Source organism: Pantoea sp. Ae19-2, assembly GCF_059801205.1.
Genome location: NZ_JBCHWE010000001.1, coordinates 2012898 through 2241242 on the forward strand (window position 1 = coordinate 2012898; position 228345 = coordinate 2241242).

Annotated in this window: 213 protein-coding genes, 5 pseudogenes and 1 riboswitch (2 of these 219 running past the window's edge); of the genes and pseudogenes, 98 read left to right on the forward strand and 120 right to left on the reverse strand. The window is 53.3% G+C overall.

Annotation, left to right across the window (positions count from 1 at the left end):
- The 6 genes in view from AAIE03_RS09270 to AAIE03_RS09295 are tightly spaced (at most 54 nt apart) and all read right to left on the reverse strand, a layout consistent with a single transcriptional unit that may run on beyond the window.
- Positions 1-406, reverse strand: the 5' portion of a protein-coding gene (locus tag AAIE03_RS09270) for a glucose 1-dehydrogenase (protein ID WP_013025553.1). 389 nt of this gene lie to the left of the window's left edge; 406 of the gene's 795 nt are visible here — the first part of the coding sequence; it begins with the start codon at positions 404-406; the stop codon falls past the left edge of the window.
- A gap of 12 nt (positions 407-418) precedes the next feature.
- Positions 419-1486, reverse strand: coding sequence for an ABC transporter permease (locus AAIE03_RS09275; protein ID WP_029569929.1), 1068 nt, complete (start codon positions 1484-1486; stop codon positions 419-421).
- Between the two features lie 17 nt (positions 1487-1503).
- Positions 1504-3030, reverse strand: a complete 1527-nt coding sequence (locus AAIE03_RS09280) for a sugar ABC transporter ATP-binding protein (RefSeq protein ID WP_014593576.1) — start codon at positions 3028-3030, stop codon at positions 1504-1506.
- A 10-nt stretch (positions 3031-3040) separates the two neighbouring features.
- Positions 3041-3652: a DUF2291 family protein gene (locus AAIE03_RS09285; RefSeq protein WP_207806300.1), complete on the reverse strand. Its 612-nt coding sequence runs from the start codon at positions 3650-3652 to the stop codon at positions 3041-3043.
- Between the two features lie 45 nt (positions 3653-3697).
- Positions 3698-4633 carry a D-ribose ABC transporter substrate-binding protein gene (locus AAIE03_RS09290; protein ID WP_014593574.1) on the reverse strand — a complete coding sequence of 312 codons (936 nt, stop codon included), beginning with the start codon at positions 4631-4633 and terminating at the stop codon, positions 3698-3700.
- 54 nt (positions 4634-4687) lie between these two features.
- On the reverse strand, positions 4688-5482 hold the full coding sequence (locus AAIE03_RS09295; protein WP_014593573.1) for a GolD/DthD family dehydrogenase: 795 nt from the start codon (positions 5480-5482) through the stop codon (positions 4688-4690).
- 342 nt (positions 5483-5824) lie between these two features.
- Between AAIE03_RS09295 and AAIE03_RS09300 the strand changes: the two genes are divergently transcribed.
- Complete coding sequence (locus tag AAIE03_RS09300; protein ID WP_013025547.1) at positions 5825-6637, forward strand: DeoR/GlpR family DNA-binding transcription regulator; 813 nt, start codon at positions 5825-5827, stop codon at positions 6635-6637.
- 30 nt (positions 6638-6667) lie between these two features.
- Here the strand turns inward: AAIE03_RS09300 and cobA are convergent, their stop codons facing one another.
- The 7 genes from cobA to AAIE03_RS09335 form a co-directional block, all read right to left on the reverse strand.
- A complete protein-coding gene (gene cobA, locus AAIE03_RS09305) occupies positions 6668-7489 on the reverse strand; it encodes a uroporphyrinogen-III C-methyltransferase (RefSeq protein WP_228225238.1) in 822 nt (273 codons plus the stop codon).
- The gene (locus tag AAIE03_RS09310) at positions 7486-10107 is read right to left on the reverse strand and encodes a nitrate reductase (protein WP_105082507.1); all 2622 of its coding nucleotides are present in this window, start codon (positions 10105-10107) and stop codon (positions 7486-7488) included. Before AAIE03_RS09310 ends, cobA begins: the two co-directional genes overlap by 4 nt.
- On the reverse strand, positions 10104-14177 hold the full coding sequence (gene nirB / locus AAIE03_RS09315; RefSeq protein ID WP_498562960.1) for a nitrite reductase large subunit NirB: 4074 nt from the start codon (positions 14175-14177) through the stop codon (positions 10104-10106). The genes AAIE03_RS09310 and nirB overlap by 4 nt, the downstream gene beginning before the upstream one ends.
- Before the next feature lie 10 nt (positions 14178-14187).
- The gene (locus tag AAIE03_RS09320; RefSeq protein ID WP_498562961.1) at positions 14188-14976 is read right to left on the reverse strand and encodes an ABC transporter ATP-binding protein; all 789 of its coding nucleotides are present in this window, start codon (positions 14974-14976) and stop codon (positions 14188-14190) included.
- A gap of 10 nt (positions 14977-14986) precedes the next feature.
- Positions 14987-15859, reverse strand: coding sequence for a nitrate ABC transporter permease (gene ntrB / locus AAIE03_RS09325; protein WP_014605988.1), 873 nt, complete (start codon positions 15857-15859; stop codon positions 14987-14989).
- A gap of 11 nt (positions 15860-15870) precedes the next feature.
- Positions 15871-17121, reverse strand: a complete 1251-nt coding sequence (locus AAIE03_RS09330; protein ID WP_019105336.1) for a CmpA/NrtA family ABC transporter substrate-binding protein — start codon at positions 17119-17121, stop codon at positions 15871-15873.
- 257 nt (positions 17122-17378) lie between these two features.
- Positions 17379-18602 carry a nitrate regulatory protein gene (locus AAIE03_RS09335; protein ID WP_210456244.1) on the reverse strand — a complete coding sequence of 408 codons (1224 nt, stop codon included), beginning with the start codon at positions 18600-18602 and terminating at the stop codon, positions 17379-17381.
- 487 nt (positions 18603-19089) lie between these two features.
- Between AAIE03_RS09335 and AAIE03_RS09340 the strand changes: the two genes are divergently transcribed.
- The 8 genes from AAIE03_RS09340 (at position 19090) to AAIE03_RS09375 (ending at position 28039) form a co-directional block, all read left to right on the forward strand.
- The gene (locus AAIE03_RS09340) at positions 19090-19578 is read left to right on the forward strand and encodes an SH3 domain-containing protein (protein ID WP_015700446.1); all 489 of its coding nucleotides are present in this window, start codon (positions 19090-19092) and stop codon (positions 19576-19578) included.
- A gap of 70 nt (positions 19579-19648) precedes the next feature.
- Positions 19649-20866 (forward strand): type IVB secretion system protein IcmH/DotU, encoded by a 1218-nt coding sequence (icmH, locus tag AAIE03_RS09345; RefSeq protein ID WP_014593565.1) that lies wholly within the window; start codon positions 19649-19651, stop codon positions 20864-20866.
- Positions 20866-22974 (forward strand): type VI secretion system membrane subunit TssM, encoded by a 2109-nt coding sequence (gene tssM, locus AAIE03_RS09350; protein ID WP_110015067.1) that lies wholly within the window; start codon positions 20866-20868, stop codon positions 22972-22974. The genes icmH and tssM overlap by 1 nt, the downstream gene beginning before the upstream one ends.
- Before the next feature lie 13 nt (positions 22975-22987).
- Positions 22988-23686, forward strand: a complete 699-nt coding sequence (gene tagF / locus AAIE03_RS09355) for a type VI secretion system-associated protein TagF (protein ID WP_014593563.1) — start codon at positions 22988-22990, stop codon at positions 23684-23686.
- A 34-nt stretch (positions 23687-23720) separates the two neighbouring features.
- Complete coding sequence (gene tagH, locus AAIE03_RS09360) at positions 23721-24848, forward strand: type VI secretion system-associated FHA domain protein TagH (protein WP_210449387.1); 1128 nt, start codon at positions 23721-23723, stop codon at positions 24846-24848.
- The gene (locus tag AAIE03_RS09365) at positions 24845-25621 is read left to right on the forward strand and encodes a PP2C family protein-serine/threonine phosphatase (protein WP_498562962.1); all 777 of its coding nucleotides are present in this window, start codon (positions 24845-24847) and stop codon (positions 25619-25621) included. The genes tagH and AAIE03_RS09365 overlap by 4 nt, the downstream gene beginning before the upstream one ends.
- 13 nt (positions 25622-25634) lie before the next feature.
- Entirely contained in the window at positions 25635-26582 is a 948-nt protein-coding gene (locus AAIE03_RS09370; protein WP_498562963.1) for a hypothetical protein, read from the forward strand.
- A gap of 44 nt (positions 26583-26626) precedes the next feature.
- Positions 26627-28039, forward strand: a complete 1413-nt coding sequence (locus AAIE03_RS09375; RefSeq protein ID WP_013025532.1) for a serine/threonine protein kinase — start codon at positions 26627-26629, stop codon at positions 28037-28039.
- 60 nt (positions 28040-28099) lie between these two features.
- Here the strand turns inward: AAIE03_RS09375 and AAIE03_RS09380 are convergent, their stop codons facing one another.
- Together AAIE03_RS09380 and chaB are read right to left on the reverse strand one after the other, a co-directional pair.
- Positions 28100-28774, reverse strand: coding sequence for a gamma-glutamylcyclotransferase (locus AAIE03_RS09380; protein WP_024472169.1), 675 nt, complete (start codon positions 28772-28774; stop codon positions 28100-28102).
- 452 nt (positions 28775-29226) lie between these two features.
- On the reverse strand, positions 29227-29457 hold the full coding sequence (gene chaB, locus AAIE03_RS09385) for a putative cation transport regulator ChaB (protein ID WP_014605995.1): 231 nt from the start codon (positions 29455-29457) through the stop codon (positions 29227-29229).
- A gap of 365 nt (positions 29458-29822) precedes the next feature.
- Between chaB and chaA the strand changes: the two genes are divergently transcribed.
- Entirely contained in the window at positions 29823-30914 is a 1092-nt protein-coding gene (gene chaA, locus AAIE03_RS09390; RefSeq protein WP_013025529.1) for a sodium-potassium/proton antiporter ChaA, read from the forward strand.
- A 66-nt stretch (positions 30915-30980) separates the two neighbouring features.
- Here the strand turns inward: chaA and kdsA are convergent, their stop codons facing one another.
- The 6 genes from kdsA to hemA are packed head-to-tail and all read right to left on the reverse strand — an operon-like array spanning position 30981 to position 36330.
- Positions 30981-31835: a 3-deoxy-8-phosphooctulonate synthase gene (kdsA, locus tag AAIE03_RS09395; protein ID WP_013025528.1), complete on the reverse strand. Its 855-nt coding sequence runs from the start codon at positions 31833-31835 to the stop codon at positions 30981-30983.
- A gap of 25 nt (positions 31836-31860) precedes the next feature.
- Positions 31861-32670, reverse strand: coding sequence for an invasion regulator SirB1 (sirB1, locus tag AAIE03_RS09400; RefSeq protein WP_014593560.1), 810 nt, complete (start codon positions 32668-32670; stop codon positions 31861-31863).
- Positions 32667-33065: a SirB2 family protein gene (locus AAIE03_RS09405; RefSeq protein WP_013025526.1), complete on the reverse strand. Its 399-nt coding sequence runs from the start codon at positions 33063-33065 to the stop codon at positions 32667-32669. The genes sirB1 and AAIE03_RS09405 overlap by 4 nt, the downstream gene beginning before the upstream one ends.
- Positions 33066-33106: 41 nt before the next feature.
- Complete coding sequence (gene prmC, locus AAIE03_RS09410) at positions 33107-33949, reverse strand: peptide chain release factor N(5)-glutamine methyltransferase (protein WP_072136669.1); 843 nt, start codon at positions 33947-33949, stop codon at positions 33107-33109.
- Positions 33949-35031, reverse strand: coding sequence for a peptide chain release factor 1 (prfA, locus tag AAIE03_RS09415; RefSeq protein ID WP_013025524.1), 1083 nt, complete (start codon positions 35029-35031; stop codon positions 33949-33951). The genes prmC and prfA overlap by 1 nt, the downstream gene beginning before the upstream one ends.
- A 42-nt stretch (positions 35032-35073) precedes the next feature.
- Positions 35074-36330, reverse strand: a complete 1257-nt coding sequence (gene hemA / locus AAIE03_RS09420; RefSeq protein ID WP_014605998.1) for a glutamyl-tRNA reductase — start codon at positions 36328-36330, stop codon at positions 35074-35076.
- A gap of 217 nt (positions 36331-36547) precedes the next feature.
- Between hemA and lolB the strand changes: the two genes are divergently transcribed.
- The 4 genes from lolB (at position 36548) to AAIE03_RS09440 (ending at position 40484) form a co-directional block, all read left to right on the forward strand.
- On the forward strand, positions 36548-37171 hold the full coding sequence (lolB, locus tag AAIE03_RS09425; protein ID WP_014605999.1) for a lipoprotein insertase outer membrane protein LolB: 624 nt from the start codon (positions 36548-36550) through the stop codon (positions 37169-37171).
- Positions 37168-38025 carry a 4-(cytidine 5'-diphospho)-2-C-methyl-D-erythritol kinase gene (gene ispE, locus AAIE03_RS09430; RefSeq protein ID WP_210456248.1) on the forward strand — a complete coding sequence of 286 codons (858 nt, stop codon included), beginning with the start codon at positions 37168-37170 and terminating at the stop codon, positions 38023-38025. The genes lolB and ispE overlap by 4 nt, the downstream gene beginning before the upstream one ends.
- A 136-nt stretch (positions 38026-38161) precedes the next feature.
- Positions 38162-39109, forward strand: coding sequence for a ribose-phosphate diphosphokinase (prs, locus tag AAIE03_RS09435; protein WP_006118899.1), 948 nt, complete (start codon positions 38162-38164; stop codon positions 39107-39109).
- Between the two features lie 220 nt (positions 39110-39329).
- On the forward strand, positions 39330-40484 hold the full coding sequence (locus tag AAIE03_RS09440) for a GGDEF domain-containing protein (RefSeq protein ID WP_498562964.1): 1155 nt from the start codon (positions 39330-39332) through the stop codon (positions 40482-40484).
- Here the strand turns inward: AAIE03_RS09440 and ychH are convergent.
- Positions 40476-40754, reverse strand: coding sequence for a stress-induced protein YchH (gene ychH / locus AAIE03_RS09445; protein ID WP_013025519.1), 279 nt, complete (start codon positions 40752-40754; stop codon positions 40476-40478). The genes AAIE03_RS09440 and ychH overlap by 9 nt on opposite strands.
- Before the next feature lie 260 nt (positions 40755-41014).
- Between ychH and pth the strand changes: the two genes are divergently transcribed.
- Both pth and ychF read left to right on the forward strand, forming a co-directional pair.
- A complete protein-coding gene (gene pth / locus AAIE03_RS09450) occupies positions 41015-41602 on the forward strand; it encodes an aminoacyl-tRNA hydrolase (RefSeq protein ID WP_014606001.1) in 588 nt (195 codons plus the stop codon).
- Positions 41603-41708: 106 nt separating this feature from the next.
- On the forward strand, positions 41709-42800 hold the full coding sequence (ychF, locus tag AAIE03_RS09455; protein WP_498562965.1) for a redox-regulated ATPase YchF: 1092 nt from the start codon (positions 41709-41711) through the stop codon (positions 42798-42800).
- Positions 42801-43164: 364 nt separating this feature from the next.
- On the opposite strand, the gene AAIE03_RS09460 is transcribed toward ychF, so the two are convergent.
- On the reverse strand, positions 43165-43554 hold the full coding sequence (locus AAIE03_RS09460; RefSeq protein ID WP_250331007.1) for a VOC family protein: 390 nt from the start codon (positions 43552-43554) through the stop codon (positions 43165-43167).
- Positions 43555-43683: 129 nt separating this feature from the next.
- Entirely contained in the window at positions 43684-44703 is a 1020-nt protein-coding gene (locus AAIE03_RS09465) for a magnesium transporter (protein ID WP_029568699.1), read from the reverse strand.
- 73 nt (positions 44704-44776) lie between these two features.
- A riboswitch (M-box (ykoK) riboswitch) is annotated at positions 44777-44950 on the reverse strand.
- 569 nt (positions 44951-45519) lie between these two features.
- Between AAIE03_RS09465 and AAIE03_RS09470 the strand changes: the two genes are divergently transcribed.
- Entirely contained in the window at positions 45520-46071 is a 552-nt protein-coding gene (locus tag AAIE03_RS09470) for a GNAT family N-acetyltransferase (protein ID WP_250331006.1), read from the forward strand.
- 111 nt (positions 46072-46182) lie between these two features.
- A complete protein-coding gene (locus tag AAIE03_RS09475) occupies positions 46183-47607 on the forward strand; it encodes an alpha,alpha-trehalose-phosphate synthase (UDP-forming) (RefSeq protein WP_029569911.1) in 1425 nt (474 codons plus the stop codon).
- A 173-nt stretch (positions 47608-47780) separates the two neighbouring features.
- Here the strand turns inward: AAIE03_RS09475 and AAIE03_RS09480 are convergent, their stop codons facing one another.
- The 3 genes from AAIE03_RS09480 to AAIE03_RS09490 form a co-directional block, all read right to left on the reverse strand.
- A complete protein-coding gene (locus AAIE03_RS09480; protein WP_498562966.1) occupies positions 47781-49745 on the reverse strand; it encodes a methyl-accepting chemotaxis protein in 1965 nt (654 codons plus the stop codon).
- Between the two features lie 379 nt (positions 49746-50124).
- The gene (locus AAIE03_RS09485; protein WP_498562967.1) at positions 50125-50544 is read right to left on the reverse strand and encodes an EamA family transporter; all 420 of its coding nucleotides are present in this window, start codon (positions 50542-50544) and stop codon (positions 50125-50127) included.
- Positions 50545-50568: 24 nt separating this feature from the next.
- The gene (locus AAIE03_RS09490; protein ID WP_498562968.1) at positions 50569-50778 is read right to left on the reverse strand and encodes a hypothetical protein; all 210 of its coding nucleotides are present in this window, start codon (positions 50776-50778) and stop codon (positions 50569-50571) included.
- 205 nt (positions 50779-50983) lie between these two features.
- Between AAIE03_RS09490 and AAIE03_RS09495 the strand changes: the two genes are divergently transcribed.
- The 4 genes from AAIE03_RS09495 (at position 50984) to AAIE03_RS09510 (ending at position 54840) form a co-directional block, all read left to right on the forward strand.
- Positions 50984-51166: a hypothetical protein gene (locus AAIE03_RS09495; RefSeq protein ID WP_498562969.1), complete on the forward strand. Its 183-nt coding sequence runs from the start codon at positions 50984-50986 to the stop codon at positions 51164-51166.
- Between the two features lie 1134 nt (positions 51167-52300).
- Positions 52301-53047: a YoaK family protein gene (locus tag AAIE03_RS09500; RefSeq protein ID WP_105077407.1), complete on the forward strand. Its 747-nt coding sequence runs from the start codon at positions 52301-52303 to the stop codon at positions 53045-53047.
- Positions 53048-53645: 598 nt separating this feature from the next.
- Positions 53646-54068, forward strand: a complete 423-nt coding sequence (locus AAIE03_RS09505; RefSeq protein WP_105077406.1) for a DoxX family protein — start codon at positions 53646-53648, stop codon at positions 54066-54068.
- 496 nt (positions 54069-54564) lie between these two features.
- Positions 54565-54840 (forward strand): transposase, encoded by a 276-nt coding sequence (locus AAIE03_RS09510; protein ID WP_105077405.1) that lies wholly within the window; start codon positions 54565-54567, stop codon positions 54838-54840.
- A gap of 1006 nt (positions 54841-55846) precedes the next feature.
- Here AAIE03_RS09510 and AAIE03_RS09515 read toward each other — a convergent pair.
- Positions 55847-56068: a KTSC domain-containing protein gene (locus tag AAIE03_RS09515; protein WP_105077404.1), complete on the reverse strand. Its 222-nt coding sequence runs from the start codon at positions 56066-56068 to the stop codon at positions 55847-55849.
- Positions 56069-56502: 434 nt separating this feature from the next.
- Positions 56503-58161 (reverse strand): methyl-accepting chemotaxis protein, encoded by a 1659-nt coding sequence (locus AAIE03_RS09520; RefSeq protein WP_042677353.1) that lies wholly within the window; start codon positions 58159-58161, stop codon positions 56503-56505.
- A gap of 821 nt (positions 58162-58982) precedes the next feature.
- On the opposite strand from AAIE03_RS09520, the gene AAIE03_RS09525 reads away from it, so the two are divergent.
- Positions 58983-59279, forward strand: a complete 297-nt coding sequence (locus AAIE03_RS09525; protein ID WP_194761838.1) for a hypothetical protein — start codon at positions 58983-58985, stop codon at positions 59277-59279.
- A 129-nt stretch (positions 59280-59408) separates the two neighbouring features.
- On the opposite strand, the pseudogene AAIE03_RS09530 reads toward AAIE03_RS09525, so the two are convergent.
- The 5 genes and pseudogenes from AAIE03_RS09530 to AAIE03_RS09550 form a co-directional block, all read right to left on the reverse strand.
- Positions 59409-59804, reverse strand: a pseudogene (locus tag AAIE03_RS09530) (transposase); the annotation flags it as partial.
- 83 nt (positions 59805-59887) lie between these two features.
- Positions 59888-61066, reverse strand: coding sequence for a Gfo/Idh/MocA family protein (locus AAIE03_RS09535; protein ID WP_498562970.1), 1179 nt, complete (start codon positions 61064-61066; stop codon positions 59888-59890).
- 14 nt (positions 61067-61080) lie between these two features.
- Positions 61081-62004 (reverse strand): sugar phosphate isomerase/epimerase family protein, encoded by a 924-nt coding sequence (locus AAIE03_RS09540; RefSeq protein WP_015700472.1) that lies wholly within the window; start codon positions 62002-62004, stop codon positions 61081-61083.
- Positions 62005-62022: 18 nt separating this feature from the next.
- A complete protein-coding gene (locus AAIE03_RS09545; RefSeq protein ID WP_498562971.1) occupies positions 62023-63468 on the reverse strand; it encodes a sugar porter family MFS transporter in 1446 nt (481 codons plus the stop codon).
- Between the two features lie 421 nt (positions 63469-63889).
- A pseudogene (locus tag AAIE03_RS09550) lies at positions 63890-64099 on the reverse strand (hypothetical protein); the annotation flags it as partial.
- 728 nt (positions 64100-64827) lie between these two features.
- On the opposite strand from AAIE03_RS09550, the pseudogene AAIE03_RS09555 reads away from it, so the two are divergent.
- Together AAIE03_RS09555 and AAIE03_RS09560 are read left to right on the forward strand one after the other, a co-directional pair.
- Positions 64828-65010: pseudogene (locus tag AAIE03_RS09555) on the forward strand (hypothetical protein); the annotation flags it as partial.
- Positions 65011-65100: 90 nt separating this feature from the next.
- On the forward strand, positions 65101-66279 hold the full coding sequence (locus tag AAIE03_RS09560; protein ID WP_041457594.1) for an MFS transporter: 1179 nt from the start codon (positions 65101-65103) through the stop codon (positions 66277-66279).
- A 200-nt stretch (positions 66280-66479) separates the two neighbouring features.
- Here the strand turns inward: AAIE03_RS09560 and AAIE03_RS09565 are convergent, their stop codons facing one another.
- The 3 genes from AAIE03_RS09565 to AAIE03_RS09575 are packed head-to-tail and all read right to left on the reverse strand — an operon-like array spanning position 66480 to position 68740.
- Positions 66480-66707 (reverse strand): non-oxidative hydroxyarylic acid decarboxylases subunit D, encoded by a 228-nt coding sequence (locus AAIE03_RS09565; RefSeq protein ID WP_013025504.1) that lies wholly within the window; start codon positions 66705-66707, stop codon positions 66480-66482.
- Between the two features lie 9 nt (positions 66708-66716).
- A complete protein-coding gene (locus AAIE03_RS09570; RefSeq protein ID WP_015700477.1) occupies positions 66717-68144 on the reverse strand; it encodes a non-oxidative hydroxyarylic acid decarboxylases subunit C in 1428 nt (475 codons plus the stop codon).
- On the reverse strand, positions 68144-68740 hold the full coding sequence (locus AAIE03_RS09575; protein ID WP_014606031.1) for a non-oxidative hydroxyarylic acid decarboxylases subunit B: 597 nt from the start codon (positions 68738-68740) through the stop codon (positions 68144-68146). The genes AAIE03_RS09570 and AAIE03_RS09575 overlap by 1 nt, the downstream gene beginning before the upstream one ends.
- A gap of 195 nt (positions 68741-68935) precedes the next feature.
- Here AAIE03_RS09575 and AAIE03_RS09580 point away from each other — a divergent pair, with 195 nt between their 5' ends.
- From AAIE03_RS09580 to AAIE03_RS09590, 3 genes are all read left to right on the forward strand, one after another.
- Entirely contained in the window at positions 68936-69358 is a 423-nt protein-coding gene (locus AAIE03_RS09580; RefSeq protein WP_498562972.1) for a MarR family winged helix-turn-helix transcriptional regulator, read from the forward strand.
- A 201-nt stretch (positions 69359-69559) separates the two neighbouring features.
- Positions 69560-70042, forward strand: a complete 483-nt coding sequence (locus tag AAIE03_RS09585; protein WP_026021004.1) for a glutathione peroxidase — start codon at positions 69560-69562, stop codon at positions 70040-70042.
- A 340-nt stretch (positions 70043-70382) separates the two neighbouring features.
- The gene (locus AAIE03_RS09590) at positions 70383-70592 is read left to right on the forward strand and encodes a DUF6434 domain-containing protein (protein WP_019105799.1); all 210 of its coding nucleotides are present in this window, start codon (positions 70383-70385) and stop codon (positions 70590-70592) included.
- 227 nt (positions 70593-70819) lie between these two features.
- On the opposite strand, the gene AAIE03_RS09595 is transcribed toward AAIE03_RS09590, so the two are convergent.
- The 3 genes from AAIE03_RS09595 to yajD form a co-directional block, all read right to left on the reverse strand.
- A complete protein-coding gene (locus AAIE03_RS09595) occupies positions 70820-71851 on the reverse strand; it encodes a methionine synthase (protein ID WP_013025498.1) in 1032 nt (343 codons plus the stop codon).
- A gap of 25 nt (positions 71852-71876) precedes the next feature.
- Complete coding sequence (locus AAIE03_RS09600; protein ID WP_013025497.1) at positions 71877-72860, reverse strand: DUF1852 domain-containing protein; 984 nt, start codon at positions 72858-72860, stop codon at positions 71877-71879.
- A gap of 388 nt (positions 72861-73248) precedes the next feature.
- Positions 73249-73596, reverse strand: a complete 348-nt coding sequence (gene yajD / locus AAIE03_RS09605) for an HNH nuclease YajD (protein WP_013025496.1) — start codon at positions 73594-73596, stop codon at positions 73249-73251.
- A 97-nt stretch (positions 73597-73693) separates the two neighbouring features.
- Between yajD and AAIE03_RS09610 the strand changes: the two genes are divergently transcribed.
- The 3 genes from AAIE03_RS09610 to AAIE03_RS09620 all read left to right on the forward strand — a co-directional run bounded on the left by AAIE03_RS09610 (position 73694) and on the right by AAIE03_RS09620 (position 75185).
- The gene (locus AAIE03_RS09610; protein WP_246874033.1) at positions 73694-74005 is read left to right on the forward strand and encodes a VOC family protein; all 312 of its coding nucleotides are present in this window, start codon (positions 73694-73696) and stop codon (positions 74003-74005) included.
- 145 nt (positions 74006-74150) lie between these two features.
- Positions 74151-74627 (forward strand): bifunctional diaminohydroxyphosphoribosylaminopyrimidine deaminase/5-amino-6-(5-phosphoribosylamino)uracil reductase RibD, encoded by a 477-nt coding sequence (locus tag AAIE03_RS09615; protein ID WP_498562973.1) that lies wholly within the window; start codon positions 74151-74153, stop codon positions 74625-74627.
- Positions 74628-74936: 309 nt separating this feature from the next.
- Positions 74937-75185, forward strand: coding sequence for a DUF2543 family protein (locus tag AAIE03_RS09620; protein ID WP_013025493.1), 249 nt, complete (start codon positions 74937-74939; stop codon positions 75183-75185).
- 60 nt (positions 75186-75245) lie between these two features.
- On the opposite strand, the gene AAIE03_RS09625 is transcribed toward AAIE03_RS09620, so the two are convergent.
- The 3 genes from AAIE03_RS09625 to AAIE03_RS09635 all read right to left on the reverse strand — a co-directional run bounded on the left by AAIE03_RS09625 (position 75246) and on the right by AAIE03_RS09635 (position 78854).
- Positions 75246-76829 carry an APC family permease gene (locus tag AAIE03_RS09625; protein ID WP_042677362.1) on the reverse strand — a complete coding sequence of 528 codons (1584 nt, stop codon included), beginning with the start codon at positions 76827-76829 and terminating at the stop codon, positions 75246-75248.
- A 718-nt stretch (positions 76830-77547) separates the two neighbouring features.
- Complete coding sequence (locus tag AAIE03_RS09630) at positions 77548-77877, reverse strand: DHCW motif cupin fold protein (RefSeq protein WP_013025491.1); 330 nt, start codon at positions 77875-77877, stop codon at positions 77548-77550.
- Positions 77874-78854, reverse strand: coding sequence for a D-2-hydroxyacid dehydrogenase family protein (locus tag AAIE03_RS09635; protein WP_498562974.1), 981 nt, complete (start codon positions 78852-78854; stop codon positions 77874-77876). Before AAIE03_RS09635 ends, AAIE03_RS09630 begins: the two co-directional genes overlap by 4 nt.
- Before the next feature lie 284 nt (positions 78855-79138).
- On the opposite strand from AAIE03_RS09635, the gene AAIE03_RS09640 reads away from it, so the two are divergent.
- From AAIE03_RS09640 to AAIE03_RS09655, 4 genes are read left to right on the forward strand one after another with little or no spacing between them, the layout of a single operon-like run.
- Positions 79139-79717 (forward strand): cytochrome b, encoded by a 579-nt coding sequence (locus AAIE03_RS09640; RefSeq protein WP_498562975.1) that lies wholly within the window; start codon positions 79139-79141, stop codon positions 79715-79717.
- A 13-nt stretch (positions 79718-79730) separates the two neighbouring features.
- On the forward strand, positions 79731-80282 hold the full coding sequence (locus AAIE03_RS09645; protein WP_015700486.1) for a tetratricopeptide repeat protein: 552 nt from the start codon (positions 79731-79733) through the stop codon (positions 80280-80282).
- Positions 80263-80820: a sigma-70 family RNA polymerase sigma factor gene (locus AAIE03_RS09650; RefSeq protein ID WP_014606046.1), complete on the forward strand. Its 558-nt coding sequence runs from the start codon at positions 80263-80265 to the stop codon at positions 80818-80820. Before AAIE03_RS09645 ends, AAIE03_RS09650 begins: the two co-directional genes overlap by 20 nt.
- A complete protein-coding gene (locus AAIE03_RS09655) occupies positions 80817-81635 on the forward strand; it encodes an anti-sigma factor family protein (RefSeq protein WP_015700487.1) in 819 nt (272 codons plus the stop codon). The genes AAIE03_RS09650 and AAIE03_RS09655 overlap by 4 nt, the downstream gene beginning before the upstream one ends.
- 15 nt (positions 81636-81650) lie before the next feature.
- On the opposite strand, the gene AAIE03_RS09660 is transcribed toward AAIE03_RS09655, so the two are convergent.
- Positions 81651-82226, reverse strand: coding sequence for a YceI family protein (locus AAIE03_RS09660; protein ID WP_014606048.1), 576 nt, complete (start codon positions 82224-82226; stop codon positions 81651-81653).
- Positions 82227-82775: 549 nt separating this feature from the next.
- Here AAIE03_RS09660 and AAIE03_RS09665 point away from each other — a divergent pair.
- Positions 82776-83213, forward strand: coding sequence for a VOC family protein (locus AAIE03_RS09665; protein ID WP_064352626.1), 438 nt, complete (start codon positions 82776-82778; stop codon positions 83211-83213).
- 189 nt (positions 83214-83402) lie between these two features.
- Here the strand turns inward: AAIE03_RS09665 and AAIE03_RS09670 are convergent, their stop codons facing one another.
- The 7 genes from AAIE03_RS09670 to AAIE03_RS09700 form a co-directional block, all read right to left on the reverse strand.
- The gene (locus AAIE03_RS09670; protein ID WP_014606774.1) at positions 83403-83921 is read right to left on the reverse strand and encodes a GNAT family N-acetyltransferase; all 519 of its coding nucleotides are present in this window, start codon (positions 83919-83921) and stop codon (positions 83403-83405) included.
- 150 nt (positions 83922-84071) lie between these two features.
- The gene (locus AAIE03_RS09675) at positions 84072-84365 is read right to left on the reverse strand and encodes a YciI family protein (RefSeq protein WP_014606775.1); all 294 of its coding nucleotides are present in this window, start codon (positions 84363-84365) and stop codon (positions 84072-84074) included.
- Between the two features lie 219 nt (positions 84366-84584).
- A complete protein-coding gene (locus tag AAIE03_RS09680) occupies positions 84585-85268 on the reverse strand; it encodes an O-methyltransferase (RefSeq protein ID WP_019105809.1) in 684 nt (227 codons plus the stop codon).
- 25 nt (positions 85269-85293) lie between these two features.
- Positions 85294-86034 carry an SDR family oxidoreductase gene (locus AAIE03_RS09685; RefSeq protein WP_026021006.1) on the reverse strand — a complete coding sequence of 247 codons (741 nt, stop codon included), beginning with the start codon at positions 86032-86034 and terminating at the stop codon, positions 85294-85296.
- Between the two features lie 577 nt (positions 86035-86611).
- Positions 86612-87280 (reverse strand): haloacid dehalogenase type II, encoded by a 669-nt coding sequence (locus AAIE03_RS09690; RefSeq protein WP_058702432.1) that lies wholly within the window; start codon positions 87278-87280, stop codon positions 86612-86614.
- Between the two features lie 52 nt (positions 87281-87332).
- A complete protein-coding gene (locus AAIE03_RS09695; RefSeq protein WP_019105027.1) occupies positions 87333-88664 on the reverse strand; it encodes an aspartate aminotransferase family protein in 1332 nt (443 codons plus the stop codon).
- A 9-nt stretch (positions 88665-88673) separates the two neighbouring features.
- Positions 88674-89735 carry a phosphotransferase gene (locus AAIE03_RS09700; protein WP_058706896.1) on the reverse strand — a complete coding sequence of 354 codons (1062 nt, stop codon included), beginning with the start codon at positions 89733-89735 and terminating at the stop codon, positions 88674-88676.
- A 158-nt stretch (positions 89736-89893) separates the two neighbouring features.
- Here AAIE03_RS09700 and pdxR point away from each other — a divergent pair, with 158 nt between their 5' ends.
- On the forward strand, positions 89894-91354 hold the full coding sequence (pdxR, locus tag AAIE03_RS09705; protein WP_019105025.1) for a MocR-like pyridoxine biosynthesis transcription factor PdxR: 1461 nt from the start codon (positions 89894-89896) through the stop codon (positions 91352-91354).
- Positions 91355-91728: 374 nt separating this feature from the next.
- Here the strand turns inward: pdxR and AAIE03_RS09710 are convergent, their stop codons facing one another.
- Entirely contained in the window at positions 91729-92619 is an 891-nt protein-coding gene (locus AAIE03_RS09710) for a DMT family transporter (protein ID WP_498562976.1), read from the reverse strand.
- A gap of 93 nt (positions 92620-92712) precedes the next feature.
- On the opposite strand from AAIE03_RS09710, the gene AAIE03_RS09715 reads away from it, so the two are divergent.
- Positions 92713-93612, forward strand: coding sequence for a LysR family transcriptional regulator (locus AAIE03_RS09715; protein ID WP_019105023.1), 900 nt, complete (start codon positions 92713-92715; stop codon positions 93610-93612).
- A gap of 175 nt (positions 93613-93787) precedes the next feature.
- On the opposite strand, the gene AAIE03_RS09720 is transcribed toward AAIE03_RS09715, so the two are convergent.
- Positions 93788-94963 (reverse strand): alginate lyase family protein, encoded by a 1176-nt coding sequence (locus AAIE03_RS09720; RefSeq protein ID WP_014606069.1) that lies wholly within the window; start codon positions 94961-94963, stop codon positions 93788-93790.
- 904 nt (positions 94964-95867) lie between these two features.
- On the opposite strand from AAIE03_RS09720, the gene AAIE03_RS09725 reads away from it, so the two are divergent.
- From AAIE03_RS09725 to AAIE03_RS09735, 3 genes are all read left to right on the forward strand, one after another.
- A complete protein-coding gene (locus AAIE03_RS09725) occupies positions 95868-96326 on the forward strand; it encodes a hypothetical protein (RefSeq protein WP_231858595.1) in 459 nt (152 codons plus the stop codon).
- A gap of 513 nt (positions 96327-96839) precedes the next feature.
- On the forward strand, positions 96840-97250 hold the full coding sequence (locus AAIE03_RS09730) for an ASCH domain-containing protein (protein WP_015701119.1): 411 nt from the start codon (positions 96840-96842) through the stop codon (positions 97248-97250).
- Positions 97251-97450: 200 nt separating this feature from the next.
- Positions 97451-97732 (forward strand): hypothetical protein, encoded by a 282-nt coding sequence (locus tag AAIE03_RS09735; RefSeq protein ID WP_227022864.1) that lies wholly within the window; start codon positions 97451-97453, stop codon positions 97730-97732.
- Between the two features lie 192 nt (positions 97733-97924).
- Here the strand turns inward: AAIE03_RS09735 and AAIE03_RS09740 are convergent, their stop codons facing one another.
- Both AAIE03_RS09740 and AAIE03_RS09745 read right to left on the reverse strand, forming a co-directional pair.
- The gene (locus AAIE03_RS09740) at positions 97925-98368 is read right to left on the reverse strand and encodes a hypothetical protein (protein WP_015701120.1); all 444 of its coding nucleotides are present in this window, start codon (positions 98366-98368) and stop codon (positions 97925-97927) included.
- 281 nt (positions 98369-98649) lie between these two features.
- Positions 98650-99285 carry a DUF2268 domain-containing putative Zn-dependent protease gene (locus tag AAIE03_RS09745; RefSeq protein WP_015701121.1) on the reverse strand — a complete coding sequence of 212 codons (636 nt, stop codon included), beginning with the start codon at positions 99283-99285 and terminating at the stop codon, positions 98650-98652.
- Between the two features lie 496 nt (positions 99286-99781).
- Between AAIE03_RS09745 and AAIE03_RS09750 the strand changes: the two genes are divergently transcribed.
- From AAIE03_RS09750 to AAIE03_RS09760, 3 genes are all read left to right on the forward strand, one after another.
- Positions 99782-100249, forward strand: a complete 468-nt coding sequence (locus tag AAIE03_RS09750) for a GNAT family N-acetyltransferase (protein ID WP_015701122.1) — start codon at positions 99782-99784, stop codon at positions 100247-100249.
- A 522-nt stretch (positions 100250-100771) separates the two neighbouring features.
- On the forward strand, positions 100772-102709 hold the full coding sequence (locus tag AAIE03_RS09755) for a methyl-accepting chemotaxis protein (RefSeq protein ID WP_015700497.1): 1938 nt from the start codon (positions 100772-100774) through the stop codon (positions 102707-102709).
- A 976-nt stretch (positions 102710-103685) separates the two neighbouring features.
- Complete coding sequence (locus tag AAIE03_RS09760; RefSeq protein WP_019106857.1) at positions 103686-103958, forward strand: hypothetical protein; 273 nt, start codon at positions 103686-103688, stop codon at positions 103956-103958.
- A gap of 390 nt (positions 103959-104348) precedes the next feature.
- Here the strand turns inward: AAIE03_RS09760 and AAIE03_RS09765 are convergent, their stop codons facing one another.
- On the reverse strand, positions 104349-104921 hold the full coding sequence (locus AAIE03_RS09765) for a TetR/AcrR family transcriptional regulator (RefSeq protein WP_019105365.1): 573 nt from the start codon (positions 104919-104921) through the stop codon (positions 104349-104351).
- Between the two features lie 128 nt (positions 104922-105049).
- Between AAIE03_RS09765 and AAIE03_RS09770 the strand changes: the two genes are divergently transcribed.
- Positions 105050-106459, forward strand: a complete 1410-nt coding sequence (locus AAIE03_RS09770; RefSeq protein WP_019105366.1) for an amidase — start codon at positions 105050-105052, stop codon at positions 106457-106459.
- Positions 106460-106569: 110 nt separating this feature from the next.
- Here the strand turns inward: AAIE03_RS09770 and AAIE03_RS09775 are convergent, their stop codons facing one another.
- Positions 106570-106752 carry a type 2 periplasmic-binding domain-containing protein gene (locus AAIE03_RS09775; RefSeq protein WP_033770651.1) on the reverse strand — a complete coding sequence of 61 codons (183 nt, stop codon included), beginning with the start codon at positions 106750-106752 and terminating at the stop codon, positions 106570-106572.
- Here AAIE03_RS09775 and AAIE03_RS09780 point away from each other — a divergent pair.
- Together AAIE03_RS09780 and AAIE03_RS09785 are read left to right on the forward strand one after the other, a co-directional pair.
- The gene (locus AAIE03_RS09780; protein ID WP_019105368.1) at positions 106728-106886 is read left to right on the forward strand and encodes a hypothetical protein; all 159 of its coding nucleotides are present in this window, start codon (positions 106728-106730) and stop codon (positions 106884-106886) included. The two genes, AAIE03_RS09775 and AAIE03_RS09780, sit on opposite strands and share 25 nt — an antisense overlap.
- Before the next feature lie 12 nt (positions 106887-106898).
- On the forward strand, positions 106899-107435 hold the full coding sequence (locus AAIE03_RS09785; protein WP_202631277.1) for an IlvD/Edd family dehydratase: 537 nt from the start codon (positions 106899-106901) through the stop codon (positions 107433-107435).
- Positions 107436-107573: 138 nt separating this feature from the next.
- On the opposite strand, the gene AAIE03_RS09790 is transcribed toward AAIE03_RS09785, so the two are convergent.
- Positions 107574-107954: a hypothetical protein gene (locus tag AAIE03_RS09790; protein ID WP_019105370.1), complete on the reverse strand. Its 381-nt coding sequence runs from the start codon at positions 107952-107954 to the stop codon at positions 107574-107576.
- A 215-nt stretch (positions 107955-108169) separates the two neighbouring features.
- On the opposite strand from AAIE03_RS09790, the gene AAIE03_RS09795 reads away from it, so the two are divergent.
- Both AAIE03_RS09795 and fhuA read left to right on the forward strand, forming a co-directional pair.
- A complete protein-coding gene (locus tag AAIE03_RS09795) occupies positions 108170-109018 on the forward strand; it encodes an AraC family transcriptional regulator (RefSeq protein WP_014593501.1) in 849 nt (282 codons plus the stop codon).
- Between the two features lie 850 nt (positions 109019-109868).
- Positions 109869-112043, forward strand: coding sequence for a ferrichrome porin FhuA (gene fhuA / locus AAIE03_RS09800; protein ID WP_014606064.1), 2175 nt, complete (start codon positions 109869-109871; stop codon positions 112041-112043).
- Positions 112044-112122: 79 nt separating this feature from the next.
- Here fhuA and AAIE03_RS09805 read toward each other — a convergent pair.
- A pseudogene (locus AAIE03_RS09805) lies at positions 112123-112404 on the reverse strand (IS30 family transposase); the annotation flags it as partial.
- Positions 112405-112516: 112 nt separating this feature from the next.
- On the opposite strand from AAIE03_RS09805, the pseudogene AAIE03_RS09810 reads away from it, so the two are divergent.
- Positions 112517-112748: pseudogene (locus AAIE03_RS09810) on the forward strand (hypothetical protein); the annotation flags it as partial.
- Positions 112749-112809: 61 nt separating this feature from the next.
- Positions 112810-113703 (forward strand): dihydrodipicolinate synthase family protein, encoded by an 894-nt coding sequence (locus tag AAIE03_RS09815; protein ID WP_488136548.1) that lies wholly within the window; start codon positions 112810-112812, stop codon positions 113701-113703.
- A gap of 238 nt (positions 113704-113941) precedes the next feature.
- Here the strand turns inward: AAIE03_RS09815 and AAIE03_RS09820 are convergent, their stop codons facing one another.
- Positions 113942-114637, reverse strand: coding sequence for a DJ-1/PfpI family protein (locus tag AAIE03_RS09820; RefSeq protein ID WP_498562977.1), 696 nt, complete (start codon positions 114635-114637; stop codon positions 113942-113944).
- Positions 114638-115368: 731 nt separating this feature from the next.
- Here AAIE03_RS09820 and AAIE03_RS09825 point away from each other — a divergent pair.
- On the forward strand, positions 115369-116439 hold the full coding sequence (locus AAIE03_RS09825) for an amidohydrolase family protein (protein ID WP_013025464.1): 1071 nt from the start codon (positions 115369-115371) through the stop codon (positions 116437-116439).
- Entirely contained in the window at positions 116414-117688 is a 1275-nt protein-coding gene (locus AAIE03_RS09830) for an MFS transporter (RefSeq protein WP_064373604.1), read from the forward strand. Before AAIE03_RS09825 ends, AAIE03_RS09830 begins: the two co-directional genes overlap by 26 nt.
- Before the next feature lie 398 nt (positions 117689-118086).
- Here the strand turns inward: AAIE03_RS09830 and AAIE03_RS09835 are convergent, their stop codons facing one another.
- A complete protein-coding gene (locus tag AAIE03_RS09835; RefSeq protein WP_031283916.1) occupies positions 118087-118665 on the reverse strand; it encodes an XRE family transcriptional regulator in 579 nt (192 codons plus the stop codon).
- Positions 118666-118728: 63 nt separating this feature from the next.
- Between AAIE03_RS09835 and AAIE03_RS09840 the strand changes: the two genes are divergently transcribed.
- Positions 118729-119241 carry a GNAT family N-acetyltransferase gene (locus AAIE03_RS09840; RefSeq protein ID WP_116219671.1) on the forward strand — a complete coding sequence of 171 codons (513 nt, stop codon included), beginning with the start codon at positions 118729-118731 and terminating at the stop codon, positions 119239-119241.
- Between the two features lie 73 nt (positions 119242-119314).
- On the opposite strand, the gene AAIE03_RS09845 is transcribed toward AAIE03_RS09840, so the two are convergent.
- A protein-coding gene (locus tag AAIE03_RS09845) for an IS3 family transposase (RefSeq protein WP_152552422.1) occupies positions 119315-120435 on the reverse strand; the annotation gives its coding sequence in 2 pieces (ribosomal slippage) (positions 119315-120177 and positions 120177-120435; 1122 coding nt in all).
- 56 nt (positions 120436-120491) lie between these two features.
- Here AAIE03_RS09845 and AAIE03_RS09850 point away from each other — a divergent pair.
- Positions 120492-120821, forward strand: a complete 330-nt coding sequence (locus tag AAIE03_RS09850) for a GNAT family N-acetyltransferase (protein ID WP_498562978.1) — start codon at positions 120492-120494, stop codon at positions 120819-120821.
- A 200-nt stretch (positions 120822-121021) separates the two neighbouring features.
- Here the strand turns inward: AAIE03_RS09850 and AAIE03_RS09855 are convergent, their stop codons facing one another.
- The 4 genes from AAIE03_RS09855 to AAIE03_RS09870 all read right to left on the reverse strand — a co-directional run bounded on the left by AAIE03_RS09855 (position 121022) and on the right by AAIE03_RS09870 (position 127213).
- Complete coding sequence (locus AAIE03_RS09855) at positions 121022-121336, reverse strand: ArsR/SmtB family transcription factor (protein ID WP_014606072.1); 315 nt, start codon at positions 121334-121336, stop codon at positions 121022-121024.
- Positions 121337-121350: 14 nt separating this feature from the next.
- Positions 121351-122469, reverse strand: coding sequence for an alkene reductase (locus AAIE03_RS09860; protein WP_014606073.1), 1119 nt, complete (start codon positions 122467-122469; stop codon positions 121351-121353).
- Positions 122470-123080: 611 nt separating this feature from the next.
- Entirely contained in the window at positions 123081-125618 is a 2538-nt protein-coding gene (locus tag AAIE03_RS09865; RefSeq protein WP_498562979.1) for a YbcC family protein, read from the reverse strand.
- Between the two features lie 29 nt (positions 125619-125647).
- Entirely contained in the window at positions 125648-127213 is a 1566-nt protein-coding gene (locus tag AAIE03_RS09870) for an NADH-quinone oxidoreductase subunit L (protein ID WP_041930760.1), read from the reverse strand.
- 99 nt (positions 127214-127312) lie between these two features.
- On the opposite strand from AAIE03_RS09870, the gene AAIE03_RS09875 reads away from it, so the two are divergent.
- The 6 genes from AAIE03_RS09875 to AAIE03_RS09900 all read left to right on the forward strand — a co-directional run bounded on the left by AAIE03_RS09875 (position 127313) and on the right by AAIE03_RS09900 (position 134708).
- Positions 127313-128212, forward strand: a complete 900-nt coding sequence (locus AAIE03_RS09875) for a LysR substrate-binding domain-containing protein (protein WP_026020934.1) — start codon at positions 127313-127315, stop codon at positions 128210-128212.
- A 354-nt stretch (positions 128213-128566) separates the two neighbouring features.
- A complete protein-coding gene (gene licT / locus AAIE03_RS09880; RefSeq protein WP_105087503.1) occupies positions 128567-129421 on the forward strand; it encodes a BglG family transcription antiterminator LicT in 855 nt (284 codons plus the stop codon).
- A 122-nt stretch (positions 129422-129543) separates the two neighbouring features.
- Entirely contained in the window at positions 129544-131391 is a 1848-nt protein-coding gene (locus AAIE03_RS09885) for a beta-glucoside-specific PTS transporter subunit IIABC (RefSeq protein WP_498562980.1), read from the forward strand.
- Between the two features lie 10 nt (positions 131392-131401).
- Positions 131402-132874, forward strand: a complete 1473-nt coding sequence (locus AAIE03_RS09890) for a glycoside hydrolase family 1 protein (RefSeq protein ID WP_014593488.1) — start codon at positions 131402-131404, stop codon at positions 132872-132874.
- A gap of 124 nt (positions 132875-132998) precedes the next feature.
- Positions 132999-133961, forward strand: coding sequence for an alpha/beta hydrolase (locus AAIE03_RS09895; RefSeq protein ID WP_022622905.1), 963 nt, complete (start codon positions 132999-133001; stop codon positions 133959-133961).
- Between the two features lie 57 nt (positions 133962-134018).
- On the forward strand, positions 134019-134708 hold the full coding sequence (locus AAIE03_RS09900; protein ID WP_014593486.1) for a DUF4440 domain-containing protein: 690 nt from the start codon (positions 134019-134021) through the stop codon (positions 134706-134708).
- Between the two features lie 114 nt (positions 134709-134822).
- On the opposite strand, the gene AAIE03_RS09905 is transcribed toward AAIE03_RS09900, so the two are convergent.
- From AAIE03_RS09905 to exaC, 3 genes are all read right to left on the reverse strand, one after another.
- Positions 134823-136031, reverse strand: a complete 1209-nt coding sequence (locus AAIE03_RS09905; RefSeq protein ID WP_022623574.1) for a cupin domain-containing protein — start codon at positions 136029-136031, stop codon at positions 134823-134825.
- A 467-nt stretch (positions 136032-136498) separates the two neighbouring features.
- Positions 136499-136690, reverse strand: a complete 192-nt coding sequence (locus tag AAIE03_RS09910) for a hypothetical protein (RefSeq protein WP_013025446.1) — start codon at positions 136688-136690, stop codon at positions 136499-136501.
- 176 nt (positions 136691-136866) lie between these two features.
- Positions 136867-138387, reverse strand: coding sequence for an acetaldehyde dehydrogenase ExaC (exaC, locus tag AAIE03_RS09915; RefSeq protein ID WP_014606082.1), 1521 nt, complete (start codon positions 138385-138387; stop codon positions 136867-136869).
- A 235-nt stretch (positions 138388-138622) separates the two neighbouring features.
- On the opposite strand from exaC, the gene AAIE03_RS09920 reads away from it, so the two are divergent.
- Positions 138623-139186, forward strand: coding sequence for a class I SAM-dependent methyltransferase (locus AAIE03_RS09920; protein ID WP_019105667.1), 564 nt, complete (start codon positions 138623-138625; stop codon positions 139184-139186).
- On the opposite strand, the gene AAIE03_RS09925 is transcribed toward AAIE03_RS09920, so the two are convergent.
- Positions 139174-139896 carry a glutamine amidotransferase gene (locus tag AAIE03_RS09925; RefSeq protein ID WP_014593482.1) on the reverse strand — a complete coding sequence of 241 codons (723 nt, stop codon included), beginning with the start codon at positions 139894-139896 and terminating at the stop codon, positions 139174-139176. The two genes, AAIE03_RS09920 and AAIE03_RS09925, sit on opposite strands and share 13 nt — an antisense overlap.
- Positions 139897-140085: 189 nt before the next feature.
- Between AAIE03_RS09925 and AAIE03_RS09930 the strand changes: the two genes are divergently transcribed.
- On the forward strand, positions 140086-140970 hold the full coding sequence (locus tag AAIE03_RS09930) for a DMT family transporter (RefSeq protein ID WP_022623576.1): 885 nt from the start codon (positions 140086-140088) through the stop codon (positions 140968-140970).
- Positions 140971-141017: 47 nt separating this feature from the next.
- A complete protein-coding gene (locus tag AAIE03_RS09935; RefSeq protein ID WP_041455933.1) occupies positions 141018-142379 on the forward strand; it encodes a CoA transferase in 1362 nt (453 codons plus the stop codon).
- A gap of 1 nt (position 142380) precedes the next feature.
- Here the strand turns inward: AAIE03_RS09935 and AAIE03_RS09940 are convergent, their stop codons facing one another.
- The 3 genes from AAIE03_RS09940 to ghrA are packed head-to-tail and all read right to left on the reverse strand — an operon-like array spanning position 142381 to position 144694.
- The gene (locus tag AAIE03_RS09940) at positions 142381-142950 is read right to left on the reverse strand and encodes a TorD/DmsD family molecular chaperone (RefSeq protein WP_013025440.1); all 570 of its coding nucleotides are present in this window, start codon (positions 142948-142950) and stop codon (positions 142381-142383) included.
- 27 nt (positions 142951-142977) lie between these two features.
- Complete coding sequence (locus AAIE03_RS09945; protein ID WP_064352640.1) at positions 142978-143715, reverse strand: phosphatase; 738 nt, start codon at positions 143713-143715, stop codon at positions 142978-142980.
- A 37-nt stretch (positions 143716-143752) separates the two neighbouring features.
- Positions 143753-144694 carry a glyoxylate/hydroxypyruvate reductase GhrA gene (ghrA, locus tag AAIE03_RS09950; RefSeq protein WP_064352641.1) on the reverse strand — a complete coding sequence of 314 codons (942 nt, stop codon included), beginning with the start codon at positions 144692-144694 and terminating at the stop codon, positions 143753-143755.
- A 211-nt stretch (positions 144695-144905) separates the two neighbouring features.
- Between ghrA and treA the strand changes: the two genes are divergently transcribed.
- Entirely contained in the window at positions 144906-146591 is a 1686-nt protein-coding gene (gene treA / locus AAIE03_RS09955) for an alpha,alpha-trehalase TreA (protein ID WP_498562981.1), read from the forward strand.
- Positions 146592-146663: 72 nt separating this feature from the next.
- On the opposite strand, the gene AAIE03_RS09960 is transcribed toward treA, so the two are convergent.
- Positions 146664-146912, reverse strand: a complete 249-nt coding sequence (locus AAIE03_RS09960) for a GlsB/YeaQ/YmgE family stress response membrane protein (protein WP_013025436.1) — start codon at positions 146910-146912, stop codon at positions 146664-146666.
- Between the two features lie 211 nt (positions 146913-147123).
- Between AAIE03_RS09960 and AAIE03_RS09965 the strand changes: the two genes are divergently transcribed.
- Positions 147124-147858, forward strand: coding sequence for a flagellar brake protein (locus AAIE03_RS09965; protein ID WP_014606088.1), 735 nt, complete (start codon positions 147124-147126; stop codon positions 147856-147858).
- A gap of 97 nt (positions 147859-147955) precedes the next feature.
- Complete coding sequence (locus AAIE03_RS09970) at positions 147956-149089, forward strand: mechanosensitive ion channel family protein (protein ID WP_022623580.1); 1134 nt, start codon at positions 147956-147958, stop codon at positions 149087-149089.
- Between the two features lie 52 nt (positions 149090-149141).
- Here the strand turns inward: AAIE03_RS09970 and AAIE03_RS09975 are convergent, their stop codons facing one another.
- Genes AAIE03_RS09975 through AAIE03_RS09985 form a run of 3 tightly spaced genes read right to left on the reverse strand, consistent with a single transcriptional unit; the run spans position 149142 to position 152399 of the window.
- Positions 149142-150629 (reverse strand): FGGY family carbohydrate kinase, encoded by a 1488-nt coding sequence (locus AAIE03_RS09975; RefSeq protein ID WP_498562982.1) that lies wholly within the window; start codon positions 150627-150629, stop codon positions 149142-149144.
- Positions 150630-150631: 2 nt separating this feature from the next.
- Positions 150632-151576 (reverse strand): transketolase family protein, encoded by a 945-nt coding sequence (locus tag AAIE03_RS09980; protein ID WP_498562983.1) that lies wholly within the window; start codon positions 151574-151576, stop codon positions 150632-150634.
- On the reverse strand, positions 151569-152399 hold the full coding sequence (locus AAIE03_RS09985; protein WP_013025431.1) for a transketolase: 831 nt from the start codon (positions 152397-152399) through the stop codon (positions 151569-151571). The genes AAIE03_RS09980 and AAIE03_RS09985 overlap by 8 nt, the downstream gene beginning before the upstream one ends.
- Before the next feature lie 300 nt (positions 152400-152699).
- Between AAIE03_RS09985 and AAIE03_RS09990 the strand changes: the two genes are divergently transcribed.
- Positions 152700-153647, forward strand: coding sequence for a sugar-binding transcriptional regulator (locus AAIE03_RS09990; RefSeq protein ID WP_014606091.1), 948 nt, complete (start codon positions 152700-152702; stop codon positions 153645-153647).
- Between the two features lie 50 nt (positions 153648-153697).
- Here AAIE03_RS09990 and emtA read toward each other — a convergent pair whose 3' ends face one another.
- On the reverse strand, positions 153698-154330 hold the full coding sequence (emtA, locus tag AAIE03_RS09995; protein ID WP_014606092.1) for a membrane-bound lytic murein transglycosylase EmtA: 633 nt from the start codon (positions 154328-154330) through the stop codon (positions 153698-153700).
- A gap of 155 nt (positions 154331-154485) precedes the next feature.
- On the opposite strand from emtA, the gene ldcA reads away from it, so the two are divergent.
- Positions 154486-155409 (forward strand): muramoyltetrapeptide carboxypeptidase, encoded by a 924-nt coding sequence (gene ldcA / locus AAIE03_RS10000; RefSeq protein WP_498562984.1) that lies wholly within the window; start codon positions 154486-154488, stop codon positions 155407-155409.
- Positions 155410-155431: 22 nt separating this feature from the next.
- Complete coding sequence (locus tag AAIE03_RS10005) at positions 155432-156091, forward strand: MBL fold metallo-hydrolase (protein ID WP_013025427.1); 660 nt, start codon at positions 155432-155434, stop codon at positions 156089-156091.
- On the opposite strand, the gene AAIE03_RS10010 is transcribed toward AAIE03_RS10005, so the two are convergent.
- From AAIE03_RS10010 to AAIE03_RS10020, 3 genes are all read right to left on the reverse strand, one after another.
- Positions 156092-156505: a GNAT family N-acetyltransferase gene (locus tag AAIE03_RS10010; RefSeq protein ID WP_022623584.1), complete on the reverse strand. Its 414-nt coding sequence runs from the start codon at positions 156503-156505 to the stop codon at positions 156092-156094. It abuts the gene before it with no gap.
- 22 nt (positions 156506-156527) lie between these two features.
- On the reverse strand, positions 156528-156911 hold the full coding sequence (locus AAIE03_RS10015; protein ID WP_014606096.1) for a hypothetical protein: 384 nt from the start codon (positions 156909-156911) through the stop codon (positions 156528-156530).
- 188 nt (positions 156912-157099) lie between these two features.
- Entirely contained in the window at positions 157100-157279 is a 180-nt protein-coding gene (locus tag AAIE03_RS10020) for a hypothetical protein (protein ID WP_033776303.1), read from the reverse strand.
- 208 nt (positions 157280-157487) lie between these two features.
- Between AAIE03_RS10020 and AAIE03_RS10025 the strand changes: the two genes are divergently transcribed.
- From AAIE03_RS10025 to AAIE03_RS10035, 3 genes are all read left to right on the forward strand, one after another.
- Entirely contained in the window at positions 157488-157817 is a 330-nt protein-coding gene (locus AAIE03_RS10025; protein ID WP_015700529.1) for a hypothetical protein, read from the forward strand.
- A gap of 65 nt (positions 157818-157882) precedes the next feature.
- Positions 157883-158449, forward strand: coding sequence for a hypothetical protein (locus AAIE03_RS10030; RefSeq protein WP_041457573.1), 567 nt, complete (start codon positions 157883-157885; stop codon positions 158447-158449).
- 227 nt (positions 158450-158676) lie between these two features.
- Entirely contained in the window at positions 158677-158925 is a 249-nt protein-coding gene (locus tag AAIE03_RS10035) for an ElaB/YgaM/YqjD family protein (protein WP_013025421.1), read from the forward strand.
- Positions 158926-158960: 35 nt separating this feature from the next.
- On the opposite strand, the gene AAIE03_RS10040 is transcribed toward AAIE03_RS10035, so the two are convergent.
- Entirely contained in the window at positions 158961-160247 is a 1287-nt protein-coding gene (locus tag AAIE03_RS10040) for an MFS transporter (RefSeq protein ID WP_288494754.1), read from the reverse strand.
- 98 nt (positions 160248-160345) lie between these two features.
- Here AAIE03_RS10040 and AAIE03_RS10045 point away from each other — a divergent pair, with 98 nt between their 5' ends.
- Positions 160346-161089 (forward strand): GntR family transcriptional regulator, encoded by a 744-nt coding sequence (locus AAIE03_RS10045; RefSeq protein ID WP_014593467.1) that lies wholly within the window; start codon positions 160346-160348, stop codon positions 161087-161089.
- On the opposite strand, the gene AAIE03_RS10050 is transcribed toward AAIE03_RS10045, so the two are convergent.
- From AAIE03_RS10050 to AAIE03_RS10065, 4 genes are all read right to left on the reverse strand, one after another.
- Positions 161076-162056 (reverse strand): PfkB family carbohydrate kinase, encoded by a 981-nt coding sequence (locus AAIE03_RS10050; RefSeq protein ID WP_174261001.1) that lies wholly within the window; start codon positions 162054-162056, stop codon positions 161076-161078. The two genes, AAIE03_RS10045 and AAIE03_RS10050, sit on opposite strands and share 14 nt — an antisense overlap.
- A complete protein-coding gene (locus tag AAIE03_RS10055) occupies positions 162049-163065 on the reverse strand; it encodes an ADP-ribosylglycohydrolase family protein (RefSeq protein ID WP_174261002.1) in 1017 nt (338 codons plus the stop codon). Before AAIE03_RS10055 ends, AAIE03_RS10050 begins: the two co-directional genes overlap by 8 nt.
- Before the next feature lie 10 nt (positions 163066-163075).
- Positions 163076-164350, reverse strand: a complete 1275-nt coding sequence (locus AAIE03_RS10060) for a nucleoside permease (RefSeq protein ID WP_014593464.1) — start codon at positions 164348-164350, stop codon at positions 163076-163078.
- 184 nt (positions 164351-164534) lie between these two features.
- Complete coding sequence (locus tag AAIE03_RS10065) at positions 164535-164834, reverse strand: hypothetical protein (protein ID WP_498562985.1); 300 nt, start codon at positions 164832-164834, stop codon at positions 164535-164537.
- Positions 164835-165096: 262 nt separating this feature from the next.
- Between AAIE03_RS10065 and AAIE03_RS10070 the strand changes: the two genes are divergently transcribed.
- The 4 genes from AAIE03_RS10070 to AAIE03_RS10085 all read left to right on the forward strand — a co-directional run bounded on the left by AAIE03_RS10070 (position 165097) and on the right by AAIE03_RS10085 (position 171643).
- Positions 165097-166245, forward strand: coding sequence for an efflux RND transporter periplasmic adaptor subunit (locus AAIE03_RS10070; protein WP_014606102.1), 1149 nt, complete (start codon positions 165097-165099; stop codon positions 166243-166245).
- Between the two features lies 1 nt (position 166246).
- A complete protein-coding gene (locus AAIE03_RS10075) occupies positions 166247-169408 on the forward strand; it encodes an efflux RND transporter permease subunit (protein WP_194762157.1) in 3162 nt (1053 codons plus the stop codon).
- Positions 169408-170847 carry an efflux transporter outer membrane subunit gene (locus AAIE03_RS10080; protein WP_498562986.1) on the forward strand — a complete coding sequence of 480 codons (1440 nt, stop codon included), beginning with the start codon at positions 169408-169410 and terminating at the stop codon, positions 170845-170847. The genes AAIE03_RS10075 and AAIE03_RS10080 overlap by 1 nt, the downstream gene beginning before the upstream one ends.
- 217 nt (positions 170848-171064) lie before the next feature.
- Complete coding sequence (locus AAIE03_RS10085) at positions 171065-171643, forward strand: TetR/AcrR family transcriptional regulator (RefSeq protein WP_064352647.1); 579 nt, start codon at positions 171065-171067, stop codon at positions 171641-171643.
- A gap of 4 nt (positions 171644-171647) precedes the next feature.
- Here the strand turns inward: AAIE03_RS10085 and AAIE03_RS10090 are convergent, their stop codons facing one another.
- From AAIE03_RS10090 to AAIE03_RS10100, 3 genes are all read right to left on the reverse strand, one after another.
- Positions 171648-172211: a TetR/AcrR family transcriptional regulator gene (locus AAIE03_RS10090; RefSeq protein WP_064352648.1), complete on the reverse strand. Its 564-nt coding sequence runs from the start codon at positions 172209-172211 to the stop codon at positions 171648-171650.
- Positions 172212-172379: 168 nt separating this feature from the next.
- Positions 172380-173582: an FAD-dependent oxidoreductase gene (locus tag AAIE03_RS10095; RefSeq protein WP_116197378.1), complete on the reverse strand. Its 1203-nt coding sequence runs from the start codon at positions 173580-173582 to the stop codon at positions 172380-172382.
- A gap of 122 nt (positions 173583-173704) precedes the next feature.
- Positions 173705-173968 (reverse strand): hypothetical protein, encoded by a 264-nt coding sequence (locus tag AAIE03_RS10100; RefSeq protein WP_019105685.1) that lies wholly within the window; start codon positions 173966-173968, stop codon positions 173705-173707.
- A gap of 679 nt (positions 173969-174647) precedes the next feature.
- Between AAIE03_RS10100 and AAIE03_RS10105 the strand changes: the two genes are divergently transcribed.
- Genes AAIE03_RS10105 through AAIE03_RS10130 form a run of 6 tightly spaced genes read left to right on the forward strand, consistent with a single transcriptional unit; the run spans position 174648 to position 181412 of the window.
- Entirely contained in the window at positions 174648-175469 is an 822-nt protein-coding gene (locus tag AAIE03_RS10105; protein ID WP_498562987.1) for a hypothetical protein, read from the forward strand.
- Positions 175470-175490: 21 nt separating this feature from the next.
- Entirely contained in the window at positions 175491-176033 is a 543-nt protein-coding gene (locus tag AAIE03_RS10110; RefSeq protein WP_014593456.1) for a fimbrial protein, read from the forward strand.
- A 57-nt stretch (positions 176034-176090) separates the two neighbouring features.
- Positions 176091-176852, forward strand: a complete 762-nt coding sequence (locus AAIE03_RS10115; RefSeq protein ID WP_013025406.1) for a fimbria/pilus periplasmic chaperone — start codon at positions 176091-176093, stop codon at positions 176850-176852.
- Positions 176824-179385 carry a fimbrial outer membrane usher protein gene (locus tag AAIE03_RS10120; protein WP_498562988.1) on the forward strand — a complete coding sequence of 854 codons (2562 nt, stop codon included), beginning with the start codon at positions 176824-176826 and terminating at the stop codon, positions 179383-179385. The genes AAIE03_RS10115 and AAIE03_RS10120 overlap by 29 nt, the downstream gene beginning before the upstream one ends.
- A gap of 37 nt (positions 179386-179422) precedes the next feature.
- Entirely contained in the window at positions 179423-180718 is a 1296-nt protein-coding gene (gene stbD / locus AAIE03_RS10125) for a fimbrial usher protein StbD (protein ID WP_267239312.1), read from the forward strand.
- A gap of 22 nt (positions 180719-180740) precedes the next feature.
- Positions 180741-181412 carry a fimbrial assembly chaperone gene (locus AAIE03_RS10130; protein ID WP_232285094.1) on the forward strand — a complete coding sequence of 224 codons (672 nt, stop codon included), beginning with the start codon at positions 180741-180743 and terminating at the stop codon, positions 181410-181412.
- A 496-nt stretch (positions 181413-181908) separates the two neighbouring features.
- Here the strand turns inward: AAIE03_RS10130 and AAIE03_RS10135 are convergent, their stop codons facing one another.
- Both AAIE03_RS10135 and icd read right to left on the reverse strand, forming a co-directional pair.
- Positions 181909-182988, reverse strand: a complete 1080-nt coding sequence (locus AAIE03_RS10135; protein ID WP_019105691.1) for a glycosyltransferase family 9 protein — start codon at positions 182986-182988, stop codon at positions 181909-181911.
- A gap of 698 nt (positions 182989-183686) precedes the next feature.
- Positions 183687-184937 carry an NADP-dependent isocitrate dehydrogenase gene (icd, locus tag AAIE03_RS10140; protein ID WP_013025401.1) on the reverse strand — a complete coding sequence of 417 codons (1251 nt, stop codon included), beginning with the start codon at positions 184935-184937 and terminating at the stop codon, positions 183687-183689.
- Between the two features lie 110 nt (positions 184938-185047).
- Here icd and rluE point away from each other — a divergent pair, with 110 nt between their 5' ends.
- The 8 genes from rluE to AAIE03_RS10180 all read left to right on the forward strand — a co-directional run bounded on the left by rluE (position 185048) and on the right by AAIE03_RS10180 (position 192897).
- Positions 185048-185707, forward strand: a complete 660-nt coding sequence (gene rluE, locus AAIE03_RS10145) for a 23S rRNA pseudouridine(2457) synthase RluE (RefSeq protein WP_498562989.1) — start codon at positions 185048-185050, stop codon at positions 185705-185707.
- 48 nt (positions 185708-185755) lie between these two features.
- Positions 185756-186229, forward strand: coding sequence for an NUDIX domain-containing protein (locus AAIE03_RS10150; RefSeq protein WP_013025399.1), 474 nt, complete (start codon positions 185756-185758; stop codon positions 186227-186229).
- Positions 186230-186268: 39 nt separating this feature from the next.
- Entirely contained in the window at positions 186269-187381 is a 1113-nt protein-coding gene (mnmA, locus tag AAIE03_RS10155; protein WP_014606115.1) for a tRNA 2-thiouridine(34) synthase MnmA, read from the forward strand.
- A gap of 34 nt (positions 187382-187415) precedes the next feature.
- Positions 187416-188057, forward strand: a complete 642-nt coding sequence (gene hflD, locus AAIE03_RS10160) for a high frequency lysogenization protein HflD (protein ID WP_015700544.1) — start codon at positions 187416-187418, stop codon at positions 188055-188057.
- 42 nt (positions 188058-188099) lie between these two features.
- Positions 188100-189470 carry an adenylosuccinate lyase gene (gene purB / locus AAIE03_RS10165; protein WP_013025396.1) on the forward strand — a complete coding sequence of 457 codons (1371 nt, stop codon included), beginning with the start codon at positions 188100-188102 and terminating at the stop codon, positions 189468-189470.
- A gap of 107 nt (positions 189471-189577) precedes the next feature.
- Positions 189578-190246, forward strand: a complete 669-nt coding sequence (gene phoP / locus AAIE03_RS10170; RefSeq protein ID WP_013025395.1) for a two-component system response regulator PhoP — start codon at positions 189578-189580, stop codon at positions 190244-190246.
- A 2-nt stretch (positions 190247-190248) separates the two neighbouring features.
- Positions 190249-191715, forward strand: a complete 1467-nt coding sequence (gene phoQ, locus AAIE03_RS10175) for a two-component system sensor histidine kinase PhoQ (RefSeq protein WP_033765901.1) — start codon at positions 190249-190251, stop codon at positions 191713-191715.
- A gap of 57 nt (positions 191716-191772) precedes the next feature.
- The gene (locus AAIE03_RS10180) at positions 191773-192897 is read left to right on the forward strand and encodes a ribosomal protein uL16 3-hydroxylase (RefSeq protein ID WP_013025393.1); all 1125 of its coding nucleotides are present in this window, start codon (positions 191773-191775) and stop codon (positions 192895-192897) included.
- A 64-nt stretch (positions 192898-192961) separates the two neighbouring features.
- Here AAIE03_RS10180 and pepT read toward each other — a convergent pair whose 3' ends face one another.
- The 5 genes from pepT to lolC form a co-directional block, all read right to left on the reverse strand.
- A complete protein-coding gene (gene pepT, locus AAIE03_RS10185) occupies positions 192962-194191 on the reverse strand; it encodes a peptidase T (protein WP_029568643.1) in 1230 nt (409 codons plus the stop codon).
- 391 nt (positions 194192-194582) lie between these two features.
- Positions 194583-195416 carry a Sir2 family NAD+-dependent deacetylase gene (gene cobB / locus AAIE03_RS10190; RefSeq protein WP_014593445.1) on the reverse strand — a complete coding sequence of 278 codons (834 nt, stop codon included), beginning with the start codon at positions 195414-195416 and terminating at the stop codon, positions 194583-194585.
- 122 nt (positions 195417-195538) lie between these two features.
- A complete protein-coding gene (lolE, locus tag AAIE03_RS10195) occupies positions 195539-196783 on the reverse strand; it encodes a lipoprotein-releasing ABC transporter permease subunit LolE (RefSeq protein ID WP_014606119.1) in 1245 nt (414 codons plus the stop codon).
- Positions 196783-197487, reverse strand: coding sequence for a lipoprotein-releasing ABC transporter ATP-binding protein LolD (gene lolD / locus AAIE03_RS10200; protein WP_014606120.1), 705 nt, complete (start codon positions 197485-197487; stop codon positions 196783-196785). Before lolD ends, lolE begins: the two co-directional genes overlap by 1 nt.
- Positions 197480-198679: a lipoprotein-releasing ABC transporter permease subunit LolC gene (gene lolC, locus AAIE03_RS10205; protein ID WP_072136636.1), complete on the reverse strand. Its 1200-nt coding sequence runs from the start codon at positions 198677-198679 to the stop codon at positions 197480-197482. The genes lolD and lolC overlap by 8 nt, the downstream gene beginning before the upstream one ends.
- 217 nt (positions 198680-198896) lie before the next feature.
- Between lolC and AAIE03_RS10210 the strand changes: the two genes are divergently transcribed.
- Positions 198897-199064 carry a hypothetical protein gene (locus tag AAIE03_RS10210; protein ID WP_162302054.1) on the forward strand — a complete coding sequence of 56 codons (168 nt, stop codon included), beginning with the start codon at positions 198897-198899 and terminating at the stop codon, positions 199062-199064.
- A 23-nt stretch (positions 199065-199087) separates the two neighbouring features.
- Positions 199088-202537 carry a transcription-repair coupling factor gene (gene mfd, locus AAIE03_RS10215; protein ID WP_019105701.1) on the forward strand — a complete coding sequence of 1150 codons (3450 nt, stop codon included), beginning with the start codon at positions 199088-199090 and terminating at the stop codon, positions 202535-202537.
- A gap of 114 nt (positions 202538-202651) precedes the next feature.
- Here the strand turns inward: mfd and AAIE03_RS10220 are convergent, their stop codons facing one another.
- Positions 202652-203119: a carboxymuconolactone decarboxylase family protein gene (locus AAIE03_RS10220; RefSeq protein ID WP_029568640.1), complete on the reverse strand. Its 468-nt coding sequence runs from the start codon at positions 203117-203119 to the stop codon at positions 202652-202654.
- A 108-nt stretch (positions 203120-203227) separates the two neighbouring features.
- On the opposite strand from AAIE03_RS10220, the gene AAIE03_RS10225 reads away from it, so the two are divergent.
- A complete protein-coding gene (locus AAIE03_RS10225; RefSeq protein WP_227008725.1) occupies positions 203228-203659 on the forward strand; it encodes a MarR family winged helix-turn-helix transcriptional regulator in 432 nt (143 codons plus the stop codon).
- A gap of 203 nt (positions 203660-203862) precedes the next feature.
- Here the strand turns inward: AAIE03_RS10225 and AAIE03_RS10230 are convergent, their stop codons facing one another.
- The 8 genes from AAIE03_RS10230 to hinT all read right to left on the reverse strand — a co-directional run bounded on the left by AAIE03_RS10230 (position 203863) and on the right by hinT (position 210009).
- Positions 203863-204405 (reverse strand): glycine zipper 2TM domain-containing protein, encoded by a 543-nt coding sequence (locus tag AAIE03_RS10230; protein ID WP_013025383.1) that lies wholly within the window; start codon positions 204403-204405, stop codon positions 203863-203865.
- A gap of 288 nt (positions 204406-204693) precedes the next feature.
- Positions 204694-205998, reverse strand: a complete 1305-nt coding sequence (locus tag AAIE03_RS10235; protein ID WP_498562990.1) for an NAD(P)/FAD-dependent oxidoreductase — start codon at positions 205996-205998, stop codon at positions 204694-204696.
- A gap of 212 nt (positions 205999-206210) precedes the next feature.
- Positions 206211-206753 carry an alpha/beta hydrolase YcfP gene (gene ycfP, locus AAIE03_RS10240; protein ID WP_019105703.1) on the reverse strand — a complete coding sequence of 181 codons (543 nt, stop codon included), beginning with the start codon at positions 206751-206753 and terminating at the stop codon, positions 206211-206213.
- A gap of 38 nt (positions 206754-206791) precedes the next feature.
- Entirely contained in the window at positions 206792-207832 is a 1041-nt protein-coding gene (nagZ, locus tag AAIE03_RS10245; protein WP_014593437.1) for a beta-N-acetylhexosaminidase, read from the reverse strand.
- A 31-nt stretch (positions 207833-207863) separates the two neighbouring features.
- Entirely contained in the window at positions 207864-208700 is an 837-nt protein-coding gene (thiK, locus tag AAIE03_RS10250; protein ID WP_498562991.1) for a thiamine kinase, read from the reverse strand.
- On the reverse strand, positions 208660-209256 hold the full coding sequence (gene lpoB / locus AAIE03_RS10255) for a penicillin-binding protein activator LpoB (RefSeq protein ID WP_013025378.1): 597 nt from the start codon (positions 209254-209256) through the stop codon (positions 208660-208662). Before lpoB ends, thiK begins: the two co-directional genes overlap by 41 nt.
- Positions 209257-209266: 10 nt before the next feature.
- Positions 209267-209638, reverse strand: a complete 372-nt coding sequence (locus AAIE03_RS10260; RefSeq protein ID WP_013025377.1) for a YcfL family putative periplasmic lipoprotein — start codon at positions 209636-209638, stop codon at positions 209267-209269.
- Positions 209639-209658: 20 nt separating this feature from the next.
- On the reverse strand, positions 209659-210009 hold the full coding sequence (hinT, locus tag AAIE03_RS10265) for a purine nucleoside phosphoramidase (protein WP_013025376.1): 351 nt from the start codon (positions 210007-210009) through the stop codon (positions 209659-209661).
- A 410-nt stretch (positions 210010-210419) separates the two neighbouring features.
- Here hinT and AAIE03_RS10270 point away from each other — a divergent pair, with 410 nt between their 5' ends.
- Positions 210420-211994 carry a methyl-accepting chemotaxis protein gene (locus AAIE03_RS10270; RefSeq protein ID WP_029569865.1) on the forward strand — a complete coding sequence of 525 codons (1575 nt, stop codon included), beginning with the start codon at positions 210420-210422 and terminating at the stop codon, positions 211992-211994.
- Between the two features lie 102 nt (positions 211995-212096).
- On the opposite strand, the gene ptsG is transcribed toward AAIE03_RS10270, so the two are convergent.
- The 14 genes from ptsG to yceD form a co-directional block, all read right to left on the reverse strand.
- Positions 212097-213536 carry a PTS glucose transporter subunit IIBC gene (ptsG, locus tag AAIE03_RS10275; RefSeq protein ID WP_013025374.1) on the reverse strand — a complete coding sequence of 480 codons (1440 nt, stop codon included), beginning with the start codon at positions 213534-213536 and terminating at the stop codon, positions 212097-212099.
- Between the two features lie 289 nt (positions 213537-213825).
- Positions 213826-214617 carry a metal-dependent hydrolase gene (locus AAIE03_RS10280; RefSeq protein WP_026020996.1) on the reverse strand — a complete coding sequence of 264 codons (792 nt, stop codon included), beginning with the start codon at positions 214615-214617 and terminating at the stop codon, positions 213826-213828.
- 15 nt (positions 214618-214632) lie between these two features.
- A complete protein-coding gene (gene holB, locus AAIE03_RS10285) occupies positions 214633-215622 on the reverse strand; it encodes a DNA polymerase III subunit delta' (protein WP_498562992.1) in 990 nt (329 codons plus the stop codon).
- The gene (tmk, locus tag AAIE03_RS10290; protein WP_014593431.1) at positions 215619-216254 is read right to left on the reverse strand and encodes a dTMP kinase; all 636 of its coding nucleotides are present in this window, start codon (positions 216252-216254) and stop codon (positions 215619-215621) included. The genes holB and tmk overlap by 4 nt, the downstream gene beginning before the upstream one ends.
- Positions 216244-217263 carry a cell division protein YceG gene (gene yceG, locus AAIE03_RS10295; RefSeq protein ID WP_013025370.1) on the reverse strand — a complete coding sequence of 340 codons (1020 nt, stop codon included), beginning with the start codon at positions 217261-217263 and terminating at the stop codon, positions 216244-216246. The genes tmk and yceG overlap by 11 nt, the downstream gene beginning before the upstream one ends.
- Positions 217260-218075: an aminodeoxychorismate lyase gene (gene pabC / locus AAIE03_RS10300; RefSeq protein WP_181134526.1), complete on the reverse strand. Its 816-nt coding sequence runs from the start codon at positions 218073-218075 to the stop codon at positions 217260-217262. The genes yceG and pabC overlap by 4 nt, the downstream gene beginning before the upstream one ends.
- A 122-nt stretch (positions 218076-218197) precedes the next feature.
- Positions 218198-219439: a beta-ketoacyl-ACP synthase II gene (gene fabF / locus AAIE03_RS10305; RefSeq protein WP_013025368.1), complete on the reverse strand. Its 1242-nt coding sequence runs from the start codon at positions 219437-219439 to the stop codon at positions 218198-218200.
- 85 nt (positions 219440-219524) lie between these two features.
- Complete coding sequence (gene acpP, locus AAIE03_RS10310; RefSeq protein ID WP_003849865.1) at positions 219525-219761, reverse strand: acyl carrier protein; 237 nt, start codon at positions 219759-219761, stop codon at positions 219525-219527.
- Positions 219762-219914: 153 nt separating this feature from the next.
- A complete protein-coding gene (gene fabG, locus AAIE03_RS10315) occupies positions 219915-220649 on the reverse strand; it encodes a 3-oxoacyl-ACP reductase FabG (RefSeq protein ID WP_014593428.1) in 735 nt (244 codons plus the stop codon).
- A gap of 10 nt (positions 220650-220659) precedes the next feature.
- On the reverse strand, positions 220660-221592 hold the full coding sequence (fabD, locus tag AAIE03_RS10320) for an ACP S-malonyltransferase (protein ID WP_498562993.1): 933 nt from the start codon (positions 221590-221592) through the stop codon (positions 220660-220662).
- 16 nt (positions 221593-221608) lie between these two features.
- The gene (locus AAIE03_RS10325) at positions 221609-222562 is read right to left on the reverse strand and encodes a beta-ketoacyl-ACP synthase III (RefSeq protein WP_013025364.1); all 954 of its coding nucleotides are present in this window, start codon (positions 222560-222562) and stop codon (positions 221609-221611) included.
- Positions 222563-223603, reverse strand: coding sequence for a phosphate acyltransferase PlsX (gene plsX / locus AAIE03_RS10330; protein WP_013025363.1), 1041 nt, complete (start codon positions 223601-223603; stop codon positions 222563-222565).
- Between the two features lie 25 nt (positions 223604-223628).
- On the reverse strand, positions 223629-223799 hold the full coding sequence (rpmF, locus tag AAIE03_RS10335) for a 50S ribosomal protein L32 (protein WP_013025362.1): 171 nt from the start codon (positions 223797-223799) through the stop codon (positions 223629-223631).
- 14 nt (positions 223800-223813) lie between these two features.
- Positions 223814-224335 carry a 23S rRNA accumulation protein YceD gene (gene yceD, locus AAIE03_RS10340; RefSeq protein ID WP_014593425.1) on the reverse strand — a complete coding sequence of 174 codons (522 nt, stop codon included), beginning with the start codon at positions 224333-224335 and terminating at the stop codon, positions 223814-223816.
- A gap of 140 nt (positions 224336-224475) precedes the next feature.
- Between yceD and AAIE03_RS10345 the strand changes: the two genes are divergently transcribed.
- On the forward strand, positions 224476-225063 hold the full coding sequence (locus AAIE03_RS10345) for a Maf family protein (protein ID WP_013025360.1): 588 nt from the start codon (positions 224476-224478) through the stop codon (positions 225061-225063).
- An 11-nt stretch (positions 225064-225074) separates the two neighbouring features.
- Here the strand turns inward: AAIE03_RS10345 and rluC are convergent, their stop codons facing one another.
- Complete coding sequence (gene rluC, locus AAIE03_RS10350; RefSeq protein ID WP_013025359.1) at positions 225075-226031, reverse strand: 23S rRNA pseudouridine(955/2504/2580) synthase RluC; 957 nt, start codon at positions 226029-226031, stop codon at positions 225075-225077.
- A gap of 571 nt (positions 226032-226602) precedes the next feature.
- On the opposite strand from rluC, the gene rne reads away from it, so the two are divergent.
- Positions 226603-228345, forward strand: partial view of a ribonuclease E gene (rne, locus tag AAIE03_RS10355; RefSeq protein WP_498562994.1) — the 5' portion only. 1551 nt of this gene lie beyond the right edge of the window; 1743 of the gene's 3294 nt are visible here — the first part of the coding sequence; it begins with the start codon at positions 226603-226605; its stop codon lies off the right edge, out of view.

Below are 228345 nucleotides of genomic sequence, written 5' to 3' on the forward strand. Positions count from 1 at the left end.
TGCCGCCGTTTTGCTGCACCATGTATTTAGCGGCTTCACGACAGCACAGCCAGACGCCCGTGGTGTTCACCGCCAGCACGCGTTCGAAATCGCTTTTGGGCATATTCCCGAAGGTATCAATCGTGATAATGCCCGCGTTCTGAACCGAAACGTCAATGCGGCCAAAGCGCTCAAATGCCTGCTGATACACCTGCTGCACGTCGTTCTCATCGGTTACATCCGCCTGCAGGGCCAGAATCGCGTTGGCGATGGGCCGCAGGCTGTCCGCCGTAGCAAAAACACGTTCAGAATTGGATACCATCACCAGGTTTGCGCCGTCCTGGGCAAACCTGGCGGCAATGCCTGCGCCAATACCGCGACAGGCGCCGGTGATGACGACCGTTTTCCCACTAAAATCCCGGTTCATTGTGTTCTCCTGTTATCCATGACGAATGTCAGCATGGGGCACCGCCGGCGGCTGCTTATCATGGCGGCGCAGTAGTATCACTTTGCTTTGTAAACGCTGCTGGAACTGGTCAATCACCACGGCGGTGACAATCACCACGCCCTTGATCACCATCTGCCAGAAATCACTGACGCCCATCATCACCATGCCATCGGCCAGAAAAACAATCACGAAGGCACCGATAATGGAACCGGACACGCGGCCACGGCCGCCTGCCAACGCCGTGCCACCCAGCACCGTGGCACCGATGGCATCCATCTCAAACATGTTGCCTGTCATGGGGTGCGCGGTCTGCAGCTGAGAAGCCACCACCAGCCCAACTAATCCGGCACACAGCCCGGAAAAAGCGTAAACAAACACTTTGACTTTGATGATGGGCACCCCCGCCAGCCGCGCGGCCGACTCATTGCCGCCGGTGGCATAGATATAGCGCCCAAGCGGCGTTTTCCGTGTCAGGTACAGGCCAAGGAGTAAAAAGCCGATCATCAGCCAGATGGGAATAAAAACCCCCAGTACGGTGCCGGAACCCAGCAGTGCGAAACCGGTATTGCCCAGCGCGGGCATGCCAACCAGATTGGCGTAGGTGGCGCCATCGTTAAACAGCAGCGCTGCGCCACGGGCCACATACATCATGCCCAGCGTACAGATAAAAGGGGCAACGCCGAGGCGAGTAATTATCGTGCCGTTGACGATGCCCACCAGCGTGCCAAACAGCGCGACCGTGAGGATCACCTCCGGCACATTAAGAAACAGTCGCGCGCCATTCCACAGCGGCACGCCCGACGTCAGTAACGCGCCCGCCACCATGCCGCAGATCCCGGCGACGGCACCGACAGACAGATCGATACCTCCGGTCAGGATCACCAGGGTCATGCCGATGGCCAGCAGCCCGGTAATCGCCACGTGCTGGGTCATAATCAGCAGGTTCGACGGCGTCAGGAAATTAGGCACCATCACGCTAAAAAAGCCGACCACAATCAGCAGCGCAATAAAGGTACGCGCCTTGAGTAAGTACATGTACAGCAGATATTTTTGATTCATCTTATTCTCCGGCAACCTCAGGCTTGCGGGGTGGATGCACTAATCAGTTTTTCGCGCGTGGCAGCGGCACGGGGCAAATCGGCAGTAATACGGCCATCGGCCATGACCAGAATCCGATCGGCGAGCGCCATGACCTCATCCAGTTCGGACGACGAAAACATCACCGCCAGCCCCTGCTGCGCCAGTTTGCCAATCAGGTGATACACATCGGTTTTGGCCCCGACATCAATGCCGCGGGTGGGCTCATCCAGCAACACCACCGCAGGTCCGGTCATCAGCGCTTTTCCCAGCACCACCTTCTGCTGATTTCCGCCGCTTAATGCGCTGATAGGCAACTCGCTGTCGCTGACTTTAATCGCCAGGTGCTGAATCATTTCATTGACACGCTGCCGTTCTTTGTCAGGGTGCACGATGCCCAGCGCCCGGCGAAAGCCGCGCAGGCTGAGATTCGACAAGGTCATATTGGCGCTAATCGACATCAGCTCGATCACGCCTTCACCTTTACGATCCTCCGGCACCAGCGTGATGCCGCGCTTCAGTCGCTGCTGGAAACTGCAGTTGTCCAGCCGCTGTCCACCTAACTGAATCTCCCCACGCTGACAAGGCAGTAACCCGGTTAATCCCTTAAACAGCTCTGTTCGCCCGGCGCCCAGCAGGCCATAAATACCAATCACTTCGCCTTTGCGCAGGCTGAAACTCACCGCATTGAGCCGGTAGCCACCGTTCTGATGCAGTGCGGTGAGCCCCGCCACCTGCAGCACCGTCTCGCCCTGCGGCGCGGGTTGATAGTCGAAGTGCTTTTTCTTGTCGCCAACCATTTGTTCAATGATCCAGGGCACGCTGACGTCGCGCACCTCACGCGCGGCGATGAAACGCCCGTCCCGGAAAACCGTAATGTGGTCGCCAATCTCCATTAGCTCTTCCAGCCGATGGGAGATATAGATAATGGTGACGCCGCGTCGCTTGAGCTGTTCAATGACGTTGAACAGCACTTTAACTTCCGACTGACTCAGGGCGCTGGTCGGTTCATCCATAATCAGCACGCGCGTATCCTTCGACAGCGCGCGGGCGATCTCGACCAGCTGTTGATGACCAATGCCCAGCGCATCCAGCGCAGCATAGGGATCGACGTCCAGCTCCAGCCGTTCCAGCAGTGCTTTGGCCAGCTGATACTGATACTTTTCGTTGATGACGCCGCGCTGGAAGAACTCATTGGCGATAAAGATGTTGTCCATCACGTTCATATTCGGGAACAGGTTCAGCTCCTGAAAGATAATGCTTATGCCCAATTTTTCGGCCTGTTGGGTGGAGTGAAGCATCACAGGTTTGCCATCCAGCAGAATCTCGCCTGACGATGGGGATTCCACCCCGGCCAGCATCTTCATCATGGTGGATTTGCCGGCACCGTTTTCCCCGATGAGCACATTGACCTTGTTGCGATAAACCCGGTAGTTAACCTGATCCAGGGCGGTCACGCCGGGATAAACCCGCGACAGGCCGCGCGTCTCAATAATGACGTCGTCTTGCTGTTCAGTAACATGCATGATCACCTCCTCACTGACGCGTGATCTGGGCGGGCGTAATATCGGGTAGCGCGTGGGGAATGTCCCAGCTGCTAAAAACGCCGACCACGTCAACCCGGTCGCCCGGTTTTACGGCGGCGTTATGTATCATGGTGACCGCCTGCTGATTGATGGCTTTACCAAAGTCGCTAAACATCACCTGATCGTTAAAATCCTGATAGCTGGCCCCTTTGTAAGCATCCCGCAGCGCCGTCCCACGAATGATGGGCCCGATCTGAATAGTGACAGTGTCACCTGATGCCACTTTAACTTTCATTTTGCCGTTGCGTGAGGTGGTATCCAGCGCCGTGACTTCCCCACTCACGCTGACGCTGAATATGCAGGGATTCTCACTCTGCGCCCGGTAGCCCAGGGCGCGACAGGCGCTGTCCAGATCCTTCTCTGACTGCAGGCGCTGAGTGAGCTCGCCCAACGGCTTTGCCTGCGCCACGATCTGTGGCACCAGCTTCTGCTGCCAGAGTTGCCCGATATTGGCCATGTGAGGATTCGGGGGATTCTTGAGGTCGGCCAGTTCCTGCTGCGACACAATACGACAGCTACCCAGTGCTATCACGATCGGTATCAGCCAGAGTCGGTTGTACATGACATTCTCCCTGGCGCCCGTCAGTACGGGCGCGACAACAATGGATTACGACTTGTAGTTAAAGTCCTGTACGTTTTTTGCATTGTCCGGTGTGATCAAAATGCCGCGAAACATCACGCGCTGCTTCTCAGGCTTCACGCCTTTCTGAATGTAATTATCAAGATCGGTTACGCCCTGAGCGGCAATGGCCTGCGCCTGGAGCATCACGGTGGCTTTTAACGTTCCGGCCTGCACCGCATCGCGTTCATCGTTACTGCCATCAATGCCGACGACCACGACATCATTGCGTCCGGCTGCTTTCAGGGCGGCAATGGCGCCTAACGCCACCGGGCCGTTACCACAGATAACGCCTTTTACATCCGGGTGAGCCTGCAGAATACTGTCCATGATGCGCTTGCCGTCGATCAACGTGCCTTTGGCATCCTGACGCGCGACGCTTTGCATATCCGGATACTGTTCCAGCACCTGATGGAAGGATTTCGAACGGGTGACGCAGTTATTGTCGGCGAGGTTGCAGGTCAGCTCGGCGTATTTCCCTTTCTCTCCCATTTTCTCAACAAACACGTTGGCCACATCAGAGCCCGCCTGGAAGTTATTGTGGGTAATCTGTTCCAGCGCCACGTCATCTACCGGAATTTCACGGTTGATCAGCACCACCGGAATACCGGCCTGTTTGGCTTTTTGGATGGCCGCCACGCTGGCCGTGGAATCCGCGTTGTCCAGGATAATGCCCTGCACTTTTTTGCCGATAGCCGCATCAATCAGCTCGTTCTGCTTCTTAACGTCTTCACCGTGAGAGAGCACCGAGGTTTTGTAGCCCAGCGCCTGAGCTTTCACGTTGGCGCCCTTGGCCTCCGAGGCGTAATAAGGGTTATCCAGTGAGTTAACCAAAATCATAATGGTGCCTTTCTCAACCGCCAGCGCGGTGTGAGAAAACAAACAGGCCGCAAGCGTGGTGCAGAGCAACGTCGTTTTTTTCATGGTGTGTCTCGCTATTAGGGTGTTGGCAGAGGAAAACGAAGCCTGGCGGTGGCCTTACCAGATGGTAAAGCCACCGTCGATCATCAGGTCGGCCCCGGTAATCATGTCGCTGCCGTTGCTGGCAAAAAACAGCACGGCGGCGGCGATCTCGTCGGTGTAGGCAAAGCGGCCTAACGGGATCAGTTTTTTCATTTCGGTGCCCTTCTCACCGCGCCAGGCTTTTTCCCCCATCGGGGTCAGCACCACAGTGGGCGACAGGGTATTCACGTTAATGCGGTGCGGAGCAAACTCTTTCGCCATCACTTTGGTCATGCCCAGTAACCCGGCTTTGGCGGAGGTATAAGCAACGTGGTTGTCGATGGCGATGGACGCCGCCTGAGAGGCGATATTGATGATCTTGCCGCCGTTGCCCGCCTTGACCATCTGCTTGCCCGCAGCCTGTGAGCACAGAAAAGGCCCGGTCAGGTTCACGGCGATCTGCTTTTGCCACTCGGCAAAATCGGTTTCCAGAACGGGCTGAAGCATCACGTAGCCGGCACAGTTCACCAGAATGTCGATATGACCGTAGTGATCAACAATGGCGTCGAACGCCTGCTCAACGTCGGCAGGATCGGTCACGTCGCAGCAAATAAACTGCACCTGTCCGGCCAGGGCTGCGCGCGCACTGTCGACCTTATCCGCTTCAAAGGGCGGATAAAGCAGCGCCAGGCTCGCCCCTTTCTCCAGCAGCATCTGATTACTGGCCATGGCAATACCGCCCAGCCCGCCCGTCACCACGGCCACTTTGCCGCTCAGATTCGTTGTGGTGTCTACGCCATAGCGCAGGTTAACGTCATATTCACCGCTCATCCGACTGTCCTCTCTGGTATTTTATTTGCCGCATTCATTTTCGAACAAAAATATAAGCTATCGAATTGATAGTTAATGTGGCTAAGATCAAATTTCACAACACTGCGTGCCTGGCGGCGTGATTCGCTTCAAAGCGCGTGATCCCGGTTGCAAACTGCCTGAGTAATATGGATTGTGCTGCTGTCGCGAAGGCGAAAGGAATAAAGCATGGCGCATTTTGACTTTCGAACGAAAATAAACATCTTTTCATGTTGACTCGCAAAGGCGAAATCTGCGGGTTAAACTCTGCGACAACGCGTTATCGCTATAAGCCCGATGCGATTAAAAGAGGGAGCGTTTCGATTGAAAAGCAAGACTGAGCAGCTAGCTGAAATGCAGCAGCGTCGTGACAAGATCCTGGAGATGATTCGGGAGGACGGGACGGTGACGGTGAAAGCGCTGACGAAAACGTTCGGGCTGACCGAGGCCACGCTGCGAACCGACCTGCGGATGTTGCAAAAACAGGGTTTCGTGCAGCGCTACCACGGCGGCGCGACCCTGATGACCGGCAAACAGAATACCGGCCTGCTGCAGCTGGAACGTCAGACCCACATGGAAGAAAAAGACGCGATTGGGCGCCTGGCTGCCCAGCATATCGAAAACGGTGATACGGTGATTTTCGATTCTGGCACCACCACCACGGCTATCGCGGATGCCATCAGCCACATCCGGCGTTTATCGGTAGTGACCACCGCCGTGAATATCGCCCTGAAGTTGGGCGGCGAGCCCGGGATCAATGTGCTGCTGACGGGCGGGACCTTTAAATTTCCGACGCTTTCAACGTCCGGAGACAAGGCCGCCAGCTTCTTTGAAAACGTGCTGTCAGAAAAACTGTTTCTCGCCACCGCCTGTATCTCGCCACGGCTCGGCCTGAGCTTTCCCAGCGAAACCGACATCAAAGTAAAAATGGCGATGATCAAATCCGCCAGCACCGTCTACGTCGTGGCCGACTCCAGCAAGATTGATAAGGTCTCGATGTTTGCGCTGCCCTGCGACTGGAGCCACATCCACTACCTGATTACCGACAGCGGGATCAGCCAGGCGCATATCTCCGCGTTTGAGGCATTGGGCGTTAAGGTGCTGGTTGCGCCCTTACCCGCTCGCCGCGCCCCCTGATGTTAACGCGTGGCCTTGGCAACCTGATTATCACGCCTGGCAAATGGCCGCCTCTGCGCCCAGCCTGACAAGCAGGTCGGCTCGATAGTAGCGAACCACGTCTCCGACGATCAACAACGACGGCGACACCGGTTTATGCTGCGCGATCGTCTCTGGCAGCCCTGCCAGCGTGGTCACTAACACCCGCTGATCCTGGCGCGTGCCGTTTTCGATAATGGCGACCGGCGTATCCTCCCTGCGGCCATACTCACGCAGACGGCTGCTAATGACGCTGCTCCAGCTCAGCCCCATGTAAAACACCAGCGTCTGATTACTGGCTGCCAGCGCGGCGGCATCCAACTGAGGCTCACCGCTGCGCCCGTGTCCGGTAATAAAGCGCAGGGACTGGGCGCAATCCCGGTGCGTCAGCGGAATCCCGCTTGCGGCGGCACAGCCGACGGCAGCCGTAATGCCGGGCACGACCTCACAGACAATGTCAGCCTGCTGCAGGCTCACCATCTCTTCGCCACCGCGACCAAAGATAAAGGGATCGCCGCCTTTCAGGCGCACGACGTTGCGCCCGCTGAGCGCCAGATCCACCAGCAGTTGATTGATCTGCGCCTGTTTCAGGCCGTGGTGACCGGGCCGTTTACCCACGTCGATGCAGAGCGCGCTGTCCGGCACTTCCGCCATGACCGCCTCACTCACCAGGCGATCGTAAACCACCACTTCAGCGCCGTGCAGTAAACGCAGCGCTTTTACCGTCAGCAGGTCGACATCGCCCGGCCCGGCGCCCACTAACCAGACGCGGCCGGGGAGGGACGCGTTTTCGGGCGCCAGCAGTTTATCTAAGGTGTGAATAGCCAGCGTCATAATTCCTCCGGGACAGAGACGGAAAGCAGAAGGTGTTTTAGCTCCGGCAGGCAGGAGCCACAGTTGGTGCCACATTTGAGCGCTTTGCCCAGTGCCTGGGTGCTGTGGCAGCCCTGACGAATAGCATCAAGAATCGTTTGTTCGCCCACGCCATAGCAGCTACAGATAATGCGTCCGGTCGCAGGGGCCTGCGCCGCCTGGCCTGCCAGCAGCGCGTGGCGTTCAGCGGCGTCCGCCGGTGCCTGACGAAAGGCCTGAGCGACCCTGTCGTGCTGGATTTCAGGTAAGCGCTGGTCAGCATAAAAGGCCAGCTGCAGTTCACCGTCGCGCCATGCCAGGAGTCGATAGCTGTGGCCGCCATCGCTGGCGGTTTGCAGTTGCAACCCTTCAACGCTGAACTGAGACGCCAGCCAGCGCTGCGGCTGGTCCTCTCCGGCCAGCGCAAAGCGATGCGCGCCTTCATGCGGGGTGCGCGCCCAGTAACGCAGCCCGGCCGGTGGCGCACTGTTTCTCTGCCAGAGCCAGCCCTGCCAGCGGGGTTGTAATAACTGAATTCGCACCGCTGTCTGTTTAAAGGCGGGCTGAGCCGAAACCGGGCAGCGGGTCGCGGCCACTAAACCCCCGACGTTACCCTGCAGGCTGAACTGGCGGTTCCAGTGCATCGGCACAAACAGCTCCCCGCGCCGCAGACCGCTGTCCAGCGTCACGCGCACCACCATCCATCCCCATTCAGACTGCACGCGCGCCAGCGCGCCGGCAAACAGGCCATAACGGCGCGCCTCTTCCGGATGCAAGGCGGCAAAAGGTTCGTCACAGTGCTGCATCAGGCGAGGCACCAGGCCGGTGCGCGTCATGGTGTGCCACTGATCGCGTACGCGCCCGCTGTTCATCAATAAGGGATAACGAGCACTGCGCTCTAAAGGCGGCGGCGTGGCCGGTGGCAGCAGCCGTGCCTTGCCATCGGGATGATAAAAACGCCGGTCGCTGAACAGCCGGGCACAGCCTTGTGGGTGACGGGCATTGACGGGCCACTGAACAGGCGTCAGCGCATCCCACTCGGCATCGCTGAGCTGTGCCAGGCCGCTGATATCAAAAGCGCGTTCGCCCGCGTTCTCAAAGCCGGACAGCGCCGCATGCTCGCGGAAGATCGCCGCCGGATGGGTCCAGTTAAATGCCTGACCGAACCCCAGCCGCTGCGCCACCTGCGCCAGCAGCCACCAGTCGGGTTTGGCTTCCCCGGCGGGCGCAACAAACGCACGCTGACGGGAAATACGGCGTTCAGAATTGGTCACGGTGCCGTTTTTTTCGCCCCAGCCCTGGGCGGGGAGCAGAATATGGGCAAAGGCTGTGGTATCCGTGTGCGCCAGCACGTCGGAGACGATCACCAGCGGACAGTTGGCCAGCGCCCGGGCCACGCGATTGCCTTCCGGCATTGACACAGCCGGATTGGTGCCCATGATCCAGACGGCTTTAACCTCTCCCCGATCGATGGCGTCAAACAGCGCCACGGCGGTCAGTCCGGGCTGGCGGGCAATGGTCGGGCTGTGCCAGAAACGCTGTAAACGATCGCAGTCCGCTTCGTTAAAACTCATGTGTGCCGCCAGCTGGTTGGCTAAGCCGCCCACTTCACGTCCGCCCATGGCATTGGGCTGGCCGGTGAGTGAAAACGGCCCACAGCCGGGACGGCCTATTTTTCCGCTGAGAAGATGCGCATTAATTATCGCATTGTTATTGTCACTGCCGCTTTGTGACTGGTTGATGCCCATGCACCACAAGGTCAGGACCCGATCACGCTGGGCAAACAGCTGATAAAAGGCCACCACCTGCGCATCGCTGAGATCGCAGTGTTCCGCAACTTCAGCTATGCCCCACTGGCTGGCTGCCTGCAGGGTGGCTTCAACGCCGTCCAGGTGCGGCAGCATTGTCGCCTCAATGCCCTGATTCTGGGCCAGCCAGTGCAGCAGGCCTGAAAACAGAGCCGGATCGCTGCCCGGCCGCACCGCCAGGTGGAGATCGGCGATATCACAGCTGGCGGTGCGGCGCGGATCGATCACCACCACCTGCATCTCCGGCCGCTGCTGTTTCGCCTGTCTGAGTCGCTGAAAGATGACCGGATGGGCCCAGGCCGCGTTGGAGCCGACCATCACAATCAGATCCGCCTGCTCCAGATCCTCATAACAGCAGGGTACCGCATCCGCCCCGAGCGCCCGCTTATAGCCCACCACCGCTGAAGCCATGCAGAGGCGCGAGTTGGTATCGATATTGGCGACGCCAAGAAAGCCTTTCATCAGCTTGTTGGCCACGTAGTAATCTTCCGTGAGCAACTGGCCTGAGCCATAAAAGGCCACGGCCTCAGGGCCGTGCTCTGCGATAATCTTCCGGAGCCCGTCAGCGGCGGCATCCAGCGCCGCCGCCATGCTGACCTGCTGTTGATGAATACAGGGATGCAGCAGGCGTCCCGTCCGGGTCAGTGTTTCCCCCAGCGCGGCCCCTTTAACGCACAGTCGCCCGCCGTTGGCCGGATGCAGCGGATCGCCACTCACCTGTGCAGATTCGCTGTGTTGCAGGGTCACCTCGACGCCACAGCCCACGCCGCAATAGGCACAGGTCGTTTTCATGATGCCTGCGCCATCAGGTTAAGCGGACGGTTAGCGACCCAGACCTGGCCATCCTCCAGCTTCACCGGCCAGCAGCGCAGCTGATACTGCGGATCATCCAGACTTTGGCCATCGCGCAGGCGCACGCGCTGTTTGTAGAGCGGTGAAATAACGACGGGTTCACCGGCCACATCGCCGAGAATGCCCCGCGACAGCACGCTGGCGTCGCTGCCCGGCTCGCGATCTTCCAGTGCATAACAGTCGTCGCCGAAACGGAACAGCGCAATGCGCACGCTGCCGAGGCGCGCACCGATCCCCGCTTCGGCCGGAATGGCATCCAGCGAACAGACTTCGCTCCAGGTTTCGGCGGGCAGGTGCATCAGCGGAATACTGCTGGCGGCGTGCGGCTGACGCTGACCGCGTACGCGCGCATAGTGCAGCGTTTCATCCGGCTGATCGCTGTTCACGGTGGCGGTAAACAGCGCCCGGCGCGATGGCTCTGCCAGCGTGGTCTGCCATTCACACTGATACGTTTCCACAACCTGCTGCATTTCCTGCTCCAGCACTGCGGCAATACCGAGGCTGTCATTGATCACGACGTCGCGCAGGTAATCCAGGCCGCCTTCCATGTTATCCATCCAGACGCTGGTGCGCTGTAAGCGCTCCGCCGTGCGCACGTAGAACATCAGAATGCGATCGACATAGCGGATCAGGGTTTCATCATCCAGATCGCTGGCAAACAGCTCGGCATGGCGCGGTTTCATGCCGCCATTGCCGCACACGTACAGGTTCCAGCCCTTTTCTGTGGCGATCACCCCAATATCTTTGCTCTGCGCTTCCGCACATTCGCGGGTACAACCCGAGACGGCCATTTTGATTTTGTGCGGCGCGCGCAGGCCTTTGTAGCGATTCTCCAGATCGATGGCGAAGGCGGTGGAATCCTGTACGCCGTAGCGACACCAGGTCGAGCCCACACAGGATTTCACCGTACGCAGCGACTTCCCGTAGGCATGGCCGGTTTCAAAGCCTGCTGCCAGCAGGGTTTCCCAGATCTCAGGCAGTTGATCCAGCCGTGCGCCAAACAGGTCGATGCGCTGACCGCCGGTAATCTTGGTGTAGAGATCGTAACGTGCTGCCACTTCGCCAATGGCGATCAGCCCCTGCGGCGTGATCTCCCCGCCCGGCACGCGCGGCACGACGGAATAGGTGCCGTCTTTCTGGATATTGGCAAAGTAGCGATCGTTGGTATCCTGAAGCGGCAGATGGGCCGGTTTCAGCAAATAGTCATTCCAGCACGAGGCCAGCAGAGAACCGACCAGCGGTTTACAAATCTCGCAGCCGCAGCCACGCCCGTGGCGCGCCAGCAGGTCATCGAAGGTTTTGATTTCATGGATGCGGATCAGGTGATAAAGCGCCTGGCGTGAATAGGCAAAATGTTCGCAGATATCTTTTTTTACCTCAACGCCAAGGTTTTCCAGCTGGAACTCCATCACCTGTTTTACCAGTGCCGAGCAGCCGCCACAGCCCGTCGCGGCTTTGGTGCAGCTTTTAATGCTGGCCATATCGCCACAGCCACTCTGCACCGCCTGGCAGATATCGCCTTTGCTGACGTTGTGGCAGGAGCAGATCTGAGCGCTGTCGGGCAGCATGGCAACGCCCAGACCTTTGGCTGGCGCACCCTGCAGCGCAGGCAGAATCAGCCCTTCCGGCGCCTCGGGCAGCGGCGTCGCGTTTAACATCATCTGCAGCAGCGTGGCATAGTCGCTGCTGTCACCGACCAGCACGCCGCCCAGCAACCGCTTACCGTCAGCGCTGACCACAATTTTCTTATAAATGCCTTTCGGACCATCGGCCCAGTAGTAGCTCAGGCTGCCTGCCGTTTTCGCGTGCGCATCACCAAAAGAGGCCACTTCCACGCCCAGCAGCTTCAGTTTGGTGCTCATATCGGCCCCACTGAACCGGGCTGGCTCGGCGGCCAGATGCCCGGCCAGCACGCGCGCCATCTGATAGCCCGGCGCCACCAGGCCAAAAATTTGTCCGTTCCACAGGGCACATTCGCCGATAGCGTAGATATCGTCATCGCTGGTCTGGCAGACGTCATTGATCGTAATGCCGCCGCGTGGGCCAACGCTGATATCGGCGGTGCGGGCCAGCTCGTCACGCGGCCGGATGCCCGCAGAGAACAGCACCAGATCGGTGGCCAGTTCGCCACCATCGGCAAAGTGCAGCACCAGGCTTCCGTCTGGCTGGGTCGCAATCTGTTCAGTCTGCCTGGAGGTGTGAACCGTCACGCCCAGTGAATCAATTTTCTGCCGCAGCATCAGCGCGCCGCCTTCGTCCAGTTGCACGGCCATCAGGCGCGGCGCAAACTCAACGACGTGGGTTTCCAACCCCAACTGCTTCAGCGCATTGGCGGCTTCCAGCCCCAACAGGCCACCGCCGATGACCACACCGCGCTGGCTTTTACCGGCACAGGCGGCGATCGCATCCAGATCGTCCAGCGTGCGGTACACAAAGCAGCGTTCGCCCTCATGTCCCGGCACCGGTGGCACAAACGCGCGCGAACCGGTCGCCAGCACCAGTTTATCCCAGCACAGTGCTTTGCCGTCGCTGTCGTGCAGGCTACGCTGCTGACGATCGATCGCCTCCACCCGACAGCCGCTGCGCAGTTCAATGCCGTGTTGGGCAAAAAAGTCCTCGCCAACCAGCGAGAGCTGCGCGGCCTCTTTGCCGGTGAAGTACTCAGACAGGTGCACGCGATCGTAGGCCGGATGGCGCTCTTCGCCGTACACCACGACGTGATACTGCTGATGCAGATCACGCGCTACCAGCTGTTCCAGAAAATGGTGGCTGACCATGCCGTGACCCACGACGGCTAATACAGGTTTAGAGTGATTCATCACGGGGTTTCCTGCAGCCTGCGGCTGCGTTTCAGGTTCATCAAGGCCAAACAGCGTATTGACAGAAACCTGCCTGGCGTTATGCAGTTGGTTCAGCAACTCGGCACCCTGCTGGCAGTCGCCATACAGCAGCACACCGTTGAGCCGTCCTTGTTTGAGAAAAAGACGTCGATAGTGACCGGAAAGCGGATCGAAACTGGTGACGGAAGGGGCTTCACGGATATCACCCGCGCTGAACAGCGCGATCCCGCTCACCTTAAGACGCGTGCCGGTGGCTTCACTGTAGAAATCAGCCTGAGAACATCCCGCCAGCTGGGCGGCCAGCACCGCCGCCTGCGCCAGGCAAGGCGCAACCAGGCCAAAGGTTTCTCCGCTGATAGCACAGCATTCGCCGACCGCATAAATCCCGGCATGGGCGGTGCGTAACTGCCGATCCACCAGAACGCCGCGCTGACAGGGAATGCCTGAGGCCTGGGCCAGGGCGATGTCTGGCTGCACGCCCGTTGCGATAACGACCTGCGCCGCCGCCAGCTGTCGGCCATCGTTGAGAGTCAGTGACTGCGGGCCGATTTCTGCGACGCTGCAATTCAGTTCACAGCGGATACCGCGTGCGCTGAGCTGGGCAAGCAGTAATTCCCCTGCCATGGCGTCCAGTTGCCGGTCCAGTAAGCGCGACTGACGATGTACCAGCGTGACATCGCGCCCTTGCGCCTGAAGGGCTGCCGCGGCCTCAATGCCCAGAAAACCGCCGCCGGCGACCACGACCGGCCCGCTACCGGCCAGCAGTAAATCCACATCCTCCAGCGTGCGGAAAGCCGTTACGTGCGGCAGATCGATGCCTGCCACCTGCGGCATGCGCGGTTGCGATCCGGTCGCCAGAATCAGACGATCCCAGCGCAGCAGGCGCTGGCAGGTGCGCAACGTGCGCGCCGCCACATCGATCTGCTCAGCCGTTTCCCCGGCCAGCAAGGTGATGCCCTGGCGCGCGTACCAGTCACGATCGTGAATCTGGATTTGCTCCACGGTTTTTTCGCCAGCCAGCAGCGGCGACAACAGCACGCGGTTGTAGTTACCGTGTGGTTCACGACCAATGACCGTAATGTCGTAACGCTCCGGCGCCAGCTGCAACAGCGTTTCCACGGTGTGCATGCCCGCCATCCCGTTACCGACCACCAGCAGCCGTTGTCTCATGGTGTTTTCCTTACGCCGCCGAGGTCTGTTTTTCGTAGAGAAAATGCAGCACTTTTTGGCGCAGCTGGTGATAGCGCGCATCCTCAGCCAGCGCCACGCGCGAACGCGGTCGGGGTAAATCGACGGTAAGTATGTCCCCCACCTGGGCGGCCGGACCATTGGTAATCATCAGGACCCGATCAGAGAGCAGCACGGCCTCATCCACGTCGTGGGTGATCAGCACAATGGTGGTATTTAACTCCTGCTGAATACGCATCACGCTGTCCTGCAGGTGCGCGCGGGTTAACGCATCCAGCGCGCCGAACGGCTCGTCGAGCAGTAAAACGCGCGGCTTCATTGCAAGGGCGCGGGCGATGCCGACGCGCTGCTTCATCCCACCAGAGATCTCGCCGGGACGCTTGTGCAGGGCATGACTCATTTGCACCCGGTTGAGGTTGTGCTCGATCCAGTCGTGCATCTCCGCCTTGTTCATCTTGCCTTTAAAAACCTGCTGCACCGCCAGTTCGACATTCTGAAACGCCGTCAGCCACGGCAGCAGAGAGTGGTTTTGAAACACCACCGCCCGCTCAGGGCCGGGACCGGTGACCTCGCGGTTATCGCACAGCAGCACGCCGCTGGTGGGTCGGGTCAGGCCGGCAATCAGGTTAAGCAGCGTGGATTTACCGCAGCCGGAGTGACCGATCAGACTCAGGGTTTCGCCCTGATGAATATCGAAACTGACGTTGTCCAGCGCCAGAAAGTCTCCGCCCGAGGTGGTAAAGCGCTGGCTGACCTGTTGTACGCGAATGATAGGTTGCATGATGTTCCCCTTATTTATCCCAGCTAAAACGACGCGCCAGCAGCATCAGTCCCTGCTCAAGCAGCAGGCCGACTACACCAATCAGCAGAATGGCAATCAGGATGTTTTCAACGTTCAGGTTGTTCCATTCGTTCCAGATCCAGAAGCCAATGCCCAGACCGCCCGTCAGCATCTCCGCCGCGACAATCACCAGCCAGGCGATGCCAATCGAGAGGCGCACCCCGGTGAGGACGGCAGGCAGCACGGCGGGAAACAGGATGCGGCGCATAATGGTCCATTCAGAGAGCTGCAGCACGCGCGCCACGTTGAGGTAATCCTGCGGGATGCGCTGTACGCCTTCTGCGGTGTTGATGATCATCGGCCAGATCGAACAGATAAAAATGGTCCAGCTAGAGGCCGGTTCCGCCCGCTGGAACAGCAGCAGACCGATAGGTAACCAGGCCAGCGGACTGACCGGACGCAGCAAGGCGATAATGGGATTGAACATGCGCGCCACAAAGGTGAAACGCCCCAACAGAAAACCGGCGGGAATGCCCACCAGCGCCGCCAGACCGAACCCGATGGCCACGCGCTGCAGCGAGGCCAGGACGTTCCAGCCAATGCCCTGATCGTTAGGGCCGTTGTTATAAAACGGATCGGCAAACAGGACTTTCGCCGCCGCCCAGGTCGCGTAAGGCCCCGGAAAGCCCTGGCTGTACAGCGCCGCGATCTGCCATACCAGAAGCAGGAGCAGGACACCGCACAGCGCCGGAATACAGCGCTGTAGCAGCGGACGCAGGCGCGCAGGCGGGCGCACTTTTTTAGGCGTAACCTGGAGGGAAACCACCGTTGCCTGAGTGGGCGTATTGACCGGCTGCGCCAGTGGACGAGTCTGGGTTTTCATCAGGGCCTCTCTTAACGTTTGATCGCGAAGCTGGCGGCATAGGCGGCGGGATCGGTGCCATCCCATACTTTGCCGTCCAGTAAAGTGCTGCTGCGCATGTCGCTGCCGGGCAGCGTGACGTTGCCGACCGCGCTGGCAGCCTGTTTGTAGATATCAATACGGTTAATCTGCCTGGCGACTGCCAGATAATCGGGATCGCTGGTGAGCATGCCCCAACGCTTAAGCTGGGTCAGGAACCACATGCCATCGGAGAGATAAGGGAAGCTGACGCTGCCGTCGTGAAAGAAACGCATCGCATGGGGATCCTGCCATTTTTGACCCAGTCCGTTTTCGTACTGGCCCAGCATGCGCCCTTCCAGCGTCTCGGGTTTGGTGTTGATCCAGGCGCGTCCGGACAGTACCTGCGCCGTTTCACGTCGGTTATCGTCTGACGCATCGATCCAGCGCGCGGCTTCCAGCACCGCAGACGTGAGCGCGCGGGCCGTATTCGGGTTGTCTTTGACCCACTCTGCGCGGGTGCCCAGAATTTTTTCCGGATGATCCGGCCAAATCTGCTGGCTGGTGGCGGCGGTGAAACCAATATTGTCGCTGATCGCCCGCTGGTTCCACGGCTCTCCCACGCAGAAGCCGCTCATGTTACCAATCTTCATATTCATCACCATTTGCGGTGGCGGAACCACGACGGTGCGCACGTCCTCAAACGGGTTGATACCGGCGTTAGCCAGCCAGTAATAGAGCCACATGGCATGGGTGCTGGTAGGAAAGGTATGCGCGAAGGTCATGCTGCCCTTCGCCTGGCTGTCGATAGCCTTTTTCAGGCTGGCGCCATCGGTCACCTTCTGCGCCTTGAGCTGGTTTGACAGTGAGATGGCCTGACCGTTGTTGTTTAACGTCATCAGGTTCGCCATATCGTGCTGAGGACCGGCGACGCCCAGTTGAAGGCCATAGATCAGGCTGTAAAGTACGTGTGCTGCATCCAGTTCACCCGAGGTGAGTTTATCGCGTACCGCCGCCCAACTCGCTTCTTTGCTGGCCTGCAGCGTCAGGCCGTATTTCTTGTCAAACCCCTTTACCGAGGCCATAACCACCGGCGCGCAGTCGGTCAGTGGAATAAAGCCGACGCGCACGGTCGGTTTTTCTGGCGCGTCGGAACCTGCCGCCCATACCGCGTTGCGCAATCCCGGCAGCAGCCAGAGTCCACCGACGGCGGCGCCGGATAACAGCAGTTGACGACGAGAGAGTGAAACTGGCGATTTGCTCATCTTTACCACCCTGAAGAAATAAAAAAAGGCGTCCTCCCCACTGCTCTCGCAAGGGGACGGACGCCTTTATCCAAAGCACTCGCTCTACCGCCGTTGGCAAAGCAAATACGTACACTCTTTAAGGTAAAGCAAACCGCGTGCCAGAATTATTTGCCGTCACGTCTGCCCTGCGCGGCGAGAGGTGGCGGATTTTTAATCGTTTTTGCACGTTGGTGACGCAGGTCACGCACAAGCGTTGTGCAGCTAACCCTTTCGGGTTAGCGCTTCACTGTGGCCGCGACCGTCACGATCGCCTGGGCGATTTCCGGCAGCCGTTTGTTTTGATCCATCGCGCTTTTGCGCAGCGTCTGCCAGGCCTTTTCTTCGCTCAGGCCATGCTGCTGCATCAGCCAGTTTTTAGCCTGATCGAGCAGCTTGCGCTCTTCGAGCGTGGCGCGCATGGCGGCCAGCTCATTGGCCTGGCGCTGCAGATGCTGAGACTGCTCACCAATCAACGACAGTAACGATCGCCCCAGCTGTGGGGCGAGGCCTTCGCTGTTAAGCGCGGTGGGCCGGGTAGCCAGCCAGTCTGCGCCAGACACATAGAGCGTGAAGTCACAGCCTGACGGCGCCACGCTCAGGGGCGCGCCAGCCTGATGCTGCGCCAGGGCGATAGCGTCCCGGCAGTGCGCCATCAGCACAGCAGACAGTTGGTCCTCCAGCGACTTCATTTGATCGATGCGCTCAGATAGCAGCGAGAACCAGTGCAGCGCCCCGCTGTCGTCGCGCCTGCCGTCGGTACAGGCGATGCGCCTCAGCCGCTCAATTTCCCGGCTGGGCTGCGCCAGCGGCTGCCAGTTGAGCAGCACGGCCTCATCGGCAAACTGCTGAAAAGTATTAAAGCTCTGTTCCTGCGCCTCAATAAGCGCCACCATCGTGCTGCGCTGTTCGGCCGTAAACTCCCCGGCCGCAAATCCGGCCGCGCCCTGGGCACGCTCCTGTCCCGTCAGCTCTTTGCCCTGCATAAAGCTGAACAGGGCGATAAGTGCCCGGGTAATTTCCGGATGGCTGGCGGTGTCGGCCGCTTCAAACACCAGATTAAGCAGGCTACGAATAATCGCATTGAACGCCGCCATCGCCTGCGCATGTGTGACGTCCTGACGGGCGATCTTCTGGCGCAGAACCGGCAAGTCTGCCAGTGCCTGTAACGCTGTCGCGATCAGGTTGCAAAAGCGGCTGTATCCGGGTTGAGCCTCCGCTCTGGGTAATGCCCGGCTGAACGCAAGCTGGCTCCGGCTGACATCCTGCTCACTTGCACTGCGCTCCTCGCCATACAGCCGCCCTTGCGAACAGATCCACAGGTTGCTGGCCCCCCGTTCGCGCTGCAGCTGATGAACCAGCTCGCAGACCGTAGTAATTAATTTACCGGTCTGCCGAAGTCGCTCCAGACTGGCAATATCGCTTTGCCGTGAGGCCTGCAACCAGCTCAGTGCGTCATCCATTGCTCAACCCTCTGAATGCAAAAAAAGAGTCAAGCAAAAGCCGTGCCGCTTCCGATCGCAGGGCCATAAGGATGAGGGTGCCTGAACAATGACCGCCAGGATCGCAGTCCAGGCAATGCGTGCTGTTAAATTGTTATTGGCGCTTAGGCTTTTTTTTGCCTGTCATCTGACTGTGCCACTATCCAGCCCGACGTGTCTGGCTGGCCTCGGCATGTCTGCTTTGCCCTGTGCGCGACAAGGTGAAACCGACACGACAACGCGGTGTGATAAGAAGGTGATGAACGCGCTTTACCATGCTATATCATTGGGTGCAATGGTTTGAATTCTCAAAAGTCTTAGGTAGACTGAGCGCTGTACAGGATAAATGTCATTTACCGCATTATCTTAACGGCTTACCTACCCGACTGCGCTTCCTCCCCAGTGAAGGTGAACAGCCGTGTTCTGATAAACAACATGCAGGTATATTGATAATATCGTGAGGAAAAAGGTGAAAAAAAATTTAGCGTTTATCCTGTTAGCGGGACTTTTATTGTCCGGCTGTAAAACGCCACCGCCTGCGGTGAATGATGACACCCTGGTCACCAGTGATGTGAACGGTGTGAAACTGGTACACCGTCATGCCGTGGCGGCACCAACAACCTTTACGCCCATAAATCAAACCTGGCGCGCCCTGTACAAGGCGTCGGTGATGACCCAACCCGATTACGGCGGCAAGGTTGTTCGTTACCTGGAGGCGGGCAAGTCTTTTGAGGTTCTTGGCAGCGTTGAGAACCACTGGCTGGCCATTGCTGATAAGCCGGATGGCATGTTAACCGGTTACGTGCCGCTGAAGGCGGGCGTAGAAAGTCATCGTTATGATGACACGTTACGCAATGACCGTCCGCGTCCGCGAAAAACTAAACAAGTGTGCGTTGACGTCGGAGGCGACAGCAAAGCCTGTCGTAATACCGCGACGGCGACCTGGATTCTGAACTAATGAAATTAACTACCTGCCGTGCTGGTCACGTTGCCAGAAACGCTATCTGTCGCGGGAAGAACACACAGTAATGAGCGTGGAATCCTCACCGCGAGAGGTCACGACCTCGGGTACCGAAAATCTTTTGCTTAAAGCGGCCGCGCCACTGCTGAATGCGGTGGTGCAGATTCGTCAGGCCGCCACGCACGACGATCCTGCGGGTTTACGTCAGTCACTGATTGATGAAGTGCGCGTCTTTGAACAGCGCTGCAAGCAGGCGGGTTTGCCGTTTGAAATGATCATTGGCGCACGTTACTGCGTCTGCAGCGCGCTGGATGAGGCGGCCGCGCAAACGCCCTGGGGCACGCGCGGCGTCTGGTCCGGTAACGGCATGCTGGTCACCTTTCACAATGAAAGCTGGGGCGGTGAAAAATTCTTTCAGCTGCTGTCTCGCATCTCGCAAAGCCCTCAGCAACATCTCTGGCTGCTGGAAATCATCCATTACTGTCTGTTACTGGGTTATGAAGGTCGTTATCGGGGCAGTGAAAAAGGCCGGGCGCAGTGCGACAGCCTGCGGGCACGACTCAAGGCCCTGATTGATGAAACGCGCGCTCAGCAAAGTACCGATTCCGCCCCGCTGGTGCAGGTGCATCCGCTGGTCAGCACGCTCGCGCGGCCGATGGTGCCGCTCTGGGCCTGTGCGATGCTCGTCGCCCTTATCGGCTGTCTGATTTACAGCGGGCTGAACTGGCGACTGGGCAATGCTGCCGAACCGCTGCTGCGCAGCCTCTACAACATGCCGCTGCCGCAAATCACGGTAAATCGCCGCCCTTCCTCGCCGCAGGCCCTGCTGGATTTACGCCAGCGGCTCAATGACGTGATCGCCGCCGGTCAGCTGGAGGTCAGTGATGGCGCGTTTGGCAGCAAGGTGATTATTCCTGCTGACAAGCTGTTTGCCGAGCAGGGAACGGTCATCAACCCGGTTGGACGGGCCATCCTGGCGCGGGTTTCCAGCGCGATGAAAGATGTGAAGGGCACGATTCTGGTGTCGGTGTTTACCGACGACAAGCCCGTGGACGGCAGCCGCTTTGCCTCCAGCTACGAATTTTCTTTTGCCCGGGCGCGTTCCGTCAGCCAACTGCTGCAGGTGCAGCTCGCTGACACCCACGTTATCCGCTCTGAAGGACGCGGTGACAGCGATCCCCTGCTGCCGAACGACAGCAGCGAGAACCGAACCCGCAACCGCCGTGTTGAAATTACGCTGTTCGCTGCACCTGAAACACTGAGCACTCACCAAGGAACACACTGATGCGCGCTTCTTTTCGCTTATTTTTAACGCATCGACTGCTGTGGAGCTTTATCGGTGTAACGGCACTGAGTTGCCTGTTGTGGATGCTGGGGCCGCTTATCACCTGGAATGAAACCCGTCCGCTTGAACCCGCCCTGCACCGCGAAATCGCCGTGAGCACGCTTTATCTGCTTTGGATTGTGCTTCAGTTAATCCCTGCGGTTTACCGTGCCTGGTATAACAGTCGTCTGCTGGATCGGCTGCAGGTGGTTGAAAGCGACGATCCCGCCGAGCGTCAGGCGACGGAAGCCCTGCTGAGTCAGCGTTTTAGCGAAGCGGCCATGCGCCTGAAACGCACCCATTTTGGCCGGCGTCAGGGCAGCCTGTGGGCACGCATCAACGCGAATTATCTTTACCAGCTTCCCTGGTACCTGATGATTGGCGCGCCGGGTGCCGGTAAAACCACCGCGTTGCTGAACGCCGGACTGAAGTTTCCCCTTACCGATACTTTTGGTAACGAGGCCGTGCGCGGCGTCGGCGGAACACGCAACTGCGACTGGTGGTTCACCGACAGTGCGGTATTGATCGACACAGCCGGACGTTATGCGTTACAGGAGAGTCAACGCGCCCGTGATGCCAGCGAGTGGCAGAGCTTTATTAATCTGCTGAAGCGCTATCGTGCCCGACAGCCGATCAATGGCGTTATCATGAGCATCAGCGTCGCAGATTTGCTGAGCGACTCGGCCGAGGCGCGTTTTGAGCAGGCTAACGCCCTGCGCGACCGCCTGAACGAACTGCATCAGCACACCGGTATTCACTTTCCCGTGTATATCATGGTGACCAAGACCGACCTGCTGAAAGGCTTTATGAGCTATCACGGCTCGCTGGATAAAGCCCGACGCGATGCCATCTGGGGATTCACCTTTCCCTGGGATGCCGGTAAGCCCAATAAGCAGGACTGGCATCCGCACTTTGACCTGCAGTTTACCCAGTTAGAGCAGAAGCTGCAGCTACAGCTGGCCGATCAGATGACCCACGAGCGCGATCTCAATGAGCGGGCAGAGTGTTTCCTGTTTCCTCAGGAGTTCTCGTCTCTGCGCCCGCTGCTCAGCGAATACCTGGACATTGTGTTTTCACCCCGCGCTGAAACCGTCGCCTGGAATCCGCGCGGGCTGTTCTTTACCAGCGGCACCCAGGAGGGCTTACCTTTCGACAGAGTAATGGGTGAGCTCAGCCGCAAACTGCAACTGCGCCAGGCCGGTTCCCATTCGATTGCAGCCTGGGACCGCGTGAACCGCAGCAGCCCGATTCCCGGAAATAAAGGCCAGAGCTTTTTTATTCGCGATCTGCTGAGCAATCTGGTGTTCAGGGAGAGTGGTCTGGCGGGCAGCAACCGTCGCTGGGAGTACCGCAATCAGCTGCTGCACTGGATTGGCTACGGCATGCTGGCCGGCGCGCTGGTGATCATGAGCGGCTTATGGCTGACGAGTTACTATCAGAACCAACACTATCTGCAGCAGGTTACGGCGCGATTGCCGGTTATCTCACAACAAAGTCAGCAGGTGATACATCAGCCCGCTGATAATATTTTTGATCTGCTACCCTTTCTGAATAACCTGGTGAAGTTACCCGTGTCCGACCAGTTTTCTCTCGATAATCCGCCGCTTACTATGCGAGCCGGTTTATATCGTGGAAACCAGGTCAGCGATGCAGCCTGGGCGCTTTATCAAAATGCGCTTAAGTCTTTATTGCTGCCCCGCGTGGCGCAACAGATCACCAACCTGCTGCGTAATGACCCGGGGGATGATAACGAGTACAGCCGAAATGCGCTGCGTGCTTATCAGATGCTGTATCAGCCGAGAAATTATGATGGGGAATTCCTCCGCGCCTGGCTGCTGCAGAATCTGCAGCATTCGTTACCGGAGAAGGTCAGCGCCCGGGATTTGCAGCAGCTGGACTGGCACCTGAGTCAGTTGCTCGATCAGCAAATTCAGTCGTCACCCTATGCTCGCGACAATGCGCTGATGATGCGCAAGCTGGCTGATAACTTAAATAATGCGGGTCGCGACAGTACCCTGCTGGCCACTGCGCCGCGCAAAGCTCAGCGCCTGACGACGCATAACCCATAATAGCGAGGTGAACATGCCTGTCTCTCTGGCCCCTGGCTGGTACGGTAAATTACCCTCCACGGGGGACTTTTTGCATCATCGGTTAACCGAGCAGCTGATTGCGCCCTGGAACCACTGGTTTCAGCAAGGTCTGGTGCACTGGCATCATCAGGATGATGCGGTGAGCGCCGACTTCCTGCGCGCCCCGGTCTGGAATTTTGTGTTACCGATCACCCCAATACGCAATCAGGTGCAAATGGGTTGCCTGCTGCCCTCCTGCGATCGTGTAGGCCGTGCCTGGCCACTGCTGGCGCTGCTGAGTTTCCCCCTGGCCCAGTGGCATCCGGCACAGTTAACGATTTCGGGCGACTGGTATCGGGATCTGGGCGCGACACTGTTGAACGCCGTGACGCAGCAGCAGAGTCCGGCACAGCTGGAACAGGCGATCCAGACCATGACGCCGCTGATGATCCCGGTACAGCAGCACTCCGATATCATGGATGTAATCGGTTTCCAGGATTTACCTTGCACCCTGAGCTGGCAGGATGTTGCTGAACGTTTCGACCCTCAGCAACATATTAGTTACTGGTGGAGCAATCGCAGTGACGGTTTCGTTCATGCCACGCACAAGCATAGCGGCAACCTCACCCCCGAACTGTTCTCATTACTGTTTAATCCGGCGGCAGGTGCACAGCCGGGTCGCAATGGCCTCTATCCACCGATGTTTGAGTGAGGCGTTGCTACTGTCCTCACTGACGGGATAACTCATGCAATTTACCATCGTTCAATGCACGTCTGATGTTCCGGTGAAAACCGTCACCTTTCATCCCCCGGGCGGCACTATTGGCCGCAGCCAGGATAACGACCTGGTGCTACCGGATGAAGCCCGTTCTATTTCCCGCCTGCAGGCGCTGGTGCACCTGTCAGGCGAAGGCGAATGCCGTCTGACCAATCAGGGCAGCGTCACGCCTGTTGAACATAACGGTGTGGCGCTGAAGCGCGGCGTGCAGGTGCGCCTGAAGCACGGCGACGCCCTGCGCATTGGTGACTACGCCATCGACGTGCGCGATCCGGCAGTTCACGGCGTAAACAGCGATCCCCTGGCGTTTTTTACCGACGCCGCGACGCGAACGAATCCGCTGGATATTCCCGACCATGCCGACGTAGAGGAAGTGGTGGAAGAGGCTGTCGTGAAGCGGCCTGAACGGCGCGGCGACGCGAGGCTGGCCATTGATCCCCAGACCAGCGAAACTTTTCACGTACCCTTCGCCGCTGGAGTGGAGCAGGACAAACTGGTGGCGGCCCTGCTCGACGGCATGGGCCTTAATAACGGCCATAATACGGCTATCAGCGAAGAGCAAATGCGCACAACGGGCAGAATGTTGAGCCTGTTCTCGCAGGGGACGGTTGCCCTGCTGTCATCACGTTCCATTCTGAAACGTGGCGTGAAAGCCGAAATGACGATGATCCTGAACGAGGCAAATAATCCGTTCAAAATCCTGCCTTCAGGCAAAACGGTTCTGATGCAGATGTACCAGAGCCAGATGCCGGGTTTTATGCAGCCCGAGCAGGCCGTGCGCGATGCGCTGGTCGATCTGCAGGCGCACCAGCTGGGCATGATTGCCGGGATCCGCGCGATTATCGCCGCGATGCTGCAGTCGTTTAATCCTCAGGGACTGGAGGAGCAGGCGCGCGCTGACGGTGCCGTATCCAAAACCCCGTTCTCGTCCTTTAAGAAAGCCGCCCTGTGGGACTATTTTACTCGTCGCTACCAGCGCACCGCCGGCGAGATCGAAGACGATTTTCATACGCTATTTGGGGAAGCCTTCCTGCATGCCTACGACATGGAGGTCAATCAGTATAAAGACTCCCAGACGCGCACGGACGACGCATGAATATTGCCTTTGCCAGTCATTGTCAGCAGGGGCTGCGCGATGAGAATCAGGATCGAACCGGTGTGATACTGGATGCGCGCAAAGCCTGCTTTGTCGTGTGTGATGGCGTGGCTGGCCTGCCCGGCGGCGATCAGGCCGCACAGCTGGTATGCGATGTGCTGATTGAACAATTGCAGGATTGCGAGCAGGTTACCCCCGTCGTGACGCATCAGGCGGTGGAAAAGTGCCGTTCAATACTTGAAATGGCCCAGGGTAATAATCCGAATTTTTCCACCATGTGCACCACGCTTGCGGGCCTGTTTATCGACCGCACCCGACAGCGCGCATGGTGGGCGCACGCAGGTGACAGCAGGGTTTATCACTTTCGTCACGGGGTGCTGAATGAGGTGACCCGCGACCACAGCCTGGCGCAAAAGTTGAGCGATGCGGGCTATGAAAATACCGGAATTAACAGTAATTTACTCTATAATGCGCTCGGCATAGAACCCGCTCATCCCGTGACCTTCGCTGACGAAATTTTGCTGGAAGATGGGGATGCGTTTTTAGTCTGTAGCGACAATTTCTGGCTGAATCTGACCACCACGGAAATGGAACAGGCTCTGCGCATGGTCAATGACTGTGATGAGTGGCTGACGTTAATGGCGCAGGCGGTGAGCCGCGACGTAAAGAAAGACAACCTCAGCGCCCTGGCGGTGTGGATCGGTGAGCCGCAGGATGCCACCCTGCTCTACACGCTGGCTGACTCAGCACGTTTTCTGCCCTCAGGCTATTGATTAAAGGAACTCTATGAAATTGTGGTTGCCCGCTATAGCCACGTTGTTTATGGCCTTTGCTGCGCAGGCGGAAAATTATCGTGTGGTGTATTCACCCAGTCTTGAACTGGAAGTGTACATTGACAATGTTGCGGGCAAAACGCCTGATGACTGGTGCCAGGAAACGCTACCGATCCGTATCGTATCGGGCAAAGACCAGGATTCAGCGATTTTAAAATCCTTTCTGCCGCGCGTGGGTACGCTATTAGCCAACCAGTGTAACGAACTGGACGTCTTGCCCTGGCAGATGATGAACGGCGAGGGCAAGGTGCTGGCGACAGGCAGCGCCAGCAAGCTGCAGAACTGGCGAATGATCGTGAATACCGATGCAGCCGCCCCGGCACCACGGGCCAGCGCAGCCAGTCCGTCGCGTCCGGCAGACAACACGCCGCTGCAGCATTTCGCTTTACCGAACGGCTGCCGTTTCCGCACCGCGTGGGACGAGCGTGGACTGTCGATATTTGTGCCCGACAAAGGTAAGCAGCAGTGCTCATCTGAGGGCTGGCTGGAAGGCAAAAGTGAAATAACCCTGAGCGGTGGCGCGCAGCCACAGACGTTTGCGGTCAGTTTTTACCAGGGTTATCCCCTTGCCAACCTGACGCTCACCGACCAACGCCTGCAAATTGTGGATGTGAATAAACAGCGTATGATTCTGGCCCGATCCGATGCGCCAGACAGCTGGATTGTATTGCCCTTTGATGAACAGCAGCATCTGTGGCGCTTTGACGGAACCTTATTGATCAAAGCCGATCAGGCGACGACACAGCAGGATACCACCGCGCTGGCCTCGCGCATCAGCACCTTGCGCAGCCGCTGGGCAACCGGTTTTACGTCGTTCCAAAAAGTGAATGTGTTACTTGTCGATGCCTTGCGCGCAGATCGGGTCGATCCTGGCGCAGGTGCATGGCGTAACATCAATTAATTACCGCGTAGCCTGACAAGCAGGCCCCGTTCAGAGAGTCTATTATGTCGGCTAATGACAGTCAGAAAACAATACCGAATGCCTTACCTGACGGATATCGTTTTAACGAGTTCGAAATTAAAGAGGTGATTGGCGGCGGCGGTTTCGGCATTGTCTATCGCGCATGGGATCATCAACTTGAACGCACCATTGCGATCAAAGAGTACATGCCTGTGTCGCTGGCGGTCAGAACACAAGACTTATCGCTGGAGCTGCGCGGTGAACGCTTTCAAAAGCTGTTTAACGCCGGTCTGAACAGTTTTATTCAGGAAGCCCGACTGCTGGCGCGCTTTAACCATCCCGGCCTGCTGCACGTTCTGCGTTTCTGGGAACAGAACGGCACCGCCTATATGGGAACGCTCTACTACAACGGCATGACGTTGAAAGAGTGGCAGATCACCAGCCATGAGGCGATTTCAGAAGCCTGGATTCGCCGCCTGCTGCCGCCGCTGTTAGGGGCGATTAACACCATTCATCAGGCTGGCTATCTGCATCGCGATATCTCGCTGGACAACATCCAGATTCAGGAAAATCAGCTGCCGGTCCTGCTCGACTTTGGCTCCGCCCGTAAAGAAATTGGCAACCTGTCCGACGAAACCGAAATCATGCTCAAGCCGGGGTTTGCACCGATTGAGCAGTACAGCGAAGAAGGTGAAAGCGAACAAGGGCCGTGGACGGATATTTATGCCCTGGGCGCCGTATTACATACACTGATTACAGGTGCCCCGCCGCCGGTCAGCGTGGTGCGCTGCATTGAAGATAACTACCTGCCGCTGGTCACGCGCAAACCGGCAGGTTACTCGCTGCCGCTGCTGCACGCGATTGACTGCGCGCTGATGATGAAGCCCCACGATCGCCCGCAGAATATCGATGAGTTTGCCGCGTTAATTGATTTGCCGGTTAGCGACGTTGAGGCGGTGGTGAACAGCCTGCAACAGCGTAACGACGAGCAGAATAACAGCGAGGCCGCCTCAGCCGATACCGCGCCACCGGTCGTGTTAGCAATGAATCATGGTGCCACGGCGGCAGAACCCGTGACCGGACGTAACGTCCGTCGTCTGTCGCCAGGATTAGTGGCACTGGCCGCTGTGGCGCTGATTGCGGTTGCGGTGGTGGTCTGGATTGAGAATTCGCGCGCGCCAGCGGCGTCCCTCGTCAATAAGGGCCCGTCATCATCGGGCGCCGTAACGGGCACGGTGCCTGCCGGGCTGGCGATGGTTTACCTTAAGCTCACCAACGACGAGCAGGTGGTACTGAACGGCCAGCCCGTTGCAGTACGTGCCAGCAGCAACGGTTTTGCGGTGCTAAACCTGGCCGCCGGGCAGTACCGCATTGACGTACGCGCCGGTAACAGGCTGCGCAGTCAGTCATTGGTGATCGATAAACCCGGCACCTGGCTGATTAATCCCACCAATTAGTGCGCGGCAATACAGGATAAGGGCAGCCTGGCTGCCCGTTTTGCTCAAGGATTTGCTGGCTCAGGCCTGTTTCAGCCAGTCTTGTTGCAACGCACGTACCTGGTGCGCCAGACGGATCAGGTCTTCCTCCTCCATGCCGCGCCGGGTCAGCTCGGCTTCCAGCGAGAACAAATACTGGGCATTCGACCCCAACGGCCCGGTAGCCGCGGCAATCAATGGCGCAACGGCCTGCGGACAGGTGTCATCCTCATACAGCGGGTGACGCGGATCCATAATAAACACCAGCGCGGTCACGCGGCGGCCGTCTTCCAGTGAAAGTTCACACCAGGTCGGCAGGTAGCAGCCGGTAATCATTTCTCGCTTCCACAGCAGCGCCAGCTCGTCGTGCAGGCGCGCTTCCGGCAGACGAAAGGCCAGCCCTTGGGTCATTCCGCCCTCTTTCAGCGCCAGCATGCGGCCCGGATGTGCAGCCGTGCCGCGTCCTGCGGTGAGGCGTAAACAGAATGCCCGATGCCAGCCGTCCAGTGACGCCGATGCCACCTCGTCTGCCTCAAATACCGGGTTCCACATCAGCGAACCGTAGCCGAAGATCCATACCGGGCTGTGATCGGGCCGACACGCCAGGGTTGCTGCCAGCGATGCTGCACGCTGTTCACAACTCCACAGGAGTGTTTCCTCGATATCACCAAATGACGTTTTACAATCTGCTTTTAATAAGAATTCCCGGGTTAGCAATGCGACCTCCTCAACGTTCACCACATCCTGTGCAAGTGGCTCCTCTGCTCTGTGACGTTCAACATTCACTGATTCACGCTCTGTTCATTTAACTGACATTAATTATTAACACAATGAGTTGCAAGCAAGAGTCGGAGTAGAAAGTAAAAATCTACTTATATTGCGGTATTAAAAGAAAAGTTAATTAAATACCAAAATCTTATTTTAAAAAAATGCTGAGATGTAACAGCTCGTTATCGCGGATTATGTACACGATAATAACGGCTTTTTATTAATAACAAATACGAAACAAATGCGACAGGTCGTTAATATCGGATTGGGCTCATGAGGGACAACGGCGGAGGCTGCCGCGCCCGCGTTGGCAGGCGACATCATTATTGGGGCAGGCGTTGAAGCAGAAACACAGCATCCCGTTCGGGGCGGGATGGGTGAGCGCGTCGGCTGAGCGGATGTTATTTTTTAGGATGCCATTTATCATCATCCCCTTTTTGATATTCATGCTTTACCGCTGCCCAGGCCACCTTATGTGCAACCTCTTCACGGGATTCATCCCCACGGCGATCGTCAGGGTCTTTGTACTCTGTCCATGCGTGGTTAAAAGCCTGCTGGTAGATGTCCTGCGCGTGGGCAGGCAGAACACGTTTAACAGGCTCCGGAAGATCGCTTCGCTTATCGTAGGGCATAGCCACTCCTCAGTTAACAGGGGAATGAATAAGCCTGGCGCAGATGGCCATAAATGCAAACCGGGTTTTATTGTGCCTTCCGCGATTTTTCTCTTCAATGGCAGGTTAATGCCCCCCTTTCACTACCTTTTATGGGGCTAAATGCCAGGATAACCCTGGTAATTGCATCTTCTTCCGCCTGATTTCACAGAGGAAACGTGCGATAAGCGAAAGTTATTCGCCCTTCAAACAAAAAAAGCCTGAAAGTAAAAAGCGGTAAATTTTCACATTCATTGTGATTGAAAAGTTAAACTGCGTAACCTATAAGTTTCAATGTAATGATGGGTAAATGAATTACCCCTTTTATTCAGCAGAGAGGATGGTGAATGCCTTCACATGAAAAAACACGTCACAAAGAGTTTTCACTAATACTTCCCCTTATTGCCCTGGGCATACTCTATTTTTTTAGCGCACAAACCTCACTGCCTGTTGTGGTCGGTATTAACTTACTGGCGCTGTTGGCGATCCTCAGCAGCGCCTTCAGCGTCGTGCGCCATGCGGACGTTCTGGCTCACCGTCTGGGTGAACCCTATGGCTCGCTGATTCTCAGTCTTTCTGTGGTGATCCTCGAGGTCAGCCTGATTTCGGCGCTGATGGCCACCGGCGATGCGGCACCGGCGCTGATGCGCGATACGCTTTATTCCATCATCATGATTGTGACCGGCGGTCTGGTGGGCTTCGCGCTGTTGCTGGGTGGAAATAAATTTGCCACTCAGTATGTGAATCTGGCTGGGGTAAAACAGTATCTGATTGCCATTTTCCCGTTGGCGATTCTGGTTCTGGTGTTTCCGAATGCTCTGCCGGGTGGAAACTTCACTACGGCGCAGGCGCTGCTGATCGCTGCGATTTCTGCCGCAATGTATGGCGTTTTCTTGTTGATTCAGACTAAAACGCACCAGAGCCTGTTTATCTACGAGCACGAAGATGAAAGCGATGATGGCGATCCCCATCACGGTAAGCCTTCTGCCCACAGCAGCGTCTGGCACGCTATCTGGCTGATTATCCATCTGATTGCGGTCATTGCCGTAACCAAGATGAATGCCAACCCGCTGGAGCATTTGCTGAGCGAGATGAACGCACCTAAGCAGTTCACCGGTTTCCTGGTAGCCTTATTGATTCTTTCGCCGGAAGGGCTGGGCGCGATAAGGGCTGTATTGATGAATCAGGTTCAGCGCGCCATGAACCTGTTCTTTGGCTCGGTGCTGGCGACCATTTCACTGACGGTGCCCGCCGTCTCCATCATCGCCACCCTGACCGGACAGGAACTGATCTTTGGCCTGGAGCCGCCGCAGATGGTGATTATGATTGCGTCACTGATTCTGTGCCAGATCAGCTTCTCAACCGGCAGGACCAACGTACTGAATGGCGCGGCCCATCTGGCACTGTTTATTGGTTACCTGATGACGATAATGCTGTAATCCGCTGATCCAAGACAAAAAAAAAGAGCGACTATTCGCTCTTTTTTCTTATCGGCAGCCGCTGGCTTAGTTGCTGGTATCCAGCGCCGGGAAGCTTTTGACCAAATCATCAATCGCTTTCATCTGCACCAGGAAAGGCTCCAGCTTGTCCAGTGGCAACGCCGACGGGCCATCGCACTTAGCACTGTTGGGTTCCGGATGCGCTTCGATAAACAGACCCGCAATGCCCACGGCCATACCGGCACGGGCCAGCTCTGCCACCTGAGCACGGCGCCCGCCCGAGGCGGCACCAAAAGGATCGCGGGTTTGCAGCGCGTGCGTCACGTCGAAAATGACCGGAGAATTATTGGTCACCTTCTTCATCACGTTGAAACCCAGCATATCCACAACCAGGTTGTCATAGCCGAAGTTACTGCCGCGATCGCAGAGAATGACTTTGTCATTTCCGCCTTCGGCAAACTTATCCACGATATTGCCCATCTGGCCGGGGCTGACAAACTGCGGCTTCTTGACGTTAATCACCGCGCCGGTTTTTGCCATCGCTTCGACCAGATCGGTCTGACGCGCCAGGAAAGCCGGCAGCTGAATCACATCCACGACGTCGGCAACCGGCTGGGCCTGGGATGCTTCGTGAACGTCGGTAATGATTTTCACGCCAAACGCCTGCTTCAGCGCCTGAAAAATCTTCATGCCCTCTTCCAGGCCGGGACCACGGTAAGAGTGAATTGAGGAACGGTTGGCTTTGTCAAAAGACGCTTTGAACACGTAAGGAATGCCGAGTTTGTCGGTCACTTTTACATAGTGCTCGCAGATGCGCATGGCGAGATCGTAAGATTCCAGCACGTTCATGCCGCCGAAGAGAACAAATGGCAGATCGTTTGCGACCTTGATATCACCGATACTGACGACTTTCTGTGTCATGCCCTTTCCTTATCTGGGGTGACGCTTAATGCAGCGTCACGCGTTTTTGTTCGATTGCGTGAATCTGAACTTTGATCATCTCGCTGACCGGGTCTTCAGGACACTGTTCAACGAAGTAGGTTAAGTCATTTAACGCGATATGTTCGCACTCAAGCTGAGCATAAATTAAACCACGATCGCGAATTTCATAGGGATCGTCCGGATCAATTCGCAGAAGTACCTGACTGACGTTCAGGGCCAGCTCCATCTGCTTCTCTTCCATCAGGGCCGCTTTCAGCGTATCCAGCATCTTGCGCATGACGCTCTCGGTTTTGGCTTCGTCCAGATCGTCATCATACAGACGCGCCAGCGGACTGATATTGCCCTTCAGCCACACTTCCAGCGTGTGCGTGTCCAGGGTTTCCCCGTTAAAGGGATTAATCAGCCACTTGTCGCCGTCGAGCCAGTCGGCGCGCAGAATCAGCTGCGTCGGGAAAATCACCGGCATCAGGGGTAATTCCAGTTCAGCCGCGATATGCAGCAGGATCACGCCCAGCGATACCGCCGTGCCCTGACGGGTTTTCAACACTTTATCCAGCCAGAGCGCATCTGACAGGTTATAGACGCCGCTGGCACCGCCAAATTTCCACTGCTTGTAAAACAGCTCCAGCAGCTTTTCGAGCTTTAAATCGGCATCCTGTTCATGACTGACGTAGTCACGGGCTTCAGCCACTAACGCAGCTAACTGTTCTTCAACCGACAACGCCGGGAAATCAGTGCGGATGGCCATCGTGGCACCAATCACTGCCTCACACAGCGGTGTCTCACTGTAATCGAGTTGTTCGGTGGAGCTCATACTATCCCCAGTAACGGCATTTTACTCAGTGCCAGCTTAATGATCGTCACCAGCGCAATCAATGCCACGATAAAGGCGATCCAGCGGGTGCGGTCAGAACGTGGGCGGCGGCTTAACGCAACCGACCCAAGGGCAATATAGATAATAACGCCTAACAGCTTCTCAGTCAGCCAGCTTCCCTGAGGCGAAAACGGATAGAAATGGGTGATCATCACCAGCGATGCACCGCTCAGCAGCAACAGCGTGTCATTGACATGAGGCAGGATGCGTACCCAGCGGCGTTGCAGCATCGCAGAGCCTGTGCGCTGCCAGTAAAATCGCAGCAAAAACAGCAAAATAGTTACTGCCACGGTCAGCAGGTGCAGATTCTTGATTAGCGGATAGTAAGCAAACATCGTTCATCCATGTTGTTCTTGAGTATTCTTCAATAGCGCGCTCAGGCCGGGTGCGGGGCTGCCTGCCCAAACGTGACCCGGGGGTTACCGCCATAATCATTCGCCGTCGCCACCGACAGGTAATGATGCTGCTGCATCAAGTGGCGCACGGCTTCGTCCTGCTGCCAGCCATGCTCCAGCAGCAGCCAGCCGCCTGGCTGTAACCAGTTTATCGCCTGCTCGATCAGCAGCCGTAAATCCGCCAGGCCCGCCTCTTCCGCCACCAGCGCACTGCGTGGCTCAAAACGCACATCGCCCTCGTTAAGGTGGCGATCGTTCGCGTCGATATAGGGCGGATTACTGACAATCAGGTCGAATCTGGCTGGCGTAATCTGCGCAAACCAGTGGCTTTGTATGAAGGTGGCGTTAGGTATGGCCAGATGCGCGGCGTTGCGCTGAGCTAGCGCGACCGCGGCAGGAATGCGATCGACACCGATGACGTCGCAATCCGGACGTTCGCTGGCAATCGCCAGGGCTATCGCCCCGCTTCCGGTGCCCATATCCAGGACGCGTGCGGGTGACTCAGGCAGATGCGCCAGCGCCTGCTCCACCAGTATTTCGGTGTCAGGACGGGGGATCAGCGTCGCGTCGTTCACCTGCAGCGGCAGCGACCAGAACTCCCGCTCGCCGATCAGATGCGCAACAGGTTCGCCCCGGGCGCGACGCGCCAGCAGCACGTCTAACTCTTGCAGCTGCGCTTCCGTCAGGAGAGTTTCATCAAACGCCACCAGCCAGCTGCGGGATTTGCCGGTCACAAACCCCAGCAAAATCTCTGCGTCTCGTTTCGGACTGTCGCCCCCACACAAGGTGGCGACCGCATGTTTCAGCCAGTGACGGATATCCATCAATCCTGACCGGCCAGCGCGGCCAGTTGGTCAGCCTGATATTCCTGCACAATAGGTTCAATCAGACTGTCCAGCTTGCCTTCCATGGTTTCATCCAGACGGTAGATCGTCAGGTTGATACGATGGTCAGTGACGCGGCCCTGCGGGAAGTTATAGGTCCGAATACGGTCAGAACGGTCGCCGCTGCCCAGCAGGTTGCGGCGCGTACTGGCCTCAGCTTCGTGGCGTTTTGCCATTTCGGCCGCATGGATACGCGCGCCCAGTACGGACAGGGCTTTGGCTTTGTTTTTGTGCTGAGAACGTTCGTCCTGGCACTCCACCACAATACCGGTTGGCAGGTGGGTAATACGAATCGCAGAGTCGGTGGTGTTGACGTGCTGGCCACCGGCCCCTGAGGAGCGGAACGTATCAATTTTCAAATCAGACGGGTTGATCTCCGGCAGCTCGGCCTCCGGCAGTTCCGGCATCACCGCCACCGTACAGGCGGAAGTGTGGATGCGTCCCTGGGATTCGGTTTCTGGCACACGCTGAACGCGATGGCCGCCTGATTCGAATTTAAAGCGGCCGTAGGCGCCTTCACCCATCACGCGGGCGATCACTTCTTTGTAGCCGCCATGTTCGCCCTCGTTGGCGCTGACGATTTCAACGCGCCAGCGACGTGACTCGGCGTAACGGCTGTACATCCGGAACAGATCGCCGGCAAAAATTGCCGCTTCGTCGCCGCCGGTGCCGGCCCGCACTTCCACAAAGCAGTCGCGCTCATCGTCTGGATCTTTCGGCAGCAGTAACAGCTGCAGCTGTTGCTCCAGGGACTCACTTTTTTCCCGTGCTTCCAGAAGCTCTTCCTGCGCCATATCGCGCATCTCAGGATCGTCGAGCAACATTTTGGCGGTTTCGATATCGTCCTGGTTCTGCTGCCAGTCGCGGAAGCAGCGCGTGACATCGGTCAACTGAGCATATTCACGCGACAAAGCACGAAAGCGGTCCTGATCGGCAATCACGCCGGCATCGCCCAGCATCGCTTCCACTTCTTCGTGGCGCTCCTGCAGCGCTTCCAGTTTAGCAACAATAGAGGTTTTCATTTAACTGTGGGATTCCCGTAACAGATGACGACAGCAGTGTGCCTAATCGAGACCCAGGCTGTCGCGTAAAATCTGCAGGCGTTCGCTATCGCCGTCGCGGGCGGCCTGCTGAAGAGATTTGGTTGGAGCATGAATCAAACGGTTGGTCAGCTTATGGGCCAGTTCCTGCATGACTTTCTGCGGATCTGCCCCCTGCTGCAGCGCCTGGAGCGCACGGCCTTCCAGCTCAGCGCGAATATCGTCTGCCTGCGAGCGGTACTCACGAATGGAGTTAACCGCGCCTTGCGAACGCAGCCAGGCCATAAAATCACTGCATTCCTGCACCACAATGCTTTCGGCCTGCACCGCAGCGGCTTTACGCTGGGCAAGGTTTTGCTCAATGATGGCCTGCAGATCGTCAACGCTGTAAAGATAGGCGTTGGCTAATTTGCCCACTTCCGGCTCCACATCGCGGGGAACCGCAATATCCACCAGCAGCATCGGCTGATTACGACGCGCTTTTAACGCGCGCTCCATCATGCCTTTACCGATGATCGGCAGCGGGCTGGAGGTGGAGGTAATCACGATGTCGGCATCGGCCAGGCGGGAATCAATATCGGCCAGGCTAATCACTTCCGCACCGACTTCGTTAGCCAGCAGTTCCGCACGTTCACGGGTACGGTTCGCAATGATCAGCTTTTTCACCTGATGTTCGCTGAGATGACGGGCCACCAGTTCGATGGTTTCTCCCGCGCCCACCAGCAGCACGTTCACCGTGGACAGCGACTCAAAGATTTGACGAGCCAGCGTACAGGCGGCAAAGGCCACGGAAACAGCATTGGCGCCAATATCGGTTTCGGTACGAACGCGTTTGGCCACCGAGAAGGTTTTCTGGAACATGCGTTCCAGCTCGCTGCTCAGCGCATGACCACGCTGAGAGTCGGCAAAGGCTTTTTTGACCTGCCCCAGAATCTGGGGTTCACCCAACACCAACGAGTCCAGCCCGCTGGCCACGCGCATCAGGTGGCTAACCGCCTCGTTATCCTGATGCCAGTAGAGGCTGTTGCGCACGTCCGCTTCATCAAGCTGATGGTATTCACACAGCCAGCGCACCAGACGTTCCTGAAGATCGACCTGTTGCTCTACACTGAGGTACAGCTCGGTTCGGTTACAGGTAGAGAGCACGACGCCGCTCTGCACCATAGGCTGGGATAACAGGCTGTTTAAGGCCTGCTCCAGCGACTCCGGCCCGAACGCAACGCGTTCGCGCAGAGCAATGGGTGCAGTTTTGTGATTGATTCCGAGTGCGAGCAGCGTCATAGCGTTTTAGGTTGGGTTATCCCAATAAATGTCAGGGTTTTGTGAAGCGCATTCTACAAGATGCAGCAGATCAAGAAAAGCCATACAAAGGCTATGACTGTAATAAGATTAAGCCGATCATAGCGTTTTTGCCGTATAAGAGCATTGACGGTTAAAACGCGGATGGTTAGCGTTACCTGTTATCAATTAAAAATGTGTCCGAGGAGATGACCACTTGATGCTGACTTCTACACGCAACCTGTTGCGCCTTTTACCCCTTGCCAGTGTTCTGCTGGCTGCCTGTAGCATCAATAAACCACAAGGTCCTGGCCCGAGCGTCACCGCGCCACAGTGGCAACAGCATCAGCAAGCCGTCAGCCACGTGACCCAGTATCAGACGCGCGGCGCGTTCGCCTATCTGTCGGATAAACAAAAAGTCTATGCCCGCTTTAACTGGCAGCAGACCGCGGCCGACCGCTATCGCCTGCTGTTAACCAACCCGTTAGGCAGCACCGAGCTTCAGCTGGATGCTCAGGGTTCAGTGGTGCAGATTGTGGACAACAAAGGCAAACGTTATGTCAGCAACGATGCGCAGAAGATGATTTCGCAGCTGACCGGCATGGATATCCCGCTGACCAACCTGCGCCAGTGGATGATGGGCCTGCCGGGCGATGCGACCGATTACCAGCTCAACGATCAGTACCAGCTAAGCAGCCTGACCTACAAGCATGACGGCCAGACCTGGCAGGTGACCATTGCTGACTATGACAACAAGGTCAATCCACCACTTCCGGCCAGCCTGGAGTTAAAAGAAGGCGATCAGCGTATTAAATTACGTATGGATAACTGGACGCTGAAATGATGACCACCTGGCCTGCTCCGGCAAAACTGAATCTGTTTTTGTACATCACCGGTCGTCGGCCTGATGGTTACCATAATCTGCAAACCCTGTTTCAGTTTCTTGATTATGGCGACAGCCTGACAATCACGCCCGACACGAGCGATGAGATCAGGCTGTTAACGCCGGTGCCTGGCGTGCCGGATGCGCAAAACCTGATTGCCCGGGCGGCAGAGAGCCTCAAGGCGGCGGCGCGTGAAAACGGCAGCCTGCCTGCCAGGGCCGGTGCGCGCATTGCCATTGAAAAGCGTTTGCCCATGGGCGGCGGGCTGGGCGGCGGCTCGTCGAATGCCGCAACCGTGCTGGTTGCGCTAAACCACCTGTGGCAGACCGGCTTTTCCCCTGAGGCGCTGGCGGAGCTGGGCGTGAAGCTGGGCGCCGACGTCCCGGTTTTTGTTAAAGGCTATGCCGCCTTTGCCGAAGGCGTCGGTGAGGTGCTTTCTCCAGCATCGCCTGCAGAAAAATGGTATCTTGTTGCCCATCCAGGCGTCAGCGTGGCCACGCCGGTGGTCTTCAACGATCCGGCGCTTACCCGTGACACGCCCGTGCGCAGTTTATCAGCACTTTTACAGGCTCCGTTCGTCAACGATTGCGAATCAGTAGTAAGAAAACGTTTTCGTGAGGTTGATGAGCTTGTTTCATGGCTGCTAGAATACGCGCCGTCGCGCCTGACGGGGACAGGTGCTTGTGTGTTTGCTGAATTTGACACCGAGCATGCTGCTCGCCAGGTGCTGGAACTTGCCCCACCATGGGTGCGCGGTTTTGTAGCTCGAGGCCTTAACGTCTCGCCGTTACAGCGTACTCTGCAAGGCGATTAGCGATAGCGTGACTGTGTCACCCTGTTCCAGACACAGCACGTTTCGCACTCACATACCCGTGTGAACGTTCACGACAGTATTCGCCGGTTACTGTCATGACGTTCATTCTCTGGACGCAAAGCCTGAGGTTCTTCTCGTGCCTGATATGAAGCTTTTTGCTGGTAACGCCACCCCGGAACTAGCACAACGTATTGCCAACCGCCTTTACACCAGCCTGGGAGACGCCGCCGTTGGCCGTTTCAGTGATGGCGAAGTAAGCGTACAGATTAATGAAAATGTACGCGGTGGTGATATTTTCATCATCCAGTCCACCTGTGCTCCCACCAATGATAATTTGATGGAACTGGTCGTGATGGTCGACGCGCTGCGTCGTGCTTCAGCTGGTCGTATTACCGCTGTTATCCCCTACTTTGGTTATGCCCGCCAGGACCGCCGCGTGCGCTCCGCCCGCGTGCCTATTACGGCTAAAGTTGTGGCTGACTTCCTTTCCAGCGTCGGTGTTGACCGTGTTCTGACGGTTGACCTGCACGCCGAGCAGATCCAGGGCTTCTTTGACGTCCCGGTTGATAACGTATTCGGCAGCCCGATTCTGCTGGAGGATATGTTACAAATCGGTCTGGAAAACCCGATTGTTGTGTCTCCGGACATTGGCGGCGTAGTGCGCGCTCGTGCCATTGCCAAACTGCTGAACGACACCGATATGGCAATCATCGATAAACGTCGCCCGCGTGCGAACGTTTCTCAGGTCATGCATATCATTGGTGACGTTGCGGGCCGTGACTGTGTGCTGGTCGACGACATGATCGACACCGGCGGCACACTGTGCAAAGCCGCAGAAGCGTTAAAAGAGCGCGGTGCCAAGCGCGTGTTCGCTTACGCTACGCACCCTATCTTCTCTGGCAATGCGGTGGAAAACCTGCGTAAATCTGTTATCGATCAGGTTATCGTCTGTGACACCATCCCGTTATCAGAAGAGATGAAGTCGCTGCCAAACGTCCGTACCCTGACGCTGTCAGGTATGCTGGCCGAAGCGATTCGCCGCATCAGTAACGAAGAGTCCATTTCGGCAATGTTCGAACATTAATCTTCGCAGGCCGGGCATTATGCCCGGCCTTTTCTTTTGTCTCCTGTTTATTCCCTCCGACAAAGCTGCTTGGTTTTCAGAAATTTTCATTATGAGTGACCTCAGTTATTGTCACGATCACTACGAAAAACTCTTTCGCTGAAATTATGTTATCTGGCCTTTTGCCTTTTTGAGTTGAGTGGTAATTTGCCCGCACTTTTTATTGCGATCGCCGCCCACTATGAACCTCGACGTCTTTACGTTATTTATTTGCGAACTCTACGTACTGGGGTTTATGAGCCTGATTATGATCTTTGCCTGGGTCGGATCTCACTATGACCGCATTCTGGGCTATGTCTGTGTCGCCATCGTGCTCACGCTTGTTGCCTTTTTTCTCAGCAGCTTGCGCAGCAAGGGCGATCAATTCTTACCGGTAGCCGTAAGCAACGTATTAGTGATGCTGGCCTACGGGGGGTTATTTAGCGCTTTTCGCACATTCTGTGGTAAATCCCCGGGCATGACCGGCTTAGCAGGGGCGGCACTATGGTCTCTGCTCTGCCTGTTTCCGACCTTTTATTACAGCTTATCACTGCGTGTTTTGGTGCTCTGCCTGCTTTGCATCGCCTATACCGCCGCACTCATTTATCTGCTCTGGCTGGCACGCCGTGATATGAATACCACCTTTTGGCCCGCACAATTATTGCTCTGGACTCACCTGCTTTTTCACGTCGCCCGGTTATTTCTGGATAACACCCGTCCTGTTGGCATGCAGGGGGCGATCAGCGGTTCTGACTTTTCGATCTACGTGATTCTGGAATCCATGCTTTTCGTGATTGGCTTCACCGTCACCATATTAGCTATGGTGAATGAACGCACCCGTAATGCACTTAAGGACGCCTCGCTTCATGACCCGCTAACCAATATCTGGAATCGTCGTGCACTGTTTTCCGGCGCGGACGCTATGATCCGGTTTTGCCTGAAGCAAAACAAAGCGCTGACGGTCGTGTTATTCGACCTTGATCATTTTAAAGGGATCAATGACCGCTACGGGCACCAGCAAGGGGATCGGGTGTTAATTGATTTTTGTAACAGGGTCTCGGGAACGCTGCCACAGGATGGCCGCTTTGCAAGACTGGGCGGTGAGGAGTTTGCAGCGCTGCTGCCGCTCAGCTTTGAGCAAGCCCGAGTGTGGTGCGAACAGGTACGCCAGACCGTTCAGCATTCGCGTCCCGGCCAGATCGCCTATTCAGTGAGTATCGGTTTTGCGACTGCAGATAACGGCGAAATAGATTTTGGTCAACTAATGGCTCTGGCGGATAAAGCACTCTATCGCGCCAAAGCCAAGGGCAGAAATCGGACAGAACCTTACCTGGTTATGTCAGAAAATCTAATGTGACGAATGATGGGTGCGGCGACAGCGTTTATCGCCATAATGGCGCACCCAGTAATAGCGATCTTCTACTTTTTCACGACCGCTAATACAGGCGCCTACCAGCCATAACAGTGCGCCAAAGAAAATGCCGAACATCGCGCCCTGAGCCAGCATCTGTGGTAAATCAAGCGAAGGCAGCTGGTTAATAATCGAAAAACCGATGCCGAGAAGCATGGTCACGAGTCCAATTCCCATCAAGGCATTACCTGCCATGCGTGAGTGATGACGTTTCATCTTTCACCTCCTTTATGCGCGGTCGGATGAGCGCACACAATGTTAAACTGATAGTAGTGTAGGCAATGCCCTCAGGCTAATTTGTGCACTAACTCACATAAAGGCCAGATGATTTGTGACCAATACGTTATTCCAGTTTATTGATTTAGATGAAAAATAATTAATCACTGACACTAATAATTTCCCCTGCGCGGTCTTTGTGATCCGCGTCGCGGCACAGTAAACTATCGCCCTTGAGTTATTACAGCAGGATATTCCTTGTGAGCAGCATAAAACTGATTGTGGGCCTGGCGAATCCCGGCGCGGAATATGCCGCCACGCGCCACAATGCGGGTGCCTGGTATCTGGACTTGCTGGCTGAGCGTCACAATCAGTCGTTGAAAGAAGAAGCCAAATTTTATGGCTATACGGCACGACTGGCTTTAGCCGGTGAAGACGTGCGCTTGCTGGTGCCGACCACGTTTATGAACCTCAGCGGCAAAGCCGTGGCAGCCATGGCGACCTTCTATCGCATCGCGCCGGAAGAGATCCTGGTGGCCCATGATGAACTGGACCTTCCCCCTGGCATCGCCAAATTTAAACAAGGCGGCGGACATGGCGGGCATAACGGCCTGAAAGACATTATCAGCAAGCTCGGCAACAACAATAACTTTCACCGCCTGCGGATTGGCATCGGCCATCCCGGCGATCGCAATAAGGTCACCGGCTTTGTTTTGGGCAAGCCCCCAGCCAGCGAGCAAAAACTGATTGATGATGCCATTGATGAGGCGGCGCGCTGCACCGAACTGTGGCTAAAGGAAGACCGCATCAAGGCGATGAACCGCCTGCATGCCTTTAAGCCTGTCTAATCGCCCAGATTGTCGCGAATCTGTGTATAATGCGCGAAAATTATCTTACGTTTCCGGCGGAGCCTGCTAATGGCTCTGCCCATACAGCTATAAAGGGTACTAAACCATGGGATTCAAATGCGGTATCGTGGGCCTGCCAAATGTCGGTAAATCCACTCTTTTTAACGCGCTGACTAAAGCGGGTATTGAAGCGGCTAACTTCCCCTTCTGCACGATTGAACCCAACACTGGCGTCGTCCCTATGCCAGACCTGCGTCTGGATCAGCTGTCTGAGATCGTTAAGCCGCAGCGCGTAGTGCCCACCACCATGGAATTCGTTGATATCGCCGGCCTGGTGAAAGGCGCCTCCAAAGGTGAAGGCCTGGGCAACCAGTTCCTGACCAACATCCGTGAGACCGAATCGATTGGTCACGTGGTGCGCTGCTTCGAGAACGACAATATCATTCACGTGAATAACAAAGTCGATCCGGCTGATGATATTGAAACCATCAACACCGAGCTGGCGCTGGCGGATCTGGACACCTGTGAACGTGCTCTGCAGCGCGTACAGAAGAAAGCCAAAGGCGGCGATAAAGACGCTAAAGCAGAACAGGCCGCACTGGAAAAATGCCTGCCGCATTTAGAAAATGCGGGCATGCTGCGCGCGCTGGATCTGACGGAAGAAGACAAGGCCGCCCTGCGCTACCTGAGTTTCCTGACGCTGAAGCCCACCATGTACATCGCCAACGTCAACGAAGACGGTTTTGAGAACAACCCCTATCTGGATAAAGTGCGCGAAATTGCGGCTAAAGAAGGTTCTGTTGTGGTGCCCGTCTGCGCCGCCGTTGAGTCCGACATCGCCGAGCTGGAAGATGAAGATCGTGATGAGTTTATGGCCGAGTTGGGCATTGAAGAGCCAGGCCTGAACCGCGTGATCCGCGCCGGTTACTCCCTGCTGAACCTGCAAACCTATTTCACCGCTGGCGTGAAAGAAGTTCGCGCATGGACTATCCCTGTCGGTGCCACCGCGCCACAGGCAGCCGGTAAAATCCATACCGACTTCGAGAAAGGCTTTATCCGCGCGCAAACTATCGCGTTTGAAGACTTTATTGCCTATAAGGGCGAGCAAGGCGCGAAAGAAGCCGGAAAAATGCGTTCAGAAGGCAAAGAGTACATTGTTAAAGATGGCGATGTGATGAACTTCTTGTTTAACGTCTAAATAAAATTGGTTGTCTCATGAGATGTCAGAAAATCTCATGAAACTCTCAAAACCCTCTAAAATCCACGCAACTGCGTGGATTTTTCATAGTATCTTAAATTGATTTTACAAACGCATGATAAAGAAAAAGCGTAAGTAACTTCCTCCACACGATCTACATCCTCACAAAAGAAACACCGAAATGATAGCGACCGTAGCAAGTTATAAGTAAGCATTCATAGAAATCCTGAAAGGATTCTTTGAGGTGTAAAGTTCAATACGGTTGCTCCAATAAGTAAGGGTAGAAGTAGTATTCGCCATGCTGCTATCTTACTACTCTTGACGAATACGACTGTTTCTTCGCATTCGCAACAACCATCTGGCATTACTCAGCCTGGTAAAGACGTCCCTCGCCCGACCTCGCCTTCCGCCACACTTCATCATCCGTCAGTTCAGTCTGGATGAGTTCAATCGGCACGCCAGCATCGTTAATCATCGCAACAAAAAAGCCGTCGATCGGCTCATATGGCCCAAGTATAACCTCCTCATCGCGAATGGCCTCCAGAAGATCGGCCACCTTAAATGCCACATGTGGCACAGTACGGATCAGATGATGCAAAGGTGAATCGGCTTCAAACCGGTGCCACTGCACCAGGAACTGGCCTGGGTTGTCGGCGGTGTACATGCCGGCACGTTGACTGTAACTGCCGTCTTGCAGGCCATCACTGACTGGAATCCCTAAGTGGTGAAAATCATACTGCAGGTGTTTTTTCAACGTTGTACTCCTGAGGGTTAATGTCTGTCAGACAGATAGGGTAACAAGCCAGTAATGATTACCTGCATTTTCGCGCCATCAGACTCACCCGATGGCGCGTCAGCCCCGTTTGATGAGGCAGAAGCCGAATCAAATCCCCATCACATACTGCGCGATTTTGAAATAAATGATGAGCCCTGTACCGTCGATGAAGGTGGCGATAAAGGGCGCTGAAACCACCGCCGGATCTACCCCCGCCTTTTTCAGTAACATCGGTATGATGGATGAAACAATCGCGCTCCACACAGTAATGGCCACCAGCGAAAGACTGACAACCAGCGTGACCTCTGCGCCAACGCCCATCATCCATGCCCGTATCCATGCCGCAAGGCCGATAGTGGCCGCGATCAGCAGGGACGTGGTGATTTCTTTGCGCAGCACTGCACCAAGCCTTGCCAGACTAACCTCCCCTAACGCCATGGCCCGCACCAGGGTGGAGGTGATCTGTGTGCCGCTATTGCCGCCGGTGCCAATCAACAGAGGAATAAAAAAGGCGAGCGCAATTGCCGCCTCCAGCTGATCTTCAAAGGCTTTCAGGACATTGCCTGTATAGGCCTCAGCCACAAAGAGCATCAGCAACCAGACGGCTCTTTTTCGCCAGAGCGCCCAAGGACTGGTTTCAAGATAAGGTTTGTCCAGCGGCAGACTGGCACCCTGACGCTGTGCATCTGCGGTGTTCTCATCCGCAATCAGGCGTGCAATCTCCCGTTCACCCAGCACACCAACCAGCGTATGGTTGGCAACGACGGGAAGGATATCGATATTCTCCTCCATCAGAATATGGGCAATATCACCGCGACTGTCATCCGGCGTCACTTTCGTGAAAGCATGACGCATCATCACACCAACCTGTTTATCTTCATCATGACATTGCAATAATGTTTTAACCGCAAGCGTGCCGCGTAAATGGTAATCACGCGCGGTAATAAAGACTAACGAGGGGATCTCATTTGTTTTTAACTGCGACAGAAAATAAAGCTTCGCTTCTTTTACCGTCAGTGTGTAGGGGAGCGTAATAAAATTCGGGTTCATATACTGCGCAACGGAGGCGTCATTTACGCCGTCAGCATTGAGGCGCGAACCGGTAGAAAGATGCTGTATTTTTTGCATTGAAGTGTCCCTATATCGGCTAAAACGTCATCAGCTAATCGTACAGGGGCGTAACCAAAGAGGGAGTGAACGTAGGCTATCTCCGCGTCCAGGTTTTAGCACTATACAACGTATCTGATTCATTAATCAGAAGTTACCTTGGGCTGAACCTTAATCCGATAAAGCCTGTCTTAACCTTGGGCATCTCTCGATGTCGTCAGATCAGTAACCTGTGTTTGTATAGGAGCCTCGCCAAACGAGATACTGTGTACTTAAAACGCGGCTAATATAGAGGGAGAATGCTGATATAAAAAGAAACAATCCATTCTTATTGAGAATACGTTTAAGGAATTACAAAAATATAAATAAAATTACTTTTCATTAATGTTCTTTGTGGGCAACCATAGAAATCACCCCTTTCTAAATAGTTCAGCGTAATCAGTGACGCTTCCTGTGCCATTTCATTTCCCATCCCAATGAACATTCTTCAATAATCGTTGCTAAAACGTGGGAGCCTGTACCTGTGTTTACCCAGATACTGTCTTAGCCGTTTATCAGTAACGTCATTTAACGCATGCACGTCTCCATTCTGCAGGGATGAATCTTTGCTAAGAAGGCTCACGAGACATTTCAGGCACACAGTCAGCTTTCAGACATAGTCGCTATCTTTAAGACCGATCCCTTAACACCTGATAATGGGTACAGCCAGCCCATATCACCGCTTTTCCTTTGCATCCTTTTTACACCTCGCCATTTCTTTTTTACGCCACTTTTACACGCCGGGCGTTTTAATCAACGGCACCGGGTACTCATGGCCCATGCATAAGGAAGTCGTTGATGAAATGCGTTAATGCGCCCTTTTCTCTGCCTGTCAGTGGCGATGCCGCTTTAATCGAGCTGGCTGAGCAGCAACGTCTTCGGCTGATGTCACCCCGTAAATGGTTCAGAGACGCGATTGAGGTCAACACCGATCCGAACAGGCTTAACCCCCGGCTGATTGCTCAATGGCTGGGGGCGACGATCCCCGATGCGCGCCTTCTGACGCTGGCGTTAAACAGCAGTCTCTGTTTTGGCGTCTACCGCAATGCACGACAAATCGGCTTTGCACGCGTCGTAACCGATATGGCCGAAACCTGGGTAATCCAGGATCTGTTTATTTCGCCAGAATATCGCTTTATCGGTCTGGGATCCTGGCTATTGCGCTGCTGTCTGTCGCATCCAGGTGCCTGCGGCTGCCATCGTGTTATCGCCCTGAGTGAATCCGCACCGGAGTTTCTTCAACACAACGGCTTCATCTGTCATCCCTCACTGCCGGGTATTTACGTGGCGCCGCCTCTGTATCACGGCGTTGACTACCCAGCAGGCTCCGATATCACACGTAGACATTAAGCGACTATAACGATGAGCAGCCTGCTTCAGTTTCTCATTCGGCCTCAATTATCCAGCTGTTGGTCGTTAAGCAATGCGACTGACGAACCCCTGTCTCACAAGGAAAACACCATGTCAGGTCTTATCCTGGTATCACATAATCATTCTCAACGTTCCACGCTTACTGCGATTTATGAAGGCATTCTCGCCCATCAAGGTGGGCTCTGGGTGAGCTGGGATGGCCAGACCGCAGTTCTGCCATCGGATACGGCAAGACCTCTGTCATCTCAGCAGAAAGATCACTATGAAACCCTGACCTTTCCCCTGACACCCGGCGAGGCGAATGAGGGTTATCACAATTACGTACATAAAGGACTCTGGCCTGTTTTCCACCAGCGCCCGGATCTGGCCCGTTTTTCCGCTGATGGCTATCGGGAATATAAAAATATTAATGAGGCTTATGCGCGTGCCATTTGTGAGCACGCCCTGCCCGAGGACAGAATCTGGATACAGGATTATCATCTGCTGGGTTGCGCCCGCTATCTTCGCGAAGCTGGTTTGACCAATCCAGTGGGCTTTTTTCTGCATCAGCCTTTCCCATCGGGCAAGATGTTTGAGGCCATTCCCGACTGGCGCTGGCTCACCGAATCCCTGCTGTGCTGTGACGTGATCGGTTTTCAGACGGTACAGGACATGAACAACTTTATTGTCTGGCTGGAAAGTGAATTCCGTACAGAGCGTTTGGCTGGCGACAGCTTTCGGGTACAAGGCCGTATTGTCCGGCTCGGCGTCTTTCCTGTGGGGATTGACCTTGACGATGCCCGCTGTCTGCGCGACAGCAATAGCTGTGCCTTCATGGAAATGCAGTGCCGCGAAAACTTGCCAGAAAATACCGTACTGAGTGGCGGCCATCTTGATGACAGTGCCGGGCTGCCTTACCGAATCAGCGCCGTGGAAGTGCTGCTGCGCAAACATGCTGTTTACCAAAAAAATATCACCCTGTTGCAGTTGGCTCCGCCCTCTGCCGGGTATGCGCATCGCGCGCCGGAAATCAGTCAAACCTTAGAAACCCTGTGCGGCGAGTTTAACGGCGTGCACGGCATGATGAACTGGTACCCGGTGAACTGTCTGACGCATGCTTACAGTCGGGAAGAGCAGGCGGGAATCTATCGCGCTTCCCGTGTTGCGCTGGTGACCCCACTGATGGCGGGCATGAGCCTGATGGCGAAGATGTATGTTGCACTTCAGGATCCCGATAACCCTGGCGTGCTGATCCTGTCGCAGTTTGCAGGCGCAGCAGAGCAGATGGACGGCGCGATAATCGTCAATCCTTACGATCCCGATGCGATGGCCGATGCCATTCATAGCGCACTGCTGATGCCGGTCAGGGAACGGCGTCATCTTCACGCGCGTCTGATGAAGGGATTGCATTTGCACAGCAGTCATCGCTGGTCTCAGGCATTTTTGTCCATGCTGAGCGATCAGCCCGTGATGCCCGGGCCGGTCGTCGCAACCGCCCCCTCTTTGCGTCTGAACAGTAGTCGGGCCCGATACTGACGTTACCGTCCTCAGTAAGCGGCAGGTCTGCATCGCCTCTGCTTTGCGGACCGGGCTTTTAGCTGCAACACAACGATGAAATAGCCTGAAAACGGCTCAGCCCTGAGCCATTTTCATCAAGCTATTGAATCGCAGCCGCTGGTGCAGCGTGGTGATAACGGCTGAGGCGTGCGTTAACGAGAAGCCGAAAGGGTTTGCAGCACTTTCAGCTCGGCCACCGCTTCCTGCATGGCATCCATTCCCGCCGTTAAGGTGCGCAGGCTATCCAGCTGTTTCGCCATACCTGCCCGCTCATGGCGGGTGCGGTCGCTCATCGCCGCTATGGCATCGGCTGCGTGGATACTGCGCTCTGCCATGTCCGTGGCAGTTTGCACGGTGTTTGTCGCCACATTGCGAATGCGGGAAATCGTGCTGACCGCATCGTTGATATTGCTTGCCGTGGCTTCCGCCTGCTCTTTGGAGGATTGCGCCAGACGACGCACTTCTCCGGCGACAACCGCAAACCCCCTGCCCGCCTCACCCGCACGGGCGGCTTCAACAGCCGCATTAAGCGCCAGAATATTGGTCTGGAACGCGATATTGCTGATGCCATGCGTAATGACGTTGATGCCATTGGAGATCGCCTCCAGATCGTCCAACCCGTCGCCTAAGCGGCCCTGTGCCTGCTGGCTCTCTTTGGCGATATCGCTGATAGCGCGGATGCTGCTCTCGGCCATCGTCAACGCCTCACTCTGGCTCTGGGTTGCCGCCTCAAGCACCGGCAGTGCCTGGACGATAGGCGCTAACTCCTGCTGATAATTCACCACGCGCGCCAGCACGCCGGACTGCACCCTGTTCAGCGCCTCCCAGCGACGCAGGGCGCGCTGAGCGTAGTGAGCCGCATAGCTGGCATATTCCACCGGGAATTGCGCCATCGCATTGACGCTGTGATTAAAGAACACCAGCGCAGAGAGCGTCTGGTTGATCGGCACGCCGAGAATCTCACCAAAACTGGAGAAGCCGGCGGCCGGGATCCCTTTAAAGAAATGCGCATCGTGCAGCTTATCGGCATTCCCTACGCGACGCAGTATGCAATCGTTCATCAGAATCGCTGCCGGTTTGCCGTGGCGTTGGGTAAAGGCCTGCCAGTCACGCTGCGTGGCCTGTTTAAAATCGGTTTCACGCATTAAGTAAAGCCGATCGCCAAATTCCAGGTCGCAGAAAAACTGCACGCTCTGGCTGTCCATTTTCGCCACGGAACGAATAAAGAAGGCTTCGCCTACCTTGACGGCAAATGTCAGACCTTTAAGCCGCTCGCTGAGCTGCTGTTCGTTGCAGCCAAGATGTTCGGCCAGCGCCTGGGTGAATGGCTGCTGCTGTCCCTGCGCGTTGAACACCGACGTCAACGTACGCTTTACCGGAGCGGCCTCTGCAATCAGCCAGCTTTTATTCAGCGGTTCGAAATTCTGGCTTTTGAAGGGTGCGAAGGATTTACCCGCTGCCATTTTGCAGAACACGATAACGGCCTTGCCCTGCAGCACACGACCGCCGACACCCATCCATGTGCCGTCAAAGGTTGCACGTCCTCCTGCGGAGCCACCAATCGCCAGGCACGGAAAGCGCCCGGTGTTATACCAGGCCTGCATCAGAAAGCCTTCTGATGCGGACAGTCCGTCGCAGTAAATCATAGCGAAGGTGCGATCGGCAGAAAGCGGCATGCGCAGCTTCAGTGCGGCCAATTCATGCTGAATGGCGCTGATGCGATCGGTCGCCGTGTGCGTGTCGTGAAGATGCAGATCGACAATGTGCGTTTCATGCTCCGCTATCAGGTTGCGAGGCAGCCAGAGCCAGCTGCCCTCTTGTCCGTCTCCCTTGCAGTAAGTTGTCTGCTTGCCGCTGGCGCTGAGCGCCCCGTTCGAGGAGAGCGTAATGACGGTCAGATCCGCCGATGTTAAACGTTGCCATGCCTGACTGACCTTCTGAAAATCTGCCTCTGGCGGTACAAACGTCAGCAAAATACCCGCAGCACGTTTGCTAAGGCCTGCAGCAGAGAGCGATGCAGGTAAGCTTTCACAGTGAAAGATCCCGTCCGCGGGCCGAGCGGCCCCTGCAAAACGGGAACCGGTTAAGCTTCTGGTCATTGTCTTAATGACAGACATATTGTTATTTCCATTGTAATTAAAAGGAATGCACGTACTGGTGTTGTAAAAAAGAGGGCCAAATGCTGCGCCGGTATGACCAGAACGCATGAGCCCTCTTCAGCCCCAAAAATGAGCTGAGCATGCGTTATCGACTCACGCGGCCATAGCTTCAGCGATTACCGGGATTATTATTAGCGATGCGTGCGGGTAAGCGTTTGCGTTTGATGTCCGTCAGGTACAGAGAAAGTTTGCGCCAGTTTAAAAGAATGAACGTCGGCTCAGAGCGATCTGCGGACATTGCAGATATCGCTACGCATTACCCCCTGTAGATCAGGTCACAGACTTATATTCTAAGAGTCATGGCCGGGTATTTAGCGAATTAGACTAATAAGGTGGCTCATGAGAGAGAGGCATTATCTGACGTCTCGCCATGTATGACCATCCAGATTCCGGCAGATGAAATTGCCATCCCGATAGCTATCAGCCAGGAGAGGGGCTCATTGAACATAGCCCATGCCCAAATCATGATGACAGGTGGACTGAGATACAGAACAGTGGTAATGCGGGTTGCTGAGCTCCGGCGCAGACAAATCCAGTAGAGACCGTAGCCACCAAAAGTTGGCACAGTCGCCGTCCATAACACGCTAATCCTGAGACCTAATGTGGGAATCGGAGGCAGGCCAGCCTGGGTGCCTACAATAACCGAGAAGACAATCGCCGCGACGAAACACTGCAGCCAGAGATTGGATAACAGATTCGTTGACTCTGAGTCATTACTGCGTTTCTGCCAAAGCGTTGCCACTGCAAGCGACAGCATCCCCGCCACGGGCAAACCTTAAGCTCAGATCGGAGCGTTGCCAAACGTGAGCACATTGTGGGTCACCCACACCACGCCGAGCAGCCCCGTGAGTAGACCAAGCCAGACCTTAAAGCTAACCGTTCCCCAAAATGCTGCCACCAGCAGCGCCATTCCTAGCGTAAGCAGTTCAGCGCACAGGAAAACGAGTCCGGCCAGGACACCCAATGCGATCCCCTTTTTCACACCGATCATGTATCTGACCATGGCCAGCAGGCCGATCCCCGGCATTTATCATTAGCATCCGAAGAGGTGATTTCAGCAAGGACTTGTACACAAAGGCTTAGAGGAGCAGGGTTAACAACACATATCGCCAGAACACGACCAGTAATGCCGGAGCGTAATTAATGCAAAAGCGAGCCAAACCGCGGCGTGGCAGAACGTTGTAATAGCGTTAAAAATGGAGTCCAGTAACGAGCTTAAAGAGTGGATGAAGCGAGGAAAACTGGATGTGGCAGTAGTCGTCCAGCCTAAAGAACATACCCGCCCCGATGCCCAGTTTCCAATGTCAATCACACCCGTCAGGGTGGAACCTCTGAACACTGACGTGGCGCTTGAAAACCCCTTGCCTCTGGCTGTCTAAACCGCGTCATGTATTTATCGCAAGGCTATAACAGCCTCCCTAAAAGCTTCGGGTCGGCGTTTGCGTATTGTACTCGAGAGCCATTCAAGTCAGGCGGTCCAGAGGTGTGTCAAAGCAGGATTGGCGGTAAGTTTGATCGATCGGGGTAAGGTATCTGGCAGCATGCTTACTCTTGAATAATATGCCTACTATTCCTGACCATAACATCGTGTTCATACTAAGTGCCGCATCGTGTGGGGATGAAGCTGTCGATCTGCTTTCAAAGGCTTTTCATCAATCATTTCGTCTTTAGGTGGCTGATGAAATGTCTGCAATCAGATGTTCTTATCTCATCATGACTATAAGAAAATTTTCTACTAAAATATTCTTCATTGATGCACATAAACTGTTATTAGCAACGTTCGCTTCTGGCACAAAGCGTGTGTTTAGTCTGTATTATCATCAGAATTAAAGTCTGACTTTAAGTAATGTAGATCGATAAAAGAAGGATATAAGTAAAAATTAATAAATGCATTCATTAACAACACAAACCAAATACAAAGATTATTAAAAATGGCTGAAAAATCACTAAGTATGATGATGAGATTGTGAGCTTCAGAAAAAACCCGATATAAATATTAGCCTAAAATTAACTTTAGGAATTATAACTATAATGACTTTTAAAAATGCATTTAAGAACAATGTAGCTAAGCCGCCTAAAAATACGAAATGAAGATTAAAATTACAGGAAAAACAACCCCAACAACCAATAGAAATAAATTAAAAATAAAGAAAAAACACATTGACGGATTCACTAAACTGGTAAAAGTTACATCCACACTCATGTATGACTCCGGCCTCGTAAAATATAAATCCAGTTAAAAAATAACATCCAATTATAAGATTCCATTTTAAAATACGGTATTTTTTTATGAAATTCTTATTTCATGCATAACTATATTGAGACATTATATTAATCCACCCTCAAAAAAGATCACTACAGAAAATTAACCATCAAGAATTTATCAAGGCTTTATTTTCACTTTGGCCAAAAGCCCTTCAAAGCACTACGCAAACTCCATATAAAAATAAATTGGAACCTTTGTAATAAAAAACCCACATAGAATTATAGTAATAAGATTACAGGAAGACAATATGCTGGTAAGAAAGAAAAGAATGAGGTCACACTCAGAAGACCGACATCTTGCATTGACAATGGCAACAACAGCCGGAATGCTGAACACGATGGCGCTTTGTGCATTTGGTATTTTTCCATCACACATGAGTGGGAATACATCCCAGATATCTGCAGAAGTATTTTCCTCAAATTTTAGCAAGTTGACCCTCCTTATTGGATTAATTGCTGCATTTTTAGCTGGATGCACAATGGCGAGACTAATAACTCTTTTGGGCGAGATGCTTAAAATAAGAACAATATTCTGCATTATTTTAATTTTAGAGGGCGTAATACTTGCTACAGCATCACTATTTGAAAGCTTATTTTATTCTCCACTTCATAATAGTGGATTACTGGCTACTATGGCTTTTATGATGGGGCTACATAATACGACCTCGACACAACTTTCAAATGGGCGTGTTAGGTCTACTCACATTACAGGCACTATTACTGATGTAGGCATTGCTTTAGGTACCTATATATGGTCGTTTATCATACCAAAAACACTCTGCAATCGATATTTCGCTTATAAGCAACTATGCACTCACTTGATAACAATAGTATGCTTTTTAAGCGGTTGTATCACTGGAATGCTTTTGTTCAAGGGTTATGCATTTAGGGCAATGCTAGCAATAGCAATTATCCTTATTATTTATGCTACAACTGCCATCGTAATGACATTACACAATGTTAGAAACTTTAAAAAACGAAGCACCATAACCTGAAAATATCGGCTACAATCAGACATCTTTTAACTAACATTGATTCACCAATCATATTTTGAGGACCCTAACTTATCAAAAGATAAAATAGTTGCAAGATATATCCGGTTTAAATACACTCACTCTGGAAGAAGTAATATACATGCTTGAAAACAAAAAAATTTAGCAATCATCAGGCCTTCTTTAATCATGCGCGCTTGATTAAATAATTATTTTTAAAAGCACTACCGCCCTACAACACCATCGCGCTGATAGCCATACTTTTGAGACAGACTTTTCCAAAAACAAAAATGAAAATATTAAATAACGCCACCTCTCGATTATCACTGAACATTAAAAAAAAGCACTTTGTTACCTTTCTAATTATCCCAAACTTACCACTCTTACACTTTTCTAAGGAGTGTGGCATTTTCACTCATAGCATGTTTTGAATACTTCAGTCATGATCAAATTATTGGCTTGATACTTCCCTATAAAAACCATTAAGTTATTGAAAATAAATTATTTCTATAAAAAGATAATTAAAAAACCTCATAAGGTTAAGTTTTTTTTCAGAAAGTTGTTTATAAATAGTTTCAAACTAATTAATGGAGAAGAAAAGATGATAAAAGGTATTACCGTTTTTAACAAGTTAACTAACCACCCTGATGCTGGCAAGCTCCTTCTTAGATTGACATTTGGTATTCTTGTTATGTTTCATGGAATAGCTAAGATTCTTCACGGTACTCAATGGATTTCAGCTATACTTGAAACGAAAGGAATCCCCGGATTTATTGCTTATGGCGTTTTTGCAGGCGAAATAATAGCTCCGATTTTCATTATACTGGGATTGATGACACGACCTGCAGCACTTATTTATGCATTTAACATTCTCATTGCAACACTCTTGGTAGGAATAGATAGGGTTTTTACGGTTACAAAAGTAGGTGCATGGGGTCTTGAAACCGAGGCGCTATTCTTTTTTGGAGCGATCAGTATTATGCTTATAGGTTCAGGAAAGTATAGCATGACTACCGATAGCTGAAAGCAGGAAAATTCAAGCCGCATCCGGTTATTTTTTCCGTTTATATAACTTGCGTGCACAACATCGCAATAGATAATGCCCCTGCGCCCGGAGGGATCTTCATTGAGCAGCTATAAGTTAGATTTCGAAAAGAGTTGCAAATCAAGATAACCGGGCATATTCGCATAAAAATTCATTCAAAATCAAGGAGATTTTAACGACTTACATACAGATAAATACATTCAAATTCTGCATCCTAAGGAGATAACAGATACTTTTACCTATTTTTAATTATTATAGCAACAATATCTATTTCACTTTACCATGCGAAATCCGAGACAAACCTGAAACTTAAAACACCAGTTAAAAAATGGATACTAAAAGTTTCATAGATTATTACCTTAGCTTGTTAGCACCATAACATATGGTGAATAAGTAGAAATTATCGAGAAACTATACCCACTTATTTTCTCTTTATGCGTTTACCCTGTTCAAGGGACACCGTTATGCCACTATCGTGGCTAATGCGGATATACAACAGGTACTGTGGGGAGCGGAGGAATGCGGCGCTATCGAGTCCGCTGCGATGGACATGAATACCGCCTTCGGTCTGGGGGTGATAGTACCCTACTTTCAGGCGAATGTGGTCTGTGACCTGTTTGACGTGGTCGCAAAGTTCGGTCGTGAAGTCATTAGCCGGGTAAGTGTAGACAATGCAATTGCATTGCGTGATAACCCGAAGTCACGACAGATTATAAAACGCAGTTGCTGGCTGTTGCTGCCTAACCCGTGAAACCTGTCTGAAGGGCATAAGGTCAGACTTACAGAGTTACTGGAAGTCAATCATCACCTAAATCTCGTCTGTATGGTGAAAGCTGCACTGAAGAAACCGTGGTGTGGCCCAAATGAAAAGGAAGCGGGCTAGAAATGGGTGGTATGGTTCAGACAGGCAAAGGAAAGCGGAATAAAGGCGCTGAAGCAGTTCAGCCGATAAACTTAGTCGATATCTGGGTATTATTCAGTGTGACGCACGAACTTAACACGAGCGTACCGGAAGAAATAAACAACAGGATCAAGGTGATAAAGCGGATGGCCTAGGGGTGACAGGATAACGCCTGCTTAGTCCTGAAAATCAAAGCAGCATAGCTCGGTAAAGCGCGATGAACTAAAAAAAGCCCCACTCACTGGGGCTGAGCAATTTAAGCGCTCTCTCAACTCTCGCTTTGGGTAGACGAGATTGAGTGAATTTAAAGACCTGCAATTTTTTGTGTCCCTGATTACCATTTGGTTCCATGCATACAGAGTTTTACATTAAAAGAAACTGATGCAATTGTTTTAGGTAAGTTTGAAAATTGGTAGCACGGCATTACTTTTTCAACTCTAAAGCTATTAACTCATAATGCATTTGATGCATTTGATGCATTTGATGCATTTGATGCATTTGATGCATTTGATGCATTTGATGCATTTGATGCATTTGATGCATTTGATGCATTTGATGCATTTGATGCATTTGATGCATTTTCTCAATTCAAAAAATGTAAACGCATAGATATTATTTTTTTATTGGAACAAATGCCGTTCAGGCTCCACTAAGAATCTCGATGTATGATGCAGTTTAAAACTCCGATTCCCTTTCAAAAGGGAAACTGATAGAGCGTTTTTTTGCTCAGCCCCACTAGCGGGGCTTTTTTTTTATATCAATTTAGAATTATTACTGTTGTTTCTGGCTTATGAACTCGCCCACGAAGTATGAAGGTAAACTGTTGCAAAAAATGTAACATTACAACAACTTTGTATTAGAAGCTGATTTTGCCACGCAATGAAGTATAATACTGATTGATAAATGTACGAAAAAATGCATCAGGATCTTTTGCACTGCAGAGAGTATGATAAACCCTGACTGGAACACCAAACCAGCGGCGACTGGTTCCATTATGGTATTCTAGTTCAAGGAGACCGTTTGTAGGGTCATAATGCACAAGCCTGACCACTGAAGAATTAATGGTATGTGGTTTCATATCCTTACTTGTTGTCTCCTGAAATATGACTGACTATCCCCGCCTTAGATCTTTCACTTTAAACATATTTGCTATTTTCAACCGCTTTTAGAAATTCCACGCCCTGACATATGATTAATGCAGTCTAAAAATTCAGTTTTACTGGCCCCGTTATCAGTCATCATTAGATGATGTATTTCTTCTGAGTTAGTATTCTGTCTCTGTCATAAAGGACATAATGTTCATTCGTTCAGCACGCTATTGTTAATTTACTGAATGCATGAGGGAAAAAATCTCCCCAGGGTTGGGGAGTCGCAAAAAACAGATGGAATACATGTTGTGTTTATTCTGCCTGCTCTGGTGGCAGATAAAATAACTATCGGCAGACGGCCGGAACACGTGAGTGCGTACCGAATATTTTTTCGCCGCAATCACAGTCCTGACAGGTATCATCCTCAGAATCGCTGCCAGTTGTCGTTTCCGGCAGCTGCCACGACGGGACCGCTTCCTAAAGAAAGGGACTGAACCGATACAAGAGCCGGGTTGCACGAAGCCCTTCCGCTCTCTGACGCGGACGCAAGGATAAAGGTATTCACCAGCTGATTCAGTGATGCAGCCTGCTCCATCAGCGAGCGAGATGCGGCAGAAGCCTGTTCGACCAGCGCGGCGTTCTGCTGCGTTACATCGTCCATCTGATTGACAGCCTGGTGCACCTGACTAATACCCTGAGACTGTTCGCCCGCGGCAACAGATATTTCATCCACCAGATCAGTGACCTGACGCACGGCATCATTCATGCGGGACATATTGTCTCCCACACCTTCGGCCTGCGCTGAACCGGCCTCTACAAAGCTCATTGATGACTCAATGAGCGCCCTGATTTCGCGAGCGGAGGAGGATGAGCGCTGCGCCAGATTACGGACCTCACCGGCAACAACAGCAAAGCCCCGACCCTGCTCGCCCGCACGCGCCGCTTCGACCGCGGCGTTCAGCGCCAGAATGTTAGTCTGGAAAGCAATCCCCTCAATCAGCGCAATAATATCTGTGATTTTTGCAGAGCTTCCTCTGATATCGCCCATCGTACTCAGCAACGTGCGCACCCGGCCGGCGCTGTCTTCTGATATTTCCTGTGCATTTCTGGCCAACTGGCTTGCCAGCCGCGTGTTTTCTGCGGTCTGACGAACGGTTTCACTGAGTTCGGACATGCTGGCCGCGGTCTGTTCCAACGAAGCTGCCTGCTCCTCAGTTCTGGAAGACAGATCCTCATTGCCTGCCGAAATCTGTGCCGACGCGGAACTGACCGACTGCGCTGAGGTTTCCACCTTTAACAGCGATGCCGACATGCTATCCGCCAGAAGGTTGAACGCTCTGGCCGTCAGGCCAATCTCGTCCTGGCGTGCTTCGTCCGCCCTCAGGCTCAGGTCAAGATGCTCGCTCGCGGTTTCCATGACCTGACGCATGCTGTTCAGCTGCCGGCGGATGGCGAAGATGGTTCTGAGCGCGAAAAAGGCGAGAATAAGGATGACCGTCACGGAACCGCCCACCATGCCCCAGACGGTTGACTGATAGGTCCGGTCATTTTGTTTACGCAGTTCATCCGCAAGGCCCACGTTTAGCCTGAGCTGCTTCTGATAGCCGGCGATGAGCTGACGGGCGGCAGCACCCACGCCGTCACTGCCCTGAAGCGCGCCAAGCGCCACCGCATCGTCCTGCGCGCGGGAGCCCGCCAGAAATGCCGGAAGTGTGGATTCAATGCGTTTCAGGGTGCGGAAAGACGCCTCGGTCATCTGGCGGTCTTTTTCATTCGATATCTCGTTTTTAAGGTAATACTGATTCACTGACCTGATACTGCTGATGGTAGCTTCAATCTCCTTTTCAACCCCGGCCTGCCGCTGCGGGTCCGTGGCGCTCTGATGACGGTAGAGCCAGAGAATGAGGGAATTACTGCCGTCAACCATTTTGCCGATATCCAGCAGTGAAGGAATGGTATTTTCCTGCACGTACTGAAAACGGGACTGAAAGCCGCCGACCACCGTGACGGCCACAATGACCATCGCAACCAGTGCAGCACAAAGAAGTGAGAAGCTAAGAAGCAAACGCTGTGTAATAGTCATCGGAATACCCTGCTGTGATAAGTGACTGATCGTTAACAACGGATGTTATTAAGTTAAACTTGCAGAATATTTATCGGCAGAAAAACACTCAGTATTAATCAAAATAACATGAAAGCGTCACGTTTCTGACACAAAGACCGGTCTGCTTTGCTGTTTGACCGGGGGCATTTATTACATAAGATAAGTAGTCCGGAATGCATCTGCGACATTCAAAAGACGCGGTATTACAGGTAAAAAAAACCCCGCACACCGGGGCTAAGCAATTTATCGCTCATGCAGTGTCCGCTCTGGGAGGAGGGCGGAAATTGTTTGACCGTGATTCCTGCGGTATTTGGGTGGTCCGCAGCGGTCATTTTGTTCCGAAAAAAGTGTTCTGAGCAGAAAAAACTCCCCAGGGCGGGGAGCTGCAGAAGAAAGAAGCAGTAAGTAAGGGCTTATCTGCTCTGGCGGCAGATATGATGAATATCGGCATCAGGTCGAAACACATGAGTGCATACCGAATATTTTTGCCTTCGCCTTCCCACCGATGGTTTTAAAATAAAATTTCATAGTTGAAACAGGATTTAGCTCCAGTATTGCCCTTAAAAATTCGGCCCAATTACTAAAATAGTTCAACAAACACATCACAAGCGTCGTTTCGATCATGTCTGATAACGAACGATTAGGTTAATCCTGCGTTTATCAGATGTTAGTGCGTTTATTAAGCAATTTAGATATGTCCGCCATGAGTGAAAAGTGGTCTTTTGTTAATTTCCCAGAAATGAAGTGGGTATGCTTTGACTTTCCGCCTTGATGAACACCTTCACAACAGGATGGACAAGATGAAACAGGTCAGGATTTATACACTCAAAGACAGCCAGTCAGCAGAAATTTATTTTCACAAACACTGGCCCCGACACAGGGTTTCTCTTTATGCTGTTGACATTTATGTCAATGATGTCTATCTGGGAGAAAACTGTCAGGTCATTGCAACAGTGACCTATCAGGAGGGAGCCGATATACAGGCTATCAATCAGAAATACATGAGCAGCGAGGCGTTCATATCAGATATGAAAGGTTTCGACATGTCTTCAATCCTCCGGGTGGACGAAATCACCATTAAAGAAACACTTTTCTGACCACGCGACGTTCTCAGTCAGCTGAGGCGTTCCCTTTTTAGCCTCTGAAATTTGTACACCGCAACTCAGTCGCCCTTATCGCGGTGTTCAGGCAGAAAGCAATTGATCGGTTCACTTCTGGCTGTGAGTTCAATCAACGGATGAAACACATTGGTCAAAACGCTCTCCGGGGAATTCAGAGCCTGGCGCATTTCCCGGCCTTTCGCTGAGCTGCCTGACAACAGGGTTTAATCTTTGCCAGGGGGGAACAGATGCGTCGCTTCCTTTTGGAAAGTGTTGTCTGGGGGATCTGTTCGTCATTTCATTTGAGCCACATCGCGCGGGAGCTTAGGGATCACAGACCTAAATCTGGATGTCTGTTTCTACAGTAAATCGGGTGCGGCGGGTTAGTTCGGCGCTCCGATCCCGTGTTTATGTTTTATAACGCTCGAAAGCTCATTTCCGGGCTTGTTTGATGAGGGCAGATATCACCGTTAAGGCCTTGTTGTCTCTGATACAGGTGGGGATTACTAAGCGGGAGTGGCGTTATGAGAGGGTAAGGATACTGGTGGTTTTAAGCCCTCACCCATTACCTGGCCACTTGCCACAGTGGCCAGGTACGTTAATGATTACTTAATATTGAAATCAATCCATTCACCGCCCGCATCAGCAGATTTGACGCAGTGCTCTACCCAGTTCACACCGATCTGACCGGCGTGCACATCGGGATACCAGAATGATTGCAGGAATTTCGCGTCGCCACGATCGGTTGCATCCATTGCAATCGCAAAGCGGCGATAAAGATTAGACCATGCTTCAAACAATCCTTCCGGGTGTCCACCCCCGATGCGATCGTCAGCCAGAGCCTGCGAACTGAGATAAGGCATTCCGCGTTCAAGGATCCTAACTGGCTCCCCCTGGATTTCATAGCGAAGCTGGTTAGGTTGCTCATCCCACCACTCCAGGCTTGCCTTCGAACCCACAACACGAATTTTCTGACCATGCATAGAACCGCAGTTCACCGCTGAGCACCACATAGAACCCACCGCACCGTTGTCATATTCCATCAGCACATAGGCGTTATCTTCCAGCGGTGCGCGGGATTTGACAAAGCTCTGCCGCGAGCACAGCAACCGTGTGATGCTCAATTGAGGCAGCATCGTTTCAGCCAGAAACAGCGGATGGGTAGCCAGATCGCCCAGAACATAACCTGGCCCGACATATTTAGGGTCCACGCGCCAGCGGGTGGAAGGATTGTCCAGTTCTACTGCTTCTGCATGAAAACCGTGCGCGAAGGACATGTTAATGATACGGATATCACCGAGCAGCCCTTCCTCAATCATCTGCCGCGCCTGCAAAATTAATTGATGCCCTGCATATCCATATGTGACACCGATGATTTTTTTATGGGTTCTGCATAACGCCGCAAGAATGCTTGCTTCCTCGCCGGTAAAACAGAGCGGCTTTTCGCAAATCACATGCAAACCGGCTTCCAGTGCAGCTTTGCATATAGCAAAGTGTGTATTGTTTGGGGTGGCAATTGAGACAGCTTCAATGCCATCTTCACGACTCGCCTCTTCCCGGAACAGGGTTGCATAATCGGGATAGCATCGATCTTCTGCAATACCGAGTTGAACACCAAAGGCTTTACCTCGTTCAGCATCAATATCTAATACGCCTGCCAGTAATGTGAATGCGTTGTCTCTTAAGGCTGCTGAACGATGAATATAACCAATCTGGCTTGTGCCACCTCCCCCAACCATTCCCCAACGAACAGATCTGTTAAGCGGTTTTAGTCCGTTAATCATAATGTTATCTCCGGTTAGAAGCCGACTGATTTTAGCCACTTAAGACTTTCGGTCACATCGTGTAGACTGCCATCAGCCTGGCGTGGATCGCGTTCCTGCTCAATCGTAATCCAGCCTTGATAATTCAGGTCGTTAAGGAGTTTCTTAATTGCGGGATAATCAATTGCCCCTTTGCCAATGGGGCACATTACGCCTTCTGCACATGCGGCAAAGAAATCCAGTCCACGCTTGAGTACATCTTTATGGACACTTTCGTTCACATCTTTGAAATGAATATAATCAAGGCGATCGAAATAACTCTCAAGCCAGCTTACAGGGTCCATGCCAGAATAATAAAGGTGCCCTGTATCCAGACATAACCCAGCAACTGAATGCGGTATATCCTCAGCAATTTTGATAATTTCATCTGAGAACTCAATACATCCCCCCGCATGCGGATGAATTACCGGGCGAACACCGTATTCATTCCAGGCCAGAGAACTTATTTCTTTAATATGGGAGACCATGCGCTGCCAGTCATCAGCACTCAGGCGAGGTGCTTTATCTGAATGTCCGGCATAACGAGCGCGTTCTGCATTACCAAAATCAATAATCACCAGATATGGCGCGGGATAATTAGAGCTGTGATCTTTCACCGCAGTGGGTATTTTAGAAAGATTTCGACACAGATTATGCGTCAACTCAATCATGTTATCAAAATTACTGTCACTGACTAAATCATCAAAAATTGTACCCGCCACGATTGAAAGCGAGGCCTTATTTAAGGCTTCCGTCAGTTTGACCGGATCCGTTGGTAAATATGTCCACGGTCCGAGTTCAATACTTTTATAACCCGCCTGATTTGCCTCACTGAGAACTTTTTGCCAGGGCGGCAGAAACGGATTTTTAGGATCATCAACCCCCCAACTGCAAGGTGCATTAGCAATATGAATAGTCATAATTACGTCCTTACTATATTAATGTTTTATATCACTGGTCGTGACGGATACAGAATTTTTATTGATACGGGCATTCATGAGTTCTTCGACTTTCTCGAGTGCCACACCTTTTGTTTCCGGAATGTAGCGTTTTACGAACCACCAGGATATCAGGCAGGATACTGAGAACAGCAGCAGCGGGAATCCACCGTGGAATTTTTCACGCAGCCATGGATTATCATTGATAATCGGGAAAACCTGGCTAATGATAAAGTTGGATACCCACATCGAGGCATAAGCGATCCCCATGCCCATTGCGCGAAGGCGGTTAGGCAGAATTTCGCCCACCACGGTCCAGGCGATTTGCGACCATGTTAAGCCAAAGATGAACATGAAGCCTAACAGGCCGATGATTGAGGCATAGCCTTTAATACCAAAATAGAAAGTCAGGAAGGTAAGCGCGAGACAGATGAAGGTGCCGAAAGAGCCAATCAGCAGCAAAATACGGCGCCCGACACGATCAACAAAGACAATACCGACAAGCACGCCCAGGAACTGCAACGCCGCTAGCCAGGTGACCATAAACATGGCTTCTTCCATGCTGCTTGTGACATTCATCAACAAGGTTGGCCCAAAGTACTGAATAACGTTGATGCCGGTGAACTGGTTGAATACGGCAATCATTGACGCAATGATGATGAACATCTTCGCGTTGCGTGTTAACCCCTTAATCGAAGGTACATTTTTTACAGATGTCGTTACTGAATCAGTATTAAAAGATGCTTTAATTTCATTAAATAAATTCGAGGCATGCGTAGGATTGGAGATGCGAGTCAAGGTTTTCATCGCTTCGGCATCACGATTTTTCATTATATTCCAGCGAGGAGACTCCGGAATAAAAGCCATAAACATTAAATACAGGAAGCAAGGAATAACACCAAATCCAAGCATATAACGCCAGCCAACCGTCACCAGCCAGGTTTCATCTGCTCCTTTGGCGATCAAATAATTGACGATCAGCACCAAAACCTGTCCACCAACGAAAAAGACCATATTCATTGCGACAACGCGGCCGCGATAATCCCTTGGTGCAACTTCCGTCATATAAATAGGTGACACAACCGATGCCAGTCCGATGCCGAATCCGCCCAGAATACGGAAGATAATAAACATCGTGAAGTCGGTGGCTAATGCCATGCCCGCTACAGAAACCAGCATAAAGAATACTGTGATAGTCAGGGCTTTTTTTCTGCCATAATTATCGGCAAGTTTACCGGCGAGCCATGCGCCTAATACGCAGCCGATAACGATACTTGATACCGCCCAACCGGTCTGCGATGGCGTTAAATTAAAATGTCTGTTGAGAGGCTCAATAACACCTGAAATAACGGAAGTATCATACCCTTGTAACAGGCCACCCAATGCTGCCACGGTGCAGATCGCCATAACATAGGCGAGATTATATTTCTTCTCTTTCGTACTCATACGGTTACCTTTGCGTTTAATTCACACAGTTTGACTGAGTGAAGTCATATAATGACTGTTTTGAATTTGCGTAGATAATGAAATAGAAACGTAAAAGACAAACAATGTTAAACTGTCATTCTTAATATGTAGCCTCCAGAAAATCAGGCATGGATACGCCGCACACAAAAAATCCCTACGGCGCTGATGTCATCTTTATGATTGACCTAAAAGTTCTCTTTCGATAATCCTGCGCGTGTCGACGGCCTGTGAGTTCATTTTTTCCGGATATCATAATAGTGATGCGGTAATAATGGATTCACCGCCGACTTCGAATTTTCGATTTGCAAAATTCATTTCACGTAATACGCGAAAAATCCACTTTACCTTCGCCAATGCCCCTATGCTGGTGAATTATGGCATTAACATCCGGTGGATTAGCGATGAAGGAAGGGAGTTCCACCCCGTACTGATTCAGTGCACGTTTATACTCGCTCATCAACGCTCTGGAAGCTCGGGGATGTTTACAGAACGGGTTGATACGCGGATGCGGGGATTGTTCAATATATTTATAACCCCACTCAGAAACCTGACGAATCATGCCGGTTATTGATAAATGCGTAATGACGTCAACATCAAAAGCGACTTTCATTATCCCTTTCTCCTTCTGAATAAATCAGTAGTGACAGGCCTGGCCATTTCTTTTCGCCAGCGTATCGGCAATAGCGCGAATGCTCTCTTTTGCGATACCCGGCTTGGGCACCAGCGACATGCCATCTCCTCTCTTTTCGTGACTGACAGACAGCGATGCCCCCTCGCTCTCCTCCAGGCGCCCGACCTGAACCCAACACATATCCCTGCCCAAAAATAGCGAAAATGCCTTTAACGAATGTCTTCGCGTTGCCATCTACTTCAATGTATTGATTATCAATGAGCTGAACGCATGCCTGGGCCATAGTCAATCTGATGGTTTCCATTCGATCCGCCTGCCAGTTTCAAGGTTGTTCACCAGCGAACGCAGGTAAGGAATGGCATGCAGGTAATGGATTAATAGGATTATGAAACAAACAATCGAAACATCAACACATTTAAAATTCATCTTTCATTTTTGGGAAGACGATCTCAAAAAGGAACATTTAAGCCGTAAATGCTCTTTACATGAAATATTTATTTTTCAATCAAAAAAATTACATACGCATGATTTATAATGAATATAAACCAACAAAAAGGCAATCGCAGACGGGTAATGAGTGATTTCAATTACATGCAGCAGTAAAATTTTAAATCCATTTAAGTTGAAAATGGAATTTTAAATCTCTAACATTCATGTTGAACATCGTGGTTTATCCCTCTTTTATACACAGTCGAAGGTATCCCGTTATGGTCAGGAGACCAAAAAAATCAGATGTCATTTACCCTGGCCGTATCGCTGTAGATCCCGACGGACAGCTAACTGGCGCTTGTCTGGAAGACATAAGTACATTCTCTAACGCTTCAGGTGGCTCTTCAGGCAACGCCGCTTATGGCACAGCGATTCAAGGGCTGCGCTCAGGCATGCTGGCGATCGCCCTGCGACTCACGCGTAAGCCTGTATTTGACCCTGATCTACATTCAGGGCCATTCAGTAAAAAATCATTTTTCTGGTGAATGCCAATGCGTTTATCTACGGCTGTATTCAACGATCGCCAGTCAACCTTGCACGTGTTACGTATCAGTTTCGCCATGTTTTTTGCCTACATGACCATTGGGCTCTCCCTGACGGTCGTTCCTCTCTATGTCCATAATATTCTTGGTTACAGCGACACCCTGGTTGGATTAGTCATGGGATGCCAGTTTGTCGCAACGCTGCTGACGCGCGGGATCGCGGGACGTAATGCAGATGAACGTGGCGCAAAGCAAGTGATGCATATGGGGTTGGCGGTTAGCACACTTTCCGGCCTTATGCTGCTTGTGGCGGACAGGGTCGCTCACTTTCCTTTCCTGACGTTATTCTTCCTTTTTGCCGCCCGGATACTGTTGGGCATCAGTGAAAGCCAGATCCTGACAGGGAACCTGGCATGGGGGCTGGGTTTGAGTGGCGACAAAAAAGGGGGGCGAGTCATGTCATGGAACGGGATAGCCACATATGGTGCTCTGGCAGCAGGCGCGCCTTTTGGCCTTTATCTCTTTCACTATTATGGATTTTGGGCAATTGGCCTTTGTACCGTCATGCTGCCTGTTATTGCCTTTACGCTGAATGCTGCCGTTCCCGCTGTCATCCCCTCACATGGCGTTCGCCTGCCTCTGTGGTCCGTTGTCGGCAAAATCTGGCGTCCAGGGCTGGCTCTTGCACTTCAGGGCATTGGTTTTGCTGTTCTCGGTACGTTTGTCTCCCTTCATTTTAACCAGCAGCACTGGGCGAACGCGGGACTGGCATTAACAGCGTTTGGCGCGATGTTTATCGCTGTACGCCTCATTTTTAGTCATTTCCCGGACCGGTTTGGCGGCAAAACTGTCGCAATTTTTTCGCTTTTAACTGAAAGCCTGGGGTTGCTGACATTGGGTACAGCATCCACACAAATGCTCGCTTTGATTGGAGCAGGCATGACCGGTGCCGGATGCTCTTTAATCTTTCCCTCGCTGGGTGTTATCGCCTTGCGTCATTCTCCTCCGCAAACAAGAGGAACGGCATTAGGTGGCTATGCCGCTTTTCAGGACATCGCCTATGGGCTTAGTGGCCCCCTTGCAGGTTTGATCGCGGTTGCAGCCGGTTATCCGATGGTCTTCCTGTTGGCGGGTGGATGTAGCATTGCGGGCGTCATTTTTGTAGCCCTTTTCATCAAGAATGAATGAGAAGCATGAAAATTTTTCTCATGACAGACCTGCTGTTCAGTAAGCAAAATCCAGGAGAACGGGGCATGTTTAACCTGTAACGCCAGAAAAGGCAGATTAGGTTTGATATTTGGCATCTCAAGGCAGGACGTTAACAATGTGATTTTTTAACGTGGCAAATCATGCATAGCGGGCCTGGCCTGGACCCGCCAGAAAGTAAGTTACTTAGCTAACAGAGGAGGGACAGACGGGACTTCCGGCGCATTATCAATATCACGTTGAGTCATCCGGAAGGCTTCAGGATAATGTTCCCGCTCCGTTCTTCGGGCTGGCTCTGTATTGCGCCATGTGTACAGGCAATGCTGACACTGATGCACCGTCCATATCCCCTCAACTGGGGATGTTGCCATGATTTCAATGTGTTCATCAGCACAACGTGGACAAATCATACTTTCTCCTTAACCGCGATTTGATAACAGGGACGTTAACTTCTCAACCCAGATTGAAGTTTCTGGCAGGTCTTTTACCGGCTGACTGTAGTGGCCGCGGGTATCCGGTGCCACGGGAGTCGTCGCATCGATCACAAGTTTATCCGTGATTCCCGCAGGGCTGGAACCCGGGTCCAGTTCCAGTACGGACATGTTTGGCAGTTGAACGAGATCGCCTTGCGGATTGACCTTTGAAGACAGCGCCCACATCACCTGAGGCAGGTTAAAGGGATCGACATCCTCATCGACCATGATCACCATCTTGACGTAGCCCAGACCATGCGGGGTTGTCATCGCCCGTACGCCTACAGCACGGGCAAATCCACCATAACGTTTCTTTGTAGAAATAATGGCCAGTAATCCGTGTGTATACATTGCATTTACAGCCTGCACCTCAGGGAAATCCGCTTTCAGCTGTTGATACAAAGGGACACAGGTTGCCGGGCCCATCAGATAATCAATTTCGGTCCAGGGCATTCCCAGATACAATGACTCGAATATTGGCTTAGTGCGGTAGGAGACCTTATCAATCCGTACAACGGTCATATTGCGACCGCCGGAATAATGGCCGGTGAATTCGCCAAACGGTCCTTCAATCTCACGTTTGCGCCCTTCTATCACGCCTTCAAGAATGACTTCCGATCCCCACGGCACATCAAAGCCGGTCAGAGGCGCGGAGGCGATGGGGTACGGGCTTTCACGCAGCGCACCTGCCATCTCATATTCTGACTGGTCGTATTTCAGCGGCGTGGCGCCCATCAATGTAATAATGGGGTCATTGCCCAGCGTAATAGCCACTGGCAGATCGTCGCCACGTTCTTCGGCCTTATGGAGATGAAGTGCAATGTCATGCATCGGCACGGGCTGTAGCCCGAGTTTACGTTTACCTTTCACCTCCATCCGGTAAATGCCGACGTTTTGCTTACCGAAATGTTCTGGATCAAGCGGGTCACGTGATACTACGCAGGCCTTATCAAGATAGAAACCGCCGTCGCCGTCGTTCAGGCGGAACAGGGGAAGGATGTCGAAGAGATTGATCTCTTCACCATCAACGGTATTTTCTGACCAGGGCGCATTGTCGCGCCGCTCTGGTGCCACAGGAAAAGTGTCCCAGCGACGAATGAATTCATCTATCTGCTGTTTCACTGGGGTATTCATTGGGAGGCCCAGTGAAATTGCATGGTTTTGCCAGGAACCAATAGTGTTCATCACAACATGAGCATGATTGAACCCCTTTATTTTTTTGAATGAGATTGCCGGTGCACCTTCACCAATTCGGCCTGTAGCATTAGCGGCCGCGGCAATATCAGGTTCGGGTAAAACCTCTTCATCAATCTCAAGAAGCTGCCCCTGCTCGTCCAGAGCCTTAAGGAAGCTACGTAGGTCATCAAAAGCCATTATTTACTCTCCATACTCAGGGATTTCTTAGAATTGTTCAGGCCTTTCCAGCGATTTGCCTTTGGCGAGGCAATCCCAAACTGGTCGAGAACACGAGAAACGACATGATCGATCACATCATCAATTACTGCGGGGTGGTTATAAAAAGCGGGCATGGGCGGAACCATGGATACGCCAAGACGGGAAAGGGCTAGCATATTTTCCAGGTGAATGGTGCTGAGAGGCGTCTCTCTGGGGACCAGCACAAGTTTTCTGCCTTCTTTAATGACGACATCAGCAGCCCGTCCAATAAGGCCTTCCGCGTATCCCATGCGAATTCCCGCTAAGGTTTTCATACTGCAAGGAATAATGACCATCCCATCGGTGTGAAAAGAACCTGACGAGAGAGTAGCGGCCTGGTCGGACGGGCCATACACAACATCAGCCATGCTCATCACCTCACGCGATGAAAAAGGCGTTTCGAGTTCAATTGTGGTTTTAGCCCACTTGCTCAAAATCAGATGAGTTTCAACCTCTTTGATTTCCTGCAAAATGCTGAGCAGAGCCACCCCTAAAGGGGCACCTGTTGCTCCCGTCATACCGATTACAATTCTCATCTGACTTCCTTGCAAATAACGTTCGTGTACGAATGAAATTAACGGTAATCTACTCAAACCCATAAAGTCAATTGATTTCCATGGTTACTATTTTTAGTGTGACCTTTTGTATCTGGTGATAAAGAATGTTTAACGGTGGGATAATGATTTAACATTAACTAAATACGAGGATGACAGAGCCAGAGAAAAGTTAATATGAACAATGACTTGAGCAACCTTTTCTTTCATTTGACGAGGCAACTTCTACAGGAACATACCGCCCTGTGGCAGGAAGCGATGCCCTTTCTGACAAAGCAGCAGTATGCTGTTCTTTCAGCCGTTCATGCTAAACCGGGAATCGAACAACTGGAATTAACAGAGGCGGCGTTAAGTTCGAAGGCTACGCTGGCAGAATTGCTGGTTCGCATGGAACATAAAGGTCTGATACAACGTGAAGAAGGAAAAAAAGACAAACGTCGTAGATTTGTTACGCTTACCAATCAGGGCGAAGAGATGCTTAACACTGCATCACCGATTGCTGAAAGCGTTGATTCACATTTTCTGAACAGGTTAGAAGACCATGAGCAAAAGGAAATCATAAGCCTTCTTAAAATCATGTTAAAAAAACAGGCTTCCTGAAAGCATCCCGTTATTCTTCAGAAACAGATTTAATGGCAGGGTTGTGCCTTGATCGGGCATGATTCACGCAACGCTGAGTTAATCAAAGGTCGGCGGGTCACTGAAATGACAGAGAAAACAGCGCTGGTTGACGGGGCGAAGCAAGAAACCGTCTGAGTGCTCATCTTTGCCCTGACTAACACGCACTTTAAGGATTTCAGCATGACCACTTTTCATCAACTCAACGCCACCAGCCTGAATGGCCAGCACATCTCGATGGCCGACTATGCTGGCAAGCTGGTTCTGGTGGTGAATACCGCCAGCCATTGTGGATTCACTCCACAATATGCAGGTCTTGAAGCACTCTACAAAAAGTACGCTGCGCAGGGGCTGGTGGTGCTGGGTTTCCCTTGCAACCAGTTCGGTAAGCAGGAACCGGGCAGTGCCGACGACATCGCGCAGACCTGTCACATTCACTACGGTGTGAGCTTCCCCATGTTCGAAAAAGTAGAGGTTAACGGCCCCGGAACGCATCCGCTATTTCGTTACCTGAAAGCGGAGTTACCCGGTGTGCTGGGTGGGCGGATTAAATGGAACTTCACTAAGTTTTTGATCGGACGCGACGGCAAACCACTCAAGCGTTTTGCACCCATCGCTACGCCGGAAAAAATGGAAGCCACCCTCCTGGCGGCACTTGAAAGCTAACCAGGGAGGTCAAATTTATCCTTGGCCATTTTCTACAAACTGATGCTATCCAGACTGGATTACCCTTTACTGATCGCTCGCAACGTCTTTTAACGCTATAACGTTGCTCATTACGCAAAGAGCCGGTCGCTTAATAAAAAGCACGCCCTTCTCTTGGGCAGGGATGGCAGGGATGGCAGGGATGGCAGGGATGGCAGGGATGGCAGGGATGTTGCTATATCCTGTCCTCAGCGCGCAATACCGGTATCCATTCATTTTTAATGCCACTATCCAGCACTGAAGCGTAATCGGCCAGGCGCGACGATTTTCGCCTTTACCACGTGTTACTTGAGGCAAGCGGATGAACATTGACTGGCACAGCGCAGAACTGACGCGCATGACGATCGTGGATAAAAACTATAAAAATACGCAAAACGTGCGCCGCTTTATGGTTGCACAGTGCGGAGAACGCTTCCGGTTCGATCGGGATTTTATGGCCTGGATACGCAATGACATCCCCAAAAACCTGGGAGAGGTGGTGGATGAGTGGAAGCGCAGAAAGGCTGGCTGACACTCACAATCTGTTCATCCCCTCTCCTTTTTACTTTCGGGCATCTGTGCAGGCACCGTTTACGTCCGCACCTGGTGCCAGCGCGTGAAAATAACGGCCAGCAGGCGTACGCGGCGGTTATTTTATTGCGGCTTTACAGAGCCAAGCCTGACTGGGTGACAAAAAAGGCCCGATCGCCGATCGGGCCTTTGCTCATACACAGGTCATTCACCGAATGTCTGACGCCGTTATTTCGACAGCAGTTCTTTACGGATGATTTCTGCACCGGCGCTGAGGGCACTCAGCTTGCCCCGGGCAACCTGACGGGATAACGGCGTCATGCCACAGTTGGTAGAGGGGTAAAGCTTATCGGCATCGACAAACTGAAGGGCTTTACGCAGCGTATCGGCCACTTCTTCAGGGGTTTCGATCGCGTTGGTTGCCACATCAATGGCCCCGACCATCACTTTTTTACCGCGAATCAGTTCGATAAGATCCATCGGCACGCGAGAGTTTTGGCATTCCAGCGAGATGATATCGATGTTCGACTTCTGCAGTTTAGGGAAGACTTCTTCATACTGACGCCATTCGGTTCCGAGCGTCTTTTTCCAGTCGGTGTTGGCTTTGATGCCGTAACCGTAGCAAATGTGCACAGCGGTTTCGCACTTAAGCCCTTCAACGGCGCGTTCCAGGGCGGCAATGCCCCAGTCATTCACCTCATCGAAAAACACGTTAAATGCCGGTTCGTCAAACTGGATAATATCGACACCCGCCGCCTCAAGTTCCTTCGCTTCCTGGTTAAGAATTTTGGCAAATTCCCAGGCCAGTTTTTCGCGGCTCTTGTAATGGTTGTCATACAGCGTATCAATCATGGTCATGGGACCCGGCAGCGCCCATTTGATCTGTTTATTCGTCAGCTGACGTAAAAATTTGGCATCTTCAACGAAGACCGGCTTCTGGCGCGCCACTTCACCCACCACACTCGGCACGCTGGCATCATAACGATTACGGATTTTAACGATCTCGCGTTTTTCAAAATCCACACCGCTGAGGTGTTCAATAAAGGTGGTCACAAAGTGTTGGCGCGTTTGCTCACCATCGCTGACGATATCAATACCGGCGCGATCCTGATCGTCCAGAATCAAACGCAGTGCGTCTTTCTTGCCATCGATTAATTCTTCATTTTCCAGTTTCCAGGGCGACCACAGTGTTTCAGGTTGCGCAAGCCAGGACGGTTTTGGCAGGCTTCCCGCCGTGGAAGTCGGTAACAAAGTTTTCATAACAGGTAACCTTATACTGAGTTAATCAAAGAACGTAATTAGCAGACCATTGCTCAAGAACATTTTTGTAGGGTTTGATGAAGTTCTTCTCGGTAAACTTCCCTTGTTCAATAGCCAGATGGCTACGCTCTTCTCGGTCGTAAACAATTTGCGTTAAAGAATAATCCCGATGGCTCAGGCTCGGTTGATATTCAATACCAGCCGGCGAGTTTGCATTATAGATCTCAGGGCGATAAATCTTCTGGAACGTTTCCATCGTACTGATGGTGCTGATGAGTTCGAGATTAGTGTAATCACGCAGCAGATCACCCGTAAAATAGAACGCCAGGGGCGCAACGCTGTTTTCAGGCATAAAATAGCGCGCATGTAATCCCATCTTGCTGAAGTATTTATCGGTCAGCGAATATTCATCCTGCTGGTACTCAATGCCCAGTACCGGGTGACGGTTGCCGGTGCGGACATAGGTGTTTTTGCTTGAAACACTCAGGCAGATTACCGGTGACTTGCTAAAATTCGCCTTGTAAGCCTCTGATTGCAGGAAGCATTTGAAGATATTGCCATGCAGCTCGCCAAAGTTTTCCGGGATAGTAAACACCGGATTATTTTTGTTGTGCTCTGACAGCAAGACGCTGAAGTCATAGTCACGCACGTAAGAAGAGAAGTTGTTCCCCACAATGCCTTCAATACGTTCGTCGGTTTTTTTATCGACGATACTGGTTTTCAATATTTCGATAACCGGGAAAGCATCGCGATTATTTTCCACATTGATATTCATCTCTACGGAAATGATCTCAAGCTCGACAGAATAACGGTCCCCTTTCGGGTTATCCCAGTGCGCCAGGGAATTAAAACGATTATCCATCATCACCAGGGCGTTACGCAGGTTTTCCTGGCGGTTCTTGCCACGGGCCAGGTTAGCGAAGTTGGTCGTGATGCGGGTGTTTTCTGACGGATTGTAATTCTCATCAAAAACACTGCTCTTAATCGTAAAGGTGAAATTATTATTCATCGTGTCTGGATCCTGAATTCTGATGTAAAAACTGCGTTATTTGCCAGACCGGTCTGCTTGTCTCGTCTGCTTCACAGTTTTTAACGCGCCTGCAATCAATAAGCATATTTTATGCCAGAGTCGTAACATGAGTGAAAGCGACTTAATTTCACATTAACATGAGCCTTCTTCATGGTGGTCCTTCCGTTGCTGTACGAACCCCTGCCTACACGGTGGCTGGTGGGCATGGGGAGCGCAACGTGCAGAGTAAAATAAGGCCTGCCGGGGCTGACAGAGCGCGGCTAACACTCGGCAGGCCGCCTCTCTCCTGCCCTGTTCCAAACGCTGCCAGATGTCAGCACCTGCTATCGTCATGCAGAAAGACAAGACGCAACAGGATGGCCAGCGGTTATTTCTTTTTGGTGAGCATCGACTTTAGATCGGCAAAGGGATTGTAGGTGGCGGCCCCCACATCATCCTGCGCATCCTCGCCAGCCACAACGGAGGTGCCGTACTGATCGGCTTCCGTATACTTTGAGTGTTCATGATCATGGCAGTACAGGCACAGCAGCTCCCAGTTACTGCCGTCTGGCGGATTATTGGTGTGGTCGTGATCGATGTGGTGAACCGTTAATTCCCGCAGGTTTGAATAAACAAACTCCCGCGAGCATCGCCCACAAACCCACGGATAGATTTTTAACGCTTTTTCACGATAGCCACTTTCCAGCCGCGAGTAGTTTTTTGGGATCAGAGCCATGACCGACGTTACCTGTATGATGAGAGTTTTTCACTTGTGATTGCAGCAGGCTAACCTGCTTATCGGATGACTTCAAGTTGTATGCTGGGTCCGTTTTTTGCCCGTTTTTCCCGCCGCCTACCTGTTCCGTTCAGTGCCAAAGCCAGAAGCTCATTTCCTGTCTGTTGAGCAATGCCAGGGTGCGATAACGTTATGCGTGCTGGATAAAGGTGACCGTCAGGAAAGCTTTATTGGTAATCAATGCGGCGGCAGAGTGTTCCTGCAGAGCAATGATTTCTGGCACGACTACCAAGCCATGAAAGCGAAAGATGTGACGTTTTGTGAGGAACCCCGAGAGGAAGAGTATGGGCTGGTTGTGGTATTCGAAGACCTCTATGGTAACCGTTGGGATCTTTACCAGAACAGGTAAAACAAAACGACAGGCCTGTAAAACAGGAAACAGAGGTTCACAAATAAGGGCTGCCATATGCCCTTGTGATGTGATTACCCATGCTCAATGCGGTGGTTCAGTTTCCTTAATCGCTGGACATCGATGACAGGGGCCATAAATATGGATGTCTACCGATCCCAGAACTTCAGCAGTTAAAGGCATTATGGAAGAAAAGCTAAAATTTATGATGTTGGCGCTGGAGTACTCCCGCCAGGCATTACCCGAATGCAGACCCAATCCCCCTGTCGGATGCGTGATCGTTCATGACGGCGAGGTCGTTGCTAAGGGGTTTACACAACCGCCAGGCCAACACCATGCTGAGATCGACGCGATCGCAAAACTTACCTTCCCCATTAGCGAATGTGAAATATATGTCACGCTTGAGCCCTGCTCTTTTCAGGGCAGAACGCCTTCGTGTGCTTTAACAATTGCAGAGCTAAAGCCAAAACATATTTATATTGCCATGGACGATCCGCACCCGAAGAACAGGGGAGCGGGACGCACTATTTTAAAAAAGGCAGGCATCAGCTTTACATCGGGCATCGGAAAGCAGGCGGTCGAGAAATTTCTTTTCCCCTATCTGGACACGTCTTCGTTATAAACATCACTTTTAGCGCCGCATTGGGATCTCAGCGGAACGTTATCCCATCATCATCCCGACATTTTCGTCGTGATGGCACTTACCGCCCGGCCAGAACGGCCCGGCTTCGTCCGTAGCAATAATCTGTTCTGTGGGCACGCGCAGCTCACCCTTGTTAGTGCATGAACGGGCAAATAAGCGGATGCCCGCACGCTTGTTAATTTTCCCGCCCCCCGCCGCTGACTGGCAGAAAAATCGCGAGATGAATGTTATGATTAACCCATTCTATTCAGTCACAAAAGACACAGGTGCTAACCCTGAGGGCAAGATATGAACAACGAAGTCTCACTGAAATACTACGACATTGCCGATGAGTATTCGTCAGAAACGGAAACGCCGGTAAGCGAATCCGAGCGTGACGCCCTGGCACACTATTTCCAGTTGCTGATTGGCCGTTTAATGAATAACGAAGAAATCAGTGAAGAAGCGCAGAAAGAGATGGCCGTTGAAGCGGGCATTAATGAACAACGCATTGATGAGATCGCCACCTTCCTGAATCAGTGGGGCAACGAAGACTAATCCCGGTAAATGCTGCCCGCTAAAGCACCTGTGCCGGAGCACAGGTGCAGGCGATAAACACTATACCGCGTGTTGACTAAAGGATGCGGATTCCGCTTCCTCATCGGTAATGTTGGGTTGAGAAAAGCTCGCTTTAACGCCCCAAAAGTAGCAGGCCAGAGACGCGACAATAATGAGGATCATATCGAGTGGTGCGTCAATCATACCGCTTCCGCCGTAGGTACCCAGCATAGAAACCACCATGACCGCGATGTAATAAGCCAGCAGCCACCAGGCGCACTGCAAATCCTGACTGAACTGGTTGCTCTTTTTGCCAAAGATCGCGTAAGCGACCCAGGCAACAATCAGAATCGGAATGAGGATCTCATTAACAGACCAGCCGCTCCAGTAAATCAAAAGCGTACTGGCAACAAACGCCAGCGGGCTGAGAACCGCCGCAACGGGCAGACGAAACGGACGCTGCATATCGGGCAGGTGTTGACGAAAAGCGCCCAGGGTTATCGGGCCGGGCATGTAAGTAAAAACGGTTGCCGACGTCACTGCGCCGATTAAACCGCCCCAGACCTGAAACTCGGAAGGCAATGTCCAGGCGATGGCCAGCAGCAGCGACAGCCACAATGCACCGCGCGGTACGCCAGATTTTGCATCCACTTTGCCAAACACTTTAAACAGATGGCCATTACGCGCCCAGGCAAACAGCACGCGCGCGGCGCCGGCCAGGTAGATGTTGCCGGTCCCGGCCGGGGAAATCACCGCGTCGATAAGAATCAGGTTAATCAACCAGGTCAGCCCCAGGCTGCGGGCCAGATCGGCATAGGGAGACTGGAATATCTGCTTCAGCCCTGCCCAGCCATGTTGTGACAGCAAATCGGTCGGTACCGCCCCCATGAACGCATACTGCAGGGCCAGGTAAATCACGAAGCTGACAGCAATGGCAATACCGATTGCCAGCGGCACGTTGCGCTGTGGATTTTTAGCTTCACTGGCAAAATCAACCGCCTGACGAAAGCCAAGATAGGCAAAGACAATCCCTGCCCCCGTCAGTGAGCTGAAAACGCCATGAGCCCCACCCGGCGGTGAAGGTGGAACATCAAGGTTTGGCGCATGGAAGTAAAGCAGAAGTGTCACGATGGTCAGCAACGGCACGATAAATTTGAAGGTGGTGACAATCGTGTTCACCCGCCCAAAGAAGCTGACGCTCCAGTAGTTGAGCAGAAAAAACACCACCAGCAGCCCAATCTGCACGCCAAACCCTAACCCCGTTGGGCTGCCGTCCTCATGCCCCAGTGCGGGCCACCAGTAGATCGCATACTGACGAACGGCCTCAACTTCCACCCCTGCGGTGCTGGTATAGGCCAGCAGCGAGCTGACACCAATCACGAAACCAACGATGTTGCCGTGCGAATAATTGGGATAGCGAACAAAACCGCCGGCGCGCGGTAGCGCGGAGGACAGCTCGGCGTAAACCAGGCCAATCATCAGAACGATCACGGCACCCAGTACCCATGCCCAGCCGGTATGGCTGCCCGCATAGCCGGAACTGTTAAGGGCGGCATATAACCAGCCCGAACCGATCATTGAGCCGATGCCAAGTAATGACAGATCGACCAACCCTAATTTCTTTTTAAGTCCCGTAGATGCCATGCTATGCCCCTGTCTGATTATTGGATGTTGTAGGTGGGAATAAAGCATATTGTGTGCCAGCAATATTTTACTGTCGTAATCGTTTATGTAAGAAACATTCCAGATCACATAACCTGCCAGATAAGGGTTTCAGGAATCCGTTTCAACAGAAATATAAAATATCCGTAGGCGTGAGTAGCGATGTTAAGCATGAGATCGGGGTGCAACGCGCACTGCAATGATCCAGAAAATATATAGCGATGCTATTTGAAACATTCCGTCACCAGTGCAAAAGTTGTGACATATATTCAGGGGACAGGTCGTTAGCAACGCCTTTAGTCAATTGAATGACGCCACGCAAAATAACGCGACGTTAGTTTCCCCTTCATCCCTTTGCTGTCAGGGCCTGCGTTGCAGTGATGGAGGAGCATCGAGGTGTCAAGCAGACTGCGTAAAAATGCGGATGAGGTAGGCCTTTTTCACCTGATACCCGATATTTCAATGCGTTTTCCCATCTGGTGTTTTATGAATAAAAAAGAAAGTTAAAAAAGAGAAGGGTCATCAGACATTCAGCGTAATGATGCTGCTGCGCCCTGTGTTAATGATTACGGCAATAAGAAATCATCGTCTGAAAAAGGTGCCCTCTGTCTCCTTGCTTTTTTTAGTCCAAGTATCAGCAGAAGCACCCTATATTCAACTTGAGGCTATCCGTTGCGGTAACCGCTTTTTTATACTGCCATCAGTCCACAATAAACAGCGTCGCCCCTTCTCTGGTGGTTGATCGATGGGCTTCGGCATCGTCGGCAACCTGATAACTCACGCCCGGCGTTAATACAAACGTGCGTCCATCGTCCAGCTCTGTGACCATTTCGCCTTTCAGGCACAGAAGAATATGCCCTTTTATACACCAGTGATCGGCCACGTAGCCGGGGGAATAGTCAACCATTCTGACTCTGATATCGCCAAACTTTGCCACGCGCCAGAGCGCAAACCCGCTATCACCCGGATGCCGTTCTGCCTCTATCTGTGCCCAGTCTGTTATCCCGAAAGGGATATTTTCCATTTTCATTTTTCATGCTCCGTAAGAGATTCAGGATTTATTACATGGCTTCGGTCACCGTCGAAAAAGCGCACCACGTTTTCGAACGCGGTGCCGAAATACAGGCTGTAGCTGTCCTTCTCGACATAGCCGATGTGCGGCGTGCAGAGCACGTTGGGCAGTGATAACAGCGGATGCGCGGGATCGTATACCGGCTCCTGCTCATAAACGTCCAGAGCGGCAAAACCCGGGCGGCCCTGGCGCAGCGCACTCAGCAGCGCATCTGCGGCCACCAGCTCAGCCCGGCTGGTGTTGACGAACAATGCATCGGGCTTCATCTGCACCAGATCGTCGCGCGTGATATTGCCCTCGGTTGCTGCCACTAAGCGCTGATGAACGGTTATCACGTCGCTGGAGGCAAAAAAAACCTCACGGCTGGCAGGCACTATCACTCCCTCCTGCTGCGCTTCCTGCCTGGCGCGATCGCTGCCCCAGACCTGCACCCGCATACCAAATGCCTTTGCATAAGCCGCAATCCGCTTGCCAATTTTACCGTAGCCCAGGATCCCCAGCGTCTGGTTACTCACGCCCTGCCCCAGTTCTGCCTGCCAGTGACCGGCGCGCATGGCGTTAACGGCCTGAACGAACTTTCTGCGGGCTGCCATAATCAGCAGCCACGTCAGTTCAGCCGGTGCAACGGGCGAGCCGACGCCCTCGACAATCGCCACACCCGCCCGTGAGCAGGCCGCAATATCAATATTGCGGGCGACCTTACCGGTCTGACTGATGAGCTTTAGTTGCGGCGTGCGCTGTAAAAAGGCCTCGTCAATGATGGTGCGCTCACGGATCAGGATCAAGGCCTGAGCCGTCGCCAGCGCCTGTTCTGCATCAGGATCCAGGCTGATATCCCCAACAGCGGTACAGGTAAATTGGGGATGGCATTGCAGGCAGTCGAGGCCTGCCGTGGCCTGATGATAATCGTCGGGAATACAAACCTGAATCGTCATGGGATCGCGCGCCTTAAGAATGGAGTTGGCTTGTTACCGTCGGCTGAATAACCGCCCTACATCATTAAAACAGCCTCTCGGTTACGTCAATGTCCTTGTGCAGGATGCGCGCCATGCCGCCCGAGGCAGTGCGAAGTGTGCGCCGGACGATGTCATTCGCACCTCAGCGCTTGTTCACCCTTTCCCCGTCACTTATCTCGCTCTAAAACATCGCAAAAAAAGTCGAATAAAAATCCGCATACGCACGTTCACTCATCATAAACCTGAAGGAGAGAACGAAAGCCATGATTCACACACAACCCAAGAAACCCCGACAGCGCTACGACGGAATGACCCTGGCGCTGCACTGGATTACCGCGGCCAGCGTCATCTTTTTGTTTGCCAGTGCGCACATCTGGGAATGGCTGGAGCGCGGAACACCGCTCCGGAAAGGCTTACTGTCAGTGCATATTTCCTGCGGGATCGTGCTGGCGCTGGTCATGGTGATCCGTCCGGTCTGGCGGTTAATGAGCCAACGTTCGCCGCGTTACGCGATGCCCGCTGCCGCCGTTTCACGTCCGGCGAAATTGCTTTCTCACTGCGTTCACGGTGCGCTCTATCTGCTGCTGTTCACGCAAATTGTGCTGGGTTTTATGTTTCGCTGGGCGCAGCAGGAACCCTTTGGCTTTTTTGGCCTGTTGGATCTGAGCGGATGGGTGCATGTCGATCCTCTGCTCAAACATGCTCTGGGTGAATTACACAACAATGTCGCCTGGGCGCTGATTATTCTGGCCGCGTTCCATGCTATGGCCGCCCTGTTCCATCACTATTTTCTCCGCGATAACGTGCTGCGCCGCATGCTGCCCGTTCGCCTCTTTCGTTAACTGGAGCACTACCATGAAAAACACCGCTTCACTGCTGCGTACCCCAGGCCGTAAGCTGCTGGTTCCGGCCCTGCTGTTCGTTATCCACGTCGCCCCGGCACTGGCCGCAGGCGATGACAGCACCAACAGTAAAATTCCGGACTGTCCGCGCGGGCAGGTTTACGACAGCAAGACCAAACAGTGTGTTTCCGACAAAACGGCACGCCTGAGTGACGAAGACAAGACAAACTATGCCTATCATCTGGCGAAGAAAGGCGACTATCAGGCCGCGCTTACCCTGCTGGATAGTCTGAAACAGCCCGACACTGCAGAAGCCTGGAATTACCGGGGTTATGCCACCCGAAAACTCGGGCGTACCGACGAAGGGATCGGGTATTATCAACGCTCGCTGGCGCTTAACCCGCGCTATGCGAAAGTGCGCGAATACCTGGGCGAAGCGTGGCTGATTAAGGGCCGTCCCGACCTGGCAAAAGCGCAGTTGAAAACCATCGCCAGCCTGTGCGGTACAGGATGCGAAGAGTATCGTGATTTGCAGGCCGCCATTAATGGTCATCCGGAATCCTGATACCTACGATGAGGACAGTCACATCACGACCAGCGAAGTTCGCCAGCAGCTTGCTGCCCATCTGACGCGCCTGTGGCGCTACGGGCTGGTGCTGTCCCGAAACCACGACGTTGCCGAAGAACTCGTGCAGTCTACCTGCGTACGCGCGCTCGAAAAGAGCGCGCAGTTTACGCCGGGTACCCGGATAGATCGCTGGCTGTTCTCGATCCTTCACTCTATCTGGATTTCCGACCTGCGCGCCCGCCGCGTGCGGTTAGGACAGGGCTTTGTTGAAAGTGAGGAACTGCTGGCGCCTGACACGCGGGAACGTGATGATGAACGCCTGCATTTTCAGAAAATCATGCAGCGCGTCAGCGCATTGCCAGAAGCCCAGCGCAATACCGTCTTTCTCGTCTATGTTGAAGGATTTACCTATCAGGAAGCCGCAGAGACGCTGGCCGTACCCATCGGCACCATTATGAGCCGGCTGGCAACCGCGCGTTCGGCGCTGGCAAAATCGTTTGATGCTCAGGCTTCTGCGCAGGAGAAACGCTCATGAACACGCTACGCTTTGCGCCCCCCTTCAGCGACGAAGCGCTGGTGGCCTGGCTGGATGGCGAAATGAACCCTGATGACGCACGCAGGCTCGAATTACTGCTGGAAACCGATGCTGAACTGGCTGAACGCATCGATGAACTGATGAAAAGCCAGCTCGACTTTGACACGGCCTTTGCGCCCTTACTGGATAAGGCCCCGGAAGCAAAAATGCAGCGCCGGCTCGACGCGTTGTTAAACGCGCCAGCGCAGGCACCCGCCGCCGATGTTGTCGCTACCGCGACATCGGGCATTAGCCGTCGTTCGCTGATTGCAGCCTCGCTGAGTTTTCTGATGATCGGTTCAGGCCTCGGCTACCTCGCCCGCCCGGCTAAAACCAGGCTGAGTGAGAGCGAGAAGATTCGCGATCTTGAAGCCCAGTACATGTCGCTCTACAGCGCAGAAACGCTGCTGGATGCGGATAACTCCCCTGCCGCGTTACAGCATGGCCTGGCCCGCACCGCGCAGGATATTGGCCTACATCTCAATACGCAGCAGCTTTCCCTGCCGGATGCAGAGCTGAAGATGGTGCGCATGTTGCGCTATGACAGCACATCTATCGCGCAAATTGCGTGGATCCATGCGGAATATGGCCCGATGGCGCTATGCATTTCGCCGGACGCCCAGCCTGCCTCAACCGGGCTTCAGCGCGAACAGCGACATGATATGCGCCTGGTCTGGTGGCACCACGGCGGCTATCAGTTTGTCCTGATTGGCCGCAACCCGGACGAAGCACTGGCAGACAGCGCCAGCGCCCTGAAAAACGCCCTTAGCGCTTAACGGCGTGGGACGCTTTCAAGGCACATGACTGGCCTCTGCCTGAATATCAATCTTGATCGTCACCGTATCATCCACCAACGCGGTGAAGCGATCCATATGGTAGGCCGAGCGGGAAATCGTGGTCATGGCATGTAGCGCGATCCGTTCATCGCGTTGCGCCGTGCGGTCGTGCTCTTCCATCGTGGCTTCCAGAATGACCGGTCGCTGAACGTCTTTTACCGACAATGAGCCAAAAATCCTGAAATTGCCGTTGCCCTGCGCCACGATCCGGCTGCTGGTAAAAACGATATTGGGATAACGGGGAGCATCAAAAAACATGCTGCTTTTTAACTGATACGTCAGCAGGTTGTTGGACGCGATAAGCGTGGTGACCGGAATAGTGACCTTCACACGATTATCCATTTCATTTGCCGGATTCAGCGCAACCTCGCCGGTTACGCCCGTTAATTTCGCATGCGAAATACCGCCAAATGCGTGCCATGACAGCCCTATCGCGGTGTCAGGTGTGGAAATCGTGTAGTAAAGTGAAGCCGCGTGGGATAACGGATTCAGCAGCAACCCAGCAACCAGAATAGATACAGCGCGCGTCATAACGGGATTCTCCAGTAAACAGACAACGCATTAACGCGCCAGGTAGCAACTTTATTCGATTAATACTTACAGTTATATAACATTTGAAAGGATGTGGATCCCGCCTCATCGCTTTGATGTGGAAGCGGGTAGCTTGTGCGGCTCAGACAGACTCGGGATGCCGGGTGCTGATGATGTTTTGCGGGTGCGCCTTGATGACCGGCATTCTGCTTGTAGCGTTCTGGAAAACGGTTTTGTCTGCTGTCAGCCTTGAAATAAGACTGTCTGCTTCTGGCACAAATCAGATGAGCATGTCGGGTCCGCAATAAGTGACAAGCAGACATTCGCCGTTTTTCTACACTAGATACCGGCTTGTACCTGGTCGCGTATTGTTCAACAGGGAGCAGGTAACCTGTACGGCTGTCGCTGTGGATGGCTCATAACGACATGATTCAGACCGCTCTCAGTTGTGCTTTTTCCTTAACAAATTCCATCGCACTTACCGTGAAGAAATAAATCAGCAATTTTAGATAGTTAAGTGCTCAATTTTTGCAACCAGCAGGTGATGTCATGATCTTAAGTGCTAATCACGTCGGTTTTTCAGTCAAAAATATTGAAGACGCATTATTCGTCTGGACCCATATTCTTGGAGGGAAGTTATTACGCGAAGGGAACATGTCTGGACCCATTATTGATGAAGTCACAGGCGCAAGGGGAGCGGATGTACGAATGGCTTTGCTTGAAGTGGCTGGTATGAACATTGAATTACTGCAATACAATAACATTGAACAGCCAGAAGCGCCTTCAGCACCCTATATCCCAGGCTACGCGCACCTGGCGTTTATGGTTAAGGATCTTGATACGCTCCTGAGCAAAGTATCGGACTATGGCTGGAAGACGCCAGGAAAACCCCAGACAGTCTCATCAGGCCCCATGCAGGGAACCAGAGTCATATATTTACAAAGCCCTGATGGTCAGACGCTTGAGTTGATGGAACGCAATCAATGAAGTCTACATGTCATGATCCACTACCTTCTTATCAGAGCGGTGATGTTTGCAACGTGCGCTTGGTGGCACAGAGCGGACTGACCTGCTCCCTGTAAACTAACCTACCATGATGCAAGCAGCGTCCGCTCCTGGCACTAAGCGGACGTTCCGTAGACCCGCTAAAAATTACATTTATGGTTTAATTAATTATTAGCGTACAAGCATGCGTACTTGCTTACCGCGATAGGTAACATAATCTTGAAACTGGAAACCAAAGCGCTCAGCCAGATGATTTGAACGTTTATTTTCTTCGTCAATAATGCAGCACAATGGGGAGGATAATGTCTGATCGGCCCATAGTAAAACTGCGGCCAGTGCTTCAGACGCATAACCTTTGCCTTGAACTTCAGGAATTAATGTCCATCCAGCTTCAGGGTATTTTAACTGAGGTGTGATATCACGATGAACATCCTGGAAACCAAACGAACCAGCATAACGGCCTGTAGTTTTCTCAAACACCGCCCAGTAGCCATACCCTAACGCTTGCCAGTGTCCGATATAACGTAATAAGCGGCTCCAAACACTTTCTGTCGTTGGTTTCTCACCGCCATTAATTTTAATCATTTCAGGCGTGCTCCAGCACGCCATAAGCGCTGGAAAATCGTCGAGCGTAAATTGCTTTAAAATTAGTCGTTCTGTCTCAAGTCGAGGCGCATCCTGAAATGTCATCACTTCTCCTGGTGTTAGCATATTTAAAGCGACTGCTTTACCAAAATGCACAATTCTTCTTTCAGGGACAATAAAATTTTGCCAATGCCCGCTTCTGGCACAAACCGGACAAGGTAACTAAGTTGAAGGTCCGCTATGAGAAAGCAGACATTAAGCGTTAAGCATGTCCTCAAAAGCGAGGCTCCACGATAAAACCTCAACCGATGCTCGTAAACCATGGATCCAAAAAGGGTCATCGGAAAATATGGATAAGGCTTCTTCTTCATGCTCAGCCTTAACTACCCATAGAGCTCCGACAGGTTGATCGTTATTTTTTTCACGTAATGAACCAGCAGCAAGAACCACACCTCGTTTTTGCTTTAACCAGTCCAAATGAGGATTAAGATATTGTTTTCTGACATTGTATTCACCTGGGTGATCCGTAAACCTTATTGCGAAAAGCATTCCTTCTCCCATTTTGCAGCATTTTGGATGCCGATTCCTGAATGTTAATAAGCACTAAAGATGACTTTTTATCAAGCGTTGACGTCCGTTTTTGGCACAAAGCGGACATATGCAATAAACAATGTTCGCTTTGTGAGGAATTGAATGTTTTGTGTTTATCATTCAGAAATTGTGAATAAACACTGGAGATAAGTGCGTTTTCCTGAATGATAAATAGCATCATTGGGTTTTAACGATAGCTAGAACGAAACCATCCCATCCCTTTTCACCAACAGTCTGAACTGCCGTCGCTTCAAGGCGCTCATCCTCAGAAATCATTTCTACAAATTTTCGCAGGCCTATAACGTTCGGATCTTCACTACCAGATTCGATGACATTGCCACCGCGCACGGTGTTATCTGCTACGATAACAGTGCCTGGTTTCGACAATCTGATAGCCCATTCAAGGTAGTGGGGGTTATTCACTTTATCGGCATCGATAAAAATCAGGTCAAAAGGCGCATCAAGCGTGGGTAAGACCTCAAGCGCAGCTCCCCTGTGCAACGTGACGCGCTCAGCCAGCCCCGCTTTATTGATGTTCTGACTGGCCACTTCTGCATGATGGTCGTTGAATTCAATTGTCGTTATGCTTCCATGGGGTGGAAGAGCTTTGGCCATCCATATGGTGCTATACCCCCCAAGTGTGCCTATTTCAAGAACACGAACGGCACGTGACATTTGCATGAAAATAGCCAGCATTTTTCCCTGCAAAGAGGATACGTCATGTGTCGGCAAACCTTGAGCTGAGTTATTAGCGAGAGCGTATTTTAAATCTGAATCTTCAGCGGCTAGCTTTTCAGAAAACCAGGCATCTACCTGAGCCCATTTATCGGAATCTTGTGAAGGGTAATCCGGAATGCGCATATGAATTTACTCTCCTTAAAAAACTTCAGTAATGAACCAGCCCACCATCTACAGCATACTGGCTGCCGGTAACATAGGATGCGTCATCGGACAGCAGGAAAAGTGCAACTGCAGCGGCCTCTTCTGCTGTTCCGGCTCGGCCTAAAGGAACCTGGCTTACCACAAAATCTTCAAACTGCTGACGTGACTCTTCTGGCATAAAGTGCCTGAAGTTGGTTTCAATCGGACCCGGCACCAATGTGTTAGCGCGGATACCGCGTTCAGCCAGCGCTGATGCCCAGCTTTTGACCATAGCGATAATGGCACCTTTCGTCGCTGCATACAGACTTGTCATCGCCGCACCTTCATAGACAGAGGAGGAAGAAGTTACCAAAATAGACGCGCCTGAATTGAGCGATTCGGACAGGGCTGCCAGCTGTAGCATCGGGCCTCGCACATTAACGTTCATCATACGATTAAAAGAATCTGCCGTTACAGATTCCGGGGAGCCTACTTCAGCATAACCGCCATTTAGCCATAATCCATCAAGTGAACCCCAGTCGTTAATAGCCTCACCAAGCCCATGTATATCAGCTTCGCTTGCAGCATCGCTTTTCAGAATAAGCGAAGCTGCAGGAAGCAGACTGCGTGCACGCTCCAGTCTTTCTTCATTAAGACCGGTTATGGCTACATGGCCACCTTCCGTGACAATACGCTGAGCGCCTGCCAGCCCCATGCCACTCGTGCCTCCAGTAATTAGTATCCGTTTACCCTTAAATCTGCCCACGCTTACAGCCTTATTTGTCTCTGGAATCAGCATTTAACTTACGTAAAAAAATACTATTCATCATCTGTTTCATTATGCAACTATGACATTGTTGCCTGAAGGTCCGCTTCTGGCACAGAGCGGACAGGCTAATTGAGCTAAGGTCCGCTATGAGCGAGGAGCGGACATCAAATGGTGGTCACAGGGAAGCTCTGGCACATTAGACATAACAACCCCTGGCCGCACCATCTGAAAAGCTCTCAGCGCGTTTCCGCCGCGTCCGGGCTGTTTCCGGCACCTTTCCCTGCTTCAAAACCTGAAAAACGCGCCTGATGATTTCTGCGCGCCTGCATGATTATGTAGTAAAAGCTATTCTCGACAAATTAGTGCGTGCAGATGCTGAAAACGTCCGCTTCTGGCACAAAGCGGACGCTAACATCTCTTCCTTTGTCCGCTATGAGCGATTAACGGACATTGCAAACACTCTTCTGTGCAAATCGACGGGAAGTAGTTCAGATTGTCTGTTTCATAGCCCGTTTTTTCCGGAAACGTGAACCGGCGGACCGGACGCTCACCGGCTGAGTGCCCGGTGCCGGGTTTAAAGACCCAGCACGCCTGCCAGGCCACCGATATCCCTGATTTCATGATACTGATAAAAAGGCGTGCCCGGCTCGTGGCCACGCTGTACGAAAACCTTATGAACAATGCCCATATCATGCGCCGTCATCAGGTCATAACGCATGCTGGATGAAACGTGCATAATCTCTTCCGGTCCGCATCCCAGTTGATCCAGCATATATTCAAACGCCTTCATCTGCGGTTTGTAAGCCTGCGCCTGCTCTGCGGTGTACACCGCGTGAATGGGAGCCCCCAGTCTGGGCACATGGTACGTGATTAAATCGTTCATTGAATTCGTCAACAGAACCAGGGGTATCTCTCTGGCCACCTTGCTCAGTCCAGCGGGAACATCCGGATGCGGTCCCCAGGTCGTCACAGCGTGATTAATGGCCGCACAGTCCTCGTCGTGGCAGACAATTTTCCATTTTTTACAGGTACGTCTGACGGAATTGTTCACAACTTCCGCGTAGGGTTTCCAGGCACCAAGCACTTCATCAAGACGATAAGCCGCAAAATCTTTAACAAATGCCGCCATATCGTTGCCGTTAATACGATCGGCAAATTGTGTTCTGGCTGCGCCGGCCATATCGAAATTGATCAAGGTACCGTAGCAGTCGAACGTAATATATTTTGGTTTGAACAGCGACATCGTCATATTCTCCTGGTTGTCTGTTTTGTTTAAAGCATGCTGGCGATCATTTTTAATTAAACATCTCTTCCATTACGTCGGTCATGACAGCAAGAAGGTAGTGCGCGTTTTCGGCAGAGAAAACCAGGGGCGGCCGTATTTTTAAAACATGGCTGTCCTTACCACAGGCGCTGATAAGAATCTGGCGCGCCCTTAAACGGTTAACCACATCCAGCGCATATTCCCCGGCCGGTTTTTTAGTTGCATTATCGCTGACCAGCTCTGCGCCAATAAATAATCCGCTGCCTCTGACATTACCTATAACGGGAAAGCGTTGTGCCAGCGTATTCAGCCCGTTAATCAGTAACTGGCCCGTTTCAGCGGCGTTCTGTTGCAGCTGTTGTTTTTCGATAACATCAAGCACGGCCATCCCGGCAGCGCAACTGACCGGGTTACCGCCAAACGTATTAAAATAACGGGCAATCCCGGCGAAGCGTTGCAAACAGGCTGGCCGGGCAACCACGCCACCAATGGGAAGACCATTGCCCATGGGTTTCCCCAGGATGACTAAATCGGGAACAATTCCGTGGCGCTCAAATCCCCACATGTGCGTGCCCAGCCGGCCAAATCCAGGCTGAACTTCATCGGCAATAAACAGCCCACCCGCCTCACGAATCGCCGTCACTGCCCCCTGTAAAAAGCCTGCCGGCCCGGAATAAATTCCGTCGCTTGAAAAAATGGTATCGGTGACCAGCGCGGCGGGACGAATACCGTGGCGCCGCAGATCGGCTATGGCGTTGCGCACAGCCTCTGTGAATAAATCGGCCGTATTGCCCTCGCCCTGGTGATAAGCATTGGGTGCCGGGACAACACGCACGTGAGCGCCCAGCGGCACCCCCTTACCCAGCGACGGTGAGATTTCAGCAACTGCGGCGGTAATGCCGTGATAGGCATTTTCCGTCACAATGATGCCCGTACCGTCTGTGTGGCAACGGGCAATACGAAGCGCAAGGTCGGACGATTCACTGCCTGTGCAGGTAAACATGACATTGCTTAAGTCTGACGGAAACGTTGAGACCAGCCGTTCGGCATAATCCAGCACCACCTCATTCAGATAACGTGTATGCGTATTCAGCGTGCATAATTGCCGGCTGACCGCGTCAGTGACGGCGGGATGACAATGCCCCACTGCGGGTACGTTGTTATAAACATCCAGATAAGCTTTACCATATTGGTCATAAAGCCATACACCTTCACTGCGAACGACGTGCAGCGGATGTTTATAAAATAATTTATATGAGGGACCCAGCACACGGCCCCGACGCGCAATTAACGCGGCGGTATGGCGATCCAGGATGGTATTTTCAGACGGTTCGTAGGCATTGACCATTAGGGCAGGTTTCATCATTCCCCCTCAGTTACAGGCCGCGCGCAGTATTCTGCGGGCAGATAAAAAATCGATCGTTATTAACCGGGAAAGTCCCAGCCACGCAGAGTGGGTATTTTTTAAGATGTATTTTCTGTTTTCCGGATAGAGACGAGCGCGATATTCGGTGATGACGATCGTCATACATAACCTGGCAATAATCAGGTCATACAGCATGTCAATTTCTTCCCTCTCGAGCGGAAAGACAGAATGATAGCCCTGCACTAAAGGAATTATATGATCAAACGGATTCTCACCTGAAAGATGATAACTTGCTGCAATGGCAATATCGTTTACGCGCGCCGTATACGTCATATCACCGAAATCAAAAATACCCGATATATTTGCTGGTTCGTGAGGTGACATGACAAAATTATGCGGATTCATATCGGCATGAATGATCTGCTTACTGAAGTTTCTTATCGGCCCTACAATCCGCGTATCGATGTGGTCGAAAAACTGATAAACCGCTTTCCATTTTTTGTCCGGGCAGTGACCGGGCAAAAAGACCTGACAGTCAGCGATATGACTCAGATCCCAGTTTAAAGGCCGGAACGCGCCATCATGACGAAAGTCTTTTAAAACACGTCCCAGTCTGGCCAGTATCACACCGATATTAAAGAACTGAGCCTCACTCTCCGGTAAAGTTCGCAGAGGAACGCCGTCCAGCCAGGTGCTGAGCCAGGTCAGACGCGGTGGCGTCCCTGACTGAGCATCCAGCGTCTGACTTAATAGCACAGTCTGGCCGGTCTGACTTTTTATGATCCTCGGCACTGGTAAATCCGGTGCCTGCCGCGCTATCCACTGCAACGCCTGCACCTGCAGGTCCGTTGTTTCGGGACAGTCGGCGGGGTTGGCCAGCCGCAATATACCGCGCTTCCCGGAAGCATCCTCGAGACAAAAAAGCTCATCCCGCTCGCTGGCCAGCCGTTGAGCACGGGCCTCCCAGCCATAATTTCGCCTGACAAAATCCTCAATGCGCTGCGGCGAAGACGCGTCCACCGACGTGATCATACTGGCATGAAGCCGGACATCATAAGACTGCGCCATAGCTTGTCCCGGTGTTGAAGCAACCGATTTCACAGCCGCCCCGTCACCCGAAAATAAAAAGTGTGGATGATGGCACAGCGTGATTATCCCCCGATGAGGTTGGCTGAAAAATAAGACATAATGGACTGACACTCTATAGCCAATCCGGATCAATTTTTATGTCCACTTCCCAATCCGTTCTGCTCTGCGATCTTATTCTTCAGGATATTGATGCCGATGCGCATCGTCCCCTGCAGGTCAGGATTTTCAGCATTATTCAGAAGGCGATACTGGGTGGCATGTTGATTTCCGGGTCCAGGCTGCCCTCAACACGTCAGCTTTCTGCTGAGCTCGGTGTGTCACGTATGACGCTGACGCTGACCTATGACAGACTTTCCGCTGAGGGCTACATTCTTTGCCAGCGTGGCAAAGGCACTTTTGTCGCCGACGTTGCGCCTTCAGCAACCGGCCGGCTGGCGCCTGCGCCCCCGGAAGCCCAGGCGGCGTTGTCATCGCGGGCGAAAATCATGATTTCAGGTGTTTCCGGCGTTTCGCAGCATGCAGGCGCGTTTGTGCCCGGGGTAGTTGAAACCAGTAACTTTCCCTTTCCGGTGTGGAAGCGCATGCAGAACCGCCATATTCGTCGGCCCGCGGCGCACATGACCGGCTACGACAGCGAAGGTGGCTATTTACCTTTACGCGAAGCGATTGCGCATTATCTGCAGGTTTCCCGCTCGGTGGTGTGCCAGCCGGAACAAATCCTTATCACCATGGGCAGTAATCAGTCACTGAGTCTGTGCGCCCATATGCTGGCGGATCCCGGTGACAGTGCGTTAACAGAGGATCCCTGTAACTGGAGCACCGCCCTGCTCTGGCAGGCAGCAGGACTGAACATTATCCCCGTACCCGTTGATGATCAGGGCATTGATATCAGCCAGTTTTCGTTTGCGGCCCCGTTTCCCAGATTGCTGTTCACCTCGCCGTCACATCAGTATCCGATGGGCGTTGCGCTCACGTTGCAGCGCAGGCGTCAACTCACCGAACTGGCTGCCGAATACGGCTTCTGGATCGTTGAGGACGACTACGACAGCGAGTTCCGTTACGACAGGAGTCCGATCTCGTCTCTGCAGGGACTGGACAGCTACCAGCGCGTTATTTACTGCGGGACGTTCAGTAAAGTCATGTTTCCGGGATTACGCATCAGCTATATGGTGTTGCCGGAAAAACTCGCGGGTGCCTTTAAAAAAGGGCTGGTTCAGCTTTACCGCCCAGGCCAGTTTACGGTGCAGGCGGCGCTGGCTGACTTTATCAGTGAAGGCTATTTTTCCACCCATATCAGACGGATGCGCGGGATTTACGCTGAGCGTCAGCACACGCTGCGCAGCGCGTTGACTCAGGTTTTTGGCAATGAAGTCACGATGTCCGGGGGGAATGCAGGGCTGCACCTGACGGCCCTGTTTAATGCGTCAGTTGATATAAACAGGATGACGGCCAGTGCGGCCAGTAAAGGTGTCGCGTTAAGGGAACTCGGGCACTATTATTTTCAGCCCCGTCGGAGCAACGGCCTTGTGCTGGGCTTCGGTGGCATAAAGAGCGAAAACATTGCTTCGGCCGTTAACATTATGGCGGAATCAATCTGACTGCCCTTTAAGAAGGCATGATGAGCGATAACAGTCGTAGAGGTGTTATCCCCCTCAGACAGGGTAACCATCGATAAACAGATGTGAAAACTTGCTCACTGTTTTGTGGTTCCCTGAAAATGGAAGCTGGCTTTTGTAACGGTGATTTCTGTGCTGCGTGAAATATCTGATTCAGGCTGAGTTGACAGTTTGCTGACTGAAGTGCTCATGATTGTAAACGGGCAAAGTCTGCTATGAGCGATAAGCGGACATTGGTTTTATGAGCGTTTCAGAACTTAAACAGTCGTAACTGGTCTTTAATCTGGTATTGCCGAGCAGCAAGAATCATTCGCACAACGTATATGAGCACGCACGACGCTTGGTGAAAATAAATACTAGATCCTCAGAACCACAACGCCGGAAATTATCATAAAAAGGCCTGACAATTGTGGCAGACTCAGACGCTCCTGTTTCAGAGTAAAGCCCAGCAATGCAGTAACTGCGCTGGCCAGAGAACTTAAAACCGTAACTACAGCAACGTGGCCAAGGCTTGCTCCGTATGCAAGCGTAAAGAAGCCTGTAAGGCTCATACAGCTGATACAAAAAAGCAAACCAAGCATCCCTAAAGAAGGGCTTTTCACGTCTTTTCTACCCATAACGACCAGAGACAGAAACATCAGAGCGGTGGCATAGTAAATCCATAGCGACTGTATTACGCCCAGTTCTTTAACTGCAAACTCACCCTGCAGCCAGAATCCCAGCCCAAGCGATAGTGAAGACATCAAAGCGAAGCCGACGGAAGCCGGGGATTCTCTTTTTCCGTCGTGCGAAGGTGAAATGCTGGCAAGACAGGCACCGAGTATGCACAAAAAAAGGCCGGATAAAATAATCCATGAAACCTGCCTGCCACTGATAATGGCGAGCACAGTTGTTACTGCGCCGTACAAGGAAACAAGAGGCGCAACGACTGAAACTTTCCCAATTGAAAGCGCTTTTAGCAAAAAAGCCATGCCCAACAGATTACAAAATGAGGCAATGGCTGCAGTCAGAAGTCCTGAAATCTGAAGCTCAAAAGGAATTGAGAAAACGAAAAAAATAAGCGAAAGCATCATTAACCCAAACAACTGGCTCACAAAAAGCGCCTTAAAAACCCCAAGTTCACGGGCTGCTTTTCCTGACAAATAATCCGTACCGCCCCAGAAAGTGCAGATAATAATCCCATTAACAGATACATAACCGCCCTTATCAATATTTTCTACTGCTACGAATACGAAGCTGCTGACCATGACAGCGAAAGTGTTGAGTACACTGTGCTTAAGGACGTAGCTGCTGTAAAATTAAAGTTCAAGATCCTAATCATTAGGTGAGCTACTGATAAAATGATGAATCTTTTGCACTGGCGCTTGATTGTTGCCGTTGCCGATTCTGGAAATATCACGCGAGCTGCAGAGCAGACAGGCATGACTCAGTCTGGAGCCAGCCAGGCAATTGCCCAGTTAGAAGCCTCCCTGGGATTCCGGATGTTTATTCGCGAACGGCGACATACCAGTGTTACCGCGCTGGGTGAAGAGGTCATCGGACACGCAAGGCTTATGGTGTCCCGACTGGATGCTATCAGGGCACTGGCCGACGACGAGCGTGGCCTGAAAGACGCCCGCATCAGAATAGCCAGCTTTCCGACCGTAACTTCAACATTCTTACCCGGCCTGCTGCGAGAATTTAAACGCCTGCATCCGGGTATTAATGTGGTTGTTCTTGAAGGAACGGATCATGAAGTGGAAGAGTGGCTTTCGAAAGACACTGTAGATCTCGGCGTAGTCATGAACCCTCTGCCCGGCTATTGTGACTTACTTCTGGGAAGGGATGAATGGGCTGCGGTGCTACCAGCTGGTCATGCTCACTCCCGTCAGGCAGCGTTGAGCGGCATATCGCTAGAGGTTCTGACAAGTCTGCCGTTTATTCTTGCAACGGGCGGCTGTGCAGTGAACCCAAAAAGCCTTGCTGAGCAGGCGGGTTTGCAGATCTCTGACATCCGTATAACCGTACGAGACTGGATTAGCGCCTGTATGTTAGTGCGCGAAAATATGGGAGTTGCTCTTATTCCCCAGTCAGCATTGCCTGCTGATTTGCATGGTTTATCTGTTATAACAGTAACCCCAAGGATTTACCGGGAATTTGGCCTTATTTGCTCTTCATTAGGCAGATCTTCACCTGCGGTTCAGACGTTGTTAGAAAGTTTGTTTAACAGGGCCGGCACAACACTCAAATATGAAATCTAAAGTCTGCTAAAGTTCCGCTTCTGGCACAAAGCGGACGTTCGCAGTTATTCTGAAGCAGGCTGAAGTTTGTCACATTGTCGCGTATTGCTTAACAGGTGGCGGGTCACTGCAGACAATGTAAGTATCTAGGATCGCTTCTCACGGCCAGCTTTATTGCCAAAAAATTAATTAAATATCAGTTAAGGAAAGTTAGGGTGCCATAACCCAGCTGGTCATACCCGCCACTGTTCGGGCCGTAATTACCGCCTCCACCCTCAAGGCCCTCCTTCTCCAGCGCCACCTTTATCTCTGGTGCGCTGAGATGCATAAGCTGTACATAATGTCCGTACAACAATGCCCACACAGGTCTTATTTCTCCACGACCTTTGTCTGAAATAACTGACTGTGCGACGTCACTGTTATGGTAAACAGTATAAGGGACGCTGATTCCTGAATTATATCTGGCTACGTAGCGGGCCGCCCCGAGTAAGCGATTATTATATGCACCAAACAGGTCATCACCCTGGTTCCAGGCAAGCTGACAGATGGTTCCTGCCAGACCAATGCCGAGCAACGTGTGCGCCTGATCTCGCCCGCTCTCCTGCCACTGGACAAGTCCGTCAGGATAAACTTTCCATGCAGCTTTTCTGAGCGCGCCGTTACCGTTTCCATCAAGATAGTAGTGCCGGGCCTTTTCATAAAAATCTTTTCGGTCTGCATAGATACCAATAGCCATCAGTGAAGCGGTACTAGACAGGTCCCAGTTTGCCCAGTAGTGGTCCGTTTTTGCGCCGTTATGATGCTCAAGAAAGGCGATGTTCATGGGTGCAAACACCGTAACGAGCATATTTCTGATCGCCTTTTGCTGAGAAGCTGAGAAGTCGGATGACCCCCGAAGCGTTTCGGCTGCGACAGCAAGCTGGTAGCCGTAGAGTCCGGCCGCGAGAAATTTATCTGATGTTCCGTCAATGGATCGCAGTTTTTCCGCCCACTGAGTGAGAATATAAACGGCCCGCTTTGCACGTGAGTCGTCTCCGCTCAACCGCCAGTCCAGAGCTAGAGCATATGCGGCCGCAGCGTCATTAAAGAGGAGTGCGTAATTTTCTTTTGGATGGCCTGCCGCCGTGCCCCTGTAAAGAACAGCCACAGGATGAGGCGTATAGTCAGGTGAATCATGCGCATTACTGCGTAATAACGCAAAATCTGAAGACCAGGGTTGATGTCCTTCTTTTACTTCCAGAGCTGTTTTTTTGAAGTCATCAGCCGTGTTTAATGCACCAGGATGGATAAACGAACCATTTTCAGAAAAACACGAAGGTGAAAGTCCAAAAAAGAACATGGCTGTAATAATCGCGTTTTTACTTTTCATCATGTTAGCTCATTTATCCCGATATTTTATCGTACGAAAGTAATACAGCTTAAACCCGCATCTCTTTTGACATGCTACCCCTTAAACTGGTTCCCGCCGAAGTTAGCAACGCGAGCTTATGGCACAATCGCTGGTCAAATCAAAGCCAGTAAGCAGCGCAAAACAAACAAGAAGATTGCAACTTTCATCCATATGCAGAATCCAGAAATGGATTACGCAATACCTGAGGGGTTCAGGGGAAGGTGAGATGGTCATTCGTCCGCTTTGAGCGAGGAGCAGACATAGCTAACAGTATTCTGTATGAATCAACAGGGAGTAAATCACCAAAACTGTACTTCACTCGAATTATAAACCTTAACGAGTCCAGAACCTGCTAATCAACTGAAAACGAGGTTAGCAGCCACCGCAGTGAAATATTCTTGAAGATGATGCTTCAGCGGCATGAAGGGACCAACTTATGCCCGCCAGGATAAACTGGCCACATGTCGCCGATAGCTTGGCGAAGCCGGTTCCCGTTAAATATATTCTGCCAATCCCCAACCTTTGGAATGATTGTAGTCATGGGAAACATTTAAAATATTAATTGATACTTGGACTTATTTTTATTGCGTTGGGTTATATACTGTTTTAATACGTTAGAATATAATCGGGTTAAAATTGACAAACTCAATCAAGGGCGTGCAGGATGGAAAAGACAGGAATTATAAAACTCACACTTAAAAAAGCCATTTTCGCTCCAAAAAAGTCAGTGTTGTTATCCGTATTATATTTTTTGTCAGTGTTGTATTTTGAATTTACCAGGTATGCTAACTTCAACGCTTACAGTTTCACTGTGTTTCAAATAGCGTCGCTTTTGTTATTGACATGTTTTATATGGTTTTTAATACTGTTACGATGGATGGATGCTGTGGTAATTGCTCTGGCAGTATTCACGGTTGGTAAATTTTTCCATAGTGATATAAGCACTCTTGTGGTTCGCACAGGATTCGTTTTCTTTCAAAAAGAATTAATAAAAAATCCATCTGTATGCACCCCCGAAAAATATAATAATGGTAAGGATTTACTTTCATACTGTTTCAGGACCTATTCAGAAAAGCAAGGGGTTGTTAGAGATGTTTTTTATGATTCAGGCCATGAAATACCCTTAAATAATTATCAACGTCTTTGCTCATGGAGAGATGCATGGGTAAAGTTTGCCAATAAACCTAATGAAAGTTTATTGTATAATTTAGATGCACCTTCGCTGGCCCCGGTCCTGGAATTACATGCTGTTGATTTGAGCTCTGGTTTTTATCAGCTGGAATACAATGAACAACAACCTCTCTACAAAGACGCACTTCATACTTCCTGTATAAAAAATAGATAGTTTTATCTTAGAAAAGGAATCTGCGCCTGTGCAGGGCACAGAAATCCTCAATACATCATAAGCACATCTTCAGTGTCTTTAGTCAGAATTATGCTGAGCAACCGGGCGCGCTTCTCGCAGACCAGAGTCTGAACTGCGTTCCCGGGTAATCTTAAGTTTTTGTCAGGACAGATAGTTGAGTGACTGCTCAATGTTGAGCTTATCGTGCCGCATGACAACTATGATAAGCGAGTAGTCTGCACGGTATCGCTTGAGAAGGTGGCCACATTGTCTTTCCAAAAATCAAGATGCCCGGCAGTCTGGCGCGTAGTCATGACCTACTCCCCTTTGATTAATAAACCGATATGTTAGCAACGTCCGCTCCTGGCACTGAGCGGACTTACGAACAGACCGGTTTCAGCTATGAGCCAAATGAGAGCCCCTGCACCCGAGTGATAGCATCTCTTTAAATGCCCGGAAAGTATATGTTAAAACTCTTTATGACATTTTTCATAGACGATAAAAGGGCTGTTAATGGCTACAGTTGAGGTATTAAAAGCAAAGTATCCAGGAGCAGTTGCCTGGCAGTTTGGTGACAGCCCAGAGCTGGCAAGCAATCTGGCTGACCTGATTAAAAAAGGGATCAAAACGGCCTCCTGCTGCTCTCTTATATCTTACCAGCAGGAAGAGCCTGCCCCGAAAATTGGTAGCTATAACATCATCCTTGATGGAGAGAACGTCCCGGTCTGCGTAACCAGACTGGTTTCAATGAAACTGGTTCGTTATTGTGATGTTACTGAGGAGTTTGCCCGCAAAGAAGGTGAAGGCGATTTAAGTCTTGAATACTGGCAGCAAGAGCATAAGAGGTTTTTCTCGAGTGTAGGACATTTTTCTGACGATATGGAACTAATCACAGAAGAATTTGAGGTGGTTGAGTCGCTGTAAGATTCAATAAATACTCTGGCGTTTCAAACCTTATCATTTATTACAATGTCCGCTTCTGGCACAAAGCGGACGATCTAACTTAGCTGAAGGTCCGCTGAGAGCGAGAAGCGGACATAGTGTAAGTTTATACTCATAAAGCTTTTAGTAAATTTATGCACTAATTACTAACTTGAATGAACGCGAATTCAAAGAGTGTCAAGATGAAGAAAGAACCCAAGTGTCTATTCGCAAAAGTGCGGCAACCTTGTGATTATCGTCCAAACGTAACGGCTATCGTGCTGTTTGGGTTAAAGGTCATGGGAGATGAAGAAACGGTTTATATTGAGATCCGCTTTATCGATTACGACAGCTTGCAGGTTGAGGGCGACCATATAATGTTTTCACTTGAAGAGGCCCTTCAGTTTGCTCTTATAGATTATGGTATTGAGGCGTCGGATTGGCGCGAGATGAACCAGCAGGAAATAAGTCGGATTGAATGGTAGCCAGTGACCTGCTCCCCATAGATTAACATATCTTAATATTATCAATGTCGGCCTTTGGCACAAAGCGGGCAGGCTGACTGAGCTGGAGGTTCGCTATGAGCGATAAGCGGACGTTGGCACTCTGCTTCCCGCAAGAGTGGCCACTTAAACAGTCGCAATTTACTTTGCTAACTTTGGTTTGTGACAAATGAGTCAGTGCATACTGAAATGAACAAGGTATCTGCCATATTGTGCTTCAATGACAAACTCTTCGTGCAGAGAGCCATACCACACTGGTGGGCTGGTAATAAGAGTAAAGAACTCTGCAATACCGGTCATTTCATCGAGAGCAACTGTAAAATTGGCGAGGAGGTTCTGCTTGAGTGCGGAGGGCAGAAGTTGCATGTCCTTATGCTCAAAGAACCATAAAGCCACTCTCTCCATAAATATTTTTTGAGAGCATGCTTTGAGTTGTGGGTGCCAGTATGCGGACGGAAACTTATCTGTGATGGATGAGTGATACATCCCCAAAGACGTCAGCATGCTGTCACTTTCCTCAAGTCTAATCACAAAATAGTCAGATACGCGGTTTGCCGCATCATTCATACAGCCTACAGCCAGCATAAATCCTGTGAGTCGTTCCGCATAATTATCCATTTTTCCTCTCTAAGCGCGTTCCCCTATCTGAATTCGCATGTCTGGAGTAACGTTTCAGGACATTACAGCATGTCTGCAGGTGTACATGTTAAACAACTCGAGGGGATAGTAAAACCTTGAACCGCCCCAAATGACCAAGACATACTGCTGTAACAACGTCCGCTTCTGGCAAAAAGCGGACAGGCTGACTGAGCATGAGGTCCGCTATGAGCGAAAAGCGGACCAAGCGAGTTTCGCTTATGAGTTGAATAACAGCGTTAGAGAAATTAAAAGTATGTACTTCATATAAAAGCCTTTAACTCATCAGCCTTTATGTTCGCCAGCATTGATGCTTTCAAATGTGGGGATGAAGCGAGATACCTGGATATCAGATTGAACCCTGCGGTATAACCCAGCCACCTTGGTAAATCTCCTGTTCCGAAAAACCAGGTATTATGGTCGTAATCAGTGTGATTCCAGATTTCAAACATGAGTGGATAGTAGGGCTTAACAATATCGGACTTGAGGCTTTCCCAGGGCTCAGCTTCACCACCCAAAAGCTCAAGAGAAAAATGGCCGGCAAGTCCTTCAGAGACCAGTGCTTCCCCCAGCGTTGAGCCGTATCCCGGTCCTGCCCACCTTGCCGCATGGTGAAGTTCATGAGCGAACATACGTTCAATAGAATGCGCAACGTTTTTGCAAAATGCAGGGTTTTCAGGATCGACGGTTATATAGATAACACCAGATTCAGGACAAAAACCGGCATGCCCTTTTTCGGGGATAACAGACTTCCCAGCCTTAACTATGACATCAACTGAAGGGGTCGCCATCAGCCTTGTGACTTTTACATAGGTATCGGTCAGGGTAGTTCGCAGCCATTCACAGTGAACAGTGAGTTTTTCCTGAGCATTCAGAATATGGATGGTTATTTGAGGCATGTCAGTCTTACCCAGAATCATTAGTAATGTGCGTATATTAACAGACATACAGGGCATGTAATGTTGCTGCTCAGCAGTGGCCGACCAATGATCGCTAATGTCAGCATCTGGCACAGAGCGGACGCTAACATTTCTTTCTTTGTCCGCTATGAGTGATCTGCGGATATTGTTAACAGCGTTCTGTGTAAGAGCAGGTTATCGCCACCCGCATTGGACAGAAATTGTCCTAAGTGCAGTATGTAAGCAATCAGTATGCGTTCATGTCCCACACTTCCTTAAGACCGTGTGTCACTCACTTTATAAATAAAATTAGGCATATAGCTTACTTATAACCTGATCTGGTACCCGTTGATTCACAGGGGCTGTTATTATCTACTTCCGCCTTTGGCATGGAGAAAACATCCTGGGCAATAAGGACAGAAGCTGTACCGGTGTCATAAGGGGCACCCAGGAAATTCTGTCCAGTCTAAGCAGACTGAAAACACTGGAGTGGCTCATGGATATTCATTTCGCAGAAATCTCCCCGGACAGCTCAGGATTTGTCGAATTGCGAACGCAGAGCATGACTGAAGGATTGAACATGCTGCGTCGGCTAGAAGAAAATTGGCTCAGCGGCTATAACCGTTTTGACAGGCCTGGAGAAAAACTGATTGGGGCTTATGTTGATCGTTTAATTATTGGCGTGTGTGGGCTTAACGTCGATCCTTTTACACAAGAAACTGGTGTCGGTCGTCTACGGCATCTTTATGTAGACACTGAATGGAGAAAAAATCGGATTGGCAGTGCTCTACTCAATGAGATTCTGAAAGATGCTGGCCGCTGGTTTGATTTTATCAACACGAATGCACCTTCATCAGCATTCACTTTCTATGAACGAGCTGGTTTTGTAGCTTTATCAGGTGTAGAAAAAGTTACACATCAGTTATGCCTGAAAAACCCAGCACGGCACTTCATCAGGTACTGAACACAAATCCAACTCTTGTCCAAACATGCTGAGTGGCTGCCGAAACACCTTACGGAGATTAAAGTACCTGACTGGCAGCTATGAGCGAGAAGCGGACATTGCTAATAGCGTTATGAGTGAATCAACGGGGAGCAGGTCACTCGCAGCGATCAAAGCGCCTGCCAGGTCAGATAGTTTTGCTTCACCTTACACCCCCGAGACAACGTCCTTCGGCGACATATTAATAATACATGTGCGCGAACCGCATTTAGTTCAGCCGACTCATTCAAATCTCAGTAAAAATTCTCAGATGAAAATCCAGCAATGGCTAATGCCGCTGCGAACAGAACTTCATCCCGAGAAAAAATGATTATTTAGCTTAAGTGCTTTGTTTAACGTTACTAAAAGTTTATTCCGTAAAGCAGTAAATCAACAATGCGGTATAAAGTTAATGAAGGAATAACCGATAAAAAGGTTAAGGTGCTTTGCAAATGTATCTTTTGCAATTGTCACTATAACGAACTAATTCACCAGGAATTATAAATGAATAAGATTCTAAACAATATAAGTCTTACCGCCAAATTTGCCATTCTGGGCCTGTTTTCCCTTGTTCTGTTCTCAGTTCCTACCATGCTTTTTGTTTCCGAAGGTAATAAATACATTCAGGACAAGCAAAGAGAGCTAACAGGTGTACCCGTAGAAAATAAGATTTTAGCCCTGCTGAATTTGATACAGCGCCATCGTGCAGAAACCGCCCTGGCCATTGCAACTAAAAATCCAGCAACACCGTCCCGCGTTCAGGTCAGAGATGAAATTGAAAACATCACTGACGTTATTACTAAAGATATGGCCAAGACAGAAGGCAGCGCTGCCATAATCAGCAAAATTAATGATGTGCGCACACAGTGGAGCCAGCTACAGCAGAGAATAGATTCTTCACAACTGACTCTGACAGCCAGTCTTGATGCGCATGCCCTCCTCATCCGCAACCTTTTGAACGCGAACCGTGATGTGCTGGATTTTTACGGCCTTTCTCTCGATTCAGATATCAACACGTACCGTTTAATTACGAGTAATTTTTCATCATTGCCTGAATTGACCGAAAGCCTTGGGAAAATACGTGCATTCGGCACTTCCCTTCTTGCCCGAAATGAAAGCATAAGTGAAGCAGACTCTGTCCGTATGGAGTCTTTAATCAGTAATGGTTCGTATAACCTGAATTTATTTGTTCAGGATTCTGAAAAACTATTTTTATCTGATAACACACTTAAGCAAAAGTTCAGTGCAGATGCAGATGCAGCCGTTCAGGAGGCAAACAGTGCTCTCAAAACCGCTGAGGCGATTTTTATTAACCGGAGCATGACGAATCAAAACCCGAAGGACTATGCAGCGCTCTTTACGCACGCTATTAACAAATTCAGCGACTACGCCATTGGTGGAGGTAATGAGCTGAGTGAAATACTGAATGCGCAGATTAAGGAACACCGATATGCACAATATGCACTACTGACCGTTCTTGTTTTTATCGTCCTGTTGGCAGTAATTTTCGCTCTGGTTATCATTCGCTCCGTTACCAGACCTGTCAGTGCAGCATCAAAGCTGGCGCTTGAAGTCGCAGGTGGTGACCTTACGTCAACATTTACGGTGACAGGACGTAATGAAACTGCCGGACTGCTCAAGGCATTACTGCAAATGAGTCAGCGACTTACACTTACGGTTGAAAGCATCAAAAGCAACGCTGTCACTATCGCTACCTCATCTGAAGAAATTGCTCGCGGAAATGGTGATCTTTCTGCGCGAACTGAACAACAGGCAGCCTCTCTGGCTGAGACTGCGGCCAGTATGGAGCAGTTATCGTCAATTATCGGCAATAATGCAGATAACACGCGCCATGCTGCTGAAATGGCCAACTCCGCTACCAGTGCGGCCTTAAGAGGCGGTGAGGCGATGGAGTCAGTGCTGGCTTCAATGGAAAAAATAAGCAACAGTGCGGGGCAGATTAAAGAAATCATCTCCGTTATTGACGGGATAGCGTTTCAGACGAATATTCTTGCTTTAAATGCAGCCGTTGAAGCTGCCCGGGCAGGTGAGCACGGCAAGGGCTTTGCTGTTGTTGCATCTGAAGTCAGGGCACTGGCACAGCGATCGGCTGGAGCGGCGAAGGAGATCAAAGGACTGATTGAGCAGTCAGTTGAGCATGCCGAACAGGGCATTTCGATGGCCCGGGATGCCGGTGAAAAAGTTAAGCAAAGCGTGGAAGCTATTGAGCAAACATCTCAATTAGTCAGAGAGATTTCATCTTCTTCTGAAGAACAAAGTGCGGGCATATCTCAGATAAATATTGCGGTGACACAGATGGATCAGGTTACGCAGCAGAATGCCGTACTGGTTGAAGAGTCTGCATCATCTGCTGATGAACTTGCAAGCCGGGCCGCAAGCCTGAGGGATGCTGTCAGCGTATTCCGCACAAACGCTGTATAATTGGTTCAAATACTTTGGTTGTGTGCCATTTAATGCGGCAACATTTTTACAAAACTGCGTCTGTATTTGCACTTGATAAGCCATCTTCAGGGATGGCTTATCTCATTTAAAACCATGATAAAGTTATACTTTTGCACTTAAAGGCCCGGTGGACTAATTAAACGCCTGTTGAAATATTTGGCATTACCCCCCAATTGCCCATATGAGCTACGCTCATAACATCCGTAATGCAACCTGCAACGCGTTCCTCTTTAAAGTTGTTTCTATTGCAGATGGCCTTCATAATTCCTCTCGTGCCGGACGGCGCGTTACACCTTCCCCCTGGGGCGCTGTTCTGCACTCGCGCCATCCGGCCATTCAGTCAAATCTCTTACTACGCAGTTTCATAAATCAGACTTCAAATTTGAAAATGGCGATATGCAGAAAATCATTAGATGCGGGGTTAGCTGCATAGAGGCGCTGACCTGCTCCCGGTAAACTAACATTCCATGATGCAAGCAACGTCCGCTTTTGGCACAAAGCGGACAGGCTGACTGAGCTGAAGGTCCGCTTTGAGCTGTGAATTCAACCGATGAACGCACACATGCATAACGCCTCTGATGAACAGAGCGCTGAACTGTGCTGAATTTATCAGGGTTCAGGAAGCAGACTGAAGATCACCGAAAAAGAGACGTCATTTTACTAAAAAAAGAGTCATTCGGCCTGCTCTCCCGAACTTAATCCTAATCCTAAATACGAGGTATCACATGTTCGTCAGGACGCCATGCCTTCCGCTTATTAATATTTACTTACCGTAATTAACTAAAGGCGTCATCAAACTGTCATCAAAAAATCTTTGAATAACCGAGGCGCATCTGGGTTTCACCTTCCAGGGAACCCGCTGTGTTCCTGCAAGTTTTTGTGATTACGTTTCTCAATTCGCTGAGCGCTGTCAGGGCAATCAGCCTTCTGTTTTCTTAAGCTGAGAGGAATCGTTATGCCTGTATCTGTTATAAAATACGCAGTTAAAACCGCCGCGTTAGCAGCGATCGTACTGGCTGGCCTGCAGGGCGTTTCGTTCGCAAATGATCTGCCTTCTCGCACGACTTTAGGGCCCGATTCAGTTAAAGAAATGTCCGCTCAAAAAGCAGACGCCTCCACTAATGAAAGCGCTACCAAACTGGCCGCGTGGCATCACCATCTGGAGATTAATCCGGGTTGTAATGATCCCTCTTCAGGTCTCGGTTGCACCGACGATGACAATGCATAACGCGTAAAAGCTGCAGGCACCGTTTACAGATGCGGTGTTTGCACTGAGAGGAAGAGATAAAAAGTACCGTCATCCAAACTGCTATTCATCCAGGCACTGGAGCATGAGGCATATAAAGCCTCTTACAAAGTAAAGGCTGGCGTCGCGTGCTGGTTACTGCCCTGCCGACCCGGCCATTCCTACCGGTTTCTTTACAGGGTCTTGCCAGATACCCGTTTACCTGTAGAGGGTCAGAGGTGTCGTGAGTTTGAACCTCCTCCGTTCACGGGAATTCGCGGAGAACAGTTAAACCCGATGCGGTGTTATTCCTCTAAATATAAATATCCGGAGCTGCATAAACGAAAGACTGACCTTATTTAATGCGCCAGTCAGTTACGTTTTTTCAGAATTTTATCTCTCAGCTGCGGGTAGCAGACCTGCAAGCCTGTATCCCTCAATAAGCTCATCAAAAAGCTGAATATTGTTCCGGCTTCTGGCCATTAGCTGTGCGCCGGCGATGGCAGAAAAAATGGCACCGGCACGCATTCTGCTGTCTTCTGACGCAGTGATCCCCGCTTCCAGTAGCTGCCCTGCCAGCCAGTCGATATTGACGTCCGCAAACTTTTGCACCTCAACTTTGACAGGTTCAGGCAAATCATCATATTCCGCCGACATGAAACTTCCCATACAAAGTCGGTTTCCGCTTTCCAGCGAACGGCGAAATATTTTTGGATAGCGGCTCAGACTCCTGAGCGCATCGCCTTCCGCATCCCTCAGTACGTCCAGGTCACGCGCCGTATCCTCCCAATAACGCTGGGCCACCGCCGCACCCAGCTCGGCCTTGCTGGGGAAATGATAGTAAATGCTTGCCGCTTTAATCCCCACTTCATCTGCCAGTCCGCGGATATTCAAACCTGTATAACCATGCGCCTGCGCCGCCAGACGGGCTGCGTTCAGAATTTCGTCGCGGGATGTTTTGCTCATTATGTCACTCCTCCAGAAGCCAGAACCCCAATTCTAACATTTGTTAGGTAGGTATTGACAGCGTCATTTTACAGGACTAGAGTTTACCTACCAACTGTTAGGTAGGCTATTAACCAAGAGGATTTATCATGAGCAAAGAAATTTATTACTCAGACGCGACTCACCTGGCCAGCATGATCCGTAACCGCGACGTTTCTCCCGTTGAGGTGATGCAAGCGCATCTTGATCGGATTGCCGCCACTAACCCGGACGTCAATGCTGTTGTAACAGTGGCAGAGGATGCCCTGAAGCAGGCTGCCGCTGCCGAAGCCGCCGTGATGAAGGGTGAGAAACTGGGCCCGCTTCACGGCGTTCCTTTTACCGTAAAGGACTCCATTGATACGGCAGGTGTGCTGACTCAGCGTGGTTCACCTATTTTCAAAGGCCGTCGTCCTGACGAAGACGCAACCAGCGTGGCGCGTCTTAAAAAAGCAGGCGGCATCCTGCTGGCTAAGACGAACCTGCCGGAATTTTCATACTGGATTGAAAGCGACAACCTGCTGTCCGGGCGCTCTAATAACCCATGGGACCTGACCCGAACGCCCGGCGGCTCCAGTGGCGGTGAGTCTGCCGCGATTGCCGCAGGCATGTCTCCGCTGGGACTGGGCACGGATTTGGCCATCTCGGTACGAGGCCCTGCGGCGCAGACCGGCATCACTTCCATGAAAGCCACGCACGGCAGCGTGCCCATGACAGGCATCTGGCCGCGTGCGCCCCGCCGCTTCTGGCATGTTGGCCCTATGGCCCGCTCAGTTCGCGATATTGCCCTGGCATTCTCTCAGCTTTCGGGACCGGATGGTCACGACGCATTCTCCAGCGCTGCGCCCGTTCATTCTGACGGGCTGCCGTTTGTAGCATCGCGTCCGCTGCGAATTGGCTGGATGACCGGCCCGGGCTTTGGTCCGGTTGATCCGGACGTTAACGCCATCGTGAAGGCGGCTGCGGAAGCGCTAAAAGCACCGGGCGTCGTTGTGGAGCATGTCGGCATTCCTGCACTGGAGAAAGACTTTGCGCTGGATGTGTTTAACCGGCTCCACGTCATGGAAATGAAGCCCGCCTTTGCGGCGGCCACGGCCGGTCGCCAGCCTGATGAGATCTACAAAATGGCGAAAACCATGCTGTCGTTACCTGATACACCGATGTCTGCTTATATTGATGCAGAGCAGGCCGCCGAACGATTGCGTGACGGCTTCGCGGAATACTTTTCACGCTACGATGCGCTTATCACGCATGTACTCCCCATCCCGGCGCATAAACACGGCGTGGACAGGTTTGTTATTGACGGTCAGGACGTTGATGCCACTTATCTGCAAGGTGCCACGGTGCCGCTTAACGTCACAGGGTTGCCTGGCGTAGTGTTGCCGTTTGGTAAGAGTCGTGAAGGCTTGCCGGTTAACGTGCAGATCGTCGGCAAATGGCATGATGAGCACGTCATTCTCCATATTGCTTCTCTGCTGGAAGCAGTAAGCCCTGTGAAAGGTTCTCATCCGTCACTGTAACAAGGATCGTGCCCCACGAACCCCGTGGGGCATGTAAGATCGTCGCTCACGTCTCAGCATGGAGCTTAACCCGTTGCTCCACATTTCGTTCATGGCGCAGGCAATTACCGCTAATGACCGTCGGCAACCCACCCAGAAGCACTGTCGATCAACCGCTTCAGAGCTGGCGAAATGTTCTGCTGATTCCAGGCCACCCCGGTTTCAAGGTCAGGCACCTCGCCTTGTAACTGCAGGTAAAGCACGCCGTGACGTTGCAGGTTTCTTAGCGATGCAGGAACCAGCGCTATTCCCATCGCTGCTGAAACGAGGTCAGCATGGTCACTGCCTGACCATCACCGGTCGCAGCCTGGCAGAGGAGCTGGCGGATATTCCAGCACAACCGCAGCCTGATCAGAACGTCATCCTGCCGCTTCAGGCCCCCCTCTAAAAAGAAGGCCACCTGGCAATACTTAAGGGTAATCTGGCCCCTGACGGGGAGGTCGCAAAAATCAGCGGCCTGAAGATGCCCGCTATCACCGGTCCGGCACGCGTATTCGACGATGAAGCCAGCGCAAAGCAGGCGATCCTTGAGGATCGGATACAGCCTGGTGATGTGCTGGTGCTGGGATATTTAGGACCCAAAGGGAGGCCGGGGAAGCCCGAAATGCTCTCTCCGACAGCGGCCCTGGTGGGCAAAGGATTGGGAGAGAGCGTTGGCCTGATCACTGACGGCCGCTTCTCTGGTGGCACCTGGGGAATGGGGGTCGGTCATATCGCACCGGAAGCTTTTATAGACAGAACCCTTGCCTTGGTGGAGGAAGGCGACGCCATCACTATTGATGCCCATCGGCAACTGCTGCAACTGAATATCGATGAGGCGCTACTGCAGGAAAGAAGAAACCGCTGGAGCCCACCAGCGCCACGTTACACAAGAGGTGTGCTTGCGAAGTTTGCCCAACTGGCGATGCCGGCTTCCAGGGGCGCGTGTACCGGATAAACGTACCGGATAACGCTGTTTACTGTCAATGGTCGAGGTATGTCAGTAAGCAGCAGTCCGGGGAGCCCTAGCCAGCCCCTGCTTTGATAGCGATGTTGTCGTCGTGGTCTCTTTTAATGGGATACTTTTCTGCTTTACCTAAAGCAATGTTTTTGCGGTTGCTAAAGCCTCTTCTTTAGAAGCAGCCATCAATAAAGGATAGCCCCAAAATTTTTCATAAATAATGGCGAAAGGTCTGGCTGCAGCCCTTTTTACAGTGTTGGGTTCAATCAGGATTGACGCTTTAACAAAGGTTTTTAATTCATTTTTATGCGCTTTCATCCAGCGGGTTGTCATCTTCATCTCATCGGCGGAATGCTCATGTTTGCTTTCTGTAAAGCCTTCACCGCTAAGCAGTACGAAGGGTGTTTTGCGGGCGAGTAACGCTTCGAATTCACTAAATGCGGGGGCAGCCGAATCCTTTCCAGGAGCATTCATTTTTATCCATACAACGGGAAAATCGGCATCGTCAATTTGCATAGTCATAATCCTGTGAATCGGTTGATTAAGATTTTCAGCTCTCCTGATGCAGCGCTGAAAAATGGCCGCTTCGGCAGCATGACGCGCAACGCACCAGGCAACCTCCACCCCTGTTAAATGAAATTATCTGAATCCCTTTTAGACTGCATTGCGAATGTTGGTCATAATATTATTCAAAATTGCCAAATGCTGCTTTCAAAACCAAGGTTGAATACATGTCCCGGCTATCTTCTCTGAATGCTGTTGCTTTGCCTGATATTGACAGTATCCCTCGCCCCATCTTTGCACTGAGCGCATCCATGATTTCAAATGGCTGGGAACATGAAACACACCAACATCGTAAGTCGCAATTGCTCTATTCAGTCCGTGGTGTGCTCAATTGTGAGGTCGACGAGGGGATGTGGATTGTTCCACCTCAATGTGCAGTCTGGATACCGGGCAACATGCCACATTCAGCACGGGGTTCTGGAAATACAGAATGTTACTGTCTGTTTATTGAACCTGAGGCGATACCCGCGCTTCCAAAAACCTGCTGTACACTCTCCGTAAACCCACTCCTGCGCGAGTTGTTGCTTAAAGCTGCGGGGTTACCGCGGCTTTATCCGACAGAAGGACCGGAAAGCCGCTTGATAGCAACCCTTCTTGATGAATTATCAGCGGCACCAGTAGAAGATTTGCATCTGCCAATGCCACGCGATCGAAGGCTGCGACAGCTTGCTGAAAAGCTACTGGCCGAACCTGCTGATAAATCCTCTTTGGGCGAATGGGCCCATCGCATCGGTATGAGTGAAAGAACCATGAGCCGGCTGATGCTGCAGGAGATCGGAATGAGTTTTGGTCATTGGCGTCGGCAGTTACATGTCATCCTTTCACTTCAACGGCTAACCCGTGGGGAGAGTGTTCAGACAGTCGCGCTGGAACTTGGCTATGAGAACGCCAGCGGATTCATCACCATGTTTCGAAAAGCAGTAGGCAAGCCGCCCGCTCGCTACCTTTTCGAAAGAACAGAGAAGGCAACAGGCGGAGCTTCGGGCATTATGCCCGGCAAAATTTATTTGGATTAAAGGCACTGCCGGATCCGTCATCCATTGCACGCTCTGTTCGTCGACGGTAAAGCCGTTACCCTTCTTTCTGCACTGACAGCGCTGCCTTGCGTTAACCGGTCATCCCCTGCGCGATGCTATCGGTATGAGGCGGGCGCTGACGGAAGACGCCGGGCAATAACAATCCATAATGCCAAGAAACATTCCTGCAGCATCTCTGACTTCTTTTTGAACATACCTCCCGTCGCAATTCAAGACAGTGTTGAGGCACCTAAGGGGAACGATTCTGGATGGGTATTGCTTATCATCCGGCAGCACGTAAGACGAAAAAGATTCGCACTGTCAGCGCCATTACCTTACCGACAGTGCGTAAAAGAACCGACTTTTCTGCAGCAACGTTAATATTCCCCCCTTTTAAACTGCCTGTCTGACAGGCACTCATCCCTTAATTGTCCGAAACGATTGCCCGAGTGCGCCCGCGTTTTCTGTCGTTAAATCTGTCTTTACCCTGATGTAAAGAAAACAGGCAACTTTTGGCTGAAATGAAAAATTTTATGTCTGTGTTTCGCTATCGGAAAAAAGATTTTCGCTGTTAAATGAGAATGATTTTTATTTTTAATTACATGAGTCTTATGTGATTGAAATGTCAGGAGTCAGCGTACTGCAGCGGCAACAGGTGCTGAATTCACTGCAGCGCAGGGTAAGTGGCATTGACTGATAACGAAGTCATGGAAGGCGTGGATACGACCATTCGGGTACGATTTAACGTTATGAAAAGCATACTGATGTTTAAAAAAACATCGTGAGCAACCTGGCTCTTATTCGTTTCAGTGAAATGTATTTTATTAAACCTAGACGAGTACATACAGACATGAAAGTTCGAAGAGCTCTGATTCCACGTTCTTGTGCAGTAATGCTTAGTGCATTAATGAGTTCACTGTCATTCCCTGCACTGTCAGCAGACAGCGCCGTGGCTGCGACTAAACAGAATACCCTCACTGTAACAAGCGAGGGGGAGACTCCCCCGGAAGAAAATGCCTGGGGGCCAGTAGGCTCTGTGGTGGCAAAGCGAAGCGCGACAGCGACTAAAACTGACACGCCACTCCGTAAAACGCCTCAGTCCATTACCGTTGTTACGCGTGAAGAGATGGATTTGCTGGACCCACCGACGCTGAAAGATGCTTTTCGTTACGCTGCAGATGTGATGGTTGACAGTCGGGGATCGGTAAGCGGCTTTAATTCAGTCAATATCCGGGGGTTCAGCCAGATCTCGGATAATATTTATCTGGACGGACTCAAACTTCAGGCCGACAGTTTTACTTCCTTCCAGGTCGATCCTTACATGCTTGAACGTGCTGAATTGCTGCGTGGCCCTGCATCTGTTCTGTATGGTCTGAGTGAGCCTGGCGGTGTTATCGCGCTGGTCAGTAAGCGCCCCACGCCGCAGACCATTCGCGAAGTGCAGTTTAAAACTGGCAACCATAATCTTTTCCAGACGGGCTTTGATTTTGGCGGCGCGGTTGATGATGATGAGAAATTAACCTACCGCCTGACAGGTGTAGCCAGCGATCAGGACCAGCAACAGACGGGTGAAAAAGCAAAGCGTTATTCATTAGCGCCTTCATTCACATGGCGCCCCGATGACAAAACTCAGTTTACTTTTTTAAGCAGTTTCCTCGATGAACCCAATATAGGATGGTTTGGCTATTTACCGAAAGACGGCACGGTAACCAGCGGTGCGGGTGGAAAATTACCCACAAGTTTTAATGATGGGGAACCGGGTTATAACAAAATTTCCCGTAAGCAGAAGTTAGTCGGTTATACCTTTGAGCATCAAATTAATGACAACTGGACTGTGCGTCAGAACTTGCGCTACGGAACGGTAGATATGGATTACCGAACCATCTATGGAAGCAGTGTTTCTCCGTTTGATCCTTCTTTTTTAACCCGGGGTGCACTTGCGGCCAAAGAGCATTTATCGAGCTTCGCGATGGATACTCAGGTGCAAAATAAATTTTCTACAGGTAACACAGACCATACCCTGCTTATGGGCATAGATTACCGGCGCACACGGAATGATGTCTGGCAGGCGCTCGGTCTGGCATCCAGTCTGAACCTGGTTAATCCTGTGTATGGTAATACCGCTGTACAATATTTCGGTTACAGGAGTCAGGTCGATCGTCTTGAACAGACTGGCCTCTATTTGCAGGATCAGGCTGAATGGAATCACTGGCTATTAACATTGGGTGGTCGTTATGACTGGTCTGAAGCAGACAGCGTCAATCGCCTTAATAACAATTCCGCCTCCAAACAGGACGATAATGAATTTACATGGCGAGGAGGTCTGAACTACCTGTTTGATAATGGTCTTTCACCTTTCATTAGCTACAGTGAATCCTTCCTGCCAACAGCAGGAGCGGATTATACAGGGAAAATGTTTCGGGCATCTCGCGCCAAACAGTATGAAGCCGGAATCAAATATATACCTGACGGTAAATTGATTTCCGCCACCTTATCGCTGTTCCAGATAACAAAAGATAAAAATCTGACGTCAGATCCTGAGCATATTTTATATTCAGTGCAAAATGGCGAGTTACGCTCCAGAGGCATAGAACTGGAGACGAAAGCAGCACTGACAGAAAATGTGGATATTATCGGCAGCTATTCCTACACGGATGCTGAGTATACCAAAGACACCTCATACGAAGGTAATCGCCCAGCTGAGATCCCTAAAAATATGGCGGCATTATGGGGAAACTACACTTTTCATGAAACGGCGTTAAGCGGATTGACGTTAGGGCTGGGAAGTCGCTATGTCGGGTCGACGGAAGGTGATAACGCTAACTCCTTTAAAGTGAAGCCCTACACGATCTGGAATGCCGTCATCCAGTACGATCTGAGCAGGTTCAATCTGCCGGGTTCATCAATTGGCTTAAATGTTAACAATCTTTTTGATAAGAACTACGTCGCAGGCTGTTACGCCACGACGGCGTGTTTTTACGGCGCGGAGCGACAAATTACGGCAACGGCTACGCTCAGGTTCTGATAATGCACGTCCTGAAATGAATGTTTCCCAGAATCAGACTGGCTTTTATTCTGCGAGTTCCACCGATGGATGCAACACATTAATTGAATCGCTCTGCGGGTGATTCAGGGTATGGCGGATTTCCCGGCCTCTCGTCGAGCGGCCGGGCGACGCCATAAACGCTTTACTGGCGGTAACCCGGTAAACAAGTGCCTGAGGGAAAATGTTGTCTGAGCACGCTGTTCGTATTTTCATTTAAGCCGCATTGCCAGGGAGATTGAGGAGCACAGAAATAAATCCGAATGTCTGTCGCTACAGTAAATTAGGTGTGACTGATCCTTTCACCTCCCCGAATCCATGTTGATATTTTATAACGCTCAGCAGCTCATTCCAGGGCTTATGTGATGAGTGGAGGCATCACCCTTAGGATCTGCTGTCCCAGACTTTAGCCAGCATAAGCAAGCCGGAATGGCGTTCTGCAGAGTGACGATAACCCCTTTGATACCCTTAAATAAGGGGTCTGACGGTGGAATATCCTTCGCCTGGTAAAGTCGTCTGGTGCGATAATGTCGATTAACCAGCCGTCGCTGCAACGGGCGGCAGGGAACCAGAACGCGCTTAAGCGTTGAAGCTGAACACATGTGGTTTATTCTGGAAAGTCTGCCTCAGATGCCACCTGAGCAGCTTCATGACGCGGGAACGATGCTGACCGAAGGCCTGAAGAAATACAGTGTCACGTCACCCTCATCGGCGAATAACGCCTTCAACTCTGCTCTGGAGAAACTGAATGTTTACCGGTTTGTCTGCTTTCCCGTTAACACCTGTCACGGCGCGTGGTGTCGATGAAGAGGGATTGACTAAGATTCTGGCTCGCCTGACGGCAGCCGGTGTCGATTCGTTGGGTATTCTGGGTTCAACCGGCAGCTATGCCTATTTGAGCAGGGAAAAGCGTAAACGCGTCGCAACGCTCGCCCGTCAGATTGCCGGGCAAATCCCCATGATGGTTTGCGTGGGTGCAATGAGCACCGATGCCGTCCTGCATCTGGCTGAAGATGCGCAGTCTGCAGGCGCTGATGCGTTGCTGCTTCCGGCGATGAGCTACCAGCCGCTGCGTAATGAAGAGGTTTATGCGTTTTATGAGACGGTTACCCGACATGTTTCAGTCCCGGTTTGTGTTTATGACAACCCACGGACCACGCATTTCACGTTCACAGATGAACTGCACGGGCAGCTGTCGTCACTGAAGGGCATTCGCTCAGTTAAAATTCCAGGCGTATCGGATAATCCCGTTGCTGCGGCTGAACGGGTCAATGCATTACGGCAACATCTTCGTCCTGGCATGACCATTGGCATCAGCGGTGACGCCAGTGCCGGTCTGGGGTTAAATGCCGGTTGTGAAGTCTGGTATTCCGTTTGCGGTGGTCTGTTTCCGGAAACCGCCAAACAAATTACGCAGGCCGCCGCAGTTAACGACCATGAACGCGTGACTGCCTTCACTACCCGTCTGGAACCTTTATGGGCGCTGTTTCGTAAACATGGGGGAAGCATCCGTGTAATCGCCGCTGCAGCAGGCATACTCGGGCTTACCGATCCAGACTGTCTGCCTCGTCCCCTGCTGCCGTTGTCGAAAGAAGATATTGCCGATGTCGCAAGTGTGATTGCAGATCTGGATCTTAAATAACGCGCCAACAGGATCGGTTATCCGCCGATCCTCAACATATCTGGCTGGAGCATAATCTTAATAATGCGCCTTATCATCATGAGCGCCGTGGGCCGGGCAGGTTTCAAGCACTCGTGCAGAGCGTGAGACCGCGTTGTCCGCTGCCCGGTTTAATGCGGGCGTTGCCTGATGGACATGTCCGGTTTGTGCCAGGCGCGGGGAGTGAAAGTCGAAAAGGGCCCCCCTCTTTCGTTAAGCCTTATTTCTGTAGTCTGGCTGCGGCTTTTAACGTCGCCTGTCGCCTCTTTTCAATAAATGGCGCTGTTTGTTCCCGCGCCTTTTTTAACTGCTCTTCAGATGCAGTTCGGGGCGAGCCACAGGTAAACGGCGGAGCGGGATCATATTCCATATGCAGTTGAATATTTTCAGCAATACTGCTCCCGTGCATTTCTGATACAACGGTGAGCGCAAAATCTATACCTGAAGTGACACCTGCGCCGGTTATACGGTTACGGTCACGGACGACGCGCTCATTAACCGGCTCCGCACCTAACAGAGCGAGTTGGTCCAGAGAAGCCCAGTGCGTCGTTGCTTTATATCCATCCAGAAGTCCTGCTGCGCCCAGAATGAGCGAACCAGTGCATACAGAAGTCACCAGCTTTGCTTCTTCACTTTGGAAACGGATAAATGAAAGAACGTCTTCATCATCCATTAGGTTTATCTGACCAGGCCCTCCGGGGATACAAATTACATCCAGTTGTGGGCATGTGTTAAAAGTGCTCGTTGGCTGTATAGCCATACCACGATCGGAAACAACAAGGTCCAGATTTTTCCAGATGAGATGAACCTTTGTATTGGGTGCCCTGACGAAAACTTCATATGGCGCGGTAAGATCAAGCTGAGTAAGCGCTGGGAACAGGAGCAGCCCGATTGATTTGCTTGCAGAATCACGCATAGAAAATCCTTTAACCTAAAAAGATATAATGGCTTTTCCTTTAACAAAGGCAACCGTTGCGTAAAAAACAGACGCGCGCCGAATGGATGTCATGTTTAACCCAGCTTTATTATCGTAGCGTTAAGCAATTTATGACCCACCCAAACGTCAGGATGATTTATGGGTAAAACATCCGATTCTCGCTCATCGCAGACATCACCTACGCATAGTCGCTTTGTGCCAGGAGCAGACATTGATATTTCAGCATTGCTGTGATTATTGGGGTGCAGGCCAGGTGGCCCCCCATCCCTTCGAGCTGCTGGCCACGCTGAAACAGCGCGGCGAAAAGGCCGCCCAAAAACGTTATAAATCAACATATGCAACCTCAGAGCATGCCAGTTAGTCTCTGAATTAATGGTATCCATCTAAGCAAGTCAACGTAAGAATCGTAGATATATGAATGGCCAACATCCGCTTTCGCCCATGTTCTACTGATTGATACGTACAGTTTGCACCGGGATGGTCCCTCTGAAACACAACTTTGGTGTTAATAAAGGCTATTTGTGATTAACACCTTATTTACACGATTAACATTCTCTTTTTACTGGCTTGCCCTCAGGAAATGACTTTATAGTCGATTCATTCTGTAAAACACAGTTTTACCCTGTAAACCCTGAGTTGCATTCAGCCTGGCTTCTGAGCCCTGTGAGCAACGTCAGAACAGACGCGGTTAAAAAGCATAAGGGGAAGCGATGGAGACAGTTAATGCACCGCATTTGCCTGTCAGAGAAAACTGGCTGGCACTGCATCACGAAAAAGCGTTGATGCCCGATCTGGCGATAGTCGATGCTCATCATCACTTATGGGATCGCCAGTCAGGACGTTATCTGGTTCCTGATTTCAGCCACGATATTGAGCAGTCCGGACACCGGGTTCTGTCGACGGTTTATGTGCAGTGCCGTTCCATGCTGCGCCGTAACGGACCAGAAACCTTCAGGCCAGTCGGTGAGGTTGAGTTCGCGAGCGGCGCTGCCGCTATGTTTGACAGTGGCCACTATGGCAAGGCATCAGGCTGTGAAGCGATAGTGGGTGGTGTCAGTTTGCTGGCAGAGGATGACCTGCAACCCGTCATTGAACTCATGATGGCGCGCTCTGGTGGACGTTTACGAGGGCTGCGTAATCCGCTTGCCTGGCACAGTGATCCTCGCGTTGTATCAAGCCCTGTCACACCCCCTGCTGGCCTTGCCACCACTACCGCATTTCGCAAAGGCGCAGCCTGCCTTGTCCGGAACGGACTTTCGCTGGATGTCTGGGTTTACCACACCCAGCTTGATGACATTATTGCGCTGGCAGATGCGTTGCCCGATCTTCATATCATTGTGGACCACTGCGGCGGGCCGCTCGGCACGGGGCCTTATGCCAGCAAAAGGGATACCGCCTTTCAGGCGTGGCAAAAATCCATTACCGCTCTGGCTGAACGGCCAAACGTGAGCATGAAGATCAGCGGCTTTGGTATGACTGTCATGGGCTTTCCCTTCGCACAAAGCGCCACACCGCCAGACTCGCGGGCGCTGTGTCTCGCCTGGCGGCCACTGTTTGAAACGTTGGTCGAAACGTTCGGCGTCAGGCGCTGTATGTTTGCAAGCAATTTTCCGGTCGACAAAGGCATGTTCAGCTATGGCGTTTTCTGGAACGCCTGCAAACGGTTGGCGGAGCACGCGTCCGTCGAGGAAAAAGCACATCTTTTCTGGCGCACCGCAGCGTTAAGCTATCGCTTATCTTCCCTGGAGAATGCTGATGAATATCAAATCAAGACCGCATGAGACTCATCCACTGGAACAGAATGAAGCCAACCTGACACTCTCTCAAACATCGGTAGAAAAACGAACGCTCGCGTTGGGTGGGCTCGGGTGGGCTTTTGAAAGCTATGACTCATTTTTGCTATCGCTTTTATTGCCTGTGCTTGGCGTGGTGTTTGCTGTCAGCAAAACTGAACTGGGTCTGTTTATCAGCACCACGGCTGGCGGACAGATCATTGGCGGCATTCTGTTCGGGATGGTCGCCGACAAAATCGGACGAGTCAGAACCGCTTTCATTTGTATTACGATCTATTCGCTTTTCTCAGGACTCCTGGCCTTTTCTCATCATCAACAAACCTTTGTTTTGTTGCGATTTTGCGGGGCACTGGGAATGGGTGGAATGTGGACCTCTGGCGCAGCACTCATCGCCGAAACATGGCGTCCTGAACGCCGTGCCCGGGGTGGTGCACTGATGCAAATGGGACTGCCGGTGGGGGCCATTTTAGCGATTGGGCTGACGGCACTGGTCACGGCGATGACAGGCAAACTGGAAAACGGCGGCTGGCGATACCTTTTCATGATTGGCGCCTTGCCGGTTTTTATCATGATGGTCATTGCGTATATCACGCCTGAATCGCCAGTGTGGCTGGCACGCCAGCGGGAACGGATTAACAGACCGACCCAAACGGCGCGGTCGGGCAAAACAAACCTCAAAGGACTGTTACTGGCCTTTACCTTTATCTTTTTCATTCAGTATCTGTTCTGGGGGGTTTTCACCTGGACGCCCACCTATCTTCGTGAAGTGAAGCATCTTGATTTCCTGCACAGCCTGAAATTTGTACTTGCCTTACAAACAGGTGCGATTGCCGGCTTCCTTGTGTTTTCACTCCTGGCAGATAAATGGGGACGCAGGCCCATGTTTTTGATCTACCTGTTTATCGGCGCTGTGGCAGTCGGCCTGTATCTGGCGACAACTCAGCCATTGATTCTGATGGCCGCCATCTTTATGGCGGGGTTTGGTGTAAACGGCATCTTTGCCGGCTCCGGGCCGTTCCTTGCCGAAATGATTGGCGACACACAGTCACGCGGCTTTTTAATGGGTCTGGCTTATAACGGCGGTCGCTTAGGTGGGTTTATTGCGCCGCTACTCATTGGCTATGTTGCCAGCATAGGAGGATTTACCGCAGGGCTGGCGACTACCGTTGTGGCCTTTATCGCCGCGATGGTTGTCGTGTGGATGGCACCCGAAACGAAAGGCATTAAGCTGCAATAGCCCTTTTCCTTTAGCCTGATAAGGCACGGCTGTTTTGGTCGTGCTTTATTCAGTGGCGTGAAGAGACAACCGATGGTCAGTACAATGCTAACCCTCTTTCCGGGCCCACCGCTTCCGATCAATTCATCACCCTAATGACGTGCGACTCTTGCTGCCACAGGCCGACTATCGGAAGAGCGTTAATCTGGCTTTCGCTTTTTACTTTTCTTGCTGAAAATGATGCCCGCTTTGTGCCAGAAGCGGACATCGCCTGAACCTAACTTTTAGGTGCCAGGAAAAGACCTGACTATCACCTGAACGGTTATAAGATTGACCTGTAAAAAATGCAGTCACGCAGGAGAATCTTCGCCTGAGTAACTTTCCGTTAACTCTTAAATAATTAGTTAATATGCACGTAATCAGGATGGCTTGAGAACTACTACGGCATAGCGGCAAAGGTCACCGGTATCATTTTTGAAGATACAGTCAGCAGGATCGCCCAGCTCAAGACAATCACCCGGTGACATCTCAAATGTTGTGCTGCCCTCAATAAATGTCAGCTTACCCTCAATGACCCAGATGAGCTGACGTCGTGAAAGATACGAGATAGCTGGCATAGGCACGGCAGTATTTGCAGGAAGCTCAATGCTGACCAGGTCTACAGGTATCTGACCCGGTGAAGCATGGCGACGAATGTAGCCTGTTTCAGGGTCCTGCCATACGGCCTGATCTTCATATCTGACAAGCATACCGGTGCGAGCTTCCGTTTCAGCAAGCAGCTGGGACATAGACATATCGAAAGCGCCAGAAAGTCTCGCAAGCAGGGTTGCTGTCGGGCTGCTTTCACCACGCTCGATTTTATGAATCATCGCCCGTGATACACCTGAATTTTCGGCAAAATCGGTCAGGGACCAGCCCCGTCTTTCTCTTTCAAACTTCACCTTCAGGCCAATACGAACGTTTAAGTCATCTTCTTTACTGGACAAATCATCTAGCATAATAGATAAATAAGATAGTGTACGGTTAGTCTACTTTAGTAAATGAAAGGCGGGGTGTCTACTATGCAAATTCGTACTGCAACAGAACGCGATGCTGAAACCATTGCTGAGATTTATAATGACGCAGTGCTCAATACCACGGCTATCTGGAATGACAACAAGGTCGATTTTCTTAATCGAATAAAGTGGATGAGAGACCGCTGTGAGGCAGGATTTCCCGTCATTGTCTTTGTTGACGTGGACGATTCCGTACTGGGATATGCCTCATATGGTGACTGGCGTCCGTGGGACGGTTATCGCCACACCGTTGAGCATTCCGTATATGTGCACAAAAGAGCCCGGGGACGTGGAGCAGGTAAAGCTCTGATGGAGGAACTGATCAGGCGGGCTGCCGTTCAGGGTAAACATGTCATGGTAGCTGGCATTGAATCTGAAAACGTCGCATCCATATCGCTTCACAAAAAGCTCGGCTTCACAGAGGTTGGCAAAATGTCAGAGGTGGGTACAAAGTTTGGCCGCTGGCTGGATCTAACGTTTTTTCAGCTACGCCTGGATACACGGGAACACCCTTTATAGCGAATATTCTCAGAACGCCAGAGTAGTAGTAATCAGAGACACAATGACCTGCCCCCAGTATTTGATACAACCTTCAGTTAGTAATGCCGGTTGGTTTTTCTTCATGTTTCCCGTTTCGCCAGCATGCTGCAAATTCACACGGCGTCTGGTAATTCAGCGATGAATGAGGTCTGGACTCGTTATAGTCCTGCCGCCAGTCATTAATGATTTTCCGGGCATGAAGAATATCGCTGAACCAGTGTTCATTCAGGCATTCATCCCGAAAGCGACCGTTGAAACTCTCAATAAATCCGTTCTGCGTTGGCTTGCCCGGCTGGATTAAGCGCAGCTCAACGCCATGTTCAAAGGCCCATTGATCGAGCGCGCGGCAGGTAAATTCCGGGCCCTGATCGGTTCTTATCGTTGCAGGATAGCCACGAAACTGCGCAATGCTGTCCAGAATACGTGTCACCTGAACGCCTGTAATCCCGAATGCCGTGGTGATCGTCAGGCACTCCTTCGTGAAATCATCTACGCAGGTCAGGCACTTAATCCGGCGGCCGCTGGCAAGTGAATCCATGACAAAATCCATCGACCATGTCAGGTTCGGCGCATCCGGGCGAAGAAGCGGAAGCCGTTCAGTCGCCAGCCCCTTACGGCGCCGCCTGCGTTTTACACCCAGACCGTTAAGGTGACAGATGCGGTAAACCCGCTTGTGGTTGACGTGAAAGCCCTCCCGACGCAATAACTGCCAGATGCGGCGGTAACCAAATCGGCGGCGTTCAAGTGCCAGCTCTGTGATACGTAAAGACAGCTGCGCGTCAGCAGCCGGGCGCTGAGCCGAATAACGGCAGGTTGAAAGTGACAGACCGGCCAGCCTGCAGGCACGGCGTTGCGACAGACCCGTTGTCTCACACATGGCTTCCACGGCTTCCCGCTTCTGGTCCGTCGTCAGAACTTTCGGCCCAGAGCCACCTGAAGCGCCTCCTTATCCAGCATGGCTTCAGCGAGCAGCTTCTTAAGGCGGGCGTTCTCCTCTTCAAGTGACTTGAGCCGCTTCACTTCGGGGACTTCCATGCCGCCAAACTTCCTGCGCCAGGTGTAAAAGGTGGCGTCTGAAATAGCATGCTTACGGCAGAGTTCCCGGGCCGAAACCCCGGCTTCTGCCTCGCGGAGAATACTGATGATCTGTTCGTCGGAAAATCGCTTCTTCATGGGGATGTCCTCATGTGGCTTATGAAGACATTACTAACATCGCGGTGTATTAATCAATGGGGAGCAGGTCAGGTCGCCTTATATGTTATGAACCTGGAGATAACCTTGAGCGCATCTACTGGTCAGGCGAAGTGATTCCCCATTCTACGCATCGTGGCAAGGGGATAGGCTCTGCATTAATAAAACGCATCGTTGAATTAGCTACTGAAAGAAATATTCCTGAACTCTGGCTCTATACGCCTGACAAGCAGGCGCTTTACCGGAATTTAGGCTGGAAAGAACGTGAACAACGTCTCGTAGCGGGTGAATCTGTTACGGTGATGGTTCTCAGCCTGCCCTGCCCGGACGCGGCCTTAAAGCGACAGGCAATATCGCGGTACGGTTAACGTTTTATCTGACCATACATTAAACGTTAACGGCCTGTATCCCCTGCTCTTCCGGCATCCATCCAGTCCACTGTGGGCGCTTTGTGAACGTTTCTCCACGAGTCTGTGAGCGTTGCGCCGCAAGCGAAGGTGCGCATAAGCGGGTGATTTTAATGTCTGACGCACGGTTTTAAGAGGGGCATTCCTCTTTGAGAAGCCGCCTACAGCTGCTGGAGAGACCTGATGATCGCCTCATTCATCTCGCATACCGCCTGTTCGCGTCGGCGATAGTAGGTCCATTTGCCTACCTTACTGGCCTCAAGCAGACCGGCATCATGCAGCGCTTTAAGACACAGTGAGGTAGCGGGCTGTGAAAGGCCCGCTTTGTCCTGAATAAGACTGGCACAGACACCGTACTGATCGAAGGGATAGAGCTGAGAATAATCAGCAAAGGCTTCGTCAGGGCTTTTAAGCCATTTGAGCACCGCAACCCGTGTCGGGTTGGCCAGTAATTTAATGGCATTTTCGGGTGTCATGCCGTCTTCAAACCTCAAGCAGAATAAAAAGGATAGTCAGTATAGCCTTTCTGGCTTCCACCATACAGTGAGGCGCTATCGACGTCGTTCAGCGGATAGCCCATTTTAAAACGCGCCGGTAAATCGGGGTTAGCGATAAACGTGCGCCCGAAGCCAAACAGATCTCCCCATCCCTTTTCCAGCATGCGCTCGGCTTTTTCTTTGGTGTAACGGCCCGAATACATAATGGGCGAACGGAAGGCTTCGCGAAGCGCTTTGCGAAAATCTTCAGGCATATCCGGGCTGTTGTCCCAGTCAGCTTCGGCGATGGAGAGATATCCCGTTTCGAGCGCGTTCAGCATCTGGGCCGCACGGAGGTAGGTAGCCTGCGGATCGCTCTCCACCAGCCCCAGATAAACGCGCTCTTCCTCTGTGCTTGAGAACAGAGGCGCGAAACGCACGCCGACACGATGACTGCCAAACACTGAACTCACGGCCTCGGTGACTTCACGCAGGAAGCGCAGACGGTTATCAAGCGAACCGCCATATTCATCGGTGCGGAAGTTAGTATGTTCAGAAATAAACTGATTGATCAGATAACCATTGGCGGCATGCAGTTCGATACCGTCAAAGCCCGCTTTTTTGGCATTCTCCGCCGCCGTACGGTACATCGCCACAATCGCTTTCACTTCCGATGTGGTTAACTCGCGCGGCATGCTGGGTTCCGTCAGAATACCGGCACCAGGCCCGGTTTCGATAAATACCCGTACGCCGCTGGCGGCAACGGCTGAAGGTGCAACAGGTGGCTGCTTTCCGGGCTGCAGTTCATTGTGCGATACGCGACCAACGTGCCAGAGTTGGCAAAAGAGGATCCCACCTTCTGCATGAACGGCGTCGGTTACTTTTCGCCAACCCGCGATTTGTGCTTCGCTGTGAATGCCAGGTGTCCAGGCATATCCCTGTCCGCGTGGCTCAATTTGCGTCCCTTCGGTTACCATAAATCCCGCACTGGCACGCTGGCGATAGTAGTCCACCATCATCGTGCCGGGTACGTTGCCCGGCTGCTCACTGCGGCAACGGGTTAGCGGTGGGAGCGCAATACGGTTACGCAAGCTGAGATCACCCAGCGTCAGGGGCGCGAAGAGAGACGACATAACAATTATCCTGTGAGAAGAAAGAAAGACAATATTATATTTACACATTTAAATTTGTAAATGTGTAATTTGTGCGGTCATACAGCCCTGCTCCCTGTTAATGCGTCAGTGAAGACGCCAACAAAACCGCTATCCGCATCAGGAAAACGGCGGATGTCTCCTCCTCGCGCACAGCGAACACGATCCCGCGCGCATTCTTAAGCTGATGTCGTGCGGCGCAGGCGTTGCGCCTGGTGCGAAGTGATCGCCGATGCGGTGATATCTACGACATCCACAGAAATTAACGCTCCCCTGATGCTGATTATCCCGCACTCACGCAGCGTTGCAGGGCGCGGTTGATCTCTGCCGGGCGACTTAATCCAGCAGCCTGTATTTTTCGGTAAAATTCCTATCTGGGGCAGAAGGTCAGCAAGCCTGGATTGCGCGTCTCAAACACTACAGAGCATTGGGGCCGTTTGTCATCCCCCGTACATCGGCAGTGGCTGAAGATGTGTACCGGCACGGCATCCGTTATCTTCAGGGGCGGTAACAGCCGTTTGCAGAGGCTGCCCTGAACAGGCAGCCGCTCGATTTCGCGCAAACGGCTCGGGGCGAATACGACCTCAGGTACGCTACAGGTCCAACGCGAGCCAGCATCCGCGCGCATAGCGCGCCAAACCTGCCGCCTCAAAGCGCCACAGATGGAGCCAGCCGTTATCCAGCAGTTGCCGGATGACCTCATGCTTTCCGATTACCGCTTCAATGGCCGTTTGCGGTGCGTCGATAACTACTGTCAGGCGCAGCGGCTCGTGCATCCAGCGCTCGCCGTCGTGGAGCGACTGGCGTGACAAGCCGATGCGCAGATCGCCGCCGTTGCCCTCAAAGACGCCGATGCGTCCACCCACCACGTTATGCAGCACCTTGTTGCCGCTGCCCAGTCGCTGCGGATCGCAAGTGGATGCGTGATACTGCCAGTTGATCCAGTGTGTAACCAGCATCGGAGCGGTCATTAAACCCTCCAGCAGGCTACCGTCAACATCCTGACTGGCGTCGTAATCATGCAGAAAACTGCGCCCGCTCAGTACTACGCCGCGGCTACGGTGACGCGGCGCGATCAGAAAGGCAGCGTTGCCCGCGAGTCCCCATTCAGGTCGGGTTTGCGCGCCGTCGTTAGCGCGACGGCGTAACTGACCCAGTAACACATCCTCACGTGCTTGCGGGTCCAGTTGCAGGCCGGGCGCTCGCTCACGGCGTACCTGGTCGCAGGCTTGATGAAAAATCGGTTGTATCCTCTCACAGCGTGCACGCGCCGCCTGGGGCAGCAGGTCGAGATCGAACCACTCGATTTCATCGGTGGTCGTGTTGTGCAGCGCAGCCACGAACGCCGTTGAATCAGGAACGTCCACGCCTTGCAGTTTCAGCCCCTGGCGAACCGCCGGTTCATTGAGCAACTGGGCCAGGCTGCGCGCATTCACTTCGCCGGTCTGGCCACAGCAGGCACCACAGTCCAGTGCCGCTGCGTGAGCATTGTTAGCTGACTGGCTGCCATGACCGACAAGGAGCACTGTCGGAGCCAGACGTTGCGCCAGGCCCATGGCATGAAGAACTCCCGCCGCCAGCTTAACTTTAGCCTCTGTATTCAGCCCAACCAACTGTGGACGGCAGATCGCACGGTAACGCGCAGCCAGGCCAGCCAGATCGTCCCTGGCACGTGCTTTTTTGCCCGGCAGTAACCCCTTCACCAGCTTGACGGAGTAGCCCAGTCCGACCGCTTCCACAAAGGAGAAGGCGGCACCGGGCCAGTGGCTAACGGCATTCCACTGATCGGCCATGGCAAATCGGGCCTGACGCGACCTGCTGGCTGCGTTTTGCAGCGCTGTATCGGCCCGGGATGGCGTCGAATTCGCGCTCACAATACGGTCGTTGACGTCGATGGAAGGCGCAAGTAAACCGGGTAACTGGGGGCGCCGGGCTTGGGTAGCAAGAGGCGTGTACGCAACCGGAAGGCCGAAGAACCCCGCAAAGCCGAGCGTCTGAACGCCAGGACTCGCGGCCTCCAGGGCGCGGCGCAACGGTTCACTGCGAACATCGATGCAGAAAGCGGCCTGGACTTCGATCGCCTCAGCGTCCACATCCTGCCCCTTAGCCGTGGCCAGCCGATGCGCCAACTCACGCTGATAGCCAATCTCCAGCGCCAGCTGCCACACTTCGTCAACCCGCATCGCGTATTCGGTCTCCTCCAACACGTGAGGAGCCTGAGCCCAGGCCTGCTGAAGGGAAGCAAATGCTTGCCGGGTGGCGGCATCATCTTTACATTCTAAAAGGATGATGCCCCAGGCCAGACGAATAGCCAGTAACTCACGCAGGTGCGCATCCTTACCGCCCGCCAACCCTGCCTGCCAGCCGAGATACGCGCACCAGGAGGCCCAGCCATTAACGGTAAGCAGCACCGACTCCAGATAATCTGCCCACACGGTTTCAGACAGGCCAAGCCGCTCAATGACCCAGCCTCCAGCGTCCACGGCGTTATCCGGTAACGTCTTGATAGCCTGCCTGATGTTCGGTAAGCCCATTAACAGACCAATGCCATGGTCGTGCTTCAGCGTGTCGAGCCAGAAGGCATATAAGCCCTGATGACGCTCGGGCTGCCAGCTCGCCTGGTGTTCGTCGAAGTAAGCCGCACAGGTTTGGCTAACCTGATGCGTGATGGCTTGCCGCCAGGATAACCTTTTGTGGCGATGGGGATCGTTGTCGAGCACATCGATCAGCAGCGGTAACTGTACTTGCAGGCTACCTGCTTGCAGCGCCTGCGTGCACTGTTCAACCGTCAGGCCGGCCGCTTGCGCTTCAGGTAGCTGGTGCAGCGCCTGGGTGAGATCGGCAACGCTAATACGCCCCTCACGCCAGGCCTGCATCTGCCGATCGCGCGGTGGGAAAACCTGAATACCGCCGAGCGCAGCCATGCGCGCGGCCACCCTGCGCACCGGCATGCCAATACGCGCCCAATGAGGATTGACAGCGATGGTGCGATCCAGTGGCCATGCCGGTGCAATCGCCTGGCAGGCGCGGTGGCAAGCTTGCTCAATGGCGGCCTGCCGTGAATCTGCATTGCGTGCGGATTGCGTCAGGCTCGCCGACACGGATTTCTCTTTGTTGGTCAGTGTATCCATCAGGAAACGCTCCAGGTTGTCAGTGTTATTCAGCGCGGCCTGTCAGCAACAGGTGCATCAGGCATTTCAGGTTTAACGGGCGTGGCATTGCCGGATGCCCAGGTCGTTGGCCACAGGAGCAGCGTCAGGCGCGTATAGGCTTCGTCCAGGTAAAACCCCGCGTAGCTCCAGCGACGCCAGCGCGACAGGCGTTGTGGTTGCTTTTGCAGCAACACCTGGCACAGATACAAGGCCGCCATTCCTGTCAGCGCGATCAGGCCCAGACGTTCATCGGGGGCATCCTGCAGGCCGAGCGGCAGCGCATGCAGAAACAGGGCAATCATCGACAGGCCGATAACAGTGAAGAGCCCGAAAAGAAGCTGTGAGGCAGGTGAAGCGCCGTCGTCTTGCGCATCAGGCAACCACAGCAAGGGCGCCCACGCCATGCCCAACACCCCGCTCCACCACCAGGGCCAGGCGGCCAGATCTGCCAGCCTCAGCACCAGAAACACCGCTGAAATCGTCAGCACTGGGGCGAGCATCACACTCAGGGTGCCGGGCAACGAGGTCCGGTGCAGCGTCTGCTGGCGAGTTTGTCTTACGCTTTCTGAAGCGGACAGAAAAGCATGGGCTTTGTAGAGCGAATGGCCAATGAGATGCAGAGCTGCCAGGGTGTAAAGGCCAAGCGCGCACTCAAGCAGCATGAAGCCCATCTGCGCGACGGTGGACCAGGCCAGCCGTACTTTTACGCTGATGCGCGTCAACATGACAATGCCTGCCAGTACAGCGGTCGTCAGCGCGAAAATCAGTAACAACACGCGCGCAGCGCCTGCCTGTTCTAACATCGGGGCGAAGCGAATCAGGACAAAGCCGCCAAGATTAACGACGCCTGCATGCAAGAGCGCAGATACCGGCGTCGGGGCTTCCATCACCTGTATCAACCAGCCATGCACCGGCAGCAAGGCCGTGCGAAGAATAACAGCCATCACGAGCAAAACGGCGCTCGCCTGCAAGGGCACGGACGCCCCCTGCTGGGCAATGTGCGCCCACAAAGCTGACAGCGAGAAACTGCCCACTTCCCACCAGGCCAGCGCGGAAGCGCCGAGCAACATCACGTCTGCTATCCGGTCAGCAATATACTTTTTGTGTGCCGCAAACAGGGCAAAGGGGCGATCGGGATAGAAGCAAAGCAGCTGCTGTAGCGCCAGGCCTACAGCGGCCCAGGCGGCAATGAGTAGCAGCCAGTTATCGGCCAGCAGGAGCAGATGAACACTGCCCAGTACAGCGGACAGTGCGCCAATGTAGCGCCGCTGGTTCGCTTCGCCTTCAAGGTAACGCACAGAAAATGATGCGATGACTTTGCCAAGCAGTTGTACCAGCAAAGCCAGCACCAGGCCAAACGTCGTTGCTTTTACTAAACCAGGCCATTGCGCCCCGCTGGTGCCCGCGGCGAGGGACACGCCTGCGAAGGCAATGGCGCCATATGACACAATCTGCAGCACACGCCACAGCGCCGTTGTAGACATCCCACTTAAACGTGTCAGCCCTGCTAAGCCCGCCATTAAAACAGCAGGTGCCAAAAAACAAACCAGGTATAAAACTTCAAGGATATTCATCGCATAGCCCTTATGAATGTGACTGAGCCTATGTTCCTTGACGGTTACTATTCTGTAAAATATATTTATTTAAATAAATTGATACCGAAAACAGAACAAATGAACCTCAATCAGCTGAACTTTCATCACCTTTTCTATTTTTGGCGAGTCGCCAGGCTCGGGCACCTGACGCGTGCGGCCGAAGAGCTGGCGACCTCACAATCAGCCGTTTCGGTGCAAATCCGACAGCTTGAGGACCGGCTGGGAGAAAGTTTGTTAATCCGTAAAGGCCGCCGCCTGATCCTGACGGACACAGGTCAGTTGGTCATGGCTTATGCCGATAACATCTTTGGGCTCAGTCAGGAGATGTTGGGACGCTTAAAAGGCCGGTCTGCCGGTGTTACACGGCTGCGCGTGGGCAGCGTGGCAACCCTGTCGCGCAACTATCAGGAAAACTGGATTCGACCTGCACTTGCCGATCCAGGTGTGGTGCTGACGCTGGAGTCCGGATTACTGGAAGGCCTACTGGTCAGGTTGATGCAACATCAGCTCGATGTGGTGCTGGCCAATGAAACCGTTCCCGTGGATACCGATCGCCCTTTGCACTTCGTGTTTCTGGGCAGTCAGTCCATCTCTTTGGTCGGCCCGGCGAGCAAATGGGCATCGCGCAGTCTGCGCATCCCGGAAGATTTGGATGGCGTGGAGATTGCCCTGCCCGGCCCACGCCATGCCTTGCGCGCGCAGTTTGATGCGCTGTGTTCCACAGCGGGCGTAAGGCCCAGAGTGCGCGCTGAAGTCGATGACATGGCGATGCTGCGTCTGATCGCGCGTGACAGCGGCTGGCTCACCGTATTGCCCGAGGTCGTCGTTCAGGATGAACTGCGTAGCGGATTGCTCGTCACCGTCGGCCAGTCTGCGGATCTGCAGGAGCGCTTCTACGCCATTACGACGCCTCAACGGCATCGTATCGACGTGCTTGAACAACTTCTGACGGGCCAAAAACGCCCGGCGCACGATTAAGCATCACCGCTATCGCTCTTTGCCTGCTAACGGGCAAAGAGCGGGCAAATGCCACGATCGGCAGGTCAGTCTTGTCGTATTTCTCTGCTGGCAGTTGTCTGTGTCTGCGTATTTGAAGTGGGATTCCCCGCTTGCGTAACCGTTTCCTGTATTACTTTTCGTAAAGCGGATCACAAATCGGCGCGCCGGATAACCCGCTGCACAATTTCGTATTGAATATCAATTTTCCTGGTGCCAGGATAAAACGGCATCACGCTTGTTACCGATTATCGGGCAAAACCTGAATGCAGGCTGGGGGAATTTCCCTTCAACGCTGTATTTATGTTTTGCCCGATGTTGTTTCAGGAGTGAGCGATGCTGGTCAGACAAATTCTGAATAATAATGTGGTCAGTGCCGTTGATGATAACGGCCTTGAAGTTATTTTAACCGGTCGCGGCCTGGGATTTAATACACACCAAGGTGCCCGTATTCACCCCAGCGAAGCAGAAAAGATATTTCTTCTGGAAGATTCGTTGATCTCTGCGCGCTTTAAAGATCTGGTCAGTGAAGTGCCCATCGATATTCTTCAGCTTACCGCCGATATTGTCAGCCTGGCGCGCGAAAAGCTAAACCATAAATTAAGCGAAGGGTTGTATGTGACGCTGGCCGACCATCTTCACTTCGCGCTGCAACGCCATAAAAATAACGCGCCGCTTACTAATCCGCTGGAGTGGGAAGTGCGCCACTTTTATACCGCCGAGTACGCGATTGGCCGTCAGGCGCTGGGCATGGTGGTGGCCCGAACCGGTATGCTGTTACCGGACAGCGAAGCCTGTAGCATTGCGCTGCATATCGTCAACGCCGGGCTTCACGATACGCTGGGAAAAACCGCGAAAATTACCCAACTCCTCTATCAGCTACAGCACATCGTAAAATACTTTTTTACCCTGTCAATGGATGAGCACAGCCTGAATTATCAGCGCTTCATTACGCACCTGAAATTTTTTGCTCAGCGGGTCATCGATGGCGAGGTGTTAAATAACAACGATGAGGAATTTTTTGCGCTGGCGCAGCAGCGTTACGCCCGCACGCTCAAATGCGTTGAGGCCATCAATGAATTTGTCAAAAAGCATTATCACCACAGCATGAGTCATTCTGAAAAACTCTATCTGACAGTACACATCGAGAATATTGTGCAGCGCAGCACGCCCAGCGTTTTACCCCCGTAAAGGGTATTGAAAACAGGTTCCGGCTTGTCACTGTTCAATCAGGCAAACCCCAGAAAACGACCCGGCCGGTTAACGCCGGTCATTGTGGATGACGTCATATTGACTTCAGTCTGGAGGGATTTATGAATTATCACAAAACCGCTCAACATATTATTACCCTGATTGGCGGAAAAGATAACGTCCTGTCTTTATTTCACTGTATTACCCGCCTGCGTTTTTTACTTAAAGATAACAGCCTGGCTGATCGTGGTGCGCTGGACGCGCTGGAGGGCGTTATTGGCGTAAACCTCTCTGGGGATCAGTTTCAGTTGATCATCGGCAATGAGGTCAAACCCTTGTACAAGGCGCTGATGAGCCAGCTATCGCTAAAAGAAAGTCCGCCGCGCCCGACCTCACGCCGCAATCCGGTCTCGGCAGTGCTGGAAGGGTTATCCAGCATCTTTTCGCCCATTATTCCCGCCATTGCAGGCGCAGGGATTCTCAAGGGGATCCTGGCGCTGCTGGTGGCTTTTCAGTGGCTCGAACCGCACAATCAGAGCTATCAGATCCTGCTGGCGATTAGCGATGGCGTATTTTACTTCCTGCCGTTGGCGCTGGCGTTCAGTGCGGCAACGCGGTTTGGTGCCAACCCTTACGTTGCCGTCGCGCTGGCGGCCTCGCTGTTTCACCCTGCCCTGCAAACCCTGTTCAACGCCGGTGAGCCGATCCACTTCCTGAGAATACCCGTGCCAGCGGTGAACTATGCCTCAACGGTGATTCCGGTGCTGCTGTCGATATGGCTACTGAGTTACGTGGAACGCCTGATCGATAGCGTGATGCCCGCCTCGCTGAAAACCATGTTTGTTCCTCTTCTGAGCCTGCTGATCGTCACGCCTGTCACGCTTATCGCCATCGGCCCGCTGGGGATCTTTGCCGGTAACGCGCTGACTGGCGGCATTATCTGGCTGGTTGAAAACATGGGGATGGTTGCGGGCATCGTGGTGGGCGGAACCCTGTCGCTGATTATTATTACCGGCATGCACTATGTGCTGGTGCCCGTGATGATCCACAACATCAGCCAGCTGGGTTTCGATCCGTTTAAAATCCTTTTCTATGTTGCGAATCTCGGCCAGGCCGGTGCGGCATTCGGCGTGTTCCTGCGGGCCAGAGAGAAAAAGCTTAAGTCACTGGCGCTCAGCACCAGCTTCAGCGCCGCGATGGGCATTACCGAACCCGCGATGTACGGCATCAACATCCGTTACAAACGCCCGTTTGCCGCCGCTCTGCTCGGCGGGGCCTGCGGCGGCGCATTCGCGATGGCGATGGGGGTAAAAACCTATGCGTTTGCGCTTAGCGGGCTGCCCGGCATCCCCGCGCTGGTCGGCCCGACCTTTATCTATGCCCTGCTCAGTCTGGCGATCGCCTTCGGCAGCGCTGCCCTGCTCACCGTGATGCTGGGCTTTGATGAATCTGCCCACTTGCCCGCCGCCGATGAGGCATCCGCATCCGGCGCCAGGCGCCACGAACCCGAGACGCTTTTTGCGCCTGCCAGTGGTGAGATCACACCGCTGAATGCGCTGGCGGACCCGGTATTTGCCGATGAGATATTTGGCAAAGGGCTGGCTATTTATCCCTCTGGTGGCGAGCTACGTTCTCCCGTGGACGGCCACGTCGAGTCGCTGTTTGAAACTCACCATGCGCTGGGGCTCAGAAGCGATACCGGCGTGGAAATCCTGATCCACATTGGCATCGACAGCGTCAAACTCGGCGGCCGCCACTTCACCAGCCATATTCAGCCCGGGCAGTGGATCAGCACGGGCGATCTGTTAGTCACCTTCGATCTGGCCGCGCTTCAGGCGGAGAACATTGATCCGAGCGTGATCGTCATTGTGACCAACAGCGAGCGCTATGACGAGATTCGTCCGGTGAAAGCTACCGGGCATATCGCCAGTCGCGAGGCCTTTCTGACACTCACCGCCGCGGCGGTTTAAGGAGCAAAGCATGACGAGTTCAACGACCTTTCCAGCAGGATTTTTGTGGGGCGGTGCCACCGCCGCGAATCAGCTTGAAGGCGCATGGGATATCGGCGGCAAAGGGTTATCGGTGTCCGATGTTTATACCTTCGACGCGGCCACACCGCCCACGCAGTGGCTGGATCAGTGGCTTAGCATGACGCATGCGCAGGTTGAAGAGGCGCAGAACCCGGACAGTAAAAAGTATTATCCCAAGCGCAAAGGCAACGGCTTTTACACCCATTTCAGGGAGGATATCGCGCTGTTCGCCGGTATGGGATTTAAATGCTTCCGGATGTCGATAGCCTGGACGCGTATCTTTCCGCGCGGCGATGAAGCCGAACCTAACGAGGCAGGCCTGCAGTTTTATGATGAGGTGCTGGATGCGCTGCTAGCGCACGGAATCGAACCCATTGTCTCGCTGTCGCATTACGAGATGCCGCTGGCGTTGGTGACGGATTACGGCGGCTGGCCAAATCGCCAGCTGGTGGATTTCTACGTGCGATTCGCCACCACGGTTTTTACCCGCTATCGCAACAAGGTGAAGTACTGGATGACCTTTAACGAGATTAACTGCGTGAAGCATCATCCTTACGTCAGCGTCGGCGTGATCGAGGAAGGTCATCCTCATCTGGAGCAGGATAAATATCAGGGCGCGCACCATCAGTTTATCGCCAGTGCGCTGGCCACTAAGGCCTGCCACGCGATAATTCCCGGTTCTCAGGTGGGCTGTATGATTAGCTATCAGATCCTCTATCCGCATACCTGTCATCCGGATGACGTACAGGCATGTGAAGAGATGCAGCGCGTTTCGCTGTTTTTTAGCGATGTGCAGGCGCGCGGCTACTATCCGGCTTATGCCCGCAGAATGCTGGCGGAGAAAGGCGTTCAGCTGACCAAAGCCGTGGGTGACGATGAGATCCTGCGGCAACATCCGGTAGACTTCGTTTCCTTCAGCTATTACATGTCCAGCACCGTCAGCGCCCATCCCGAAAAGCTGACCGGCGCGCAGGGCAACCTGATTACCGGCGGAATACGTAACCCGCACCTGGCAACCAGTGAATGGGGCTGGCAAATCGATCCTAAAGGGCTGCGGCTGGCGCTGAACCAGCTTTATGACCGTTATCAGAAGCCACTGTTTATTGCCGAAAACGGTCTGGGCGCGGTGGATACCGTTAAGGCCGACGGCAGCATTGATGATGATTACCGCATCGACTACCTGCGCCAGCATGTCGAACAGATGAAAGAAGCCATTGCCGACGGCGTCGCGCTCTTTGGCTATACCTGGTGGGGGCCGATCGACGTGGTGAGTGCCGGGACCGGTCAAATGTCTAAACGTTACGGTTTTATTTATGTGGATCAGGATGATATGGGCAACGGTAGTCAGAAACGTACCTTGAAAAAGAGCTATCACTGGTATAAAAAACTGATTGCCTCTAATGGCGAAGACCTCCGCCGCTAACCCGGTTAAACGTCACTGAGGTGACCTGCTGACAGGCGCTGTCAGCAGGTCAGTGTATTTCAATCTCTGTCGTCCATCCCGGCAGAGCGGCTCACTGCCACTTAAGCCTCAGGAGAGGAGTGATTTGAACACGCTGCATTTAGTCGATCCCGAGTTACTTCCCATTCTCGCAAACAGCGCGCCGCTGGCACTCACGCCTGAAACGATTGTGGCACTGCGCCAACAGCGTCAGGATGCTGCCGTTAAGCAGGTTCAGTCTTATGGCGACCTTGGGCTTCACATCCATGAGCAGCAGATTGATTTTCCCGATCGTCCCACCGTCAGAGTCTGTGTGATAACGCCCGTAACCGCCACCGGAAAGCGCATGGGCATTTTGCACATTCATGGCGGCGGTCACCTGTTCGGCAGCCCGGAGCAGTCGCTTTCACTGACCAGTGCCACGGCGCTGCGCCAGAACTGCGTGGTGGTCTCGGTGGACTATCGCCTGGCCCCGGAAACGGTGTTTCCCGGATCGCTGGAGGACGGCTATGCGGTGCTGAACTGGATGGTAAGCCAGGCCGACAGGCTGGGCATCGATCCGGCACATATCGGCTTAATGGGCGACAGCGCCGGTGCCGGGCTGGCCGCCTCGCTGGCGCTGCTGGCAAGGGATCGCAATGGCCCCAAACTGGCCTTCCAGAATCTGATGTTCCCGATGCTGGACGACCGCACGGTGACGGAAACACATCCCAATCCCGTGACCGGCGAGTTTGTCTGGACGCGAGAATACAATCGTATTGGCTGGACCGCCCTGCTGGGCGAGGAACCCGGCAGCGAAACGATCTCGCCTTATGCCGCACCGGCACGCGCCAGCAACCTTGCCGGGCTTCCCCCTGCCTGGATCGGCGTCGGCACGCTGGACCTGTTTCTGGATGAGAACCTCGATTATGCACAACGGCTGATCCGTGCCGGCGTTGCCGTCGAGCTGCACGTCTGGCCCGGTGCCTTTCATGGCTTCCATGCCAGCGACACGGCCGCCGTTTCCCTGCAGGCCAGGGAACTGCGTCAGTGCTGGCTGTCGCGCTTTAATCCCTGCCCGGCAGGTTGATGGGCGACGCATATCCTGCCAGGGTTGAGCAACGCCGTTAACGCACGGAGCTACGTGATGCAAACGCTCAACATTGTACCCCGCCTGATGACAGCGCTGCGGGCGGGCAAAAAACGCCATACGATTCGCTGGCAGGAACAGAAGATTACGCCGGGTCCACTTTGCTATGTCAGTAACGAGGATCCTGCGACCTGGGTGATCGTTGATGTAGCGCAGGTGGTGACCATGCCGCTGTCATCCGTCGCGCACTATCTGGGCAAAGGTGATGAATGGCCCGATGCGGTCTTGCTGGCCGGAATGCAGGAACATTATCCTGCGATTCAGCTCGATTCACAGGTTGAGGTGATTCACCACTCCGCGCCGCGTCAGGATGAGCGTGCGCTTCACCTCGCATTGCTGGCGGCCCTGACGGTGCTGGAATGCAGCCTGCATCATGAAAAGCGCCACGATCTAGCGTGGCTTGACCAGAGACTGCATCCCGAATTTAAAGAGATCACCCTTTCAGGCACGCTGCTGAACCGTGAGCAAATCATCGCGGCGCTAATGAATGAAGAGAACGCGCAGGCCATTATCAGCAGCGACTTTCAACTAATGGAGGTCGGAACCCAGCATGCCATTTTGCTTTACCGCACCGCGCAGCCAGACGGCAGCCGTGCCGCATTACGTTCGTCCCACTGGGTTTTATCCGCAGCGCATGGCTGGCAGATGATTTTTCATCAGGGCAGCACGGCAGCCGCCGGGTCATAGTCTGGGGTTTGGGGTTTGGGGTTTGGGGTTTGGGGAAAAAGCGTGGGCTGTCCACGCAGCCGTAAAACAGACCCACAATCTGTGACAATCATGGCCGACATGCGGCCATGAGCGCTATTTCACCACAGGGTTTTTCTGCAGCGACAGCGCATCCATAAAGGCATCATCAAGCTGCAGATGTTCTTTCACCAAATCGCGCGGCGTACCGGCCAGCCACTGATTCAGGGAAATATCAGCGTAATAATCACTTTTGAATAACTCCAGGAAACGCAGCGGCCCCTTACCGGTATTTTCAACATAGTGGCCCATCGCGAACGGCACATAGCCGACGTCCCCTGCCCGGTAGTCAAAGGTTCTGGCCTGCCCTGACGACGCAAACACGCCCATGCGCCCTTCGCCTTCCAGGTAGTATTGCCACTCGTCGTTGTTCGGATGCCAGTGCAGCTCGCGCAATCCACCAGGTTCGATCTCCACCAGCGCGGCCGCGATGGTCTTTGAAACCTTAAAGGTCGAAGAGTCAGTGATTCTGACCGTGCCGCCCGGCGCCTTGATCGGTTCCTGCGCCAGCATGCGGTGCGTAAAGGTGCGTTTAGCCTGGGTTGCCCCTTTCACCGCCACGGATGAGAGGCTGCCGGGCACCGGCGCGGCGAAGATGTATTCATCTTCAGGCGAGGGCAGTTTGGCAAAGGTTGAGACCGGCACCTTGAAATTTTTGGCCAGAATCTCGGGCGGGATGTGTTTGAACCAGTCGGACAGCAGAAAGGTGCTGTCTTCATCGAATCCGCCGTCATCAAAGGCCAGCAGAAACTCGCAGCCGTCCGGCCCCAGCCCCTGAATTGAGTGCGGAATGCCCGGCGGGAAATACCATAGATCACCCGCACCAATATCGTCCACGAACCAGGTGCCATCGGTATCAAATGCCGTGACGCGGGCATTGCCATAGGTCATATAGGCCCATTCGCCCTCTTTGTGCCAGTGCAGCTCGCGAATGCCACCGGCATTGAGACGCATATCCACGCCCGCAATGGTGGTGGAGACGCCGAGCTCACGTTGGGTGACCTGACGGGTCCATCCGCCACTGCTTTTACGCACGTGCGCGTCGCTGAAGGAAAAGCGCAGGTTTGGCAATGTGCCGCTGTCGGTAGGCGGAGGATTTACGATGTCAGGATTTTCCGCTTCGCGGATGGGATCGTGCGGGCCGGGATCTCTGCCAGCGCCGGAAAAGGACTGAATGCTGTCATGTGCGTGAACCTGCCCGGCCGCCAGAGCGACCGTGCCGCCTGCCGCAAAGGCCATAAAGCTTCTTCGGGTTAATTTACTCATTAATAAAATACCTCGTTCCTTGCTGATAAATTCGACGACATGCGCTGTCATAAGAAATTTATAGTGGGATAAGTTAAATTTTATTTATGGGATATGTAAATTTTGATGACATCCGCATGGCCGAGTGGGTACGGAAATTATCAACCCGTGCTACCTTTTTATCGTTGATTGAGGAAGCGTTAACTTTTCTTATCGGTTCAATCTCATAATTGGCACGAAAGGATCATTTTCACGCGTAACGGCAATATCAATGCCGATCATACTTCGTTACAGGTTCAGGCTGAGGCGTTGTCTGTTGCAAGTCAGAAACAAACCGCTCTGATGAGGATCATTCCGTCGCAGCCAGCAGCGTTCGGGGCATGGCGCGGAGCGAGTGAAACGGCAGGGGTTGTGAAGGGAAAAGCCTTAATGCGCACTGTGCGCCCGGCCGGCAAACACTGAGCAGGCCAGACGACAGGGTAATGCCGCTAGAAGAACCTATGCTGACCCGGACTGGCTTCGGCCTGAGGCGCGCGGGCTGAGGAGGCGGCACCTTCAGCCTGCAGCGGACAAAACGGGTAAGCCCGGTGGCGTTCGGGCAAATTAACAATGATGATGCTCTCTTCCGGTCCATCAAGCACATCATCCATCAGACTCAGATATTCATAAGGATTTTGCATAACTTGTCTCTGTTCCGTTATCCATAGTGAAGCAGGTCATACAGTCAACTCAGGTTCGGCATGTTCGCTGCGATAGATCGATAATAGCTGTTAACTAACCTGTCACAAGCAGATTACGCCTATATGACAGCCAACAGACGGAAAATAGCGGCGCGCGCAAGGCACGCCGCACCGGGTCAGAAGAAGCCAAGCGGCTGGATGCTGTAGCTTACCAGCAGATTTTTCGTCTGCTGATAGTGATCAAGCATCATCTTGTGCGTCTCGCGACCGATACCTGATTTTTTATAGCCACCGAAGGCCGCGTGAGCGGGATAAAGGTGATAGCAGTTCGTCCAGACACGTCCGGCTTTGATTGCCCGCCCGACGCGGTAGGCCCGGTTGATATCCCGCGTCCAGACGCCCGCGCCCAGGCCGTAGATGGAGTCGTTGGCGATGGCGATGGCCTCTGCCTCATCCTTGAAGGTGGTGATGCCCACCACCGGGCCAAAGATCTCTTCCTGGAATACCCGCATGCTGTTGTTGCCTTTCAGCAGCGTCGGCTGAATGTAGTAGCCGCTGGCCAGCGTGTCATCGAGCGTCTCAACACCGCCGCCGATCAGCACCTCGGCCCCTTCCTGACGGGCGATCTCCAGATAGGAAAGAATTTTATCGAACTGCTGCTGAGAAGCCTGCGCGCCCACCATCGTTTCCGTATCCATGGGATCACCGCGCTTGATGGTTTTAATGCGTTTAAGCACTGCCGCCATAAAGGGCTCGTAAATGGACTCCTGCACCAGCGCCCGCGACGGACAGGTACAGACTTCACCCTGATTCAGGAAGCCAAGCACAACCCCTTCCGCCGCTTTTTCAATAAAGCTTTCTTCGGCCTGCATGATATCTTCGAAAAAGATGTTCGGCGATTTCCCGCCCAGTTCGACCGTAGACGGAATCAAGCTTTTCGCCGCCAGTTCCAGGATATGGCCGCCCGTCGCCGTCGATCCCGTAAATGCCACTTTGGCAATGCCCGGATGGGAGGCCAGCGCCTCACCCGCTTCTTTACCATAACCGTGGACCACGTTGACCACGCCGGGCGGCAGCAGATCTTTAATCAGGTCAACAAACAGGGTAATCGACAGCGGCGTTTGCTCCGCGGGCTTGAGCACCACGCAGTTCCCTGCCCCCAGGGCCGGCGCCAGCTTCCATGCCGCCATCAGCAGCGGAAAGTTCCACGGGATGATCTGCGCCACCACGCCCAGGGGTTCATGAAAGTGATAGGCGGCAGTAAATTCGTCGATCTCCGCCGCGCTGCCCTCCTGCGCCCTGACACAACCGGCAAAATAGCGGAAGTGATCCACCGCCAGCGGCATATCGGCGGCCAGCGTTTCACGAACCGGTTTACCGTTGTCCCAGGTTTCATTTACCGCCAGGTATTCCAGCTTCTCTTCCAGCCGATCGGCGATTTTAAGCAGCACCAGGGCGCGCTGCTGAGGCGAGGTTTTTCCCCAGGCATCCGCCGCGGCGGCAGCGGCAGCGACCGCGTTATCGACGTCTGCCTTGTCTGAGCGGGGAAACGCCCCGGCATCTGAACCATTAACGGGCGAGGTATTGGTGAAGTAGTGGCCATTGACCGGCGCAACGAACTCCCCATTGATGAAATTGCCATAGTGCTTTTGCAGCGTGATGAGAGAACCGGATTCTCCTGGAGCAGCATAGCGCATGTTGAATCTCCTTACGCAGTAAGATGTGAAACAACTATGAAACCTATTTTTAACATATTAGATCAGCGCCAGCCTGACAGGTTTGTTGTCCTTAAACTGTGACCGCGACGAAGGAAAATCCCCGTTGGGCCCACTACAGATAATTCCGACTTTTTGCCGCTTCGCCAGTTATCTGGAAACTTTTAGGCACGATGGGGTCAATATGGGGATATGTTTACTCTGGAGGTATGTCAGCATGTTAGCTTCGGCTTTCACCTTAATGCGCGCTAAAGCAGATTTCGTCCACCAGTTCATTCGTAATCCGCGCAAAATGGGCAGCATTACTCCTTCCTCTGATGCGCTGTGTCGCACCATGGTTGACTCGGTGGCGTGGAGCGGTCAGTTGCGGGTTGCCGAACTGGGCGCGGGCGATGGCGTTCTGACGCGTCGTCTGCTGGCGCAGATGGCACCGAACGCGACGCTGGACGTATTTGAAATCAGCAGCGCGCTGGCGCAAAAGTTAAGCGCGCTGAATGACGAGCGAATGACGGTGCGGACCTGTTCGGCCGAGTACCTGAACGGCAGCTATGATGCCATTTTCTCTGGCCTGCCGCTGCTGTCGCTGTCGCCGGAACTGCGGGATGCCATCCTACAGGCGGTGTACCATGCCCTGGGGCCGAACGGCGTTTTTGTGCAGTTTCAGTACACGTCGCTCACCCAGCCCGATCTGTCTCGTTATTTTACCTGGGAGCGCCAGCGGGTGTTAAAAAACGTTCCGCCGGCCTGGGTTTATCGTTGTACCCGCCACTATGCGCCCTGAGCGCTTTTAACCGCCGGGCGCGTTTGCAACCAGAAATGGTATAAGAGGCTACGCGCCCAGTCCGCCCCCTGCAGTTCCGTCCCGTCATTTTCCTCATTTTCTGGCAGGCATGCATCCATAATGCGGCGATCAAACTCCGGGTGAAACTGCACCGACAGCGCACAGGCTGAATAGCGCAAGACCTGGCAGCCGTCCATGTCCGAAACGGCCAGCACGGTGGCGTGCGCGGGCGGCGTCATCACCGACTGGCGATGCGAAAGCCAGGCCTCGAAGGTTTCCGGCAACGTGGCCAGCAGCGGATCGTGGCGGGCCTGGGAAGTGGTGGTTAACGTCATCAGACCGCGTTCCCAGCCATTAGGGTTGTCGCCTACTTTTCCCCCCAGTGCATAAGCCATCAGCTGGTGGCCGTAGCAGACGCCAAGCAGCGGCAGACGCGCCTCCATCGCGGCACGAATCCAGGCCGCCGTGCGTTCACTCCAGTCAGCATGATCGGTCACCATTGCCCAGGAACCACTTAACACCGCACCGGAAATATCAGTAAACTGCGGCAGCGTTTCGCCCAAGTGGGGACGGACAATAACGTAATCATCAGGCTGTAAATTCAGGGCATCAATAAACCATACCGGTTGTTCACCGATTTTCTCGACCACGTTGGCGGGGGGAACATCTAACTGAATCAAGGCAAGGGGCAATGCAGGCGCAGAAATCATACCGAATCGAATCCTCAAAAGGGTTGGCGTTTCGGAATATCAGTCTGACAGTAACTGTTGTAAATGTCTTATGAATTTTTTGAGCTTTATTTCCTGCTTAACTAAATAAAAAATGTTAATCATTGCCAGAACGTCGTGGGTTCGTGCCATGATTATCAGGTATCGGGTTTATTTTTAAAGGACAACATTGTGGCAGTGCGGCATTTCTTTATGGTTCTGATGGTGGTTTCTATCTGGGCCTTTAATAACGTGGCGGTAAAATGGGGTTTAGTTGAGTTACCGCCTTTGTTTCTTACGTGGATGCGTTTTGCGGTCGTGGCGATTGTGCTGGTGCCGTTTTGCCGCATTAACCGCCAGCAGCTTCCCTGGTTGCTACTGCTGGCCTTCACATTTGGGTTTATGCACTTCTCTCTCCTGTTCGTCGGTATGCGTTTTACCGATGCCGGAACGGGCGCGATTGTCGTGCAGTTGGGTACGCCGATTGCCATGCTGCTGGCGATGGTGGTGCTGAAAGAGAAGCTGCGGTTGATTCAGCTGATCGGCATTATGATCTCGCTAAGTGGTGTAGTGGTGCTGTCTGGTAGCCCCACCATTCCTGCCTGGTGGGTGCTGTGCATCCTGCTGTGCAGCGCCACGGGCTGGGCGATCAGCAACCTGATTGTGAAAAAATCGCCGCCGATTAAACCCCTGACGCTGACCGGCTGGATCGCCTTTCTGGCCCTGCCGATTGTGGGGGCCGCCAGCTTGATGCTGGAGTCTCATCAGCTCTATGCGCTGCAACATGCTGGCTGGCGCGGCTGGTTTGCCATTCTTTACAGTGCCATTGCCTCTTCCGTGGTGGCGTACACCTTATGGTATGCCCTACTGAAGAAATACAACGTCAACCTGATCATGCCCTACTCGCTGCTGACGCCGGTGCTGGCGGTCTTAATGGGAATCGTGGTGCTGGGCGACAGCCTGAACAGTTTCAAAATTATTGGCGCTTCGCTGGTCATTCTGGGCACGACGATTGCGGTGATTAACCTGCGCAATCTGCGCATGCACGCACGCTTTCCTCGCCTGCGACGCCGTTAAGGGCACATGCTATGCTTCAGGCATCGCCCTTATCAGGAGCCTGTTGCATGAATCATCTGGCTAACGCACTTTGGCAGCAGATGTGGCAGGGATTGCACGGCAATCATGCGCCACAAATGCTGCCTGTTTTTACCGACCACGCCACCTTTTCCTCCGCCTATGCCGTCAGTGAACTGGCGGCCACCAGCCTGGGTCTGGCGATGCAGGGCGTGGCCGACCTGCTTAATCGTCCTGCCCGTCCGCAGGTTAACGTCCGACTGGCCTCACGCTGGTTTCAGCACAGTTTTATGCCGCTTAATCGCGCTGCGCCCGCGCTGTGGGATCCCTTTGCCGGCGATTATGCCTGCCGCAACGGCTGGATCCGCCTGCACACCAATGCTCCGCACCATCGGCTGGCAATGGAACGCGTGCTTGGCCGTCACCCGGATCGCGCGGCACTGGCACGGGAAGTGGCGCAGTGGCAAGCCACGGAGCTGGAACAGGCGGTGATTGAGGCAGGCGGCTGCGCGGCAGAGATGCGCAGTGCCGAGGCATGGCAGCAGCATCCACAGGGGATGGCCGTCATACATGAACCGCTCTTCGCGCGACAAACCCTGGCCGACGGCCCCGCAGTCACGTGGGCGTTGCCCGCGGCGCGTCCGTTACTTGGCATCAAGGTTTTGGATCTGACCCGTATCATTGCAGGCCCGGTGGCGACGCGCTTTCTGGCCAGCCTGGGGGCAAACGTTTTACGAATCGATCCGCCCGGCTGGCAGGAACCCGGTGTGGACGAAGAGCTTGCCTGCGGCAAACGCCGTGCCGTGCTGGATTTAACACAGCCAGCCGACCGTGCCCAGTTTATCTGGTTACTGAAACAGGCCGATGTGATGGTGCACGGCTACCGCGCCGACGCACTGGAAAAGCTGGGATTTGATGCGGCATCGCTGCAGGCCCTGAGCCCCGGTCTGGTCGACGTCAGTTTAAATGCCTGGGGCTGGCAGGGACCGTGGCGCAACCGGCGCGGTTTCGACAGTCTGGTGCAGATGAGTTGCGGGATTGCCGAACAGGGAATGCGATGGAAGCAGCATGATGCGCCGGTACCGCTTCCGGTACAGGCGCTGGATCATGCCACTGGCTACCTGATGGCCGCCGCGGTTCTGGCAGGATTGCGTCAGCGCCTGCAGCACGGCTGCGGCAATCAGACGCGGCTGTCGCTGGCGCGTACCGCCTGGCTGCTTGAGCAACACCGTTATGGGTTGAACGAACAGCAGACCGGCATTACGCCACGGCTCTGCGACAACCAGCCCTGCATTGAGCTTACGCCGTGGGGGATTGGCGTCCGGTTACGATCCGCCGCCTGGCTGCCCGGCACCACATTACAGTGCGCCACGCCCGGCAACCCGCCCGGCACGCATCCGGCGCACTGGTGATTCAGGCGTCGTCGCCCTGCTCGCTGGCGCTTTCCACCAGCTCATCATACATGGCCTGAATCGCCTCACGGCTCAGCACCGCCAGCGTACGATAAAACGCCGTGTTGGCATGGGCTTCAACTTTGCCGAGAAACGTGCCGCACCACGGCATCAGGTACACGTCAAACAGCGCCAGCTGCGCGGCGCTTTCATCAGCCGCAGACTGATCTTCCAGCCAGGATGCCGCTAGCAGCAGCCCACCGAAATGGTCGGCAGGCGCCTCGCCCAGCGGCATACCGCGCGCGGTCAAAAAGGCACGAATATCAGCTTCCGGCTTTCCTTCCGGCCAGCGTGACGCAAACGGCGATACCTTGCAGTCACTGCCGACAAACAGCGCATCGTAGTCTGCCGCCAGCGCCTGCGGATCGCTGTTTTGCTGCAGGCGCGTTAACAGCTCATCCTGCTCCAGCGGCCACTGTGCCGCCAGTTTACCTTCACGAATCAGCGTAAACAGCGGGGCCAGCAGCGCATCCTGCGGATGGCGGTTAAACAGCGAGCCAATAATACGGCACAGAATGGAAAACTCATTCATGCGTCAACATTCCTTGAGGGAGATAAATTAAAAGTCAGCCAGCTCGGCGATAGGTTTGCCGGTACGCAGTTCCAGAAAATCGAGCAGGCGACGCGGCGTGACATTTAACACGCGATCCTCGGGAAAATCCACTTCTCTGGCAATCCGCAGGCAGTGCTCGAAGTTGCCGAGGGTGAAAGCGGTGTGGGAATCGGAGCCGAAGGCCAGCCGCCCGCCCGCTTTGCCGACCGCTTCCGCAATCGCCCGGCAGTTGGGCTCGCTGCCCGGACGGGAATGGGTAAAGGAGGAGTTATTCAGCTCCAGCGCCACATTGTAGTGCGCGGCGGCTTCGGTGATAGCGGGAATATCGACGGGATATTTTGGGTTGCCGGGATGGCTAATGATGTGAACCAGCCCGCCCGCCATGGCGGCAATCATCGCCTCGGTATTCTGTGTCAGATCGCGCGGCGCATAAACCGCTTCGTGAAAGCCCGCCACAATGAGATCCAGCGATTCCAGCATCGGCCCTGAGCAGTCGATCTCGCCCTGCTGGTTTTTAATATTGGCCTCGATACCGCGCAGAATCGCCACGCCATCAATGATCCGTGGCCAGATGCGCATATTAACGAAGTGCCAGTAATGCGGTGCATCGGCCATGTCCGGACCGTGATCGGTTATAGCAAACAGCTTGAGGCCGTTCAGTTTTGCCTGCGCCACATAGTCGTGCAGCGTGCTGTAAGCGTGCGTACTGGCAACCGTGTGCATGTGAAGATCTACCGGATACATTGTCTGCTCCTGCAAAGGCCGGTTAAGGCATCAGTGATTAATAGCCGCGCTGACGATCGACGAGGCCCTGAGGATGTTCACCCCTTTCAAGCTGCCCGATAGCGTGGGCAATAAAGTCCATCGCCTCTTCTTTCAGGGTGACCGCCGCATTGTGAGGGGTAATTGTTACGCGCGGATGGAACCATAAGGGATGATCGGCAGGCAGCGGTTCAGTCTGAAACACATCCAGCGCGGCCCCCTTCAACTGTCCGCGATCAAGAGCAGCGAGCAAATCAGCTTCCACGACCTGATCGCCACGGGCGAGGTTAAGGAAAAAAGCCTCCTGCGGCAACTGCTGCAACAGTTTATGATCAATCAGATTGCGCGTTTCGGGCGTGCTGGGCAGCAGGTTAATCAGCACCCGGGTTTCGCGCAGGAAGTCATTCAGCGCCGCCGCGCCAGCGAAGCTGGTTACGCCGGGAATCTGCTTCGGAGAACGGCTCCAGACGCGCACCGGAAATCCCCGCGCCTTAAGCGTTTCGGCGACCTGCTGCCCGAGTACGCCTGCACCTAAAATGCCGATGTGAAAGGTTTCGCGCGGGTAAGAAGGCAGCGGCTGCCACTGGGCCGACTGCTGCTGCTGGAGATAGTCATCGAAGCGTCGGAACCAGCCCAGGACGCGGCACAGCGCATATTCCTGCATCTGCTGCGCCATGCCTGTGTCTTTCAGGCGATAGAGCGGAACGTTGTCCGTGAGCATATCCGGGTGCTGCGCCAGCTGCCGCAGGATTTCATCCACGCCTGCGCCCAGTGCAAATACGCCTTTTAACGCGTGGCGGCCACGAAGCATGTCAGCCGGTGGCGAACGCACCAGCGCATAGTCTGCGGGCGCGTTGTCGCCCGGTGCCCACGCGCGCACGCGGGCCTGGGGCAAACGCTGCTGCAGGCCATGTATCCAGTCCGTGGCGCTCTGCGACGGATGAAACCATACAATCTCCATACTGCTCTCCTTTTATTCCCGCCTCGGGTAAACGTGCACAAGGGCAAGCGAAGCCCTGAAAAATGCCTTTTTTCTAACATACCGCAAATAAATAATTCATGCCGCTTCACATTTCCGCCGCACTTAAGGGTGAAAATTGTGGTTAAGGTCTAAAGTTGTTGGGTGGTCAATGCGTTACACAGGGCCGCATTTCGGACAAGGAGAAACACCGATGATGAACACTGAGGTAAAAACGAAAAAACGGCCTCAACGCCATGCGCCCATCCTGCTCAGCCTGTTGCTGAGCGCGAGCGTATTCAACAGCTGGGCGGCAGAGGAATCCCGATTACTGAACAATCCACCGCAGCCGCCGGATGTCCGCTTAGGGCCATTGTTTAATGCCGTTCAACAGGCGAAATTTTACCCCGATCAAAAAACGTTTGCCGATGCAGTACCAAAGTACGATCCTTCGTCAATTCTTGCCGACTGGCAGATGCAAAAAAATCAGCGCGGCTTTGATTTAAAACGGTTTGTTGCAGCGAATTTTACCCTGCCTGGCGACGGCGATAAATATGTGCCGCCTGCAGGCCAGAATCTGCGCGACCATATTAACGGCCTGTGGCCGGTGTTAACCCGCACCACCAACAGTGTGGGAAAATACGACTCGCTGCTGCCGCTGCCTAAGCCTTATGTCGTGCCGGGCGGACGTTTCCGTGAGGTTTATTACTGGGACAGCTATTTCACCATGTTGGGGCTGGCAGAGAGCGGCCATTGGGACAAAGTCCAGGACATGGTTGATAACTTTGCTTCCCTGCTGGATCGCTACGGCCACATTCCTAACGGTAACCGCACCTACTACCTGAGCCGGTCACAGCCGCCGTTCTTTAGCCTGATGGTCGATCTGCTGGCAACCCATGAAGGCGACAAAGCCTATACCCGCTATCTGCCGCAGCTGCAAAAAGAATACGACTACTGGATGGCAGACAGCGACAGCGTCGCAGCGGGCAGTGCCAGCAAACGGGTGATCAAGCTGGCCGACGGTACGTTGCTGAATCGCTACTGGGATGCGCGCGACGTGCCGCGTACAGAATCCTGGATGGATGATATTACGACGGCCAGTAAAGCGCCGCAGCGCAACAAGGCCGAGATGTACCGCGAGCTGCGTGCCGGAGCCGCCTCGGGCTGGGACTTCAGTTCGCGCTGGTTCACCGACGCTCATAATCTGGCTACCATCCGTACCACCCAACTGGCCCCGGTAGATCTGAACAGCCTGATGTTCCACCTGGAAAAAACCCTGTCTACCGCCTATCGCCTGAACAAACAGGACGATCGGGCAAAGGCCTTTGCAGACCGGGCAGAAAAACGTCAGGCGGCGGTTAACCGTTACCTGTGGGACAGCAAGCAGGGCTGGTACGCGGACTATGACTGGAAGAAACGCCAGATCCATCCGCAGCTCACCGCTGCCACGCTGTTTCCGCTCTATATGCAGATTGCCAGCGACAAACAGGCTGACAGCACCGCCAACGCGGTGGAAAAACAGCTGCTCAAACCGGGCGGCCTGGTGACCACGACGGTGAACAATGGTCAACAGTGGGACGCGCCTAACGGCTGGGCACCGCTGCAGTGGGTCGCGGTAGAAGGCCTGGAGCACTACAAAAAACCTCAACTGGCGCAGCAGGTGGGCTTACGTTTCCTGCGTAACGTACAGCTGACCTACGACAAGGAGCATAAGCTGGTCGAAAAATATGTGGTGGAAGGTGCGAACCTGGGCGGCGGCGGCGGCGGTGAATACCCGCTGCAGGATGGCTTCGGCTGGACCAACGGCGTGACGCTGAAGCTGCTGGATAAATATTGCCCGAAAGAGAAAACCTGTAACAGCGCGCACGATATTCCCGAGGCGCAGAGCAGCGCACAATAACGGCAAGGTCATTGCCAATATAAAAAGGGCCCGCAGTCACCTGCGGGCCCTTTTTTTACATCATGTTCTGCGTTAACTGCGTACTTTGCGGTAGATAAACAGCACGACAAGCGCACCGATGACCGCGACAACGAAGCTACCGAAGTTGAACCCGTCCACACGGCCAAAGCCGAAGAAGGTACTGATCCAACCACCGACTACGGCACCGATAATACCCAGAATCACGGTAATGATGAAACCACCACCATCTTTACCTGGCATGATCCATTTCGCCAGGATACCGGCGATTAAACCAAAGATGATCCATGAAATAATACCCATCCGTTACTCCTTCCTTTTGGTTAGTCAATGGCGATCGCCTGATTAATCAAGCGGTTCACTGCGCCAAGTATAGTCGCGTTTTTCCAAAAATGTAGCGCAAGCAGTTAATGATAGTGGTTATTGTGTTAAAGCTTTATTATTGTGCGCCGATAACGAACGGGTAGTAACAGGATAATTACGTGAAAAAACGTTGCTCATCTGGAGCCAGCAAGTGAAAGAAACCGATAAAGAACAGTATCTGAAACGTGGCACGCTGGCCGTGCTTGGCGTGATGAAGGACCTGCTTCAGTTACAAACACCTTTGCTGGTGAATTTTTCGCGCGGGCAGTTTATTAGCCGTATGCTGGCTGCCGATGAAACGCGCATTGTGTTTGATCTGGGAAGCAATAACCTCGATAACGACTACGCGCTGCACTGCAACGAAATCACGGTCTTCGCCGAAACCCACGGCGCCAAAATCGAATTTGCCCTTGGGGCACTGGAAAAAACCGACTTTGAGGGGTTACCTGCTTTTCAGGCCGCCCTGCCGGACGTACTGTGGCAAATCCAGCGTCGGGAATTTTTCCGCATCAGCGCCCCTATGGAGCCGCAGTTCTGGTGCCATTGCCAGTGGCCTGACGGCACGGCCGCGCGCCTGCGCTTACAGGATCTCTCCCTGGGCGGCATTGGTGTTCTGGTGGAAGAAGCGATGCCGGAAGGGCTGAAAAGCGGGGACGATTTCAACAGCCTGCAGGTCGAACTGGGGGAATTTGGCCAGTTCAACGTCAGCGCTAAGCTTATGCACATTGGTGAACGCAGCATTATCACCAATAAAAATGAGACGAAAGTGACGCCTCGCCTGAGCTTCCGTTTTACCGCACTTGAGCCCCATCAGGAGCGGCAGCTGCAGCAGATTATTTTTGCCTTGGAGCGCCAGGCGCGCGACAAAGCACAACGCTTCCAGTGATCCGCCCTTCATCCTGCGCCGCGCACCGGCGGCGCATCCAGGCTATGCTTTCCCTTGCTTTCACGTTTAACCGGAACCAGCAAGGAGAATCTCCCCAATGGAAAACTGGCTCAGTTCGCGTCATTTTCAGTCCATTTTTTTCAATCAAACACTCTGGATCAATAGCGCTATTGTTATCGTTGCTACCCTTGTCATTTACTGGCTGCTGCGCAGCCTGATTCGTTTTACCTCTAACCGCATTGCCCACTACAGCGAAGTTCGCTACGCCCGGTTTACCGGTATTCTGGTCGAGATCTTGCGCAGCACCAGCCAGCTTCTGCTGCTGATTTTTTCCTTTCTTATCGCCCTGCGCTTTATCGATCTCCCTGACGCCTGGCGCGCGACGATCTCGCACAGCTGGTTCCTGGCCCTGATTGTGCAGATTACGCTGTGGATCGATGGCGGCATCCGCCTGTGGTTAAAGAGCCTGCTGCGCGATCCGCAGCATGTTCGCAATCCTGTCACCACGGTGATTATGGGCATTTTGCTGCGCGTGCTGGTTTGGGTCATGATGCTGCTGGCCATTTTATCGAACATGGGCATCGACATTACGGCGCTGGTTGCCAGCCTGGGCGTGGGCGGTATTGCCATCGCCCTCGCCATTCAGACGGTGCTGAGTGATGTGTTTGCCTCACTGGCGATTGGCTTTGATAAGCCTTTCGAACACGGTGATTTTATTGTCTTTGGCGACATCGCGGGGACCATCGAACATATCGGCCTGAAAACCACCCGCCTGCGCAGCCTGAGTGGTGAACAGATCGTCTGTTCCAACACCATTCTGCTGCAGCAAACGATTCACAACTACAAACGTATGCAGCAGCGCCGTATCGTGTTCAGGTTTGGTATCAGCTATGCCACCCCTTCTGAGCAGGTACGTGAGATAAGTGAACAGGTGAAAACCATCATTCAGGGCATCGAGATGACCCGCTTTGACCGCGCCCATTTTCTGGCGTTCGATGATTCGAAGCTGACGTTTGAAGTGGTCTATTTTGTGTTGAGTGCCGACTACAACCAGTACATGGATATTCAACAGGAGATTAACCTGCAGCTCATGGCGGCACTGGAAGAACGCAATATACGCTTTGCCTTCCCGATCCGTCAGGTCGAATTCAGCGGGGGCAGTTTGCCGCCGGTCGATCTTAAGCCGGTTCCCGATGACGACGCGGCCCAGCTACGCCGCGCGAATCGTTAAGCGCCGGGACGAACGGAGGATCGCGGCACGCTGCCCGATCCTCTTGCAGCCCTTATGCGGGCTGATAGCGACAGCGGGCAACGGCGTTCAGCCAGCCCTGATAGCTGTCCTGCATTTTCTGCGCCAGCTGCCTGCGCGGCATCACGACGTTGCCGCCCTGAAGAGCCTGCATATCACTCCCCTGCTGCCACCATCCCAGCTGTTTACCTGCCAGCAGTGCCGCCCCCAGCGCGGAGGCTTCAGCGGTAGGCGCGCAATGCAGCGGGCGCTGCAGGACGTCCGCCTGAAACTGCATCAGCCAGCGATTTTGTGTCGCACTGCCGTCAACGCACAGCGCAGGTAATGTGTCGCCGCTTGCCTGTTCCATAGCGAAAAAGACGTCAGCAATTTGCCAGGTAATCGACTCCAGCGCGACCCGCGCAAGCACCGCCGGGGTGGCCGCATCGGTCAGGCCGCACAGCATGCCGCGGGCTTTTAAATCCCACCAGGGCGCGCCCAGTCCGGACAGGGCCGGGACAAAATAGCAGCCCTGATTGTCATCACAGCTTTCGGCCATTGCCGTCAGCTGCTGGGGATCGGTGACGCCGAGCATTTTTCCCAGCCAGGCCGCACCTGAACCGGTGTGGGTAATATTGCCTTCAAACGCAAAGCGCGGTTGACCGTCGTGCCACGCCACGGTGGTGCTGAGGCCATTGTCGGTCAGGATCGGCGTTGCCATCGACATCATCAGCGAGGAGCCCGTGCCATAGGTTGCCTTGACCACTTCCGCCTCGTCACGGCGCTGGGCATAAAGCGCCGCATGAGAATCGCCAATGCGTGCCAGGATCGGGGTGCCAGGTGCCAGACCGGCAATATCAGTTAAGGCAACCACGCCCGCATAACCCGCTGAGGCGTTAATCTGCGGCAGCGCGGCGCGCGGCAGGCTGAACAGGGACAGCAGTTCATCATCCCAGTCGTTGGTGTGCAAACTGTAAAGCTGCGTGCGTGCCGCATTGGCATGGTCGGTGACGAAGCACTCTCCCGCCGACAGTTGCCAGGTCAGCCAGCTGTCCACTGTACCAATACATAACTCCCCCGCCGCCGCTCTGGCAAAGCCGTCAGGCAGTGACGCCAGCATGCCGGTCAGCTTGGCGGCAGGAAACATAGGATCGACCGCCAGCCCGGTTAGCGCCGTAATCTTCCCGGCCTGTCCAGACAGATGAAGATCGCGGCAAAACGATTCCGAACGGCGGTCCTGCCAGCTCACCAGCGGGGTGAGCGGCATGCCGTCCCGGCGCTGCCATATCAAAACCGATTCACGCTGATTGCTGATCGCAACCGCCGCGACCGGTGCGTCGGCGCACTGGGCAAGACAGTCGGCTATCGCCTGCCTGACGGCCAGCCAGATGGCCATGGGGGCCTGCTCGGCCAGACCGGGTTGCGGATGCTGCAGCGTCAGGCCCTGACTGGCCCGCGCCACCACTTTTCCCTGACGATTTACGGCGACCGCTTTGGCGTTGGTGGTGCCTTCATCAATAGCCAGAATCACGGACTCGTGCATCGTCAGCCTCCTGTGCAAAGGCGCAGCGCCTGGGCCGCCACGCTGCTGGCGTCAATGCCATGACAGGCCCGGGTGGAGGCGCGATCGCCGGCGATGGCGTACTCGCCATCCGCAATGCCCAGACGCAACAGCTTAACCGGCAAGCCGTTCTCGGCCAGGACCTCCGCCACCAGGCTGCCTACGCCACCATTGATGTTGTGCTCTTCAACCGTGATGACGCTACGGTAGTGACTCAGCAGATTATGCAATTGCTGAGTGTTACAGGGACGAATAGAAGGCACGGCGATTACCGCAGCGGAAACCCCCTGCGTTTCCAGCTGCTCTGAGGCGGTAACGGCCTCATGTACCGTTGAGCCCATGGCAACAAGCGCAATGTCATGGCCTTCGCGCAGCAGATCGATCGCCCCGGGTGTAAAGCGGTATTCGTCGTCGTGCAACTGCGGCAACGCCTTGCCATCCAGCCGAATATAAACCGGCCCCACATGATCAAGGGCATAGTCGATGATTTGGCGGCACTCAAGGGGGCAGGAAGGCGCGTAGATTTCAATATTGCCAAATCCACGCAGGATGGCGATGTCGTCAATGCTGTGGTGCGTGCTGGCGAGCGGGCCGTAGCTGGCTCCTGCATTCAGCCCAAACAGCTTAACGTTAGTATTGTTATAACAGACGTCGATTTTCACCTGCTCGTTAGCACGGGAGATCAGAAAGGGTGCGGCGTTACAGGTTACGGCCACTTTTCCGCCCAGCGCCAGCCCGGCAGCCGTGCCCACCAGCGCCTGCTCGGCGATGCCCACGTTAATTAACCGGCCGGGAAACGCCTTAATAAACGGCGCGATTTTAGCGGTTGAGGTGGAGTCAGCCACCACCGGAACCACATCGATACCGCGATCAACCGCCGCCATCAATGCTTCTACCATGACCTCTGCCAGATGTTGTGCCTTACTCATCTTTTAACTCCTCCAGTGCCCGGTCGATTTCTTCACCCTTGGGCACCCGGTGGTGCCATTCCGCTTTGCCCTGGATAAAGGAGATACCAAACCCTTTTTCCGTGTGGGCGATAATCACCCGCGGTTTGCCGCTTACCGGCGGCTGTTCGAGTGCGCTGACCACCGATGCCATGTCATTGCCCTGGCATTCACTCACCGCCAGACCAAAGGCACGCCATTTCTCCGCTAGCGGATCGGTGTTCATAATGTCACGCGTCGATCCCGCCAGTTGGAGTTTGTTTTTGTCGTTAATCACAATCAGGTTATCCAGCCCGTAATGGGCTGCCACCAGCGCCGCTTCCCAGTTACTGCCTTCTGCCAGCTCGCCGTCGCCGGTCACGACAAAAATGCGCCGCCGACTGTTGCTCTTCTTCGCCGCCAGCGCAATGCCCACCGCCACGGGCAATCCGTGCCCCAGCGCGCCCGTGTTCAGTTCGACGCCCGGCGTCTTTTGCCTCACCGGATGCCCCGGTAAAGCGGAGTGAGCATGCTGATAGGTCGCCAGCCACTCCAGCGGGAAATACCCGGCTTCCGCCAGCACACAGTAATATCCTCCCACGGCATGACCTTTTGACTGGATATAGATATCACGCTCGTCATCTGCCGTCCGGTCGGGCGCACAGTTGAGGATGCGGAAATAGAGCGCAGTCAGGATTTCAACCTGCGACAGGTCCGCGCCGGTGTGCCCCCCCGCCGGGCTGCCCGCGTTAAGCTGAATAATGCGGCGGCGCACTGACCGCGCTCGTTTTTCAAGCTCATTTACAGAAAGCATAAAAGGATTCATAGCTCACCTATTGAATTTTAAGTCCACACTGAATATATATTCAGGCTGGGTGTTATTGCCCCGTGCTGACAGGCAATGCGTGAAAGTCCCACACTTACATGCGCTGCCAGACCAAAGTCCTTTTCCTTTATGAATATATATTCAATAATGATTTTATATTCAAAACCACTATGCGCCTTGCGGGTGACGCCGTCCAGACAGGAAGTGATAAAAAGCGAAAATGATCACAAATTGCCGTGGATTGTGATTTTTACGTGGGTGGTTAACAATGGCAGGCAGAACACGAGAGGAAAAAAACCAATGGCGAAGCAGGATGAACAGCGGCTCATGGTAAAAATTGCCACACTTTACTATGTCGAAGGCAGGAAGCAGTCCGATATTGCACAGCTACTCAAGCTGTCTCAGTCGTTCGTATCGCGCATTCTGAACCGCAGTGTGAAAGAAGGCGTGGTAAAAATCAGCGTGGTGCCGCCTGCTAATGTCTTTCCGGAACTGGAAAAAGCGCTTGAGCAACGCTATCAGCTGCCGCAGGCCATTGTGGTGGATGTGCCAGAACAGGCGTCCGCTGGCGAGATCAAACAGGCGATTGGCTCGGCGGCGGCGCACTATCTGGAAACCCGACTGCGCGCGGACGAACTTATTGGCATCTCCTCCTGGAGCGGCACCATTCGTGCAATGGTGGATGCCCTGCATCCTCTCAATAACGCCTGTAAAGGTGTGATTCAGCTGCTGGGCGGCGTGGGGGCCAACGGAAACGTCCAGGCTACGATACTGACGCAAAATCTTGCCGCGCTGTTGAATTGCCCCGCCTGGCTGCTGCCCTCTCAGTCCATTGAACACTCGGTCACGGATCGCCAGCGGCTGGCCGCCAATCCCGACGTCGCCGAAGTGCTGAATAAGTTTAATGAGGTGGACTTAGCCATTGTCGGCATTGGCGATCTTGAACCTTCTGCGCTGCTGCGCAATTCGGGTAACTACTACGACGCAACCATGTTACGCACCCTGGCCGGGCGCGGCGCGGTGGGGGATATTTGCCTGCACTATTTTGATGAACAGGGTCAACCCGTGCTGAACGCCGATGAGGATCCGGTCATTGGCATGGAACTGGAACAGGTGCGACAGTGCGCGCAGGTGGTGGCGCTGGCAGGCGGCAAAGAGAAAGCACAGGCGATTCGCGGGGCGCTGCGGGGTGGCTATGTGAATGTGCTGATTGTGGATTATCCCACGGCAAGGCTGCTGACCACTTAACTGTTCTCTCCTCACCTGCCAAAAAGGAAGGTGAGGAGAAAACATGAGGATCAGCTGTTAGCGCGGTAAGCCGTGGTGACTTTCCACAGGTAACGTGGCGCCTGGGCTGCAGGATGTTTGTTTTGTACGTGCTGATAGAACTCGTCCGGCGTCATGGCATTTATCATGGCAATGGCCCGATCGCGATTGCTGGAGAAGGTGCGCAGTAACGCGCCAGCACCGTTTGCATAGGAAACAATAGTGGCGTAACGCAGCGTGAGGGGATCGCGGATGCCCGAAAGCGCAGACTGCTGCAGAATTTTGATGTACGCGGTACCAATATCAATATTTCTGGCCGGATCGCGCAGCTCTGCGTTGCTCGGCTGACCGTGGCGCCCCTGGGTGCGATACACTTCCCGGCCCGCGGTTGAGGCTTTGATCTGCATTAATCCCACCGCATTAGAACGGCTGACCACGCCAGGGTTCCCACCGGACTCCACATTGATAATGGCGCTGATCAGTTTTTCATCCACGCCATACTGGCTGGCGGCCGTTTCGGTAAAGAGTGACCAGGTTCCGCTGATGCGTGAAGGCGGTGCCTGGGTTAACGGCGTATTCTTCTCTTTAACGTAAGTATGCGGCGGTTCACTGGCACAGCCCGTCAGCAGCAAGGCTGAAATGACAAAGTAGCGAATTTTTAGCAATTTTTTATCTCGTCGCAGAAGTGGCGGAAGCTATCATACCGAGCCGGCTGAATTGCAAAATTACCGTTTATCCTAATTACAGCAGTCTGATGACTTATTTACGGTTTTTCGTCATTATCGTGAAGTCTGTCACTGACTAATTTCAGGAATTTACTATGACGTCACGTTCCATCCGTCTTATTGCCCCTTCAGGTTATTGCCATAATCAACCTGCGGCCCTGCTCGGGGTTGAACGCCTGCGTGCGGAAGGACATCGCGTGGACAATGACGCCGTCATCGCGCGGCGCTTCCAGCGCTTTGCTGGCACCGACGAGGCGCGCTCAGGCGATATTAATGAACTGGCTGACTTAGCAATCCTACCCGATATTGTGCTGGCGGTGCGCGGCGGTTATGGCGCAACACGGCTGCTGCCGTCGGTGGATTATGCCGGCCTGAAGCGTCGTTTAGCGCACCAGCCGCTGGCCATCTGTGGGCACAGCGACTTCACCGTGTTGCAGTTAGCGCTGCTCCAACATGCCGGTTTGATTAGCTTCAGTGGACCGATGCTGGCGGGCAATTTTGGCGCTGAGGTTTTATCCGAATTTACCCTGCAGCACTTTTGGCATGCGCTGACATCACCTACAGTCATGGTGGCCTGGCAAAGTGAAACACCCGATAACGGCCACTGGCAGGGGACGCTGTGGGGCGGCAACCTGGCGATGCTCTGCTCGCTAATCGGGACGCCATGGCTGCCGCAGATTGAGAACGGCATTCTGGTTATCGAAGATGTTAATGAGCATCCGTTCCGTATTGAACGTATGCTGCTGCAGTTGCACCAATGCGGCGTGCTGGCCAGACAGCAGGCAATTGTCACCGGCAGTTTCACCAGTACCGCTCTGTCGGAGTACGACAACGGATTTGATTTTCCTACGGTCTGGCAGCACATTCGCGAGGTCAGCGGCCTGCCGGTTATCAGCGACCTGGACTTCGGTCACGCTCCGGATACCGTCACCTTACCTCTGGGTGCAACGGCCACGCTGCAGGTGAATCAGGGTCAGGTTGTATTACAGGCGAGCGGACATCCCGTATTGCGCACATAGCTGAAGTTGCAGGAGATCGACATTGAAGCCGCTGTATGACGATTTGTGGATCTCAACGCCGGAGTTTCCGGCCGAAGGTACCGAAGACATTATGATGCATGGTTTTTTGCTGCGTCATCCGCGCGGCAATTTACTGATTGGACGGGTAGAAAACCCGCTGGATCATGAAGTGCTGGCGGATGATAACGGCGTAATCCGGCATTACCTGACCCACTGGCATGAATCCGCGCCCGGCGCGGCGCGTATCCAGCAGCGCTTTAACAGCGCGCTCTACTGCCACAGCCGCTCATTGGGGCAGATCAGCCGCTTTGTCGAACCTGACGATACCTTCACGCAGCAGGAAACGCATTTTGGTGATTTTCACCTGTTGCCGACGCCCGGTCACACACCCGGCAGCTGCAGCTATCTTTACGCTTCCCCTAACGGCCTGACCTACTTGTTTGTCGGTGATACGCTCACGCGTCAGCATGACCGCTGGATAACCGTGCTGGTGCCCGAGAGCAATCCTGCCGAACTGGCCGCTTCGCTGGAGCTCTACCGGACTCTGCGCCCTGACGTGGTGCTGATGAGCACCACGCGCGGCCATCTTTCATGGCAGAAAGTGACCCTGTCCGGCTGGCTGGCCGCTATCGACGAGGCAGAGCTGCACCCGCTGGATCTGCGCCAGCAGGCGGTGCTGTAGTTACAGGATTTTGGTCAGATAATGGCGCTGGTGATGGTGAATATAGTCGCCAAGCGTTAACCGGACGTGATAGCCCAACTTTTCGTAGAAGGGCCGAGCCTGAAAGCTGGCCGTATCGACCTGGGCAAAACGGCATCCTCGCTGGCGCGCCTCTTTTTCTGCCGCCAGCACCAACTGACTTCCCGTGCCCTGCCCCCGGAGCCTGTCGCTGACCCAAAGCAAATCGATGCGTAACCAGTTACCTGTCGTCGTACCGGTTAACCCTGCCAGCTTCTTCCCCTGAGAATCACAGATAAACAGCCCCAGCGGTTTAATCAGGTCCACGTCAAAAAATTTGCTGTTATGCGCATTCAGGCCTAGCCGGAGTTCATCCTGATCTTTACTGGTCACCTTATCAGTGAGGGTAATCTGCATTGGCATTCCTTATCGCGGCAAATCAGGAGTCGTTACGTTGTCTGTCGTCGTAGCGCTCAAGGCTCAGGACGTCAACGTCACGCTTCGCGCTGCGGCTGCAGGGCACCAGCGCGTCGCTGTCATGGTAGACAAAGAAGGTGTCGAGATTGCTTTTGTTGACGATCAACTGATCGCCGTTGCGGAAGCGGGTAATGGCCACTTTGTCACCGCCCTCAATCTGCGTGTTCAGTTGCCCCGCCGCAATCTGGAAGTGCTGTTTGGGCCAGGAGAGCGTACTCAGGCCATATTCAGCGCGTGAAATGGTCATGGTAGGCCGACCGGGACAATGGATCTGGAATTCGCTTTCGCTCCACGCTGACGCGCTGTAACAGGCCAACAGGCACAGGGCAAGACGGACTGCTTTCATCTGATTTCCTCCGCTGAATACGTCATTTCCCATTGTCAGGGGAGTTTATCACAATAAAAGCCAGGCAGAGCAGGACGGGACAGGTTGCCGCAGGGATTCAGGCGTGCCGGAGAGACAGCCGCTCACCTGCCCTGCGCACCACCAGAAAACCGAACGGGCGAGATGGCATCGGGTAAACCACGGCTCAATTAGTCTGCAGCCACTTCCGCTGCGACCAACATTAACGCCAGGTCGGCGTGTTCGCTGTCGAAGCTGCTCATCACATCGCGAATTTCAGCGGCACAGGCAATGACCTGCTGCCTTTTTTCTGCATCCAGCGCTTCGATGGCGTGGCGAATAATCATTAGGCTGGCTTCTTCTTCTTTCATCATTTATCCCTGAATTTGCTTAAGCGATGCGCAAAGATGGCAAGAATAACGTTTATTCCACCTCAAAGTCATCTTTTGCATTTCTGTTGCTTAACCTTTGAGCAAAGCACAAATCAGCCTGTGTCGCAGAACTGCTATGATCATGTTATTTGCGGCGCAACAGGATAGAATCGTTCACCGCTTTCATGGACTTGGGCAGGGACAGGATATGTTGCGATCGGTAGTTTTCATTTTTATGGCACTGCTTGCGGGCTGCTCATCGTCGCCAAAAGGCGTGGAATGCCCGGGCGAGGTCAGCACCCTTTACGGTCAGTCGCTGGGCCAGACCCAGGGGACGATTTTCGATCTGGTCACCTCATTTAGCGTCAGTCGGGACGGCGCAAGCGTGCAGAGCGGTCCGCTGCAGTCGCAGGATCGCTTCCAGTACATTCCTTCCGCCGTCACGCGTGAGGGTTATTATGCGCAACGCCTGTCGGACAAGCAGTTCCGGCTCATCAATCCCTATCAGGATACCCTGATCACGTGGACCTGCCCGTAGAGGGGTGAATCCGGGCGCAGAATGGTATAGTGTCAGGAAACGTCAAGAGACAGGTCATCCTTCACATGGAAAAGCGTCTGGATAACAACGGCTATATCGATTTTCCCTTCCCGGCGACCCGCAATGAAGACGGTACGGTCAATCCCTGCGGCATCGACTTAACGCTGGAAACAGAGCGCCTTGAAGAGGTTGCGGTGCTGCGCCACTCAGCAAACCTGCAGCGTCTGGTGGAAGAGGTGAATCTTCAGGACGGGCTGTTTATGACGCTGGCCTGCGACTGGCAACAGCAGGAAAACGCGGTGTGCGGGTTTATTGATATCGCCTTTCGTCCCGAGTTGCCTGGCCATTCACATGCTGAGACGCTGCAGCTGGAAACCGCGTTTTACACCTATCTCAAAGAGCAGGCGCAACAGCATGGGCTGGCAGCGGATGCGCTGATCAACTATGCCCGTGCTGTACTCGACTGGGGCTGGTCGCCGCTGCAGCAACGTCAGCGCCGCTATGAAAAAATCACAATTCAGTACTACTGCCCTCAGTCGGAGGATGCGGAATGGTGCTTCGACCATATTCGCCACTTTCTGGTGAGCTGGTACCCTCAGTACGCCGCCGCTCCGGGCAATGCCGTTTTGTGAAACAGCTGGTAATGATTTTTCCCTGCACACATTAGCCACTGGCGAGTTGCCGCGTTTCCCCGCTTCACGCCCCTGACTGCGCGCCTCTCAGGCCAGCGATATGACGCGGTGGCAGATATTTTCCCCTGACCTTTGCCTCCTGAACAGAAGATTAATGCGCCCTGGGGCAGCACGACGGCTAAGCTTTGCTACGCTTTAGGTGACTGTGATAACCAAGGAGATGAAGCATGTCAGGAAAAATTGAAGATGCAGTGAAAGAAGTCGCCGGTGCCGCAGAGCAACAATGGGGTGAAGTTACTGACTCCCCGCGTCACCGTGCCCGTGGTGCAGCACGCCGCTACACCAATCAGGCATCCTACGCCGCACGTGATGCCGCTGATTGCATCAAGGATCAGGTGCAGTCTAACCCGTTCGCGGGTCTGGCCGTAGCCGCTGGCGTTGGCGTGGTACTTGGCTTCCTGCTGGGCCGCAAATAAGTCTCAAAACGGGAGCGTTGGCTCCCGTTTTACCCTCATACCAGATCGCGCAGATGATCGTCTTTGTTTAACGTCATCAGTGCCGGTATTGTTACCAACGCTGTTGCCATCATGTACCACGCCGGAATATCCAGATTGCCCGTCTGCTTGACCAGCCCTGTAATAATCAACCCCGCACAGCCCGAGAAAACGGCATTCGATAGCGAATAAGCCAATCCCAGTCCGGTGTAGCGAACCCGTGTGGGAAACATTTCGGCCAGCATCGCCGGCCCCGGCCCTGCCAGTAAGCCCACCACGCCGCCTGCAATAAACACCACCAGCGCTTTGCTGGGTAACGCCACCGTTTCCGCCTGCAGCACCTTCAGCAGCGGCATCGCCAGTAAGAGCAACAGTACGCTGGCCACCACCATCACCCGGCGTCGCCCTATCCTGTCACTGAGTATCCCCGCCGGAATAATGGTCAAGGCAAACCCCAGATTGGAAATCACGGCGATCGCCAGCGCCTGGTGCAGTCCGGTGTGCAGGGCGGACTGAAGGTAGGCTGGCATAATGACCAGACAAGTGTAACCCGCCGCTGACCACAGCATCACGCGCGCCACGGCCAGCAGAATGGTTTTCAACGTCTGGAGCGGTGCGGCTTTGCCCCCCTTCTGCTGCTGTTGCTGACGGACAAAGCCGGGCGTTTCGTCCATTGCCAGCCGCAGCCAGAGCGCCACCATGCCCAGCGGTAATGCCAGGATAAACGGAATGCGCCAGCCCCAGGCCAGCATGGCTTGTGGGCTGAGCGTAAACGACAACAGCGCCACCAGCCCGACGCCAGCCAGCAGGCCCAGCGCCACCGTGAGCGACTGCCACGCGCCATACAGGCCGCGCTTGCCTCGCGGCGCAAATTCCGTCATCAGGGAGACCGCACCGCCGTATTCTCCTCCGGCAAACAGCCCCTGCAGGATACGCAGCCCGGTCAGGATTAACGGTGCTGCGATGCCCACTGAGGCATAGGTCGGCACCAGGCCAATGGCCGTGGTCGCCAGCGTCATGAACACCAGCACCATAATCAGCGTCGGTTTGCGGCCGATGCGATCGCCGATACGGCCAAACACCAGCGCACCCAGTGGCCGAAAGAAAAATGCAACGGCAAAGGAGGCCCAGGTGAGAATCAGCCCACTCAAGGCCGACTCGCCCTGTAACTTGAAAAAGTTCTGCGCAATCAGCGTGGCGAGAAAACCATAGATGGCGAACTCATACCACTCAATAAAGTTGCCAACCGAACCCGCAACCAGCGCACGTTTATGTTGCTTTACCTGGGGTGAATAGGTTTCCATTTGACTATCCTCAACTTGCAGCCTGCAAAAGCAGTACGGCGATAAGAGAGATAGTATAGAATTCCAGCAGATAAGGTTATGTATCCCAGACGAGAATAATGACATCACAGCATAATGCCCTTTTCAGTCATCTGAGCAGCGTGCTCAGCGCCGAGAGCAAAACCCCGCTCTATAAACGTTTCGTGCAGGTGATTAAAGACGCCGTGCGCGACGGCGTGCTGCGTCACGAAGAGGTGTTGCCCAGCGAGCGCGAATTTTCTCACTCTCTGGGGATCTCCCGCATCACGGTGCGTAAAGCGATGGATGCGCTCTCTCAGGAAGGGATAGTTCATCGCTCGCGTGGCTATGGCACGCAGATTTGTCGCGCACTGGAATATTCACTGAAAGAGCCGCAGGGATTTTCACAGCAGGTCGTATTACGGGGTAAAAAGCCCGATACGGAATGGCTGCAAAAACATCGTATCCGTTGCGAAGATGACATTGCGCAGAAGCTGCAGCTGCCCCCGGACAGTGAGGTCTATTTGCTGAAGCGCCTGCGTTATGTCGATCAACAGGCCGTGTCCGTGGAAACGTCCTGGGTGCCGTGCGATTTGATCAACGATGCCAGCGACATCGGTATTTCGCTGTACGACTATTTTCGCCGCCACCAGATCCAGCCGGTGAAAACGCAAAGTCGCGTCAGTGCGCAAATGCCAGATGCCGAATTACAGCGCCTCATTGCCCTGCCCGAGCGGATTCCCGTACTGGTGATTAAGCAGTTGGCGCTGGATGCGCGCGATCGTCCTCTGGAATACAGCATCAGCTACTGTCGCAGTGATTTGTACGTGTTTATTGCCGAGTAAGGCACTGCTGCCAGTGGCGAATCAGCGCTGCACGGTCGGGGGCGGTATCGCCTCCACGCTGCGCAACCACGAATGATGCGACGGCATTCCCCAGCGCCACTGCGTTATCAAGTGGCCAGCCAGATGCGAGCGCAGCCAGTAATCCTCCCGTGTGGCTGTCACCGGCCCCAATCGTATCGACCACCGCCGTCTTGAATGCTGCGATCCAGCCGTACTGTCCGTGATGGCTGAAGCCTGCGCCTTCGCTATCCAGCCTGACCACCAGCGGGCTGGCAAAATGTTTTGCCCACTGGGTAATCAGCGCCTGCGCGTTAAAAGACCCGTCCTGCTGCAAACGCTGGTGCCAGACGTGTTCGGCTTCCTGGCGATTAAGCGTAATCAACGGCTGCAGCGCCATCACGCGCTGCCAGTGATCCGGCGCGATCGCAGGCAGACGCGGTCCAAAATCGATCGCCAGCCGCGGCCTGTTTGCCAGCCCTTCCAGCCAGGACAGCAGTGTTTCCGCATTCTTGCCGATGAGCTGATAACCCGACAGATACATCCAGCCTTCTGCGTGAAGCGGAACAGAGGCCAGCATCGCCTCATCCCACTGGTTCTCCACCCCGGCCACCGACAGGAACGTGCGTTCTCCGTCGGGTTCAACCAGCGCCAGGCACCAGCCATTGTCGCCCTTGTGGGTTTCCGTGACGCTGGTCAGGCCACAGGCCGTAAGCTTTTGCCGGAGTAGCTCAGCCCAGACGCCCTGGCCGAGCGGTAATGCAGAAACGGCATCCATACCTAAGCGGTGCAGCGCCAGCGCCACGTTCAACGCACAGCCTCCCACGCTGATACTTTGCTGCTGCAGCGCGCTGTCGCCGCCGCGCTGGGGAAGCTGCTCGGCGCGGGCGATGACATCCACGACGGCGGCGCCCAGTACGACGATCGGGGCCCGGTTGCCTAATGTTGCCACGCTCTGGGAATCAACCATGCGCCGCCTCCCGCTTGAGGCGAAAAGCGGTAAACGCCCGGCCGTAGCTTTCAAAGTCCAGTTTATTTACGCTATCCAGCTGCTGTCGGAGCGGAGGGTCAATGGCATCAATACCGTTAAGCGCACCACAAATGGCAACCGCCATCGCACCAATGGTGTCCGTGTCGCCGCCCAGATTGGCGCAAAGAATGGCGCAGCGGTTGGGATCGGTTCCTGCCAGTTCAACCATCGCGATGGCGGCGGGCACGGACTCGATGGTGCTGGTGCCTGTTCCCACCAGGGCATAGATGTTCTCCATAGTGGATTCAACACCGCGCCCCTGTTCAACCACCGAAAACGCCAGCTCGAGGCGCGCAGACATGGCCGCACTAAAGGTGGTTACCTGCCGCTCCTGCGCCGCACGCGCGACGGCAGGCAGCGCGTCACGAATCTGTCTCCAGCCTGCGCCCTCTATCGCCCGGGAAACGGCCCAGGCAATCACGGTTGCCCCGGCAATCGCGACGTCGGCCTTGTGGGTGGGGCTGGAAGCCAGCGCAACCGCATCAATAAAACCGTGCAAATCTCGCGCGGGTAACAGGCAGCCCAGCGGGGCAATACGCATCGCCGCTCCATTTGTCAGGCCGTTGTTTTCCAGCGCGCTGATCGGCTGGCCGGCCTGTAATGCGCGCAGCGCGATTTTTGATGTGGGCCCCAGAACATTTTTATTAAACGCGTCGAACCCTTCTGCCCAGCGCAGGATGTTAAGACCAATGGTTTCAGCGACGATCTCTCCGTCATGACGGATGATGGCATCGGCCAGCGCCAGCGCCATCGATGTATCGTCGGTGAACTCGGCGCGGCCGAAATAGCAGGCGGCGTTATTCTCTGCCGGGCCGGGCAGAAAACGATCAATCCAGCCAAAATGTGCTTTCACGCGGCTTCGCGGCCAGAGTTCTGACGGCATGCCCATGGCATCGCCAAGCGCCTGACCATAAAATGCGCCGGTGATCCTTTGTTGTACGGTAATCATCTTCTCTTCCTTATTTTTGGCTTTCCGTCGCGGCGGCAGGCTCAACCACGTTAAGCTCATCGCTGCGTTTTTTCGTATCGCGGAACAGCAGAATAAACGCCACGGTAATCAATATGATCATCACGCTGCCAAACAGCCACATTCCCGCCCAGTTGAACGTCAGGCCGTTGCGCGGTTGACCATAGGCAAACATCTCCTGCATCAGATAGCCCCCCAGGCGATAACCTAACAGGCTGCCGATTCCCTGACAGGCCAGGGTAATTAATCCCTGCGCCGCATTGCGCATGCTCACAGGGGATTTTTTATCGACGTAGATGTAGGCAGTAATAAAGTAAAAGTCATAGCTGACGCCGTGCAGCAGAATGCCCATAAATAACAGGCCATAGGTGAGCAGGTTCTGATCGCTGCCAAAAACAAAAAACAGATAACGCAGCGCGGCCGTCACCAGGCCGAGCAGCAAGACCTTGCCGATACCAAAACGTTTGATAAAGAAGGGCAGCGCCAGTAAAAACAGAATCTCGGACATCTGCCCTAACGTCATCCAGCCCGTGGCGTGCGCCAGGCCCACTTCGGTCAGGAAGCCCTCGGCAAAAATGTAATAGAACGCCAGCGGCATACTGAACAGGAAGGAACAGACAAAAAAGACCAGGAAGCTGCGATCTTTTAACAGATGCAGGGCATCCAGGCCCAGCGCGGTTCGCACACTAAAGGCGCCGGTACTTTTAGGCTCCGTGGCGGGCAGCATAAAGGCGAATATACCCAGCAGCAGCGAGCTGGCGGCGGTAATCAGCAGCGGCACATTGCTGGCGGAGATATCGCCAAAGCCCAGTAACGACGGCAGAAAACCGCAGACGATACCGGATGCGATCCAGCCGAGCGTGCCCAGCACGCGGATGCGCGGATAATCACGCTCCACGTCTGCTACATGCGAAAACGCAATGCTGTTGGTGAGGGCAATCGTAGGCATATAGGTCAGCGCATACAGCAGCAACAGGGGAAAGAAACCGCTGAAGTGCGTTTGCTGCGCCGCGAAGTACATCAGCCCGGCACCCACGATCATCAGCACACCCAGCACTTTCTGGGCCTGAAAAAAGCGGTCTGCCAGCGATCCCACCAGAATGGGCGACAGAATGGCGGCGATGGAGGTACAGGCATAGCACCACGCAATCTCGACGGGCGTGAAACCATTTTTGCTAAGGAAGGCCCAGAGCGGGACAAACCACGCGCCCCAGATAAACCATTCCACAAACATCATCAATGACAGGCTGGCCGTTTTCGTTTTCATTATGGTGTGTTCCCCGGTGTTGGTAAGGCCAATCTAACACCACAAACATAACCTTTATAATACCTTTGGGTGGAATTTTGAGCTACCTCCCATTCTCGGTGAGAACGGTTTTATGCGCGCCACGGGAAACGGTGGCGTCTTCTGTCTGGTCTCACCCGACCGCCGGATGCGAGACGTTGAGCACTTAATGCTCTGGAAAGGCAGCGCGTCTTTGCAGGCGGTTCGGGCTTACAAACACGCCACCGGCCGTAGGCTTTGGGCTTCGGGCTTTGGGCTTTGGGCTTTGGGCTTTGGGCTTTGGGCTTCGGGCTTCGGGCTTCGGGCTTCGGGCTTCGGGCTTCGGGCTTCGGGCTTCGGGCTTCAGGCTTCGGGCTTCGGGCTTCGGGCTCCGGGCCGCAGGCAACCACAATGCGGCCCGCACGGCATCCTCTAACAACGTATGCGGTTCCTGGCCGAGAAAACTCACCCGTTGAGTATTTTCCATTCGGACAGGCCGCTGCCACAAATAACGCATCTCAAGCATTTCATGTAGCGTGGTATGAAATGGAGCCCGCGCAGAAACACGCCACCAGGCTGTAAGTCGGCGGAATTCGCTCGCCTTCAGGCTCATTCTCCAGGCGCGTCTCTGAACAATGCAGCCGCGCTGCTCATTTCTGGACATCCTTCTTTTCGCTTTGCTGACATACAGATTCTTGTGCATTTATTACACTGCGCGCTGAGAATGAACGTTCATTACAGGGTAATTCATGAAAACTTTTCAGCGCACTATGATCGTCGGGCTGGTCGTGATGATCGCGGGCTGCGATCAAAACAGTCCTCCCGCCGATGCCAACATGACCACCGAAGTCGGGGTAAAAACGTTGCAAAGCGCATCGGTGACACTGGACAGCCAGCTTGCCGGGCGCGTCACCGGCAGTATGACGTCTGATGTCAGGCCGCAGGTGGATGGGATCATTCAGAAACGTCTGTTCACCGAAGGCGATGAGGTGAAAGCCGGACAGGTGCTGTATCAGATCGATCCGGCCAGCTATCAGGCCAGCTACGATCAGGCCGTCGCACAACTTAAGAATGCGCAGGCCCTGGTGAAGAGCAGCAAACTGAAAGCCGAACGCTATGCCGCACTGGTGAAAGATAACGGCGTTTCACGTCAGGATGCGGATGATGCGCAGGCAACGTATCAACAGAACGTTGCTTCCGTGGATCAGTACCGTGCTGCCGTCGAAAGTGCGCGCATCAACCTGAATTACACCCAAATCAAAGCGCCGATTAGCGGTCGCATTGGGATTTCATCGGTTACGCCTGGCGCGCTGGTGACCGCCAGCCAGACCACCGCGCTGGCGACGATTCGCGCACTGGATCCCATCTATGTCGATCTCACGCAATCCAGCGTGCAATTGCTCAAACTGAGACGCCAACAGGCGTCACTGCAGCAGAACAAAGATGACGTGCCCGTGACGGTGAAACTGGAAGATGGTACGACCTACGATCATCCCGGCAAGCTGGAACTGACCGAGGTCTCGGTGGATGAGGCGACGGGCACTGTGACGCTGCGTGCGATTTTCCCCAATCCCCAACATGAACTGTTGCCGGGCATGTACGTGCGCGCCAGCGTCACCAACGGCGTGAAAAGCGATGCCATTTTGGCGCCTCAGCAAGGCATCACCCGTGATGCGAAAGGCAATGCTACCGCGCTGGTGGTCGATAAAGAGAACAAAGTCGAAAGTCGCGACGTAGTGACCGACCGCGTAATGGGCAATAACTGGCTGATTACTTCCGGCCTAAACCAGGGTGACAAGCTGATTGTTGAAGGCACCGCAAAAGTTCAGGCGGGCATGCAGGTGAAAGCGGTAGACGTCTCTTCGGGCGATAACGCTCCGACCAGCGAGGGTCACTGATATGTTGGCGCAGTTCTTTATCCGTCGGCCGGTCTTTGCCTGGGTGATCGCCCTTTGCATCATGCTGTTCGGTATCCTGAGTATTCGCAGCCTGCCCGTGGCGCAGTATCCCGATGTGGCACCGCCACAAATCAGTGTTCAGGCCACCTATACGGGCGCATCGGCGGAAACGCTGGAAAGCAGCGTGACCCAGGTTATTGAGCAACAGCTCACCGGACTGGATGGACTGCTCTATTTCAGTTCGACCAGTACCGCATCCACCGGTCAGGTGAAAATCAATGTCACGTTTAAACAGGGCACCGATCCCGATATTGCTCAGGTCCAGGTGCAGAATAAGGTACAGCAGGCCGAGAGCCGCTTGCCGAGCGCCGTGACCTCACAGGGCGTGACCGTGCAGAAAGCCCAGAGCGACTTTCTGCTGATTTTGGCGGTGTACGATAAAAGCAATAAAAGCAGCTCTTCCGATGTCGCCGACTATATGGTCAGCAACATGGAAGACACGCTGGCGCGCGTGACAGGCGTCGGTAACGTACAGGTTTTTGGCGCCGAGTACGCGATGCGTATCTGGCTCGATCCCAGCAAGCTGGCGTCGTATTCGCTGATGCCTTCTGATGTCACCACCGCTCTTGAGAGTCAAAATACCCAGGTGTCTTCCGGGCAGTTGGGCGCGCAACCGTCCAGCAACACACAACAACTGGTGGCGACGGTACGTTCGCGTTCACGCCTGCAAACCCCTGAGCAGTTCCGCAACATTGTGCTGAAAAGCCAGGCCGATGGTTCTGTGGTCCGTCTGAGCGATGTCGCACGCGTAGAAATGGGCGATGAAGACTACAGTGCCAATGTCATGGCGAACGGCCATCCGGCATCCGGTATGGCTATCCAACTGGCATCTGGCGCTAATGCACTCTCCACCGCCGAAAAGGTGAAATCCACCATTGACGAATTCCGGAGCAGCATGCCGGCGGGCTATGAAATAGCCTATCCGCTCGACAGCACTGACTTCGTTAAAATCTCGATTGAAGAAGTGGTGAAAACGCTGGTCGAAGCGGTCATTTTAGTGGTGATTGTGATGTTTGTGTTCCTGCAAAACATCCGCACCACGCTGATTCCCACGATTGCAGTTCCGGTCGTTCTCCTGGGCACCTTTGGTGTGCTGTCTTTCTTTGGTTATTCGATTAACACGCTTACCATGTTCGGCATGGTGCTCGCCATTGGCTTGCTCGTCGATGATGCCATCGTCGTGGTTGAAAACGTCGAACGCGTGATGCGCGAAGAGGGATTACCCCCGCGAGAAGCAACCGAGAAATCGATGAGGGAGATTACTGGTGCGTTGGTTGGCATCGCGCTGGTGCTCTCTGCCGTGTTCCTGCCGATGACCTTCTTTAGCGGTTCAACAGGCGTGATTTACCGTCAGTTCTCTATCACCATCGTCTCTTCCATGGTGCTGTCGGTGATTGTGGCGCTGACGCTGACGCCCGCCCTCTGTGCCACCTTGCTTAAACCGCACAATCACGACAGCGGTCGCAACGGTTTCTTTGGCTGGTTTAACCAGCGCTATGAAAACGTGCAGGCACGCTATCAACGTGGCGTCGGGAAGGTCATGCACCGTTCCGTGCGCTATCTGCTGCTGTACGGCGTGCTGTTGATCGGCTGTGCCGTACTCTATATGCGCCTGCCAACCGGCTTTCTGCCGACCGAAGATCAGGGTTACATCATGGTGCAGTATCAGTTGGCACCGGGCGCGACGGAAAATCGCACCCGTGAAGTCCGTCGTCAGGTCCAGCAGTATTTCGCCACCCAGGAGAAAGATAACGTTAACGTTAGCATGCTGGTAGACGGCTTCAGTTTTGCCGGTAACGGACAGAATGCGGGGGTCGGCTTTATCTCGCTTAAAAACTGGGGTGACCGTAAAGGCAGTGAGAACAGTGCTGATGCGATTGCAGGCCGCGCCATGGCGGCGCTGTCGCGGATTCGTGATGCCCAGATCTTTGTGCTGTCGCCGCCCGCCGTCTCCGGGCTGGGTCAATCCAACGGCTTCACGTTTGAGCTGCAAGCGCGTGGTGCTACCGCACGCGATCAACTGCTGAAAATGCGCGATCAGCTGATTGCAAAAGCGAATCAGGATACGGAACTCAGCGCTGTACGTGCCAACTCGCTGCCGGACCTGCCGCAGCTGGATGTCAGTATCGATGATGCGAAAGCACAGTCACTGGGCCTGACCATCAGCGACATCAATAATACGCTCAGCGCAGCCATTGGCGGCAGTTATGTCAATGACTTCTCCGACCGCGGCCGCGTGAAGAAAGTCTATATGCAGGGCGATCAATCGTTCCGCAGCAAGCCAGAGGATATTGATCAATGGTATGTCCGCGGAACAGACAGCAGCAATAACACCACCATGGTGCCCTTCTCGTCCTTTGCCTCGTCGAAATGGTCCTATGGTCCGGATGTGCTTTCACGTTACAACGGCCTGGCATCCTATGAAATTCAGGGATCGGCCGCCGAAGGGAAAAGCTCCGGGGATGCCATCACCGCAATGGAAAAACTTGCGGCGACCTTGCCTGCGGGCACCACCTTCGCCTGGAGTGGGCTCTCTTATCAGGAAAAACTTTCCGGTAATCAGGCGCTGTCGCTGTATGGCATTTCACTGATTGTGGTGTTCCTGTGCCTGGCCGCCCTGTATGAGAGCTGGGCAGTGCCGCTTTCGGTGATGTTGGTGGTGCCGTTGGGCGTCATCGGCTCACTACTGGCGATTACGCTGCGTGGCCTGGAAAATGACGTTTACTTTCAGGTTGCGCTGCTCACGATCATCGGACTTTCCTCGAAGAATGCCATTCTGATTGTGGAGTTCGCTGAAGAGCACTACCGCAAGGGCGAGAGCCTGATAAACGCGGCGGTTCATGCGGCGACGATGCGCTTGCGTCCCATCATCATGACCTCACTGGCCTTTACCGCAGGCGTACTGCCGCTGGCGATCTCCACGGGCGCGGGGGCCAACAGCCGTATCGCCATCGGTACCGGTATTATTGGCGGCACCTTAACCGCCACCCTGCTGGCTATTTTCTTTGTACCGCTGTTTTTTGTGCTGGTCCGCCGGGTCTTTCCGGCACAGCCGCATGACACGGTCCGGTCAACCGACTCAGCAGCGAAGGTGAAGGAATAATGACCATGACTGCAAAACTTTTCACCGTGTTTTTACCCTGCTTCCTTGCGGGCTGCGTGTCGCTGGATCCGCATTATGATCGTCCTGTGGATGCCGTGAAGGCGACAAACCCGACCGGGGAAGCCTACCCTAACCTGCAAGGGACTGCCGTCAATTATCGCGCTATCCGTTGGCAGGATTATGTGCTGAACAGCCAACTCAATCAGGTTGTCGGCATGGCGTTGGACAGTAGCCGCGACTTACGTGAAGCGGTGGCGAGTGTAAAATCCGCGCATGCGCAATACGCTGAGCAACGTGCCGATCTCTTCCCGTCATTGAGCGCCGGCGTCAGCGGGACGCGCTCACGTGCCCTGACGGGCGAAGGCAATCAAACGGCGCTGGGCAATTCTTACTCTGCCGAAGGCAGTGTCAGCGCATTTGAACTGGATTTATTTGGTAAGAATCAAAGCCTGTCGCGCCAGCAGTATGAAACCTACCTTGGTACCCTGGAGGGCGCGCGGAGTACGCGCCTGACGGTGCTGTATAACACCATTGATTACTGGCTTCAGTTGGCGGCGGATCGCAGCAATCTGGCCATTGCGAAAGAGACAGCTGAGAGTGCGCGGCAGTCACTGGACGTGACGCGCAAGCGCATGCAAAACGGTGTGGATTCGATGGTTGATGTGGCGTCTGCGGAAACCACCTATCAGTCTGCGCAGGCGGATGTGGCCAGCTATACTACCAGCGTGGCGCAGGATAAGAATGCGCTGGATCTGGTTGTTGGAAAACCTGTACCCGATACGTTGCTGCCGCAAAATCTTGAATCGATTGGCCATGCGTTGCGCGATGTGCCCGCAGGGATATCGTCGGATGTCCTCAATAATCGTCCTGATGTCTTGCAGGCTGAGCACAACCTGAAGGCGGCGAATGCCAACATCGGGGCTGCGCGGGCCAATTTCTTTCCCAGCATTTCACTGACGGCCAGCGGTGGCGTTGGCAGTGCCGATCTCGCCTCGCTGTTCAAAAACGGCGTGGGAATTTGGTCGTTTTCCCCCAGTATCTCGCTGCCTGTCTTCAAGGGCGGCTACAACGTGGCCTACCTGAATTACACCAAAGCGCAGAAGGAGTACTACGTGGCGGCGTACGAAAAGTCGGTGCAGACCGCTTTCCGCGAAGTCGCGGATGCCCTGGCGCGGCGCGGCACCATCAACGATCAATTGACCAGCCAGCGTAACAATGTGGCAGCCTCACAGATTTACGCGCATCTGGCCGATCTGCGTTATCAAAGCGGCGTGGATACCTGGCTGAATGCGTTAACCGCCCAGCGAACGCTCTACTCCGCCAGAACCCGTCTGGTCAGCGTGGAACATGCGTACTACCAAAACCTAAATACATTCTACAAGGTGATGGGAGGCGGCTCGGCGCGACAGGCGTCTGAACAAACGGTAGATGTGCGTTGAACGCCCAAATGCGCAGGGATGCGCACCCGACAAACTGCGCGCAATAACATCGCGCGCTGGCCTCAATAGTGGAACAGGGCAAATCCCGATACACGGACATCAGGCCATTCTGTGTCAGAATGTGTGACGGCGATTCCCTCGCCCCGGTGCCTCGCGTACCATGCCAGAATAAGTCAATAAAAAGGGCCGCATATCGGCCTGTATTCAGGAGAGTTTTTTGAGCAAGCCTGATAATGAAACGTTCTTTAAGCAGCGGCAGCAACTGATCATTTCAGCCGCGAAGAACTGCTTCAGCCGTTCCGGTTTTCACGGTGCAAGTATGGCCGATATCAGTCGTGAATCCGGTTTAGGTGCAGGTCAGCTTTATCGCTACTTTAACAGTAAAGAAGTGATTGTCAGTGAAACCATAAAAAGTATCGCAGAAAACTGGCGGACGTTTTTGCTGCATAGTTTGGCGCACGAAACGCACACCGCCAATATTATTGATACCGACTCGCCCTTTTGGCAGAACTGGTCTCCTGAGGACCGGTGTTTATTACTGGAAATGTATTCCGAAGCCTCACGTCATGAATCAGTGCGCTCAATGCTGGCCCGCGAGGAAGCCTTATTGGTCGCAGATCTGGACAGGCTATTCAGGCAGCAAATGCCGACAGAAAGTCCACTCCAGCGCAGCAACCGTATCCAGTTTTTGCTGATGCTGGTGGATGGCGTCGCCTGTCGTGCATATGGAGATAAAAATGTGGATCAGCAGGAACTGAGCCGGATCAATGCTGTACTCGACCGTCACCTGTTTTGATGCGTTACTCAGCATCCGGTTGGTGGATGTCATGGCTAACCGCCTTAAAGAACGGCATAAAGCTGTCTTCTGTCTCGCGGCGTTTCATAAAACGGCGAATGATCATGCCGTCTATTACCAGGGAAACCACATGCAATCGTGCATGGATGATGTTCGCCTCCAGTGCCGGATTGAGCGCCTGTTGCTCAGTAATAAAATTCTCTTTTAAAACCTGCCAGGCATCGTGAAGAATCTGACGAATACGCGCATTACGCGTGGATTCGGATGATATCTCGATGAGCAACACAATGCTTTGTTCGACTTCTGGTGACGCCAAATCCCCCGGCAGATGCGTCACTCTCCCCGCGTTCGCCATTTTCTCGAAGTCGGCTTTCAGTAACACGATCATACGCTGCACCACTTTCGTGACCAGTGCTTCAACGATCGCTTCCTTATTTTTATAATATTTATAAATCAGCCCGATGCTGACATTTGCCTGACTGGCGATACTCTGAATGGAGGTTTGATAAAACCCTTTTTGTCGCATGCAGTATTCGGCTGCATCAAGAATTTCTTCGCTGCGATTCATCAGGATACTCACAAGATAAAAGAAATGACTTTACTGTCTGTCATTACCAATAGCTATGGCAAGTGGGTAAGGCATTTCACGTTCTGTCGTATTCGGCGTGATGAAACAACCCCCTTTCCTGCGTCCGTTTGCCTGACGGTTGTCTTCCATCAGGCGAACGGGCGTTGCTCAACGAACTGCGCGTGGCTTTTCCATACGAAATCCCATGCCGATGAGTCGGCCAAAAATAAAGCGTAAAAAGGGATATTTACGGATGATGCCGGGCATTTTGCTTTTGCCTTCCCCACCCGGTTTCTTTTTACTGCTCATTTTTATTTGCAGGAACTGCGTCGCAACGGTGGGAAACTGACGGCGCTGCTGTACTTTTTTCAGATCCCTGAACGTGACCTTCCTCTTTAACAAAGGCCGGGTAAGCAGATTCGCCGTGGCCACCGCATCCTGGATGGCAAGATTAACCCCCACTCCGCCAATGGGTGACATCGCATGAGCCGCATCACCGATGCAGAGCACGCCCGGTTTTGCCCACTGATTCAACCTGTCGATACGGATTGACAGCAGTTTGAAACTCTCCCAGCTGTCAATTTCCGCCAGCCGTTCGACGCTAAAAGGAGAGACGGTGGCAATGTTGTGTTTCATCGCGTCAAGCCCACGGGCCTGGATCGCCTCAAACTGCCCTTTTTCAATCGTCAGCCCACACTGCCAGTAATCGCCCCTGTCGATCACGATAACGTTATTTCGCGGGCCAGTGTGGCCCATCCCTGACTGCGGATCCTCTGGCTGTTTGTTCAGGCGAAACCACAAAACGTCGCGTGGTGAGCCAAAATGCTGGCTCACCAGTCCGGCCTGTGCGCGAACGGCAGAGTTGCGCCCGTCTGCCCCCACCACCAGGCGGGAACGTATCTCAACGGGCTGACCCGACTGTAAGGCCAGAACACCCCGAACCTCACCCTCTTCGATGATCAACTGGCTTAACGAGGTGGATTTTAGCAGGGTGAAGCCGGGAAACTGCGCGCTCTGTTCCGCCAGAAAATTCAGGAAATCCCACTGCGGCATGAAGGCGATAAAACGGCACTGCAGCGGCAGGCGCGAGAAATCGGCCATCGTGACCTCCTCGCCCCCCATTTCCGCCTGCAGCTTTTCCGCACGCTGATGAGGAAGTTTCAGCAAATCGTCCAGCAGGCCCAACTGATGCATGACCTCCAGCGTAGAAGGATGGATCGTGTCACCACGAAAATCGCGGAGAAAATCGGCATGTTTTTCCAGCACGACAACCTGTAAACCGGCGCGGGCCAGTAGATAGCCCAGCATCAAACCGGCCGGGCCGCCGCCGACGATACAGCAGTCAGAGATAACGTGTTCAGTGGATGGCATAGCTTACCCCTCATAATATGCGTGGTAAGTGTATGCCACTGCGGATGATTTAAGTACCGAGGAACGACAGGGATAAGCGTTGTTGTCCCGGCCAGACCAGGTGCACCAGTACAACAGCGTAGTCATCTGGCGTTCTCTTCTTTTATCTCTACCAGCACCAGCGGACATTTTCTGACCTGGCAGGCGTGATGATAGGCCATGGAGCATACTGAGCAATAATCGGCAGAATCTGACTGATACTCGTACTCCTGAAAATAGCGAAAGCCGCCGCTGTCAGCATCGGCGCGCGCGCTGTAGAAAGCATGGTCAGCAAGCTGCTCGTCCAGCTGCATGAACGTAAGTGCGGAGGGGTTGTGATAACCCACTTTAATGCGATATGTGGTCATAGTGACGAGTATTGCTATGCAAAGCTGCATTAGCCAGACATTTTGGGTGTTGACTGTGATAGTTAAAAATTATCAAAAACGTTGCTGACCTTAGTAAACCTCAGCGTCACTAAACCTTTCCTGCGCAAATCGGCATCGGTCTTTTTTTAAGCATGAGACACCTCTTTTGCCCACTTGTCTGCACATATTCAGACGCCCGGCGGGCGTTAAATCCTGTTCAGCCACCCTTTCTCTGACTGCGTGAACGCCTCTCTGACTGCGTAATCGCCGACATAAAAAAGCCAGACCACTATATTTATACTATTTAACGTCACCGTGATTATGTCCTGTGAAAACGTCGCTGGAAGACAAACAAATAAAATTGTCAAAACACTTAAACAACTCTCATTTAACTGTAAAGGTACACTGTAGGATAAATATAACAAATCAACTTTAGCTACTCTACATATTGCACAATAAGGCACCGGAAACTCTACGCAAGGTAAAAAACAGCAGACTCAATTTAACAAAGAATTTTAATAATTTAATGAACAGACAGAACAGAGCGTTTAGTTTTGCACAACGATAAACCTTAACTTTTTAATAAATGACGCAGAATTTATCATTTTGTGCTGTTTTTTTATTGATCCTTTTCCCTTGAGGACGGGAATAATCCTGGGCGACCGTAAATATTCTTAATATGGAAACTGTACAAAATAATCATTTAATCATCGTAATTTTAACATTTTTAGGAAGATTACCGCTTAATGACGCATCACAATTGTGCGTAACCGACATCAGAATTTTCTTGGTTAAAAAAGCCGATCTTTCTTTTAACCCGTTGAAGGAAAAGGAAACCCACTGTTATGATAGGTCAACTTTCTTAACAAGCGGTAGAAATCGGCTGATGAGAAGGATAACCAAAGAGGATGTTCGCTGCTCAAGTTGTAAATATTGTTGCCAACTGACGAGCAATACCCAGGAAGAGATATTGCGATGCCCAATTCAAAAGATTGCCGTATGGCCAGGCAACAATCATTTTTTGATAAAAGGCGTTTTGTCGTTGGTCGCCGGAAGATACGAAAGCCTGTTCTGCAGAGGATGTATATTTGTTGACTTTTCGATTCATAACCTCCGTTATTTTACCAGCAAAAACTGGATGGATTATCTGCGAGGGACCGGCCTTGCCATTATTATCATCAGCGATCGCCGAATGGAATCTCTGGCGTCATTTTGGCGGAGACAGGAGCCCACGATAAATACTGTGATTTATGCGGACGGTAAAATTGAGGATATTAAAAAAGCGGTTAATGCCTGTTATTACGGATTAAAGGGAGGTGAAAGGAAACGCGTCAACGCTTTGACGCTGGAAGAAGTTAAATTTTTGGACCTTGCCAATTATGGCCATTCGCTGGGTGAAATTTCCAGCGAAATGAAACTTGGCGTTAAGAAGGTTTACATCATTAAAGACGCTGTCAGAAGGAAAACTGGAATCAATCTTAATCAGTTACTTTCCAGTTAATTGATCATAAAGGAAGATAAAATGACTTATCACACCAATAAATTTAGCTTGTCTCTGATTGTGAGTGCCTTTCTGCTGTCAGGATATGCACAAGCAGATTCTGCTAATACCATTAATTTTCAGGGCGAAGTCTCTGATGAAACCTGTTCAGTTGCCATTAACGGCAATGAGAGTTCACCCGTTGTACTGCTTCCTACCGTAAGTAAAGCGGATTTAGATACCAGTGGTAAGACGGCAGGTAAAACTGACTTTACCGTCGGTCTGACAGGCTGCAGCGGTTCAGCGACCACCACCCAAATCTCAACGGTATTCGTGGGCAATAACGTGAGCGCAGCAGGTAACCTGACGAACACCGGGTCGGCTGAAAATGTTGAGATTCAGATGCTGGATACGGCGGGTACGGTAATCAACCTGACGGGGGGCTTTACCGGTAGCGGCGACTTAAGTTTATCCGCGAATGAGACTGAAAAGTCAGCGACCTATGGCGCGCAATACTTTTCAACCGGGGTGGCAACATCCGGTACGGTCGCTGCCTCCATTCAGTATGCCATAACTTACCGTTAGTTCTGTTCGGGTGCGCCACGGTTATTATGGGGCGCACGTTTTTTTGAGGAATCAAATATGGAAAACCGCTGGCTGGTGTTTGCGCTAAAATTATTTTTCATTACTTTCCTGTTCTTACTTGCAGTAAATAACGCCAGAGCGAACGTGACTATTCTGGGTAGCCGTGTCATTTACCCTGCCAGTGCCAAAACCGTTGATGTGCAGTTAAAAAACAACGGTGATATCCCCTATGTTATTCAGGCCTGGTTTGATAACGGCGATGCCAATTCTCAACCTGAGCAAAGCAGTCAAACGCCCTTTATTGTGACACCACCCGTTTTTCGTATACAGCCCAAGACGGGCCAAATTGCACGAATTATATTCAACGGTAGCCTGCCTCTCCCTCAGGATCGGGAGTCTGTCTTTTGGTTTAACACATTGCAGATCCCCCCTGCGAATCTGAAAAATGAAAATAATCAAAATGCCATGATGGTCATGTTACGAAACCGCCTTAAAATCTTTTATCGTCCTGTTTCAGTGGGAAACCCGAATAACATATTAAAGAATATCTCGCTTAAATTCGTTCACGATAATCATAAAGGGCTGGGCATTGAAATCAATAACCCTCAACCCTGGCATGCTTCATTACTCGACATTTCATTTAAGGTGGCAAATCAAGACCTGCATTCCGATGCTGATATGATTCCGCCTTTTAGCAAAAAAACCTTTTGGTTCAGTGCGGATAAAAAACGTTTACAGGGCGTAAACATTGTCTCCGTTGCTGCAGTTAACGACCAGGGAGCCAGAATAAGTGAAAATTATAAGGTTGAAATTAATTAACTCAAAATTAATTGCATTCACCATTTCGATTTCCTTTTCTCAGCATGCTTACTGCGAAGATTATTATTTTGACTCAAGCCTGTTTAAAGGCTCGGCATTTGGACAGAACATTGAACAATTTAATCAGAACGCCACGCCTGCTGGCAATTATCTGGTCGATATTTATCTCAATAATAAACGGGTTACATCCGGTGTCAAAATCGCGTTTATCCAGTCTGACCTCCAACAGGATGCGGAACCTTGCCTTCCGTCAAAGGTTGTTGCCTTGCTGCAGCTAAAAGTGCCACCCACGCCTGAACCTGAAGAGCAGTGTCATCCACTGGGTTACTGGTCATCAGACGGTCATTGGCAATTTGATCCGGCATCACTGCAATTACAGCTCACGATCCCAAACTCAAGCCTCGATAAGAAGCCGAGAGGTTACATCCCTACATCTGAATGGGAAGAAGGTATTAGTGCAGTATTTTTACGGCACAACACCAATTACACCTGGACCGAAAACCGTACGTCTGATTATCGCTATCAATATTTATGGAGTGGGATCACCGCGGGTACCAATCTGATGAAGTGGCAGTTCCGTCATCAGGGTAATGCGCGCTATCTCAATGACAGTGCAGGCGGCAGTCGATACCGTTACAACACCGTGAAAAGCTGGGTACAACGCCCGCTGGAACAGCTTAACAGCATACTGTCTTTAGGTGACAATGCCACCGACAGTTCCCTGTTTGGCAGCCTGGCTTTTAACGGGATTAAATTGTCTACCGACCCACGGATGTGGCCACAAGGCAGGCGGGGTTATGCCCCTGAAGTCAGGGGCGTGGCAACCTCCAGCGCGCGGGTTGTCATTAAACAACTGGATAAAGTGATCTATGAAACCACAGTGCCACCAGGCCCTTTTGTCATTGATGACTTGTACAACACGCGCAATCAGGGTGACCTCGCTGTTGAGGTCATTGAAGCTAACGGTAAGCGTTCGACCTTTACCGTTCCTTATGCTTCCGTTCCAGACTCTGTGCGCCCGGGCAACTGGCAGTACTCGCTGGCGCTGGGACGGGTTCGCCAATATTACCGTGTCAATAACACCTTTTTTGAGGGCATTCTGCAACGGGGCATCAGTAATCGCCTGACGGCGACGGCGGGTACCAGGCAGGCAAACGATTATCAGGCGTGGCTGTTAGGTGGCGTGCTGGCAACAGAGATCGGCGCATTGGGAATGAACAGCACCTTTTCACATGCGCGGGTTGAACAGAACAAAACAGCGTCAGGCTGGCGCGCGGAGATCAACTACAGCAAGACGTTTGACACAGGCACCAACCTGGTTCTGGCTGCCTACCGGTATTCAACGAGTGGGTTCCGTGATTTGCAGGATGTTCTGGGCGTGAGACGTCAGCAAGACGCAGGCATTCAGTATTATTCTGATTCATTAAATCAGCGTAACCGTTTGACTGCCACACTGAGTCAGTCCATGGACAGATTCGGTTTGATCAGTTTGAGTGCCAGTACTGCTGATTATTACAATAACCAGTCGCGCATCACGCAATTGCAACTTGGCTATAGCAACACCTGGAAAACTATCAGCTACGGTATCAACATAGGTCGTCAGCGTACGGTCTGGTATAACAACCGCTATGATTCAGGTTTTTCCCTACAGCAGGATGACAGCCGCCAGCAAAAATACACCGAAAATACCTTTTCACTCAACGTATCCATTCCGCTTGACTGGGGTAAAAGCCTCTCGTCAGTCGCTTATAACGTTAACCAGTCCAGTCAAAATCGCAACACATCCCTGTCGCTGTCGGGAACGGCAGGCGATAACCGTGACTTATCTTATTCACTCTACTCTGGCCTCGATCAGAACCGGGATGGGCAGCGCAATCGTGCCCTGAGTTTCGGTGGCAATCTGCAACAAAATACCCGACTGGGTGCGGTACGCGCCAGTTATGGGCAGGCCGAGAGTTATCGTCAGGTCGGATTAGGCTCGTCAGGCACCCTGGTTGTGCATCGCGGTGGGGTGACGGTGGGCCCCTATACCAGTGATACGTTTGCGTTAATAAAAGCCGAGGGCGCGCAAGGCGCGACAGTGCGTAATGGTCAGGGTGCTGTTGTGGATGCGTTCGGCTATGCCATCTTACCTTCTCTGACCTCCTATCGTGAAAACACCGTCAGTCTGGACACGCTTAACATGCAGGCTGATGCGGAACTGAGCGGTGGAAGTCAACGCGTGGTGCCTTATGCCGGTGCGGTGGTGCAGGTGCATTTCGCCACGCTCAAAGGCAAAGCGGTCCTCATCAATCTGAAGACAACCAACGGTGAGATGCCGCCCATGGGCGCTGAGGTCCGTGACGCAGAGAATACGGTAATCGGCGTGGTTGGCCAGGGGGGGCAGCTATACGCGCGCGTGCCTCATGACTCGGGGGTGCTGCGCGTAAGCTGGAATAACAACGGGCCGCAGCGCTGCCGGGTTAATTATCAGATTACCGGCCAGTTTGACAGCCAGATCATCCACCTCGACAGCCTGTGTAGCAAGGAGTGATGCAGTGTCTTTACATCGATCTTTTTTCTTCATCGCAATGCTGTGCACAGCGCCGCTGCCGCTGCTGGCTAACTGCAGCAAGGTAACGGACGCATCTTCACTTTCAACGGAGGCGAAGGAGGCAGGTTACACGGCAAGTTCGTGGTCAGGTGCCTGCGATACCTGCTCAGGCAATGTGGGCCTGCCGTCGATCATCAGCATCAACTCGGGTAATACATTTCAACCCTCAGGTACGCTGCTGGCGAGTTCAGTGGGTAATTTTCTGACAGCATCCACTGACAAAGCCTACACGCCGAATCAGATTCTTTATCGGTGCGCGCAGGCCGATGCCGATAAGCTGTATGAAATGTACGCCACTAACGGTGATTCACCTTTTGCCGGGAAAAACAGCACCAGCGAAGTCGACGGTGCTTATTATGACTATGTGAAAAATGTTGCCGTTCGCCTGACTAATCTTGCCACAGGAGAATATTACAGCCGTTACTGGAAGAGCCGTAAACTTACCGCTGATGACTGGTATTCCGATGGACAGTATATTTATATCCCCGCCAGCGCTTTCAGTAATGTGCTTTATGAGATGTTTAAAATTGACTCTACCAGCTATTACGGAAACAGCGCTAATCGTTACGTGGATGGCCATGCACAACCACGGGGATATATCGCTTTTAAAGGGCCAGGGTTAGATACAAATAACCTTGATGAAGGCAAAGACAGTAACACTGTCTGGAATGGATTTTACAATAACTGGCCTGGCGGCTGGAGCACATATAAAAACGTCACCTATGTCCGCGGTGCAATCTGTGAAGTGAAAGATTACCCTTCCGTCGTATTGCTTCCTACCGTCAGCACCGCCACGCTGGCCGCAGGCGGTAGCAGCCAGGCGCCCTTTTCTGTCGCGCTTCAGTGCGAATCGGGCGCGATTTCCAGCATCAACGCGTCAACCAGCAGCGCAGCGAATGTCGCCATGGGCTTTCTGGTCAATCAACCCAATGCCGTGGCAAAGGCGAACAGCCTTGGCCTGACGACCAGCGGCGGCGGCTTAACCTGGCTACTGGACACCCGGTATGGCAATAGCGACGTTGCGTCAGGTGTGGGAATTAAAATCTATAACAGCAATGGAACAGCCATGAATTTATTACCGGATTTTACCAGCACCGGCTCAGGAAACAGTCGTGGATGGTATGCCTATAAAGACTTAACCTCACTGGTTTCCTCAAGTCATGGTGAAACCTATCAAGGAGACTTCACCGCCTCGCTTGAAGCCATTCCCGGACAGATCACTACTGCAGGAACCGTCAATGCTCAGTTACAGGTCGTTGTTAGTTTTCAGTAGATTCATGCTGCTGTTGATGTTTATGCTACCGGGCGTCAATCAGGCCGCCGTGAATATCGATAAAACACGGATTGTTTTTAACGCTGGGGACACTGCACAATCCGTCAACCTGATAAACAAGGCAGAAAGCCCTGCCATTGTGCAAATCTGGACGGATGAAGGTGATATCCATCTGTCGCCCGATAAAAGTAAAACACCTGTGATGGCTATGCCGCCGATATTTAACATGCAGCCCGGCGAAGTCCGTTCGGTGAAACTGATGCTGACCACACGTTCTGCGCTCGCCCCGGATAAAGAAACCTTATACTGGCTAAACCTTTATCAGATACCGGCGATCAAAAAATCCGATGGTCAGAACCCACGGAAGCTGATATTGCCACTGCGCCTGCGTTTGAAAGTGTTCGTACGGCCAACAGGGTTAAGAGCGCCTCAGCCAGAGGATGCAAAGAAGCTGAACTTTATCCTAAAGGGACAAGAGCTAAAAATAACAAATCCAACGCCCTGGTATATGAGCCTGAATGCGAAAGTGGATAATGCTGTGCTGAGGGATATTATGGTGCAACCGCATTCTTATGTTCTGCTTTCCCCTTCCACATCGCTTAATCCTGGCTCCATCGTGTCCTATGAAGTCATTAATCAGAATGGTAATGCTGAGAAGTATCACGGTACGCTTCTCGATACCGTCGTTCACTAGCTGAATGGAGCATATTCGGAACAGTGGATAAAATGCCCTCGCGCTGGAGTGTAGTAAATCTTCAATAAGGCGTTGAACATTGATGCCTCATCAATGATCTTCTGTTCAGACAGTAGAAAATTAACGCTTTCTGCTTTCGGCATTGTGAGAAGATGCAACATGACATATCAGATAACAGAAACAGAAACAGAAACAGAAACAGAAACAGAAACAGAAACAGAAACAGAAACAGAAACAGAAACAGAAACAGATAAATTATAAAACACGCAGAGTTAGCAGCCAAAAAAAAATTCAAAACACTATTTTTTCTTAGGCGATATTATATCAGCATTATAAACCCATTATTTCAAGCCAAACAAAAATGAGAAGCCATAGAAAGATTATTTATAAAAATCCATTGAATTTATTTTTTATTTTCATGACGAGCTTACATTAGCTCCATTAAGTAAAAAATCGATAAAAGGAGGACGGCTTACCCCTTCCTCCTGAGATATTTTCAAGACAGATTTCGCGCTACCGCATCATATACATGAGTCCAGTTGATTCCACGCAATCCATTTTTTTCATCATCTGGATGTAAAACCTGATGGATACCTTTGTCTTGAAGGGGCGCGCCACCGTCTATCGTGCTCTGGTTAGGAAACAAGGCAACTGTCGGTGTCTTTACCGCGATAGCAAGATGTAAAGGGCCTGTATCTCCAACAATTAACGTCGTGAAACCACTTATTTTCTCAGCCAGTTGTATCAAATTTGTACTTCCTGCAACGTTGATCACCCTGTCACTTTGCGATTCCATTCCCTCAATGATGCGTTGATTTAGGGCTTTTTCTCCAGGAGCACCGATGAGTTCAATAACCAAATCGCTATACTCATTAATTAATTTACTGATTAACAGTGAGAAAGCAGATTCAGGCCAGCATCTTTCTGTACTGGATGCCCCAGCATGTATGCCAATAACTGTCTTATCATAGCGCTGAGGTTTATAGGGTGCGGGAATAAACATTGATTCAGACTTTACCATAATGCCTACTGATTCAAGCATTTCAGTTTTTTGGCGAATAAAGTGGATATTCCCTTTTTTTCTGTTATCGTAAAACGAAGACAAGCATGTTTTCAGAATAAAGTCTTTTCTGCCCTGATAATCAGTATAATAAACATCTTTAAAAATATAACGAGAACCTGCTAACGAAGCGGTAAGGATATCATAAGGCGTTCGCGAATGAAGGATGAACGTTGCCTCAACCTGATTTTTTCTTAATGATTTTATCAAAGAGAGCATACCTGAAACTTTTCCTCCCCAATATAAAACCTCATCAAAAATATTACTCCCTTCTACCAGGGGATGATTTCTCTTTAAGATGACCAGCGTAATTTTGGCATTTGGCCAGCGTTCTTTTATTGCACGAATAGAAGGCGTGTTAAATAAAAAATCACCCAAGGCCGTATTTGAAATAATAGCAATGCTTTTAAGATTATCATTTTCAGAAAAACGGGCAATTTTTCTTACGCGATAGCCGGTTACTTTCCACATGGAAAGAAATAATTTTGCAGCGAATTGTTTTGTGATTTTACTCATTTAAATTGTCCCGACTCAAGCCTTAACATCCTAAGGGTCTAACCATAAATAGCATTGCCGATGCAATTAATCTGCCAGACGCATCTTATGCACATTAACATTACGCCATCACTCAGGCCACAGTATATATTATAAATTATCCGGGACGAAGAAGTCGTTTACTCTGTTTAGATACACACTATGATGGTGAGACCATGACGCACTGTTCGGGTTCAGTCTTGTTCATTTTTAATCATTTTTCTTCGTTAAAAACAAAACCGTCAATGTCAAACCAATATCATCCTCCGGCCTGCTTCGCCAGAATACAGGGTTTGCCTGAGTCCTTTGTTCACTTTTTGCTCACCGCCACGTTACTGATGCAGCAAACTTCGGATGATATACAAAGAATATGTTTAAAACGTCAGAAATCATACCGACCTTTTTTGGCCAATTCAGAAAGCTCCGCATTTCGTGGGCAACGTTCACTTTTCGAAAAGTCTTACAAGGCTAATGGATTTAATACATAGAAATAAATCGATCACGCTTCACCTCCCTAGACGTCAAAATACCAAGATGATCGTGGAAAAGACTGGACGATTGTAGCCGCCTGAGCAGCATGTTTTACAATCAGTTTTGGGGAGGATTCGGGGAAAGGATTGGAGAAAAGAAAAGCCAGCATAAATTGAGATCTATGCTGGCTGGATCAGGCAAGGCTGGTGTTACATATTCGCGATAATCGCGTCACCAAACTCTGAACATTTCAGCAGCTTAGCGCCATCCATCAGACGTTCGAAGTCATAGGTCACGGTCTTGGCAGCGATTGCGCCTTCCATGCCTTTAACAATCAGGTCTGCGGCTTCGAACCATTCCATGTGACGCAACATCATTTCAGCTGACAGGATAACGGAACCTGGGTTCACTTTGTCCTGACCCGCATACTTCGGTGCTGTACCGTGGGTGGCTTCGAACAGAGCACATTCGTCACCGATGTTTGCGCCTGGTGCGATACCAATACCGCCAACCTGCGCCGCCAGGGCGTCAGAAATGTAGTCGCCGTTCAGGTTCATACAGGCGATGACGTCGTATTCAGCCGGACGCAGCAGGATTTGCTGCAGGAAGGCATCCGCGATCACATCTTTCACAACGATCTCTTTGCCGGTGTTTGGATTTTTAAACTTCATCCATGGACCGCCATCGATCAGTTCGCCGCCGAACTCTTCTTTCACTAACTGGTAACCCCAGTCTTTGAATGAGCCTTCGGTGAACTTCATGATGTTGCCTTTGTGAACCAGCGTCAGTGAATCACGATCGTTAGTGATGGTGTATTCCACGGCCGCACGCACCAGGCGCTTGGTCCCCTCTTCCGAACAAGGCTTAACGCCGATGCCGCAGTTTTGTGGGAAGCGAATTTTCTTCACGCCCATTTCTTCGCGCAGGAATTTGATCACTTTGTCGGCTTCTGCCGTGCCCGCTTTCCACTCGATACCGGCATAGATATCTTCTGAGTTTTCACGGAAGATCACCATATCGGTATCTTCAGGACGTTTAACCGGGCTTGGTGTGCCGGTGTAGTAACGAACCGGACGCAGACAAACGTACAGATCAAGTTCCTGACGCAGCGCAACGTTCAGAGAACGGATGCCGCCGCCGACTGGCGTGGTCAGTGGACCTTTGATCGCTACGCGGTATTCTTTGATTAAATCGAGGGTTTCTTGCGGCAGCCAGACATCCTGACCGTAGAGTTCAACCGATTTTTCGCCGGTATAAATCTCCATCCAGGAGATTTTACGCTCGCCGTTGTAGGCTTTTTTCACAGCGGCATCAACCACTTTCAGCATCACTGGTGAAACATCAACACCGATACCATCCCCTTCGATATAAGGGATAACCGGGTTGTTTGGTACAACCAGTTTGCCTTGATTCAGGGTGATTTTCTGACCTTCCGCCGGAACAACTACTTTGCTTTCCATTAACCTCTCCTTCGAGCGATTTTTTGTTAATGATTTGTAAGATGCGCGTCAATACTACTTGAATATTGACGCCACGCCAATCACCGCAATTTCGCGTTATAATGCGCTGAATGTTTCAGACTGCAAAGCTTATGCGAAAAACTAATCAGACTTCTCAACCAAATAAACGATTCAGCCGACAAACTCGCCACGTACAACGTAAAGCGGTAGCGCCGCCTGCCGTCAGGCGCGTGCTCCTGTTCAATAAACCCTTTGATGTGTTACCGCAGTTTACGGACGAAGCCGGCCGCCGGACGCTTAAAGATTTTATTGATGTGAGCGAGGTTTATGCCGCGGGTCGTCTTGACCGCGACAGTGAAGGACTGATGGTGCTGACCAACGATGGAGCCTTGCAGGCCGCGCTCACCCAGCCCGGCAAGCGTACCGGCAAGATTTATTATGTTCAGGTTGAAGGCGCGCCAGAAGAGCGCGATCTGCAGACCCTACGGGATGGGGTTAATCTGAAAGACGGCCTTACTCTGCCAGCCGGTATCGAAAAAGTAGCAGAACCCGAATGGTTGTGGGCACGTCAGCCGCCCATTCGTGAGCGAAAAGCGATACCTACGCAGTGGCTGAAAATCACCCTGTATGAAGGACGCAACCGCCAGGTCAGACGCATGACCGCCCATATTGGCTTCCCGACATTGCGCCTGGTGCGCTATGCGATGGGTGACTTTGAGCTGGATAATCTGGCCCCCGGCGAATGGCGGGATATCAGCACCTTAGTCTGAATGCCGTTATCATTTCCATAACTTCAAGTTAACAATTCCGGAGGATTGATGTTTAAACCGCATGTCACCGTGGCGTGCCTAGTACAGGCACAGGGAAAACTTCTGGTCGTGGAAGAACAGGTGAACGGTGTGGCAACCTGGAACCAGCCCGCCGGTCATCTTGAAGCCGACGAAACGCTTCATGAAGCCGCGCAGCGTGAACTGATTGAAGAGACAGGAATTGACGCTGCGGTGCAGTATTTTATTGGAATCAACCAGTGGATAGCCCCCGACAATACGCCTTTTGTGCGGTTTCTGTTTGGTCTGGATCTGGATGCGCCACTGCCTACCGCTCCGCAGGACAGCGACATTGATCGCTGCTGGTGGCTGCCGCCAGAGCAGATACTGACGGCATCTAACCTGCGTTCGCCGCTGGTCGCAGAAAGCGTACGTCGATGGCAACAGGGGGTTCGCTACCCGTTAGACCTGATTAGCCCGTTCAACTGGCCGTTTCATGCAGGTGCGCACCCGACTTCAGCGTGATAGAATGCGCCGCCTGTTTTATTGTTTTGCGAGCTTGTGATGTCTGATAACTGCCAGAAAAAAGTGATCGTCGGGATGTCCGGCGGCGTCGATTCTTCCGTTTCCGCCTGGTTACTGCAACAGCAGGGCTATCAGGTTGAAGGCCTCTTCATGAAGAACTGGGAGGAAGACGATGGCGAGGAGTATTGTACCGCCGCTGACGATCTGGCGGATGCGCAAGCCGTGTGCGACAAACTGGGTATTAAACTGCACAAAGTGAATTTTGCGGCGGAATACTGGGATAACGTCTTTGAGCACTTCCTTGAAGAGTACAAGGCCGGTCGCACACCAAATCCCGATATCCTGTGTAATAAAGAAATTAAGTTCAAAGCGTTTCTGGAATTTGCCGCTGAAGATCTGGGCGCAGACTTTATCGCAACCGGTCACTATGTCCGTCGTCAGGACAGTGACGGCCGCAGCCATCTGCTGCGCGGACGGGATGGAAACAAAGACCAGAGCTACTTCCTTTATACGCTCAGCCATGAACAAATTGCCCAGAGCCTGTTTCCGGTCGGCGAGCTGGAAAAACCCGAAGTCCGCCGCATCGCTGAAGAGCTTGAATTAATCACGGCTAAGAAAAAAGATTCCACCGGCATTTGTTTCATCGGTGAACGCAAGTTCCGTGAATTCCTGGCGCGCTACCTGCCCGCTCAGCCCGGTGAAATCGAAACCGTTGATGGCCAGGTTGTCGGTGAGCATCAGGGGCTGATGTACCATACGCTGGGCCAGCGCAAAGGGCTGGGCATCGGCGGTATGAAAGAAAGCAAAGACGATCCCTGGTATGTGGTAGATAAAGACGTGGCGCGTAACCGTTTGATCGTGGCGCAGGGTGGCGATCACCCGCGTCTGATGTCGGTCGGCCTCATCGCCCAGCAACTGCACTGGGTCGATCGTCAGCCGCTCCGTGCCCCGCTGCGCTGTACGGTGAAAACCCGCTATCGCCAGACCGATATCCCCTGCGAAATCATTCCGCAAGGCGATGACAAAATTGAAGTCCGGTTCGACGAACCGGTTGCCGCGGTCACCCCGGGGCAGTCTGCGGTGTTCTACCTTGGCGATGTTTGCCTGGGTGGCGGCATCATTGAAGAGCGTTTGCCTTGGGTTGCCGCATAATACCGGCGCTAATAACGCGTAAACAGGAGTGACCGTGGCAAAAAACTATCAGGAAATCACCCTCGCGCTGGCGGGCATTTGCCAGGCTGCCCATCTGGTGCAGCAGTTAGCCAATCAGGGTCACTGTCAGCCTGAAGCGCTGACGGTATCCCTGCGCAGCGTGCTGGATCTCAACCCCACCTCCACGCTGGCGGTATTCGGCAACAATGAAGCCAACCTGCGCCTTGGGCTTGAAACCCTGATGGCGGTGCTGAACAGCAGCAACCGTAAAGGCGCCAGCGCAGAGCTGACCCGTTATACGCTGAGTCTGATGGTGCTGGAGCGCAAACTGAATGCTAACAAGCAGGCAATGAATACGCTGGCCCAGCGCATCAGCCAGCTCGATCGCCAACTGGCGCACTACGAACTGGAATCGGACACGATTCTGAGCGCCATGGCCGGTATTTATGTGGATGTCATCAGCCCGCTCGGGCCGCGCATTCAGGTTACCGGTTCCCCGGCTGTCCTGCAGAATTCCCTGTTACAAAGTAAAGTTCGCGCCACGTTGCTGGCCGGTATTCGTGCCGCCGTACTCTGGCAGCAGGTCGGCGGAGGCCGACTGCAGCTGATGTTTTCGCGCCAGCGCCTGCTGCGCGAAGCCAAAGCCCTTTTATCCCGCCTGCCACTGGCTTACTGAGTCAGTGGGGCAAACACCGTAAATGAATCAGGAGTTGCACTGATGGAATTATCCTCTCTGACCGCCGTCTCACCTGTCGATGGTCGTTACGGCGATAAAGTCAGCCCACTGCGCGCAATCTTCAGCGAATTTGGTTTGCTGAAGTTCCGCGTTGAGGTTGAAGTTCGCTGGTTACAAAAACTGGCTGCGACCGCAGAGATCAAGGAAGTTCCTGCATTTGATGCTGACGCAAACGCTTTCCTTGATGGGATTGTCACCAGTTTCAATGAAACGGACGCCGCGCGCATCAAAACGATTGAGCGCACCACTAACCATGACGTGAAAGCGGTTGAGTATTTCCTGAAAGAAAAAGTGGCTGACGTGCCTTCGTTGCACGCGGTGTCTGAGTTTATTCACTTCGCCTGTACCTCTGAAGACATCAATAACCTGTCTCACGCGTTAATGCTGGAAACGGCGCGTCGCGATGTCATTCTGCCTTACTGGCAGCAGCTGATTGCCGCGGTAAAGGGACTGGCGCAGGAATACCGTGACATTCCTCTGCTGTCACGCACTCACGGTCAGCCCGCAACGCCGTCCACCATGGGTAAAGAGATGGCCAACGTGGCCTACCGCATGGAACGTCAGCTACGCCAGCTGTCGCAGATTGAAGTGCTGGGCAAAATCAACGGTGCCGTGGGCAACTATAACGCGCACATTGCCGCTTACCCGGAAGCCGACTGGCACCAGTTAAGCGAAGAATTTGTGACCTCTCTGGGCATTACCTGGAATCCCTACACCACCCAGATCGAGCCACACGACTATATTGCTGAGCTGTTCGACTGCATCGCCCGCTTTAATACCATCCTGATCGATTTCGATCGCGATATCTGGGGCTATGTGGCGCTCAACCACTTCAAACAAAAAACCATCGCGGGCGAAATCGGCTCTTCCACCATGCCGCATAAAGTAAACCCGATTGACTTCGAAAACTCAGAAGGCAATCTGGGCCTGGCAAACGCGGTGATGCAGCACCTGGCCAGCAAACTGCCGGTTTCCCGCTGGCAGCGCGATCTGACCGACTCTACCGTGCTGCGTAACCTTGGCGTGGGCGTGGGTTATGCGCTGATCGCTTATCAGGCTACCCTGAAAGGCATTTCCAAGCTGGAAGTGAACCGCGATCGTCTGCTTGACGAACTGGATCATAACTGGGAAGTGCTGGCAGAGCCGATCCAGACCGTTATGCGTCGCTACGGTATTGAAAAACCTTATGAGAAGTTGAAAGAACTGACCCGTGGCAAACGCGTTGATGCGGCCGGTATGCAGGCCTTTATCGACAGCCTGGCGCTGCCGGAAGACGAAAAAGTTCGCTTAAAACAGATGACCCCGGCAAATTATATTGGTCGCGCGATTCAGATGGTTGATGACCTGAAATAAAATCCTGCCTGCAGACCGGTTGCCGCCGGTCTGCGTTAACCTGCTGTTTAGTTCATTTCGCTTATACTTGTTTAAATTCGTTTCGATCTGATGCTAAAGGAAATCCTATGCGTGTTCTGGTTGTGGAAGATAATGCCCTGCTGCGCCACCATCTTTCAGTACAACTGCGAGAAATGGGTCATCAGGTTGATGCTGCCGAAGATGCCAAAGAAGCCGATTATTTTCTCCAGGAACATCTGCCCGACATTGCGTTGGTCGATCTGGGATTACCGGACGAAGATGGCATGTCGTTAATTCGTCGCTGGCGTAATGACGCCGTGCGTCAGCCTATTTTGGTCCTGACCGCACGCGAAGGCTGGCAGGCGAAAGTCGAAGCCCTGGAAGCCGGTGCGGATGATTATGTGACGAAGCCTTTTCATATTGAGGAAGTCGCCGCACGCCTGCAGGCATTAATGCGCCGCAACAGCGGTCATGCGTCGCAGATTATTGCCATGGCCCCCTTTCAGGTGGATTTATCCCGTCGCGAACTCACGATTCACGACCAGCCCGTTAAGCTGACCGCATTTGAATACACGATTGTGGAAACCCTTATTCGCAACGCTGGCAAAGTGGTGAGTAAAGACTCCTTAATGCTGCAGCTTTATCCCGATGCAGAGTTACGTGAAAGTCACACGATCGATGTCTTAATGGGACGTCTGCGTAAAAAGATTCTTGCGCTGCATTCTGACGAAGTCATCGCTACCGTTCGCGGCCAGGGCTACCGCTTTGATCTCTGATGATGTCCTGGTTTAAACGCTATCGCCCTATTTCGCTGCGGACGCGCTTCTTACTGGCTTCCGCCGCCATTGTACTAATTCTTTCCCTTTCTTATGGCATGGTTGCGGTCATTGGCTATGTGGTAAGTTTTGATAAAAATACCTATCGCGTGATGCGGGGAGAAAGTAATTTATTTTTCACCCTGGCACAGTGGAAAGATAATAAGCTCACCATCGCCCAGCCTGAGCGCACGATGCTCAATTTCCCAACGCTGGTATTTATTTATGATGAACACGGCAAACTGCTCTGGCAGCAGCGCGACGTGCCGGAAATTCGTGAAAAGATCCAACCTGAATGGCTGTTGAAGCCGGACTTCTATGAGATAGATACCAACAACAGCACCAGCCGGGCTGCGATGGGCGATAACCTTACCGCTCAGCAGCAGCTCCACGCCTGGGATAATGACGATGACGATCAGGACACCTTTACCCACTCGGTAGCGGTAAACCGCTATGACGCGACAACCAATCTGCCCGCGCTGACCATTGTCGTGGTCGATACGATTCCGCAGGAGCTTCAGCATTCCGATGTGGTCTGGTCATGGTTCAGCTATGTGCTGGCGGCCAACCTGATTTTAATCGTTCCCTTGCTCTGGCTGGCGGCCCACTGGAGCCTGCGTCCAATCGGGCATTTAACGCTTCAGGTGCGCGAGCTGGAAACCGGACAGCGTGAAAACCTGGATGACAATCCGCCGCAGGAGTTACGCTCGCTGGTGCGTAACCTTAATCTGCTGCTGACCAACGAACGTCAGCGGTATACCCGCTACCGCACCACGCTTGCTGACCTGACCCATAGCCTGAAAACGCCGCTGGCGGTGCTGCAAACTACCCTGCGCTCTCTGCGCGGCGGTAAAGAGCTGACGGTGGAACAGGCCGAACCGATTATGCTGGAGCAGATCAGCCGCATTTCGCAGCAGGTGGGATATTACCTGCACCGCGCCAGCATGCAGGCCGATCACAATCCGCTACAGCGCGATCTGCATTCAGTGTCCGGTTTGCTGGACAGCTTGTGTTCAGCGCTGAATAAGGTTTATCAGCGCAAAGGCGTCGAAATCACGCTGGATATCTCACCGGAAACCACCTTCTTCGGCGATCAGAATGACTTTATGGAAGTGCTGGGTAACGTCCTGGATAATGCCTGCAAGTACTGTCTGGAATTTATTGAAGTCAGCGCCCATCAGACCGACCATGCCTTGCATCTTTATATCGATGATGACGGTCCGGGCATTCCTGAAAGCAAACGCGATATGATATTTGTGCGTGGGCAGCGCGCCGATACCTTACGTCCCGGTCAAGGGCTGGGGCTGGCGGTAGTTCGCGATATTCTCGAACAGTATGCCGGTAAGGTGATTGCCTCCAGTAGCCCGTTAGGCGGTGCGCGCATGGAAGTGGTGTTTGAGCGGCAGGAAATGGAACATCGCCGCGAGTAGTTCACGCCGCGGGCTGTTATACTTGCGGGTATTTACAGCCCTTAGCGGAATCTCTCTATGGATTATCAGCTCGATCTCAACTGGCCCGATTTTATTCAGCGTTACTGGCAAAAGCGCCCGGTGGTGCTGAAGCGTGGCTTCAAGAACTTTATCGATCCCATCTCGCCTGATGAACTGGCGGGATTAGCTATGGAAAATGAGGTCGACAGCCGTCTGGTCAGCCAGCAAAACGAAAAGTGGCAGGTCAGCCACGGTCCGTTTGAAAGTTATGATCACCTGGGTGAGAACAACTGGTCACTGCTGGTGCAGGCGGTGAACCACTGGCATGAACCTTCCGCCGCGCTGATGCGCCCTTTCCGCTTTCTGCCGGACTGGCGCTTAGATGACCTGATGATCTCCTTTTCCGTACCCGGCGGAGGCGTTGGCCCGCACTTTGACCAGTATGATGTGTTTATCATTCAGGGCACCGGCCGTCGTCGCTGGCGCGTCGGGGAAAAAGTACCGCTGAAACAGCATTGTCCTCATCCTGACCTGCTTCAGGTCGAACCTTTCGATGCCATCATTGATGAAGAGATGGAGCCGGGCGATATTCTGTATATTCCACCCGGATTTCCGCACGAAGGATACTCGCTGGAAAATGCTCTGAACTACTCTGTGGGCTTCCGCGCGCCCAGCGGGCGTGAGCTGATTAGCGGCTTTGCCGATTACGCGCTGGCGAATGAGCTGGGTAGCCTGCGTTACAGCGATCCGGACGTGCCCGCGCGTGACTGCCCGTCGCTGATCCTGCCGCAGGAGGTCGAAGGCTTGCGCAAGGTGATGCTGGATGTGGTGAATCAGCCAGCGCATTTTGAACAGTGGCTGGGTGAGTTTATTTCGCAGTCCCGACATGAACTCGATGTTGCGCCGCCGGAGCCGCCTTATCAGCCCGATGAAATCTACGATGCGCTGCAGCAGGGCGATGTGCTGTCGCGCCTTGGCGGCTTACGCGTCCTGACGCTGGGCAATGCCGTCTATATCAACGGCGAACGCGTTGAATGCGCGCACCCGGCGGTCATGGCTGTGCTGGCGCACAATCACGAAATCGCGCTTGAGGATTTGGGTGATGCGCTGGACGATCCCGCGGTACTGGCGCAGATTGCCGGGCTGGTCAACGCCGGTTACTGGTACTTTAGCGCGGAATAACGCCTTGCCGTTGCCACGGTTTTAACGGCCGCGTTGCCCTGTCGGGCAACGCGGCCTTTTATATTCAGGCTTTTCTCTGCCCCGCCAGCGCCGCCAGACGGACGATAACCTCAACCGATTGCGCCATAATATTCAGCGACGCAAATTCATGTTTGCCGTGATAGTTATAGCCACCGGTAAACAGGTTAGGACAAGGTAGCCCTTTCCATGACAGCGACGAACCGTCCGTGCCGCCGCGAATTGGTTTCACCACCGGCTCGATGCCGCAGTCACGCATCGCCTGCAGCGCCAGGTCGATAATGTGCGGGAAAGGTTCGACTTTCTCACGCATGTTGCGATAGCTGTTGCTGATCTCCACGGTAACAGAGCAGTCCGGATGCAATCCCTTGTTGATCTCCGCCGCCACCTGCAGCAGCGTATTTTTCCGCTGTTCAAAGGCTGCCGTATCGAAATCACGGATGATGTAGTGCATCTCCGCATTTTCAACCGTGCCCTTCATCTGGTGAAGATGGAAGAAGCCTTCATAGCCGTCAGTGCACTCTGGTTTCTCTCCGGCAGGCAGCGCGGCGTTAAAGCGGGTGGCCAGTTCCAGCGCATTCACCATCACGTTTTTCGCGGAGCCAGGGTGAACGTTGTTACCCACCACCTTCACCAGCGCCGAAGCCGCATTGAAGTTTTCGTATTCGAATTCGCCCACATCGCTACCGTCAACGGTATAAGCCCAGTCGGCCGCAAAACCTTCAACATCGAAATGCGATGTGCCGCGGCCAATCTCTTCATCCGGGGTGAAGGCAACGCGAATCGCGCCGTGCGGAATATCGCCCTCTGCCAGCCGCGCCATCGCCGTCATGATTTCTGCTATACCGGCTTTGTCATCGGCACCCAGCAGGGTTTTTCCATCGGTGGTGATCAGCGTGTGCCCCGTCAGCTTATGGAGCACCGGAAACATCACCGGTGACAGCACTTCATCCCCATTTCCCAGCGCAATATCTCCGCCCCGGTAGTTTTCGATGATCTGCGGATTGACATTTTTCGCAGTAAAATCCGGCGAGGTATCCATATGAGAAATAAAGCCAATAACCGGCGTTGGCCAGTCAACATTTGCCGGTAACGTGCCCATCACACAGCAGTGATCGCTGAGGCTGACATCAACAAAGCCCAACGCCAGCAGCTCTTCCTGCAGCTGGCGGGCCAGAATCCACTGCCCTTCACTGCTTGGCACCTGACGTGCCTGAGGTTTTGCCTGAGTTTCCACTGCCACATAACGCAAAAAGCGTTCGAGTAATTGCTTCATATGCCATCCTTAAAATTTGCCGCCCGTTATTATTAACAGACGAGCAAGCGGTCGCGTTGCGTCAAATCATTATCCTTCAGGTTAGTCCCTGTGCGGCAAATTAAGAATGGCGGATTGCATTAAAAAGCATGCAACTGCTGTTTTTTGCGGCGATTTTCGCACGCTTTTCACGGCCGTCGCCCGCAGCGTTAAAGCTGGGCCTGTTTTTGACCGCTGTGCGGGTCTGCGTGGGGCCGCTGGCAGCCTGCGGACAGGTGACACGCAAGGGTAACCGGGCGGAAAAAATGGGTACGGCGATCGCGCTGAAACGAAGGAGGACAGAAGGACGCTGGAAACGTGTCTGGATGAACAGCGGGCGAGTAGCCCGCGATTCATCCGGTGGCACAAGGCGTTATTTGTGTAGCGCGTGCAGCAGCTTATGCACAAAAGCAGGCACCACCTCGCTGGCCAGTCCATAGTGGCTTTCGGCAAACTCGTTACCGACCTGGCTCGGTTCAAGGTTCAGCTCTACCGTATGCGCCCCCTGCAGTTTTGCCTCATGGACGAATCCGGCGGCCGGATAAACATGGCCCGAGGTGCCAATGGCGATAAACAGATTCGCCTGCTCCAGCGCCTGGTAGATCTCTTCCATGCCGAGCGGCATTTCGCCGAACCAGACGACGTGCGGACGCAGCACCGAGGGGAACTGACAGCAGGTACAGCGATCTTCTGCCGTGACATCTTCATGCCAGTCGATAACCTGGCCGCTGTTGGCGCAGCGCACTTTTAACAGCTCGCCGTGCATGTGCAGCACGCGGCTGTTGCCCGCGCGTTCATGCAAATTATCGATATTCTGCGTGACCAACAGAAAGTTATCGCCCAATACCTGTTCCAGCTCCGCCAGGGCAAGATGTGCCGCGTTGGGCTGGATCTCCGGCTGCTGTAGCTGCTGGCGACGGGCGTTATAAAAACGCTGAACCAGCGCCGGGTCACGTCTGAAACCTTCTGGCGTCGCGACATCTTCTACCCGGTGCTCTTCCCATAATCCGTCAGCGGCACGAAAGGTGTTAATTCCCGATTCTGCGGATATCCCCGCACCCGTTAAGACAACGATTCTCGGCAACGGGTGCGCCGCCAGTTCGGCCTGACGATCGCGTTCGAAAATACGCTGGCGAAAGCGCTGATGCACTTTTCTGCGCGTTTTCTTCAGGCGGGCAAGTCGTAAACGGCGACGAGGTGTACGCATAAAGTCTCCTGGTGCGGTAGCGAAAGGCAGCTACCGCGGTTCAATATAAAGCGGGCGATGAGGCCCGGTGGTCGGTTTAAGGTTTACATCATCCTGCTGTCAGGCGCGGGTGCCTGAGCTGATTACTGGCCGCTCAGCACGCGAGCCGGATCGATACGACTGGCGCGCCGCGCCGGATACCAACTTGCCAGCAGGCTTAGCACAATAGCGGTAATCAATACCGAAAACACGTCCAGCCAGTGTAATTCAGACGGCAGGAAGTCAATGAAATAGATATCGCCCGCTAATAAATGGTGACCGGTCAGGGATTCCAGCCCTTTCATCAGCGAAGTGAGGTTGAGCGCCACCAGCACCCCAACCACTACGCCGCTGACGCTGCCCAGTAAGCCCGCCAGCAGGCCATACCAGATAAAGATGGCGCGGATCAGCCCGTCTTTCGCCCCCAGCGTGCGCAGTACCGCAATATCACTGCTCTTGTCTTTCACGGCCATCACCAGCGTGGAAACGATGTTGAAACAGGCCACGCCAATAACCAGCACCATCGCCAGATACATGATGGCGCGGATCATTTGAATATCGCGGTACATATAGCCGTAGGTGCCGATCCAGCTTTTGATATAGACGTAAGCGTGCGTGACTTCTCCGGCCGCCCGCACCAGTTTGGCCGCCTGGAACGGATCGTTCATTTTCAGCGCGATACCGGTGACGTTGTCGCCCATATCCAGATATTGCTGCGCATCCGCAAGCGGCACCAGCGCCAGGCTGTGATCCAGCATGCCGCTCAACTGAAGAATGCCGCTCACCTGCAAACGAATGCGTTTAGGTTGCAGTAGCTTATTTTCGCCATCATTGTTAGGGATCATGATGGTGATCCAGTCGCCCTGCTTCACGTTCAGCGCCTGAGCAATGCCGCCGCCGAGGATGATCTGACTTTTACCCGGCGCAAAGCTTGCCCAGGCGTTGTCTGTGACAAACTGCGGCAGCGCGCTTAAACGCGGTTCCTGCGCCGGATCCACGCCTTTAACCTGCAGCGCTTCCATCTTTGTGCCGCTTTCAATCAGTCCGGTAAAATTGATATAGGGAGCCGCAGCGGCGATACCCGGTACCTGCTCAATCGGCGCAATCATGGACTGCCAGTGCTGAAACGGCGGATTAACCGCTTCAATCTCCCCGTGCGGCACCACGGCCAGAATGCGCTTGTTCAGCTCACGTTCAAATCCGTTCATTGCGCTGAGGCCAATGATTAATACCGCCACGCCCAGGGCGATACCGATCGTGGAAATAACGGAGATTAGCGAAACCATTCCCCCCCGACGGCGGCCGCGACTAAAACGCAGCCCCAACAGCAGCGATAACGACGATCCCATCAGACCGCTCCCGCAAGAACGATGCGATCGCTTAACTGGCCGTCACGCATCTCCATCTGCCGCGACATGCGCTTCGCCAGATGCAGGTCGTGTGTCACCACCAGAAACGCGGTGCCCTGACGCACATTCAGTTCACCCAACAGTTCGAAAATCGCGTCGGCGTTGCGCGCATCCAGGTTACCCGTTGGCTCATCGGCCATGACCAGGCGCGGGCGGTTAACCAGCGCACGGGCGATAGCCACACGTTGACGTTCACCGCCAGAGAGTTCCGAGGGACGATGCGCCGCACGGTGTTCCAGCCCGACCGCCGCCAGCATTTCGCGCGCACGGGTCTGCGCTTCGCCTTTAGCCACTTTGCCGATCAGTAACGGCATGGCGACATTTTCCAGCGCGGTGAAATCAGGCAGCAGATGGTGAAACTGATAGATAAAGCCGAGCTCACGATTACGTAACTCCGCTTTAGCAGAGGATGACATCCCGTTTAGCGAACGGCCGTCAAACACCACTTCTCCCGAGGTGGGTGCATCCAGCCCGCCCAGCAGGTGCAACAGGGTACTTTTACCTGAACCCGAACTGCCAACAATCGCCATCAGTTCACCAGGTTGCACATCAAAGGTCACATTGCGCAGTACGTCGGTCTGGACGCTGCCTTCCTGATAGCGTTTGCACAGGTCACGGCACTGCAACAAAGGAGAGTTACTCATAGCGTAAAGCCTCAGCGGGTTGTACGGCGGCAGCGCGCCATGAAGGGTAAAGCGTGGAAAGCAGAGCAATAATCATTGCGCTGAAGGCGATAGTCACCACCTGCCACATATTAATATCGACGGGCAGCGCCGCGCCATCCAGGAACAGGCCGATAACCGGCATCAGGTTGTTAAGCTGGCTGGCTAACAGCACGCCCAGCAGTGCACCGAGCAGCGTGCCGATGATGCCGGCACTGGCGCCCTGTACCATAAAGACGGCGACAATCTGACGGCGGGTTAATCCTTGGGTTTGCAGAATAGCCACTTCGCCCTGCTTCTCCATGATCAACAGGCCCAGCGAGGTGATGATATTAAAGGCAGCGACGGCAATAATCAGGCTCAGCAGCAGCCCCATCATGTTCTTTTCCATGCGCACGGCCTGGAACAGATCCCCTTTACGCTCGCGCCAGTCCTTCCATACCATTCCCGCCGGTAAGCGTTGCTGAGTGATGGTATCTACCTGCAGCGGTTTATCCAGCCACAGACGCCAGCCGGTGATATTCCCTGCCGGATAGCGCATTATCCGTGAGGCATCCTGTTGATTGACCAGGATCTGGTAGCCGTCCACCTCGCTGTTAGCCGCATAGGTTCCGGCGACGGTAAACAGGCGCTGGCTCGGTACGCGGCCCATCGGGGTGAACTGGCTCACCGACGGCACCATTAATCGCAGCGTATCTCCGCGTTTGACGCCGAGTTGCGAGGCCAGTTGTTCACCCAGGATAACGTTGTACTGTCCCGGCTGCAGCACAGTCTGCTGGGTATTAACGAGGTAGGGCGTAAGCGGGTCTTTTTCATCCGGCTGAATGCCTAACATCACCCCAACCGAAACGCTGTGTGGGCTTTGCAGCACGACGTTCGCGGTGGTTAACGGCGCAATGCGGTTAACGCCGTTCAGCTTAAGAGCGGATGCCGGGAATTGTTGAGGATTGATGCTGCCTTTGTCGCTGGTGACCAGCGCCTGCGGCATCAGGCCCAGGATGTTGCCCTCAAGCTCTCGCTCGAAACCATTCATCACAGACAGCACAGTAATCATTGCCAGCACGCCAAGCGTGATACCAATGGTGGAGAGCCAGGAGACAAAACGACCGAAACGGTCTGCGGCTCTTCCGCGCATGTAGCGCAGACCGATAAATAGCGCGACAGGTTGATACATGGAATCCAATGTGCAGTTGCTGGAAAATAAGTAGAGAGGATGATAAAGGAGCGGCCCACTTTATGAAACCACTAACCCTCTGAGTCTGCTGCAAAGTTGTATCAGAATAGGTTAGGAAAGTGTTCGATGCACAGGATTAGGCTACAAAGAGGGGGTTAATCGTACGATTATTCAGCGCGAAAGCCGATATACTCCGTATCCTAAAGTGATGACGGCAATGAACGTCGCGCTGATGTACCCGTTTGACTTTCCTGCGGACCTTGTTCGCAAAAAAGATTTACACACAGCAACCCTTCAGCCACGCCTGCCTAAAGGCGAAGCGGTAGAAAAATTTACCGCAGAGGTGATCCCCATGGCGTATTATGGAATGATTACGCCCTGGTAAAAATGGAGCAACCTCGAGATCACATGTCCGAACCGACTCGCTATACCCTGCCCGTGAAATCTGGCGATCAACGCCAGCTCGGCCAGCTGACTGGCGCTGCGCACGCGGTTGAGTGTGCCAGCATTACCGAGCGTCATGCTGGTCCGGTGTTAATGATTACACCCGATACGCAAACCGCCCTGCGACTGCTGGACGAGATTCGTCAGTTTACCGATTTGCCTGTCACGCATCTCGCAGACTGGGAGACGCTGCCTTATGACAGTTTCTCACCGCATCAGGACATTATTTCGGCCCGTCTTTCCACCCTGTATCAACTGCCTACCTTGCAGCGCGGCATGCTGATTATGCCGGTCAACACGCTGATGCAGCGCGTTTGCCCGCACAGCTTCCTGCACGGCCATGCGCTGGTGATGCAGCAGGGTCAGAAACTGTCACGCGATCGCCTGCGCGATCAGCTTGAACAGGCGGGCTACCGCCATGTGGACCAGGTGATGGAGCACGGGGAATACGCGACCCGCGGCGCGCTGCTCGACCTGTTCCCGATGGGCAGCGAGCAACCTTACCGTATTGATTTTTTTGATGACGAGATCGACAGCCTGCGCCTGTTTGACGTCGACAGCCAGCGCACGCTGGAAGCCGTTCCCGCCATCAATCTGCTGCCGGCCCACGAGTTTCCCAGCGATAAAGCCGCTATAGAGCTCTTCCGCAGCCGCTGGCGTGAAATTTTTGATGTTCGCCGTGAAGCCGAGCATGTTTATCAGCAGGTGAGCAAAGGCACCCTGCCCGCCGGTATTGAATACTGGCAACCCTTGTTCTTTGAACAGCCGTTACCCTCGCTGTTCAGCTATCTGCCTGATAATACGCTGATTGTTAACTGCGGCGATCTGGAAGGCGGCGCAGACCGATTCTGGAATGATGCCAACGCGCGCTACGAAAATCGCCGTGTTGACCCGATGCGTCCGCTGCTTGAGCCCGCCACGCTGTGGCTGAGGCCGGATGCGTTGATGAGCGAGCTGAAAGCCTGGCCGCGCATCCGTATGACCCATGACGTTTTGCCGGCCAAAGCGGCCAACACCAACCTGGGTTATGAATCTCTGCCGGACTTATCGGTTCAGGCCCAGGCGAAAGCCCCGCTGGATAACCTGCGTCAGTTTCTGGAGCAGTTCAGCGGCGGCGTCGTGTTCTCCGTGGAGAGCGAAGGCCGCCGTGAAAGCCTGCAAGAGCTGCTGGCGCGCATTAAAATTCGCCCTAAGGCTATTCATCATCTGCGCGAAGTCAGCGCCGGAGAGCATGCGCTAATGATCGGCGCCAGCGAGCGTGGCTTTGTGGATACGCAAGGCCATCGCGCGCTGATCTGTGAAAGCGATCTGCTGGGCGAGCGCATCAGCCGTCGCCGCCAGGATACGCGCCGTACCATTAATCCGGACATTCTCATCCGCAACCTGGCGGAATTGCATCCGGGGCAGCCGGTCGTGCATCTTGAACATGGTGTGGGCCGCTATATCGGCCTGACCACGCTTGAAGCCGGCGGCATTCAGGCCGAGTATCTGATGCTCTCTTATGCCAACGATGCCAAGCTGTACGTGCCGGTTTCCTCGCTTCATCTGATCAGCCGCTATGCGGGTGGCGCCGATGAAAACGCGCCGCTGCACAAGCTGGGCAGCGATGCCTGGTCACGCGCCCGTCAGAAAGCGGCCGAGAAAGTGCGCGACGTCGCCGCCGAGCTGCTGGATATCTATGCGCAGCGCGCGGCAAAAAGCGGCTATGCCTTTAAACACGACCGCGAGCAGTATCAGCTCTTCTGCGAAAGTTTCCCGTTTGAAACCACGCCCGATCAGGCTCAGGCTATCAATGCCGTGTTAAGCGATATGTGTCAGCCGCTGGCGATGGATCGTCTGGTCTGTGGCGATGTGGGCTTCGGTAAAACAGAAGTGGCGATGCGTGCCGCCTTCCTGGCGGTGGAAAACAATAAGCAGGTGGCGGTGCTGGTGCCGACCACGCTGCTGGCACAGCAGCACTATGATAACTTCCGCGATCGTTTCGCTAACTGGCCCGTGCGCATCGAAATGCTGTCCCGCTTCCGCAGCGCCAGGGAGCAAAACCAGATACTGCAGGAAGCCAGCGAAGGCAAAATCGACATTCTGATTGGTACGCATAAGCTGTTAATGAGCGATATCAAATGGCACGATCTGGGCTTGCTGATTGTGGATGAAGAGCACCGGTTTGGCGTGCGTCATAAAGAGCGCATCAAAGCGATGCGTGCCGATGTCGATATTCTGACGCTGACCGCTACGCCGATCCCCCGCACCCTGAATATGGCCATGAGCGGAATGCGCGATCTCTCCATCATCGCCACGCCACCAGCGCGTCGACTCGCGGTAAAAACCTTTGTTCGGGAATTTGACGATCTGGTGATCCGCGAAGCGATTCTGCGCGAAATCCTGCGTGGGGGTCAGGTTTATTACCTGTACAACGATGTTGAGAACATTGAGAAAGCCGCTCAGCGCCTGACGGAACTGGTGCCAGAGGCGCGCGTCGCCATCGGCCACGGGCAAATGCGCGAGCGCGACCTTGAGCGGGTGATGAATGACTTCCATCATCAGCGTTTCAACGTTCTGGTCTGCACCACCATTATTGAAACCGGCATTGATATCCCAACGGCCAATACCATTATTATTGAGCGCGCCGACCACTTCGGGCTGGCGCAGCTGCACCAGCTGCGCGGACGCGTAGGCCGATCGCACCACCAGGCTTATGCCTGGCTGCTGACGCCACACCCGAAAGCCATGACGACCGACGCGCAAAAACGCCTGGAAGCTATCGCCTCGCTGGAAGATCTGGGCGCAGGCTTTGCCCTGGCGACGCACGATCTGGAGATTCGTGGCGCGGGCGAACTGCTGGGTGAAGAACAAAGTGGTCAGATGGAAACGCTGGGCTTTTCACTCTACATGGAACTGCTGGAAAATGCGGTCGATGCCCTGAAAGCCGGTCGGGAACCTTCCCTCGAAGATCTCACCAGCAATCAAACTGAAGTCGAGTTACGTATGCCCGCCCTGCTGCCTGAGGCGTTTATTCCGGACGTGAATACGCGCCTGTCGCTGTATAAACGCATCGCCAGTGCCGAAGCAGAAGACGAGTTGCAGGAGCTGAAGGTAGAAATGATCGACCGCTTCGGTCTGCTACCCGATCCGGCCCGTAACCTGCTGGACATTGCCCTGTTGCGGATGAAGGCCAGAGCACTTGGCGTGCGTAAAATCGAAGCCAGCGATAAAGGTGGCTATTTTGATTTCGCGCCGCAAAACAGTGTGGATCCTGCCTGGCTAATCGGCCTGCTGCAAAAAGATGCGAAGCAGTGGAAGCTTGAAGGCCCGACGCGCCTGCGCTTTACCCGTGAACTGGCGGAAAGGAAGGTGCGTATGGAATGGGTGCAGTCGTTTATGGCGCAGCTCATGGAAAACCGGGTCGCCTCTTAACCCGCTCACCACCAGCATCAAGCGAAGCCGCCCCGCTCAGGGCGGCTTTTTTTATGCCTGCCTTCCGACGGCCTCGTGAGCAAACAGGCTTATCCGGAACGGCGTGCCCTGTACTTATCTGGGTAGCGGCGGAGCAAACTGCAGCGCACCTGCAATTCGGTTCCAGGCGTTGATCGCCCCAATTGCCGAGGTCAGGAAAATCATCTCCTGCGACGTAAACAGGGTACTGACCTCATCATATAGCGCATCCGGAATCGGCTGCTGTGCCATCAGCGTAAGCGCCTCCGTCCATGCCAGAGCGGCCGCTTCACGCCCGGAATAAATGCCCGCGTCGCGCCAGGTCGCGACTAAATCGATTTTCGCTGAAGCCAGCCCGGCTTTACGCGCCACATTAAGATGAAACTGAAGGCAAAATGCGCAGCCATTCAACTGCGATGCCCGGAGTTTGATCAGTTCGGTCAGTGTTTTATCCAGGCCTGCGTGGTCAACCGCCTTGCCCAGCATGCCCAGCGCTGCAACGACCTCGGGCGCAGCCTGTTCAAATGTGGACCAGTCGCTTCGGTGGTGAGAATACGATGCCATAATCAATCCTGCCTGTTAATATAAGAACACGAACAACAATATAAGAGTTCTTACATTATGCGCAAGTCAGGATCGCACAATCTGTCGCTGCCCGGCCCTGGAGAAGGCATGCGCGGCACAAAAGGCCACATTGGCTATCTGCTTCGTCAGGCGCATGCCGTTCATAAGATGCGGATGGAACATGCCCTGAAAGCCACGGGCCTGACTCTGCCCCAGTTTTCCGTGCTGACGATGCTGGCAGCCTACCCTGGTGCATCGGGTGCCGAACTGGCCCGGCTCTCCTTGCTGACGCCACAAACCATGAGCGTGATTGTCAGCAACCTTGAGCGGGCAAGCCTGATCCACCGTCGCCCTCACGAGGAGCATGGTCGAATTCAGATTATTGGCCTGACGGATGAAGGACAGCAGGTTCTGACCCGGAGCAAAGCGGCCGTTAAGGCGGCCGAAGCGGGTCTGCTTGCCGATCTGTCTTCTGAGGATGAAGGCGCTGTGCGGCGATGGCTGGTGAAGGTGGCGACCTTACCGACTGACCCGGTCTGAGGGCGATGTTGTCTGGCGCGCACCGCTTTACCGCTCAGCACAATAAGGCTTATCGCTGTGTTCGGCTCGCCCGGCGGCTTCATCGGGTCACGCAGGTTAGTAAAGCCTTCATGGTGACCCATAAAAAAAGCGCATCCGGAGATGCGCTTTCGTGTTTCATGGTGTGCTGTGTGACCGCAATGCGGCAAGCTTTGCCCTGGATCTTATGCTTTATCGCCGTTCAGGATTAACTGTCCGTTACGGTCAACCGGGATACGGGTACCGGGATCGTTTTCCATGCGGATTTTACCCTGCTGGTCGCCGATCTTATAGGTGACGTCATAACCCAGCATTTTTTCCTGCTTGTCGTACACGGTCTTACAACGCTGTTCAGAGGTGGTGTAGGTATCGCGATCCTGCATACCGCCCTGAACCTGGTTGCCCGCATAACCGCCCGCCAGCGCACCCGCTACCGTTGCGACGTCGCGTCCACGACCGCCGCCAAACTGGTGGCCGAGAACACCACCGGCTACCGCACCCAGTACTGAACCGGCGATACGGTTTTCATCCTGAACCGGACGACGGTGCGTCAGCGTCACGTTACGACACTCCTGACGCGGTTGTTTAATCGATTCTTTAATTGGGGTTGCTGACAGCACCTGTGCATATTGTGGACCGCGATCAAACACGTTAATGCTTGCTACGGCGGCTACACCCAGTGCCGCTGCCACGCCAATACCGATACCCGCTAACATTGATTTATTCACAGGAAGTTCCTCCTGAAAGTGTTACCGCGCATTCCTGCCGCTGGGAAATCCCTTACAGCTCTGGCAGAACCGACGTGCGCGACTCGCCGTTTGGTTGAGATAAGTTTTACAGATGTAAAGCTTTTGCAATATCAGACAATGGGAAGAAAAGCGTGCCTGACGCGTTAGTGCCACGTTTTCGGAGAGTTCTGAGCGACGATGAGGGGGCCGGATACCGCGCTGACTTCACGGCATAACAGACAAGTTAGCAATGAAATCAGCGGGTTAAAACAAAATCAGATGATGCGATTAGTGAAGCTTCAGACGGGGGCGGATGACCCGGTTGAGACTGCCCACGATCATCATTAGCCCGGTCTTAACATAACCGTGCAACGCGACCTGATGCATACGATACAGTGATATATAGACAAATCGGGCAATGCGCCCTTCTATCATCATCGATCCGCGCATCAGATTGCCCATCAGGCTTCCTACGGTGCTGAAGCGTGACAGAGAAACCAGTGAACCGTGGTCTTTATAAACATAGGCTTTAAGCGGCTTGACCTGGTATTGCAACAGGATGTTATCCAGCGCACAGGATGCCATCTGGTGTGCGGACTGTGCGCGCGGGGGCACAAATCCACCGCCGGGTAAGGCGCAGGACGCGCAATCACCGATGGCATAGATGTCGTCATCCAGCGTGGTCTGGAGTGTCTCTTTCACCACCAGTTGGTTGATGCGATTGGTTTCCAGCCCGCCGATCGCTTTCATAAAGTCAGGCGCTTTAATCCCTGCCGCCCAGACCATTAAGTCGGCTTCAATAAACTCGCCACTTTTGGTATGCAGGCCCAGCTTGTCTGCGCTGGTCACCATCGTTTGTGTCAGAACGCGTACGCCAAGCTTGCTGAGCTCCTGATGGGCCGCAGAGGAGATACGTGGTGGTAGCGCAGGCAGAATACGTTCGCCCGCCTCCACCAGCGTGACGTTGAGTGCCTCGCTGCCCAGTGCTTTATACCCGTAGCTGTGTAGCTGCTTAACTGCATTGTGCAGTTCTGCCGATAGCTCAACACCCGTTGCACCGCCGCCGACGATAGCAATGTTCACCTTCTCCACCGCCCCTTCGCTGGCAGAGAATTTCAGGAACAGATTCAGCATTTCATTATGGAAACGACGCGCCTGCTGCGGATTGTCGAGGAAAATACAGTGATCTTTAACGCCTGGCGTGCCGAAATCGTTTGAGGTACTGCCCAGCGCCATGACCAGCGTGTCATAAGCCAGCTCGCGCTCGGGAACCAATACCTCCCCCTGCGAATTCACGACTTCAGCCAGTTGGATGACTTTTTTCTCACGGTTGATGTTCGTCAACGAGCCCAGTTGGAACTGAAAACCGTGGTTGCGGGCATGCGCCAGATAGCTGAGGGCGTCAATGCCTTCATCCATGGAGCCGGTGGCCACTTCATGCAGCAACGGCTTCCACAGATGGCTGTGGTTGCGGTCAACCAGGATAATCTCGGCTTTCTTCTTGCGACCCAGCTTATGGCCTAACTGCGTTGCCATCTCCAGCCCACCGGCGCCACCGCCCACGATGACAATTTTCTTAACAGATGTAGTCAACAAAAACCCCCTCAAATTGTGAACCAAAAGTTAATCAATGGTTAAATTAAACCTTAATAAACATAGGGTTGGCGACATAATTTCGCTATCTGGGGGCAGAATAGCATGGCGGGAAGCGATGGGCCTCAGAAAATTGATGTACATCAAATTTAGCAGACAGTTCCTGGCAACGCCGACAACACAATCGGGCACCGCATGGGCGCCCGGTTGCGTCAATCTGCCGTTTTAAAGGCTTTCAGTCGGTGAAGATGGGGGGAAAGATTGCGGAACTTGTGGCTTTCGCTTTCGTCCCAAACGATCGGGTAGTAGGGATCCAGCAGTGCGGCGCTGCGCTGGCTGTCGAGAATCTCATCGTGGCGGGATAAAAGGGTCAGGCAGCGGCCGCGGTTACGTTCGCGAAAATCGCTGACGCACTTGGTGGCAATGTCCAGGTACTCTTCAGGTCGATCTATCTTGCCTTCCATATTTTCGTACGGAAACAGGTTGGGATTGAAAATCGCCTGGCGGATCGCGCACAAGAAACCAATACGTTCTGACCAGTACCCGCCCAGCCCTACGCCGCAGATCAGCGGATGCGGATCGTCGCTCAGACTGAGCATTTTATCGGTTTCTTTGAGCAGAAACTGCATGTCATGTTTGGGATGGCGCGTGCTGTAGCTGATGAGCCTGACGTCAGGATCGATAAACTGCAGTTGCAGCACTTTTTCGTGGTTGCCCGGACTGGATGAATCGAAACCGTGAAGATAAATAATCATGTTTATCCTTGAAGATCATCACACCGGGCAACCCGTGATTACCACGTCGCTTTATGCGCCAGCCAGCGTTCCTGCAGCGCGCTTAACTGCTGCGCATTCTGTTTCCAGCGGCGACTGGCCTTCAGGCTGTCCCGGCTAAAGGTTCCCCGATGGTACAACTGCACCACCGGCTCTGCCTCGATCACGGTCAAATTATCGATCACGCTTACCGCGCCCTGACGGTCGTTACAGACCAGAATCATGTCGCATCCGGCAGACAGAGACTGTTGCGCACGCTCGGCATAGCTGCCCATCACCGCCGCGCCTTCCATTGAAAGATCGTCCGAGAAAATCACGCCCTTGAAACCCAGCTCCTGGCGCAACACCGTTTTCAGCCAGTAAGGCGAACCGCTGGCGGGGAGCGGATCGGCCTCCGTATAGATCACGTGTGCGGGCATAATAGCGTCGAGCGCCTGCTCGCCGATCAGCGTGCGGAATATCGCCATATCATGCTCGCGCAGTTCGGCTTCGCTGCGGCCATCACGCGGTGTCTCTTTGTGGGAATCTGCACTGACCGCGCCGTGACCGGGGAAATGCTTACCGGTGGTTTTCATTCCGGCCTCATGCATGCCGGCAATAAAACGCCGCGCCATCGCCAGGGCAATCGCAGGATCCTCATGGAACGCACGATCGCCAATGGCCGCACTGATATGGCCGATATCCAGCACCGGCGCAAAGCTGATATCAATATCCAGCGCGATCATTTCGGCCGCCATCTGCCAGCCAGCCTGCTGCGCCAGCTCGCCTGCCGTTGTCATATCGTTGAGCGCGGCAAAAGACTGCATAGCGGGCAAATTCGTAAAGCCATCACGAAAACGCTGTACTCGCCCGCCCTCCTGATCCACCGCCACCACCAGGCGCGTAGGCGAGGCGGCACGAATCTGACGCACCAGCTCGGCCAGTTGAGCGGGGTCATGATAGTTGCGGGCAAAAAGGATTAATCCACCCACCAGCGGATGGCGCAGTATCTCACGCTCTTCCGCATCCAGTTCGAAACCTTCGACGTCCAGCATCAAGGGGCCGGGAAAACCTGTTGTCATAGCCTGAATCCTGTTTCTCGGCACAAAGCCGTTAAATCTGCTGCCAGCTCCGTTGAGCCAGCTGTTGTAAATGCGCATCGCCGCTCTGTTCGGCGCGCAGTTGATACCAACTGGCGACTAACAGATGCAGCCAGGGCTGCCAGCGCGAAACCTGGTGTTGCAATGATGTCAGCGGGATCTGCATGAGCGCGGCATAGTCACGTAGCCACTGCTCTTGCTGAGTGGGATCGGATAAACAGACGGCCGCCAGCTCAAGCGCCACGTCGCCGTCTGCGGCATATTCCCAGTCAATAAGGTGCAGCCCCTGTTCAGACTGAATCAGATTAGCGGGATGCACGTCCATATGCAGCGGCGCAAGGCGTAACGGCCGCGGCTCGCCCTGTCTGGTTAGTCGTTGCAGCTGCTGCAACCAGCGGTGCTGTCGCTGCTGGCAGCGCTGCCAGTATTGCCAGAGCAGGGGCAAAAGGGATAAACGGTAACCGGTGAGCGGCTGCTGGTGTAGCCGTTGCAATAAGGCAAGTACCTGAGGCCGTGCAGCACGGAATCCGGCATCGCTCATCACCTCACCGTCCTGCCAGGGCAGGATAATGCCGTGCCGGTTACCCGCCAGCGGGCGCTGCACCAGGCCGCTCAGCCGCAATTTACGCAGCACGCGCCCTTCGCGCTGGCGATTGACGAAAGGTATCGCTGACTGTGGCGCCGGGCGGAGGAGAAGCCGTTCGTTTTGTGTGACGATCTGACAGCTCTGCCCGGTTAATCCTGCCAACGGTGTTACCGTTACCCGATGCCCGCCCGTTGTTGCCTTGATCAGTTGCAGAAGCGCCGCATTAATTTTGGGCGACACCGTTTCCAGACCAGATAATTTCACCCGTCTGCACCAGCATCAGCTGCATTTGTAAGGTCGGTGATTTTACATCGCCTTTGGCCGTGCTGTAGAGCACGTACTGCGCGTTGAGATTACGCGCCAGGCCAATCGCCTTGCTGCGCGAGTTCAGGCTGTCGTCTGGCGAAAGACCAAGTGTTTGTTTCGCCTGCGCCAGCTGTTCTGACGACACCAGAGTGAACTTACCGTTGTTATTCAACGCGTTCTGAATAGCACTGGTCGCCTTTTCACCCTGTAGTGCGCCGTTAGTGCTGTTTTTAATGCGATCGACCAGCAACACGCTTCCCGGCGTCACCGTGGCGGCGCGCACCATTTGTGCGACCAAGGGTTCCACGCTGGCATCCCAGTTAATCGTCACCAGCTTAGGCGGTTGCGGAACAGGTTGAGGCTGGGGGATCGGTTGCTCTGGCTGAGGAACAGGCTGAACCGGCTCCACAGGCTGAGTCGGTTCGACCGGTGCTGGCTGCTGCTGTTTCATCACGCAGCCAGAAAGAATAAGCGCCATCATTAGCGCGCCAGTACGGTTAACACTGCGAATCACGTAACAGTCCTCAGAGATAGATATAGAGACGAACCTTGCTGGCCGTCAGATTACCCAGTTGCGACACCGCAGCGACGCTTCCGTTGGGGGGAACCGTGACAACCTGAGCCGGTTCACGCGGCGTTATTTCAAGCCCTTTGTCGTCGTACCAGTAGTAACGATAGTGCACAACCACCGGCGTTTCACGCTGATTGTAAAGTATGCTGCTGGCACGTTTCTGGCCGTCATGGTCATCCAGCGTTGGCTCGTCGGTAATAATACCCGCCGAGAGGACAGACGACTCCATGACCAGTGACTGCGATGTATTAATCATCGGTTTGTCGCTGCTGCAACCAGTAAGGCTCAGCAACGCCACGGGCAGACATATCAACCATGAACGCATAGCTAGGTTCCCTTCAGGGATCAGTGTGACAGCATCGGGCCAAGCGGCTTGCCGCCCACCAGATGCATATGGATATGATAAACTTCCTGACCGCCATGTTTATTGCAGTTAACAATCAGGCGATAGCCGTCTTCGTCAATGCCTTCTTCCCGCGCAATCTTTGCGGCGGCGGTGAACATCCGACCCAGCGCCTGCTCGTGCGCCGCCTCGACGTCATTGGCGGTTGGGATCAGGATATTGGGGATTATCAAAATATGCGTTGGTGCCTGGGGTGAAATATCGCGAAAAGCGGTTACCAGTTCGTCCTGATACACCACGTCGGCGGGGATCTCCCGACGGAGAATTTTACTGAAAATAGTTTCTTCAGCCATAAAGCAATTCCTTGAGCCTGAGGTAATACCTCAGTATGCGGGAGAAATTCGTTTTCTTTCAACCTCAGGCGACTTTTTCTTGTTATGACCGGCGGCGTTTAACGCATTTAACAGCGCCCGTATGCGAAAAACCGCCTTTCCTGTCTCTGCCCCCTTTGCACTCGTCGCCCCCTTTATGTTGCCTGCGGCCAGACCTGACACGCGCGCTCGCAGGGCTGTCCGACGGGAACTCCCGCTCCATTTGTTTCTACAGGAGATACCTGGACAAAAGTTGCAACAATTGATCAATAAACCACCAATACTACCTGCCGAAACTATCAACAGCGTATCGGGTTAACCTGCTTTCTGTGATGCGCGACGCCTGACAGTCAAGAAAACGATTACATCAACGATTAAACAGGATGTTGAATATGAGCATTTTACAACGTGTCAAATTGTCACATCGCCTGATTTTTCTCATCGCTTTTTTCCTTCTCGCCATGGTTGTTATCGCTGTGATCTCTCTTCACTCACTTCGGTCGCTGGCTGCGTCAGAACAGCAGCTCTTCGCTTCCCGGCTGGAGCCAGTGCAGATAATGAACGTTGCCGCCCGGGAGATGGCCACGCATTTTCGCCGTTCCTATGCTTACGTCTTTCCGGTTAGCTCCGCCACGCCCGTTGAATCACGCCAAACCACCTCTAAATTTAACCAGAAGTCTCAGCAAGCTGTGCAAAATGCGATTGATTTTCTTAAGCAATCTCAGGATCCGGCGCTGGTTGCTATCACGCAGAAAGTGTTGCAGGCCTGGCCTGACTACCTGGCGTCCATGCAACGCGTCTACGCCCTTGCCAACGAAAACAATGTGGCAGGAGCGCTAAAGGAAATCGCAACGACGACAGATCGTTTACATGTCGCGGTCCGGGATCCCCTGTTAGAAGCCGTAAAGATCTACAATGCGTCCGTCAGCCAGATCATTGACGACAACGTTTCCCATATTGACCGAACCTCCTTGATGTTGATTCTGTTAATTAGCCTGACCTTTATCGCCGGTGGCGCACTGGGCACGCTGATATTTTTTTCCGTTATGAAGCAGCTGGGTGCCGAGCCTGACGTTGCCGTCAGAGTGGCGGGCCTGATCGCCGACGGTCATCTTTATGAGCACAACGCCATTAAAGCCGGGGATACCTCCAGCCTGATTTACCAGTTATCCGTGATGCGCCAGCACATCCGCGACCTGATCAGTGAGGTCCAGGAAGCGGCGGAACAGGTAGCCAAATCCTCGACGGAAATCGCCCAGGGTACCCGCGATCTGTCACAACGAACGGAATCACAGGCTTCAGCGCTGGAAGAAACCAGTGCTTCGATGGAGCAGCTGTCCTCAGCCGTACAAAGCAATGCAGACAACGCCAGGATCGCGAACGACGTGGTCAGCAACGCCTTTCAGAAGGTGGCCAGCGGCGGTCAGTCAGTGTCTGACGTTGAGCAGACGATGCGCGCCATTCAGGACAGCAGTAGCAAAATCGGCGAAATCATCAGCGTCATTGACAGCATTGCTTTTCAAACCAATATTCTGGCGCTTAACGCGGCGGTGGAAGCGGCACGTGCCGGGGATGAAGGTCGGGGGTTTGCTGTGGTCGCGGGCGAAGTCAGAAACCTGGCGCAGCGCAGCGCCGTGGCAGCCCAGGAAATTAAAACGCTGATTACAGAAAGTCATTCACGTGTCGAAACCGGCGTGACCAATGTCAGCGTGGCAGGCGAAACCATGAAGGCGGTCATTAAAGAGATTCATCGCGTCAACGACCTGGTGGCTGAGATCAGCACGGGAAGTCATGAGCAAAGCACCGGTGTGAAACAGATCGGTATTGCCGTGGCGCAAATGGATACCGACACGCAGCAGAATGCGGCGCTGGTAGAAGAAACGGCGACCGCAACGGCACAGTTGCAACGGTTATCCGATCGACTGTTGCAGACCACCTCAAAATTTTTGACTCGCGAAGCAAACTGAAAGGCTAGAGCGCGATGCCCTGTCAGCCTTAACTTCGGGCAAAAAAACAGCGTTGAGCCGAGACTCAACGCTGTTTTCGCCGTGCCAGAACGGCATCAGACCTTATGACTTGTTACGGATGTAGTCATCCATATCTGTTTTCAGGTTATCGGATTTGGTGCCGAAAATCGCCTGAACGCCTGAACCGGCCACCACGACGCCACGTGCGCCCAGGTTTTTCAGTTCGGTTTGATCCACTTTGCTTACATCGGCCACGCTGACGCGCAGACGTGTGATACAGGCATCCAGGTTAGTGATGTTTTCTTTGCCACCAAATGCAGACACCAGTTTGCCCGCCATTTCACCGCCGGTCGCGGAAGAAGACTGTTCGCTTGCGCTGTCTTCACGGCCAGGGGTTTTCAGATCCAGCTTCACGATCAGGACGCGGAAAACGGTGTAGTAAACCGCGGCGTAGATCATACCGATAATCGGGAACAACCAGATTTTGCTGCTGTTACCACTCAGGACGATAAAGTCGATCAGGCCATGGGAGAAACTGGTGCCGTCACGCATGCCCAGCAGGATACAGATTGGGAAAGCCAGACCGGCCAGAATGGCATGGATGACATACAGGATTGGCGCAACAAACATGAACGAGAACTCGATCGGCTCGGTAATACCGGTCAGGAACGAGGTCAACGCCGCAGAGATCATGATACCGCCCACTTTGGCACGGTTTTCAGGTTTTGCCGAATGCCAGATGGCAATCGCCGCGGCAGGCAGGCCATACATTTTGAACAGGAAGCCGCCAGAAAGTTTACCTGCGGTTGGGTCACCCGCCATGTAGCGAGGGATATCGCCGTGGAATACCTGACCTGCGGCATTGGTGTACTCACCAATCTGCATCTGGAAAGGAACGTTCCAGATGTGGTGCAGACCAAATGGCACCAGCGCACGTTCAACGACGCCGTAGATACCAAACGCCACCACCGGGTTTTGGTAGGCCGCCCACTGAGAGAAGTCCTGAATCGCTGAACCGACCGGTGGCCAGATAAACGACAGCACCAGCCCCATCGCGATAGCCGCCAGACCCGAGATAATCGGCACAAAGCGTTTACCGGCAAAGAAGCCCAGATATTCAGGCAGCTTAATGCGATAGAAGCGGTTAAACATATACGCGGCGATGGAGCCGGCAATAATACCGCCCAGCACCCCGGTATCGGCAAGGTGTTTTGCCTCAATTTCCGCTGCCGGCAGATGCAGGACTAAGGGAGCGACCACCGCCATGGTTTTCACCATGATGCCGTAAGCCACGACCGCTGCCAGTGCGGAAACACCGTCGTTATTGGTAAAGCCGAGTGCCACGCCAATGGCAAAAATCAGCGGCATATTGGCAAAGACCGATCCACCCGCTTCCGCCATTACATGCGATACCACCGCAGGTAACCAGCTAAAGTTCGCTGAACCAACACCTAATAAAATACCGGCAATCGGAAGAACCGATACCGGCAGCATGAGCGATTTACCAACCTTTTGTAAGTTGGCAAAAGCATTTTTGAACATAGCGTGAAACTCCTGAGTATGAGTGCGTTTTTCGCGCAGTGCGCGTGGTAAAGAGGGAGGTTCTTTACCGGTTGGCGTTATCCGCCTTTTTGATTTATTACGAAGGGTAAAATAAATTACCCTTCGTTACTTTGACGGCTATCACGTTTCGTCAATCACACGCCAGCAGCCGGCCACAACGGCGGTTTTTTTGCTGATTTTTCAGCCAATAAAAGTTGACCCTGTCGAATCACAACAGGGTCAACGAACATAATCTCGTATTTATTACAACGTCTGAAATAACTCTGAATCAGGCACCAAGACGGCTCATCGGCACATGAAACAGCGTAGAAAAGTTTTTTGTGGTGGCGGCGGCCAGCGTCTCAATATCTACGCCTTTCAGCACCGCAAGATAATCGGCAACGTCACGCGTGTAAGCAGGCTGGTTCTCTTTGCCCCGGTAAGGAACAGGCGCCAGATAAGGGGAGTCGGTTTCGACCAGAATGCGATCCAGCGGGACGTAGCGCGCCGCGTCACGAATCTGCTCTGCATTGCGGAAGGTGACGATGCCCGAGAATGAGATATAGAACCCCATATCCAGCAGTTTTGCTGCCGTCGCCTGATCTTCTGTAAAGCAGTGCAGTACGCCGCCACAGCGTTCAACCTGCTCTTCCTTGAGAATGGCCAGCGTGTCTTCACGTGCATCACGCGTATGCACGATAATCGGCTTATTCAGCGCAATTCCGCTACGGATATGTTCACGAAAAGAGTCCTGCTGCTGAGCTTTGGTTTCCTGCTGATAGTAGTAATCCAGCCCGGTCTCGCCCAGCGCGATCACCTGAGGATCGGCGGCCAGGCGGCGGAATAACTCAACATCATACGGCGCCTCCTGATTCAGCGGATGCACGCCACAGGAGAGCGCAATATTTTCACGATCGCCCACCAGCGCTTTCAGCGTACTAAAGCCGGGTAAGGTCGTGGCGATAGCCAGCATGAACCGGACGTCGCGCGCTGCCGCTTTGGCAATCACATCATCAAGATCGTGATGATTTTTCTCATAATCCAGGCCATCAAGATGGCAATGGGAATCAACAATAAACATATTTTTCTCAGTCATTTAGCCGGGTAACCTGGGCTTCAGGTTATCTGCCCAACTCAGTAATCTGTCAGTCAGGAGGAGTTCACGATTCACTGCCGCAACCTGTAATAACGATTCACGGCAGCGCATCCAGTCTTGAGCGCTGTTATTGAGCGCCGTTTGCGAGAAGTGCTGCGCCAGCATGGCGACCACGTCCTGACGATCGATGTTAGTCAGCCACTGGGTTGCGCCCTGCTGCCATTTCATCGCATCCAGTATGAATGATAACAGCCAGCCAATCCGTGCCGCGCTGTTATCTGCGTTCAGCACGGGCAGGAGTTGCAGGATGTCCTGTTGCAACGCACCCGGCAGGGAATCGCACAGTTTTTGCCGGGCCTGCCACAGGCCATCATCCAACAGCGTCAGCGCCGCACCGGGCGCACCGGCACTGAGCCGCAGCGCGGCCAGTAGCGGGGCCTCAGCATGTTGCCCCTGCTTTCTCAGCCAGGCCAGACTGTGATTTTCATCTGGTGGAGGTAACGTCAGCACCATGCAGCGACTACGCAGCGTTGCCAGCAGGCGGGAGGGCTCGCGACAGCTTAAAAAGAACCAACTGTTGGCTGGCGGCTCTTCCAGCGTTTTCAGTAAGGCGTTAGCCGCCGCCTCGCTGAGCTGAGCCGCATCTGGCAGCCAGACCACCTTGGCACCGCCCTGCTGCGCATAGTGATACATTTTTTCCGTAACCTGACGCACGGCATCAATGCCCAGCGTCGTTTTGCCTTTTTCGGCTTCAAGCCGGTACCAGTCAGGGTGCGTATTTGCCTGCATCAGCTGGCAGCCATGGCAGTGACCACAGCTTTTTAATCCGTCGCGTTGCAGGCACATCAGCCAGCGGCTGATCCCCCACACCAGCGCATCATCGCCCATGCCGTCAAGAGAGGTGATCAACAACGCATGATGGGCACGGCCATCCTGATGCTGACCAATCACCTGGCGGTAAGGTTGATTGAGCCAGGGATACCAGTTCATGCGCGCTGTTCCGCCAGCCAGGCCGTCAGGGTGGCGTGCAGCGCGCTTGTAACCTGCTCAAGCGGCTGAGTGGCATCTATCGTCAGGATACTGTCATCGGCGGCAGCCAGCGCCAGATAGCGCTCACGCGTGCGTTCAAAAAAGCGCAGCGACTCCTGCTCAATGCGGTCTAATTCTCCGCGGGCGCGGGCACGCTGTAACCCGGTTTCAGGCGTAACATCAAGGTAAAGCGTCAGGTCAGGACGAAAGTCGCCCAGTACCGTATCCCGTAAGGTGCGCATCAGTTCGGCGTCCAGCCCGCGACCGCCGCCCTGATATGCCTGGGAGGAGAGATCGTGACGATCGCCTATCACCCAGGCCCCCCGCGCCAGCGCAGGCTTGATCACCGTTTCCACCAGTTGGACGCGCGCGGCATACAGCATTAACAGTTCCGCTTTATCGGTTACCTGCTCGCCCTCAATGCCCTGCTTGACCAGCACGCGGAGCTGCTCAGCCAGCGGTGTGCCGCCGGGTTCGCGGGTAAAGACAATATCGTCGATTCCACTGGCCCGCAGTGTTGCAACGACCGCATCGCGCGCCGTGGTTTTTCCTGCGCCTTCCAGGCCTTCAATAACAATAAACTTACTGTCCATTTTTTTCCTTTAACACCAGCCGGTAAGCCTGCACGGCCTTGTTGTGGCTGGCAAGATTGGTGGTGAAGGTATGTCCACCTTTGCCATCCGCCACGAAGTAGAGATAGTCGGTTTTTTCCGGATGCGCGGCCGCAATCAGTGAGGCTTTGCTCGGCATCGCAATTGGCCCCGGCGGCAGGCCGCTGATGATATAGGTATTATACGGCGACGGCGTTTCCAGATCTTTACGCGTCAGCGTGCCAGTATAGGCGTTACCCATGCCGTAGATCACGGTAGGATCGGTTTGCAGACGCATCCCCACGCGCAGGCGATTAATAAACACGGAAGCCACCTTAGCCCGCTCTTCACTCACACCGGTTTCTTTTTCGATGATCGACGCCATCGTGACCATTTCCTGCGGATCTTTATAGGGCAGGTTATCCATCCTGCCCTGCCAGACTTCATCGATGGTCTTTTTCATCCGCTGATGCGCGCGTTCCAGCAACGCGACATCGGTGGTGTTTGCGGTGTACAGATAAGTATCCGGAAAGAAACTGCCTTCCAGCGCCTTTTCGTCCAGCTTCAGCGTGCTGGCGACGGTCGCATAGCTGTCATCCGGCAGCGTATGTTTCACGTAGGGCGCTTTACGTAATTCGCTAAGCCACTCTTGCAGGCGTTGTCCTTCCACAAACCGCAGCGGGAATTGTGCCTCTTTGCCGCTGGCGAGCAATTCCAGCAAACTGCGGACCGTCATTGTCGGTTCAAGGCGATAGGTTCCGGCTTTGAATTTGGCCAGCTCAGGCTCCAGTTTAAGCAATGCGCCAAACCAGATGCTGTGAGGGATAATCTTTTGACTTTCCAACTGCGCTTCCAGTGCAACGCGACCGGTTCCTGCCGGCAGCGTGTAGATCGTTTCCTGGGAAAGGGTCAACCGGGTTGCTGCAAGTTGTTTAACCTGCCAGTAACTCACGGCTGCCGCGATGAGCAGGATGACCACAACGCTCACCCCTATTTTTTTGATTCGGCTCATGATGCTTCCATTATCTTTCTACAGCTCGCCTGTAGCTGGTTAAACAAGGTGCGCTGTTCAAACGCCAGCGCATCAAGTTGTCGAACGGGTAATACGGGCATCAGCGCGTTGCATACCACAATCTCATCGGCTGCCTGGAGTTGCGCCAGTCCCGCCTGAACCACCTGACAAATCTGACCTGCGGCGCGCATTTCCGCTATCAGACTGCGCCGCATAATGCCGTCAACGCCCGCCTGATCCAGCGCCGGGGTAAAAACCGTGCCGCCGCTTCGCCAGAATAAATTGGCCGCACAGCATTCCACCACCCAACCGTCAGTGTCAAGCACCAGCGCCTCATCGGCGTCGGTCTGCTCAAGGTGGGCACGAATCATCACCTGTTCCAGCCGGTTCAGGTGCTTAAGGCCGGCAAACTGAGGCTGGCGCGCCAGGCGGACCGGGCTCACGGCCAGCCTGACGCCGGTTTGCTGTAGCGCCGCATAATGCGCAGGCCAGGGGGATACCGAAACGATTCGTGTGGGGCCGCTACAACCGCTGCGGCTGTAGCCCCGCCCGCCGCTGCCCGCGCTGATAATGACTTTAAGCACTGCCCTGTCATGTCCGCTGGCCGCGTGTTGCATCTCCTGCGCCAGCGCGGGCCAGTCAACGCCATTCAGCCACAGCCGTTCACAGCTTTGCTGCAATCGCTGCATGTGCCTGTCTAACAGCAGGATTTTGCCGTTGCCGATCGCGGCGGTCGTAAAGCAGCCATCGCCAAACTGTACGGCACGATCGGTGGCCGCCAGCTGGGATTGCTCAGTGCCGTTTATCCACATTGCCGTTTCTCCGGTATCAGAACGTTGCTCGACGATGGCCATGATTTTATCGGTTTCTTCGCGCCGCTGGATAGAAAAAAGGCCCGCATTGCGGGCCTTTACAGCAATCATAAACGGAATGTTTAGATTTTACGGAAAATCAGCGAGCCGTTGGTACCGCCGAAGCCGAAGGAGTTACACAGCGTGTATTCCAGCCCCGAAACCTGACGAGCGGTGTGCGGAACGAAATCAAGATCGCAACCTTCATCAGGATTATCCAGGTTCAGCGTCGGTGGAATCGCCTGGTCGCGCAGGGCCAGAATCGAATAGATCGACTCAACCGCGCCCGCCGCACCCAACAGATGGCCGGTCATGGATTTGGTGGAGCTGACCATTACCGTACTGGCTGCTGCACCAAAAACGGATTTCACCGCCTGGGCTTCCGCTTTATCGCCGGCTGGGGTTGAGGTACCGTGTGCATTGACGTAACCAATCTTATCTGGCGTCATCTGCGCATCACGCAGCGCGTTGATCATCGCAGCGGCTGCACCTGAACCGTCTTCCGGCGGTGAGGTCATGTGATAAGCATCGCTGCTCATCCCAAAGCCCACAATTTCCGCATAGATTTTTGCGCCACGTTTCTTAGCATGCTCATACTCTTCCAGTACGATAATGCCAGCGCCGTCGCCCAGTACAAATCCATCACGGTCTTTATCCCATGGACGGCTTGCCGCCTGGGGATTTTCGTTACGCGTCGACAGCGCACGTGCCGCGCCGAATCCGCCAACGCCAAGTGGCGTACTGGCTTTTTCCGCACCGCCCGCCAGCATCACGTCGGCATCGTTATAGGCGATGATACGTGCAGCATGACCGATATTGTGCACGCCAGATGTACAGGCGGTCGCAATGGAGATGCTGGGGCCTTTCAGGCCATACATGATGGTGAGATGCCCCGCCACCATATTGACGATTGTGGAAGGCACAAAGAATGGGCTAATTTTACGCGGGCCACCGTTCACCAGAGAGGTATGGTTGTCTTCAATAAGACCCAAGCCCCCGATGCCCGAACCAATTGCTGCGCCAACCCGGCCTGCATTTTCGTCGGTCACAACCAGACCGCTGTCCTGCATGGCCTGAATGCCTGCCACGATGCCGTACTGAATGAAGTCATCCATCTTGCGTTGATCTTTACGAGAGATAAAGTCATCGCAATTAAAATCTCTTACCAGACCTGCAAAACGTGTTGCATAGGCGCTGGTATCAAAATGGTCGATCAGGTTAATGCCGCTCTGACCGGCAAGGAGAGCACTCCAGGTAGACTCTACGGTATTGCCGACAGGAGACAACATGCCAAGACCAGTCACAACTACACGACGCTTAGACACGTTCGTCCTCCAGGGAGGGATAAAAATGACTATTGTGGGGCAAACATAAAACTCAGGCGGTCATATGACCGCCTGAAGATATTCATTAGCCTTTATGGCTATTGATATAGTCGATCGCTGCCTGAACGGTAGTGATTTTCTCAGCTTCTTCGTCTGGAATTTCAGTATCAAACTCTTCTTCCAGAGCCATTACCAGCTCAACGGTATCAAGAGAATCGGCACCCAGGTCTTCTACGAAAGATGCAGAGTTGGTCACTTCTTCCTCTTTCACACCCAGCTGCTCACTGATGATTTTCTTAACGCGTTGTTCGATATCGCTCATACTATTTAATTTCCTATCAAAACTCGCTTTCGCGATGGTTTTCGTAGTGTATAAAATGTTGAAAAAGATGCAACAAAATCCCGGCTGGTCGAACCACGATTTTACGCTATTGTGCGGTTTTATCCGCAAATAATGCAAATGATTTCGTGATTATCAGACCATATACATGCCGCCATTGACGTGCAGCGTCTCACCCGTGATGTAGGCTGCTTCGTCAGAGGCTAAGAATGCAACGGCATTAGCAATTTCCTGCGCTTCGCCTAAACGACCCGCTGGGACCTCCGCCAGAATACCGGAACGTTGATCTTCGTTCAGTGCCCGCGTCATGTCAGTCTCTATGAAGCCCGGAGCCACGACGTTGACGGTAATGCCACGTGACGCGATTTCGCGCGCCAGTGATTTGCTAAAGCCAATCAAACCTGCTTTTGCTGCAGCGTAGTTTGCCTGACCCGCATTGCCCATGGTTCCAACAACAGAACCGATGGTGATGATACGACCCATGCGCTTTTTCATCATGGCACGCATCACCGCCTTCGAAAGACGGAAAACCGATGTGAGGTTGGTATCCAGGATATCCTGCCACTCATCGTCCTTCATACGCATCAGTAGATTATCACGCGTAATGCCTGCATTATTGACTAAAATGTCCACTTCGCCAAATTCAGCGCGAATTTTCTCTAAAACGCTGTTTACAGAAGCGGCATCCGTCACGTTTAACAGCAGACCTTGTCCTTTATCGCCAAGGTAATCACTGATAGCATCGGCGCCACTTTGGCTGGTTGCAGTACCTACCACTTTCGCACCGCGTGCGGCCAGGGTTTCTGCAATCGCACGGCCGATGCCGCGGCTTGCGCCAGTTACCAGCGCTACTTTACCTTCAAAGCTCATGATTTTCCTCTTATTCCTGTGCAAGCGCCGCAGTCAATGACGCAGTATCGTTCACCGCTGCTGCGGACAGGCCGTCTACAATGCGTTTTGTCAGACCGGTAAGGACTTTACCCGGTCCCATTTCAATAAGTTGCGTGACGCCCTGCGCGGCCATAGCCTCAACGCTCTCGGTCCAGCGGACCGGGCTGTAAAGCTGACGAATCAGCGCATGTCGAATCGCGTCGGCGTCCGTTTCGGCTTTGACATCCACGTTGTTAATGACCGGCACAGCTGGCGCACTAAACGTGATGTTTTCCAGTGTTAATGCCAGCTTATCGGCAGCCGGTTTCATCAGCGCGCAGTGTGAAGGGACGCTTACCGGCAGCGGTAGCGCACGTTTTGCGCCTGCCGCTTTGCAGGCTGCACCTGCACGTTCAACCGCCTCTTTATTGCCAGCGATAACCACCTGGCCTGGCGAGTTGAAGTTAACCGGTGAAACCACTTGGCCCTGCGCACTTTCTTCACAGGCTTTAGCAATCGCAGCGTCATCAAGGCCGATAATTGCCTGCATCGCACCCGTGCCCTCAGGCACGGCTTCCTGCATCAGCTTACCGCGCAGTTCAACCAGCTTGATCGCGTCCGCAAAATTCAGCACACCTGCGCAGACCAGCGCGGAGTATTCTCCCAGGCTGTGACCTGCCATCAGGGCGGGTAGTTGACCGCCCTGCTGCTGCCAGACACGATAGATGGCTACCGAGGCAGCCAGCAAACCAGGCTGCGTCTGCCAGGTTTTATTCAGCTCTTCAGCCGGCCCCTGGCTGACTAACTGCCACAGATCGTAACCGAGAACATCAGAAGCTTCACGAAACGTCGCTTCAACCGCCGGATAAGCAGCGGCCAGATCCGCTAACATGCCCACAGTCTGTGAACCCTGACCTGGGAAAACAAAAGCAAATTGCGTCATTTTCAATTCCTGTCAATCAAAAGCGAACCAGCGCAGAACCCCAGGTGAATCCACCACCAAAGGCTTCCAGCAAAATAAGTTGTCCGGGTTTGATGCGGCCATCGCGCACCGCCTCATCCAGCGCACTTGGCACGGATGCGGCAGAGGTATTTCCATGGCGATCCAGCGTCACGACCACTTTCTCCATGGTCATACCCAGTTTTTTCGCCGTGGCGCTGATAATACGCAGGTTAGCCTGATGCGGCACCAGCCAGTCCAGCTCTTCACGCGCAATGTTATTTGCCTGCAAGGTTTCGTCCACAATGTGGGCTAACTCGGTAACCGCCACTTTGAAGACTTCATTGCCTGCCATTGTCAAATAAGCGGGCTGATCCTGATTTTCGCGATCCTGATACGGCAGCGTCAACAGTTTCGCATAGCGACCGTCAGCGTGCAGGTGAGTTGAAATGATCCCCTGCTCTTCGCTCTGGCCCAGCACAACAGCGCCGGCACCATCACCAAACAGGATGATCGTCCCACGATCGTCTGGATTGAGCGTACGCGCGAGGACATCGGCACCGATGACTAACGCATGTTTAACGGCACCGTTTTTAATATATTGATCGGCCACGCTTAACGCATAGGTAAAGCCGGCACAGGCTGCTGCGAGGTCAAACGCCGCACAGTCTTTGATGTCAAGCATCTGCTGAATCAGGCAGGCAGAGCTTGGAAAGGCGTGACTGGACGAGGTGGTCGCAACGATGATCAGACCGATATCATTGGCGTCAACGCCTGCCATTTCCAGTGCACGTTGTGCAGCCTGATGTCCCATACTTGCGACAGTCTCATCCGGCGCAGCAATACGGCGCTCACGAATGCCGGTACGGGTAACAATCCACTCGTCCGAAGTCTCCACCATTTTTTCCAGATCGGCATTGGTGCGGATCTGGCTGGGCAAATAACTGCCCGTACCGATAATTTTGGTAAACATCTAGGCTTTGTCACTCCTGGCTAATACAGCGTCCAGACGGGCGGCAATGCGTTCAGGCACCTGCCGCCTCACCGTCTGCTCGGCCTGATTGATCGCCACGGCAAAAGCATGTTGATTTGCTGCACCATGGCTCTTTATCACTGTCCCGCGTAATCCTAACAGACAAGCGCCATTATACTGGTCGGGGTTGAGATGCCCGAAGCGCCTGACCAAACGCTTTTTCATCCAGCGCCCCAGCAACGTCAGCCACCACGACCGCTTCTTACCTTCCTCTGATGACTTGAACAGAGAAAGAAACATTCTTACTACGCCTTCCATTGTCTTCAGAGTGATGTTTCCTGCGAAACCATCACAGACCAGCACATCCGTTTTGCCAGTCAGTAAATCATTACCTTCAAGGTAACCAATGTAGTTAATCTGCGGCAATGCCTTGAGACTTAACGCCGCATCGCGGATGCTTTCAAGCCCTTTATGCTCTTCATGACCAATATTGAGAAGTGCCACACGGGGATTCGCAATCCCCAACACTTCTTCCGCCATCACTGAGCCCATTACCGCAAACTGCACCAGCATCGCACTGTCTGAGTCGACATTGGCACCTAAATCTAAAATGACCGTTTTTCCCTTCTGCTGATGGGGTAAAACGGTCATGAGCGCCGGACGTTTAATCCCGTCCAGCGGCTTCAGTAATAATGTCGCCAGCCCCATCAGCGCGCCCGTGTTGCCGCTGCTGACGCAGGCCTGAGCCCGCCCTTCTTTAACCAACTCTAACGCCACTCGCATAGAACTGCCGCGGCTGTTACGGATGGCTTGTGCGGGTCGCGCATCACTTGCAATAACTGATTCGGCAGGCACAACCTGCAGTCGCTCCAGCAAGGAGGAATCCGCTTTGGCAAGCAATGGCGTGAGAATGTCGGGATCTCCGACAAGAAGAAGGATAATTTCCGAATGAGAGGCCAGTGCCTGCAATGCTGCAGGCACCGTCACGCAGGGACCGAAGTCCCCGCCCATGGCATCGATAGCCAGGGTCAAACGTGCCAAGGTATCGCCTTGCTAAGCAAAGAACTTACTTAACGATAACCTTGCGACCGCGGTAGTAACCGTCCGCAGTGATGTGGTGACGCAGATGAGTTTCACCAGAAACTTTATCTACTGACAGAGTGGCAGTGGTCAGCGCATCGTGCGAACGACGCATACCACGCTTAGAACGGGTGGGTTTATTCTGTTGTACGGCCATGGACCTTACTCCTATTACTTACGCTTTAAACTGGCTAATACGGCAAATGGGTTTGGTTTTTCTGCCTCTGCAGGCAACTGACCAAAGACCATGTCCGCCTCGGACACTTCACAGTGTTCAGAATCGTGCACCGGAACCACAGGCAGCGCGAGAATAACTTCATCCTCGATAACTGCCAGCAGGTCGATCTCACCAAACTCGTTGACATCAACCGGCTCGTACGCTTCCGGCAACGCTTCGGCCTGCTCGTCAGACGACACAGGACTGAAGCAATAGCTTACGTGTACATGATGTGGAAAAACCTGGTTGCAGCGCTGACAACGTAGCGTAACCTGTACATCAGCAGTACCCGTCAGTACTGCCAGACGCTGGTTGTCAACCGCAAACGACATGACACAATCTACATCACTGTCCACACTGACGACCGACTCAGCAACACGCTCAACCTGTTGAGAGGTATAAACACCTTGATAATCCAGGCGTTTTTGAGCGGTGCGGACTGGGTCCAGCGTCAGGGGTAATTTTACCTTTTGCATAGGGCGCGCATATTAACTTTGTAATCACATAGAGTCAAAGAAAAAGGCCGTTTACCAGCATCTTTCAACCACTATTCGCATCCAGTGCGGCGCACAGTTTAAAATGACTGCCACCAATTCGCTATCAATATTGAAAAAAAATGACAGCATCGATTCTTTTAGCATCAACGTCGCCCTTTCGTCAGGCACTGTTAGCGCGGCTGGGCCTGCCTTTCACGGTCGATTCGCCGCAGACAGATGAAACGCCGTTAGCGCATGAAAGCGCGGAAGCGCTGGTCACCCGATTAGCCATCGCCAAGGCGCAGGCGCTGGCCCAACGTTATCCTGACCACTGGATTATTGGTTCTGACCAGGTCTGCGTGCTGAATGGCGTGATAACCGGGAAACCCCATACGGTTGAAAACGCGGAAGCACAGTTGCGGGCCGCCAGCGGCCAGCGCGTAACGTTTTATACCGGGCTGGCGCTATACCACCCTGCCAGCCAGCGCTTAATGCAATGCTGTGAGCCGTTTAGCGTCCATTTCCGCACGCTAACCGACGCCGAGATCCGTGCCTATATAAAGAAAGAGCAACCGCTGCAGTGCGCAGGGAGCTTTAAAAGCGAAGGGTTGGGGATTTGTTTATTCGATCGTCTTGAGGGACGCGATCCGAATACGCTGGTCGGTTTACCGCTTATCGCGCTCAGCAATATGCTGCGAGAAGCAGGCATCAACCCCCTGTCGGATTGATGCCCGGCGCGTCAGCTTTTCTGCTGGCGCAGCATCGTCAGGCAATGCTGCAACTTGTCATCCAGTGGCGCTTCCATGCGGAGCGTCTCACCCGTGTTGGGATGCGTAAAGGTCAGCGCGGCCGCATGCAGGAACAAGCGGTTAAGCCCCGTAGAGGACAGCTGGCTGTCAAACGCGCGATCGCCGTAGCGGTCGTCGAATGCAATAGGATGACCGGCATGCAGCGTATGCACACGAATCTGGTGGGTACGTCCGGTAACCGGGCTGGCTTTTACAAGGGTGGCGAAGTCGAAGCGCTCTTCCACTTTAAACCGGGTTTCTGAAGGCTTGCCGTCGCTGCTCACGCGTACCATGCGCTCACCGCTTTGCAGAATGTTTTTCAGCAATGGTGCCTGAACCACTTTCAGATGCGATGGCCAGTTACCCTGAACCAGCGCCAGATAGTCTTTCTGCATGCCTTTCTCACGCAGTTGTTCATGCAGCGAGCGCAAGGCTGAACGCTTTTTGGCCACCAGCAGGACGCCAGAGGTGTCACGATCCAGACGGTGCACCAGCTCCAGGAAGCGAGCCTCAGGACGCAGGGCGCGCAAGCCTTCTATCACGCCAAAGCTCAGGCCGCTGCCACCGTGTACCGCTGTACCGGACGGCTTATTCAGCACCAGCAGGTGATCGTCTTCAAAGAGAATGGCATTGGCTAAAGAAGCCACTTTGGCCAGCTTGGGCGAAACGGCCTCTTCGTCCCGTTCGGCTACCCGGACGGGCGGGATACGCACCTCATCGCCCTCTTCCAGCTTATATTCTGGCTTGATGCGTTTCTTGTTAACCCGCACCTCGCCTTTACGCACGATGCGATAAATCATGCTTTTCGGCACGCCCTTTAACTGGGTGCGCAAAAAGTTGTCAATGCGTTGTCCGGCATTTTCAGCCGTGATGGCGACAAAGTGTACGCCTGGATTCTCTGTTTTCATGGCGGCGATTCTAAATAGTGTCCCCTGATAGCGCCACCCCTTTTTCTGTGCTTAACTCTTTGCGTCTCGTCAGGAAGCGTAATGTGATTGCTGTGATTTTCAGCAGCGCGGGTGCACTTCTTGTCGTAGGGTTCTTAAAATGTAAAGAAAATTGATCAGTGAGTTAAAGTCACCTTGCTATATGAAGGTTAGCAGTGGAATAATGCTTGGGTTTCTTAGCTGAAGATTCAGATAAGAAAAAAAACGAAATTAGTTATTTTGTCGGATTGAGCAGACACGCAGCAATGGCGTAAGACGTAATGCGAAATCAGACACTTAGCGGGCTGCGGGTTGCGGCCTGGACATGAGATGGAGTGCACGGGTTTACTGAATTATCTCTCGCATTTCCACTATCTGGTGCTGTTGTTCCTTATGAAAAACAGGCCACCGACGTTATTTGCGCCCCTCGCGCGGTCGATAACCGTGAGGTTGACGACATTGCACTAAGTCACGGGGCCATCGGTTGATACTCGTCCAGGGTAACTATGCCCGCAGCTTTAATCACTCATGAAAGAATAACGAGTACGTTACGATGAAAAGAATGTTAATCAACGCAACTCAGCAGGAGGAGTTGCGCGTTGCCCTGGTTGATGGTCAACGTCTGTACGATCTGGATATCGAAAGCCCAGGACACGAACAGAAAAAAGCCAATATCTACAAAGGTAAAATCACCCGTATCGAACCCAGCCTTGAAGCGGCCTTCGTCGATTACGGTGCAGAACGTCACGGTTTCCTCCCTCTGAAAGAAATTTCCCGCGAATACTTCCCTGCTAATTACAACTCACACGGTCGTCCGAACATTAAAGACGTGCTGCGTGAAGGTCAGGAAGTCATTGTTCAGATTGATAAAGAAGAACGCGGCAACAAAGGCGCTGCGCTCACTACCTTTATCTCTCTGGCAGGCAGCTATCTGGTATTGATGCCAAATAACCCGCGCGCGGGTGGGATTTCACGTCGGATTGAAGGCGATGACCGTACCGAACTGAAAGAGGCGCTATCGGCGCTGGAACTCCCTGATGGCATGGGGCTGATTGTTCGCACGGCGGGCGTCGGTAAATCAGCCGAATCGCTGCAGTGGGACCTTAGCTTCCGTCTGAAGCATTGGGAAGCCATCAAAAAAGCGGCTGACAGCCGCGCGGCCCCGTTCCTGATCCATCAGGAAAGCAACGTGATCGTGCGCGCCTTCCGCGACTATCTGCGTCAGGATATCGGTGAGATTCTTATCGATAACCCGAAAGTGCTTGAGCTGGCACGTCAGCATATCGCCGCGCTGGGCCGTCCGGACTTTAGCAGCAAAATTAAGCTCTACACCGGTGAGATTCCGCTGTTCAGCCATTACCAAATCGAATCGCAAATCGAATCCGCTTTCCAGCGTGAAGTTCGCTTGCCGTCAGGCGGCTCAATCGTTATCGACAGTACCGAAGCGCTTACCGCCATCGATATCAACTCCGCCCGTGCCACACGCGGTGGCGATATTGAAGAAACCGCCTTTAATACCAACCTGGAAGCGGCCGACGAAATTGCTCGCCAGCTGCGTCTGCGCGACCTGGGCGGCCTGATCGTTATCGACTTCATCGATATGACACCGGTTCGTCACCAGCGCGCGGTTGAAAACCGTCTGCGTGAAGCCGTCCGTCAGGATCGCGCCCGAATTCAAATCAGCCATATTTCACGTTTTGGCCTGCTGGAGATGTCCCGCCAACGCCTCAGCCCGTCCCTGGGCGAGTCCAGCCACCACGTCTGTCCACGTTGTAGCGGCACCGGCACTATTCGTGATAACGAATCTCTCTCGCTGTCCATTCTGCGCCTGATTGAAGAAGAAGCGCTGAAAGACAACACCAAAGAAGTGCATGCTATCGTGCCGGTCCCGGTTGCCTCTTACCTGCTGAATGAAAAACGTGAAGCGGTAAATGCTATCGAGAAACGTCAGGGCGGCGTACGTGCGGTCATCGTGCCGGACGACCGGATGGAAACCCCGCACTACTCCGTTCTGCGCGTGCGCAAAGGCGAAGAAACGCAAACGCTGAGCTATCACCTGCCGAAACTGCATGAAGCCGAGATGGCGATGCCATCTGAAGAGGAGCATGCTGAGCGCCGCCGTCCAGAGCAACCTGCTCTCGCAGCCTTTGTGATGCCCGATGCGCCGCCAGCACCGGCCGAAGCCTCACCGGAAGTGGCCACACCTTCAGCGACTGTGACGCAACCCGCACCAGCGGCCGCGCCGGCCAGTGAAGGTTTTGTCAGCCGTCTGCTGAGCGGATTGAAAAAACTGTTT

What these genes read in the sequence shown, in the direction of transcription:
- AAIE03_RS09275 (WP_029569929.1), bottom strand. Translation starts at nt 1,486, where the DNA reads ATGAATCAAAAATATCTGCTGTACATGTACTTACTCAAGGCGCGTACC.
- AAIE03_RS09280 (WP_014593576.1), bottom strand. Translation starts at nt 3,030, where the DNA reads ATGCATGTTACTGAACAGCAAGACGACGTCATTATTGAGACGCGCGGC.
- AAIE03_RS09285 (WP_207806300.1), bottom strand. Translation starts at nt 3,652, where the DNA reads ATGTACAACCGACTCTGGCTGATACCGATCGTGATAGCACTGGGTAGC.
- AAIE03_RS09290 (WP_014593574.1), bottom strand. Translation starts at nt 4,633, where the DNA reads ATGAAAAAAACGACGTTGCTCTGCACCACGCTTGCGGCCTGTTTGTTT.
- AAIE03_RS09295 (WP_014593573.1), bottom strand. Translation starts at nt 5,482, where the DNA reads ATGAGCGGTGAATATGACGTTAACCTGCGCTATGGCGTAGACACCACA.
- cobA (WP_228225238.1), bottom strand. Translation starts at nt 7,489, where the DNA reads ATGACGCTGGCTATTCACACCTTAGATAAACTGCTGGCGCCCGAAAAC.
- AAIE03_RS09310 (WP_105082507.1), bottom strand. Translation starts at nt 10,107, where the DNA reads ATGAAAACGACCTGTGCCTATTGCGGCGTGGGCTGTGGCGTCGAGGTG.
- nirB (WP_498562960.1), bottom strand. Translation starts at nt 14,177, where the DNA reads ATGAGACAACGGCTGCTGGTGGTCGGTAACGGGATGGCGGGCATGCAC.
- AAIE03_RS09320 (WP_498562961.1), bottom strand. Translation starts at nt 14,976, where the DNA reads ATGCAACCTATCATTCGCGTACAACAGGTCAGCCAGCGCTTTACCACC.
- ntrB (WP_014605988.1), bottom strand. Translation starts at nt 15,859, where the DNA reads ATGAAAACCCAGACTCGTCCACTGGCGCAGCCGGTCAATACGCCCACT.
- AAIE03_RS09330 (WP_019105336.1), bottom strand. Translation starts at nt 17,121, where the DNA reads ATGAGCAAATCGCCAGTTTCACTCTCTCGTCGTCAACTGCTGTTATCC.
- AAIE03_RS09335 (WP_210456244.1), bottom strand. Translation starts at nt 18,602, where the DNA reads ATGGATGACGCACTGAGCTGGTTGCAGGCCTCACGGCAAAGCGATATT.
- icmH (WP_014593565.1), top strand. Translation starts at nt 19,649, where the DNA reads ATGAGCGTGGAATCCTCACCGCGAGAGGTCACGACCTCGGGTACCGAA.
- tssM (WP_110015067.1), top strand. Translation starts at nt 20,866, where the DNA reads ATGCGCGCTTCTTTTCGCTTATTTTTAACGCATCGACTGCTGTGGAGC.
- tagF (WP_014593563.1), top strand. Translation starts at nt 22,988, where the DNA reads ATGCCTGTCTCTCTGGCCCCTGGCTGGTACGGTAAATTACCCTCCACG.
- tagH (WP_210449387.1), top strand. Translation starts at nt 23,721, where the DNA reads ATGCAATTTACCATCGTTCAATGCACGTCTGATGTTCCGGTGAAAACC.
- AAIE03_RS09365 (WP_498562962.1), top strand. Translation starts at nt 24,845, where the DNA reads ATGAATATTGCCTTTGCCAGTCATTGTCAGCAGGGGCTGCGCGATGAG.
- AAIE03_RS09370 (WP_498562963.1), top strand. Translation starts at nt 25,635, where the DNA reads ATGAAATTGTGGTTGCCCGCTATAGCCACGTTGTTTATGGCCTTTGCT.
- AAIE03_RS09375 (WP_013025532.1), top strand. Translation starts at nt 26,627, where the DNA reads ATGTCGGCTAATGACAGTCAGAAAACAATACCGAATGCCTTACCTGAC.
- chaB (WP_014605995.1), bottom strand. Translation starts at nt 29,457, where the DNA reads ATGCCCTACGATAAGCGAAGCGATCTTCCGGAGCCTGTTAAACGTGTT.
- chaA (WP_013025529.1), top strand. Translation starts at nt 29,823, where the DNA reads ATGCCTTCACATGAAAAAACACGTCACAAAGAGTTTTCACTAATACTT.
- kdsA (WP_013025528.1), bottom strand. Translation starts at nt 31,835, where the DNA reads ATGACACAGAAAGTCGTCAGTATCGGTGATATCAAGGTCGCAAACGAT.
- sirB1 (WP_014593560.1), bottom strand. Translation starts at nt 32,670, where the DNA reads ATGAGCTCCACCGAACAACTCGATTACAGTGAGACACCGCTGTGTGAG.
- AAIE03_RS09405 (WP_013025526.1), bottom strand. Translation starts at nt 33,065, where the DNA reads ATGTTTGCTTACTATCCGCTAATCAAGAATCTGCACCTGCTGACCGTG.
- prmC (WP_072136669.1), bottom strand. Translation starts at nt 33,949, where the DNA reads ATGGATATCCGTCACTGGCTGAAACATGCGGTCGCCACCTTGTGTGGG.
- prfA (WP_013025524.1), bottom strand. Translation starts at nt 35,031, where the DNA reads ATGAAAACCTCTATTGTTGCTAAACTGGAAGCGCTGCAGGAGCGCCAC.
- hemA (WP_014605998.1), bottom strand. Translation starts at nt 36,330, where the DNA reads ATGACGCTGCTCGCACTCGGAATCAATCACAAAACTGCACCCATTGCT.
- lolB (WP_014605999.1), top strand. Translation starts at nt 36,548, where the DNA reads ATGCTGACTTCTACACGCAACCTGTTGCGCCTTTTACCCCTTGCCAGT.
- ispE (WP_210456248.1), top strand. Translation starts at nt 37,168, where the DNA reads ATGATGACCACCTGGCCTGCTCCGGCAAAACTGAATCTGTTTTTGTAC.
- AAIE03_RS09440 (WP_498562964.1), top strand. Translation starts at nt 39,330, where the DNA reads ATGAACCTCGACGTCTTTACGTTATTTATTTGCGAACTCTACGTACTG.
- ychH (WP_013025519.1), bottom strand. Translation starts at nt 40,754, where the DNA reads ATGAAACGTCATCACTCACGCATGGCAGGTAATGCCTTGATGGGAATT.
- ychF (WP_498562965.1), top strand. Translation starts at nt 41,709, where the DNA reads ATGGGATTCAAATGCGGTATCGTGGGCCTGCCAAATGTCGGTAAATCC.
- AAIE03_RS09465 (WP_029568699.1), bottom strand. Translation starts at nt 44,703, where the DNA reads ATGCAAAAAATACAGCATCTTTCTACCGGTTCGCGCCTCAATGCTGAC.
- AAIE03_RS09470 (WP_250331006.1), top strand. Translation starts at nt 45,520, where the DNA reads ATGAAATGCGTTAATGCGCCCTTTTCTCTGCCTGTCAGTGGCGATGCC.
- AAIE03_RS09475 (WP_029569911.1), top strand. Translation starts at nt 46,183, where the DNA reads ATGTCAGGTCTTATCCTGGTATCACATAATCATTCTCAACGTTCCACG.
- AAIE03_RS09480 (WP_498562966.1), bottom strand. Translation starts at nt 49,745, where the DNA reads ATGTCTGTCATTAAGACAATGACCAGAAGCTTAACCGGTTCCCGTTTT.
- AAIE03_RS09485 (WP_498562967.1), bottom strand. Translation starts at nt 50,544, where the DNA reads ATGCTGTCGCTTGCAGTGGCAACGCTTTGGCAGAAACGCAGTAATGAC.
- AAIE03_RS09490 (WP_498562968.1), bottom strand. Translation starts at nt 50,778, where the DNA reads ATGATCGGTGTGAAAAAGGGGATCGCATTGGGTGTCCTGGCCGGACTC.
- AAIE03_RS09495 (WP_498562969.1), top strand. Translation starts at nt 50,984, where the DNA reads ATGGAGTCCAGTAACGAGCTTAAAGAGTGGATGAAGCGAGGAAAACTG.
- AAIE03_RS09500 (WP_105077407.1), top strand. Translation starts at nt 52,301, where the DNA reads ATGCTGGTAAGAAAGAAAAGAATGAGGTCACACTCAGAAGACCGACAT.
- AAIE03_RS09505 (WP_105077406.1), top strand. Translation starts at nt 53,646, where the DNA reads ATGATAAAAGGTATTACCGTTTTTAACAAGTTAACTAACCACCCTGAT.
- AAIE03_RS09515 (WP_105077404.1), bottom strand. Translation starts at nt 56,068, where the DNA reads ATGAAACCACATACCATTAATTCTTCAGTGGTCAGGCTTGTGCATTAT.
- AAIE03_RS09520 (WP_042677353.1), bottom strand. Translation starts at nt 58,161, where the DNA reads ATGACTATTACACAGCGTTTGCTTCTTAGCTTCTCACTTCTTTGTGCT.
- AAIE03_RS09525 (WP_194761838.1), top strand. Translation starts at nt 58,983, where the DNA reads ATGAAACAGGTCAGGATTTATACACTCAAAGACAGCCAGTCAGCAGAA.
- AAIE03_RS09535 (WP_498562970.1), bottom strand. Translation starts at nt 61,066, where the DNA reads ATGATTAACGGACTAAAACCGCTTAACAGATCTGTTCGTTGGGGAATG.
- AAIE03_RS09540 (WP_015700472.1), bottom strand. Translation starts at nt 62,004, where the DNA reads ATGACTATTCATATTGCTAATGCACCTTGCAGTTGGGGGGTTGATGAT.
- AAIE03_RS09545 (WP_498562971.1), bottom strand. Translation starts at nt 63,468, where the DNA reads ATGAGTACGAAAGAGAAGAAATATAATCTCGCCTATGTTATGGCGATC.
- AAIE03_RS09560 (WP_041457594.1), top strand. Translation starts at nt 65,101, where the DNA reads ATGCGTTTATCTACGGCTGTATTCAACGATCGCCAGTCAACCTTGCAC.
- AAIE03_RS09565 (WP_013025504.1), bottom strand. Translation starts at nt 66,707, where the DNA reads ATGATTTGTCCACGTTGTGCTGATGAACACATTGAAATCATGGCAACA.
- AAIE03_RS09570 (WP_015700477.1), bottom strand. Translation starts at nt 68,144, where the DNA reads ATGGCTTTTGATGACCTACGTAGCTTCCTTAAGGCTCTGGACGAGCAG.
- AAIE03_RS09575 (WP_014606031.1), bottom strand. Translation starts at nt 68,740, where the DNA reads ATGAGAATTGTAATCGGTATGACGGGAGCAACAGGTGCCCCTTTAGGG.
- AAIE03_RS09580 (WP_498562972.1), top strand. Translation starts at nt 68,936, where the DNA reads ATGAACAATGACTTGAGCAACCTTTTCTTTCATTTGACGAGGCAACTT.
- AAIE03_RS09585 (WP_026021004.1), top strand. Translation starts at nt 69,560, where the DNA reads ATGACCACTTTTCATCAACTCAACGCCACCAGCCTGAATGGCCAGCAC.
- AAIE03_RS09590 (WP_019105799.1), top strand. Translation starts at nt 70,383, where the DNA reads ATGAACATTGACTGGCACAGCGCAGAACTGACGCGCATGACGATCGTG.
- AAIE03_RS09595 (WP_013025498.1), bottom strand. Translation starts at nt 71,851, where the DNA reads ATGAAAACTTTGTTACCGACTTCCACGGCGGGAAGCCTGCCAAAACCG.
- AAIE03_RS09600 (WP_013025497.1), bottom strand. Translation starts at nt 72,860, where the DNA reads ATGAATAATAATTTCACCTTTACGATTAAGAGCAGTGTTTTTGATGAG.
- yajD (WP_013025496.1), bottom strand. Translation starts at nt 73,596, where the DNA reads ATGGCTCTGATCCCAAAAAACTACTCGCGGCTGGAAAGTGGCTATCGT.
- AAIE03_RS09615 (WP_498562973.1), top strand. Translation starts at nt 74,151, where the DNA reads ATGTCTACCGATCCCAGAACTTCAGCAGTTAAAGGCATTATGGAAGAA.
- AAIE03_RS09620 (WP_013025493.1), top strand. Translation starts at nt 74,937, where the DNA reads ATGAACAACGAAGTCTCACTGAAATACTACGACATTGCCGATGAGTAT.
- AAIE03_RS09625 (WP_042677362.1), bottom strand. Translation starts at nt 76,829, where the DNA reads ATGGCATCTACGGGACTTAAAAAGAAATTAGGGTTGGTCGATCTGTCA.
- AAIE03_RS09630 (WP_013025491.1), bottom strand. Translation starts at nt 77,877, where the DNA reads ATGAAAATGGAAAATATCCCTTTCGGGATAACAGACTGGGCACAGATA.
- AAIE03_RS09635 (WP_498562974.1), bottom strand. Translation starts at nt 78,854, where the DNA reads ATGACGATTCAGGTTTGTATTCCCGACGATTATCATCAGGCCACGGCA.
- AAIE03_RS09640 (WP_498562975.1), top strand. Translation starts at nt 79,139, where the DNA reads ATGATTCACACACAACCCAAGAAACCCCGACAGCGCTACGACGGAATG.
- AAIE03_RS09645 (WP_015700486.1), top strand. Translation starts at nt 79,731, where the DNA reads ATGAAAAACACCGCTTCACTGCTGCGTACCCCAGGCCGTAAGCTGCTG.
- AAIE03_RS09650 (WP_014606046.1), top strand. Translation starts at nt 80,263, where the DNA reads ATGGTCATCCGGAATCCTGATACCTACGATGAGGACAGTCACATCACG.
- AAIE03_RS09655 (WP_015700487.1), top strand. Translation starts at nt 80,817, where the DNA reads ATGAACACGCTACGCTTTGCGCCCCCCTTCAGCGACGAAGCGCTGGTG.
- AAIE03_RS09660 (WP_014606048.1), bottom strand. Translation starts at nt 82,226, where the DNA reads ATGACGCGCGCTGTATCTATTCTGGTTGCTGGGTTGCTGCTGAATCCG.
- AAIE03_RS09665 (WP_064352626.1), top strand. Translation starts at nt 82,776, where the DNA reads ATGATCTTAAGTGCTAATCACGTCGGTTTTTCAGTCAAAAATATTGAA.
- AAIE03_RS09670 (WP_014606774.1), bottom strand. Translation starts at nt 83,921, where the DNA reads ATGACATTTCAGGATGCGCCTCGACTTGAGACAGAACGACTAATTTTA.
- AAIE03_RS09675 (WP_014606775.1), bottom strand. Translation starts at nt 84,365, where the DNA reads ATGCTTTTCGCAATAAGGTTTACGGATCACCCAGGTGAATACAATGTC.
- AAIE03_RS09680 (WP_019105809.1), bottom strand. Translation starts at nt 85,268, where the DNA reads ATGCGCATTCCGGATTACCCTTCACAAGATTCCGATAAATGGGCTCAG.
- AAIE03_RS09690 (WP_058702432.1), bottom strand. Translation starts at nt 87,280, where the DNA reads ATGTCGCTGTTCAAACCAAAATATATTACGTTCGACTGCTACGGTACC.
- AAIE03_RS09695 (WP_019105027.1), bottom strand. Translation starts at nt 88,664, where the DNA reads ATGAAACCTGCCCTAATGGTCAATGCCTACGAACCGTCTGAAAATACC.
- AAIE03_RS09700 (WP_058706896.1), bottom strand. Translation starts at nt 89,735, where the DNA reads ATGGCGCAGTCTTATGATGTCCGGCTTCATGCCAGTATGATCACGTCG.
- pdxR (WP_019105025.1), top strand. Translation starts at nt 89,894, where the DNA reads ATGTCCACTTCCCAATCCGTTCTGCTCTGCGATCTTATTCTTCAGGAT.
- AAIE03_RS09710 (WP_498562976.1), bottom strand. Translation starts at nt 92,619, where the DNA reads ATGGTCAGCAGCTTCGTATTCGTAGCAGTAGAAAATATTGATAAGGGC.
- AAIE03_RS09715 (WP_019105023.1), top strand. Translation starts at nt 92,713, where the DNA reads ATGATGAATCTTTTGCACTGGCGCTTGATTGTTGCCGTTGCCGATTCT.
- AAIE03_RS09720 (WP_014606069.1), bottom strand. Translation starts at nt 94,963, where the DNA reads ATGATGAAAAGTAAAAACGCGATTATTACAGCCATGTTCTTTTTTGGA.
- AAIE03_RS09730 (WP_015701119.1), top strand. Translation starts at nt 96,840, where the DNA reads ATGGCTACAGTTGAGGTATTAAAAGCAAAGTATCCAGGAGCAGTTGCC.
- AAIE03_RS09735 (WP_227022864.1), top strand. Translation starts at nt 97,451, where the DNA reads ATGAAGAAAGAACCCAAGTGTCTATTCGCAAAAGTGCGGCAACCTTGT.
- AAIE03_RS09740 (WP_015701120.1), bottom strand. Translation starts at nt 98,368, where the DNA reads ATGGATAATTATGCGGAACGACTCACAGGATTTATGCTGGCTGTAGGC.
- AAIE03_RS09745 (WP_015701121.1), bottom strand. Translation starts at nt 99,285, where the DNA reads ATGCCTCAAATAACCATCCATATTCTGAATGCTCAGGAAAAACTCACT.
- AAIE03_RS09750 (WP_015701122.1), top strand. Translation starts at nt 99,782, where the DNA reads ATGGATATTCATTTCGCAGAAATCTCCCCGGACAGCTCAGGATTTGTC.
- AAIE03_RS09755 (WP_015700497.1), top strand. Translation starts at nt 100,772, where the DNA reads ATGAATAAGATTCTAAACAATATAAGTCTTACCGCCAAATTTGCCATT.
- AAIE03_RS09760 (WP_019106857.1), top strand. Translation starts at nt 103,686, where the DNA reads ATGCCTGTATCTGTTATAAAATACGCAGTTAAAACCGCCGCGTTAGCA.
- AAIE03_RS09765 (WP_019105365.1), bottom strand. Translation starts at nt 104,921, where the DNA reads ATGAGCAAAACATCCCGCGACGAAATTCTGAACGCAGCCCGTCTGGCG.
- AAIE03_RS09770 (WP_019105366.1), top strand. Translation starts at nt 105,050, where the DNA reads ATGAGCAAAGAAATTTATTACTCAGACGCGACTCACCTGGCCAGCATG.
- AAIE03_RS09780 (WP_019105368.1), top strand. Translation starts at nt 106,728, where the DNA reads ATGCAGGAACCAGCGCTATTCCCATCGCTGCTGAAACGAGGTCAGCAT.
- AAIE03_RS09775 (WP_033770651.1), bottom strand. Translation starts at nt 106,752, where the DNA reads ATGGGAATAGCGCTGGTTCCTGCATCGCTAAGAAACCTGCAACGTCAC.
- AAIE03_RS09790 (WP_019105370.1), bottom strand. Translation starts at nt 107,954, where the DNA reads ATGCAAATTGACGATGCCGATTTTCCCGTTGTATGGATAAAAATGAAT.
- AAIE03_RS09795 (WP_014593501.1), top strand. Translation starts at nt 108,170, where the DNA reads ATGTCCCGGCTATCTTCTCTGAATGCTGTTGCTTTGCCTGATATTGAC.
- fhuA (WP_014606064.1), top strand. Translation starts at nt 109,869, where the DNA reads ATGAAAGTTCGAAGAGCTCTGATTCCACGTTCTTGTGCAGTAATGCTT.
- AAIE03_RS09815 (WP_488136548.1), top strand. Translation starts at nt 112,810, where the DNA reads ATGTTTACCGGTTTGTCTGCTTTCCCGTTAACACCTGTCACGGCGCGT.
- AAIE03_RS09820 (WP_498562977.1), bottom strand. Translation starts at nt 114,637, where the DNA reads ATGCGTGATTCTGCAAGCAAATCAATCGGGCTGCTCCTGTTCCCAGCG.
- AAIE03_RS09825 (WP_013025464.1), top strand. Translation starts at nt 115,369, where the DNA reads ATGGAGACAGTTAATGCACCGCATTTGCCTGTCAGAGAAAACTGGCTG.
- AAIE03_RS09830 (WP_064373604.1), top strand. Translation starts at nt 116,414, where the DNA reads ATGAATATCAAATCAAGACCGCATGAGACTCATCCACTGGAACAGAAT.
- AAIE03_RS09835 (WP_031283916.1), bottom strand. Translation starts at nt 118,665, where the DNA reads ATGCTAGATGATTTGTCCAGTAAAGAAGATGACTTAAACGTTCGTATT.
- AAIE03_RS09840 (WP_116219671.1), top strand. Translation starts at nt 118,729, where the DNA reads ATGCAAATTCGTACTGCAACAGAACGCGATGCTGAAACCATTGCTGAG.
- AAIE03_RS09850 (WP_498562978.1), top strand. Translation starts at nt 120,492, where the DNA reads ATGGGGAGCAGGTCAGGTCGCCTTATATGTTATGAACCTGGAGATAAC.
- AAIE03_RS09855 (WP_014606072.1), bottom strand. Translation starts at nt 121,336, where the DNA reads ATGACACCCGAAAATGCCATTAAATTACTGGCCAACCCGACACGGGTT.
- AAIE03_RS09860 (WP_014606073.1), bottom strand. Translation starts at nt 122,469, where the DNA reads ATGTCGTCTCTCTTCGCGCCCCTGACGCTGGGTGATCTCAGCTTGCGT.
- AAIE03_RS09865 (WP_498562979.1), bottom strand. Translation starts at nt 125,618, where the DNA reads ATGGATACACTGACCAACAAAGAGAAATCCGTGTCGGCGAGCCTGACG.
- AAIE03_RS09870 (WP_041930760.1), bottom strand. Translation starts at nt 127,213, where the DNA reads ATGAATATCCTTGAAGTTTTATACCTGGTTTGTTTTTTGGCACCTGCT.
- AAIE03_RS09875 (WP_026020934.1), top strand. Translation starts at nt 127,313, where the DNA reads ATGAACCTCAATCAGCTGAACTTTCATCACCTTTTCTATTTTTGGCGA.
- licT (WP_105087503.1), top strand. Translation starts at nt 128,567, where the DNA reads ATGCTGGTCAGACAAATTCTGAATAATAATGTGGTCAGTGCCGTTGAT.
- AAIE03_RS09885 (WP_498562980.1), top strand. Translation starts at nt 129,544, where the DNA reads ATGAATTATCACAAAACCGCTCAACATATTATTACCCTGATTGGCGGA.
- AAIE03_RS09890 (WP_014593488.1), top strand. Translation starts at nt 131,402, where the DNA reads ATGACGAGTTCAACGACCTTTCCAGCAGGATTTTTGTGGGGCGGTGCC.
- AAIE03_RS09900 (WP_014593486.1), top strand. Translation starts at nt 134,019, where the DNA reads ATGCAAACGCTCAACATTGTACCCCGCCTGATGACAGCGCTGCGGGCG.
- AAIE03_RS09905 (WP_022623574.1), bottom strand. Translation starts at nt 136,031, where the DNA reads ATGAGTAAATTAACCCGAAGAAGCTTTATGGCCTTTGCGGCAGGCGGC.
- AAIE03_RS09910 (WP_013025446.1), bottom strand. Translation starts at nt 136,690, where the DNA reads ATGCAAAATCCTTATGAATATCTGAGTCTGATGGATGATGTGCTTGAT.
- exaC (WP_014606082.1), bottom strand. Translation starts at nt 138,387, where the DNA reads ATGCGCTATGCTGCTCCAGGAGAATCCGGTTCTCTCATCACGCTGCAA.
- AAIE03_RS09920 (WP_019105667.1), top strand. Translation starts at nt 138,623, where the DNA reads ATGTTAGCTTCGGCTTTCACCTTAATGCGCGCTAAAGCAGATTTCGTC.
- AAIE03_RS09925 (WP_014593482.1), bottom strand. Translation starts at nt 139,896, where the DNA reads ATGATTTCTGCGCCTGCATTGCCCCTTGCCTTGATTCAGTTAGATGTT.
- AAIE03_RS09935 (WP_041455933.1), top strand. Translation starts at nt 141,018, where the DNA reads ATGAATCATCTGGCTAACGCACTTTGGCAGCAGATGTGGCAGGGATTG.
- AAIE03_RS09940 (WP_013025440.1), bottom strand. Translation starts at nt 142,950, where the DNA reads ATGAATGAGTTTTCCATTCTGTGCCGTATTATTGGCTCGCTGTTTAAC.
- AAIE03_RS09945 (WP_064352640.1), bottom strand. Translation starts at nt 143,715, where the DNA reads ATGTATCCGGTAGATCTTCACATGCACACGGTTGCCAGTACGCACGCT.
- ghrA (WP_064352641.1), bottom strand. Translation starts at nt 144,694, where the DNA reads ATGGAGATTGTATGGTTTCATCCGTCGCAGAGCGCCACGGACTGGATA.
- treA (WP_498562981.1), top strand. Translation starts at nt 144,906, where the DNA reads ATGATGAACACTGAGGTAAAAACGAAAAAACGGCCTCAACGCCATGCG.
- AAIE03_RS09960 (WP_013025436.1), bottom strand. Translation starts at nt 146,912, where the DNA reads ATGGGTATTATTTCATGGATCATCTTTGGTTTAATCGCCGGTATCCTG.
- AAIE03_RS09970 (WP_022623580.1), top strand. Translation starts at nt 147,956, where the DNA reads ATGGAAAACTGGCTCAGTTCGCGTCATTTTCAGTCCATTTTTTTCAAT.
- AAIE03_RS09975 (WP_498562982.1), bottom strand. Translation starts at nt 150,629, where the DNA reads ATGCACGAGTCCGTGATTCTGGCTATTGATGAAGGCACCACCAACGCC.
- AAIE03_RS09980 (WP_498562983.1), bottom strand. Translation starts at nt 151,576, where the DNA reads ATGAGTAAGGCACAACATCTGGCAGAGGTCATGGTAGAAGCATTGATG.
- AAIE03_RS09985 (WP_013025431.1), bottom strand. Translation starts at nt 152,399, where the DNA reads ATGAATCCTTTTATGCTTTCTGTAAATGAGCTTGAAAAACGAGCGCGG.
- AAIE03_RS09990 (WP_014606091.1), top strand. Translation starts at nt 152,700, where the DNA reads ATGGCGAAGCAGGATGAACAGCGGCTCATGGTAAAAATTGCCACACTT.
- ldcA (WP_498562984.1), top strand. Translation starts at nt 154,486, where the DNA reads ATGACGTCACGTTCCATCCGTCTTATTGCCCCTTCAGGTTATTGCCAT.
- AAIE03_RS10010 (WP_022623584.1), bottom strand. Translation starts at nt 156,505, where the DNA reads ATGCAGATTACCCTCACTGATAAGGTGACCAGTAAAGATCAGGATGAA.
- AAIE03_RS10015 (WP_014606096.1), bottom strand. Translation starts at nt 156,911, where the DNA reads ATGAAAGCAGTCCGTCTTGCCCTGTGCCTGTTGGCCTGTTACAGCGCG.
- AAIE03_RS10020 (WP_033776303.1), bottom strand. Translation starts at nt 157,279, where the DNA reads ATGAAAGAAGAAGAAGCCAGCCTAATGATTATTCGCCACGCCATCGAA.
- AAIE03_RS10025 (WP_015700529.1), top strand. Translation starts at nt 157,488, where the DNA reads ATGTTGCGATCGGTAGTTTTCATTTTTATGGCACTGCTTGCGGGCTGC.
- AAIE03_RS10030 (WP_041457573.1), top strand. Translation starts at nt 157,883, where the DNA reads ATGGAAAAGCGTCTGGATAACAACGGCTATATCGATTTTCCCTTCCCG.
- AAIE03_RS10035 (WP_013025421.1), top strand. Translation starts at nt 158,677, where the DNA reads ATGTCAGGAAAAATTGAAGATGCAGTGAAAGAAGTCGCCGGTGCCGCA.
- AAIE03_RS10040 (WP_288494754.1), bottom strand. Translation starts at nt 160,247, where the DNA reads ATGGAAACCTATTCACCCCAGGTAAAGCAACATAAACGTGCGCTGGTT.
- AAIE03_RS10045 (WP_014593467.1), top strand. Translation starts at nt 160,346, where the DNA reads ATGACATCACAGCATAATGCCCTTTTCAGTCATCTGAGCAGCGTGCTC.
- AAIE03_RS10050 (WP_174261001.1), bottom strand. Translation starts at nt 162,056, where the DNA reads ATGGTTGATTCCCAGAGCGTGGCAACATTAGGCAACCGGGCCCCGATC.
- AAIE03_RS10055 (WP_174261002.1), bottom strand. Translation starts at nt 163,065, where the DNA reads ATGATTACCGTACAACAAAGGATCACCGGCGCATTTTATGGTCAGGCG.
- AAIE03_RS10060 (WP_014593464.1), bottom strand. Translation starts at nt 164,350, where the DNA reads ATGAAAACGAAAACGGCCAGCCTGTCATTGATGATGTTTGTGGAATGG.
- AAIE03_RS10065 (WP_498562985.1), bottom strand. Translation starts at nt 164,834, where the DNA reads ATGGAAAATACTCAACGGGTGAGTTTTCTCGGCCAGGAACCGCATACG.
- AAIE03_RS10070 (WP_014606102.1), top strand. Translation starts at nt 165,097, where the DNA reads ATGAAAACTTTTCAGCGCACTATGATCGTCGGGCTGGTCGTGATGATC.
- AAIE03_RS10075 (WP_194762157.1), top strand. Translation starts at nt 166,247, where the DNA reads ATGTTGGCGCAGTTCTTTATCCGTCGGCCGGTCTTTGCCTGGGTGATC.
- AAIE03_RS10080 (WP_498562986.1), top strand. Translation starts at nt 169,408, where the DNA reads ATGACCATGACTGCAAAACTTTTCACCGTGTTTTTACCCTGCTTCCTT.
- AAIE03_RS10090 (WP_064352648.1), bottom strand. Translation starts at nt 172,211, where the DNA reads ATGAATCGCAGCGAAGAAATTCTTGATGCAGCCGAATACTGCATGCGA.
- AAIE03_RS10095 (WP_116197378.1), bottom strand. Translation starts at nt 173,582, where the DNA reads ATGCCATCCACTGAACACGTTATCTCTGACTGCTGTATCGTCGGCGGC.
- AAIE03_RS10100 (WP_019105685.1), bottom strand. Translation starts at nt 173,968, where the DNA reads ATGACCACATATCGCATTAAAGTGGGTTATCACAACCCCTCCGCACTT.
- AAIE03_RS10105 (WP_498562987.1), top strand. Translation starts at nt 174,648, where the DNA reads ATGGAAACTGTACAAAATAATCATTTAATCATCGTAATTTTAACATTT.
- AAIE03_RS10110 (WP_014593456.1), top strand. Translation starts at nt 175,491, where the DNA reads ATGACTTATCACACCAATAAATTTAGCTTGTCTCTGATTGTGAGTGCC.
- AAIE03_RS10115 (WP_013025406.1), top strand. Translation starts at nt 176,091, where the DNA reads ATGGAAAACCGCTGGCTGGTGTTTGCGCTAAAATTATTTTTCATTACT.
- stbD (WP_267239312.1), top strand. Translation starts at nt 179,423, where the DNA reads ATGCTGTGCACAGCGCCGCTGCCGCTGCTGGCTAACTGCAGCAAGGTA.
- AAIE03_RS10130 (WP_232285094.1), top strand. Translation starts at nt 180,741, where the DNA reads ATGCTACCGGGCGTCAATCAGGCCGCCGTGAATATCGATAAAACACGG.
- AAIE03_RS10135 (WP_019105691.1), bottom strand. Translation starts at nt 182,988, where the DNA reads ATGAGTAAAATCACAAAACAATTCGCTGCAAAATTATTTCTTTCCATG.
- icd (WP_013025401.1), bottom strand. Translation starts at nt 184,937, where the DNA reads ATGGAAAGCAAAGTAGTTGTTCCGGCGGAAGGTCAGAAAATCACCCTG.
- rluE (WP_498562989.1), top strand. Translation starts at nt 185,048, where the DNA reads ATGTTTCAGACTGCAAAGCTTATGCGAAAAACTAATCAGACTTCTCAA.
- AAIE03_RS10150 (WP_013025399.1), top strand. Translation starts at nt 185,756, where the DNA reads ATGTTTAAACCGCATGTCACCGTGGCGTGCCTAGTACAGGCACAGGGA.
- mnmA (WP_014606115.1), top strand. Translation starts at nt 186,269, where the DNA reads ATGTCTGATAACTGCCAGAAAAAAGTGATCGTCGGGATGTCCGGCGGC.
- purB (WP_013025396.1), top strand. Translation starts at nt 188,100, where the DNA reads ATGGAATTATCCTCTCTGACCGCCGTCTCACCTGTCGATGGTCGTTAC.
- phoP (WP_013025395.1), top strand. Translation starts at nt 189,578, where the DNA reads ATGCGTGTTCTGGTTGTGGAAGATAATGCCCTGCTGCGCCACCATCTT.
- phoQ (WP_033765901.1), top strand. Translation starts at nt 190,249, where the DNA reads ATGTCCTGGTTTAAACGCTATCGCCCTATTTCGCTGCGGACGCGCTTC.
- AAIE03_RS10180 (WP_013025393.1), top strand. Translation starts at nt 191,773, where the DNA reads ATGGATTATCAGCTCGATCTCAACTGGCCCGATTTTATTCAGCGTTAC.
- pepT (WP_029568643.1), bottom strand. Translation starts at nt 194,191, where the DNA reads ATGAAGCAATTACTCGAACGCTTTTTGCGTTATGTGGCAGTGGAAACT.
- cobB (WP_014593445.1), bottom strand. Translation starts at nt 195,416, where the DNA reads ATGCGTACACCTCGTCGCCGTTTACGACTTGCCCGCCTGAAGAAAACG.
- lolE (WP_014606119.1), bottom strand. Translation starts at nt 196,783, where the DNA reads ATGGGATCGTCGTTATCGCTGCTGTTGGGGCTGCGTTTTAGTCGCGGC.
- lolD (WP_014606120.1), bottom strand. Translation starts at nt 197,487, where the DNA reads ATGAGTAACTCTCCTTTGTTGCAGTGCCGTGACCTGTGCAAACGCTAT.
- lolC (WP_072136636.1), bottom strand. Translation starts at nt 198,679, where the DNA reads ATGTATCAACCTGTCGCGCTATTTATCGGTCTGCGCTACATGCGCGGA.
- AAIE03_RS10210 (WP_162302054.1), top strand. Translation starts at nt 198,897, where the DNA reads ATGAACGTCGCGCTGATGTACCCGTTTGACTTTCCTGCGGACCTTGTT.
- mfd (WP_019105701.1), top strand. Translation starts at nt 199,088, where the DNA reads ATGTCCGAACCGACTCGCTATACCCTGCCCGTGAAATCTGGCGATCAA.
- AAIE03_RS10220 (WP_029568640.1), bottom strand. Translation starts at nt 203,119, where the DNA reads ATGGCATCGTATTCTCACCACCGAAGCGACTGGTCCACATTTGAACAG.
- AAIE03_RS10225 (WP_227008725.1), top strand. Translation starts at nt 203,228, where the DNA reads ATGCGCGGCACAAAAGGCCACATTGGCTATCTGCTTCGTCAGGCGCAT.
- ycfP (WP_019105703.1), bottom strand. Translation starts at nt 206,753, where the DNA reads ATGATTATTTATCTTCACGGTTTCGATTCATCCAGTCCGGGCAACCAC.
- nagZ (WP_014593437.1), bottom strand. Translation starts at nt 207,832, where the DNA reads ATGACAACAGGTTTTCCCGGCCCCTTGATGCTGGACGTCGAAGGTTTC.
- AAIE03_RS10260 (WP_013025377.1), bottom strand. Translation starts at nt 209,638, where the DNA reads ATGCGTTCATGGTTGATATGTCTGCCCGTGGCGTTGCTGAGCCTTACT.
- hinT (WP_013025376.1), bottom strand. Translation starts at nt 210,009, where the DNA reads ATGGCTGAAGAAACTATTTTCAGTAAAATTCTCCGTCGGGAGATCCCC.
- AAIE03_RS10270 (WP_029569865.1), top strand. Translation starts at nt 210,420, where the DNA reads ATGAGCATTTTACAACGTGTCAAATTGTCACATCGCCTGATTTTTCTC.
- ptsG (WP_013025374.1), bottom strand. Translation starts at nt 213,536, where the DNA reads ATGTTCAAAAATGCTTTTGCCAACTTACAAAAGGTTGGTAAATCGCTC.
- AAIE03_RS10280 (WP_026020996.1), bottom strand. Translation starts at nt 214,617, where the DNA reads ATGTTTATTGTTGATTCCCATTGCCATCTTGATGGCCTGGATTATGAG.
- holB (WP_498562992.1), bottom strand. Translation starts at nt 215,622, where the DNA reads ATGAACTGGTATCCCTGGCTCAATCAACCTTACCGCCAGGTGATTGGT.
- tmk (WP_014593431.1), bottom strand. Translation starts at nt 216,254, where the DNA reads ATGGACAGTAAGTTTATTGTTATTGAAGGCCTGGAAGGCGCAGGAAAA.
- yceG (WP_013025370.1), bottom strand. Translation starts at nt 217,263, where the DNA reads ATGAGCCGAATCAAAAAAATAGGGGTGAGCGTTGTGGTCATCCTGCTC.
- pabC (WP_181134526.1), bottom strand. Translation starts at nt 218,075, where the DNA reads ATGTGGATAAACGGCACTGAGCAATCCCAGCTGGCGGCCACCGATCGT.
- acpP (WP_003849865.1), bottom strand. Translation starts at nt 219,761, where the DNA reads ATGAGCGATATCGAACAACGCGTTAAGAAAATCATCAGTGAGCAGCTG.
- fabG (WP_014593428.1), bottom strand. Translation starts at nt 220,649, where the DNA reads ATGAGCTTTGAAGGTAAAGTAGCGCTGGTAACTGGCGCAAGCCGCGGC.
- fabD (WP_498562993.1), bottom strand. Translation starts at nt 221,592, where the DNA reads ATGACGCAATTTGCTTTTGTTTTCCCAGGTCAGGGTTCACAGACTGTG.
- AAIE03_RS10325 (WP_013025364.1), bottom strand. Translation starts at nt 222,562, where the DNA reads ATGTTTACCAAAATTATCGGTACGGGCAGTTATTTGCCCAGCCAGATC.
- rpmF (WP_013025362.1), bottom strand. Translation starts at nt 223,799, where the DNA reads ATGGCCGTACAACAGAATAAACCCACCCGTTCTAAGCGTGGTATGCGT.
- yceD (WP_014593425.1), bottom strand. Translation starts at nt 224,335, where the DNA reads ATGCAAAAGGTAAAATTACCCCTGACGCTGGACCCAGTCCGCACCGCT.
- AAIE03_RS10345 (WP_013025360.1), top strand. Translation starts at nt 224,476, where the DNA reads ATGACAGCATCGATTCTTTTAGCATCAACGTCGCCCTTTCGTCAGGCA.
- rluC (WP_013025359.1), bottom strand. Translation starts at nt 226,031, where the DNA reads ATGAAAACAGAGAATCCAGGCGTACACTTTGTCGCCATCACGGCTGAA.